The sequence below is a fragment of the Desulfovibrio piger genome (assembly GCF_900116045.1).
GTDB lineage: Bacteria > Desulfobacterota > Desulfovibrionia > Desulfovibrionales > Desulfovibrionaceae > Desulfovibrio > Desulfovibrio piger_A.
In genome coordinates this window covers 1592501-1819142 of the sequence record NZ_LT630450.1, presented here as the reverse complement: position 1 = coordinate 1819142, position 226642 = coordinate 1592501, and the positions used below count along the sequence as shown (strand labels likewise).

The following is a 226642-nucleotide window of genomic DNA, read 5'->3' as shown; positions in this document are numbered from 1 at the left end:
TCTGGTAGGGGAGCGTTCTTCACGGGCAGAAGGTGTGTCGCAAGGCATGCTGGACTGTGGAGAAGTGATTATGCTGACATGAGTAACGATAAAACGGGTGAAAAACCCGTTCGCCGTAAACCCAAGGTTTTCCGGGTAAAGGTAATCTTCCCGGAGTTAGTCGGCCCCTAAGGCGAGGCTGAAAGGCGTAGCTGATGGGAAACGTGTTAATATTCACGTACTTGTGTGTTCGCGCGATGAAGGGACGCAGGAAGATAGGCAAGCCGGGCGCTGGTTGTCCCGGTGCAAGCGTGTAGGGATGAGGAGTTGGCAAATCCGCTTCTCTCTATCCTGAGACGCGAGTCCGTGCCCGCAAGGGCTGAAGTTGTCGAGTCTATGCTGCCTAGAAAAGCTTCTAAGTATAGGACACGCAAACCGTACCGGAAACCAACTCAGGTGGGTGGGATGAATAATCCAAGGCGCTCGAGAGAACTCTGGCCAAGGAACTCGGCAAAATAACCCCGTACCTTCGGAAGAAGGGGTGCTTTTTAGGGTGAAGCGATTCACTCTGTCGAGCCCTGAAAAGCCGCAGAGAAATGGTGGTGGCGACTGTTTACTAAAAACATAGGTCTGTGCCAAGTCGTATAGACGACGTATACGGACTGACGCCTGCCCGGTGCTGGAAGGTTAAAAGGAGGAGTCAGCGCAAGCGAAGCTCCGAATTGAAGCCCCAGTAAACGGCGGCCGTAACTATAACGGTCCTAAGGTAGCGAAATTCCTTGTCGGGTAAGTTCCGACCTGCACGAATGGCGTAACGATCTCCACACTGTCTCGGCCAGAGACTCGGTGAAATTGAAGTCGCGGTGAAAATGCCGTGTACCCGCAGAAAGACGGAAAGACCCTGTGCACCTTTACTATAGCTTGACATTGGGATTTGAGCCTGCATGTGTAGCATAGGTGGGAGCCCGTGAACCCTGTACGCCAGTATGGGGGGAGGCAACGTTGAAATACCACCCTTGTTTGTTCAGGTCCCTAACTCTTCGCCGTTACCCGGTAAGAGGACAGTGTCTGGTGGGTAGTTTGACTGGGGCGGTCGCCTCCCAAAATGTAACGGAGGCATGCAAAGGTTCCCTCAGGCTGATTGGAAACCAGCCGTCGAGTGCAAACGCAGAAGGGAGCTTGACTGCAAGAGAGACATCTCGAGCAGGTACGAAAGTAGGTGTTAGTGATCCGGTGATCCCGAATGGAAGGGTCATCGCTCATTGGATAAAAGGTACGCCGGGGATAACAGGCTGATCGCATCCAAGAGTTCACATCGACGATGCGGTTTGGCACCTCGATGTCGGCTCATCACATCCTGGGGCTGAAGCAGGTCCCAAGGGTACGGCTGTTCGCCGTTTAAAGTGGTACGCGAGCTGGGTTTAAAACGTCGTGAGACAGTTTGGTCCCTATCTTCTGTGGGCGTAGGAGAATTGAAAGGGCCTGTCCCTAGTACGAGAGGACCGGGATGGACACACCACTGGTGGACCTGTTGTCGTGCCAACGGCACAGCAGGGTAGCTATGTGTGGAAGGGATAACCGCTGAAAGCATCTAAGCGGGAAGCCTGCCTTAAGATAAGTTCTCCCTGACGCAAGTCCTGAAGGGCCGAGGTAGACGACCTCGTCGATAGGCTGGAGGTGGAAGCCCTGTGAGGGGTGGAGCTGACCAGTACTAATAGCCCGTGCGTCTTGTTTCTCGAAAATCTTCCATCCCTGTTTCAATATTTTGACAAATTTCTTTGGTAGCCATAGAGGAGAGGGTACACCCGACCCCATTCCGAACTCGGAAGTTAAGCTCTCCATCGCCGATGATACTGCATAACGTCATGTGGGAAAGTAGGCCGCTGCCAAAGATCGTTCGAGACCCCCTTGCCGCTTTCAGCGCGAGGGGGTCTTTTTTTATGGGCTTTAGCCTGTTGAGCGCCTGACAGGCGCGAAACAAAAAACCACCCGCTATGCGGGTGGAGACAATACGTTATACACACAAAAACACCTTTCCGATACGATGAAGTTGTTCAAGCCCATCGCAACTTTAACGGAAAGGTGTTTTTGTTATGAAAACTAAGGCTCATAGTTTAGCACATACGAAGTGGTTGTGCAAGTATCATATCGTCTTTACTCCAAAATATAGAAGGAAAATAATCTTCGCACAGCTTCGTGAAAGTATAAAAGAAATTTTGCAATGTCTCTGCAAATATAAAGGGGTTGAGATTCTGGAAGGGCATCTGATGCCGGATCATGTCCACATGCTGGTGTCCATACCTCCTAAAATCAGTGTGGCAAATTTCATGGGCTACCTGAAAGAGAAAAGTTCGTTGATGATATTCGATAAACACCCAAACCTTAAGTATAAGTTCGGCAACAGAAAATTTTGGGCCGAAGGATATTATGTCAGTACGGTGGGGCTTAATGAGGCAACGATTAAAAAGTATATCCAGGATCAGGAACGCCACGATATTATAAGAGACAAGCTGACATCACGCGAATATCAAGACCCCTTTAAGGGGTAGTCAAGGCGGCAAGGGCACTGGGCTTGAACAACGTGAAAGCCAGCGTCTTTAGGCGCAGCCGGTAATAGGCCCTTATAGGGCCAGAGCAAACCACCCGCTTTGCGGGTGGTTCTGATTATGGGCTTTAGCCTGTTGAGCGCCTGACAGGTGCGAAACAAAAAACCACCCGCTATGCGGGTGGAGACAATACGTTATACACACAAAAACACCTTTCCGATACGATGAAGTTGTTCAAGCCCATCGCAACTTTAACGGAAAGGTGTTTTTGTTATGAAAACTAAGTCTCATAGTTTAGCACATACGAAGTGGTTGTGCAAGTATCATATCGTCTTTACTCCAAAATATAGAAGGAAAATAATCTTCGCACAGCTTCGTGAAAGTATAAAAGAAATTTTGCAATGTCTCTGCAAATATAAAGGGGTTGAGATTCTGGAAGGGCATCTGATGCCGGATCATGTCCACATGCTGGTGTCTATTCCTCCTAAAATCAGTGTGGCAAATTTCATGGGCTACCTGAAAGGGAAAAGTTCGTTGATGATATTCGATAAGCACGCAAACCTTAAATATAAGTTTGGCAACAGAAAATTTTGGGCCGAAGGATATTATGTCAGTACGGTGGGGCTTAATGAGGCAACGATCAAAAAATATATTCAGGATCAGGAACGTCACGACATTATGAGAGACAAGCTGACATCACGCGAATATCAAGACCCCTTTAAGGGGTAGCCAAGGCGGCAAGGGCACTGGGCTTGAACAGCGTGAAAGCCAGCGTCTTTAGGCGCAGCCGGTAATAGGCCCTTATAGGGCCAGAGCAAACCACCCGCTTTGCGGGTGGTTCTGATTGTCCCCGGTCCACCGGGGATTTTTTTTGTTGGAAAAGAGGAACGGGCTGCGGAACTACCGCCAGCGCTCCTCCGGCCCCTGATGTCTCGCCGCTCCCGGCAGGAGGCCGCGCCTGGTGGGGAGCTCGACCGGGGGTCACCCCAAACGGTCGTCTCAAAAGGGGGTAGCCGTTTCTCAGGGGGAATCTTGCGGGCAGGGCAAGACCGCAGGCAGCTGATGAAGATTTGAAGTGAGGAAAAACTCTGCGGGGAGGGAAACCTTTTTGGAAAAAGGTTCTCCCTCCCCGCACCCCATCCTTCCAAAAACTTTTGCCGGTGAGCCTGTCGAAGATGGGAGAGCCTGCGGAGACGTGCGGGGCGGCTTCCATACCCGCAAATCCGCCTCCGGGCAGGACAGAGATATGTGGCTCTTGAAAACGGAGAGCACCCGCGGGAAGGGCGCCCCGGAACGTGACACCCGCATGGCTGGTGCTGATGACCGGTCTTTGTTTACAGGGAGCTTGGCGGGCCCTGCCGTGAAGATTTTCTGAAATCCTTGTGGACAAGCGGGCGGGAACAGGGCACTGTGCCCTCCGCAAGATTATGATTAGGGAGCTGGATCGATGCTGGAGATCATGACGGAACGTTGTTGCCTGCGTCCCATGACGGATGCGGATTTCCCGGCCCTGTGCCGTTACCTGCAGGATCCCGGGGTGATGTATGCCTGGGGGCATGCCTTCAGTGACAGGGAAGTCTGGGACTGGCTGCGGCGCCAGCAGGCCCGCTATGTGCTGCCGGGATACGGTGCCCTGGCCGTGGAGCTGCGGGAAACGGGCGAGATGATCGGGCAGTGCGGCATCACCATACAGGACTGTGCGGGGGTGACGGCCTGTACCGCCGCGGCTGATGGCGAGGGTGACGGACCGGCCCCGGCCGCGGAAGAGGCGGGGACTTCCGCGTTGTCCAGCGCCGGCATCGATGCCACGCCCCGGGCCTTGCAGGTGCCGGAAGTGGGCTATCTGCTGGCAAGAAAGTACTGGCACCACGGATATGCCACAGAATCGGCCCGTGCGTGCATGGAATTCGCCTTTGACGTCCTGGGTGTACCGGAAGTCTTTTCGTGCATCAGGAGCGACAATACACCGTCTCTGGCGGTGGCCAGGCGTAACGGCATGGAACTGTGCGGGCGCTTCAGCAGGCATTATGGCGGGCAGGACATGGAACACCTGCTCTATGTGGCCCGCAAAGAAAGCTGGGCCGTGTAGCTTCGGAGACAGGAGGGGCGATGCCCTGCGGGACAGTGTGCCCTTTCGCACAGGGGGTGCCTATGCCTTCCCGGATCGCCGCTCTTCACGGAAGGATGCCCGCATGGGCGGGGCTGGACGGCAGGGATCTGTCTTTGGCGGAGCCATCCGCCGGATGACGAAAAAAGCTGCCTCACGATGACGTGAGGCAGCTTTTTCATTTTCAGGGCAATCCCGCACAGGGGGCCGTCAAAGGGCTTACATGCCCGCGGCGCGGCGGATGCGGGCCAGGCTGGCGTCCTTGCCCAGGAAGGCCATGATCTCGGGCAGGTGGGGGCCGCCCATGAAGCCCATAAGGGCCGTGCGCAGGGCCGGGGCCACGTCCTTGAACTTGAGGCCGTTGCCTTCGATGTAGCCGTGCAGGGCGGCTTCGAGGCCGGGAGCGTCGAAGGGATCGCAGGCGGCGAAGCGCTCGGCCACAGCGTTGAGATGGGCCTTGCCGGCATCGGTCAGGTTCTTGGCGCAGGCCTTTTCGTCATAGACCAGCTCGTCGGCGCCGACCAGCAGGGGACGGAAGGACTCGGCCAGGGCCTTGAGGTCCCCGGCGCGCTCGCGGAACATATGGCACAGGGCGGCCAGCTTGTCGTCGGCGACATCGGCGGGCAGCCCGGCCTTTTCCACGAAGGGACGCACCAGCGTGGCCAGTTCGTCCAGGGGCATCTCGCGCATGAAGTGGGCGTTGATCCACTCCAGCTTGGCCGGGTCGAAGGCGGCGGCAGCGGGGTTGAGGCTGGTGCCGTCGAAGAATTTGATGAGTTCTTCCCGGGTGAAGATCTCCTGGTCGCCGTGGGACCAGCCCAGGCGCACCAGATAGTTGACCAGGGCCTGGGGCAGCAGGCCGTCGTTCTGGTATTCGATGACGGCGCGGGCGCCGTGGCGCTTGGAGAGCTTCTGGCGGTCGGGGCCCAGGATCATGGGCACATGGCCGAAGGTGGGCACGGGCAGGCCCAGGGCTTCGTAGATGAGGATCTGGCGGGGGGTGTTGGACACGTGGTCGTCACCGCGGATGACGTGGGTGATGCCCATCTCGTAGTCGTCCACCACCACGGCCATGTTATAGGTGGGCATGCCGTCGGCGCGACGGATGACCATGTCGTCCAGTTCGCTCACGTCCACGGCGATGCGGCCCTTGACCATGTCGTCGAACACCACCTTGCCGGCCTGGGGGGCCTTGAGGCGCACGCAGTGGCCTTCGCCGGGGCCCAGGTTGCGTTCGCGGCAGCAGCCGTTGTAGCGGGGCTTCAGGCCCTGGGCGCGGGCTTTTTCGCGCATGGCTTCCACTTCCTCGGGGGTGCAGGAGCACCAGTAGGCGTGGCCGGTCTCCAGCAGCTTGTCCACATAGCTGTTGTACAGTTCGGTGCGCTGGGTCTGGTAGTTGAGGGGGCCGTCCCAGTCCAGTCCCAGCCAGCGCATGGAAGCCAGGATGGAGTCGGTGTACTCCTGCTTGGAGCGGAGCAGGTCGGTGTCCTCGATGCGCAGGTGGAACTCGCCGCCGAAGTGGCGGGCCAGCAGCCAGCAGAAGATGGCGGTACGCGCGCCGCCGATGTGCAGATGGCCCGTGGGGCTGGGCGCGAAACGGGTAACGACTTTATTCATGGTACTGTCCTTCATCGACGGCAGGCCGTCGAGGTGATTTGGCGGTCAGGGGAGCGGGCAGGCTGCGCGTGGACGGCATTTCCTGCGGCCGCAAGGCAGGGCAGGATAACCCCAATGCGCGCGCCTTGCAATGGCGGGCGGAAGCCGGACAGCGGCAGGCCCTTGCGCCTTCCCGGCCGGGGGTGCTACAGCGGTGAGGCGGTCTTGCCGCATTTTCATGCCTGTGCCTCAAGGAGAAGATATGAGCACCCAGACTGTTGTCATCAAGTATGGCGGTCATGCCATGGACAGGGACGAACTGAACGCGGCCTTTGCCGACGACATGGCTTTTCTGCAGCAGAGCATGCGCCTGGTGGTGGTGCATGGCGGCGGGCCCCAGATCAACGCCCTGCTGGACCGCCTGGCCATCGAGAGCCGTTTCGAGAAGGGCCTGCGCGTGACCGATGCCGACACCATGCAGGCCGTGGAGATGGTGCTGTGCGGCCAGGTCAACAAGAGCGTGGTCAGCCGCTTTTTGCAGCACGGCGCCCGTGCCGCGGGCCTTTCCGGCCGGGATGCGGGCCTGCTGCGGGCGCGGGTGAAGGACCCTGTGCTGGGCCTGGTGGGCGAGGTGGAAAAGGTCGACGCCTCCGTGCTCGCCTGCCTGCTGGACGGCGGCTTTTTGCCCGTGGTGGCGCCCGTGGCCTCCGGCCCCGAGGGCCAGGCCCTGAACATCAATGCGGACACGGCGGCCGGTGCCGTGGCCGGTGCCCTGCATGCCGACTATTTCGTGCTGATCTCCGATGTGCCCGGCGTCCTGGATGCGGACAAGAAGCTGATCCCCTCCCTGGACCGCGCCCGCATCGCCGAACTCCTGGAGGCCGGCGTCATCAACGGCGGCATGATCCCCAAGGTGCAGTCCTGCCTGCATGCCCTGGACGAAGGCTGCTCCCGGGCCCTGATCCTGGATGGCCGCCAGCCCTCCAGCCTGCGCCGTTATCTGCTGGACGGCGAACCGCTGGGAACGGTGGTCACGGCCTAGTTTCGCGGAAAAGAGGATGCCGGGAGGGGCCGTCCCTTCCCGGTGATGCCAGTCCTTGCCGGCAGCGCGGCCGCTCCCCAGCCCGGGCGGGGCACGGCCCTGTGCCGCAGGCGTACTGTAACTTACTGAGATCCCGCTAACGGATCATTTGGAGGAGTCATGACACAATGTGCTGCTCCCAGCGCGGCTGCCGTGGCCGCCAGACGGGCCATGAAAAAAAGTTTCCAGACGCGGGGCATCCTGACGGCTGTCTCGTCCGGCATGGTCTACGGCATGTACACGGCCTTCATGACCTATGCCATGGCCCTGGGTGTCTGGGCTGTCTGGTATGGTGAAGGTTCCGGCCTTTCGGAATTCGCCGTCCTCTTCCTGCTGAGTGCCCTGGGGGCCGGCCTGACCGACGGCTGCGCCGCCATCTGGGCGCTCATCATGGCGGCCCTGCGCGGCAAACTGGGCGACTTCGGCCGCAGCTTCAAGACGCGTCCCGGCGCCATGATGATCATCGCGGCCCTGTTCGGGGGCCCCTTCGCCTCCACCTGCTATGTGGTGGGCCTGCAGATGGCCGGTTCCATCGTCGTGCCCATCAGCGCCCTGTGCCCGGCCATCGGTGCCATCCTGGCCCGCTTCCTGTTCCGGCAGCCCCTGACGCCCCGCATGATGCTGGGCATCCTGATCTGTTTTTCGGCCAGTGCCCTGATCGGCTTCTCCAGCATGGGCGGCATCGAGGCGCGCCCCCACATGATGCTGGGCCTGCTGTTCGGCTTCCTGGCCGCCCTGGGCTGGGGCATCGAAGGCTGTGTGTGCGGTTACGGCGTGTCCATCATCGATTCCGAAGTGGGCATCACCATCCGTGAAGTGACCATCGGCATCTCCAACCTCATCATCCTGGTGCCCATCCTGGGCTGGATCGGCCAGACGGACGGCTTTGCCATGCTGGGCAAGGCCCTTGCCGACATGGACTCCATGAAGTGGTTCATCGTGGCCGGTTTCCTTTGCTACTTCAACTTCATGTGCTGGTACCGGGGCAACGCCATGTGCGGCGCGGCCCTGGGCATGGCCTGTAACGGTGCCTATTCCTTCTGGGGTCCCTTCTTCTGCTGGCTCATCCTGGGTGTCTTCTTCGGCCTCGACGGCTGGAACATGGCGCCGGTGGCCTGGGTCGGCGCCGTCCTGATGGTCGTGGGCATCTTCACCATCGCCACCAACCCTCTGGCCCTCTTCCGCAGAAAGGAGCAGTAGGATGAGACCCCTGAACTTTGCCATCCTCAAGTATCTGACCACGGTGGACGAAGCCTGCCCCGAAGACATCATCGAGGCCCTGAAAGGCACCTACGGCACCTTCCGGGCCCTCAACAAAAAAGACATCCTTTCCGCGCTCATGACCGCCGAGGTCAACGGCCTTGTCCAGGAATCCCGCTTCGAGCTGGACGAAAACGGCGAGCTGCGCATCTACTACCGTGCCCATGAGGAAGGCGCGGCCACCATCAACCGCTACATCCCCGGTTAGGGCAGCGGTTCCCGGCCCGCCGCGCGTCCCGCCGGGGCAGCCGTCCGGGCCCGGGGACCCCGCTTTTCCGCGGCCGGGGCCGATGTCCCCGCATCCGCCCGGATGTTCCCGGTGCCGAAAACATCCCCACCGTTGCCCGCACAAAAAAGGGACCGCATCCGCGGTCCCTTTTGCATCGTTGCGGGAACAGGCCTTACCCTTGCAACAGGCGGCACAGGGCCGTACGGACGGCGTCGAAGGCTTCCTCGCCTTCCATGCGCAGGGTGCCGCCCGCCGCGTTGCGATGGCCGCCGCCGCCGAACTGCACGGCCACGGAGCGCACGTCCGTGGTGCCCGTGGACCGCAGGCTGAGCTTGTAGATGCCGGGCGCGTCCTCCCGCAGGATGCCGGAGGCCTCCACACCGCGCAGGCGGCGGAACTGCTCCACCAGGCCTTCCAGATCCTCCTTGAGGGCCCCGCACTGGCGCAGGTCTTCCAGACGGGCCAGCGCCAGCGCCGCACGGCCGTCGCAGCAGAGCTCCACGCGCTGCATGAGCCGGGCCCAGAGCGCCATGCGGGCCGGGCTCCAGTTGTTGTCCAGCTTTTCGCGCAGCATGTGGATGTCACAGCCGCTGTCGCAGAGCAGGGCCGCCAGACGGAAGACCGCGGCCGTGGTGCTGCCGTGCAGGAAGCCGCCGGTATCGGTCACCAGCCCCAGGGCCAGGGATTCGCCCAGCGGGCCTTCCGGGCGCAGACCGGCCGCCAGGCAGACATAGGCCGCCAGCTGGGCCGTGGCCGCGGCGGCGGGCTCGATCCAGTTGTCGACCGTCCCCATGCCGTCGCTGCCCAGGTGATGGTCGATGTTGATGCTGGCCGTCCCGGCAAAGCGGCCCTCCAGGGCCGTGGCCAGATCGTCGCCCAGACGGTGCGCTTCGCCGCAGTCCAGCAGCACCAGGGCCTTCGGCTCGAAGGGCAGGCGCTCCAGGCTGGTGAGCAGCGTGCAGGGCAGGGGCAGGAAGGACAGATAGTCCGGCACGCCCGAAGGGCTGTAAAGGACGAACTCCCTGCCCAGGGCCTTCAGCAGCCAGCCCAGGGCGCTCATGGAGCCCAGGGCATCCCCGTCGGGATTCACATGGGCGGCCACCAGCACCCGGTCCAGGCCGCGCAGGCTTGCCGCTACGCGCGCGGCGAGCTCGCGCCAGTTTTCGGGTATCTCAGTCATCAACGGCATAGATCTCTACCTCGCTGTCGGTCATTTCTTCGGTGCAGACGGCTTCCATCATCAGCGCGCATTTGTCCATGCGGCTGCGCAAGTGGCTCTCGCTGTTGGAGAGGGACGTCACGGCCAGCCGCAGGCGGGTCAGGCTGTTCTCGGTGCCTGCCTCGGCGATGGCCACGTTGAAGCGGTTGCGCACCTTCTGCTTCAGACTGTTGGCCACACGGCGCTTGGCCTTGAGGTTGTCGTTGCCGTCAAGGGCGAACTCCACGGTCAGGACTGCTACGAACATGGGCATGGTATCGGGCCTCGGGAGAGGCAAGGCCGGGGGAAGGGGGACGCTTTTGGAAAAAGCGTCCCCCTTCCCCCGGACCCCCATCCCCCCGTAAAACTTTTGTTTTGGTCGGTATGACGGGTCCCCGTCGTTGCGCGGCGGGCCTGCTCTCGTCCTCTTCCCCGGGAAAAGGCAGGAAAGCAGGCGTATTTTGTAAAGGATAGTGCGGCGTTTGAAAAGGGCATCCGTTGCGGGGGATCCGCCACCGTAAGAAACCTGGCGGGTGTGTCTCGCCTTTCAGCCATATCGCCGGGAGACCGGCGGACGAAGACCGGCCTGTGCGCCATGACGGCCCATCACAGACCTGCATAAAAGTTTTTGGAGGGATGGGGGAGTGTGAGGGGGAAGGGAGACCTTTTTCCAAAAAGGTCCCCTTCCCCCTCACGTATACCGGCCCCATCAAAAAAGGCGGCCGGGAGACCGGCCGCCTTGGCGGGGAAAAGGGGGACATTCCCCGATGGGGGTATCCGTTGTCGGGACCGGGGGCAGGCCCGGCCATGACACGGGTTGTCGTTGTTACAGGGTGGCGGCTTCCTCGACGGTCTCGAACGCTTCGATGCGCCCATCGTTGCGACGAAGGAAGCTACGAGGGGCGACAGTCCGGCAGGGGTCGGGCCGCCCGGGCCACCACGGCTTACAGGGTGGCAGCTTCTTCGACAGTTTCGAACGCTTCGATGATGTCGCCGATCTTGACGTCGTTGAAGTTCTCCAGGCCCACACCGCATTCGTTGCCCTTGACCACTTCGCGGGCGTCGTCCTTGAAGCGCTTGAGGGAGCTGATCTTGCCGGTGTAGACCACCACGCCGTCGCGGAGCAGGCGCACGCCGGCGTTGCGGGCGATCTTGCCGTCGGCCACATAGGAACCGGCGATGATGCCCACCTTGGGCACGCTGAAGGTGTTGCGGACCTCAGCCTGGCCCAGGTAGACTTCGCGCTGCACGGGAGCCAGCAGGCCGGCCATGGCGCTCTTGATGTCATCCACCAGCTTGTAGATGATATCGTAGTAGCGGATGTCCACGCTCTCGCGTTCGGCGATGTCCTTGATGCGCGAGGTGGGACGCACGTTGAAGCCGATGATGATGGCCTGGGAGGCGGAGGCCAGCATGATGTCGGATTCGGAGATGGCACCGGTGCCGCCGTGCACCACGTTGATGCGCACCTTTTCCGTGCTCTGCTTGTTGAGGGCCTCGGTGATGGCTTCCAGGCTGCCCTGCACGTCGGCCTTGAGCACCAGGTTGAGGGTCAGGGTCTCCTGGTCGGAGGCGCGGCGCGACAGGAAGGTCTCCAGGGTGACCTTGGACTCGCTGGCCAGATCGCGTTCACGCTGCTTGGTGGCGCGCATCTCGGCGATGCGGCGGGCCAGCTTTTCGTCGGCCACGGCAAAGAACTCCTCACCGGCTTCGGGCACGCCTTCAAAGCCCTGCACTTCCACGGGGATGGAGGGGCCGGCCTCCTTGACCTTCTTGCCCTGGTCGTTCATCAGGGCGCGCACGCGGCCGGAGAACTGGCCGCACACGAAGTTGTCGCCCTGGTGCAGGGTGCCTTCCTGGATGAGCACGGTGGCCACGGGGCCGCGGCCCTTGTCCAGCTTGGCTTCCACGATGCGGCCGTGGGCGGGCTTGTTGGGATTGGCCTTGAGGTCCATGATCTCGGACTGCAGGGCCACCAGTTCCAGCAGTTCGTCCAGGCCCTGGCGGGTCTTGGCGGAGACCTTGGCCACGATGGTGTCGCCGCCCCATTCTTCGGGCTGCAGGCCCATCTCGGACAGCTCACGCAGCACGCGGTCGGGATCGGCGCCGGGCTTGTCCATCTTGTTGACGGCCACCATGATGGGCACACCGGCGGCGCGCGAGTGGTTCACGGCTTCGCGGGTCTGTTCCATGACGCCGTCATCGGCGGCCACCACCAGGATGACCAGGTCGGTGACCTGGGCGCCGCGGGCGCGCATGGCGGTGAAGGCCTCGTGGCCGGGAGTGTCGAGGAAGACGATCTCGCCGCGCTTGGTCTTCACATGGTAGGCACCGATGTGCTGGGTGATGCCGCCGGCTTCGCCGCTGGTGATGTTGGACTTGCGGATGGCGTCCAGCAGCGAGGTCTTGCCGTGGTCCACGTGGCCCATGATGGTGACGACCGGGGGACGGGGCTTGAGGTCTTCGGGTTTGTCCTCCTGCTGGGGCAGCAGGTAATCTTCTTCGGAGAAGCCGGCCTTTTCCACTTCGTAGTCGAATTCGGCGGCCACCAGGGTGGCGGTGTCGATATCCAGCGACTGATTGATGGTGGCCATGACGCCCAGGCCGAAGAGCACCTTGATGATCTCGTTGGCCTTGAGGCCCATCTGGTGGGCCATGTCGGCCACGCGGATGGCTTCGGTAACGCGGATCTTGCGCTTGGCGGCCTTGAGGGGCTGGGTGGCCTGCACGGCGGCGGGCTTGCCGGGCTTGCGGCGGCCGCGGGTGCTGCGGTTCATGCGCGGCGCGTCATCATCGTCCTGATGGCGGCCGAAATCGCCCTGCTGGAAATCGACGGTGCGGCGGCCCTTGTTGCGCTTTTTCTTGCTCTGGCCGTCGCGGCTGTCCAGGGGAGCGGCCGGCGCGGGAGCGCTGTAGCCGCCGCCGGCAGGACGGGGCCCGCCGCTGCGGGGACGGTCGCCGAAGCCGGAACGGTTGCCGCCGGGGCGGCCGGAACGGTTGTCGCGACCGTCACGGTCACGGCCGCCGTCACGGCTGTCGCGGGTGGTCGCGGCACCGGGCTGGGGACGGGAGATGACGCGCACCTGGGGGGCCGGGGCCACCACGCGGGCGCGGGTGGGGGTGGCTTCGGCGGGCCGCTCGTCGCGGTTCTCGCGGGCCTCGCGCTGGAGCAGCGTGGGCGCGGAGGAGCCTTCGGGCATGGCCGAAGCGTCAGGACGGCCGGCGCGGGACCTGGCGGCCTTTTCCGCGGCGCCGTTCTCGGCGGCTTCCTTGGCGTTGATGGCGGCCAGCACGGCGCTCTTGCGCACTTCGGGCTTGGCTTCGGGGGCCTTTTCGGGCTTGGGCTCGGTCCTGGCGTCCGCCCTGGTCACGGGCGTGGCGGCCTGGGCGGGCCGGATGATGCGGGCCGTGGGCGTGGCATCGGGACGACTGATGACGCGGGCGCCGGCCGGAGCCACCACGCGGGCGGTCTGGGGCGTCGCCTTTGCCGCGCGGGCTTCGCGCCTGGCTTCGGGCCTGGTTTCGGCTTTGGCTTCGTTCTTCACGGGTTCGGGCTTGGCTTCAGGAGCCTTTTCGGCCTCGGGGGCGGCCACCACGCGTGCAGCGGGCGTTTCCACCGGGGCGGCGGGTTCGGGAGTCTTTTCGGCCCCGGGTTCGGCCTTCGCAGGTTCGGGCTTGCCTTCGGGAGCCTTTTCAGCTTCGGGGACGGAGATCACGCGGGCCGCGGGCGTCTCCACCGGAGCGGCGGCCTTTTCGGGAGCGGCCGCGGCCTGTTCCTCGGCCGGGGCTTCGTCCTTCACGCGGCGGCGGCGCACGATGACCGTGGGCTGGTCGTCCTTGCGGTCGGCCTTGCGCTGGCGGTTCTCGGCCACGCGGTCGCGAACCCCGCTCACTTCTTCCATGGGGATGGAGCCCTGGGCGCTCTTGACGTTGAAGCCCATGGACTGCAGCTCCTGCAGCAGTTCCTTGGCATCCATCTTGAGCTCAGCGGCAAGATCCTTGATTTTGATTTTACTGTCCGACATTACTTTTCCCCCTTGCGCCGCCTGGACGGTCTGAACCTGGCGAATCGTGCCGCGCAGGCCGGATCGTCACACAGGTACCAGCCCCTGCCCGGACTGGTCTGCGGCGTGTCGATAGTCAAATTTCCGTGCGCGTCGCGCACGTGGCGCGTCAGTGCCGCCTTGGCGAAACGGCGGCGGCAGATGACGCACATTCTCACTGGCCCTTCGCAGCCCTCGGCGGGCGCGTCGGGGCTAGTCTTCATCACCATCCTGGGCGTTTCCGCTGTTGCCGGCGCCGGCCGTGTCTTCCTCGGCGGCCCGGGGTTCGGGCTCGGCCACGGGGGCCAGGAAGTTGATGGCCGAACGCAGGTCGGCGATGCGGCTGTCCGAGATGGCCAGCTTGTCGGACAGTTCCTCGTCACTGGCCTGGCGCAGCAGGTCCAGCGAGGTATAGCCCGCTTCCAGCAGCTGGTTCATGGAGACTTCGGCCACGCTGGCCACCTGCTCCAGACCGTGGCCGATGGCGTTGGCCTCGTTGTAGCGGGTCTCGGTGAAGATATCGACCTTCCAGCCCAGCAGGCGGGCGGCCAGCTTGACGTTCTGGCCCTTGCGGCCGATGGCGTTGGTCAGCTGGTCATCGGGCACGATGACTTCCAGCAGGTTCTCTTCCTCGTCCACCACGATGCGGGAGACCATGGCCGGGGCCAGGGCGTTGCGGGCGTAGGTGGCGATATCGGGGCTCCAGACCACGATGTCGATGCGTTCGCCGCGCAGTTCCTGCACGATGTTCTGGATGCGCGAACCGCGCACGCCCACGCAGGCGCCCACGGGGTCCACGTCGCGCTCGCGGGAGAGCACGGCCACCTTGGCGCGGGAGCCGGGGTCACGGGCCACGCCCATGATCTGCACCACGCCGTCGTCCACTTCGGGCACTTCGCGGCGGAACAGGGCGGCCATGTAGTCGCGGTGCGCGCGGGAGATGACCACCTGCGGGCCGCGGCCTTCCTTGCGCACGTCGATGATGATGGCCTGCACGCGGTCGTTGCGCTTGTAGTGCTCGCGGGGGATCTGCTCCTCGCGGGGCAGGATGGCTTCGGTGCGGCCCAGGTTGACCACCCAGCCGCCCTTGTCGCGGCGCTGCACGATACCGGAGACGATCTCGCCCATGCGGTCCTTGTACTCGTCGTAGATGATCTCCTGCTCGGCGTCGCGCATGCGCTGGATGATGACCTGCTTGGCGGACTGGGCGGCGATGCGGCCCAGGTCTTCCACCTTCACGCGGAAACCGACTTCGTCGTCGATCTGCACGGAGGGATCATGGGTGCGGGCTTCGGTGATGCCGATGTGGGTGTCCTCGTTTTCGACCTCGCCGTCTTCCACCACGATCTTGAACTGGTAGACTTCGATGTCGCCGGTGTTGTCGTTGTACCGGACTTCCACATCCATATCTTCGCTGAAGCGGCGCTGCACCGAGGTGCGCACGGCATCTTCAAGCGTCTTGATGAGCATGTCGCGGTCAAGGCCCTTGTCTTTGCTGATCTGGTCAATGGCCTTTTTGAGTTCAAGGTTCATTGCTACCTCCGGCTGCCGCACAGAGCGGCATAAATTTCCTGGTGTACCGGCCGGGGCCGGAAACCGCCGTCACGGGCGGGTGATGACGAAGCGGCCTTGCGGCCGCGTGAGAGGACCGCAGGGCGTGCCCGTGCGGTTATATGTCTTCGGCCTCGTTGCGGCCGGGATGCTTGCTCTTGCCGCCTTTGGCCTTGCCCTTCCTGGGGGCGTCGCCCTGGGGCCCGGCCTTGGCGGCCTTGCGGGCGGGCTGCTTGCCGGGCTTTTGCGGCTGGCGGAAAATATGGATGCGGCTGGCGCGGCGCACCATGTCCCAGGGCACCAGGACCTCGTCCATGGCCTCGGGGCAGATGTCGCCCTCGGCCGAGACGCTGGCCGGGGCCAGGCGCACGGCGCTGCCGGTGACTTCGCGCAGGACGCCGCGCCAGGCGCGACGGGCCGCGGGGGCGTTTTCGGGCGCGTAGGCGGAGACCATGCGCAGTTCCACCATGTCGCCCGCATAGGGACGCATCTGGTCGAGAGAGAAGAACAGACGGCTGAAACCGGGCGTGGAGACTTCCAGCACATAGGCCTGCTCGATGAGGTCTTCCACTTCGAGGGCCAGACCGAGCTGGCGCGAGATCTCCTCGCACTGGTCGATGCTGGCGGAGCGGGCCTCCATGATGCCGGCGCCGTCCTCAAGGTCGCCGGCGGGCTCGCTGCCGGCGGACAGTGCGGCCTGGGCCTGTTTGACCTCCTGCGGCAGGTCCACGAACACGCGCACCGTGGTGCGGCCTGCCTGGGCGATCTCCACACCCCAGATTTCAAGACCCTGAGCCTGGACCAGGGGCGTGGCCAGACGGGTGACGGTTTCCTTGAGGCTGTTTTCGCTCATGTCCCTTCCTGGGCGTCTGCCCGGTCGCAAGTACAAAAAAAAGGGGGCCTGTTGAGGCCACCCCGTTGTGAACGCATGTTCTGCATCAGGATGATGCGGCAGTGACTGCCGCGCCATTTCGGACAACCATATAAGGAAAGAACCGGGGGACTGTCAAGCGCTTTTTGGCCTTTGGGGCGGAAAATCCGCTTTTGGCGCGGTTTTGACCGGCAAGGGCCCGCAGGGGGAAAGGGAGCGATGGCCGGCGGGAAGGTCCCGGCACGGAGGCGGGGGAGATGGGGCCCCCTCGCGCCAGCGACCGGATGGCGACCCGGAGGGCGTGCCCGTTGCGACGCAGGAAGCTGCGGGCGGCGGTGCCGGGAAATTTCCCGTCCACCTCAAAACGCCGCCTCAAAAAGCCGCCAGCAGCGCCCCCTGCGGCGCCGTGAGGCTGTCGGCCAGCTTGCGATGGGCGGCGGGCATGGCCAGGCTCTCCAGCTCCCCGCGCTCCAGCCAGCGGCAGGCCGTGGCCGCCGTGAGCACGGGCGGTTCGGGCGGCCGGGGCGTTGCGTCCGTGACCGGCTCCAGGGCAAAGCAGTGCAGGCGCACCCGGTAGGTGGTGTAGCCGTGGCGGATGACGCCCAGCGGGGCCGTCACCCGGACGGCGAGGCCCGTCTCCTCGGCGAATTCGCGCACCACGGCCTGTTCCGGCGTCTCGCCGGGCTCCACACGGCCGCCGGGGAATTCCCACAGGCCGCCCCAGGCCCCCCGGGGCAGGCGTTTCTGGACGAAGATGCGGCCGTGGCTGGAAAGGACGCCGGTCACCACCTCGATGGGGGTGATCTCCGCCTTTTTGCCCGGGACGGGGCGCTCATGCACGATGCCCAGGTGCAGGGCCGTGCAAAAACGGGCCAGGGGGCACTGGCCGCAGCGGGGCTTCTTGCCGCAGACCAGGGCGCCCAGTTCCATCATGGCCTGGTTGTGGCGGCGTGCCTCGCCCGCGGGCAGGAGGCGGCGGGCCAGCTCCGCGATGCGCGCGGCTGCCGGGCCGGACTTGACCGGGCTGTCCACGTCGAAGACGCGGGCGATGACCCGTTCCACATTGGCGTCGATGCAGGCCACGGGCAGGTTGAAGGCGATGCTGGCGATGGCGGCCGCGGTGTAGGGGCCGATGCCGGGCAGGGCGCGGATGGCATCGGGCCCGGAGGGGAAGATGCCGCCGTGCTCCCGCATGACCAGGCGGGCGGCGGCCAGCAGGTTGCGGGCGCGGGAATAGTAGCCCAGGCCCTCCCAGGCGTGCAGCACTTCCTCCTCGGAAGCGGCGGCCAGGGCGGGCAGGTCGGGAAAGCGCTCCATCCAGCGCAAAAAATAGCTGACGCCGCGTTCCATCTGGGTCTGCTGGAGCATGATCTCCGAGATCCAGACTTCATAGGGCGTATACTGGCGCCGCCAGGGCAGGGGCCGGGCATTGGCGGCGAACCAGGCGAGCAGGGCCTGCTGCAGCTCGGGAAGATGGCTCTCGGGCGGGCGGTGGCCGGGCGGCGGCACGGCACCGGTGACGGGGACGAGGGACGGCAGCGCATGCTGGCCGGTGGTCTGGCGGGATCTCATGGCCGCAGTGTAGCCGTGCGGGCCCTTCCTGTCACCCCGCCGGAGCAGGGAGGAGGCACATTGTCTTTGCCGGCCGCTTGTCGTATAGAGACGGATGGCCGCCGTGTTGCACGGCCGCCGCAAATTTCCCTCAAGGAGTTACCATGTCCAATCCCACCGTGCTGCTGGAAACGACCTCGGGCGACATCCTGATCGAGCTCTTCCCCGACAAGGCTCCCGACACCGTCGCCAACTTCCTGCAATATGTGGATGACGGCTTTTATGCCAACACCATTTTCCATCGTGTGATCCCCGGTTTCATGATCCAGGGCGGCGGCCTTGGCCCCCGCATGGACGAAAAGGCCACCCGTGTCCCCGTCAAGAACGAAGCCGACAACGGCCTGTCCAATGAGCGCGGCACCATCGCCATGGCCCGCACCATGGATCCCCACAGCGCCACCGCGCAGTTCTTCATCAACCTGGTGGACAACGACTTCCTCAACTACAGCGCTCCCGTGCCCAGCGGCTGGGGCTACTGCGTGTTCGGCAAGGTCGTGGAAGGCATGGACGTGGTGGACAAGATCGCCAAGGTCAAGACCAAGAGCGTGGGCATGCACGAGAACGTGCCCACCGACATGGTGCTCATCACCGGCGCCAGCCGCTTCGAATAGGCCGCGGCCTGTTCCTCGCCGATTCTGGACTGTCAGCCCCACGCCTGCCGTGGGGCTGCCGGATTTTCAGGAGGAAACATGAAAAAATGGCTTTTGTGCTGCTGCCTGCTGCTGGCCCTGCCCCTGGCCGTCCGGGCGGAAGACGAAAAGATCGACCCCGCCAACTACATCTGCGCCGAATTCGTGGCACAGGGCGCCGTCAGCCAGGATCCGCCCGTCTTCCAGGCCCTGCAGATCGACGGCTTCGTAAGCTCCAACATCGGCTATACCGTGGCCGATCCCCAGGCCATCAACGTGCTGGTGCCCCAGGCCTACCTCATGTGCCAGGAGCAGCCCACCACCGTGGTGGCCGAGATCTGGGAGCCCCTCAAGAAAAAGCTGCCCCGCCCCGTCAGCGGCGAATGGGAGGCCGACGTGACCAAATGCCGCGCCTATAACGAACATCCCGAGAACGGCAGCGGCTTCGTCATCTGGCTGGATGCGTACAACCGTCAGTACAATGTGACCGAAAAGTCCATCCTGGCCAGGCAGGAGACCCTGGACAAGTTCCTGGCCGCCTGCGCCAAGAACCCCGATGCCTTCATGATCGACGTGCTCCAGGAGACCCTGGGCAACAAGTAAAAAGTCGGGAGCCCTTCCGCAAGGAAAACGAAAGGACCGCCATCCCCGCGCTGCCTTCGGGCTGCGGGGACGGCGGTCCTGCATTTTTTCAGGGATGCCGCCGGGTGGCGTCATCCGGCGGCGCATGCCCGCACAGGGGAGGGCTCCCGGACGCGAGGGAGCGCAGGAGGGCGGTCAGGCCCTGCCCGTCAGGGCGGCGCTCCCGGAAGGGAGGACCCCCCTGTCTATTCCTGGACGAAGGGATAGACCCGGACGCTCAGGGGCTGCTTGTCCTTGTGGGACATGGCGGAGATCACATAGGTGTACTGCCGGCTCTGGCCCGCCGGCGGGCAGGGGCCGGTATAGACCCGCGTCAGGGCGCCTTCGGGGATGATGCCGGTGCCGTCGTTCTCCCAGCTGCCGCCGCCCATCAGGCGTTCCTGCGGCTCGTTCTCCAGCAGGCGGACATCGAAATAGTCCGTGCCCCTGGGCACGTTGGTGACCACCATCTCGGGCGAGATGCGCGAGCAGCGGTGCAGGGAGCGCAGCTTCACTTCCACCTGCATGTCAGGGGGCGTTTCCGGCTGGGCGGGGGGCTCGCTGCTGTCCTGCCACAGGCCGCAGGCCGAGAGCATCAGGGTCGCGCCCAGCAGGAGCGGGGCACGGTACAGGTTTTTTCCAGAAAAACGCTTGCGCATGGGGGGCCTCCGGGTATTTGCTATTTCCAGCCTTCGCAAGCTATACTGGATAGTCACCAGAATGACAATAGGATCAGCAGTCTGACGAGCCCCGTGTGCGCCGCCAGGATTGCGTGGACAACAACTCAGGAGAACCCCATGTCCCTTCTTGCAGAAAGCGTTTCCGGCTATCTGGAAAATGCCTCCTGGATCCGCCGCATGTTCGAGGCCGGCGGCCAGTTGAAAGCCCGCTACGGTGCGGAGAACGTCTATGACTTCAGCCTGGGCAATCCCGACCTGCCCGCCCCCGCCGCCGTGGGCGAGGGCCTGCGCCGTTTTGCCGAACACGCCGGTGAACCTTTCGCCTTCGGCTACATGCCCAATGCCGGTTTCCCCTGGGCGCGCGAGCAGCTGGCCGCCCATCTGAGCAAGGAGCAGGGCGTGGACCTGGAGGCCAATGACGTGCTGCTCACCTGCGGTGCCGCCGGCGGCCTCAATGCCTTTTTGCGCGCCGTCATCAATCCCGGCGAGAAGATGCTGACCTTTGCCCCGTATTTCGTGGAATACGGCTTTTATGTGGCCAACCACGGCGGCAGCCTCCAGGCCGTCATGAGCAGGCCCGGCACCTTCGAGCCCGACCTGGACGCCCTGGAAGAGGCCATCGACGAGAAGACCCGCGTGGTGCTCATCAACTCGCCCCACAATCCCACGGGCGTGGTCTACAGCCGCAAGGCCGTCACCTCCCTGTGCCGCCTGCTGGAGAACAAGAGCGAGCAGTACGGCCATCCCATCTGGCTCATCGCCGACGAGCCCTACCGCTTCCTGACCTATGACGGCGTGGAAGTGCCCTCGGTGCTGCCCCTGTACCAGTACGCCGTGGTCATCAGCTCCTTCTCCAAGAACCTGTCCCTGCCCGGCGAGCGCGTGGGCTATGTGGCCGTTTCGCCCAAGCTGGCCGACCGTGCCAGGCTCATGGCCGGCCTGACCCTGACCAACCGCATCCTCGGCTTCGTCAACCCGCCCGTGGTGGGCCAGCACATCATGGCCGCCGCCCTGGGCAGCCAGGTGGACGTGGAGGTCTACGCCCGCCGCCGTCAGGCCATGGCCGAGGTGCTGACCGATGCCGGCTACAGCTTCCAGATGCCCGCCGGGGCCTTCTACTTCTTCCCGCAGGCCCCCGGCGGCGACGACGTGGCCTTCGTCAACCGTCTGGTGGAAGAACGCGTGCTGGCCGTGCCCGGTTCCGGTTTCGGCTGCCCCGGCTATTTCCGCCTGGCCTTCTGCGTGGACGAGAGCGTCATCCGCAATGCCGCCGAAGGCTTCGCCCGCGCCTACGCCGCGGTGGCCGGCAAGTAATGTCCCCTGTGGGCGGGAGGGCGTGCGCCTTCCCGCCTTTTTTGTCTTCCGCGTCTTCCCGGAGGTGCCGTGTCCCGTCTCCTTCCCCTTCTGATCCTGCTGGGCTGCCTCCTGCTGCCTGCCGCGGGCGTCCCGGCCCGCGACATCGGCCCGGACGAGGCCCGGCAGGTGCTGGCCCGGCCGCCCGCCGGTCTGGTGGTGCTGGACATCCGCACCCCGGAAGAGTTCCGGGACGGGCATCTGCCCGGCGCCCGCAACCTGGATTTCTTCGCCCCGGATTTCCGGCAGCGGCTGGAAACCCTGGCGCGCGGGGACGCGCCCGTCCTGCTCTACTGCCGTTCGGGCAACCGTTCCGGGCAGGCCATGCGCCTGCTGCGGCAGTGGGGCCGGGACGACGTGCTGCACCTTGCCGACGGCTTCCGCGCCTGGCGGGCCGCCGGGCTGCCCGAAGAATGACGTCCCGCACGGCCCCGTCCGTGCCCCCTTCTCCTCACATGGAAATCGCCCTATGTCCGCTTTCATCCCCTCTTCCCTCTATGGCGTCATCGGCTGGCCCCTGGCCCAGAGCCTGAGCCCGCTGCTGCACAACACCGCCTTCCAGGCCCTGGGCATCCCCGCGGCCTACATGCTCTGGGAGCTGCCCCCGGAAAAACTGCCGCAGTTCGTGGACAGCATGCGCCTGCTGGGCATCCGCGGCTGCTCCGTCACCCTGCCGCACAAGGTGGCGGTCCTGCCCCTGCTGGACCGCCGCAGCGAGCGCGTGGAGCTCATGGGCGCCGCCAACACCCTGTACTGGCAGGACGGCCGGCTCTGCGGCGAGAACACCGACGTGACCGGCTTCATGCATCCCCTGCTGGAGCGCGGCCTCGACCCGGCCGCGCCCGTCCTGGTGCTGGGCGCCGGAGGGGCCGCCCGCGCCGTGGTCTGCGGCCTGTGGCTGCACGGCTGCCGCCGCATCTTCGTGACCACGCCTTCCGACCGTTCCCATGCGCCGCTGGTGGAGCGCTTCGGCGTCACGGCCGTGCCCTGGGCCGGGCGCCATGACGTGGCGGCCTCGCTGCTGGTCAACACCACGCCCCTGGGCATGCACGGCAAGGCCGAGGACCGGAGCCCCTATGATTTCGACCGGGCCCCGGCCCCGGCGGACGGCTGTGTGCCCGTGGCCTACGACATCGTCTACAACCCGCTGCGCACCCAGTTCCTGCGTGAGGCGCAGGCCCGCGGCTGGGCCACCATCAGCGGCCTGGAGATGTTTTTCCGCCAGGGCGAGGCCCAGTTCCGCCTCTGGACCGGGCAGGACATGCCGCAGGCCGCCCGCCGGGCCCTGGAACATCAGCTGGGCGCCGCGCGCGCCTGAGTCAGGAGGGATACCATGCGCAAGATCCTCGTCCTCCACGGCGTCAATCTCGACATGTTCGGCAAACGTGACCCCCGGCACTACGGCCATGCCACCCTGGCCGACATCGACGCGGCCCTGCGCGGGCTGGCCGAAGAGCTGGGCGTGGCGCTGGAGACCTTCCAGACCAACCACGAGGGCGTGATGGTGGAACGCATCCACGCGGCCCTCGAGGACGGCACGGACGCCATCGTCATCAATGCCGGGGCCTGGACCCACTACAGCTACGCCATCATGGATGCCCTGGGCATATTGTCCATCCCGGTGGTGGAGGTGCACATGTCCAACGTCCACGCCCGCGAGGCCTTCCGTCACCATTCGGTGCTGTCCGCGGTCAGCGCGGGCAGCATCGCGGGCTTCGGTGTGGACAGCTACCTGCTGGGCCTGCGCGCGGCCTGCTCGCTGCTGGATCGCCAGGATGCCTGACGTGGCGGAAAATGCCCGCCAGCCAAGACTTTGCGAACGCTGCAGCCCGTAAAAAACATGTGCGCTTTGGCTGGATTTTTTCATGCAGACGCGCTAGTCTGCTGCAAATTGGTATGTCTTTGTCCTTCAGACTCTAACCTTGAGAGTTTCCATGAACGACGCCATTGATCTGACCCGAAAGCGTGACCGCGACTTCACCGCCGCGGTGGAAGCGCAGAGCGGGCAAAACGTCTCCACCTGCTACCAGTGCGGCAACTGCTCGGCTGGCTGTCCCGCGGGCTTCGTCTATGACCTGCAGGCCAACCAGATCATGCGTGGCGTGCAACTGGGCCTGAAAGACCAGGTGCTGAATTCCCGCTCCATCTGGATGTGTCTGTCCTGTTCCACCTGCAGCCTTCGCTGCCCCAACAACATCGATGTGGCCGAGGTCATGGAGACCCTGCGCCACATGGCCCGCAAGGAAGGGCGCGTGGCCGTGCCCAAGGTGGAAAAGTTCTGGTTTTCCTTCCTTGATACCGTGCGCAAGTTCGGGCGGACTTACGAGATCGGCACCATGGTCCTGTACATGTTGCGCTCCCTGCGCGTCTTCACGGACGTGGACCTGGCTCCCCAGGCCCTGGCCAAGCAGAAGCTGGGCTTCAGGCCCCATTCCATTCCCAACGGCGGCGCCGAGGCTGTGGGCCGCATCATGACCCGCTACAAGGAACGCGCCAAGCGTGAGGGGGTGCGCCCATGAGACTTGCCTACTATCCCGGCTGTTCGGCCAAGGGCTCCTCGGCCGATTACGAAATGTCCACCCAGGCCGTGTGCGGCGCCCTGGGCATGCGGCTGGAAGAGCTGCCCGACTGGAACTGCTGTGGTTCCACGCCCGCCCATGCGGTGGATACCGAACTTTCCGCGGCCCTGTGCGTGCGCAACCTGGACATCGCCGCCCGCACCCAGGCCGACATGGTGGTGACGCCCTGTCCGAGCTGCCTCTCCAACCTGCGCCATGCGGCCAAACGCATGGAAAAGCCGGAGTTCCGCGCCCGCGTCAACGAGCTGCTGGACAACCCCGCGGCCGAGAGTTTCCCGCCCGTGACCTCCGTCATGCAGGGCATCGCCCAGATGTACGACGCCAAGGCCATCGCCAGCCATGTGAAGCGCAGCCTGCGCGGCCTCAGGCTGGTGGCCTATTACGGCTGTCTCATGAGCCGCCCGGCGGAACTCATGCAGTTCGGGGATCCCGAGAACCCCACCCTCATGGAAGAGCTGCTGGGCGCCTGCGGCGCCGAGATGCTGGACTTCCCGCTCAAGACCGAATGCTGTGGCGCCTCCTTCGGCATCCCGGAACGTCCCATGACGGCGCAGCTGTCGGGCCGCATCCTCGAAGTGGCCACCAACATGGGCGCCGACGCCATCGTGGTGGCCTGCCCCCTGTGCCAGATGAACCTGGACCTGCGCCAGAAACAGGCCATGAAGGGCGTGGACCGCTATTTCCATATGCCGGTGCTCTACTACACCCAGATGATGGGCCTTGCCTTCGGCATGCTGCCCAGCGAACTGGGCCTCGACAAGCTGGTGGTCAGCGCCAACGCCCTGGTGGAGCGCATCCTCGACACCCAGCGCGAGGACGCCCAGAAGGCCCAGGCCCCCGAAGGAGATAAAGCATGAGAATAGGCGTTTTCATCTGTCACTGCGGCAGCAATATCGGCGGCACCGTTGATTGCGCCAAGGTCGCCGAGACGGCCCGAGCCTATCCCGATGTGGTCTACGCCGTGGACCTCATGTACTCCTGTGCCGAGCCCGGCCAGGCCGCCATCGAAGCGGCCATCCACGAGCACAAGCTGGACGGCGTGGTGGTGGCCTCGTGCAGCCCGCGCATGCATGAGCCCACGTTCCGCCGCACCGTGGAACGCGCCGGCCTGAACCGCTACATGTTCGAGATGGCCAACATCCGCGAGCACGTCTCCTGGATCGGCAAGGACAAGGTGGCCAACACCAACAAGGCCGCCGAACTGGTGGAGATGGCCGTTGCCAAGCTGCGCAACGACAAGCCGCTGTTCTCCAAGTCCTTCGACATCAACAAGCGCGTGCTCATCATCGGCGGCGGTGTGGCCGGCATCCAGGCCGCCCTGGACTGCGCCGACGGCGGCGTGCCCGTGGTGCTGGTGGAACGCCAGCCCACCATCGGCGGCAAGATGGCCAAGCTGGACAAGACCTTCCCCACCGTGGACTGCTCGGCCTGCATCCTGGGCCCCAAGATGGTGGACGTGGCCCAGCATCCCAACATCACCCTGTACGCCATGTCGGAAGTGGAAGACGTCTCCGGCTATGTGGGCAACTTCACCGTCAAGATCCGCAAGCGCGCCACCTATGTGGACTGGAGCCTGTGCACCGGCTGCGGCGCCTGCACGGAAAAATGCCCCAGCAAGAAGACGCCCGACGCCTTCAACGAATTCACCGGTCCCACCACGGCCATCAACATCGCCTTCCCGCAGGCCATCCCCAAGAAGGCGGTCATCAATCCCGAATACTGCCGCCAGATGACCAAGGGCAAATGCGGCGTGTGCGCCAAGGTCTGCCCCACCGGCGCCATCAAGTACGACATGCAGGACGAGGTCGTCACCGAGGAAGTGGGCTGCATCGTGGCCGCCACCGGTTACGACCTCATGGACTGGACCATCTACGAGCAGTACGGCGGCGGCAAGTACCCCGACGTCATCACCTCCCTGCAGTACGAACGCCTGCTGTCCGCCTCGGGCCCCACCGAAGGCCACATCAAGCGTCCTTCCGACGGCAAGGAGCCCCAGAGCGTGGTCTTCATCCAGTGCGTGGGCTCGCGCGACAAGTCCATCGGCCGTCCCTACTGCTCGGGCTTCTGCTGCATGTACACCGCCAAGCAGGCCGTGCTGACCAAGGACCACATCCCCACCTCGCAGTCCTACGTCTTCTACATGGACATCCGTGCCCCATCCAAGCTCTATGACGAGTTCACCCGCCGGGCCATCGAGGAATACGGCACGGAATACATCCGCGGCCGCGTGTCCAAGATCTACCCCGACGGCAACGGCCAGTACATCGTCAAGGGCGTGGACACCCTGCTGGGCCAGCCCGTGGAGATCCGCGCCGACCTGGTGGTCCTGGCCGTGGGCATCGAAGCCAGCAAGGGCTCCCCGCAGCTGGCCGAGAAGCTGCGCATCTCCTACGACAGCTACGGCTTCTTCATGGAGAGCCATCCCAAGCTGAAGCCCGTGGAGACCAACACCGCCGGCGTGTTCCTGGCCGGTGTCTGCCAGGGCACCAAGGACATCCCCTCGTCGGTGTCCCAGGGCTCGGCCGCCGCGGCCAAGGTGCTGGCGCTCTTTGCCCGCGACAAACTTGAAAATGACCCGCAGATCGCGCAGGTGGACAACAAGCGCTGTGTGGCCTGCGGCAAGTGCATCCGTTGCTGCCCCTTCGGCGCCATCACGGAAGTGGAATTCCGCGGCGAGAAGAAGGCGCAGGTTATCGAAACCGTATGTCAGGGTTGCGGTGTGTGTACCTCCACCTGTCCGCAGGGGGCCATCCAGCTTTCGCACGCTACTGACAATCAGATCCTTGCGGAGGTGAATGCCTTATGCCAGTGCTGAATGGCAAAGAACTGCGGATCGTAGGCTTTCTTTGCAACTGGTGTTCCTACGGCGGTGCCGACACCGCCGGGGTCGCCCGTGCCACCCAGCCCACCGACCTGCGTATCATCCGTGTCCCCTGTTCGGGCCGCATCGACCCGCTGTTTATCGTGCGCGCCCTGCTCAACGGCGCGGACGGCGTGCTGGTGTCGGGCTGCCACCCGCGTGACTGCCACTATTCCGCCGGCAACTACTATGCCCGCCGCCGTCTGGAAGTGCTCAAGCAGTTCCTGCCCGTGCTGGGCATCGACGACCGCCGCTTCGAGTACACCTGGGTCTCGGCTTCCGAAGGCCAGCGCTGGCAGCATGTAGTGACCACCTTCACCGACCGCATCCACAAGCTGGGCCCCGCGCCCCGCTTCGAGGATCCCGAGCCGCTGCTCAAGGTGGTGGACATGGCCCTCACGTCCCTGCGTCCGCTGGGCACCGGCCAGAACGCCAAGCTGGACGAGCTCAAGGCCGCCATCAAGGCCAAGCTGCCCGAACTGGACTGCGTCATCGGCTGGCAGCAGGGCTACGACGCCGTGCATACGGTGCCGCTGTTCATGCGCACGCCCGAAGACGTGGACAAGCTGGTCTGGGGCCCCTTCAACGTCAACAATCCGGCCACCTACCTGCCCAGCCTCAAGGGCAGGAAGGTGGGCATCGTGGTCAAGGGCTGCGACTCCCGCTCCGTGGTGGAACTGCTGCAGGAAAACCTCATCAACCGCGACGACGTGACCATCTTCGCCATGCCCTGCGAAGGCACCCTGGACATGGCCCGCGTGGACAAGGAACTGGGCCGCTACAACGGGATCGACAGCGTGGTCTATGACGAGGCCGGTGTGACCGTCACCGCCGACGGCAAGGAACACCGCTTCTGCATGACCGAATGCGCCCAGGGCAAATGCTACGGCTGCACCATGCCCACGGCCCAGCTGGCCGACACCCTGGCCGGTGCGCCCACCACGGTGGAAGGCACCCCCGGCACGCCGCCCGAGCTGGCCCTGCTGGATTCCATGACCCTGCCCGAACGCATGGCCTTCTGGCGCGGCCAGATGGAACGCTGCCTGCGCTGCTACGCCTGCCGCAACGCCTGTCCCATGTGCGTGTGCCGCGACTACTGCGTGGCCGAGAGCCGTGATCCCCACTGGATGACCCAGGAAGACAGCGTGCGCGAAAAACTGTACTTCCAGACCATCCACGCCCTGCACCTGGCCGGCCGCTGCACCGGTTGCGGCGAATGCCAGCGGGCCTGCCCCGTGGGCATCCCGATCCTGGCCCTGCGCCAGCAGATCGGTCGTGCCGTGAGCCAGCTCTTCGACGGCTACAAGGCCGGCATGGACCCCGAGGCCGTGCCGCCGCTGCTGGGCTATGAGCTGGAAGAAAAGAACATCCATGAGAGGGAGTGGAAATGAGCATAACCCGTTTCGTCACCGCTGACGGCCTGCCCGCCTTTCTGGCTCACCTCTCCAAGAGCGCCCGCGTGCTGGCCCCGGTAGAAAAGCCGGGCAACAAGACCGCGGTCGTGTTCGAGCCCTGGAAGGAAGGCAAGCCCTTCACCCTGTCCAAGGCCACCGTGCCCGCCAAGGAAGCCGTGCTGCCCCAGTGCGAAGTGCTGGTGCGCTACAGCAAGACCAAGGATCCCAATGATCCGGGCAAATGCACCATGACCCTGGACGATACGCCGCAGGCCGAGCCCACCGTGGTCTTCGGCAGCCGTCCCTGTGACGCCCGCGGCTATGTGACCCTGGACCGGCCCTACCTGCACGGCCCCTTCGCGGACCCGTACTACAAGGCCCGTCGTGACCAGCTCACCGTCATCACCCTGACCTGCCCCAGCGGCTGCAGCACCTGCTTCTGCCACTGGGTGGGCGGCGGTCCCACCTCGCCGGAAGGTTCCGACGTGCTGATGACCGAAGTGGAAGGCGGCTATGTGCTGCAGGCCATGACCGACAAGGGCGCGGCCCTGCTGGAAGGCAGCAGCCTGGCCGACGGCGCCGACCGCTTTGCCGATGCCGAGGCCGCCCGCAAGGCCGCCTGGGCCAGCCTGGACAAGGCGCCCAGCCTGGCCGAAGCTCCGGCCAAGGTGGCCGCCCGCTTCGAGGATGTGGAGTTCTGGCAGCAGGAGACCGACCGCTGTCTGTCCTGCGGGGCCTGTACCTACTTCTGCCCCACCTGCTACTGCTTCAACATCACCGACGAAGGCGACGGCCTCAACGGCCGTGAGGGCCGCCGTCTGCGTACCTGGGACAACTGCATGTCGCCCCTGTTCACGCGTGAGGCCAGCGGGCACAACCCCCGCACGGCCAAGGCCCTGCGCATGCGCAACCGCGTGTCGCACAAGTTCGCCACCTATCCCGAGAACTGGGGCGCCTTCTCCTGCAACGGCTGCGGCCGCTGCGTGAGCAACTGCCCCGTGCATCTGGATATCCGCGCCATCGTGCTCGATGCCATCAACAAGTAGGAGTTCGTTCATGGCTACCAAGAAAACCACCACCCGGAGCAAAAGCACGAAGGCCGCCGCCAAGCCTGCCGCCAAGCCCGCAGCCAGGACCAGGAAGGCTGCCGCCGCGGCTGTCCCGGCAGACGCCGCGGAAGTGGCCGTGCGCGGCACGGACAGCCCCGTGCTGAAGGAAAGCCATGCGCCCGTGGTCAAGGACAGCCCGGTGCCGGCCGAAGCCGTGAAGGCCGAAGCCCCCGCCGTGGCCGAGCCTGCCCAGGCTCCCGCCGTGGCTGAGGAAAAACCCGCCCGTGCCCGCAAGAGCAAGGCTGCCGAAGCCGCCCCCAGGGCGGCGGAAAAGCCCGCCGAAGCCCCCAAGGCCGACGAAAAGCCCGCCGAAGCTCCCGCCCCTGCGGCGGAAGCCAAACCGGCCGCCAGGCCTGCCGTCCTCAAGCCCCGTGCCGACGGCGGCATGCTGCGCGAGATCACGCCCCGTCCCCAGCAGGCGGGCAACCCGTACAAGCCCATGCTGGCCACGGTGGTGGAGACCATCCAGGAGACCGGCAACATCAAGACCCTGCGCGTGGTCCTGGACGATCCCGAGCAGATGGCCGCCTTCACCTATGAGCCCGGCCAGGTGGGCCAGCTTTCGGTGTTCGGTGCCGGTGAATCCACCTTCGTCATCAACACCCCGCCCTCGCAGAAGGAGTACCTGCAGTTCTCCGTCATGCAGGCCGGTGAAGTGACTTCCGCCATCCACCGCCTGAACCCCGGCGACAAGGTGGGCGTGCGCGCTCCCCTGGGCAACTTCTTCCCCTACAACGACTGGAAGGGGAAGAACATCTTCTTCGTGGGCGGCGGTATCGGCATGGCCCCCATCCGCACCATCATGCTGCATGTGCTGGAGCACAAGGCCGATTACGGCAAGGTGAGCCTGCTCTACGGCGCCCGTTCGCCGCGCGACATGGCCTTCAGCTACGAGCTGGACGGCTGGCTGGCCAATCCCGACCTGGATTGCACGCTCTGCATCGACAATCCCTACGAAGGCTGGCCGCACAAGGTGGGCCTGATCCCCAACGTGCTGACCGAGCTGAACCCCAGCCCGGACAACTGTGTGGCCGTGCTCTGCGGCCCGCCCATCATGATCAAGTTCACCCTGCAGGCCCTGGAAAAACTGGGCTTCCAGCCCGAGAACATCGTGACCACGCTGGAAAAGCGCATGAAGTGCGGCATCGGCATCTGCGGCCGCTGCAACATCGGCAGCCACTATGTCTGCGTGGACGGCCCGGTGTTCACCATGGCCCAGCTCAAGGAACTGCCGCCTGAACTGTAGGCCGGCATCCCCGCTGTGTATGGAGGAAGGGGTCTTCGGGCCCCTTCCTTTTTTTGCGCCCTGTCCGGGAGCGGGCCGCTGCGGCGGAAAAGGATGGCGGACAGGGCCTTGCGGGGCCCCTTTGCCCGGGCCGGGAGGCAAATGCCGTGATTCCGCGGGCGCAGGGAAGCAATATCACGATTGTATGGCCATCACATCACTCTTGGTGTGATACCATGCCATAACTCGTACTTTAAACATGATGAAATAATTTGTTTTTTCTTAACTGGTAAATTTTCCTGAAAATTGCTTGCCTGAAAGCGTGAATTTCCATCCGGGGACGTTCCTCCGCCCTTTACACTGCCTTGCCTCGTGCGTATATCCCCCTTGCGTGAGGACGTAACCTCCCACCGACATAAGGAGAAACACAATATGGAAACCAGCGCTCGCAATACGTTCTGGGGCACCATCAGCTCTGTGCGCCCCGGTGCCGTCAATGATGAGATCGAACTGACCATGCCCTCCGGCACCAAACTGGTGGCCTCCATCACCAAGGCCAGCACCCAGCGCCTGGGCCTGGTCGAAGGCAAGGAAGCCTGCGCCCTGGTCAAGGCCAGCATGGTCATCCTGATGAACGATGCCGACCAGTACATCCTCTCCACCCGCAACCAGTTCTGCGGTACCGTGAAGAGCGTGACCCCCGGCGCCGTCAACGGCGAAGTGGTGCTGGACCTGGGCACCGACGGCGAGATGACCTCCATCATCACCATGGGCAGCATCAACAAGCTGGGCCTGGCCGCAGGCAGCAAGGTGACCGCCATCGTCAAGGCCACCAACGTGATCATGGCCGTCAAGAAGTAGTTCCGCACGATCCTGACCGTTGCTGAGGGCCGTCCCCGGGGGACGGCCCTTTTTGCATGTCCGGCGGGCTGCCGCGAAAGCGCTCCCGCACCGGGGCCCCGCAGGCGGGAGCGGATTTTGACTTTGGGCAGAATTCGGCTATGACAAGGCATACTGCTTGCTCCAAGGTCTGTGAAATGAAGAATGCATCCTGTCTCGACACTACGCTGCCTCCCATCCGGTTCCGCCACCCCGGCCCGCCGCTCTATCAGCAGCTGGCCGACCAGCTGCGTCAGGCGATCCTGGACAAGGGCCTGCACCCCGGCGAGAAGCTGCCGACCCTGCAGCAGATGGCCACCCTGTGCGGTGTGGCCCGCGTGACGGCCCGCCAGGCCGTGCAGCTTCTGGTCAGCGAAGGCTATCTGGAGGCCCGCCAGGGGCGCGGCACGCATGTGGCCCGGCAATTGCCCCTGCGCCCCTGCACCAGCATGCGGACGTCCTGGAGCGCCCTTGTCAAGCGCATCGAAGGGGCCAGTGTGGAACTGCTGGCGGCGGCCGAAGTGACGGCCTGTCCGCTGCTCACCGGTGAGCAGAAAGGGCTCCCCGCGGCCTGCTACCAGTACATGAAGCGCGTCCACATCAAGGACGGCGTGCGCTTTGCCTTCATCGACCTCTATCTGGACAAGGACATCTACGACCTGGCCCCGGAGCGCTTTGACGCCACGACGGTCATCCCCGTCATGGACGAGCTGGGCGTCGATGTGGCCACGGCCCGGCAGATCCTGACCATCGGCATCGCCTCGCCCGAAGCGGCCCACCATCTGGGCATCGCCTGCGGCATGCCCGTGGCCCAGGTGGAGCGCTTTGCCTGCGATAAAAGCGGCAAGGTGGTCTATGCCGCCAGCATGGTGCACCCCGGTGACAGGGTGCGGTTCGAGATAGACCTTGTCCGCTGAGGCCGCGGCCGGTCTCCTGCGAGCCGGGCCCCGGCAGCGGAAGGGCCCCGTACACACAGTACGGGGCCCTTCTGTTTTGGGGGAAGGAGGAGAAAACGTGCCTATGCCGTCCGGCGCTGCCAGATGACATGGCCCGTCAGCAGGGCCAGTACGGCCGCCGTCAGGCCCAGCAGCAGGGGGGCGGCCAGGCCGCCGCCGTAGACGGTCAGCCAGAAGGAGACCGCGCAGACCAGCAGGGACACGAGGTAGTCCACGGGCCCGAAGATCCGCACCATGGCGCCGTAGAGCAGGGCATCCAGGCTCAGCAGGCCTGCCAGGATGCACAGCAGGGAGCAGACGGACCAGGCCGGGTTGCTGAAGTCAAGGGAGAACAGGGGATTGTACACGATCAGGAAGGGCAGGATGAAGCCGCTCAGCGACAGGCGGAAGCCGTGGACGCTGGTGATGGCGTAATTGCCGCCGGAAATGCCCGTGGCCGCCAGGGAGGCAAGACCCACCGGGGGCGTGACCGCTGCGATGATGGAGAAGTAGAAACAGAACATATGTGCCGGCAGCAGGGCCACGCCCATGGGGGTCAGGGTGGGAATGATGATGATGGCGCACAGGGCGTAGGCAGCCGCCGGAGGCACGGCACAGCCCAGGATGAGCGAGACGATCATGGTCACCACCAGGGCGATGAACAGGTGCCCGCCCGCCAGCATGTGGATGAGGCTGGCCAGCTTGCTGCCGAGGCCGGTGGAGATGAGCGTCTGGGCCACCATGCCGATGAGCGCCAGGGAGATGCCGATCTTGGCCCCTGTGACGGCGCCGCTGACCAGCGACTGGATGAGCTCCTTCCAGGCGGGGCGGGTGTCCTTGACGGCAAAGCCCGCCACCAGGGTCACGATGCTGGCCCAGAAGGCGGTATTGGCCGGGCTGTAGCGCAGCAGGAGCATGGCGAAGATCAGGCCGATGGGGATGATGAAGATGAACACGCGGCGGCGGATCAGGCCCCAGTCCACATCCAGCTGGACGGTCTTCAGGTCCTTGCGTACGGAAAGGAACTGCACGCCCATGGCCACGGCAAAATAAAAGAGCACGGCGGGCAGGATGGCCGCCAGCATGACCACCGCATAGGGCTGGCCGATGAAGGTCGCCATCATGAAGGCGGCCGCGCCCATGACCGGGGGCATGAGCTGGCTGCCCGTGGCCGAACAGGCCAGGATGCCGCCGGCTTCATCCACGTTGTAGCCGGAGCGGTTCATGTACGGCAGCACGAAAGGGCCCGTGATGGCCACATTGGCCACGGGAGCGCCGGAGACCATGCCGATGAGGGAGTTGGAGAACACGGCCGTGAGCCCGGCCCCGCCGCGCAGGCGGCGCCCCAGGATCTTGCCGGCTTCCATGAGCAGGCCTTCCACCTTGAAGATGCCCAGCAGCGAGCCGAAGACCACGAACAGGAAGACCTGGTCGGCGCTGATGGACATGAACAGGCCATACAGCCCGGACAGGCCCACACTGAGCATGGAGACCACATAATCAAAGGAAAAGACAGGGTGATGGAGCGGGCCGCTGAGCATGTGCCCGAGGAAGAAATAGGCCACGAAGACCACGGCCACGATGAGCAGCGGCAGGCCCCAGCTCAGCCAGGTGCACAGGGCCGTGCCCAGCATGAGGCAGATGCCGACGATGACGGCCGCCTGGGTGGGGAAGCCCTGGGACATCTCCAGTTCTTCCGTATTCAGGTAGACGTAGGCGCAGCAGGCAAGGGTCACGAGCATGCAGGCATACAGCAGGAACTTGACGGCCTTGCTGGACGTCTTGCGTGCGTAGCTCATGAAGATCAGCAGGAAGAGGAAGGAAAAGTGGATGGTCTGGTGTTCCCACTGCGAAAAATACAGGTACTGGGAGGCAACGGCGTGGTAAAGCACCATAGCCAGAGCGCCGCCACGAAAAATCATGCTGGATGCAAGTTCTCCCGCTCTCATAGTCGTCTCCATGGTCTCCGGGATGTGTTGCCGGGCCGCCGGAGCGGCCCGGCCCAGGGGAGTGTCGGTTACAGCAGGCCCGCTTCCTTGTAGGCGCGCAGGGCGCCGGGGTGGATCTGCTCGGGGCTCCAGCCCTTGATGAGGCCTTCACGGCTCATCAGGGCGCCCAGGGCGTGGTACTGGGCAAAGGCGTCGATGTTCTCGATCATGGCCTTGGCCAGGATGTAGGCGTATTCTTCGGGGAAGTCGGGATGGGCGAACAGGCCGTGGGTATCGGCCCCGATGAAGATGGGGGCGGTCTGCCCTTCCACGGAATGGGCGGGCACGCTGAAGGGGATCAGCGGGATGTCCCTGGCGGCGGTCTTTTTGACGGCGTCTTCCGTCCAGTCGAGGTGGTGCAGGTCGCGCCCGGAGGCGATCACTTCCACGGTCTGGGGCGCGGGAGAGAACTTGCCGCTGACAGGGTCCATGTAGCCGCCGATGGTGGCGGCGTCCACCTGGCCGTTGACCAGGGCCGTGGCGGCTTCGCCCGTGCCCACATACTGGATGGACAGGCTCTTGTAAAAATCGTCGGAATAGCCGCAGCGCAGCAGGGCGTCGGGCTCGTAGCCCCAGATGGCCTGGGGGATGCGGCCCATGGCGATGCGCCTGCCGCGCAGGTCGCTGATGGATTTGATGGCGTCGTCCGCGGTGACGAGCCAGGTGGCCGTATAGGTGTAGCTGCCGATGAGCAGCAGCGGGGTACGCTTGGCCGGGAAGGGCTTCTTGCCCTGGGCGGCCAGCCAGTTGATGCCCTTGGAGGCCGTGCCCACGGTGTTCTTGCGGGCGGCCGCATCGGCATTGAGCTTGTTGACGTTGAAGGCCTGGCCGGGCGTTTCCGCATGCGAGATGAGGATGGGGTAGTCCCCCTTGTTGACGATGTTCTCCAGGGCCGTGCCCAGCACGTAGCTCCCGGTGCCGAAAGGCGTGCTCAACAGGTTGATCCTGACTTTTTCGGCGGCTCCGGCCAGGCCGGAACACAGGGCCAGGGACATGACGACGAGACAAAGGCAGGTAAGAAAACGCTTCATGATCGCCTCCTGTAGATGACGGGACGTGCAGGCATTCAGCGGCATTCGGCCCGGTAGGTCACAAGGTTCTCCACAGCATCCAGATCGGGTTCCACGCCGAGCCCCGCCGCATCGGAAAGGGTGATGCGGCCTTCCCGCACGGCCGGGAAGGGACGGGCCAGCAGTTCGCGCAGGGGGTTGGGGTTGCAGTCCACTTCCAGCAGGCCGTCCCCGCCCGCAGCCGCCAGCAGGTGGGCGGAGGCCAGCAGACCGATGCCGCCGCCGAGATAGTGGGGGCAGTAGCGCAGGCCCGCCTTGAGCACGGCCCGGGCCACCGGCAGGCAGTTGCTCAGGCCGCCCCACTTGCAGATGTCCGGCTGGATGACGCCGAGATGGCGACGGATGATGGCGGCGGAAAAATCGGCATGGCTGCGGATGTTCTCTCCCGCGGCCAGCGGATGGGGCGCCGCGGCGGCCAGGGCCGCCCAGTCCTCCACGGGGCTGTCGCAGCGCAGGGGCTCCTCGATCCAGAGCAGCGGCCAGTGCCGCAGTTTTTCAAAGCCCGCCAGGGCCTGCCGGCGCGTCCAGGCCTGGTTGACGTCCACGGCCAGCTCTTCGCCCGGCAGCAGGGTGGCGAAGGCCTCTTCGAGGTTGGCGGCATCGCTTTGCTCGGAAAACCCGATCTTGATCTTGAAGCAGCGGTAGCCTTCGGCACGGGTGCGCCTGATGGTTTCGGCGATGCCGGGGTGGTTGATGCCGCTGGCGTAGACCGGCATGGAGCCGTCACCGCGGCCGCCCAGGAAACGGTGCAGGGGACGGCCCGCACGGCGGGCGGCCAGATCCCACAGGGCGATGTCCAGGGCGGCCAGCGCCTGGGACATGGGGCCCGGTTCGTCGGCCTGCAGGCGCAGGACTTCCAGTTGCCCGGCCACATCCGCGGAGAGGGCCGCCGGGCTGCTCCAGGCTTTGCCGATGACCTTGGGGAGGATGGCCGTCTCCAGCAGGCGGGCCCTGTGTTCGGCACCGCAGGAGGGGAAGTTGCACCAGGCCTCGCCCCAGCCGTGCGTGCCATCCTCGTCCTCCAGGCGCAGCAGGACGGCGGGCCTGTCGTGCATGATGCCGAACGAGGTGCGGACGGCTTTTTCGATGGGCGCCCTGAAAACGGCGATCTCCGCGGAGCGCACCGGGGCCATTGCCAGATCTGTCGTCATGGTCTTCCCCCTTGCTGATGTGGAAGAAAATGATTTCTAATTGGTATATTGATACTATTCATAGTATCAATATGATGTCAACCGCCGGGGGCGCATTTTTTATGAAATTTTTTCGTACACAGGGAGGACGCACCAAAAAACAAAAAAGGCTGCCCAAAGGCAGCCTTGAGGTATCAGGTCCGGGAAGGGATCAGCGGATGGCGCAGTTGCCGTCACGGCAGTCGTCCGAAGGGACCACGGGCGTGGCCTGGAAGAGGACGATCCGGGTGTCCTTGCCGTCCTTGTTCAGGACCAGGGTGTAGCGCATCAGGCCCTGGGGCAGGGGGGGCGTGGCCGAGCCCTTGAGCTCGCCGTTGGCCGTGACCAGGGTCACGTCACCCATGACGGTACTGCGCATGTTGCTGAGGCGGATACGGTCGATGACCAGCTTCCTGGCCTTGATGCTGGCCAGGAAGTGTTCCTTGTCCTGGATATGGCCATTGGCGCTGACATGCCAGTAATTGGGGGCCAGGAGCTTGTCCAGGGACTCCACATCACCGGTCATGAGGGCCTCCGCATACAGCTCGGTCACATCGGCCCGGGCCAGGGCGGCACCGGCAAAGGTCAGGCTCAGGGCCAGCAAAACAAGGAACATGCGGAACAGCTTCATGATGTAGCCTCCTTTGGGACGGGGGTGGACGATGCCTGTCATGACAAACGGTACGGGGCAACATGGCGGCTGTCAAGCAGCGCTCCCTGCCCGCCGGCGCGCCGATTTGCAAAACGTGCCGGGCTGGCCTATACTGATATCCTTCCTTTTATTCCCTGACCCTTAGCAAGGATACAGCATGCTCACCAATATTCTGCAAAGCATCGGCAGAACACCTTTGCTGCGTCTGAACGCCCTCGGCGCAGATCTGCCCGGTACGGTCTGGCTCAAGCTCGAAAACCGCAATCCCGGGGGATCAATCAAGGATCGCGTGGCCTTCCATGTGATCGACAAGACCATGGAGTGGGGCGACATCGAAGCCGGCGGCACCATCGTGGAGGCCACCAGCGGCAATCTGGGCATCGGCATCGCCCTGGTGGCTGCCGTGCGGGGCCTGCACTGCGTGCTGACCATGCCCGACTCCATGAGCGTGGAGCGCCGCAACCTGCTGCATGCCCTGGGCGCGGAACTGGTACTGACCCCGGCCGCCGAAGGCATGAAGGGGGCCATCAAGGTCGCGGAAGCCCTGGCGGAGGAGCGCAACGGCCTGCTGTTCGGGCAGTTCTCCAACCCGCTGGCCGTGGAGGCCCACTACCTCACCACCGGCCCCGAGATCCTGGCCGACAGCGTGGGCCATGTGGACGTGCTGGTGGCCGGCGTGGGTTCCGGTTCGTCCATCACGGGCACGGGCCGCTTTCTCAAGGAGAACATCCCCGGCTTCAAGGTCATGGCCGTGGAACCGGCGGAATCCCCCGTCCTTTCCGGCGGGCAGGCCGGGCAGCACGGCATCCAGGGCATCGGGGCCAATTTCGTGCCTGCCATCCTGGACCGCGGCCTGCTGGACGAGATCATCCAGGTGCCCACGGCAGAGGCCATGACCACGGCACGCCGCCTGATGCGCCTGCAGGGCGTGTGCGCGGGCATCTCCACCGGCGCCAACGTGCTGGCCGCCCTCAGCGTGGCCGCCCGTCCCGAGATGCGGGGCAAGAACATCGTGACCTTTGCCTGCGATACCGGCGAACGCTACATGTCCACGCCCCTGTTCCGCCAGGACTAGCCCCGGTCGGGAGCCCTCAAGGCCTCCGTGTGATACGCCGCAGAAAAAGCCCCCTCACCGAGGGGGCTTTTTTTGCGGCCTGGGCGGCACCTGTGCGGCTGCACGAGGCCGGGAGGGCGTTGCGGGAGATGTTCCCCGCCTCAGGGCGGCCGCATGGCAGTCCGCAACGCCGTGCCCGCTGGCGATGCAGGGGCCTTGCGGACAGTGCGCAGCGGCGCCGGGGGCCCCGGCAGGACATGGCAGGGGGCGTCCCCGCCCTTCCCGGACGTTCCCGTGCGGCGCCCTTATCCCGCCTGCCGCAGCAGGTCGCCCAGGAAGGCATAGGCGAAGGCGAAGTAGATGAACACGCCCACCAGATCCATGACGGAGGTGATGAGGGGCGAGGACAGGGTGGCGGGGTCCGTGCCCATGCGCCGGGCCGCGAAGGGCAGGAGCACACCGATGATGCCGCCCAGCACGGTGCAGACCAGCATGCTCAGGCCCACCACCAGCAGCACGTCCAGACCGATGCCCTTGGAGAACCGGGCAAGCACGGTCTCCATGCCGGCCACCACCAGGCCCAGGGCGGCGGCCACGGGCAGCTCGCGCCGGACCACGCGCCAGACGTCCTGCCAGCACAGGCGCACGTCGCCCAGGGCCATGGCCCGGATGACGAGGGTGGCCGACTGGCTGCCCGCATTGCCGCCCATGTCCACGATGGGCGCGATGAAGGCCGCCAGCACGATGACCTGTGACAATATCTCTTCCTGCGCGGCCACGAAGGTGCTGGTGACGACGCCGAACAGGGTCAGCAGCACCAGCCAGAACACGCGCACGCGGAACATCGTGCGGAAGGGGGACGCCAGGATGTCCAGATCGGTGTCGTCGCTGCCGACCGTGCCGCCGAAGCGGGCCAGCTGGGTGGCGTCTTCCTGCTTTTCGATGTCCATGGCGTCGTCCACGGTGACGATGCCGACCATCTTTTCTCCACCGTTGATGACGGGCAGGGCCAGCAGGTCATAACGGCCGATGAGTTCGGAAGCCCTGCTCCGGGGCCACTGGGCCCGTGCGAACACGGGGTCGCGGCGCATGATGTCCCTGATGGCCAGGGCATCATCGGCCAGCAGCAGGTCGCGCAGGGAGAGGGTGCCGCACAGATGCCCCTCCCTGTCCTGCACATAGATGACGTAGATGGTCTCCCTGCCGGCGGCGGTGGCCCGCACATGGGCCAGGGCCCGTGCCACGCGCATGTCCGGCAGCACGGACACATAGTCCGAGGTGGTCACCGAACCCACGCTGCCTTCGGCATAGGCGGCCAGGCGCAGGATGTCCTCGCGTTCGCCGTGGGCCAGAGCGGACAGCAGACGCTGGCGGGCGGCCGCGTCCAGGTCGTGGAACAGGTCCACGCGCTCGTCGGCGGCCATGCCTTCGAACAGGGCCACCACGGTCTCGCGGGGCAGTTCCCGCAGCAGGCGGCTCTGGTGCTCCTCAGAAAAATACACGAACACGTCGGCCAGCGTCCCGGCCTTCAGGCAGGGCAGCAGGCGGGCCGCATCACGGCTCTTCAGGCTCTCCAGGGCCTCGGCCATGTCGGAGGGATGAACGCTTTCCGCCAGTGCGGCAAAGGCCGTGGTGTCGTGGCGGGCGGACAGGTCGCGCACAGTGCGCAGCAGGTTCTCGCGGATCATGGGCATTCTCCTTTTTTCTTCAGCGTGCGGGATGGGGACGGCAGCAGAAGGACGGCAGGCGCCGCCCGAAGGCTGTCCGCGATCCGGGGTCATGGGGCCGGGCACGGAAGAGGAGAAAGCCGTTATGCGTCCGGGGTACGGAATGGATCAGGTCCGGGTCATGGACGGTGGCGCCCAGGGCGGCCCGGCGGGCCTGCTGTGGTTGTTTGAGGATCATGACAGACCTCACCAGGGTTGGGATGACGGGGGCAGGCGCGTGCGGAAGCAGGCGCGGCAGCGGACGACGGGAGGGGGGCAGGGTGACTGTCCATGCGTCGGCTCCTTTGGTCAGAGGGGTTCGTGAAAAGCCTTTCCGGCGGACGTAGACGCACGGCATGACGGCGGGCATGCCGTTACGCACCGGTACAGGAGGTGCGCAGGCCATTGCCGCAGAATGATCCCATGCGGGCCTGGCGCCGCAGGCAACGATGAACGATGAGGGAAAGGCCATCCCGCGGGACGGGGCCCGGCGGAGGACGGCGAAAGGAAGGTGACGGCCTGTCAGCAGGCAGCGCGCATCACGGATGTCCGGCCCATGACAGGGATGGACGAGCGGGAAGGATGCAGGACATGACGGCGTGCCCGGACGAGGATCCGGTCACGGACGGGGACGTGCTGCCGGACGGCCGGCAGGAAGATGCGGGAACGGGACATGGGACCTCCTCGCAGGGCTGGCACTGCCTGCGGGAAGGGGGACGCAAGGCAGGCGGTCAGCGTGACGGGACAGATACCTGGCTACTGGAAGGGAGGGGACTGTCGGATGACATGGGAACTCCTTGCGTGACATGGCCGTCAGGTCGACGGCCCGTTTCCTATGGCACAGACAGGGATAAAAGTCCAGCAAAAAAGCCGGGATAGCCATGAGGGCAGGACAGGGAGCGGGTCTCTGACGCGTGCAGGAGGAGCGCGGGGGGAAAATGCCGCAAAACAGAAAAAGCCTGTGTCCCGTTTCAGGACACAGGCAGGCAACGCGCGCCGGGAAAGGGGATGTTTGAGGGGGAGGCAGCGACCGGATGGCGACCCGGAGGGGAGTGCCCGTTGCGACGCAGGAAGCTACGGGCATCGCCAGCAGAGATGCGACCGGATGGCGACCCGGAGGGGAGTGCCCGTTGCGACGCAGGAAGCTACGGGCATCGCCAGCAGAGATGCGACCGGATGGCGACCCGGAGGGGAGCGCCCGTTGCGACACAGGAAGCTACGGGCATCGCCAGCAGAGATGCGACCGGATGGCGACCCGGAGGGGAGCGCCCGTTGCGACGCAGGAAGCTACGGGCATCGCCAGCAGAGATGCGACCGGATGGCGACCCGGAGGGGAGCGCCCGTTGCGACGCAGGAAGCTACGGGCATCGGCGGCAGCGTTGCGGGGGCCTTTTCCTCCCAAAGGGGGCTCCGGCCGTTATGCCTTGCGGGGCAGACCGGCGCGCTGGGCAAAGCCCATGAGGGCGTGGGTGAGTTTGGCGGCGGTGAAGTCCGCGTGGTGCAGGCCCGGCAGGGGAGCCAGCTCCACCACGTCCATGCCGGCCATGCTGCGGCCCTTCAGGCAGCGCTCGATGAGCAGCAGGGCCTGATGCCAGAACAGGCCGCCGGGCGAGGGCGTGCCCGTGGCGGGCATCAGCGAGGCGTCCAGGCCGTCCACGTCGAAGGTGATGTAAAGACGGCGGGGAAAATCCTCGGGCAGGGGCCGTTCCGGCAGGCCCTGGCGGAAGAGGATGTCGGCATCGTAGTGCAAGACATTGTACCGGCGGCGCACGTCCACTTCTTCGCGGCAGAAGTCGCGCATGGCGAACTGGGCCAGCGGCAGGCCCAGGTCGGCCACGGCCCGGTGCATGACGCTGGCGTGGGAATAGATGGAGCCCTCATACTGGGAACGCAGGTCCGCATGGGCATCGAACTGCACCACGCCAAAGGGCTCGCCCGTGCGCGCGGCCTCGGCGGCCAGGGCACGCAGGGCGCCCAGGGTCACGGTATGCTCACCGCCCAGGATGACGGGCAGGGCCTTGCAGTGCAGGGCATGGGCCGTGGCGGCCTCGATGCGCTCCAGCACGGTCCCGATGGGGGCGTCACAGTCCACGGCAGGGGCCGTGTACAGGCCCGCTTCTCCCGGGGCGCTGATGCCGTCCCAGGCCTCCAGCTGCTGCGAGGCGGCCAGGATGGCGGCCGGCCCGCGGGCGGTACCGCCGCCGTAGGAGACGCTTTGCTCCAGCGGGACGGGGATGATGTGGAAGGCGGCCTTTTCCGGCCGGGCTGGTACGTATTCCGAGGACAGGAAACGGCTTTCGTCGAATTCCTGATGACAGACGGTGTCGGGGCTGGACATGCTCGTGTCTCCAGACAGAAAAACGGCCTGCTGGGGGGGCAGGCCGTTTCGGTTGAACTGTCAGTAAGAAAGGAAGGTACTTAGCTTACTGCATAAGGCGTGCCAAGATATCCAGCTCGGAATATTTTTCTATCTTACTGTTTTTACTGTTTTTTATTTTGATTCAGGCAGAAGGGCCGTTTAATTTTTTTTACATGAGGCCTGCCGGAGCCATACGGGGGGACAAAAATATTGCACAGCCCCGCACCTCCGCGCCGCCGGGACGGCGGAGGACCGCTGGCGGCCGGTTGTCCCGGCGGCCAGGACAGCGTTCCGGGCATTGTTTTTCCGGCTTCCCGGAACTGGCCGGGCCCGGAGGGCCGTCCGTCCCGCCTCCCAATACTATGGGGAGCAGGGCCGCTGCAAGAAAAAAGCGGGCATGGTCAAAAAACGGTCCCCGCCGCTGCGCTCCCTGCGCCCTGGTCCGGGGATGTCGCCTTTCCCGGGGCAGGGCCCCCTGCGGCAGGGGGGCCCGGAAAAAGCTCCCGGGGAAAGGGAGGGAGCGTTCTGCCTGCCGTGAGCGCATCCGGCCTTTTGAGGGCCCTGCGCCGTGCGCGCCTCATCGCAGATTTCAAGAAAGTCGATGATGTTGCCCTGCGCCGTGCGCGCCGGGGGGCGCCCGTGACCGGCGGCGCGGGCCCCCGATCCCATGCGAAAAGGGCCCCGGAAAACCGGGGCCCTTGCCGATATTGGTCTGTCAGGCCCTCAGGCCTGCGCTGTACCCGTTAGGGCAGCATCCAGGAAAGGGGACCAGCCTGCAGGTAGGCCAGCACGCAGAGCACCAGGGTCATGCCGATGCTGTGACCGATGGTGAAGCGGAAGAGCTTGCCTTCCTGACCGGCATTGTTGGTGGCGGCGGTGGCCACGGACAGGGACTGGGGCGAGATCATCTTGGCGGTCACGCCACCAGAGGCGTTGGAGGCCACGGCCAGTTCGGGGCGCATGCCCACGGCCAGGGCGGTGTCCTTCTGCATGCCGCCGAACAGGGCGCAGGAGGACGTGTCGGAACCGGTCAGGAACACGCCCAGCCAGCCCAGCAGGGGAGAGAAGAAGGGGAACAGCCAGCCGGTGTGGGTGAAGGCCAGACCCAGGGTGGAGCTCATGCCGGAGTAGTTCATCAGGTAGGCCAGGCCCAGGATCATGGCGATGGTCAGGATGGGGAAGGTCAGCTGCTTCAGGGTGCGCATGAAGCAGGCGATGGCCTTGCCGTAACCGTACTTGGGCATGAAGGGCACGGACACCAGACCGGACAGCAGGATGGCGGTACCACCGGCGGACAGCCAGTTGAAGGTGAACTTGGCACCGTACACGGTATCAGCCTGCACGATGGGGGCGGTCTTCATGATCTCGCCGTCCAGGCCGGGCCAGGAGATGTTGAACACGGTACCGGGAATGCCGTTGAGGATGGCCTTGAAGGAACCCAGGCCCCAGAAGAACACGAACACGGCCAGCACCAGGTACGGAGCCCAGGCGCGCATGACCACGGACAGGGGATAGCCCTGGCCTTCCAGATTGGAGGGGGCTTCGCCTTCGAAGCGGAAGATGCTCTTGGGCTGCCAGACCTTGAGCAGCAGCATCAGGGCCACGATGGTGGCGATGGCGGAAGCGATGTCGGGCAGGGTCGGGCCGTGGAAGTTGGCCAGCAGGAACTGCGCGCCGCCAAAGGCCACACCGGCCACGATGATGGCGGGCAGCACTTCCATGGAACGCTTGAAGCCGCACATGACCACGCACACCCACAGGGGCACGATCAGGGACAGCAGGGGCAGCTGGCGACCGGCAATGGCGGAGACGGTCATCTGGTCAAGGCCGGACACCTGGGCGGCCACGATCAGCGGCACGCCGATGGCGCCGAAGGCCACGGGGGCGGTGTTGGCGATCAGGGCGATACCGGCGCCCCACAGCGGGGTGAAGCCCAGGCCCACCAGCATGGCGGCGGCGATGGCCACGGGCGTGCCGAAACCGGCGGTGCCTTCGATGAAGCAGGAGAAGGCAAAGGCGATGAACAGGGCCTGCAGGCGGCGGTCGTCCGTCAGGCGGGCCAGGGAGTCCTTGATGATCTCGAACTCACCGGATTCCACGGTCATGTTGTAGACCCACACGGCCGTGATGACGATCCAGACGATGGGGAACAGGCCGAAGCAGGCCCCCAGCGCCACGGAATTGACTGCCAGGCCTACCGGCATCTTCCAGACCAGGACGGCCACCAGCAGGGCGCCCACCAGACCGGCCACGGCGGCGATATGGCCTTTCGCCTGCCGGAAGGCCAGCATGTAGAACAGAATGATCAGCGGAACGGATGCCGCCAGGGCCGACAGGCCGATGCCTCCCAGGGGTTCGTAAACCTGAGTCCAAGCCATCTTTCTCTCCCTTCTACTAAAAAAAAGCGTGCCGTCGGTCCGTCCGGCCCCTGCCCGAGGACAGGCGACACAAATACATCCTTAACGCTAAGATTATGCTGGCAATGATGAAAATGCAATAGGTTAGGGATAAAAAGGAGGCTATTTTCGCTTTTTTTCGCTAACGAAACTTTCTTTTAATTTATTGAATTTAATAACTATTTTTATATCATAAAATAATTCATAAAATATTTTTTCAAACTTTTTCTGACGGGAAAATCCTGTAAAAAAAGCCCCTTCCGGGGCTCTTTCAGGCTGGGATCAGCGCTGCCGCACAGGCAGGCGCTCGGCCAGCAGAATGCTTTCGCCGCGGCTTTCCCTGTTGGCGTCCCGGCAGTGCAGCACACGCCAGCGCCGGGGCTCCAGACGGGCCAGTCTTTGGGCAAGGGCGGCCTCTTCGGCCGCGCCGCCTTCGTGGCCGGTGTAGCAGTGCAGGCTCAGGCAGCCTTGCGGGGCCAGCCGCTCCAGCAGGGCATCCACGGCCGCCAGGCTGCCCGCCGCCGTGGTGGTGCGGCGTTTGTCCGTGCCCGGCAGGTAGCCGAAATTGAAGATGCCCGCCAGCAGGGGCCGCTGCCTGTCTTCTTCGGACAGGGCGTCCAGCAGCTCCGGCAGGGCCGCATGGGAATGGAGGACGAGACGGATGTCCGTCATGTGGGAAGGGAGGGGGGGCAGGGCACAGGCCGCCGCGGCAGAGGCACAGCAGCGCACAGCCAGGCCTGCCTGTTCCAGCCGTGCCCGGCTGGCCCGCAGGGCGGCCTCCTGGATGTCCAGGGCCAGCAGCAGGCTGCCCGCCGGGGCCTGGCGGGCCAGGAAAAGGCAGTCGTGACCGTTGCCGGCCGTGCCGTCCAGCAGCAGGGGGGCTGCCCGCCGCCGCTGTCGCCCCAGGCGGCCAGGGCCCGGAGCACGCCGCTGTGCGCCACGGCGTCCAGAAGCGAAGGCCGGGGCGGTCGCAGGACCGTCCCGGCGCGGAATGGGCTTGCCGCCCCGGAGGCGGCCACAGGATCTGCCATGACTAGTGGGTGGTGCCGTTACCTTCGGCGCGCGGCGCGGCCATGCGGGTGGCCAGTTCCTTCACCTGGTCCGTGGAACACCACTGGGCGAACAGTTCGCGCCAGCTGCCGAACTCCATGAAGCTCTGGTCAAGCTGGTTCTCGTGCATCTGCACCCAGGCGTTGAACAGCTGCATGCGGGTCTGGAAGGTGGTGCTGTCGAACACGGTCTCGGCCATGCGCTGGGGCATGACCTTGCCGTCCAGATGTTCCATGACGAAGGAACAGACGGCCTGCTGCGACAGGGCAAAGCTGATCTCCTTGCCGTTCAGGCTCTCGGCCAGGGGCAGCAGCTCGGGATACAGCTCCCTGATGCGCTGCATGCCCTGCTCGGGGATGGCCACGAACAGGGGCTTTTCCGCGCCTTCTTCCACAGGCGCATCCAGCTTTTCGGTGAGGAAGTAGAAACGGATCCAGTTCTCGAACATCACGGCTTCCAGGATGCGCAGGACGGCATTCTGGAATTCTTCTTGAGGCGTAGGCATGGAAAATCCTTTGTGCAAAAAATTTCAAGCTACTTTACGATTCCCGTCCGGCGGCGTCAACTGGTGGAGGGATTTTCCTTTTTCTACCGGGAAGAAGAACGGATGGGGAAAGGATGCGCCGAGAGGCGGGGCCGCGGTGGGGGGAAAGGTCCCGCAGCGGCCTTCCGGCCCGCACGGGCGCCGCCCGGGCGGGATGCGCCCGTGGGCTCCTCTGGCCTGCCCGGCGCCTTTATGCTAATCTGTAACGATGATTGATTACGCGCACGCGCTCAACAGCGCCCAGTACGAGGCCGCCACCTGCGGCGACGGGCCGGTCCTGGTCGTGGCCGGTGCCGGTTCCGGCAAGACCCGCACCATCACCTACCGCCTGTCCTGGCTGGCGGATCACGGTGTCCCGCCGGAATCCATGCTGCTGCTCACCTTCACCCGCAAGGCGGCGCAGGAGATGCTGCAACGGGCCGCGGCCCTGTCCGACCATGCCCTGAGCCTGGTGCAGGGGGGCACCTTCCATTCCTTCGCCTTCGGCGTGCTGCGCCGTTACCGGCCCGACTGGCTGGAGGACCGCCCCTTCACGGTCATGGACAGCGCGGACATCAACGCGGCGGTCAAGGCCTGCAAGGACGAGCTCCGGCTGGGCAAGGGGGACCGTTCCTTCCCGCGCACCCAGGCCATCGTGGGCTTTTTGAGCAAGGCCCGGAACAAGGAGATGCGCCTGGACGAGGTCCTGCAGCGCGAGGCCTTCCACCTGCTGCCCTATGCCGAGCCGCTGATGCGGCTGGGCGAGGCCTACGATGCCTACCGCAAGGAAAAGGGCCTGCTGGACTACGACGACCTGCTGTTCGAGCTGGAGCATCTGCTGCGCACCAACGAACGCGCGGCCGGGAACCTGCGCCGCCGCTACACGCACATCCTGGTGGACGAATATCAGGACACCAACCTGGTGCAGGCCCGCATCGTGCGTCTGCTGGCCGGGCCGGAGGGCGAAGGCCTGCCGCCGGGCAACGTCATGGCCGTGGGCGACGAGGCCCAGTCCATCTATGCCTTCCGGGGCGCCAATGTGCGCAACATCCTCGATTTCCCCAAGCTTTTCCCCGGGGCCCGCATCATCCGGCTGGAGGAGAACTACCGCTCCACCAGGCCCATCCTGGACGTGGCCAACAACCTGCTGGAACACGCCACGGAATCGTTCCGCAAAAAACTGTTCACCCGCAGGGAGGGCGGCGCGCCGGTGCGCCTGGTGACGCCCCTCAGCGACATGAGCCAGGCCAGGCTGGTGGTGCGCCGCATCGAGGACCTGCTGACCCGGCACCTGCCGCACGAGATCGCCGTGCTCTTCCGGGCGGGTTTCCATTCCTACCATCTGGAGATGGCCCTCAACCAGGCGGGCATCGCCTTCCGCAAGTACGGCGGCCTGCGCTACACCGAGGCGGCCCACGTCAAGGACGTCATGGCCTACGCCCGCCTGCTGCTCAACCCGCTGGACATGCCCGCCTTCTCGCGCGTGGCCGAGCTGCACGAGGGCATCGGCCCCAAGACCGTGCTCAAGCTCTACAACGTGGCCCAGAGCGCCGACGGTCCGGCCCTGGACAAGGCCTGCGCCCGCTTCCCCTCCTTCCGCGAGGACCTGCGCTTCATCGCCGAGATGCGCGCCCGCCCGCTGCATCCGGTGACGGCGCTGGAGCTCATCGTGGACCATTACCGCCCCGTGCTGGAGAGCCGCTATCCCGAAGACTGGCCCCGCCGCCAGCAGGGCCTGGAAGAGATCCTGCAGATGGCCTCGGGCTACAACGACCTTGATCTGTTCCTGGCCGACCTGGCCCTGGACTCCCCCGACGAGGAAGACGAGGACAACGAGGGCCGCATCACCCTTTCCACGGTGCACTCGGCCAAGGGCCTGGAGTGGAACGCCGTGCTGATCATCGACCTGGTGGAGGACCGCTTCCCCTCGCGCCACGCTCTGGCGCGCCCCGAGGACTTTGAAGAGGAACGCCGCCTGATGTACGTGGCCTGCACCCGCGCCCGGCAGGAGCTGGACCTGTATTCGCCGGCCACCATCTACAGCAAGGCCGAGCAAGGCACGCAGCATGTGGCCCAGAGCCCCTTTGTGCGCGAGCTGCCCGCCGGTCTGACCGAAGAGTGGGTGGAAAGTTACGGCGGCGGCCTGAGCAAACGGGCGCGCGGCGGCATGTCCGCCGATCCCTTCGCCGGGCGTGCGGCCCCGTCCGGCCCCGGCGCGGGCTTCGGGCGCGGCCGCCATACGGGCCTTGCCGCCCCTGCCGGGCTGAGCCCGGCCCGGCGTCTGGCCGCCACCCGCGCCCTGCAGGATGCCGATGACTGCCAGCTGCCCCCGGACGAACGGCCGGGAGGCGCTGCGGGCAGCGGGCGCCCTGCCGCGTCCGCCCCTGCCGCTCCCGCCGGTGAGGCTGCCGGAGGTTCGGTGCTGGCGGCCGCCGGGGCCGTGGCCGCGGGCAGGCGGCCCTGCTTCTGCCGCCACAAGATCTTCGGCCGGGGCAAGATCCTCGGCCTCATGCCCCCGAACAAGGTGCAGGTGAACTTTGCCGGTTTCGGGGTCAAGGTCATCCTGGCCGACTATCTGCAACTGGAGGACTGATATGTCCCAGCCTTCGCGCGCTTCCGAGGACAGCATCCTTGCCTGCCTGGCCCGGCATTTCCCGGCCACGCACCCTTCCCTGCTGCTGGGCAGGGGCGACGACTGCGCCGTGCTCAAGGCCGGCACGCCCCTGTGCGTGAGCAGCGACCTTTTTCTGGAGGATGTCCACTTCCGGCGGTCCTATTTCACGCCCGAGGAGATCGGCCACAAGGCCCTGGCCGTCAATGTGAGCGACATCGCGGCCTGCGGCGGCCGTCCGCTGGCCTTCACCCTGGCCCTGGGCCTGCCCGATGACGTGGATGCGCTGTGGCTCGACCGCTTTTTCTCCGGCATGGCCGCCCTGGCGCAGGAACAGCGCCTGGCCCTGGCGGGCGGCGATTTGTCCCGCAGCCCTTTCCTGCATGTGTGCATCACCATCTGGGGCGAATCCTACACGGGCGGGGACTTCCTCGTGCGGGGCGGCTCCATGCCCGGGGACAGCCTGTTCGTGGTGGGGCGTCCGGGCCTGGCCCGCGTGGGCCTGCAGGTGCTGGAGCGGGAAGGCCGGGCCGCGCTGGAGCGCTGGCCCGCTGCCTGCGCCGCACATCTTTTGCCCGTGCCGCAGGTGGATGCCGGGCTCATGCTGGCCCGGGCGGGCGCCAATGCCCGTCCCCCGGCACTGATGGACCTTTCCGACGGCATCATGCGCGACCTGCCGCGCCTGCTGGGCCGTACCGGCGAGAGCCGGGCCCGGCGCGAAGGCGACACGGGCACCGCCACGGACAGCGGTCTGGGGGCGGCCATCCTGCTGCCGCAGGGCATGCTCCATCCCGAAGTGGTGCGCCATGCCCGCGAGAACGGGCTCAACCCCGTGCACGAGGCCCTGCTGGGCGGCGAGGATTACGCCCTGCTGGGCTCCTGCGCCCCGGACATGCTGCCCATCCTGCACGCGGCCATCCCCGGCTTCATGAGCATCGGCACCATCACCGATGACGGGGAACTGACCTGCAACAACGAGCCGCTGGACACGCTCCGGGGCTTCGACCATTTTGCCGTATCCGCGGAGGCCTAGACCATGCCTTTTCCCTGTTTCCATCAGCGCCGGGGCCGGGACATCGCCCTGGCCGGGCTGCCGTCGTCCATCGTCCGGGAGCTGGCCGACGTCTGCCGCGAAGCCTGGCACGGCGGCATGCTGGCCGGCTGCAACGGTAACGCCAGCTGCCGCTGGCAAAGCCCCGAAGGCGAGCGCATCGTCATCACCCGCAGCGGCGCGGCCAAGGGGCGCCTGACGCTCCGGGACCTGTGCGTGCTGGATGCCCGGAGCGGCGCCACCCTGTACGGCGGGCCGTCGTCCAGCGAAGGCCTCATGCATCTGGAAGTCTACGCGGCCCGCCCCCAGTGCGGGGCCATCCTGCACACCCATCCCCGGCAGCTGCTGGCCCTGGCCCTGAAGCTGGAGAGCCGGGAGGACTGGCAGGAGCGCTTTTTGAAACTGCCGGTCTTCGAGTCCGGCGTCTGGCGGGCCCGGCTGGGCTACGCTCCGGCCTTCGAACCCGGCACCCGCCAGCTGGCCGAGGCCGTGGGGCAGGCCGCCCGCGATTTCGAGGCCGTGTGGATGGCCCGCCACGGCCTGTGCGCCTCGGCCCCCTGTCCGGGCCAGGCCCTCACCCTCAGCGAAGAACTGGAACATCTGGCCGCTATCCAGCTGCTGGCCGGGCTGTAGTTTTATTGAGGGGAGAGGGGACCCCTCGCCTAGCGCGAGAGGAGGTCCCCCCTCCCCTCAAGCTCCCCTCCCCCTCCCCAGCGCGCTTTATCAGAACGTACGGCCCCGGACTGCCATGCAGTCCGGGGCCGTACGTTCGTCATGGCTCTGGGCAGGTGCCGACAAGGGCCATCCTGTCGTTATGGAGAAACATGGAGAAAAAGGGGCGGGCCATCCCTTTGTCCGTAGCGACGTAAGGCAGCCGCAGGCCGTACCCGTTGGCGATACAGGCAGCTGTGGGATGGGCACGTCCTCCTTTTCAGGCCGCGTCAGGCGCAAGGCATCAAGGGAAGGAGCCCCCCCAGAAAAGACCTATCCCACGCCGGTGAGGATGAATCCCAGCATGGCGTCGGCCAGCAGGGCCGCGGCCTCGGTCACGCGCGGGGCCAGGGGCGGATATTCGAGGATGTCGGTCTCGAAGTCGCCCACCAGCACCAGATTGCCCAGCACGCGTTTTTGCATGGGCTTGCCGCCAAAGCCGCCCATGCCCGAGGCACTGGCGATGCGGCGGCCCGAGAGCATGGCCCTTTCCACCAGCAGGCGCTTGTCCGCCGCGCCGTCCAGGGCTTCCAGCCACAGGGGGCAGCGGGCCACCAGCCCGTCCACGTTGGCGGCGTCGATGCGCAGGCGGCAGGTCTCCACCCGGGCATCGGGGTTCAGCTCCCGCACCAGTTCGGCCAGGGCCTCCACCTTGGGGCGGCCCAGATGCCGGGGCCAGAACTGCTGCCGGTTGAGGTTGGACGCATCCACCACGTCATCGTCGATGAGCAGGAAATGTTCCACACCGCTGCGGGCCAGCATCAGGACGGCATTGGAGCCCAGGCCGCCCGCACCGGCCACGCCCACCCGGGCGGCACGCAGGGCCTCCAGCCGGGCCGGGGAAAGATAGCGCGTCAGGCCCTGACGCAACACGTTCTCACTCATGGCAGACTCCCTGAAAAACGGTTTACGGATGGATGCGTCCACACTTCATCCTGAAACAGCCTTTTCCGGGCCGCATCCGCAGGAATGGACAGGGACCCGGCCACAACGGGCGAACCCGGCCCCTCATGAAGAGGTGGTCTGCCCGCCCCCGTATGAAAAGGAGGGACGTCTTTCCGGCGGAAAGACGTCCCTCCCGAATAAAGCGCGCTGGGGAGGGGGAGGGGAGCTTGAGGGGAGGGGGGACCCCTCTCGCGCCAGCAGCGACCGAATGGCGGCCCGCAGGGCCGTGCCCGTTGCGACAAAGGAAGCTACGGGCATCGACAGCAGCGCGAGGGGTCCCCCCTCCCCTCAAAATACGGCCTGCAAAGCCGTGCCCGTTGCGACAAAGGAAGCTACGGGCATCGACAGCAGCGATGGGGTCCCCCTCCCCTCAGCAACACTCTGCCTAGGCGTGGGTCAGGGTGGGGTCTTCCCAGTCCTTGATGACGGCCTGGTAGCCGTTCCTGGCCAGGTCGGCGATCATCTGCGCCACGCTGCGGTGGTCGGTGATGTCGAACTGGCCGCTGTTGTCGGCGTGGGTCTTGCGGCCGCCCACGGCGGTGGACACGCCGGCCGAGACGCGGGTCACGCCCAGCGGGATCAGGTGGTCGCGCATGAAGGCGCTCTCGCGGCTGGAGCAGGTGATGGACGAGCGCGGCAGGAAGCAGCGCAGGGCCGTCACATACTGCACGAAGCGGCGGTCATCGAGGGCGTGCGGGATGTCGAAGCTGCCCTCGTGCGAGCAGATGCGGGGGATGGACAGGCCCACGTCCACGCCGGGGTAATGGCGCAGCAGCCACCAGGCGTGCAGGCCGGTGGCGAAGGCGTCCTGTTCGAACTCGTCCAGGCCCAGCAGGGCGCCCAGGCCCAGGGAGCGCATGCCCGCGCGGGCGGCGCGTTCGGGGGCGTTGAGGCGGAAGGCGTAGTCCTTCTTGGGGCCCACCGGATGCAGCCAGTCGTAGAGCTCGGGATTGTAGGTCTCCTGGAACATGGTCATGCTGTCCACGCCGCTTTCCACCATGAGACGGTATTCGTCCTCGGTCATGGAATAGACTTCGATGCCCACGCTGGCGAACAGGGGCTTGATGCGGCGGGCGATCTCCGCGATGTACTCGGGCGAGGAGAGCTTGCGGGCATCGCCGGTGAGCAGCAGGATGTGCTGCAGGCCCATGTCGGCGATGGCCCTGGCCTCTTCGTAGGCCTCGTCGGGGCTCAGGTGGCGGCGCGGCTGCGTGTTGTTGGCATTGAAGCCGCAGTAACGGCACTGGTTGGTGCAGTAGTCCGACACATAGAGCGGCGTGAACAGGTTCACGGCCCGGCCGAAGTAGCGCAGGGTCAGCTCATGGGCGCGCTGGGCCATCTGCTCCAGCAGGGGCGCGGCCGCGGGCGAAAGCAGGGTCAGGAAGTCGGCGGGCTGCAGGTAGTCCTTGCGCAGCACGGCGCGCACCTGGTCTTCGGTGGCGCCGGCGGCTATCCGGCTGCGGCGTTCGCGCGGCCAGCTCTCCAGATATTGCTGAAAGTTTTCCATGTCTGCCTCCGACCTAGCGCAGGAAGCCCGTCAGCGGGGAGGAAGCCCGGGCGCCTTCGCCGCTGGCGCTCACGGCACCGGGACCGGCCAGCCAGGCGGCGCGACCGGCTTCCACGGCCTGGCGGAAGGCGCGGCCCATGAGCACAGGATCGGTGGACGAGGCGATGCCGGTGTTCACCAGGCAGGCGGCGGCGCCCATCTCCATGGCCTCGCAGGCATGGGAGGGCAGGCCGATACCGGCGTCCACCACGATGGGCAGGTCGATCTCTTCGATGAGGATGCCGATCATCTCGCGGGTGCGCAGGCCGCGGTTGGTGCCGATGGGCGCGCCCAGGGGCATGACGGCGGCGGCACCGGCATCCACGCAGGCGCGGGCCACATAGAGGTCGGGATTGATGTAGGGCAGCACGGTGAAGCCCTCCCTGGCCAGGATCTCGGTGGCCTTGGCGGTCTCGTAGCCGTCGGGCAGCAGGTGGCGGGTATCGGAGATGACCTCGATCTTGATCCAGTCGCCGCAGCCGGCGGCACGGGCCAGCCGGGCCAGGCGCACGGCCTCTTCGGCGGTGCGGGCGCCGGAGGTGTTGGGCAGCAGCCGCATGTGGGAGGGGATGTGGCCCATGATGCCCTGCCGGCCTTTTTCCACGCGGCGCATGGCCACGGTGATCACCTGCGCGCCGCTGCTGGCGCAGACGTCGGGGATGAGGGCGTCATTGCTGTATTTGCCGGTGCCGATGAACAGGCGGCTCTGCAGTTCCACGCCGCCGATGATGAGGGGATCGTTGTTCTGAAAATCGCTCATGATGGTCTCCTGCGGCCGACCGGGCCGCGCGGTGCGCACAGGCGCAGGGGAAGAAAAAACGTCGTCGCGCCGGCGGCTAACCGCCGCCCACGAACTGCACGATCTCCAGCACGTCGCCTTCGTTCAGGGCGGTGGCCGCGAAGTCCGCGGCGGGCACGATCCGGCCGTTGTGTTCCACGACCACGGCGGTGGCATCGTGTTCCCGCTCCCGCAGCAGGGCCGCCACGGTCAGGCCTTCGGCACAGGTACAGGCTTCGCCATTGATGGTGAGTTGCATACTGCCTCCACAAAAAAACCCGTCCACCTTGCAAGAGGGCGAAACGGGCACGTTGGGCGCACAAAAAGCGCACGTTGCCAGCTTCCCTTCGACAGCACTATCTGCATCAGGTACAGGATCGCACGGCGATCCTAGGGGTCAGGGTCCTTGCACCCTTTCTCAGCCCGCAGGCTCCCCCAGCCGGAAGCAAAAAACTAGTCCCGGGACGGAAATATTGCAAGGGGGCAGCTCCCCCGCCGGAGGATTTTCCCTGCGCCGTCCCTGCCAGGAGCCTTGCCGGGGCGGCTCCCGTGCCCATGCCCGGCCTGCCCTCCCGGGTGACGGGGCCCGGCACCCCTCCCTCACAGGAGCGGCCTGCGCCCGCCGTTCCCGGGGGCCTGTGTCCGGGAAGGTCTCCTGCGCCCAGCCCTGTTCCCGTGACAGGGACGGTGTGGGCGAGGAGGGGGGAGCGCGGGGCGAAGGAGGGATGCGGCCCGTTCCTTCCCGCTGCCGCAGCCTCAGCGTCCCAGGCGGGCACGCAGCTTCTGGATCTTTTCGCGCATCTCGGCGCGGCTCATGCCCAGCAGCTGGGGGATGAGCAGGGCCGTGAGCGCGGCGGCCAGGGTGTAGACGACGCCGGAGACCAGGAAGCGCAGCAGGGAGTCGATGCCGCCCAGGCCCAGCATGAGGGTGAGCTCGCGGCAGGCAAAGGCCACGGCGGCCAGCACCAGCACGCACCAGATCTCGTGCAGCATGATGGGCAGCAGGCGGATGGGCACGAAGCGCGAGGCGCGCCAGAGGCAGATATTGACGGTCACGCACTGCACGGCGATGGTCTTGATGGACAGGCCCACGGCCCCCAGATGCAGGCCGCCGTAGGCTTCGGGCGCCAGCAGGAACCAGGCCGTGGTCATGCCGTAGACGCATTCCAGCAGGGTGAGGTTGCGCAGTTCGCGGGTGCGGCCCGAGGCGTGGAACACGGAGCTGGCCAGCTGCAGATAGGACTGGTGCAGGGGGTAGAGGGCCATGATCTGCACGGGCAGGATGGCGGCCGTGAACTCCGCGCCCCCGAAGATGCGCACCAGGGCCGGGCCCTCGGCCATGCTGAAGCAGGCGAAGTAGGCGGCCACGGCGTAGATCAGGGGGGCGAAGCGGTTGACCAGACGGCCCATGAGCTGGAGGTCGCGCTGCCCCCAGGCGATGGAGAGCTCACGCATGACCAGCGGCGTCATGGCCGAGACGAACATCAGGCAGGCCAGGCAGACCTTGTGGCCCAGGGCAAAATAGCCCTGCTCGGCGCTGCCGTCGAACCACTGCAGCAGCCAGCGTTCCGCGGCGGCCATGAGGAAGATAAGCAGGGCCTGGACGAAGAGCGGATGACTGTAGGTGAAGAACTCGTGGCAGTAGGCCTTGTTGCTGTCGGCGCTCAGGCGCAGGCAGAAGGTGGCGTCCGGGCCGCCGTAGCAGCGTTCCCAGTGGCGCCGGGTGACGATCCAGTAGCCCAGGGCCGTGACGCCCAGCATGGCGTACTGCTGGCCGAAAAGGCTGAAGATGTTCAGCCAGTCCAGCAGGAACAGGCCGATGAGCAGGAACACGGCCGAAAGCGAGACCACGGTGCGCACCATCTCGGACTGCACGGTGGCGCCCACGGCATCGTTCATGGAGCGGAGCACGCGGCCCCACCAGGTCAAAAAGGCCCAGATGGCGGCCAGCGGCGCCAGCCACAGGGGCACGTCGGGCATGAGCCGGCTGCCGATGGCGGGCACCTGCATGGCTCCGGCGATGAGCAGGCTGATGACGGCGATGAGCAGGCTGAGCCGCATGTAGAAGCTGATGAGGCCCGTCTCTGACTGGCGCCGGGACAGGGCATTGTAGAAACAGGTGGACGTGCCCATGTCCAGGAACATGAACAGCTGCTGGAAAAAATTGGTGGCAAAGCTGTAATTGCCGTACATGGCCGGGCCCAGGGCACGGGGCAGGATGGCTTCCATGGCCAGATAGACCGGCACGGAGGCCACGTTGGCCAGCAGCTTGCATATATAGCGACGCGCCAGGCTTGGCGTTGAGGGGGGAGTCGTCCTGTTTTCCATGCGGGAAACCTAGCCCACTTTGCGGCGTGCCACAAGCCGGGAATGGGGCCCGGAACGCCCTGCCGGGGCCTCCGGCACAGGGCTCAAGTGTTTACGGCCCCCGGCTTTTTGCGTATGAAAAAACATTGAGCGCACGCACAAACAGCGCACCGGAGGACGCGGCCCTGCCGCGCCGGGAGCGGCCGCCTTACCGGCGGTCCCGCCCCGCCCCCAACGCCACCATGCGGCGGGCTGCCGCGCCGCTGCCCCCGTGACGCCCATGCACAAGACCCCCGTACGACCCCTTTGCGGACTCCTGCCGCCGTGCGGGCTGCCGACAAACGTCCAAAGGATACCGTCATGGAAGAGAACAGCAAAAAAATGAAATCCGGCCTGGAAAAGGCCCCTCACCGTTCCCTGCTTTATGCCCTGGGCCTGACCCGCGAGGAAATGGAACGTCCTCTGGTGGGCGTGGTCAACGCCGCCAGTGAAGTGGTGCCCGGCCACCTGCACCTGGGCAAGCTGGCCGAGGCCGTCAAGGCCGGCGTGCGCATGGCCGGCGGCACCCCCCTGGAATTCCCCGCCATCGCCGTGTGCGACGGCATCGCCATGAACCACGAAGGCATGCGCTTCTCCCTGCCCTCGCGCGAGTTCATCGCCGACTCCATCGAGATCATGGCCCGCGCCCATGCCTTCGACGCCCTGGTCTTCATCCCCAACTGCGACAAGTGCGTGCCCGGCATGCTCATGGCCATGATGCGTCTGAACATCCCCTCGGTGCTGGTCTCCGGCGGCCCCATGCTGCCCGGCACCCTGGCCCCCGGCAAGCAGGGCGACCTCATCACCCTGTTCGAGGGCGTGGGCCGCGTGCGCAACGGCCAGATGACCGAAGAAGAACTGACCCAGTGGGAAGAACGCGCCTGCCCCGGCTGCGGTTCCTGTGCGGGCATGTTCACGGCCAACTCCATGAACTGCCTGGCCGAGACCATCGGCGTGGCCCTGCCCGGCAACGGCACCATCCCGGCCGTGCATGCGGCCCGTGTGCGCCTGGCCAAGCAGGCCGGCATGCGCGTCATGGACCTGGTGAAGCGCAACATCCGCCCCCGCGACATCGTGACCCGCGGCGCCGTGGAGAACGCCATCGCCGTGGACATGGCCCTGGGCTGCTCCACCAACACCACCCTGCACCTGCCCGCCATCTTCCATGAAGCCGGTCTGGACATCGACCTGTCCGTCTTCGACGACGTGAGCCGCAAGAGCCCCAACCTCTGCAAGCTCTCGCCCGCCGGCCGCCACTACATGGTGGACCTGGAGAACGCCGGCGGCATCCCGGCCGTCATGAGCGAGCTGGACAAGCTGGGCCTGATCCGCAAGGACTGCATGACCGTCACCGGCAAGACCGTGGGCGAGAACCTGAAGGAGCGCAACGCCCATATCCTGGATACGGACGTGATCCACACCATCGACAACGCCTATTCCAGGGAAGGCGGCATCGCCATCCTGCGCGGCTCGCTGGCCCCTGACGGCGCCGTGGTCAAGCAGTCCGCCGTGGCGCCCGAGATGATGCGCCGCGAAGTGACCGCCCGCGTGTTCGAAAGCGAGGAAGACGCCATGCGCGCCATCCTCGACGGCAAGATCAAGCCCGGCGACGGTGTGGTGGTGCGCTACGAAGGTCCCAAGGGCGGCCCCGGCATGCGCGAGATGCTGTCCCCCACCGCCGCCATCACCGGCATGGGCCTGGGCAAGGACGTGGCCCTGTTCACCGACGGCCGCTTCTCCGGCGGTACCAACGGTGCGGCCATCGGCCACATCTCGCCTGAAGCCGCCAACGGTGGCCCCATCGCCCTGGTGCGCGACGGCGACCGCATCCTGGTGGACATCCCCAACCGCAAGCTGGACCTGCTGGTGGACGAGGCCGAACTGGCCCGCCGTCGCGCCGGGCTGGTGCCGCCGCAGAAGGAATGCCCCTATCCCGTGCTGCGCCGTTACGCCAGCATGGTGAGCTCCGCCGACAGCGGCGCCATGTACAAGAAAGTCTAGGACGCTTTCCCGGCCGGAGCAGGCGCCCAGGGCGGCCGGCAGGGCAGCCTGCCGGTGTCCGTGCCCCGGGGCGCCTGTTCCCTGCGGGCATCCCCGGCCCTCTGGGGCCGCCGTGATGCCCGCACGCCGGAGGACGCCCGCTCTTTGCCGATGGTCCCGCATTGCCGCCGGCGCAGTGCGGGACTGTCTTTCCCGGACAGACCCTCTTCCTGCCGCACAGGTGCCGCCATGGTTTTTCTGCATGCCCTTCAGGGGATCTTCGGTTTGCTGCTCATCGTCTCGCTGGGCTACATGCTAGCGCGCAAGGGCTGGTTCTCGCCCGAGACCCAGATCCTGCTGCCCCGGCTGGTCACCTCCGTGGCCCTGCCGCCCTATCTTTTCTATACCATCATCCATTCCTTCGGGCGGGACGATCTCGTCCATCTGCTCTACGGCTCGCTGTTCCCGCTGCTCAGCATCCTGCTGACCTTTGCCGTGGCCCTGCTGGTGGCCAGGATAGCACGCGTGGAGCGGCGGCATCTCGGCCTGTTCTGCACCAGCTTCGCCACCTCCAATACGGTCTTCATCGGCCTGCCGGTCAACCTGGCCCTGTTCGGAGAAAGCGCGGCCCCCTATGTCCTGCTGTATTTCTTTGCCAACACCACCTTTTTCTGGACCATAGGCAACTATGCCGTGAGCCACGACAACGAAGAGCTGCGCGGCCACGACAGCGTGCTGGACAATGTGCGCCATGTCTTTTCGCCGCCCATGCTGGGCTTTCTGGCCGGGGCTGCCCTGACCCTGCTGGATTTCCGCCTGCCGGGCTTCCTGCAGGATGTCGCCCGTTATCTGGGCAACCTCACCACGCCGCTGGCCCTGATCTTCATCGGTGTCTGCCTCTGGAAGATGGACCTGCGCCACCTGCGCCTGTCGCGTGACCTGGTGCTGGCCCTGCTGGGCAAGATGGTGGCCTGCCCCCTGATCCTGGCCGGCATGCTGCACTTTGTGGAGCTGCCCGAACTCATGGAAAAGGTGTTCATCATCCAGTCCGGCCTGCCCTGCATGATGCAGATCTCCATCCTGAGCGCCTATTACAAGACCGATGCCGAATTCGGCGCCCTGATGGTCAGCCTCTCGACCCTGATCTCCGCCGTCACCATCCCTGTGGCCATGACCCTGCTTTCGCTCTAGCGCTGAAGGGGAGGGGCGAGAGCGGGAGCCCGGAGTTGTTGAGGGGGGAAGGAGGGACCTTTACGCGCGAGCTAAAGGTCCCTCCTTCCCCCCTCAAGCTCCTCCCATCCTCCTCCAAACGCGCTTTATCGGACAGGCCGCCCTGACGGAGCGGCCTGTCTTTTTCTCTGGCTGGACCATTCGCCCTGCTTCTGCCCAGCCCTGCCGCGCATGGCCTGCCTCCCCATGATCCCTTTTTCCAGCCGTGCGGCCTCTTATATCTCTTGGGCTGTTTTCCCCATGTATTGAGCGCGCCGCTTGGGCGGCGTACGCCGAAGGCGTGGTGCCGCCCCGCCTTCGGCGCGCCGTGATGAAACCGGGGACCAGACGCGGGGCACGGGGGTGCAGGGGGGCTGGGGCCGCGCAGGCCCCGACCCCTTGCCGCTCCGCCGCGGAGGCGACCAGGCCCGGGGGCCGGGCAGCGGCCATCCAGCGGACGGCTGGCTGTCGCGCTACGCGAGTTTTCTCCTCCCCGTAGCGAGTAATAACCGCCATTGGACGGAGGTTGTCGCGCTACGGCTCCCCCTCATCCCGGGCAGGGGCTGCCATATGGCACTGCCCCTTTTGCCCCGCGCCAGCGACCATGAAAAAAGGCGCGCCCGCCGGAACGGACGCGCCTTGAAAGGCGATGCCTTGACTTGGGACTAGAAGCCGAAGCCGTCGGAGTTGGCGCCGCTGGTGCCGAAACCGAAATCGTCCGGCACGCCGCCTTCTTCCTGGGCGGGTTCTTCGGCGGCGGCTTCACCGGCCACGCCGGCAGCGGCCACGCCCACGGTGATGTTCTTCAGGTTGTCCTTGATGGCGTCCTTGATGCTCTGCATCAGTTCGTCATGGTTGATGGCGACCTTGCCCTGGAACTCGGCCACCTGGCGACGCAGACCGCCCATGTCGGTCTTCATGGTCTTGATGGTGTCTTCCAGCTTGTCGCACTTCTTCTGCAGTTCTTCGGTCTTGCCCTGATAGGGGGCCAGGGTCTCCACCTGCTGGCGCAGGTCGGCGATCTCGGCGCGCTGGCTGACCATGGTGCCGTGCATGTCGTCCATCATGTCGAGCACGGTGGCGACGGCGTTTTTCAGGCAGTCGTCCATGGGGGGCAGGGAGATGGTGTCGCCCAGCAGACGGGCACCCTGGTTGACGAAGTCGCCCCAGTTGTCACCGTCTTTGTAGTTCATGTCCAGGAACTTGGGGGACAGCTTGGCCAGCCAGGCAGCGGCGAAGGGAGCCACGGCGGCGGCGCAGGCGTCACAGACGATGCTGCGACCGGTGATGTAACCGGCGATATCTTTCACGTCCGCGCCCTTCTTGGCGACGGCCAGGGCCAGGACGGTTTCCACAGGGAACATTTTGCGAGCGGTATCAGACATTTTCGGCCTCCTCCTCGGAGAACGGTGTTTTGCAGTGTGAGCCTGTGCGGGCCGCCGTCACGGGGCGACGGCCCGGAAGACCATCCTAGTAGCCGCGCCCGTACATGCGGACGAACAGCAGGGCCGCGGTACGGTACACGAAGTGACCGAGCTTGGACCACGGCAGGTAGGCGAAGAGCATCCACACAAAGACCAGATGCAGGTAGTACACCACAAAGGCGGGGTGGATGGCATCGGCCAGGCGGAAGACCTGGGACAGGATGCCCGTCACGGCCACCAGCCAGATGATGCCCAGCAGGTACCAGTCATACCAGCTCGAACCCTGATGCTTGGGGTTCAGCTTCAGGCGGCGGGCGGTGAGCATGGCCAGGCCGCAGACCAGCATGATGGCGCCGAGGTTGGCCAGGATCTTCACAGGGTACAGCAGCGGCATGGGGGTCTCGATCTTGATGAGCGGGATGATCTTGCCGCCCCAGTGGCCCAGGGCCACCACAGCCGTCACGAAGGCCAGGATGACGAAGCTGTAGACCAGGATCATGTGGCCGGCCTTGCGGTTGGGCACATAGGTACCGGTCTTGGGACCAGCTTCGCAGTCGTCGAACTTGCGGTGGGTGACCACTTCGTCGATGAGCACGTCCAGCAGGTGCCAGTACCAGGCCTTGGTCTTGCCAAGCACGGTCAGGCGGCCTTCAGGCTTGAACATGCCCCAGAGCTTGCGCACGCCCTTGTAGAGGATGAAGCAGGCCCCGAAGAAGGTGATCATGAAGATGGGGTCGATGGTGTAGTCACCATAGAACACCTGACCGAACACGATGCGGCCGTCGGCGGCGCGGGGGAACCAGTTGCCGTCATTGAAGCCGGCGCGGATCCACCAGATGAAGAGCCACAGCAGGGCCGGGATGGCGAAGAGGAAGGGCAGGCCGGAGGGCTTGCTCATCCACTTGCCCACGATGGTGGGCTCGGTCAGATCGCGGTAGACCATGTTGCGGGCGGCGCCCATGACGTCGGCGGGACGGGCGCCGCGGGGGCAGAGGTCCGCGCAGTTGCCGCAGTTGTGGCAGAGCCACAGGTCCACGTCGGTGGCCAGCTTTTCCTTGAGGCCCCAGGACGCCCACACCATTTCCTTGCGGGGGTAGGGAGCGTTTTCCGGAGCCATGGGGCAGGCCACGGAGCAGGTGGCGCACTGATAGCATTTTTTCAGGCTTTCGCCGCCCGCTTCCATCAGCTCCCGCGTAAAGGTGGAATCCGGCTTGAGAATATTCTGTGCCATTGCAGCCTTCCTCCTACATGCCCTTGAACGGGTTGGGGCCGAGTTCCACGATGCGAGCGACGAATTCGTCGATCATGTCCGGCACCTTGTCATATTCGTCGATGGCCACTTCGAGCTGGTCAACGCGCTCGGGCTGCACGCCCAGACGGTTCAGGGTCTCGGCGATGTTTTCCTTGCGGCGGTTGCAGATCTCGGAACCCTTGATGAAGTGGCACTGGTAGTCTTCGCCATATTTGCAGCCCAGCAGCAGCACGCCGTCGAAGCCCTTGCTCATGGCGTCAGACACCCAGATGGCGTTGACGGAGCCAAGGCAGCGCACGGGGATGATGCGGCAGTACGGGCTCCAGGCCTTGCGGCGCATACCGGCCATGTCCAGGGCGGGGTAGGCGTCGTTTTCGCAGGCCAGGATGAGGATGCGGGGGCCTTCCTTCTTGAAGTCCTTGGGCACCACAACTTCGCGGATCATGGAACCGATCTGGTCGATGTTGTAGTTGGCAAAGGAGATCACGCGCTCGGGGCAGGCGCCGAAGCAGGTACCGCAACGACGGCAGCGGGCCGGGTTGGGTTTGGGCGTACCCTTTTCGTCGTCGTCCAGGGCGCCGAAGGGGCATTCTTCGGTGCAGCGCTTGCACTGGGTGCAGCGCACGAAGTTGAACACCGGGTAGGAATTGTCGCCGGAGCGGGGGTGCACGGCCACACCGTGGGAAGCGGCTTCCACACACTGGATGGCTTTGAGCACGGCACCGCGGGCGTCTTCTTCACAGGCGTCCAGGGTCTGGGGCTGACGCACGCAGCCGGCGGCGTAGACACCGGTACGGCGGGTTTCGTAGGGGAAGCAGATGTAGTTGGAGTCCGCGAAACCGTCGAAGAGCTGCAGATCCGGGAAGTCGGGGCCCTGGCGGTAGTCGAATTCCACCACCACGTCCTTGGCGGTCGTGGGCACTACGCCCGTGGGCAGCACCACCAGATCCACGTCCAGATCGAAGTCCATGCCCAGCAGGGTGTTCTTGCAGCTGACCACCATGTGGTTGCCGGCGTCACGGATGTCGGTCACGTCGGCCTTGGTCATCATCAGGCCCAGACGGTCCTGCATCTTCTTGTAGAAGCGTTCCAGGATGCCGGGGATGGTCATGTCCTTGTACAGCACGAAGGCCTGCACGGCGTCATTGGTCTTGTCGCAGATGATGTTGGCCATGCGCAGCATGCCCACGCTGTTGACGGCGTTGGAGTAACGCAGGTGCTTGATGCTTTCCAGGTTCTCCTTGACGAAGCCCTTTTCCTCCTCCTCGGCGGGAGCTTCGGCGGCGGGGGCTTCGGCCTCGGCGGCGGCGGCTTCGTCAGCGGCCTTCTGCAGGGCTTCTTCAGCGATGGTGGTGTCGAGCACGAAGGCGATGCGGCGGGCGTCGACCTTGCCTTCGCCCAGCATCTTGGCGAACTGGGCGGCATGGACGACCTTGGGGTTCACGCCCAGGCCCATGCTTTCCAGATACTTTTCAGCCAGCGGCACCCAGCCGGTGGCCAGGACCACGGAGCCGATGTCGAAGGTCTGTTCGCCGTCGGCGGTGGCCACGGTGGCCTTGAACTCGCCGGGCTGGCCTTCCAGTTTGGCCATGTGGGCGTTGAGCAGCACGGTGATGCTGCTGTCGCCGGTGACAGCGGCGATCTTGTCGGCCAGGTTGGTGGGCTGGCGGTCTTCCCAGGGAGCCTGCAGGGGCGAGCCCACGGGCATGTTGTTGACCGCGCCGCCGAGCTTGTCGGCCTTTTCCACCAGGATGACCTCATAGCCGGTCCTGGCGGCTTCCTGGGCGGCGGTGAGGCCGGTCCAGCCGCCACCGATGACCAGGATGCGCTTGATGCCTTCGATGGCCGCGGAGTCGGGCACGTTGCTCTTCTGCAGTTTGACCACGCCCATGTTCACATAGTCGGTGGCCATCTGGGTCAGCAGGGCGGGAGCCGCGCCGCTGACGGCGGAACCGTCGGGGTTCTTGTAGGCGAGCACGCACTGTTCGCGCAGGTTCACATGTTCCACCTGCACGGGCAGCTGCCAGGGGGTGGCTTCGTCGCGGGGGCTGGCGCCGCAGAAGAGCACGCCGTCAAGGCCGCTGGCCTCGATGTCGGCACGCACTTCGTCTTCGGCCGCGCTCAGCATGGGCAGCACCTTCACCACGGGGGCAAGGTCGCTCCATTTGCCGCGGACCTGTTCGGCCAGGGCTTCCACATCCAGGCCGCCGCCGATGTTCTGTACGTCAAAATAGACGCCGATCTTGCTGGCCATGCCGCCTACCTCCCTTTCACCGTTTGCACCGCCTTGAGGGCGGCGGCCGTGCCGGACTGCGCGGTACGCATCACGTCCAGCGGCATGCGGGCGCAACCGGCGGCAAAAATGCCAGCCTCTTCACCGCCCATGACGAAGCCGTCTTCGTCCAGGGGCAGGGGCAGGGGCAGGCTGTCGGTGGCCAGGCTGGGCTGCATGCCCGTGGCCAGCACCACCATGTCATAATCCAGATGCAGTTTTTCGCCGCGGATGGCATCCTCAACGGTCACGGTGACGTTGTCGTCAGCGGCCTGGGCCACGTCGGCCACCTTGCCCTTGATGAAGCGCACATTGGGGGCGGCCTTCACCTTGTCCAGGACCTTCACGTAGCGGCCCGGGGCGCGCAGGTCGATGTAGAACACCGAGATCTGGGTCTCGGGGTACTGCTCGCAGATGTACTGGCACTGCTTGAGGGTGGCCATACAGCAGATGTAGGAGCAGTAGTTCAGGTGGTTCTGGTCACGGGAACCGGCGCACTGCACGAAGGCGATGCGCTTGGGACGGCGGCCGTCGGTGGGACGGACGATCTTGCCGCCGGTGGGGCCGAAGGGGGAGGCCAGGCGTTCGAGCTGCATGTTGGTGACGCAGTTCTTGACCTTGCCGGCGCCCAGGTTGGCCAGGTTGGTGACGTCGTAGGGCTTCCAGCCGGTGGCCACCACGATGGCGCCCACATTGAGCTCGATCTCGCGGGCGGGCTCGTTCTGGTCCAGGAACTTCTGGCCGGCGACGCGGGCGGCGTCAGCCTTGCTCAGGGCGTCGGTATCCAGCACGAAGCGGTTGGGGAAGGCGAAAGGCATGGACTTGTACAGGGCCTTGCGCCGGGACAGCCCGAAATCGAACTCGTTGGGCACGGTGCCTTCCAGGCTGGAGGCAAGGAGGGTGAAGTCCACGTTGTGGGCGGCCACCTTGCGGGGCTTGATGCTCACGGTGGCGGTGTAGTCACCCTTGCAGCCGACCAGCTTGGTCACTTCGGCCATGGTGAAAAATTTGATGCGGGGATTCTTCCTGATGCGCTGGAACTGGATTTCCAGACCGCAGGAGGGGGGACAGAGTTTGGGGAAATATTTGTTGAGCTGGGCCACACGGCCGCCCAGGTAGGGCGACTTTTCCACGATATACACATCGTGGCCCAGTTCCGCCGCTTCGATGGCGGCAGTAAGGCCTGCAAAGCCGCCGCCCACGACGAGAATGGAGTTGGACATCCTGGATATCCTCCTGCGTTGCAGCGCCGTGGCCCCTCTGCGGGGCGGCGCGCACGCCTGCCCGGTTGTATGGGATTGCCGGGCGGCGCAATTGAGAGCCCTGGGCCCTGCCGCGCGGCGCATATTCCAAGGCGCGGCGGGGAGCTTGCATGTCGCACACCCGCCGCGCCGAAAAAAATGGGGTGGCCTAGGCGGCCACCCCAGGGATGTTCTTCCGCCTACTAGTCAGGGATGATCTGGTAGTAGGGCTTCTTGAAGATCTTGGTTTCGCCGGTGGCGGGATCGTACTTGGAGTTCACGAAGCACTTCCACTTGCTGTCGTCGATACCCAGGAAGTCAGCGCGGTAGTAGAAGCCGGGGTAGCGGGACTCTTCACGGAAGGCGATGTGCTGCATGTGCAGGCGCACGGTCCACAGACGATGGTAGTTTTCCCAGCAACGCAGCAGTTCGTGCAGGTCGCGGGCGGCCAGCTTGGCGGAGTCTTCTTCCATCATGCCCAGCAGATAGAAGCCGGTGTCCAGCAGAGCCTTGGAGGTGGTGTAGTAGGTACCCACGCCGCCGCCGTATTCGTCGGTGCACTTCACGAGACGCATCATGAAGTTCTTGGGCGTGATGTAGTTGGGGTTCACCACGGGGTCGGTGGAGGCGTCCTTGCCGGCCAGGTAGTTGTAGTAAGGACGGTAGATCAGCTGCTTCAGTTCTTCGGCGGTTTCCTTGAACTCGGGCTTGAAGTCCTTGTGGTCGACGCACCAGCGGACCATCTGCTTGCCGGCGATACGGCCTTCAGCATGGGAACCGGAGGAGAACTTGTGGCCGGAAGCGCCCACGCCGTCGGCGCAGGTGAACAGGCCTTCCACGGTGGTCATGCGGTTGTAGACCTTGCCGTTGGCGGCGCGGACCTTGTAGTCTTCGGGCACCCAGGCTTCGTCGGGACCGGAGACCCAGATGCCGCAGCAGCCGGAGTGGGAGCCGAGCAGGTAAGGTTCGGTGGGCATGATTTCGGAACCGCGTTCTTCAGGAGCGGTGTTGGTGGCGGCCCACAGGTTGGCCTGGCCCACGCACATGTCCAGGAAGTCTTCCCAGGCTTCGGACTCGAGGTCTTTCTGCTGTTCTTCGGTCAGGGTGGCGAAGGTGGTCAGCAGGGCGGTCTTGGTGTCCATGTAGATGGGGCCGCGGCCTTCGCGCATTTCACGAAGCATCATGTGGTTACGCAGGCAGGTGGGGATCACATGGCCCTTGGCGTAGCCGCGATCTTCGTAGGGCTTCAGCATGGCGCGGTTGGTGGCGCAGTAGTCTTCGCCCTTGCAGTTGGTGGCTTTGGCCTTGAACAGCAGGAACCAGGCGCCCACAGGGCCGTAACCGTCCTTGAAGCGGGCGGGCACGAAGCGGTTTTCCATCATGGTCATTTCGGCGCCGACCTGAGCGCACATGGTGTAGGTGGAACCGGCGTTCCACACGGGGTACCAGGCGCGGCCCATGCCTTCACCGGTGGAGCGGGGACGGTACACGTTAACGGCACCGCCGGCGGCCACCATGATGGCGTTGGCTTTGAAGATGTGCACTTCGTTGGCACGCAGGTTGAAGCCCACGGCACCAGCGACGCGGTTGGGGGTGTTCTTGTCGAGCAGCAGCTTCACGATGAAGATGCGTTCCATGATGCGGTCTTCACCCAGGGCATTCTTGGCGGCTTCGGCCACGATGCACTTGTAGGATTCACCGTTGATCATGATCTGCCAGCGGCCGGAGCGGACGGGTTCGTCGCCCTTGCGCAGGCTCTTGCCGGCAGCCTTGGCGGCGGCGCCGTTCATGTTGTGGCCGTTTTCGTCCTTGATCCAGCAGGGCAGGCCCCATTCTTCGAACAGATGCACGGAGTCGTCAACGTGACGGCCCACGTCGAAGATCAGGTCTTCGCGGACCAGACCCATAAGGTCGGTGCGGACCATGCGGACGTAGTCGTCGGCGGTATTTTTGCCGAGGTAGGTGTTGATGGCGGACAGGCCCTGGGCCACGGCGCCGGAGCGCTCGAGGGCGGCCTTGTCGCACAGCATCATTTTCAGACCGTGTTTTTCGCCCCAGCGCACGGCTTCGAAAGCCGCGCCGCAGGCGCCCATGCCACCACCCACGATCAGCAGGTCGAGGTCATGTTCCTTCACTTCCGGTTCAGCAATGGCAACGCCTTTCATCGCTTCCTTGACGGGAATCATAGGCATAGTGGTTTCTCCTTAAGCTCTACGCGGTTACTGCTCTCTAGCGGCCCTGTTCCATGGCGGTGAAGACCTTGTCGGCTTCAGTCACTTCGAACTTCTTGCCCAGGACTTCGATGGGGGTGGCCAGCTTTTCTTCGGTGAACAGCAGTTCGTCGTCGAGGTTGGCGCCTTCCGGTTTGCCTTCGAAGGGCTTGATGGAGCCTTCAGGAGTGGTGCGGATGGGGAACTTGAAGCGTTTCACGCTGCCGTTGCGGAACTGCACGGTCCACATGATGGAGTCGGCAGAGCGCATGGGGATACAGGTGCCGCCCATGGGAGCAAAGTCGGCGTAGGGACGAGCGGTGATGGCGCCCTGGGGGCAGATCTTCACGCAGGAATAGCATTCCCAGCAGGCGTCGGGTTCCTGGTTGTACGCCTTCATTTCCTGAGGATCGAGGATCATCAGGTCGTTCGGGCAGATGTACATGCAGGCCGTCTTTTCGCCACCCTTGCAGCCGTCGCATTTGGACGGATCGACAAACGTAGGCATAACGTATCCTCCAACTCTTAAAGTGTTTCAGGTCAATCTTGACCGTATGGGCAGCCACTCGGGCCGCCCGAGTGCCGTCTTGTGGATCACGACCCCGGGCAACAGCGCCCCGGTCGTGCGCTTGTGTTTTTAGTAACAAGCTACCCCTCTTTACGTCAAGCCCCCTTTTGAAAAATTCGTGGGAACTCTTGGTGAAAAACGGCACAACCCACTATAATCCTTGCGCATTCCTCCTAGCATAATTTTTATGCCGTGTAAAGGCGCGGCGCGTTTTGCGCGAGCTCCACGGCAAAAACGCGCCCGGGAGCACGAAAAAGCATTTTTATCAGTGGGTTATCCTGCATACGCTCTTGCCGGCATGCCTGGGCTTTTGTTTAAAAATCATTAAATTACAATAAGTTAATGATGGACTGCTTTCCGTGGCGAAAGCATGACTTTTTCATGGGATTATGGTGCCGCCCGGTCCGGGGGCAGGAAATACGGCAAAAAATGCAAAAATTATCCAATTAAATCAAACAGTTGATTGTAACTATTTGAAAATGAACAACTTTTATGGAGTCCCCTCCCGGAGGGGCGGCCCGCCCTTCCGCTGTGCTTTTCGCCTGGGTTCCGAGCTTGCACTCTCTTTCACATGGCGCCGGGAAAGCCCCTCCGGGGGCTTGCCAGTGAGACCGTTTCGGGATACAGCATCCCCCACAAATTCATAGAGCGACGCGCCGTCCGGCGGTCGAGAGGAGCATCCAGCATGAACGAGCACCACGAATTCCGACCTGCCCAGAGGCCGGACAAACGCAGCGACCGCCCCGAAGGACGTTTCGAGGCCAGAACCGACGGCAAGCCCGAACGTCCGCGCCGCAGCCTGCGCGAGACCGTCTGTGACATCGACCGCGATATCCTGCGCATGCTCATGCGCCGCCACAATCTCATCAAACGCATGTACAATGCCAAGGGCTTCCTGGAGCCCGCGGAAGAAAAGAGCATCCGCGAGTCGTGGGAAGCCGCCGTTTCCCGCGTCAGCCGCGACCCGCGCCTGAGCGGCCGTTTCTTCACCCTGATGCAGGAGGCGGAATTCCTGCCCCGCCCCGGTGAGGACGGCGAAGCCCAGCGCCCCGCCTTCAACCTCGCCCCCGCCGACATGCCCGTGCGCCTGTCCATGCCCGCCCCGCGCGCCTGCCGCCTGACCCGGGCCTGGGCCACGCTGGCCGCCTGCACCGGCCAGGCCGTGCGCATCGCCCCCGCCCTGATGAACGATCCCGTGGTGGACTGCGTCAAGCTGCTCAACCAGCTGGGCGCCCATGCCAACCGTGATGACGGTGCCGTGCATGTGGCCGCCGGTGCGCCCCTGGGCACCCCGGACAAGGTGCTGCATGTGGGCGACAGCTCCTGGAACTTCTATCTGGTCCTGGGCCATTACCTGGGCCGCCCCTCGCGTACCAAGTTCACCGGCGGCGCGGCCCTCAAGCTGGCCGATCTCGGCGCCACCCGCCGCTTCCTGCCCCTCATGGGCGCGCGGCTGGTGCATGTGGTGCCCAAGTCCGACGGCTTCCCGGTGCGTATCGAATGCTCCGGCGTGCTGCCCGGCAAGGTGGTCTTCCCCGCCGATGCCCCGGTGGAGCTGGCCGAAGGCATCCTGCTGGCCGCGCCTTCCTACGAGCGCCCCATCACCCTGGACCTTTCCGCCATGCCCGAACGCGAGCTGGCCTTTGCCCGCATCCTGCCCGTGCTGACGGCTGCCGGTGCCGACATGCGCCGCGAAGGGGACGTGCTCCACTTCCGGCCCTGCACCCTGAGCATCCCCGCCGAACCCGCCCTGCCCGTGGAACCGGAACTGGCCGTGTTCCTGATGGGCCTTGCCCCCGCCCTGGGCGGTGAAGTGCGTCTGGAAGGCCAGTGGCCCGCCTGGCCCGGCACCGAAGCCGGTCTGGACCTGCTGCGCCGGACCGGTGCCAGGGTGGAATGCTCGGAAACCGGGATCCTGGTCCGCAGCCTGAAGCCGCTGGCCGAACTGCCCGCCGCCTTTGCCCTGCCCGAAGGCCTGCCCGTCTCCTGGCGCCCGCTGGCCGTGGCCCTGAGCGCCATGACGGCCCTGCGCGGCGGTCGTGCCGTGCTGCCCGCCGGTCTGGAAGCCGAAGAGAACGTGGTGGAGAGCTACCTGCACGCCGCCGGTCTGGCCCTGGATGCCGAAGGCCGCCTTGTGGCCCGGAAGCCCGGTGACGAGATGGAAGACGCCGAGGAACAGGACGAGGAGGGCCGCCCCGTGCGCAAGCCCCGTCCCGCCCTGCAGGCCCGCGGCTGGAACGCCCCCGACGCCCCCTGGGCCGTGGCCCTGGCCCTGGCGGCCTGCGCCCGCGGCAGGCAGGAAGGCTTCAAGCTGGGCAACCCCGGCGTGCTGACCGAGCTTTATCCGCCTTTCTGGGTGCTGTACAACAACCTGCCCGAACCGCACATGACGCGCGAGAACAAGGAAGTGCCCACCGAGCCGGTCAAGAGCCGCCGCCGCGTCATCACCAGCGCCGTAGCCGTGCCGCCTCCGCTTGAAGACGAAGATTACTAGGACCGGGCAGCTCCGCCGCATGGCCGGACCGTGCGGTCCGGGCCGTGGCGGCTCTCCGGTATGCAGACGAAAAGGGCGCCCATCCTTCGCGGATGGACGCCCTTTTTTGCTGGCGGCAAGCGGCGGCGGGCTTCTTCTGCCCTGTCCTGCCCACGGGATGGGTCCCGTCAGGCCAGCTCTTCCGGGAGCTTGCAAAGGTCGACCCATTGCCCGCCGGTGACGGCGGCCAGCTCGTCCGGGGTCAGCTGCACGGCGTTGTTGGGCGCACCGGCGGCGGGGTAGACCACGTCATAGCGCCTGAGGCTCTCGTCCAGGAACACGCGCACCCCTTCCGGCAGGGCAAAGGGACAGACCCCGCCCTGGGGATGGCCGGTGAGGCGTTCCACATCCTCCACGGGGATGAAGCGGGCCTTTTCGTGGAAAAGATCCTTGAACTTGCGGTTGTCCAGACGGGCCAGACCCATGGCCACCACCAGCACGGGACCGGTGGCGGTGAGGATGGACAGCGTCTTGGCGATACGGCCCGCCTCGCAGTGCAGGGCCTCGGCCGCCAGCGCCACAGTGGCGCTGGAGACGGTGAACTCGCGGTAGCGGTCGCCCAGACCGCGGGCGGCCAGCTGGGCCCTGACGGCTTCGGTGCGCATGGCTGGATGCTCCTTTGTGGGAAAAAGCCCCGTCCTGCCGGTGACGGTGATGGCCGGCGGCAGGACGGAGCTCCTCCCCGTCCTGGGGGGAGGGGGCCTGCCGCGCAGGCCCTTCCGCTCGGGTTTACAGGGTGATGGGCAGGGGGCCGAAGCTGGCCTCGTAGCGCTTGCGGAACTCGTCCTTGCTGAAGTGATGTTCCTGCGTGCCCAGCTGCTCGATGGCGTAGCAGGCGCTCACCGCGCCCAGCTTGGCGGCTTCGGGCATCTCCAGGCCGCAGACCAGGCCCTTGAGCAGGCCCGCGCGGTGGGAGTCGCCCGCGCCGGTGGGATCCTTGACGCCGTCGCAGGGGATGGCGGGCACATGCACGTCCACGCCCCGGGCATTGCGGATGCGCTGGCCGTCACCGCCCAGCGTGGTCACCAGCCAGCCGGTCATGGCCACCAGTTCCTCTTCGCTCCTGCCCGTCTTCTTGCAGACCATGCCCAGCTCGTAATCATTGGTCACGCAGGCGTAGGAACCGCGGATGGCGTCGCAGAGGTCGTCGCCCGAGAGCACGGGCAGCTGCTGGCCGGGGTCGAAGATGTACCGCACGCCCTTTTCACGGAAGAAGCCGGGCAGGCGGCGCATGTCGTCCACGCTGCCGGGGGAGACGATGGCCCAGTCCCTGGCGGGATCGAGGTCGGGGAAGGTGTAGGTGGCGGGCTGGCTCATGGCGCCGGGGTAGAAGCCCGTGATCTGGTTGTTGTTCTGGTCCGTGGTGATGTAGCACAGGGCCGTGAACACGTCGGAATCACGCCGGATGCCCTCCAGGGACAGGCCCAGCTTTTCCCAGGCCGCCGCATAGCCGGTGAAGTCGCGGCCGGCGGCGGAGACCACGATGGGCTTTTCGCCCAGCAGGGCCAGGGTGTAGGCGATGTTGCCCGCGCAGCCGCCGCGGCGTTCGTCCATGCTGTCCACCATGAAGCTGACGCTCAGCATGTGCAGCTTGTCCATGAGCACATGGTCCTGCAGGTTGCCGCCAAAGGTCATGATGCGGTCAAAAGCCAGGGAACCGGAAACATAAATGGCCATCTTCGTTCCTTTTATTCGTTGGGCTGCCCTGCGGGCGAGCTGTTTTGGGCGATCCACGCCAGGAAGGGCGCGTTGCCCTTTTCCAGCGGCATGCCCACGATACAGGGCACTTCGTAGGGATGGGCCGCCTCCACGGCGGCACGGAAATCTTCCCACGCCGCCCGGCTGACCTGGGCCAGCAGCAGGCATTCGCGGCTCTCGCGGACCTTGCCGTCCCAGCGGTAGACGGAAAGGACTCCGGGCAGGATGTTCACTCCGGCGGCCAGCCGTCGTTCCACCATCAGATGGGCCAGGGTTCGGGCGGTCGCTCCGTCGGGCACGGTCACACAGGCAAGCAGGCTCATGGCGTCCTCCTGTTGGGGAAGTGGGAAAAACGGACAGAAGATACACCAGCGGGCCGCAAAAACCAAGCATGGCCTGCCTTGCCCCCCCTGCCTTCCTGTGGCATAGCAGGCTCATGAGCGCAAAAAAATCCCTGCCGCGCGGTGCCCTGGCCCGCGCCGAAAAAGTCCTGGCGGCCCTTCAGGCCCGCTACCCCCGTCCCGCGACCCACCTTGAGGCCGGCAACGCCTGGGAACTCCTGGTGGCCACGGTGCTGGCCGCCCAGTGTACCGACGCCCGCGTCAATACCGTGACCCCGGAGCTGTTCCGGCGCTGGCCCGGCCCGGCCGAGCTGGCCCTGGCCACGCAGGAGGAGCTGGAAAGCGTCATCCGCTCCACGGGCTTCTATCACAGCAAGGCCCGCAACCTGCTGGGCGCGGCGCAGCGTGTGGTGTCCGTCTATGGCGGCCAGGTGCCGCCCCGGCTGGACGAGCTCATCACCCTGCCCGGCGTGGCCCGCAAAACGGCCAATGTGGTGCTGTTCGGCGCCTTCGGCATCAACGAGGGCCTGGCCGTGGACACCCACGTCAAGCGCATCAGCTACCGTCTGGGCCTCACCGCCCATACCGATCCCGTGGACATCGAACAGGATCTGATGCGTCTTTTCCCCCGTGCCGAATGGGGCGACGTCAACCACCGCATGGTCTGGTTCGGCCGCGATGTCTGCCACGCCCGCGGCCCCCGCTGCGCGGAATGCGAGATGGCGGACTTCTGTCCTCGCCGCGAACCGCCCAGGGGCAGGTGATTTTTGAGCGGGAAGAAGAACGAAACGGGGGAAGGAGGGACCCTTGGCCAGCGCGCAAGGGTCCCTCCTTCCCCCGTCCCCCTTCCTCCCCCCAACGCGCTTTACTCAGGTCTGTGACAGGATTGTATGCGGGCGATTAACGTCGCACAACCGTCGGTCTCTCGGAACAAGGATTGATACTGGCAGCCTCCAAGAGACAGCTTTTGACCTAATGAGGACTTAGGTGGCAGCGCTACAAGTTTGCATCCGAGATATTCTCTCGTGGGGCAGGTAGCTTGTGTATCAAGCCTTTTTCTTCCATGTCTTTGAGTGCTGTTTTTGCGGCATTCAGGAGCAGTGAGATATAGGATAATCCTCCATCACTTTTGCCATCGGCTGTATAAATTTGATTGCCAGTATGCATATCAAATACAGTTACTTTTGTTGACATAATCAAATCTGTTGTGTAATAGCCGCCAGAAACGGTTGTCCCGTATTTTCCATATGTATAAGTTGGTGGAACATAATCCTCGACAGATCCTTTTGCTACGGCAACTAAAAGTAGGCTATCTGCCCCAGAAGAACGCAGTAGGGTCCCTTCTGCTGCACGATTTTCTCTTGTAGGCAAGATAATTTTAGAATATTTGAGCGATTTGATATTGTAGTCGGCAAGCATCAGGGAAATTTTTTCTTCTGCTTCAAAAATTTCTCCCATATCAGCTCCCTTGATGCAGACGATCGTTTTCCCAAGGTTATGGTGCTGATAAGCAGGATCGACATAGCCTGTAAGGTCAGTACTCGCACATCCTGTAATCATGAATAGAATCATCACACATAGTAGCTTTCTCATGAGTTCTCCTCCTGGACGCGGATATCCCTCACCTGAAATGACTATGTGATATCTTGTCCGTACAGGCAAGGGCAGTAATAAGATGCATCTTGGCTTTATAATTTTATTTTTTATACTTCGTTGAAATCAGTAATGAAACAGCCCGGCCTCCGTCGAGGCCGGGCTGCTGCGTTGTGGCGAGAGGGATGTCCCCGGAGAGGGCCGGGCGGGCATCCTACTTGCGGTCGATCCACCATGTTTTGTCCACGCGGCCGTACCACCAGCGGTTGTGGTCCGTGCGCAGGATGACCTCGCACAGGGCCTGGGCCTGCGGGCTGCGCAGGCGTTTGACCGCGCTTTCCAGCCAGTCGGCGGCAAATTTGTTGCCCTTGTCCAGCTCGGCCTTGAGGTTGCAGATCAGGTCCAGCTGGTCGGCATCATGGGCCAGCCTGGCCTCCAGGCTCCGGCGTTCCTGCCATTCGTCCCAGCCGTCGAGGATGTCCTGTTCCAGTCCGGTGCCGTCCACGGCATCCTGCAGGGCCTCGCGGTCGCGGCAGGTGTCGTAGCGGTGGTTCACATAGTTGAAGTCGCCGGTACGGGCTTCATGCAGGTCATGGAAAAGGCAGAGGAAGGTCACGCGGGCGGCGTCGGCTCCCGCCAGTTTGGCCAGGGTGTAGCCGATGACGCTGGTACGGTAGGAATGCTCGGCCACGTTCTCGCTGCCGGAGCCCAGAAAGGCATAGCCGCTGCGCGGCGTGTGGCGCAGATGGCCCGCCTCGTGGAAAAAGTCCGTGATGCGTTCCAGCTGCCGCGCATCGGGCAGGTCCGCTGCGGGGGTGCTTTTGTTTGGGCTGTCCTGTGCCATGTGTGTTTCCTTATGGATGGAGCGCGGCGCCCCCTCCGTTGCTGATTTGTGTGAAAACTGTCCGGCGCGCGCCATCGTCCGCCCCTTTCCGTCCTTGCCCAGCCGCCGGCAGGCGGTGTTTTTTTCGGGGGACGGCCATCCAGGCAAGGCCGTGGCGTTTCCGGGCCTGGCCATCCTCCTGGGCAAAGCGCGTTGGGGGAGGGATGGGGGGCCGGGGGGAAGGGAACCCCCTTGCGCGCGAGCCAAGGGGGTTCCCTTCCCCCGGAAAATCCCTGTCCGCTCTTATTCCAGCCCGTACTTGCGCAATTTGTTGTGCAGGGTGGCGCGGGTGATGCCCAGGCGGCGGGCGGCCTCGCTCTTGTTGTCCTCGGTCTGGCGCAGGGTGTCCTCGATGGCGCGGCGTTCCAGGGCTTCCAGGGACAGGCCCGCCAGGGAGGCCTCGGCGGTCTCCGTTGCCGGGGCGGCCTGCTCGGCGGCACCGGTGACGCTGGCGGGCAGTTCCGGGCCGGTGATGAGGTCGCCGGTGCAGAGGATCACGGCGCGCTCCACGGCGTTCTGGAGCTCGCGCACGTTGCCGGGCCAGGCGTAGCGGCGCAGCATGTCCAGGGCCTGCGGGGCAAAGCCCTTGACGTTCTTGCGGTTGCGGGCCGCGAATTTTTCCAGGAAGTGGGCCGCCAGCAGGGGGATGTCCTCGCTGCGTTCGCGCAGGGGGGGCACCTCGATGCTGATGACGTTGAGGCGGAAGAACAGGTCTTCGCGGAAACGTTTCTGCTCCACTTCTTCCTGCAGGTTGCGGTTGGTGGCGGCGATGACGCGCACGTCCACCGTGATGGGCGAGTCCGAGCCAACGCGCTGCACCTCGCCCTGCTGCAGGGCGCGCAGCAGCTTGGCCTGGAGGGAAAGGGGCATCTCGCCTATCTCGTCCAGGAAGAGGGTGCCGCCGTCGGCCTGCAGGAAGCGGCCCTCGCGGCGGCGGTCGGCGCCGGTGAAGGCCCCGCGCTCATGGCCGAACAGTTCGGATTCCAGCAGGTTCTCGGCCAGGGCGGCGCAGTTGACCGTGACCAGGGGCTTGCCCGCACGGGCGCTGGCACCGTGGACGGCGCGGGCCACCAGTTCCTTGCCGGTGCCGGATTCCCCGGTGATGAGCACCGTGGCCTCGGTGGGCGCCACGGTGGCGATGATCTCGCGCATGGCGCTGATGGCGGGGCTGCGGCCCAGGATCTCGGGCCCGGCGGCGGCCTCGCTGAGCTGGCGGCGCAGCTCGCGGTTCTCCACGCTCATGCGGGAGTGGTCCACGGCCCGCTGCAGGGTCTCGCGCAGGGCGTCGAAGTCCAGCGGCTTGGTCAGATAATCGTAGGCGCCCAGGCGCAGGGCCTCCACGGCGGTCTCCACGGAGGAATAGGCCGTCATCAGCACCACGGGCAGGGCCGGATTGTAGTCCAGGATGCCGCGCAGGGCGTGGATGCCGTCCATGCGCCCCATGCGCACGTCGGTCAGCACCACGTCGTAGGGTTTGGCGCGCACGGCCTCCACGGCCAGGTCGCCGTCGGCCGCCTCGTCCACGCTGTAGCCCCAGGCCTGGAGCATCATGCGCAACATGCCGCGGTGGGCATCGTCATCGTCAACCACGAGAATGCTGGTGTTCACCCTGGTCCTCCCCCTTCTGCCTGTTGGCGGCAGGCCCCCCGGCCTGCCTGTCCGGGCCGTCCGCCGGATGGCCCGCCGCCTTGCCGGCCTGCGGCAGGCGTATGAAAAACGTGGTCCGGCCGGGCGTGTCCGCCGTGGCCTGACGGGACTGCACATAGACTTCGCCCCCGAGCGCCTCCACGATCTTGTGGACCGTGGCCAGCCCCAGGCCCGTGCCGTGCCCCTTGGTGGTGAAATAGGGGTCGAAGATGTGGCTGAGGTTCCCGGGCGCGATGCCCTGCCCGGTATCCGTGACCGAAAGGACGAGATGCTGTTTCTCCACCGTGCAGTCCAGGGTCAGGGTGCCGCCGCCGGGCATGGCGTCCAGGGCGTTGAGGCAGATGTTGAGCAGGGCCTGCCCCAGCCTGTCGGGGTCCATGCGGGCCGGGGGCAGATCGGCCGGGAGGCTGTTCACCAGCCGGACGCCGCGTTTTTCGGCATCCTGGGCGATGAGGCGCAGCACATGGGCCACGCTGTCTTCCAGCGGCGCGGCCACGGGACGCACGTCACTGGGGCGCGAGAGCCCGATGAGCTCGCTGATGACGCGGTTGAGGCGCTCCACCTCGCGCACCATGACGCCCGCGGCCTTGCGGTCCTCGCTGCCTTCGGGGAAACGCATGCCGAAATAGGTGGCGTAGCCCTTGATGGAACTGAGCGGGTTGCGGATCTCGTGGGCCACCCCGGCGGCCAGCGTGCCCACGGCGGCCAGCTTTTCCTTGCGGCGGATCTCTTCTTCCAGGCGGCGTATCTCGCCTTCGGCCCGGCGCTGGCGGCGGCGGGACTCGCGGGCGCGCTGGGCATAGTACAGGGCCAGCAGGCAGGCCAGGCCCACCAGCATGGCCACCCCGGCCAGCATGAAGACGTGGTCCCTGTCCTGGCTGCGGGTGATCTCGAAGGGCGAGAGGTCGAGGCCCAGGAAGATGACGGGTTGCGGCAGGCCCGGCGGCAGCTGCTGCCCCTGCGGGGGCTGCATGAAATAGCGGTAGACCACGAACACGCGCTGCCCTTCCATATTGAGGACGGCGGAGCGGGTCCGGCTGCCGGGGGCCAGCATCTTCATGGTCTTCTCGTCAGCCTCTTCGCCGTTGATGCGCAGTATCTCGCCCAGGCGGTTGCCGTTGCTGTGGGCCAGGATGGTGCCGTCGGGCATGGTGACGGCGATGAACTGCACGTCCGAGGTGCTGGCCATCTCCTTGAGCAGGATCTGCAGGCGCACCCGGGCCTCGCCGCGCATGCTGGTGCGCAGCATGCTCTCGAAAGCCATGATCAGGGAGCTGCCCTTTTCGGCCAGCAGGCGCGACATGGCGCGCTCGTTGCGTTCGATGGAGGCCAGGGCCAGCAGGGTGACCAGCAGGATGAGGACGAAGGCCGTCCCGCCCAGCAGCAGTCCCAGCGGGGTGTTCTGCTGCTGGGCCAGCTGCGAACGGGCCTGCGAGCAGTCGTTCTCGCGCACGGCCTGGTCATTGGCCACCATGCCGCCGCTGTCCTGACCGGACGCGGAAGGCCCCGGCGTCTGGCGGGGCCGGCGGGCGGCGCGGGCCAGCCTGTGGCGGCGGGGGTCCAGCAGGGCGGCAGCGGCGGAAAGGCAGCGGCGGAAAAAGTTCATGCCTGCACTATAAGCATGGTTGGGGCCCCTGTCACCTTGCCGTCGGATATTTGGCTTGCATGTTTTTTGCAGGAACAGGAAAAGACGAAAAAAATGCCACGGCCCGTGCGCGGCCTTTCCTTGCGCCGCGGACACAGGCTTGATATGCCAGAAGCATGGCCCAACAGAACAAGGTTTGCCTATGTGGAAGAATATAGTTGTCAGTGGTCTGGTGATGACATCGCTCCTGCTGCTGCCGCTCCTGGCGGCTGCCGGGGGACATCATGGCGGCGGTCACGGGCCGCGCGGCTATCGCAATGTCGACCAGTGGCTCCAGAGCCTGCCCGAGGAACAGCAGGTCAAGGCCCGTGCCATCCTTGAAGAAGCCCGCCCCGGCATCGAGGATACCCGCTGGCGCATACGCCAGAAGCGGGAAGAGCTGGCCCATTTCGATTATGCGGAGGATTCGTCCGCCGAGACGCTTTCCCGCCTGGGCTGGGAACTGCAGGACCTGCGCGACCGCCTGCGCCTGCAGCTGGCGCAGCTGGAGGGCCGCCTGCTGGACGAGGTGGGCGTGAGCTTTCGCCGTGCCGGCAAGAGCCGGGGCTGCAACAGCATGATCCGGCAGGACGTGATCCATGCCTATTCCCTGCAGGAAAGCCTCGAACCCTGCCCGTAACGCCCGCCGACCTTCGCCGACTATCCATGCCCCGCCCGGACGGGGCTTTTTTTGTGCCCGGGCTCCGGCGTCGGGGCCCTGTGCCGGGGTGTATGAAAATTTGTCTGCTGTATAATTTTTAGCCAGATCCGCCCGCCGGCTGCATAAAAACTGGACATCCGGGGCCCCCGCCCGCCCGCCGGAAACGGCATGTTTGCCGGGTTGTGTATTCAACATATTGATTTATATTAAAAAATTATATTTGGCACGGGGGTTGCTATAAAACAGAGCACAAAGGGCAAGACCCAAAGCCCAAAGACAATCCACTCTGCAAAGAGACAAAGGAGCACATATATGAAGACTTCCCGTGTGATGATCCCTGCCCTGCTGGCTGCTGCCCTCATCGGCGGAACCATGACCTCCGACGCTTTCGCCGGTCCCCACCATCGCGGTCAGGGCAACGGTTACGGTCCCTGTTACGGTTACGGCGACGGTGGCTGCTGGGAAGGCGGCTGGGGACATCACGGTCACGCCCGCGGCTGGGGTTACCGGGCCATGTCGGACGCGCAGCGCGCCAAGTTCGACAAGATCATGGAAGAGTTCGCTCCCCGCATGGAACAGCTGCGCGACAGCATCTATGTCAAGCGCCAGGAACTGCGGGCTTTGGAAAACGCCACCAACCCCGATGTGAAGGCCGTGCGCGAGGCCGCTACCGAAATGACCCGCCTGCGCAACGAGATGGCCGACCTGCATGACGCCCTGGGCGACAAGCTGGCTGCCGAAGTGGGCGTGCCGGAAGGCTTCAAGGACGGCCCCCGTGGCCCCCGTGGTCCCCGTGGCGATCGCGGCCCCGCCTTTGACGGCCCCCGCGGTGGCGCCGGCTGCTACGACGGCCCCTATCGCGGCCACTACTAAGCGCTGATACCTGCCAACGGCAGCAAGAAATATCTGGCCGGAAGATCCTCCTCCCTCCGGCCAGGCTCCCGAGAACAGCAACCTCCTTTGACAGGCACCTTTAACCGGAGCCCGCGCTCCGCAAGAAATGCAGTCCTCTGGAACGTCTACCCCGGCCGGGGATCTCCCCTGGCTCCGGCCGGGCCTTTCCGAAAAAGGCAGGTGTACACCCCGAGATAGCCCCTCCCCGCCTCTGGCGGACACCATATCCGGCAGGGCGATCCCCCTTGGTCCTGCCGGGGCTCACAAGAGCATCCTCCTCCTTCACCATAACCTCTAACCATCAGAACATCCTCCCTCTTTGGCCGGCTGCCCCTCCCCCTGGGCAGCCGGTCGTCTTTTTCCGGCCGCTGCTCCGGCCGGTCCGCCTTCCTGTCCGTCCGGCGGCAGGGTGTGCCCCCGGGGGACAGGGGCCCGCCTGTGCCCGGGGCCTGCGGCCTGCGCTGCCGGACGCCGGGACGGGGGAGGGCCCTTCCTCCCCGGGCGCCCCCGGTCTTCAGCGGCGCGGCAGTCCGTCCGGGCCGGCGGGCGGGGCGGTCTTCGCACCTGCCGTTTTCGGACAGCGGCCGCTTCCTCCCCGGACGCCATGCCCTCCGGCGGGCGCGGTGCATGCCGTCATCGTTCCTCCCGCAGGCTCCGCCATCCTGTGCGCCACGGCATCGGCCCGGCCCGCGGACACAAAAAAGGCGTCCACCGCACGGGGCGGCGGACGCCTTTGCCGTCGGGCGGATGCGGCGCCCGGGATCAGAACAGCTTGTAGAGCAGGGAAGAGATGGCCACGCAGCCGGCGGCCAGCACGAAGGCATTGCTCCACTGGCCGCGGTAGCGGCGCATGGCCGGGACCTTGTGCACGGCGTACATGGGCATGATGAACAGGATCACGGCGATGACCGGGCCGCTGAGGGACTCGATGATGTCCAGGATGCCGGGGTTGAGCCAGCCGGCCAGCCAGAGGGTCACGAAGAAGAACAGGGCGATGCCGGTGCGCACGCGGCGCGAGGTGGCCGTGGTTTCGGGGGTGGAGGACATCTGGACCAGGATGCCGTGCAGGCCTTCGCGGGCGCCCAGGTAGTGGCCGAAGAACGAGCTGCCGATGGCCAGGAAGGCGATGAGCGGACCGAACCAGGAAATGACGGGATTGTCGAACTGGTTGGCCAGATAGGAGAGCACGGGGATGTTCTGGGCCTTGGCTTCCATCAGCTGGGCGGGGCTGAGGCTGAGCACGCAGCTGAAGACGAAGGCCATGACGAAGAGCACCAGGATACAGGCCGTGCCGCGCAGGGTCCGGGCGGCCTTCTGTTCGGCCGTGTCGCCGTAGTGGCGGCGCTGGGCCAGGGCAAAGGAGGAGATGGCGGGCGAATGGTTGAAGGCGAAGACCAGCACCGGCAGGGTGAGCCAGAGGGTGCCCAGGAAGCTGCCGGCGTCAGGCATCTGCCCCAGGGCGGAGGTGTTCCAGTGCGGGACGAGGTAGAGCGACAGACAGAAGAGGATGGCGCACAGGGGGTAGACCAGCCACTCGTTGAATTTGAGCATGAAGCTCTCGCCCAGCAGGATGACGGCCATCAGGGCCGCCACCAGCACGCCGGAAAGCAGCAGGCGCGGCGGCGCGGCCAGCTGCAGCTGGTTGACGATGAAGGATTCCACCGTGTTGGTGATGCCCACGGCATAGATGAGCAGGATGGGATAGATGGCGAAGAAATAGAGCAGGGTGATGAGCTTGCCTGCGGAAAGGCCGAAATGCTCTTCCACCACGGCGGTGATGTCGCTGTCGGCACGGGAGGAGGACAGCACGAAGCGGGCCAGGCCCCGGTGGGCGAAATAGGTCATGGGGCCCACCAGCAGGGTGATGACGACCAGGGGCCAGATGCCGGACATGCCCGCATTGATGGGCAGGAAAAGGATGCCCGCGCCCACCGCGGTGCCGAAAAGGTTGAGCATCCAGACGACGTCGAATTTCGTCCAGCGGCCGCAGGCGGCGTGGCCGGTCTCAGGGGTCTGTGCCATGAAGGTTCCTTGCAGGTGAAAAGGTTGGAAAAGCAGGGGAACAGGTCCCGGGCCCGTGGCAGGGGCATGCTGGGGGCATCCGGCAGCGGCGGGTGCCCTTCCTGTTCCTGTCCGGGGACGGAAGGGGCCGCCTTCATCGGATGGACGAAGACGGCCCCGGGGGAGCGCGCGGCTCCCGGTCAGCATTCCACCAGGCTGACGGCCAGGCCGCCTTCGCTGGTTTCCTTGAATTTGGCGTTCATCTCGCGGCCGGTCTCGTTCATGGCCATGATGACGGCGTCCAGGCTGACCATGTGCTGCGAGGCCTTTTCGCAGGTGGCCAGCAGGCAGGCATTGTAGGCCTTGATGGCGCCCACGGCGTTGCGCTCGATGCAGGGGATCTGCACATAGCCGCCCACGGGGTCGCAGGTGAGGCCCAGGTGGTGTTCCAGGGCCACTTCGGCGGCGTTCTCCACCACATCCACGGCATAGCCGCGCGCATGGGCCAGCATGGCGGCGGCCATGCTGGAGGCCACGCCCACTTCGCCCTGACAGCCCACCTCGGCACCGGCGATACCGGCGTTGTGCTTGGCCAGGAAGCCCACGGCCGCCGAGGCCAGCACGCCTTCGCGCAGGGCCCGGTCACCGATGTTCATGTTGTAGCGCATGGCGTAGAGCAGGGCGGGCATGACGCCCGCGGCCCCGCAGGTGGGCGCGGTGACGATGACGCCGCCCGAGGCGTTCTCCTCGGCCACGGCAAAGGCATAGGCGTTGACCTGGCCCAGGAAGCGGTCCACGGCCAGGGGCATCTCGCGGGCGCGTTCCAGCAGGGTGTGGCCCTTGCGCCACACGCCCAGGGTGCCGGGCAGCCGGCCTTCGGCCTCAAGGCCGCGGCGCACGCTGGCGTACATGGATTCCATGATCTGTTCCAGGTTCTGGAAGATGTCCGGGCGGGACATGCCGGTGATGGCGCTCTCGTTGTCCAGGATCAGTTCGTGCAGGGTCAGGCCTGTCCTGGCCAGCTGTTCGCGCAGCTGGCGCATGGTGCCGTAGGGATGCACGGGCTTGCCGCGTTCGGGCGGGGTCCAGCCCTTCCACTGGATGAAGCCGCCGCCCACGGAATAGTATTCCATGCTGAACAGGGCCCGGCCGCCGGCATCCTCCAGGCTGACGCGCAGGGTGTTGCTGTAGGGGGCGTCGTGGATGATGGGGCCGTGCTCGATGTCGGCAAGGCCCACCTGCAAGGGGACGTCGTGGATGCGCAGCTCGTGCCGGGCGTCCGCGTCGCGGCCCAGTGTGTCCAGCAGGCCCGCGGGACAGGTCTCGGGGCTGGTGCGCAGCAGGCCCGCCAGCACGGCGGTATTGGTGCCGTGGCCCATGCCCGTGGCGCTCAGCGAGCCCAGCAGCACCACATGGATGCGGGCGGCGCGGCGTACCAGGTCGGGGTCGAGGGCGTCACAGCGCAGGACGAAGTCATGCCCGGCGCGCATGGGGCCGATGGTATGGGAGCTGGAGGGGCCGGGGCCGATCTTGAAAAAGTCGAAGAGCGAGGTCTCGATGGCCGGCCGGACGTGCAGGGGCGTCAGGGGCTTGTGCGTCGTGGGAGTCATGGTGTCTCCTTGTGTGGGATGGCTGTGCCTGGCGTGGGGCGGACGCGGAGCGCGCCGGGGAAGGAGAGGGAGAAACAGAAGGGCGCCCCATTGCAGCACATCCCCTTGTGCCTTGAGTCCGGGGATGTGTCAATATTTTTTAATTTAAAAAATATTTTAAATAGTAAAGATAATCACTATTTTTTTAATTGGCGCATGTAATTATAGACCGTGTAGATGGAGACCTGCATCTCCTTGGCCACATGCTGCACCACGCCCTTGATGAGGAAGGCGCCTTCCTCGTCGAGGATGCGGATGAAGTCCTTTTTTTCCTCGCGGTTCATGAGGGAGGGGTGCTTGCCGGCGCGCCGGATGGCCGCCTCAAGGATGGCAAGGCTGGTATCGCCGGTGCAGGCGGCAAAGGTCTCGCTCACGTCGCGTTCCAGCGGGTCCACATGCAGCAGGGGATGCAGCACGGCCTGGAAGTGCAGCAGGTCGGAAAGGTCGACGTTCATGCAGAAGGCGCCGATGACGCGGCCGTCGGCCCTGCGCAGGAACGAGGTGGAGGACTTGAGGGATTTGCCGCCCGGCGTGGACGAGGGATAGCCCACGAGGTCCGCCACGGCATCGCCCTGCTGGCGCCAGGCCTTGACCACGATGTTGGTGATGGGCGCGCCCAGCTTGCGCCCGGTGAGGCTGCCTTCCAGATGGACGAGGGAGTGGTCGAGGTCGCGGAAATCATGGATGGCGACCTCGCACAGCGGCCCCAGGGTCCGTTGCAGCATGCGGGCCTGCCGGACGGCATTGGCAAAGATGGCGCGTTCTTCATCGGTGAGTGGCGGCAGGGACCCGGAAGGGGCGGCGGACATGGTCACCTCGTGGTGGGATGCGGGCTGGGCCGCAGGTTGGAGGAAAAAGCGGATCAGGCATCAAGATGCAGGCAGGCGGCCTGTCCTGCCGTCCAGACAAGGGCGCGGCGCGTGATGCCCAGGGCCGCCCAGGCCCTGCCCAGCTCGTCGCCCGGCCCGCGGAAGAACCCCTGGCAGGCGCGCGGCAGGTACAGGGCCCGTGCCCGGGGCAGCCCGCCGGGGACTTCCCCGTCCGCCAGCAGGGCGTCCAGCAGGGCCGCGGCCCGTACTTCGCTGCGGGCCGCCTCCTCCCCCCGCGCCCGCAGCAGGCAGGCGCAGACATGCAGCCACAGGGCCCGGCCCAGCACGCGCCCGCCCAGGTTCCTGTCGGCGGGCCCGGCCAGCAGGGCCGCCTCCATGCCGGGTTCGGGGGCAAGGCCCATGCGGATGACGGGCACCCCGGCACGACGGGCGTCCAGCCAGCCGCGCGCCAGCAGGGAGAGGGTGAGCGGCAGGGGCCAGGGCGTATAGAGGCCCTGCTGCCAGCGGCGGGCCAGTTCCGTGCCCGCCAGCACCAGGCAGGGATAGAAGCGCAGCATGTCCGCCCCCAGGGCCAGGGCGCGGCGCACATCGGCCAAAAAGTCTTCCGGCTCATGGCCCGGCATGCCGGGCAGCAGCTGCACGCCCAGGGCCAGGCCCGCGTCCCGCACCAGACGGCAGGCCCCGGCGGCCTGCCTGCCGCTGTAGTGGCGTTCGGCGGCCTGCAGGGCCGTGTCGGAAAAGCTCTGGATGCCCAGTTCCACCGTGCGGCAGCCGTGGCGGCGCAGGCGCGCCAGCAGGGCCGCATCCAGGCAGTCGGGGCGGGTGGAGCAGCGGAAACGGGTGATGCAGCCGTCACGGCGGAGGCTGTCGGCCATGTCCAGGCAGGCGTCCAGATCGCGGGGGGCCAGGGCCGTGAAGGTGCCGCCGTAAAAGGCCAGCTCCGCCGGCGGCCTGCCCTGTGTCCGCCGGGAGCGCAGACCGGCGGCCGCGCGGGCCAGTATCTCGTCCAGGGGGACGGCCTGCTGGCCCGTCTGGTCATGCTGGGAACAGAAGACGCAGCGGCGGGGACAGCCGAAAAAAGGGATGAAAACGCTGAAGACCGGGACTGTCCTTGCAGGAATCTCCCACAAAAAAGTAAGCGAAACACGAGACATGGCAGAAAGCGAGCAGTAGCAAGGCTTGGCAGGCTTCACGCGGAGACAAAAATCTTGCCGGAAATGCAAGTTAAGTATATCCTACAAAAAAGTTGTGCATATGTGAAGCGTGCCTGTGGCATAAGGATTGGACATGAAGAAAACATTGACCAAAGCTGACATCGTCGAGCGGATCTACGAGAGTACAGACAAAAATCGGGTTGACGTGAAGAATGTGGTCGAAAAACTGCTGGAGATCATGAAGAACGCCATCAAAAAGGACAATGCTCTTCTGATCAGTGGGTTCGGCAAGTTTGAGGCCTACGACAAGGCATCGCGCAAGGGCCGCAATCCGCAGACGGATGAAGCCATCACGCTGCCGCCGCGCAAGGTCGTCGTCTTCCGTCTGTCCCGCAAGTTCAGAGCCGAACTCAATTCCTGAGATCGCGCGGCATTCGGGACGATCCAACGTATCAGTCTCCTCGTTCTCTCCCGGGGTGGCCGTCTTGAGATGTGCCGCGCCGGGAGATTTGTTTTATGCTGTTCCCTTCCTTCCCCTTCCTGTTCCTCTTCCTGCCCGTCCTCGTCTGGCTCTGGAAACTGGCTGCCGGAGAAGACAAAAGCAGGCTGTCCGTGCTCCTGCTGGGGGCCTCGCTGCTCTTTGGGGCCTGTCAGGGCCTGGAGGCCCTGCTGCTCCTGCTGGGCCTGAGCGCGGTCAACTATCTGTTCGGCCTGCTGCTGGCCGATGAGGGGCACCGCCGTCGCCGTCTGGGCCGTCGTGGCCTGCTGCTCCTGGCCGTGCTGCTCAATGTGCTGGTCTGGAGCCGTTTCCGCCACCTGCCGGCCCTGTCGGCCTGGCTGGCCCAGTGGCAGGACGTCCTGCCCGTCCTGGCGCCCGCGGCCATGCCCGCGGGCTTCTCCTTTGCCGTGCTCATCCAGCTGGCCTGGCTGCTGGGCGTCTACCAGCGCCGCATCCGGCCCGGGGGCATCGTGCGGCAGGCCCTGTTCACCACCTGTTTCCCCTATGCCCTGTCCGGCCCGCTGGTCCGCTACGAGGAGACGGGCCCGCAGTTCGATGCCCTGGACATGCCGCGGGCCGACGATCTGGCGCGGGGCCTGGGCCTGCTGGTGCTGGGCCTGGCCAAGAAGGTGCTGCTGGCCGACAGCCTGGCCCCGGCGGCGGACGCCGTGTTCCATGCCGCCGCCCAGGGCCTGCCCCTGAGCACGGCCGAGGCCTGGCTGGGGGCCCTGAGCTATACTTTCCAGATCTATTTCGATTTTTCCGGCTATACGGACATGGCCGTGGGGGCCGCCCTCATGCTGGGCCTGCGCCTGCCGGAGAATTTTGCCGCGCCCTACAGGGCCACGGGCATCGTGGACTTCTGGCGGCGCTGGCACATGACCCTGGGCCGCTGGCTGCATGACTGCCTGTACCTGCCCCTGGGCGGCAGCCGTCACGGCCGGGTGCGGCAGTACGCCAACCTGCTGCTGACCATGCTGGTCTGCGGCGTCTGGCACGGGGCCGGGCTGACCTTCCTCCTCTGGGGGGCCCTGCACGGCCTGCTCCTGCTGGTCAACCACGCCTTCCGGCACCTGCTGCGCGGCAGCCTGGCCGAACGCGTGCTGGCCCTGCCGCCCCTGCGGGCCCTGTGCGTGCTGGTGACCTTCCTGTGCCTGACCGCGGCCTGGGTGCTGTTCCGCGCCGGGGACACGGGCACGGCCCTGCATGTCTGGCAGAGCATGTTCCTCTGGAGCGACGGCCACCCCCTGCCCCTGCAACAGGGGCTGGAGGCCCTGCTGCCCGGCGGTCTGCTGGAGCCCCGGCTGCTGCTGCCGCTGCTGGCCGTCTGCGCCGTCATCGTCTGGGCCCTGCCCTGCAGCCAGCATGTGATGCTGGGCCGCGCCGACGGCAGCCGCCCCCGGCTGCACTGGCAGCCCACCCTGCCCTGGGCCGTGGCCCTGGCCCTGCCGGCGCTGGCCTCCCTGCTGCTGATGCAGGGCCATGCCTTCCTTTCTTTCCGCTTTTGACGGAGGCCCCCATGTCCGAGACAGTGCATCCGGCCCCTGACGGCTGGCTGAAACGTTTCTTCCTTTCCCTGGTGATCCTGGCCCTGCTGGCGGGGCTGCTGCTGGTCCCCTGGGCCGTCTGCTGGCTGACGGCCAGCGGCGAGCTGGATCAGGACGAGGTCGTGGCCCGGCAGGCGCAGGGGGAATTCGTCCTGTTCGGGCCGGGCCTGCCGCAGGACATCATGGCCTACAAGCTGGCCCTGTATGCGGCCGTGAGGCCGGAAGTGGTGGTGCTGGGCTCGTCGCGGGCGGGGAACGTGCGCGCAGCCTTTTTCGAGCGCCCCTTCGTGAACATGGCCGGGGCCGCCACGGATCTGGAGAGCCTGCGCCTGCTGGTGGACAGGATGCTGGCCGTCCACAGGCCCAAGGTCGTGCTGCTGGGCCTGGACTTCTGGTGGCTGACGGAAGGTTCCCCGGCCGGGCGTCCCGGGCAGGCCGTGCGGCCCTCCCTGCTGGATGCGTCCACCCTGCGGGCCCCCTGGCTCTGGCTGGCGCAGGGGCGCATCGCCCCGGCGGACATGCCGGCCCCCCTGCAAGGCCGTCTGCGTGCCGACCGTTACGGGCTGGAGGCACAGCTCCGTGATACGGGGTACGGGCCGGACGGCTCGCTCTATGAGGGCGCGGTGCTGGATGGCCGCCTGCCTGCGCCGGACCATGCCTTTGCCCGCACGCTGCGCGGGCTGGCAAGCGGCAGCGGCATCTGGGCCGGGAGCCTTGCGCCGGACAGGGCGCGTCTGGAGGCCTTTGCCGAGATCTGCTGCCGCCTGCGGTCGCGCGGCATCCGCACCATCGTCTTCCTGCCGCCCCTGGCCACGCCCGTGCTGGGGGCCCTTGCCGAAAGGAACGGCGGCGATGCCGGATGGCTGTCCGCCCTGCGGCAGGGCCTGCTGGACTGCGGCGTGGAGAGCATGGATTTTTCGGATCCCCGTGTCTACGGCTCCGGCGATTGCGAGATGATGGACGGCCTGCACGGCGGGGACGTCATCGGCGCCAGCCTGGTGCGCGACATGGGCGACCGGCAGCCCTGGCTGCGGGATACGCTGCATCGGGAGTATCTGAGCCATGTGCTGCGCGACCGGCGCGGTCTGGCAGCCGTGCCTGACGAACGCCTGACAGCCCTGCCCGAAGCGGATTTCCTGGGCCTGCACTGCGCCAAGAAACGTCGCGGCGAGGCAACGCCCCGCTTTTAGGGCCGCAGGAGGACAGACAGGAGACATACGGAGGAAGAGCCGAATGGCCGCGCCGTACTGCTCCGCCCTGTCACTGGGCGCAAGGTCCGGGGGACGGCGGGGGCGCTTGGGGCCGTATGCCATGCGGCCCTTTGTTCGTATCTTCCTGTATCGCAACGGCAAAAGCCGCGCTGGCATGGCGCGGCTTTTACCGTTTTCGTAGTCAGGAATGACAGGGGACGTTGTCCGTCCCGGCGCCGCTCATGCCGTTCGACCGCATGCCGGCTGTTTTCCCCATGCCGCCGGGGGACGTGACGGGCGGGCACAGGCCAGGGGGTCATGATGCCCGTCATGGCCCCCTGTAAAAGTTTTGGGAAGGGAGCGGGGGAGCGCGAGGGGGAGGGGGAAACCGTTTTTCAAAACGGTTTCCCCCTCCCCCTCGCATAGATATGCTTAACTGCCTGTCGCCCGGTCCGATCAGTAACGCTCGGGCATGTAGTGGGGCGGCAGATCGTTGACCGGGGCACCGTTGCCGGTCTGCCCCAGCTGGTCGCGCAGGTTGCGGGCCAGCTCCATGGTCTCGGCCAGGCGGTGTTCCAGCATGTCGATCTGCTGTTGCTGGGCCGTCAGGGCCTCGTTGAGTTCGCGCAGGCGTTCTTCCTGAAAATAGGCCAGTTCTTCCAGCCGGATGATGCGTTCTTCCTGATCCATGAGCTCTCCTCGGCGTCCCGCGCCTGTGGCCGGGCCGATGCCCCTGCGTGCGGCGCACGCCCGCGGCGGCGGGGCCGTGGCGCGACATGCGTCCATCCGTATGTTTCCGGGCGATACCCTTGCGGGTACCGCCCGTTTTATCATTCTTCGTCGTCGTTCAGCGCCGGGCCGTCAAAGCCCCTGTCCCGACGGCGGGAGCCGAAGGCGGGCTTGCCGTCCCTGCGGAACGTGTTCTTGCGGAAGGGCTTGTCGGCATCCTGCCGGAAGCCGGGCTTGCGGAAACCGTCGCGGTCGTGACGGCGGACATCGCGGCGGGGCGCGCCGCCCTGCCCGTCATCGAAGCGGGGGAAAGGCGCACGGCGTTCCCGTTCGCCCTGTCCTTCGCTGCCGTCGTGATGGTCGAAGCGCCGGGGACGGAAACCGTCCTTGCGGAAAGACCGTCCCTCGTCATCGCGACGCGGGCGGAAGGGACGCTGCCCCTCTTCCCCATCGCGGCTCATGAAACGGTCGCCACGGGGACGGAAGGGACGTTCGCCCTGACCATCCCTGCGGAAGGAGGGGCGGGCCTGCGGGGCCTCGTCACCGTCACGGGCGGCGTCGGGGAAGGGGCGGGGACGGAAGGGCCTGTCCGCATCCTGCCGGAAGGCGGGCTTGCGGAAACCGTCGCGGTCGGGACGGCGGACATCGCGGCGGGGGGCCTCGTCCCGCTCGTCATCGAAGCGGGAGAAGGGACGGGAGCGCCTCCAGGCCTCCTGCCCATCGCTGCCGTCGCGATGGTCGAAGCGCCGGGGACGGAAGCCGTCCTTGTGGAAAGGCCGTTCTTCGTCATCGCGGCGCGGCCGGAAGGGACGCTGCCCTTCTCCTCCCTCGCGGTCCACGAAACGGTCGGCACGGGGACGGAAGGGGCGTTCGTCCTGCCCGTCCCTGCGGAAGGAGGGGCGGGCCTGCGGGGCCTCGTCAGCGTCACGGGCGGCACCGGGGAAGGGACGCGGGCGGAAGGGCCTGTCCGCATCCTGCCGGAAGCCGGGCTTGCGGAAACCGTCGCGGTCGGGGCGGCGGACATCGCGACGGGGGGCCTCGTCCCGCTCGTCATCGAAGCGGGGGAAGGGACGGGAGCGCTTCCAGGCCTCCTGCCCATCGCTGCCGTCGCGATGGTCAAAGCGCCGGGGACGGAAGCCGTCCTTGTGGAAAGGCCGTTCTTCGTCATCGCGGCGCGGCCGGAAGGGACGCTGCCCTTCTTCTCCCTCGCGGTCCACGAAACGGTCGGCACGGGGACGGAAGGGGCGTTCGTCCTGCCCGTCCCTGCGGAAGGACGGGCGGGCCTGCGGGGCCTCGTCAGCGTCACGGGCGGCTTCGGGGAAGGGGCGGGGACGGAAGGGTTTGTCGGCATCCTGCCGGAAGGCGGGCCTGCGGAAACCGTCGCGGTCGGGACGGCGGACATCGCGGCGGGGGGCTTCGTCCCGCTCGTCATCGAAGTGGGGGAAGGGCGGCGTGCGGTCTTCCCGGAAGGCGCGGCGTCCCTCGTGCCGGGGGGCCAGGCCGTCAGCGCCGCGGCGCTCGTCGCGCCAGCGCTCGGTGGTGTTTTCCCGGCGGGGCTCGCGGCGGTGGCCTTCGCCCGCATCCTCAGCATCGGCATGGCCGCCGCGTTCGGGCATGCGGCCGAAATCGGGCATCAGGATGCGGTGCTGGCGCAGGCGGTCGGCATCGCTGCGGGCCACATAGATCTCTTCCCCGTCCTCGTTGCGGCCGCAGTAATACATGGCCGTGGCGATGCTGCCCGGCGTGGGGATGAAACACTGGGTCTGCTGCGGGCTCCAGTGGCGCTGTTGCAGCCAGCGGGCCAGCTCGTGCATGTCCTCGTCCGTACAGCCGGGGAAGGCGCTCATCATGTAGGGCACCACATACTGCTCGCGTCCGGCCCGACGGCTCTGCTCCATGAAGCTCTGGAGGAAGGCCTCGAAGACTTCCATGCCCGGCTTGCGCATCAGGTCCAGCACGCGGGCGGCGCAGTGCTCCGGGGCCACCTTGAGCTGGCCGCCGGTGAATTCGCCGGTATAGGCCGCCAGGGCCTCAGGATCGTTGAGGGCCAGGTCGGCGCGCACGCCGCTGGCCACGCGCACCTGCCGCACGCCGGGCAGGGCCGCCACCTCGCGCAGCAGGCCCACATGCTGCATCTGCGGAGTGATGAAGGACTTGCAGACCGTGGGGTAACAGCAGCTGCTGCGGCGGCAGCGGGACGAAGGCCGCGCGCCGGGCTCCGCCCTGGCGGCCGTGGCGTCATCCAGGGCGCAGTGGGCCTGCCACATGTTGGCAGTGGGGCCGCCCACGTCGGAGATGGCCACCTGGCCGCGACGGGACTGGGCCACCAGCGTGCGGGCCTCGGCCAGGATGGACTCCTGGCTGCGGGAGCTGATGCGGCGCCCCTGGTGCAGGGCCAGCGAGCAGAAGGAACAGCCGCCGCCGCAGCCGCGATGGCTGGTGATGCTGGTGCGCAGCATCTCGTCGGCAGGGATGGGCTCGCGGTAGCGGGGATGGGCCGCGCGGGCGTAGGGCAGCGCGTAGATTTGGTCCATCTCTTCCGTGGTCAGGGGCCGGGCCGGGGGCGCCAGCACCAGGGCGCGGTCGCCCACCATCTGCTGGGCCCAGGCGTTCTGGCGGTGCACCTGCTGCTCCAGCATCTGGGTCAGGCGCAGCAGCTCCGTGGCCTCGGCCTGCACGGCCTCGTGGGAGGGCAGCTGCATGCGCGGCAGGTCGAGCCATTCTTCGGGCAGGTCCACGGGGACGTTGTGCTCGTCCACTTTGGCCAGCCAGGCCGTGCCGTCGATGCCGTGCAGGCTCTTGCCTTCGGCCAGACGGCGGGCGCATTCCAGCATGGCCAGCTCGCCCATGCCGTAGATGAGCAGGTCGGCCTTGGCGTCCAGCAGGATGGAGCGGCGCAGGCTGTCGGTCCAGAAATCGTAATGGGTGGTGCGGCGCAGCGAGGCCTCGATGCCGCCCAGGATCACCGGCAGGCCGGGGAAGGCCTGACGGGCCAGGTTGGCATAGACCAGACAGGCGCGGTTGGGACGCGCGCCGGCCTTGCCGCCGGGGGTGTAGGCATCATCGTGGCGCTTTTTGCGGAAGGCCGTGTAGTGGGCCAGCATGGAGTCCAGCGCGCCCGCGCTGACGCCCGCGAAAAGCCGGGGACGGCCCATGACCAGCAGGTCGTCGGGCGACTGCCAGCGGGGCTGGGCCACGATGCCCACGCGGAAACCGTGGGCCACCAGCCAGCGGCCCAGCAGCACGGGCCCGAAGGCCGGGTGGTCCACATAGGCGTCGCCGTTGACCAGCAGCACGTCCAGTTCCTTCCAGCCCAGGGCCTGCATCTCGGCGCGGCTCATGGGCAGGAAGCGGGGCTGGCCGTCCACCCACGGGTCCTGGAACGCCTCGTTGCGGGACCGGGAGCCGGGGCGGGCATCGCGGCGGTCCGCGGGACGCCCGGCACGCGGGAAGTCCCCGGCAGGGCGGCGTCCGTCACGGGGGCGGTCTTCACGGCGGGGACGGCCGTCCCGGAAAGAAGATTCGTTGCGTTCCCCGCGCTGGAAGCGGGGACGGTCGGCAGGCTGCGTGCCGGTGGCCGGACGCGGACGGAAAGGACGGGGCGCGGCGTCGGCGGTGCTGATGTCGGTATCGGCGGGCGCGGGTCGGCGCCGGGGCTTGGGGAAGAAGGGCATGGTTTTCCTTTGGCGGCCTGGGGACGCCACATGGAGGGGATGAAAGGTCAAAAGGGCGGCACCGCGGTGCCGTGGAAGGGGGAGCGCCCGGCAGGGACGCGGGGACGCTCCCCTGACGGTTACTTGGAAGGCGGCGTGACCAGCGGCATGGTCTTGGGCGCGGCCTCGCCGGCCGGGGGCATCTGGGCGCCGGGATGCCCGGCGCGGCCCATGGCGTGGCTCTTGCTGAAGCCCTGCCATTCCTCATGGCTGATGGCGCCGTCCTTGTTCTTGTCGATGGCGGCAAAGGCGCCGTCCTGCATCTGGGGGAAGAACTTCTTGAATTCTTCCTTGCTGACGCTGCCGTTCTTGTCGGCGTCCATCATGGGGAACTTGTCCACAGGGGCCTTGCCTTCACCCATGCCGGGCATGGCCAGGGCGGGAGCGGCGCAGAGCATGGCGGCGCAGAGCAGGCCGCCCAGGATACGTTTGTTCATGGTAACTCCTTGCGTCGGTTCAGGGTGTGGCCGCCCCGGTCGTCCATGACCGGGAGGCCTTCACCAGAGGGAAGAAGGCGGCCTTGCCGCGCTCTTCCCGAAATCTTCCGTCGGGAGACCTCCGGGGCCGCACCGGGAGACCGGCATCAGGGGAAGGCCGGAGCGCCGCCGGGATCATCATCCTGCCGGCCAAAGCGCGTTGGGGGAGGATGGGGACAGAGGGAAGGAGCCCCTTCCCGCGTTGGCAAGGGCTCTCCTTCCCCCGGAAAAACTGTCCGCTAGTCCTGCGGGTGCAGGGTGTAGTGCTCGCCCTCGTCGCGCAGGCGCCGGATGAAGACCTGCAGGTCGTCGGGCTGGCCGGGCTTGTGGTCTTCGGGATAGAGCAGGGCGGACATGTAGAAGATGGAGCCGATGCGCAGCGCATTGCGGGCGCTGGCCGAAAAACGGTGCAGACGGTGCCCGGCCTGATCCTGGAGCGGTTCGGGCAGCCCCTCAAGATAGGTCTCGCCCTCCTCTTCCAGCGAGGCCAGCAGGCGGGCCTTTTCCTGCATGCGGGCCGTATAGGCGGGCGTATCGTCCACGACGTCCCGGGCCGCCTGTTCGGCCTGCATGACGCGGGCGTGCATCTTTTCCAGCCAGGCCACCAGACGGGCCAGTTGCGGCGACATTTCCATGACGAGCCTCCTTGCGGGACGGCCGGGGAGCGGCCGTCACAGAGCAAAAAGGCCCGGCGCAGGGGCCGGGCCTCCATGACGGGTTTAATCCCAGTGACGCTTGTCCTCGATGGGACGGATCTGCGGGGGCAGGCTGCCCGGCGCCAGGATCTTGAGCTCGGGACGCAGCTTGATCTTTTCGCGGAACTGGTGGAGCAGCTCTTCCTCGCGCTTGAAGCCGCTGGTCTCGATGAACAGGGTCATCTCGTCGATGCCGCCGGGGTTGGTGACTTCGATCTGCCAGCGCTTCACTTCCTCGAAGCGGCTCATGACCTGTTCCACCTGATGCGGGTAGACGAACATGCCCATGATGCGGGCGGTGGTGTCCACGCGGCCCACGATGTTGCCCAGGCGCGGGCTGGTACGGCCGCAGGCGCAGGGGCTGCGGTCGATGTACGACAGGTCGCCCGTGGCCAGGCGGATGAGCGGATAGGTCTTGTTGAAGGCCGTGACCACTATCTCGCCCACTTCGCCGTCCTTCAGCGGGATGCCGGTATCGGGATGGCAGATCTCCACATAGCAGCGGTTGGCGATGTGCAGGCCGGTCTTGTGGAAGCATTCGTAGCCGATGCAGCCCACGTCGGCGGTGCCGTAGCCCTGGCGCATGATGAGGTCGTACTTCTTTTCCATCTGGGAGCGCATCTTTTCGGACAGGCGCTCACCGGTGACGAAGGCCACCTCGAGGAAGAGGTCCTTGCGCAGGTTCAGGCCCTTTTCCTCGGCCTTCTGGGCCAGGTGCATGAGGAAGCTGGGCGTGCCCACATAGCCGGAGACGCGCAGCTTCTGCATGATGTCCAGCTGGGTGGAGGCATCGGTGGGACCGGCGGGGATGACCGCGCAGCCCAGGTTGCGCAGGGGCTCTTCGAACATCAGGCCGGCCGGGGTCAGCTGATAGTTGAAGGTGTTCTGCACGGCATCACCGGGACGGAAGCCCACGGAATAGAAGGCTTCGGTGTAGCCCCAGTAGTCTTCGCCGCGGTCTTCGGGGTCGAAGATGGGTCCGGGGGAGAGGAAGATGCGCTTCAGGTCCCCGATGTCCTTGGTCAGCAGGCCGCCCAGACGCGGGCCCATGGACTGCAGGAAGATGAGTTCCTTTTTCTTGAGGATGGGGATGTGCTTGATATCGGACAGGGTCTTGAACTTCTCCACGTTGAACTGCGCACGGTCGAAGCGTTTCTTGACGTCTTCGGAGTAGCGGTAGGCGTAGGAGAGCAGGTCCTTGAGCTGGATCAGGCAATATTGACGGCGTTCGCTTTCGTCGAGCACTTCACGGCGGCTGTAGATGCCTTCGGTACGGTCTTTACGAGTCATACGGCCTCGCCTTGTAGAATTTTATTTGGGACAGTTGTTTACGCAACCTGAACCACATTTGCAAGCACTATTTTATTTTTACAATTATATCAAAGTGTTATTTGTAATTTTTAAGCGTATCCGCCTTTGCCGCACCGGCGGGGCGCGCCGCATCTTCCAGGCCCGCGGCCGTGAGCCCGTGGAGCACGAGGGCCCCGGGATCGCGGCGGCAGTACTGGTGCAGGGGGCTCTCGCCGCTGTCGAACAGGGCGAAGATGCGGTCAAGGCGCCGCTGGTCCTGCAGGGGGACCTCCAGACCGGCCCGCCCCAGGGCATGGCCCGCAAGCCAGAGGGAAAGGGCCAGCTGCTGCTCGTTGCCCGTGATGGGCCGTGCGGCCGGGGCGTACCAGGCGGCGCAGCTCACGGCGGGCAGCATCCTGCCCCTGTCGGGATGCCGGCGGCGCCAGGCCAGGATGACGTCGGCCAGCTTGTCCCCGCGATGGGTGGGGCACCAGGCTTCCAGATGATCCAGCAGGGCGTCGGTCCCCGCCTTGCCGAGGCGCACCTGCTGCGTGCGGGCGGCGGCCCAGCCGTCCAGCATCAGTACGGGCGTGAGGGCGTTCTCGCTGCTGTCCAGATAGGTGGCGCATGTCCAGGGCGCGGCCACGGGCGTGTGGCCGGCGTTGTCGGGGAGGCTGCGGGGAGCGCAGGCCGCAAGGCAGCACAGCAGCAGGACGAGGCAGGGGAGCAGGCGGGTCATGGTCTCTCCTCGGTGGGGGGAGCAGCGGCCCGGCGCCGGCGGCGCTGCTCCAGGATGCGTTCCTTGAGACTGTCGTAAACAGGCGCCGAATGCAAGGCATTGGCCGTGAAGGCCGCGGCGAAGGCGGCCAGCAGCACGGCCGGGGCCAGATGGAAGCCGCCGCACATCTCCATGACCAGGGCGGCCCCGGTGAGGGGCGTGCGCACCGAGGCGGAGAACAGGCCCGCCATGCCCAGCACCAGCAGGGTGGCCGTCTGTTCCGGGGCCACCAGCCCGGCATCGCGCAGGGGCGCGGCCAGCAGGGCGCCGGCCATGCTGCCCGCCAGCAGGATGGGCATGAGGATGCCGCCGGAAACGCCCGAGGCGAAACTCACGCAGGAAAAGGCGATCTTGCCCGCCAGCAGCAGGGCCAGCATGAGGACGGGCAGGCGCAGATGCTCCAGCTGCAGGGCGGTGAGGCCGACATTGCCCATGATCTCCGGCCAGAGGAAGAGCAGCACGCCGCAGCAGGCGAAGGGGAAGACGATGCGCACGGGGCCGGGCAGCCAACGGGCCCTGTCCTGCCAGCGCAGCAGGCGGATCATGCCCGCATTGTACACGGCCCCCAGCAGGCCGCAGGCCATGCCGACCGGCAGGGGCAGCCAGTACTGGCTCCAGTGCAGGCCGGGCAGCCGGGCGAAGGGGAAGACCAGGCCGAAGCCCAGCACCACGTCCACCATGAACCAGGCCGACAGGGCCGAGAGGCTGGTGAAGAGCAGCATGGGCAGGGTGAGCGGGGTCCTCATCTCCTCGAAGGCGAAGAACATGCCGGCCACGGGCGCGCCGAAGGCGGCGGTCATGCCTGCCACGCCGCCGCCCACCAGATAGCGGGGCCGGTTGGCGCGGCAGCGGTCGTGCCACATGTAGCCCACGCCCGCGCCCACGGTGGCGCCCATCATGATGCAGGGGCCCTCGCGCCCCACGGACAGACCGGCGCTGAGCGCGGCCAGGGTGGCCACGAACTTGCACCAGAGCACCCGTGCCCAGCGCATGGGCGGCAGCTTTCCGGCCGCGATGAGCTCCACCTGCGGGATGCCGCTGCCGCCGATGAGGGGCTCATGGCGCAGGAGCAGCCCGGCCGTCAGGGCCATGAGCAGCAGCCCGGCGGCCAGCAGGGCCAGCGCGGCCGGTGCTAGGGGATCCTGTCCGGCCACATGGGCGCGGATGGCCGTGTTGATGATGGTATAGAGCCAGCGGAACAGACCGATGACCCCGCCGGAGACGAGGCCCGTGAGCAGGGCCTGGGCCATGAGCGTCCAGGCGCCCTGACTGCGCAGGGCCGCGGATTCCAGGATGAAGGGGGGCAGGGAAGGGCGGAAGGCCATGAGGATCCTGTGGGGATGAGGGAGAGGACAGGCGGCACGGGATGTGCCTGCAACAGCCTGAAAAAAATGGGGATAATACCTGTCCTGACAGGGACAGTATGGAGGCTGGGCAAAAAAAATTCAAGTTTCTGGCAAAAAACGGAAAAAAGTGCTTGCCAACCCTCGGGGAAATCTGTACAAGCATCTTCGTTGTGACGAACAACACCACCTCACGCCGAGGTAGCTCAGTTGGTAGAGCAGGGGACTGAAAATCCCCGTGTCGGCAGTTCAATTCTGTCCCTCGGCACCAGGGAATCCAAAGGCTTGCAGCGAAAGCTGCAAGCCTTTTTTCGTTACGGGCTTTTGCCGGACGAGCCTCTGCGGGCAGCCGGCCGGCTGCTCCTTCCATGGGGCGGGCCTTCCCGCTCTTTCCTTCTTTTTTTTTCTTCTTCTTTCCTTGCTCTTTTGGTCCTTGCCCGGCGCGGCGGGGCCACCAGGTGGCGGCAGTCCTTCCGGCAGCGCACAGCGTGCCGCATGTCTGGAGAATGGGGCCCATCCCTTTGCGCCGTTGCCGCGTGCCCCCTGTGGCGGGCTCCCTGTAAGGGGCAAAAGCGGGAAGGAAACGTCCGCCTCCTTCCCGCTCCCTGTGCAGGTGTCTTTGTCGTGATCCGGCCCGCAGGGGGCCGAGACGTCAGGCAAGGGGCATGTCTTCCCCGCCAAAGACGCGCACGTCCCCTTCTTCCCGCCATCGGCGCAGCAGGTCGCGCACCGCGCCCGGGCCGTAGACCACATGCAGGCGCATGTCCATGCCCCGGCTGCGGGCGGCCTGCCGCAAGGGGGCGAAGGCGGCTTCCGCTTCCTCCGCGCTCTGGCGGCGCACATAGGCCGTGAATTCCGCCATGGCCCCGGCGGGCGCCAGCTGGTCCACCTCGCCGTAATGGCCGAGGTCGATGCCGGCATCATAGACGGCACGGATGGTGGCCTCTCCGGCGCAGGCGGCCAGCGGGGCGGCCGTGTCGCGCAGGGGGCAGGCGGCGGAGGCCAGACAGCAGATCATGCCAGCACCTTGGCCAGCAGGATGAGCAGGATGCCGCAGGCGATGACGATGATGTCCTGTTGTCTGCTCTTGGAGATCTTGTTCCACATGATGTCCTCCCGGGGGTCGGGCGTGTTCCAGCCGCGACAGGTTGCAAAGGGTCGTTACGGAACGTGGGGGATGGGCAGATGTCCCCCGTGCGGGGATGGTGCCATCCCCGGGCACGGTGCGCCGGGGGCATCCCTCCCCCGGCGGCGGGGCCCTCTACTGCAGGAAGCAGAGGACCACCAGCAGGGCCAGGCCGGCCTTGACCGAGGCCACACAGAAGCCGATGAGCGCGCCGGAAAGGCCCGCGGCCTTGATGTCGCTGAGGTGGGTGGTGAGGCCGATGCTGGAGAAGCCCAGCAGGAAGCACCAGTTCATGAAATTGCTGGCCATTTTGGCTTCTTCCTTGCTCATGAAGCCGAAGGTGTTCAGCAGGACCACGGCCAGGAAGCCCAGCACGAAGACCGGGAACTTGTCGAGGATGATGCGCATCTTGCTGGTGTTGGCCAGCTGGGAATGCACCCTGGCATCCTCGGCGGCCACCATGATGGCCAGCATCAGCACCACCAGGGGCAGACAGATGACCCGGCCGATATTGTACACACCGGCCACGACGCCCGCGTCATTGCTGAAGGCGAAGCCCGCCGCCAGCACCTGGGCCGAGTTGACGATGCCCACACCGGCGAAGGCCCCGAACTGGTTGGGGCTGAGGTCGAGCCAGTGGCCGATGAAGGGGAAGACGAAAAGGGCCAGCAGGCCGAACATGAGCACCACGGCGATGGTGTAGGCGATATCCTCGTTCTTGGCCCTGACGGCCGGGGCGATGGCCACACAGGCCGAGACGCCGCAGATGGACAGGCCGGCGGCCAGGCAGGCCCCCAGCGAAGGCGACATGCTGAGGCGGCGGGAGAGCCACATCAGGATGATGGCCGAGGTGAACAGGAAGACGGAAATGATGATGATGGCTTCCGAGCCGGTCTTGATGAGCCCGGCGAAGGAATATTTGCAGCCCATGACCACGATGCCGGTCTTGGTCAGGGTGGTGGAAAAGCGCAGGCCGTCCCGGAAGACGGCGGGCACGCCGACGGTATTGCAGATGAGCATGCCCAGGATGATGGCCACGATGAAGTCGCTCAGGTTGAGGGACTTCATGAAGGGATGCAGGGCGATGAGGCGCGGTGTTATGAACCACGAAAAAACGGCGACGCCTGTCAGCAGAAGGATACCGGGCAGGGCGGAAAGACTTTTCCGGGCAAAGGACGCTTCGTGGTGTTCACAGCTGGCCATGATTCTCCCCTCATTGTTTTGTTACATGCTTTTACAAATCGCAACATACTCCTGTTGAAGGAAAGATAACATGGAATACCTGTTTTGTATGCAGAAAAAATAAAAAACTATAATTCACAACAGGGAATTATATGCTTTTATTTTATAGTAAATGAAGTAAATATGTATTCAAAAACATGTGCATTTTTTCATAAATAACGTATTCATTGAAGATCTCTTTTTATAACAAGAACACTGTCCATGCATGTCGCGCATACATGACAGTCATGGCAGGCCACAACAGGGAAGAACGCCGGGGAAAAGGCCGCCGCACGGGCACGGCAGACCGTTGCTGCAATGGGGCGGGGAGCACGGCATCATGGCAGCGCCAGCCCGCATGTTTGAAAATATTTTTTGGGATCCGGGGGCGGACGCACCATGCGCCGACAGCGCACGGAAGGGCCCCTGACGGGAGCTCAAAAAAAATAAATCAATATATTTTAATGTGTTAAAAAGAAAGTGCTGGCCCACCAGCCGCTAACGGCCACCGTATGCGGACATCATGCTGTCCCGGCGGGCACAACCTTCTCAGCGCAGCGGCGCGGCCGGCGCCGGGCTGTCCGGCAGCCAGGGAGGCCGCCGATCGCAGGGTCTGGCCTCTTCTTCCGCCAGCTGCTGGCAGTCGTGGCAGCGGCAGGCCCCGGGCACGGCCAGCAGGCGGGACAGGGGGATCTCTTCACCGCAGTCCATGCACAGGCGGCGGCCGCTGCAGCGCAGGTCGCCCAGCAGGCCTTCCAGGGCGCGGATGCGCGCCGCGCACAGGCCGGCATGGCTCCGGGCCAGCAGCTCCGCCATCTCGTCACGGGCGTTGTCCGCCTCGTCGCCGTGGCCGTGGGGCTGGGCGAATCCGGCGCACAGGCAGGCCAGGTGCCGCCGTTCCTGTTCCAGTTTGCGTTGCAGGGAATGCTGGGCGTCGTCCATAAGACCTCCGGGAACATCATTTCCCGGCAGGATACCCCGGCCCGCGCCCCGGAGCATGGCGAAGCGGTGACGGCCGGCGTTCGCTCCTGTGAAAAAAAAGCCCCGCGTCATGCGGGGCCCCTGACATGCGGCGACGTGCGGCGGGTTTCAGCGGCGGAAGCTGCTGACCACCTCCACGGGGATCTCCTGCCGGAAGACCTTGCGCACCAGCTTGGCGCTGCCGCGCACCAGATCCAGCTCGATGGGGCATTCCTCGGGGGCGCGCAGCGAGAGCTGCAGGCCGCCTTCCTTGCGGGCCTCGAAACGGACGGTGCGCACGATCTGGCGATGGCTCTTGTCCATGCGCTCGGCCAGCAGCAGAAAGAGGGAGAGCAGGCGGATCTCCTCGCGGGTCTCCTGGTCGAATTCCATGAAGAGCGGCACCTTTTTGGAGGGGCGCTTGCGGTGGAAGTAGGTCAGGGCGGCCATGATGTCCACTTCGCGGCGGGTGAAGCCCAGCAGCTCGGTGTTGCGGATCAGGTAGTGGCTGTGGGCATTGTGGCGCGAGAAGGAGATGAAGATGCCGATGTCGTGCAGCAGGGCCGCATAGTGCAGCAGCTCGCGGGCCAGGTCGCCGGAGGCGTGCAGGCCCATGACCTTGGCGCTGTCGAACAGGTCCAGGGCCAGGCGCGAGACATGGCGGGAGTGGCGTTCCTCAAAGCGGCAGCGCCGCGCCAGGTGGAGCACGCTCTCCTTGCGTACGGGATGGAAGCTGCCGTCGGCATGGGGCATGCGGGTGGACAGATAATCCACCAGGATGCCGTTCTGCAGGTTGCGGTTGCTGATGCGCACGCTGTCGAAGCCCTGATCCTCCATGATGGTCTGGAGGATGGCGGCACCGGCCACGATGACGTCGGCACGGTTGGGATTGATGCCGGGCACGCTGCGGCGTTCCTTGAGGGTGCGGCCGCACAGTTCTTTGACGGCCCGGCGCAGGCCGCCGTAGCTGAGCACGTCGCGGGATTCCTGCGGGGCCCGGCCCGTGCGGGCGGCGTCCTCGGCATCCAGGGCGGCGGCGATCTCGGCCAGGTTCTGGGCCGTGCCGGAGCTGGCCACGGCCTCCTCGATGACGAAGTCCGCTATGCGCTGGAACGAGCGCAGGGCATTGTTGCGGATATAGGTCTGCAGGGCGGCGTAGCGCTTGGCGGAGATGGTGCCGGAGTCCTTGTCGAAAAAGAGGTTGGACAGGCGCACGCAGCCCATCTTGAGGGAGTCGAGGTTGCGGTATTCCTCGGAATTGCCCACCACCAGCTCGGTGCTGCCGCCGCCGATGTCGATGAACAGGCGCAGGCTCTCGGTATGGGCCAGGCCGCTGGAGACGCCCAGATAGATGAGGCGGGCCTCTTCGCGGCCGGAGACCACGCGGAAGTCGATGCCGGTCTTTTCCCTGACACGGCGCATGAAGTCCGGGCCGTTGACCGCGTCGCGCACGGCGGCCGTGGCGATGGCGATGACCTCCGAGGCGGCGTAGACGGCGCACATCTCGGCCATGCCGCGCAGGACGTTGATGGTCCGGGCCATGCTCTCTTCACGCAGGTGCCCCGTCTCGAAGGCGCCTTCGCCCAGGCGCACCATGTTCTTGACCTGGTTGAGGACCGTATGCGAGCCGTCGGGCAGGACGCGCACCAGCATCAGGCGCAGCGAGTTGCTGCCCAGGTCGATGATGCCGATGACGCGTTCCCCCTCCGGCCCTTCGTGGTCCGGCACTACAGGATGGGACATACGCACTCCAGCTCCACGCCAAAGATGTGCATGAACAGATCGCCCTTGACCAGCAGGCGGTCCTGCTCGGGGGCGCAGTCCCGGGCGCCGCTCAGGGTCAGCACCACCTTGCCGGGCTGCAGGTCGACGGCCACGTCGTGCACGGCCTCCATGTGGCGGTAGTCCAGGGCGTCGGCCATGCGGATGAGGGCCGCGGCCTTGTTCAGGGCCTCGCGGTCCTTCTTGCCCAGGGCGGCGAAACGGCGGTGGCGCAGGGCGGGCCAGGCCTTGCGGTGATAACGGACGAGCTGGGCCACCAGGGAGCGGTCTTCGGGCAGCAGGGCCAGGCTGGTGTCCTGCTCCACGATGCGCATGCCCTTCTTGTGATGGCCCTTGCGCCCGGAAGCGAAGCCGATGTCATGCAGGCAGCAGGCGATGCGCAGGCGGTAGAGCCAGCGGCCGTCCAGACCGTGCAGGGGCTGGAGCTGGTCGAAAAGCTGTTCCGCCAGGTGGGCCACATGCTGGCCGTGGCGGCGGGTGGCCTCCAGCTCGGGGCTGCCCGGCAGCAGATGCTCCAGCAGGGCCTCGCAGGGCAGGGGCGCCCAGTCGCGGGCGGCATCGGCCGTTTCGGGCCCGGCCACCTTGACGCGCTTCTTGCCCGTCCTGGCCTTCTTTTCTTCCTTGTCCTTTTTCCTGGCTTTCTTTTGGGGGGCGGCTTCCTGCTCCGCTCCGGCGTCCGGCGCCGGAGCTTCCTGCGCCGTCACGGGCGCTTCGGCCGGAGCCTGCGCAGGCTCTTCGGCGGGGGCAGCTTCCTCATTCACCGCTTCTTCAGGGCGGTCTTCCCGCGCTTCGGGGGCGGCGGCCGCGGGTTCCGGCGCCTGTTCCGGGGCGGGCCCTTCCGCGACGGCGGCCGTCACGGCAGGCGCTTCGGCGGCTTGGGGAGCGGGTTGCGGCGCGTCCGTACCGGAGCCGGGCAGGGACGCCCGGAGGCGTTCGTCGCCGTCGTTACGGGGGGTGGTGGCGGCAGCGGCCTGCCCCTGGCGCTGCTGCCGGCTGCGGCTGGTACTGCTGCCGGTCTTGCCGGCGGGGCGTTTTTTGGTAGCCATGATGAAAGCTCCTTGGGATCAGATATCGTCCCTGGTGATATGTTGGGCGATCATGCGTTCCTGCGCGTTGACGGCCGTTTCCTTGCTGGCGGGCTTGAGCCGCGTGTAGGTGGCGTCGGCCTGCAGCTGCCAGGTCTGGACGTTGTCGGCCAGGTGGACTTCGAGGATGTCCTCGCGGATCTTGCGGCGCAGTTCGGGATCGAGGATGGGGGCCAGGACCTCGATGCGGTGGTCGAGGTTGCGCGGCATGAGGTCCGCGCTGCCGATGTACATGATGTCGTCGCCGTTGGCATGGAACCAGTAGATGCGCGAATGCTCCAGGAAGCGGCCCACGATGCTGGTGACCGTGATGTTCTCGCTGATGCCCGGCAGGCCGGGGCGCAGACAGCAGATGCCGCGCACCTGCAGACGCACGCGCACACCGGCCATGGAGGCCCGGTACAGGGCGCGGATGATGCCCGCATCCACCAGCTGGTTGCATTTGAAGATGATCTCGCCGTTGCCGTAGCGCTTGTGCAGTTCGATCTCGCGGCGGATCATCTCCATGAGCGGGCCGCGCATGGCCTGGGGCGAGACCAGCAGCTTGCGGTACAGATCGCGGTCGGCATAGCCGGTCATGACGTTGAACAGGTCGGTGACGTCGGCGCAGATGTCCTCGTTGGAGGTGATGAGGCCCATGTCCGTGTAGATCTTGGCCGTGGAGGCATTGTAGTTGCCCGTGCCGATGTGGACATAGCGCGTGATGTGCCCGGCCTCGCGGCGCACCACCAGGCAGAGCTTGGCATGCACCTTGAGGCCGATGAAGCCGTAGACCACGTTGACGCCTTCCTTTTCCAGCTCTTCGGCCCAGGTGATGTTGCGCTCCTCGTCGAAGCGGGCCTTGAGCTCCACCACGGCCACCACCTGCTTGCCGCGGCGCCGGGCCTCGATGAGGGCGCGCACGATGGGCGAGTCGTTGCCCGCGCGGTACAGGGTCTGCTTGATGGCCAGGACGTTGGGGTCCTCGCTGGAGCGGCGGATGAAGTCCAGCACGGCCTTGAAACTGTCGTAGGGATGGAAGAGCACCACGTCCCGCTTGCGCAGGTGGCCGAACATGTCGCCTTCCTGGAACAGGCGCGAGATGTGCCCCTGGATGCCGGGCGTCTTGAGCTGGGGGCGGTCCACATTATAAAGGGTCATGAACTCGGAAAAGCCCATGGGCCCCTTGATGCGGTAGATCTGGAAGGGCTGCAGGCGCAGGCGCCGCGCCAGGAAGTCCACCAGCTCGCGCGAGGCCTTGTGGGCGATCTCCAGGCGCACCACATCGCCGAAGCGGCGCTGTTCCACCAGGTCGCGCACGGCTTCCAGCAGGTCGTCGGCCTCGTCTTCCTCGATCTCCAGGTCGGTGTTGCGGGTGATGCGGAACAGGGCGGAGCTGACCACCGTATGCCCGGGGAAGAGCAGCTCAAGATACTGGGCCATGAGGTCTTCCAGCAGCAGGATGTCATCACCGCGCACGTTGGGATCGAAGCCCAGGGAGGCGTAGGTCTTGGCCTCCTTGTTGCGCGGGATGAAGATGAAGCGCGAGAGGTTGTTGGGACACTTCAGGCGCACGAAGCGCGTCTCCCTGTCGCGGTTGCGCAGCTGGATGATGAAATTGAGGCAGGTGGTGGAGATGGTGGGGAAGGGGTGCCCGGGGTCGATGGCCTGGGGCGTGAGCACGGGGTAGATCTCGTTGCGGAAGTAGCCGTCCAGGAAACGGCGCTGCTTTTCCGAAAGGTCGGTATAGCGCACGATGCGCACGCCCCTTTCCAGCAGTTGCGGGGCCAGGCTCTTGAGCCAGTGGCTTTGCGCGCGCGAGGTCAGCAGCAGGGTGCGGCGGCGGATCTCGGCCAGCTGCTTGGCCGGCGTGATGCGGTCGGCCGAGCCGTTGGCCGCGCCGTTGCGGTACTGGCGCAGGATGTTGGCCACGCGGACCATGAAGAATTCATCAAGGTTGTTGTAGAAGATGGCAAGGAATTTGAGCTGTTCCAGCAGGGGCTGCTGGGGCGAGAGGGCTTCGTCCAGGACCTTGGCGTTGAAGTCCAGCCAGTTGATTTCCCGGTTGAGGAAAAGGTTGGGGCAGGAAAGGTCCTGCATGTCTTCAGGCGAGCAGGGTTGCTCGGGATATTTGAGGACTATCTGGGAGGTCATGCCGCTCTCCTTGTGGGCGTAGCTGTTCCCGGAATACTGCTGCATGCGTGTGACGATTCTGTGACATTTTCGGACAGGATTGCGAAAGAAAAAGCGAAGAAAAACAGGCGGGCTCCGGGCCGCACCGGAAAGGGCCAGGGCTGGAAAACCGCGCTCCCGTAAGGTGAAGCATCTTTCCGCAACCGGTGTTGAGGTGTTAGCACAGGCCCCTGCGGAGCTCAAGGGGGGCAGGCCCCCGGGGGGAAGGCGGCGGGCCGCTGCGGGCGGCAGGGGCGGGCGCGGGCCCCAAAAAAGGGGAGGCCTTGCGGCCTCCCCGGCATGGGGGCTGGTCTCAGTCCTGCATGCGGAAATCCACGCGGATCTTGAACAGGCGCGTGGCGGGCAGGTTGAGGATGGGGATGCCCGTGCGGGCCGTGATGTCGGCCAGCGTGGCGCGCTCGTCTTCCCGCGAGGGGCTAATGAGCGTGAACCAGATGTTGTAGTTGTGCTCGCGCAGGTAGTTGTGGGTGATGCCGGGACGGGCGTTCACGTCGCGCACGAAGTCCTCCATCCTGTCCTCGGGCACCTTGGCCGCGCAGAGGGTGGAGACGAATCCCAGTTTGCCGGACTGGAAGTTGGCTCCCAGGCGGCGGATGATGCGCCGCTCGCGCAGGCTGCGCACGCGTTCCAGGGCCTCTTCCTCGGGGATGCCCAGCAGCGTGCCCAGGTCGGCATAGGGGCGGGGCGTCAGGGGAAAGGCCGTCTGGATGATGTCCAGCAGGCGGCGGTCGGTCTCGTCCAGGGCTTCCTGCGCGGTGTGGGGACCGCAGTATTCGGGGGCGTCCGTCATGGTGGCTCACTTTGCGCCCGTGGCGCGCTTGGGCTGATAGGTGCACAGGGGCTCTTCGGCCATATGGTTGCCGTTCATGCTCCAGGCGCGGGCACGGCAGCCGCCGCAGACCTTATGGAACTCGCACACGCCGCACTTGCCTTCGTAGCACTTCTGGTCGCGGAACTGGCGGAAGTACGTGCTGTTGCGCCAGATCTCGGGGAAGGGCGTCTCGCGCACGTTGCCGCAGTTCAGTTCCAGATAGCCGCAGGGCTGCACCTGGCCGGTATGGCTGATGAAGCAGAAGCCCGTGCCGCCCAGGCAGCCGCGGGTCATGGCGTCCATGCCGAAGGTCTCGGGCGTGACGGCCACGCCTTCCTCATGGGCGCGCTGGCGCATGATGCGGTAGTAGTGCGGCGCGCAGGTGGCCTTGAGGTGCATGCTGGTGGTCTTGCGGAAGTCGTAGAGCCAGTGCAGCACGTCCTCGTATTCCTCGGCGCTGATGACCTGGTCGGCCAGGCCCGAGGCCCGGCCCATGGGCACCAGCAGGAAGATGTGCCAGGCGGCCGCGCCGATGCGCTCGCACAGCTGGAAGATGTCCTTGAAGCTGTGCAGGTTGTTGCGCGTGACCGTGGTGTTGATCTGGAAGGGCACACCGGCCTGCTTGAGGTATTCGATGCCGCGCATGGAGGCTTCGAAGGCCCCGGGCACGCCGCGGAACTCGTCGTGGCTGGCGGCGTCGGCACCATCGATGGAGATGGAGCAGCGGTTGACGCCGGCTTCCTTGATCTTGCGGGCCAGTTCGGGCGTGATCAGGGTGCCGTTGGGCGAGAAGGCGCAGGTCAGCCCCTTGTTGTGGGCATAGGCCACCAGCTCATAGACATCGGGGCGCATCATGGGATCGCCGCCGGTGAAGATGATGATGGGGTTGCCCACCTGGGGGAAGGTGTCGATGAGGGCCTTGGCCTCTTCGGTGGAGAACTCGCCCGGATAGGGTTCCGGGTGGGCCTCGGCGCGGCAGTGCTTGCAGGCCAGGTTGCAGGAACGGGTCACTTCCCAGGCGATGAGCTTGCAGGCGGGCGTGCCGTCCTCAAGGGTGCGCACCATCTTGTGGCCGGGCGCTCCCCCGGGATGACCGCCGGGACGGGCACCCGCGGCACCGGGATGGCCGCCGGGGTGCCCCCCCATGCCGCCGGGATGGCCCGGCATGTGCTTTGCGTCATGCATCAGCGCACCAGCCTTTGCTTGAGCAGGGTCTCGGTGAAGTAGGTGATGAGCATCTTGGCACCGGCGCGCTTCATGCCCAGCAGGCTTTCCATCATCACGGCTTCTTCGTTGATCCAGCCGTTGAGACCGGCGGCGCGGATCATGCTGTATTCGCCGCTGACCTGATAGGCGCACAGGGGCACGTTCACGGCGTCGCGCACCTGGCGGATGATGTCCATGTAGGGGCCGGCGGGCTTGACGATGAGACAGTCGGCGCCTTCGTCCAGGTCGGCCAGGGCTTCGATGATGGCTTCGCGGGCATTGGCGGGATCCATCTGGTAGCTCTTGCGGTCGCCGCAGGCCGGAGCGGACTCGGCGGCTTCGCGGAAGGGACCGTAGAAGGCCGAGGCGTATTTCACGGCATAGGACATGACGGGCACCATGACCAGGCCGGATTCGTCCAGGGCATGGCGGATGGCGGCCACGCGGCCGTCCATCATGTCGGAGGGGGCCACCATGTCGGCACCGGCGGCGGCATGGCTCACGGCGGTCTTGGCCAGCAGTTCCAGGGTGGGGTCGTTGAGCACCGCGCCGCCGGGGGTCAGGATGCCGCAGTGGCCGTGGCTCATGTATTCGCACAGGCAGACGTCGGTGATGACGTAGAGCGAGGGCCAGCGATGCTTGAGGCGGCGCACGGCTTCCTGTACGATACCGTCCTCGGCATAGGCGCCGCTGGCCTTTTCGTCCTTCTCGGCCGGGATGCCGAAAAGGATCACGGATTGCAGGCCGTCATCCACGGCCTTTTCCACCTGCTTTTCCAGCTCGGCCAGCGACAGCTGGTACTGGCCGGGCATGGCGCCGATCTCCTTGCGGAAGGACTGGTCCTCGGTCTCCACCACAAAGTAGGGCATGATGAGGTCTTCGGCCAGCAGGGGCGGGGTCTCGCGCACCATGCTGCGGATCTCGGGGGTCCAGCGCAAACGTCTGCCGCGATGGAAGGATTGGGACATGGTTCTACCTCGATGCGGCAATGCCGCGGTTGTGTTTGGGGAGGATGGCGGCGGCCCGTCCCCGTCCCGGAGGGGCCGCGGGAAGGACCGGCGCGCGGAAAGGCCTGCGCCCCGATGCCGCCGGGCGACAGGGGACGGGACCTTCCGGTGTGAAGGCCACCATAGCGCAAAACGCCACAGGGGAAAAGCCGCCGGGCAGGGCTGTGATCGCCGGCATGCCGGCCGGCAGCCGGCCTTTGCGATGTTGCTGCAAAAACGCCCCGGCATCCTGGGATGCCGGGGCGTCGTCGTCTCTGGAGAAAGGGGCCTACAGGCCGATCTCTTCGTCAGTGAGGTAGCAGGCGGGGTCCTGGGCCCATTCGTCGCCGTAGTAGGCTTCGGCGCGGGCGCGGAAGTTGCCGCCGCAGATGTTCAGGAAGCGGCACTTGGCGCAGCGGCCGCCCACATGGGCCTTCTTGTCCTTGAGCTTGTGCAGCAGCTCGATGCTGGGGTCGTCCCAGATCTGGGAGAAGGGGCGCTCCAGCACGTTGCCGAAGGTATGGTTGCGCCAGAACTGGTCGGCATGCACCTTGCCGTCCCAGGAGATGCAGCCGATGCCGCGGCCGGAGTTGTTGCCTTCGTTGTACTGCAAAAGCTCGAAGACTTCCTCGGCGCGCTTGGGATCCTCGCGCTTCATGCGCATCCACAGATAGGGGCCGTCGGCGTGGTTGTCCACGGTGAGGATCTCCTTGGGCTTGCCGGCGTCGAACAGGGCGCGGGTCTCGTCCATGATGAGGTCCAGCACCTGACGGGTCTCGGCGTGGTCCAGGTCTTCCTTGATGAGCTCGGAGCCGCGGCCCGAGTACACCAGGTGATAGAAACAGGCGCGGGGCACTTCCAGGTCGGCCAGCAGGCGGAAGATGCCGGGGATCTCGCCCACGTTGCGCTTGTTGATGGTGAAGCGCAGGCCCACCTTCAGGCCTTCGGCCTGGCAGTTGGCCACGCCTTCCAGAGCCTTGCGGAAGGCACCGGGCACGCCGCGGAAGCGGTCGTGCACTTCTTCCATGCCGTCCAGGGAGATGCCCACGTAGGAGAGGCCCACGCCCTTGAGTTCACGGGCCTTTTCCTTGGTGATGAGGGTGCCGTTGGTGGAGATGACGGCGCGCATGCCCCTGGAGGTGGCGTGGCTGGCCAGTTCCACCAGGTCCTTGCGCACCAGGGGCTCGCCGCCCGAGAAGAGCATGACCGGCGCGCCGTAGGCGGCCAGGTCGTCGATCATGGCCTTGGCCTGTTCGGTGCTGATGTCGTCGGCGCCGTCCACGGGCACGGCCTGGGCGTAGCAGTGCACGCACTTCAGGTTGCAGCGCTTGGTCATGTTCCAGACCACCACGGGCTTTTTGTCCTTGGAGAACTGGAGCAGGTGCGAGGGCAGGTTGCCGGACTGGCGGCCGTAACGCAGGGCGTCGGAGGGCTCCACCTGACCGCAATACAGTTTGGAAATACCGATCATCGTACGATCCTTTACAGCGAGTCGCCGTTTGTGCCCCGCCGGGATAGCGGACACGGGGCGGGGGAGTATGGCGCGGGGAAGCCCGGAGGAACGCCCGGCCGGAGTGTCTGGGGACGGGACAGGATCATCCTGCCCTCATGGTGCCTGTCTGCCCGGAAGGCCGGGGGCCTGCCGGAAGCAGAGGGAAAAAGGGTGGCTGCGGGGCCGGAACGGGGAGAGGCGCCGCAGCGGCGGCCCCTCCCCGGCAGTCACGAAGTTAGCCGGCGATCCTGGCGCGCAGCACGCCGAAGGCGGCCTCCACGCCGTCGGCCCTGGTGCCGCCGGCCTGGGCCAGGTCGGGACGGCCGCCGCCGGAGCCGCCGCAGGGCGCGGCCACGTCCTTGATGAGGGCGGGCGCGGTGAAGCGGCCGTGCAGGTCCTTGGAGACGTAGAGCAGCAGGCCCACCTTCTCGCCTTCCACCGTGGCCAGGCAGGCCACGCCGGAGGGGATGCGGGAGCGCACGTCGTCCATGATGTCGCGCAGGGCCTTGACCGGCACGCCGTCCAGCTTGGCGGTGAGCAGCTTCACGCCGTTGACCTTGGTGGCCTTCTGCACCAGGTCGGCGCCGGTGGCCGGGCTGGCGGCCGCCTTTTCGGAAGCCTTGCGCAGCTTCTTCACATCGCTGTGCAGGGCCTGCACGCGTTCGGCCAGCTGGCCGGGCTTGGCCTTGAGCAGGGCCGAGAGGTCGTGCAGCTCGGCACGCTGGGCCACGGCCAGGTCATAGGCGTTCCAGCCGGTGACGGCCTCGATGCGGCGCACGCCGGCGGCCACGCCGCTCTCGGAGACGATGAGGAAGCTGCCCGCCTGGCCGGTGTGGCCCAGGTGGGTGCCGCCGCACAGTTCCACGGATTCGGTATGGGCGTCGTCGCCCATGCTGACCACGCGCACGGTGTCGCCGTATTTTTCGTTGAACAGGGCCATGGCGCCGCTGGCCACGGCCTCGTCATGCTTCATTTCCCTGGTGCAGACGGGGTAGTCGGCCATGATGGCGCGGTTGACCCGGCGTTCCACGGCGGCCAGTTCCTCGGGGGTCAGGGCCGCGATGTGGGAGAAGTCGAAGCGCAGGCGCTGGCTGTTGACCAGCGAACCGGCCTGCTTCACATGGGTGCCCAGCACGGAGCGCAGGGCGGCGTGCAGCAGGTGGGTGCAGCTGTGGTTGCGGGCCGTGGCCATGCGGGCGTCTTCTTCCACGCTCAGGGCCACTTCCTGGTCGATGCGCAGCAGGCCCTGTTCCACTTCGATGGTGTGGACGATGAGGGTGGGCGCGGGCTTCTGGGTATCCAGCACGCGGGCGGCGCCGTCGGGGCCTTCCATGCGGCCGGTATCACCGGCCTGGCCGCCGGATTCGCCGTAGAAGGGGGTCTGGTTGGTGACCACATAGCCCTTCTGGCCGGCGGGCAGTTCTTCCACGCTCAGGCCGCTCTCGTCCAGCAGGGCCACGATGCGGCCCTGGCCGCTCAGGCCGCCGTAGCCGGTGAAGACGCTCTGCAGGCCGTCGTCGGCCAGCTGCTGGAACAGCGAGGAGCCGCTGCCGTCCTGGCCCAGCAGGCCGGACTTCTTCTGGCTCTCGCGGGCGCGGCGGCGCTGTTCGGCCATGTGGGCCTCGAAACCGGCCACGTCCACGCTGAAGCCGCGCTTTTCGGACACGTCGGTGATGATGTCCAGCGGGAAGCCGTAGGTGTCGGACAGCTTGAAGCAGAACTCGCCGGGGATGACCTTGTCGCCGGCCTTTTCCAGTTCGGCCAGCTGGTCTTCCAGCAGGGCCAGGCCCTTGCCCAGGGTGAGGGAGAAGCGCTGTTCTTCCTCATGCACGGCGCGGGCGATGAAATCGGCGTGTTCGGTCAGTTCGGGGTAATCCTCGCCCATGATCTCGGTGACCTTGCGGGCCACCTTGTACAGGAAGGGCTCGTGCACGCCCATGAGCGTGGCGAAGCGCAGGGCGCGGCGGATGAGGCGGCGCAGCACGTAGCCGCGGCTCTCGTTGGAGGGCAGGGTGCCGTCGGCGATGAGGAAGGCGGCGGCGCGGGCGTGGTCGGCGATGACGCGCAGGGCCGTGTCCACGTCGTTGGTGTCGGGCGCGCTGAAGCTGTACTTCACGCCGGCCAGTTCGGCGGCGTACTGGATGATGTCCTGGAACAGGTCGCAGTCGAAGTTGGAGCGCTTGCCCTGGCAGACGGCGGCGATGCGTTCCAGGCCCATGCCGGTATCGATGTTGGGACGGGCCAGGCGGTCGCGGGTGCCGTCGGCGTGCTGGTCGAACTGGGTGAAGACCAGGTTCCAGATCTCCAGGAAGCGGTCGCAGTCGCATTTGCCGATGCCGCAGTCCGGGCCGCAGGCCATGTCTTCGCCCTGGTCGATGTAGATCTCGGAACAGGGACCGCAGGGGCCGGTGTCGCCCATGGTCCAGAAGTTGTCCTTCTCGCCCATGCGCACGATGCGTTCGGCGGGCAGGCCGGCCACTTCCTGCCAGATGGCGGCGGCCTCGTCGTCCTCGCGGAAGACGGTCACCCACAGGCGGTCCTTGGGCAGTTCCAGCTCTTCGGTCACGAACTTCCAGGCCCAGGTGATGGCCTCGCGCTTGAAGTAGTCGCCAAAGGAGAAGTTGCCCAGCATCTCGAAGAAGGTGTGATGGCGCGCGGTGCGGCCCACGTTCTCGAGGTCGTTGTGCTTGCCGGACACGCGCAGGCACTTCTGCGAGGTGGTCACGCGCGGCACGTCGCGCACTTCTTCGCCCAGGAAGAACTTCTTGAACTGCACCATGCCCGCGTTGGTGAAGAGCAGGGTGGGGTCGTTGGGCGGGATCAGGGGCCCGGAGGGCAGGATGTCATGCCCGTTGCGGGCGAAGAATTCCAGATAACGGCGACGAATCTCTTTGGCGGTGAGCATAGGGGCTCCATGTTGCTGCCCGGAAGGGCGATAAAAAACGGGCGGCCCCGCAGGGCCGCGTTGCACACAAAACTAGTCCAGATCGGACATGGCGGCGCTGCCGTCGTCCAGATCCTCTTCGCCGGGGGTGAACTCCTGCGGATGCATGCCCAGGAATTCCGTCACCTTGGCTTCGATCTGGCGGCGCAGTTCGGGATCCTCGTCCAGCAGGGCGCGGACCTTTTCGCGGCCCTGGCCCAGCTTTTCGGAGCCGAAGGCGAACCATGAGCCGCTCTGCTCGATGATCTTGGCCTCCAGGCCCAGGTCGATGAGCTCGCCCGAGCGGGAGATGCCCTGACCGTAGAGGATGTCGAACGTGGCGCTGCGGAACGGCGGGGCCACCTTGTTCTTGACCACCTTCACGCGGGTACGGGAACCGAAGGACTCTTCCTTGTCCTTGAGGGTCTGGATGCGGCGGATGTCCATGCGCACCGAGGAGTAGAACTTGAGGGCGTTGCCGCCGGTGGTGGTCTCGGGGCTGCCGTAGCCGGTGACGCCGATCTTCATGCGGATCTGGTTGATGAAGATGACGGACGTGCGCGACTTGTGGATGGTGCCGGTAAGGCGGCGCATGGCGTGGGACATGAGGCGGGCATGACCGCCCACCTGGCTCTCGCCCATGTCGCCTTCCAGTTCGGCCTGCGGGATGAGGGCGGCCACGGAGTCCACCACCACCAGGTCCACGGCGCCGGAGCGCACCAGCATGTCGGCGATGTCCAGGGCCTGCTCGCCGTAGTCGGGCTGGGAGATGAGCAGCTCGTCGGTGTTGACGCCCAGATGCCGGGCGTAGTTCACGTCCAGGGCGTGTTCGGCGTCCACGAAGGCACAGGTGCCGCCCATTTTCTGGCATTCGGCGATGATGTGCAGGGTGAGGGTGGTCTTGCCCGAAGATTCGGGGCCGAAGATCTCCGTGATGCGGCCGCGCGGGATGCCGCCCACGCCCAGGGCCAGGTCGAGGCCGATGGAACCCGTGGGGATGACGGGGATGTTGACATGGGCTTCGTCGGAAAGCTTCATGACCGCGCCTTTGCCGTACTTGCGTTCGATGGTGGCAAGTGCGGTGCCCAGGGCTTCGGCGCGGGCTTCTTCAGGAGAAAGGGCCGGTTTTTTGGCCATAGAGACGCTCCCTGTAGGAAATTTAAGCAACACAGTATAGCAAAGCGCGCACGGCAAGGCAAGGAAGGCGGCAGGCCTCCCGGGACGGGCCCCCCGGCCGCGGGGATGCCGCCTTCGTCGCGGCGCGGGGTCCTCCCCATGCCGGGCGCCACAGGCTGCCCCAGGCCGTCACGATCGCTCCAGCCATTCAGGGCTCCTGCCCCATGCCGGGCGGCACAGGATACGTCTCCGGCAGGGAGGCCGCTGTGCGGGCGCGCACGAAACCTGCGCTATTCAGGAATAAATATCAATAATTGTCAAGGGCAGAAGGGCCGCCTGACGGTGGGGCCGGGCCGTCCCGTCTCCCTGCACCCCGTATCCCGCTCCGGGTGCCCGGTGCCGTGCAGGCGCGGACGGCACAGCGCCGTCGGCCCGCGCCGTCAGACGGTGCGCCCATTCGAGGGGAAAGGAGCGCCGTGGTGCGTGATGCGGCACGCGCGCGGCGCCTCAAGAGCGTCCCCTGCCCTGCATGGGGCCCGCAGCGGCGCGACAGGACGAAAAATCCTATCCCCCGGCTGCGAAAATCCGGGCCGGGCTCTTGCCTCCTGCCCCCGCTTTCGCGTAGAAGGCGGGCCATGATGAACACTCCCTCCGATTTCCAGACCCCCGCCGCGCCCGGCATGGTCGATGCTGACCAGCGGCCGGTGGATGTGGTCGTGCTGTTTTCCGGCGGCCTGGACAGCATCCTGGCGGCCAAGGTCCTGGAGGAACAGGGCCTGCGGGTCTGCTGCCTGCACTGCCATTCCCCCTTCTTCGGTGATCCCGGCGCCGTGGAGCGCTGGAGCCGCCTGTACGGACTGGACATCCGCACCCTGGACGTCAGCGACGATTTCTGCGCCATGCTGCGCGCCCGTCCGGCCCACGGCTTCGGCAAGGTCATGAACCCCTGCGTGGACTGCAAGATCCTGCTCCTGCGCCATGCCCGCCTCTACATGGAGAGCATCGGCGCGCGCCTGCTGGCCACGGGCGAGGTCCTGGGGCAGCGCCCCATGTCGCAGCGCCGGGACGTGCTTAATGCCATCCGTCGTGATGCCGGGGTGCAGGACATCCTGCTGCGGCCCCTGAGCGCCCTGCATCTGTCGCCCACTCCCGCCGAGGAGGAAGGCTTCGTGGACCGTTCCCGCCTGCTGGGCATCAGCGGGCGCGGCCGCAAGGACCAGCTGGAGCTGGCCCAAAAGTACCGCCTGCCCGAGATCCCCACCCCCGGCGGCGGCTGCCGCCTGGCGGACAAGGAGAACGCCCGCCGCTACTGGCCCGTGCTCTCCCGCTGGCCCGAGCCCGACACGCGGGCCTTCAGGCTCTCCAATCTGGGGCGGCAGTTCTGGGCGCGGCAGGACGGCCGGGACTACTGGCTGGCCATCGGCCGCACCAGCGCCGACAACCAGGCCCTGCACACGGTGCTGGGCAAGGACGACGCCAAGATCCACCTGGCCGACATCCCCGGCCCGCTGGCCGTGGCCTGTGGGGGCCGTACCTGGCCGGAAGAGATGCTGCGCGCGGCGGCCGCCCTGATGGCCTCCTATTCCGGCAAGGCCGTGCGCCTGGGGGCTCCCGTGGGCGTGCGGGCCAGCTGGCTGGGCGGCGCCTGGCAGGGCGAGGTGCTGCCCTCCCGCGAGGGCATCTGGCAGGAACCGGCCTGGGAACCGGCGCGCGAGGAACTGCGTGCCGAGCAGAAAGCGCGCCTGCACGGCATCCCGCCGCAGGGGGACGAGGCGGGAGAATAGGCGCGTGCCGCTTTACAAGATGACTTTTTCCGGGTAATGAGGAGCGATTCCTCATTATGGGGCAACAATGCCAAAATCGTGCCTAAGGGCCAGTTTTGGGAGGCTTATATGGACCAGAAGGATATCGAGTATTTCCGCAAGCTCCTCACCAGCATGCTGGAGGAAGCCAAGCAGAAGGGCGACTCCACCATCGAAGAGCTCACGGACAGCAATGAAGTCTTCGCCGACCCTGCTGACCGGGCCACCGCTGAATCCGACCGTGCGTTCACCCTGCGCATCCGTGACCGCGAGCGTCGTCTGATCCGCAAGATCCAGTCCGCGTTGCAGCGCATCGACGACGGCACCTACGGTATTTGCGACGAATGCGGCGAAGAGATCTCCATCCCCCGTCTCAAGGCCCGTCCGGTCACCCGTCTGTGCATCAACTGCAAGGCCAAGCAGGAAGAGGACGAGCATCTGCGCGGCGACTAGCACGCACCCCTGACCTGTGCCGCCGGAGCGCGGCATCCCTTGACCCTTTCACACAAAAACGGGCTCCGGCCCGTTTTTCTGTTTTTCTTGCCCCGGCCGTCGTGCCGGGAAGGACACCCCGGCATAGTTATGGACGCCCATCTTTTTTTCCGTTTCTGCGAGGAACTCGCACCGCGCATCATCGGCGGCTGGCTGGAAAAAGTGCAGGAACCGGCCCCCGGCCTGCTGGCTTTCAACATCAATCTGCCCGCGCGCGGCCAGACCCGTGCCCAGACGGGCGGCAGCCGCAAGTGCCAGCTTTGCCTGCGCGCCGCCCGCAAGGAACCCTTCCTCTTCCTTTCCCGCAGCCGCCTGGCCGCCGGACGGGCCCCGTCGGCCCCGGTCATGCGCCTGCGCAAATATCTGGCCGGGCACCGCATCCTGGCCACGGTCTGCTGTTTCAGCCGTCGCCAGCTCTGGCTGCTGGTGGGCGGGGAGGCCGCGGCCGAGGAGGCCCTGCGCCGCCGGATGCCGCTCTGGAGCCCGGCGGAAGGCGAGGAGGACGGCCTTTCCCCCGAGAGCGGGACGCCGCCGGACAGGGCGGACATGCCGCCGGAAAGCGGCGATGCCGCGGCACGGGAGCCCCTGGCCACCTGGCTGCTGCTGGACTTGCGCGAAGGGGCCTCGGTGCGCTTTTTGCCCGTGAGCCGCAGCCCGCAGGAAGAGTCCCTGCGCTGGCCGGAGCCCGGCGAGCTGGAAGAGGCCCTGGCGCACTGGCGGGACTGGCCGGTGCTGACCCCGGCCCTGCGCCGTGCCCTGCCCCTGTATGACGGGCTGGACCGGCAGGCCCTGCTGGAAGACCTGCGCCTGGGCGGCGGGGACGTGTTCTACTACACGCCGCCGGACGGAGAGGCGGAGGAGAAGGCCGGGAACGACAGCCCCTCCTGCCGCATCGCGGCCTGGCCCCTGCCGGATGCCCTGGCCCGGGGCTGGCATGAGGAGCAGGGGGAAGACATCCTCGGCCTGGTGGAGAAGGCCGGGCAGAAGCTGGTGCTGGAGAAGGCCGCGCGCGATGCCGCCGGGGCCGCGGCCCTGCCCCTGTCGCGCCGTCTGCGCAAGCTGGAACAGCTGCTGGCCAAGCTGGACGAGGAGGAGCGGCGCCTGCTGGGCATGTGCGCCGCCCGCGAGGACGGCCTGCTGCTGCAGGCCTGGCTGTGGCGCTGGCCTGCGGATTTCCGTGCCCCGGAGCTGGTGCTGCCGCCGCCGGAGGAAGGGGACGGGGACACGCCGCGCAGGACCGTGAAACTGGATATGCGGCGCAGCGTGCGGGACAATATGGAACGCCTGTTCCATACGGCCCGGCGCGGGCGGCGCGGCCTTGAACATCTGGCGGAACGGCGCGCGGTGCTGCGGGCCGAGCTGGCCACCGTGCAGGCGGCCCGGCAGGAAGCCCTGCTGGGCGGCATCGGGCCTGCCGCCGGAGAGGCCGGGCGGCCCGACAGGAACACCGTGGCGCTGGGGGCCCTGCGCGGTGCGGCCCTGCCGCGCAACGTGCAGCTCTTCGTCAGTGACGACGGCTTCGCCCTGCTGCGCGGCCGTGACGCCAGGGGCAATATCGCCGCCCGCAAGCTGGCCGCGGCCCACGACATCTGGCTGCATGCCGACGGCGGTCCCGGCTCGCACGTCATCATCCGCCGGGCCCATGCCGGGCAGGAAGTGCCGGAACGCACCCTGGACCAGGCCGGGGCGCTGGCGGCCTGCAAGAGCTGGCAGAAGGACGCGGCCCGGGCGCGCATCCTTTACGCCGAGGTGCGCCACATCCGCAGCATGCGCGGCGCGGGCACGGGCACCGTGCGCATGGACAAGATCCTCTACAGCCGCGAGGTGCCGGTGGATGCCGGCCTGGAGACCCGTTTGCTGCCGGAACAGGATGCTTTGCGCCGCTGACAGCTACCGGGAGGAAGGGGCCCCAGGACCTTTGGGGGGAAGACTTTGTCCTGCAGCTTGTGTATCACTGCAGATGGCGTTCATATGGAGGGCACCAGGGATGCCTGCTGTCCTGGGGGGCAGGCAGCGGGATACCGCTCACCCTGATCCCCCATACCCCAACGGAGGTTATCTCCATGACAGACCCCATCCGCATGATCCGGCTGCGCGAGGAGCTCCTGGAGCGACTGCGGTGCCATTTGCCGGGGCCCGGGATCCATCCTACGGCCATCGAAGGTCTCAATCTCGTCTTGCGGGAGGAGAGCGGCAAAGCGGAGAAATGCTTTGAGCGCCCGCTGGTGGGCCTGGTGGTCCAGGGCACAAAACATTCTTTCATGGGAGGGCGTGATTACACCTATGGCGATGGTCAAAGTGTCGTGGTCGCCGTGGATATGCCCATCATCTCCTATGTGACGGACCTCTCGCCGGACAGACCTTTCCTGTTTATCTACCTCTATCTGAACAAGGCCATGATAGCATCGCTGGTGGCGGAGATGCGGTCTGATCTGCCCCCCATGCCGGAGGGGGCCAATGCCGTATCCGTGGCTGGCACCGATGCGGACATCCTGGAGATGTTCAACCGTTTGCTGGGCCTGCTGGATAAGCCTGGACAAATCAGCGTGCGCGCGCCCATGATGCTGCGGGAGCTGCACTATCTTTTGCTGCTCAGTTCCCACGGGCCGCTGCTGCGCCAGCTCAATACCTCGGGCACACAGAACGGCCAGGTCGTCCGGGCCATTGACTGGATTCGGGACAATTTTCGGGCGCCGCTGCGTGTCGAGGCATTGGCCCGGCAGGTCAACATGTCCACAGCCAACCTGCACCGCCATTTCAAGCAGATCACAGGCCTCAGCCCGTTGCAGTACCAGAAACAGCTACGTCTCTACGAGGCGCAGCGCCTGATGCTGGTGGAGGACGCGCGTGTTTCCAGCGCCGCCCTCAGTGTGGGCTACGAAAGCGTGAGCCAGTTCAACCGCGAATATAAACGCATCTTTGGTGAGCCGCCGTTACGCGACATGAAGCGCCGCCGCATACCAGCGGGATAGGAGAGCGTCCAGGCGACCGGCAGCCCGGTCTGCGGGGGGCGGACCGGGCTGCCGGTATTCAAACGATCTTAAGGCTGGACGACAGTTTTCAGAACGTTCCCTTTGGGCGATACCTGGGCCTCGAAGGCAGCCTGGAGATGATCCAGGGGCAGGACAGCGGTAACATACCGTTCGGGATTGATAAGGCCCGAGTCGATGAGATCGATGGCTTCGGCGAATTCCCGCCGCGTGCAGGAGACGCTGCCGGTAAGCCGTAGTTCATGCAGCACGACGCTGTTCAGGGAAAAAGGGATGGTGGGCGTTACGGAATTGCCTATCAGGACCACTTCACCACCGGGGCGGACACCATCCAGACAGGTGGACAGGGCATCCGCCGAGCCCACGGCCTCGAAGACCACGTCGAAGCCGCCATGAGAGGCCTCCCGCATGAGTTGCGCCCTGTCCGGGGCCGTGCCATCGAAATAGAGATCGAAGTCCCCTATCTCACGTGCTCTGGCCAGCTGGCGGTCGTCAATGCGGGACATGGCCAGCAGAGAGGCCCCGGCTCGTTTGGCCAGTCCGCCGATGAGCTGGGCTATGATGCCGCTCCCCACCACCAGTACCCGGTCGTGCAGACGCAGTCCTGAGCGCCGGACAGCGTGATAGGCCACCATCAGGGGATCGATGAGCGCAGCGGCCACATCCGAAACCCCGTCGGGAAGACGATATGCATTCATGGCTCTGCCCACGAAATATTCCGCATAGCCGCCGTTACAGACGAAGCCCGTGTACCTGGCGCCGTTGACTTCCCGGCAGAGATGCTCCTGCCCGCTGCGGCACATATCGCACTTGCCGCAGTAGAGGTTGGCCCAGAAAGTCACGCGTTCGCCGATACGGAAGTCCGTGTCGCCGCTGTCCACCACGACGCCGCAGAACTCGTGGCCCATATGGAAGTCCTCCAGTGGTGTGGGGCTCCAGCCCCTGCCCGCCTGCCACATGTGGATGTCGCTGCCACAGACGCCGCAGGTGCTGACCCGTATTTTCAACGTACCGGGTGTCACCGGCGGAACGGGGACGTCCTTCAGCTCAATGCGTCGCGGCCCGCTCAGTACGGCGGCCCGCATCATTTCCTGTGCCATGATTCCTCCTTGCGGGGGACGGACGCATGCGCCCGTCCCTTCTGTCTAGCTGCTTTGGACCTGCTTTTGCTGGTCCGCCGGGTAACGGTCCCCCATGATCTCCACGGCGGCGATGGCGGCTTCCAGTTCCTGCCATTCCTCTGGGGACACCGCCAGCGAGGCCGCCCGGATGTTTTCTTCCAGATGCGAGAGCTTTGTTGTGCCGGGGATAGGCACGATCCAGTCGGCCTTGTGCAGCAGCCAGCCGAGGGCGGCCTGGGCACCGGTAATGCCACGCGGACGGCCGAAGCGGTGGAGCCGTTCCACGATCTGCAGATTGTGGCGCAGGGCTTCGGGCGTGAAGCGGGGCAGGCTGGCGCGGTTGTCGTTGCCGGAGTCGAAGCGTGTGTATCCCGTCATGTCGCCGCCCAGAAAACCGCGGTTGAGCGGACTGTAGGGTACGAAGCCGATGCCCAGCTCCACCAGAACAGGGAAGATGGACCGCTCCGGCTCCCGCCACATGAGATGGTACTCGCTCTGCACGGCCGTGACGGGCTGCACGGCATGGGCACGGCGGATGGTTCCCGGACCCACTTCACAGAGGCCGAAGTGTTTGACCTTGCCTTCACGGATGAGGTCGCCCACGGTACCGGCCACATCCTCAATAGGTACGGCGGGGTCGAATCTGTGCTGATAGAAGAGATCGATGGCCTCCACACGCAGGCGCTTGAGGGATTCTTCGGCCACGCGGCGGATGGTGGCCGGAGTGCTGTCCAGCTGTCCGTCTTGATAGACGCCGTCGATGATGCGGTGTCCGAACTTGGTGCTGATGGCTATCCGGCCTTTGTAGGGGGAGAGCGCCTCTCCGACCAGTTTTTCATTGGTCAAGGGGCCGTATACCTGGGCCGTGTCGAACAGGGTGATACCGTGCTCCACGGCCTGGTGCAGTAGGCGGATGAGGGATTTTTTGTCCGGGGCAATGCCGCGATTGTATGTGGCGCCCATGACGCCAAAACCCAGGGCCGAGATGGTCATGGCGGCCTTGCCGGTACCCAGGGTACGCAGATGTGTCATAAGGGGCAGGTCAAGGGCATCGTTCTTGCCGGGCATCGCCTTCTGCTTGCCGTCCGCCCGGGCCATATCCGGCAGGCCGCCCGCCAGCAGGGGCGCGGCCGCCAGCAGGGCCGCACCCCGCAGGATATCGCGGCGTCCTGCTACATAGTGGGGAGAGCTGTCTTTCATGCTCGTCATACTCCTGTTTCCGGCCGGATAACGTTCGGCCGCTGTACCGTCGGCGTCATGAGGAGCGACGGTCATCATCATTGTCCAGACCCATGAGGGTCGCGGGATTTTTCCTGATCAGCAGATCAATGTCCTGCCGGGACATGCCGGCCCGCAGCAGAGTGCGGACGCAGCGGCGCATCCCTTCCAGTGGATGCGGCATGCCGGGCTGGCCCAGATCGGTGGTGATGAAGCTGCGTTCCGGGATCAGCCGGGCATAGGTGACGAAGTCCGTATCGCTCATGCGTGCGAACGCGGGCAGGCCTGTACCCGGCCCCCAGAGATTGGTGATGTAGCTGTATTCAAGGTAACCACCGAGTTCTGCCACCCGCATGACCTGGGCCCGGCTCAGTCGCCAGATGTGGGAATTGGCGTGGGTCACCACAAACTTGCGCACCCCCACGTCCCGGGCCATGCCTGCCAGCACGAGGCTCTCCTCCGGCGAGCTGTGGCCGGTGGCGAAGATGATGTCCGCCTCGGCGCAGACCTCCATCACCCTGATGACTTCAGGCAGGACGCGGCCCGTATCGCTCAATACGGGGATGCCTTTGCCGGGCAGTTTGTCGTGCGCGTGCTGCCAGGCCGCCGCCTGGGTGGGCATCCAGATGCATTTGCAGAGGCCGCCCGTGGTCTTCACCGCCATAGCGGCGGCATGGGGATTGACGCGGTCGCCGTAACAATGGTTCATGCACAGGCTGCCGAAACAGTGAAAGTCAGGGAATATCTGACGGATCAGCCAGGCTCTGTCATGACAGCTCCATTCATTGGACTTGAACATCAGAGCCCGATATCCGGCCTGCCGGGCCTCGCGGACGAGGCCCAGTTCATCGACGGATCTGGGTTTGACGTCCGGGGCGGCGTGGACATGCAGGTCGCAGACGCCCTGCAGCAATGCCTCTGGCATGCGCGTCCCTTCGGACGGCGATGCGTGCAGCATCGCGGCTCCCGTCATGAAGGCGGCGCCTCCGGCCAGCCCCGTGCTCCTGATGAAGTCCCTGCGTGTCCATGCGGACATGGCATTTCTCCTTGTGGCCGTGACGGGCGGATGGTCACGGCTTTCGCTCGTCAGCGGGCATCATATTGGGCGTCGGTGACTGGCTCCAGCCATTGTACGACCTTGCCAGGTTCCTTTTCCTCGCAGATGGATATGTGGGTCATGGAACTGTTTGGAGCCGCTCCGTGCCAGTGCTTGACCCCCACAGGACAGATGACCACATCGCCTGGCCGGATGATCTGAACGGGCTTGCCCCATTCCTGGGTGAGGCCGAGTCCGGCCGTCACGATGAGGACTTGTCCTACGGGATGGACGTGCCAGTTGGAGCGGGCGCCGGGCTCGAAGGTCACGCTGCCGCCGCTGGAACGCATGGCGTTGTTTGCCGGATAGAGGGGATCGATCCGCACATTGCCGGTGAAGCAACTCGCAGGCCCTTTAATGGAGGCCTGCTCGCCGTTGCGGATGATTTTTTGTCCGTCATCCTTGCCGGTATCTGCAGACGCAGCGCCAAAAGGGACGGCCATGAGGGTCAAAAACAGGACCAGGGACCTCATGTGTCGCATAGTGTACCTCCTGATGAGAACGTATGTGCCCATGCTATCCGGGCTGGAGGACTGGAGCCAGCTACGATGCGCGCATTTTTTTGCCTGATTGTTGCAGCAAATCGGGGCAGACGGAACGTCCCGCAGGGTAAGGGCACGAGGATGGTAGAGGGTAATCCTCACAGAGTGCCGGACCATGCAGCAGACCCGGGGAACCCGGCAGGTAAGAAGAGGATGGGGACCGGTACGCCGGAAAGAAGGCGGCAGGAAAAGGCTGGCCGTGGCGCTTGAATGGAACGGGGAAAAGGAAGACGGGCATGCCGGAGGCGCGGCCTGGGGCGCCGAAGGGGGACAGGGGGCAACCGAGGGCGGGAGCAGCGGAGGATACGCTCAGTCCAGCTTCCGGCCCGTCTTGTCGATGACGTACCAGGCATCGCTTTTCCAGTACCAGTGCTCGCCGCCGGAGCCCGGGACTTCCTGGCGCTGCCCCGTGTCCGTGACTTTCGCCCTGCCGCCTTCAAAGGGGTGGGCAAAGGCGAAGCGGGGCGCGATCACCACCCGGCCCTTTTCGTCCGCGTAGCCCATGCGGCCCCGACCATCCACGATGCGGTACAGGCCTTCGCGGACGTAGTCGGGGCCGTTGTCGTAGCGGAAGGGGACGACAGAGGGGGCGCAGCCGCACAGCAGCAGGGCCAGCAGCAGGGAAGGGCAGGCGGTCTTCATGGTACCTCGATGGTCTTGCCGGGGAGAACCGGGGAGGGCGGTGCCGGAGGCGGCCCGTGATGGCGATGGGATGACAGGCCGTGCGCCGGGGGCGCCTTCGCGGCAGAGGCCGTGCCCCCGGGCGAACGGTATGGAAAAGCCACCCTTGCGGGTGGCTTTTTTGCTGGATGGTGGAAAGAAGGGCGTCTCCGGCCGCCTTATCTGGTGAACAGGATCAGGCAGACCATCTCCATGTCGCCGGGGCCGTCGTTATGGACGGCATGCCATTCGCCGTCGGGACAGACGGCCGTGTCCCCGGCCTGGAGCATGACTTCGGTGCCGTTGTCGTCGTAACGGCACTGGCCCTTGAGGATGTGGTAGACCTCCATGTCGCCCACATGCTGGTGACGGCCCACGGCCTCGCCGGGCCCGAGGCGCACAATGTTGAACAGGCGCCCCTTGTCGTGGAACTCGCCTTCGTTGAGGAGCTGGGTGGCATGGATCAGGCCCGGGCCTCCGGCGATCTGTCTGTCGAAGCGGATGTGGTCTTCCTTGCGGCGGATCATGGTTCCCTCCTGGGGGTTGGACGGGGCCTGTGCCCCGTCATGGGCGCACGGTTCAGGCCGTCAGCTGGCGGTCTTCTTCCGCGGGGATATCGTCATCGGCGGCAGGCCGGGGCCGGGGCTGCAGCTTGCCGCCGGGGCGGGGCTTGCGGTTGCGCAGGGGACGCTGGGGCCGGGCGCTGCCGCGCGCGGCGCGACGGTCGGCGGGCGCGTCGGGCAGGGCCGCCGTGGGGCGCGTGGCCATGTCACGCGGGCTCTTGGCACGGGGCGGCATGTCCCTGATGTGCACGTCCATCTGCGGGAAGGCGATTTCGATGTTGTTCTTGCGGAACAGCTGGTCGATCTCGAACAGCAGCTCCGAGGCCGTCTTGACGCTGACATCGTAGTCCCGCACCCAGAAACGCAGGGTGAAGTCCAGGGTGCTGGCGCCGAAGTTGGAGAACAGCACCACCGGCGCGGGATATTTGAGGATATCGCTGTGGCTGTTGGCCACGGAGGCCAGCAGCTTCATGACCAGGCCGGTGTCGCTGCCGTAGGCCACGCCCACCACCACATCACGGCGCACCGTGCGGCTGTTGCGCGTCCAGTTGATGAGGCGTGTGGACACGAATTCGGAGTTGGGCACATAGATGACGGCGTTGTCATAGGTCTCCACGATGGTGGCGCGCACGCTGATCTTGCGCACGCGGCCGGTGGTGGTGCCCACTTCCACCACGTCGCCCACCTGCATGGTGCGGCTGAAGATGAGAATCAGGCCGGAGAGGAAGTTGTTGATGATGGTCTGCATGCCGAAACCGATACCGACGGACAGACCACCGGCGACCATGGCCAGGTTGCTCAGCTCCATGCCCAGCGAGCGCAGGGTGAACAGGCCGAAGAAGGCCCACAGGGCGTAGGTAAAGGCCGTCTGCAGGGGCTGGATGAGCGTGGGGTCGATGCGCAGGCCGCGGCTGGGCATGCGGGAAAGGAAGAGCGTGCCCATGCGCACGGCGGTACGGGTCAGGAAGAAGACGCTGATGATGAGCAGCACCTGCACCATGTTGAAGCGCGTCTCGCCCACGTTGACGCCCTGGAGCACGAAATCCTGCAGCAGGGAAAGGCCGCCGGGCAGGGTGCAGACCCACAGGGACATGCCGCCGATGGCCAGCAGCAGGATGACCGGCGCGGCCAGGGCCAGCATGAGGCTGGAGAAGGCCGCCGAGCCGCCCTCGTCGGGCAGCTGGTCGTTATAGCGGTTGATGGCCGACATGCTGGCCACGCTGATCTGCAGGGCCAGCGAGCAGGAGACGTAGAACAGGTACAGGCCCATGCTGAAGATGTGCAGGCCCATGATGGCCAGCACCAGGGTCACCCAGAAGATGAAGGCGCTGCCCGACAGGATGGTGGACTCGAGCTGGGTGCTGGCCTTCAGGCTGTGGCTCCTGGCCCGCCACAGGCGGTGCAGGAGCATGAGCACCACCCAGGCGATGAGGGTCACCACCGGCGGCAGGGGCAGATAGATCAGGATGTAGGAAAGCAGGGTCAGTGGGATGAGCTGCCACAGGGGGTTGTTGACGGCGGCCTTGTCCGGGTGCTGCAAACGGCGCAGGTCCCAGGCCAGGAAGACCTCGCCGATGATGATGCTCAGGTTGCCCAGGGCCAGGAAACAGCGGAACACATCGCCGTGAGCGGACAGCGACGAGGCCAGCAGGGACAGGCCCAGGCCTATCCAGGGCAGGCTCACATGGAACATGTGGCGGCCCACCTCGCCGTGGGTCTCGGCATTGCGCCAGCGGCGGTAGAGCACCATGCCGGTGAACAGCACCAGCAGGAGGCAGATGGTGAAGCGCAGGCCGGCCGTATGCCAGTCGTCGGCGCTGACGGGGATCTCCACGGGCAGGCGCAGCTGGATGCCCTGCCAGACATACTGCAGGCGTTTGGGCACGGTCTCCCAGGTCTCGAGGCTGAGATAGGGCACCGGGCCCTGCAGGTAGTAGTCCCGCCACAGCTGGGGCAGCATGGTGGCGATGTCCTTTTGCGCCTTTTTCAGGTCGGCCATCATGTCCTGGGTGGGCGAGAGCACGGAATCATAGCGCTTGATGACCTCTTCCAGGCTTTTCTGGGCCTTGGTGACCTGACGCGAGTAGTCGCGGATCTCGGCGTTGGGGGGCAGGTCCTTGGCCTCGGGCAGGCTCTCGGCCAGGTGGTTGACGCGCTCCAGCAGGGAATTGACGCTGTTGCGGGCCAGCAGCACGGGGTCGATGACCTGCTGCATCTGCTGCACCGTGAAGGAGATGCGGCGGTCCAGGGCCTCCAGCGGGTTGGGCCAGTTCTTGAACGTGTTGATGAGCAGGAGCAGGCGACGGGCCTCTTCGGTGATGGGCCGTGCCTGCTTGGACATGGTCTCCGCCTGCTTGTTGATGTCGCGCACCAGGCCGCGCGTGCTGCTGTTGATGTCGTCCAGCATGTCTTTCTGGCCGGCCCAGATGTTTTCCAGCGGGTCCACCGTGGGCGCCGCGTCGGCCTCGGCGGGGACGCCGGAAGCGGCTTTCTTGTCCTGGGCCTTGTCAGTCTTCCTGGCATCGGCCTTGTCGTCGTTTTTCTGGGGCGTCGCGTCGGCCAGGGCGCAGGCCGGGCCCAGGAGGGGGGCCGTCCCCCGGCAGGCGTCCCCGGAGGGAACGGGCGCGAGGCTGAAGACGGCCAGCAGCATGAGGACAGGCAGGGAACGGAGCAGACAGCGATACATGGTCCACCTCAGGGAAGAGCCCCCGGCCGCGAGGGGACAGGGGCGTCGTTGCATTGGAAAGCCAGCAATAGCGCAAGATGTGACGCTTGAAAAGAGCCCTCTCCTGTAAACAGCGCGGTCTTCCCGCCCGGGGGCGGCCAGGGGCCGCCTTTACAAGCCCTGCCGTGCCCGGCATAGTGGACGCATGTGCCAGAGCATGTCCTCCTCCCCCGTTGTCCCGGCCTCCGCCCCCGGGGTGCCCGTCGCCCTGCAACGCCTTGCTCCCGACGACCGCAGCGCCGTGGCGCAGGCCCTGCCCCGCCTCCTTGACCGGGCGGGCCTGGCCTCGTCCTTTTCCCTGCGTTCGGCCCATGTGCTGGTCAAGCCCAATCTGCTGACAGCCACGCCCCTGGCCTGCACCAGCCCCGTGGTGGTGGCCGCCGTCTGCCGCTGGCTGCTGGATCAGGGGGCCCGCGTGCGGGTGGGGGATTCGCCCGGTTTCGGCACGGCCACGGCCGTGGCCCGGCAGACGGGACTGGCAGAGGCCCTGCGGCCGCTGGGCCTGCGGGTGGAAGCCCTGTCCGCTCCCCGCCCCCTGGAGCTGCCCCTGCGCCGGGGCGGGCCTGTGGTCTTCGGGGTGGCCCGGGCCGCGCTGGAAAGCGACGTCATCTTTTCCCTGCCCCGGGTCAAGGCCCATTCCCAGATGCGCCTGACCCTGGCGGTCAAGAACCTGTTCGGCTGCGTCTGCGGCCTGCGCAAGGCCCTCATCCATACGCGGCAGGGGCAGGATCCCGACTTTTTCGCCGACTGCATCGCCGCCCTCTGGGCCGGTCTGCCGCCGGTGGCCGCCGTGGCCGACGGTCTGACCGCCATGCATGTGACGGGCCCCAGCAGGGGGCGGCCCTTCCCCCTGGGCCTGCTGGGGGCCAGCCCCTCGGCCGTGGCCCTGGACGAGGCCCTGTGCGCGGTGCTGGGCCTGCCCCTGTCCGGCACGCCCCTGGGCGCGGCCCTGGAGCGTCGCGAAGCCGCGGGGTGCCGCCGTGCGGGCTGGCGGCCCGACTATGTGCTGGCCCGGCCCGAAGATTTCGACGGGACGGGCTTCATCGTGCCGGACGAGCTGATGCATACCTCGTTCCGGCCCTGGCGCCTGTTCAAGAGTTGTCTGCGCCGCCTGTGGCTGGCGCGCCGGAAGTAATGAAAGCTGCTCCCCCGCGGGGAGCGAGGAGTTGACCATGCCTGTGATCCTGCCGGGCCAGACAGACATCTATGCCCTGACCGATGCCCGCCTTTCCTGCGGCCGCACGCTGGAGACCGTGGTCTCCGCCCTGCTGGGCGCCGGGGTCAAGATCATCCAGTATCGTGAAAAACACATGAAATCCGGCGAGATGCTGGAAGAATGCCGCCTGATGCGCCGTCTGACCCGTGAGGCCGGGGCCTGCTTCATCGTGGACGACCATGTGGACCTTGCCATCCTGGCCGAAGCCGACGGCGTGCACATCGGGCAGGAAGATTTTCCGCTGCCCGCGGTGCGCCAGCTGGTGGGCCCCAAGATGTGCATCGGCCTGTCCACCCACAGCCCGGAACAGGCCAGGGCCGCCGTGGCCGTGGGCGCCGACTACATCGGCGTGGGGCCCATCTTCGCCACCAGGACCAAGGAAGACGTGGTGGCCCCGGTGGGCTTCGAGTACCTGGACTGGGTGGCCGCCCACATCAGCATCCCCTTCGTGGCCATCGGCGGCATCAAGGAACACAACATCGCTGACGTGGCCCGGCACGGGGCCCGCTGCTGCGCCCTGGTCTCCGAACTGGTGGGCGCCCCCGACATCGCCGCCAGGGTGCGGGCCGTGCGCGCCGCCATGCATCAGGGGATGGAGGATATGATCTCTTGAGGGACGGGGGGGACCCCTCGTCTGGCGCGAGAGGGGCCCCCGCCCCTCAAACTCTCCGCCCCTCCCCAGCGCGCTTTATCCTGTCTTTCTTTCAGCGAGGAGATGTATGGATAATCCGTGGCTTCTTCTTCCAGCGGCACAGCCTTTCGTCGTGCAGGCCGATGCGGCGGTGGTCGCGGCATTCAACCGGAAATATGCCGGGACTCCTTATGCGCTGCACACCGAATTGCCCCCAGAACCCTTTTCAGGCCGTCTGGATGCGCCTGTCGTCCTTCTGGATTTCCATCCTGGCTACAGTGGAAACGATGCGGCCATCATGCCTGGGAATGAAGAATTTTCGTTAAGCATGAAAAAAACGCGCGAGTTCATTGTGCAAGAATATCCGTTCTACCATTTGAATCCATGCTTTGAGGCCGGAAATGACGGATACGGATACTGGGTAAAGAAAATCAAAGAAGTAGTAAAAGCTGGATTCTCTTTAAAAGTTTGTTCCAATTCTTTTCTTCTTTTGCAGTTATATCCGTATAAATCAAAATAATGTGACAGGTGTCGGCTATTTCCTTCATTTGCCTTTACACGGCATATCCTGCTCGCTGCCATGCAAAGAAGGGCATTGGTCGTTCAGCTCAGGAGCCGGAAAAAATGGGAAGATGCCGTCCCGGAACTGGAGACGTATCCGCATCGGATACATGGTCATAGTCCGAGGCAGGCGACGCTCAGTCCCGGGAATCTGGGCAGTGAAGGCTGGAGGCTTCTGCTCTCTGCCCTCGATGCAGGATGATCGAAAAAAAGAAGAGGCGGCCGTCATATGACGGCCGCCTCTTCTTTTTCAACTATATGATGGGAATAAAGCGCGTTCGGGGAAGGACACCGTTATGCGCGAGCCGGCGACCGAATGGCGGCCGCTGGCCGTGCCGGTTGGCGACGCAGGAGCCTTGCGGGCATCAACAGCGACGCAAGACGGCCTTCCTTCCAGCAACGTCTGATGGCAGGCCTTAATCGAAACTCCTGGCCCAGCGCAGGATATGGGCGTGCAGCAGGCGCACGGCCTGGAGGAAGCGGGGGCCGCGGCCCTGGTAGTGCTGGCAGAGCTGGTGCCAGAAAAAGGCCATGCTGGCCAGTTCCGGGCAGGACTGCATGCGCTGGAGGATGGTCATGCACAGGGGGTGGCCCGTGGGATCGAAGCTCTCCGGCAGGGGGGCGCATTCCTGCAGCAGGGTCTGGAGCAGGTGGGCGCACTGGCTCAGGGATTTGCCCACGCGGGCCGCGAATTGGCTGGAATAGTTGGGGCAGGCCATGCTCAGGGGCACGTGGGTCAGGGGCGTGGGCTCCGTGGCGCCGGAGGTCAGGTCATCCAGGATGCGCCGCCAGTAGACGCGCTGCTGGCAGAGCCAGAGGGTGCGGTCATCGGCCTTGTGGTCGGACAGGCAGGTGGTGGTGATGAAGCCGCGCGAGTCGGTGGCCGTCTGCCAGATGCGGGCCTCGCGGCAGGCCGAGGTGGTGATGCCTTCGCTCCACTGGCCGCTGGTGAGCTTGGCCAGCACCAGGTCGGCCACGATGGAGGCGCTGATGTGATGGCGGCATTTCTCGCCCAGGACGCAGTCATGGTCATGCGGGCAGGGATGGCAGGGCAGGGTCGGCTCCAGGCAGCAGCTGCCGGGCAGATAGGGGCCGGTATCGCAGGGCTGGGCCGTGGCCAGGAAGATGGCGAGCAGGGGCAGGCCCAGACCGGCCGCCAGATGCATGGTGCCGGTATTGTTGGTGACCAGCATGGCCATCTCGCGCAGGACGGCGCCCAGTTCGAAGATATTGGTCTGCCCCACCACGTCCACGAAGGGCGTGCCGGTGAGGCGGGCGTATTCATCGGCCAGGGGGCGTTCCGAGGCCTCTCCCAGCAGGACGGGGCAGATGCCCTCTTCCTGCCAGATGCGCTTGCCCAGTTCCACAAAATGGCTCACGGGCCACTGGCGGCGCTTTTCGCTGGCGCCCAGCTGCATGCCGATGAAGCCGTGCCGGATCACCGGCGCGTGGGCCAGCAGGCGGCGGGCCGTCTCGCGGGCCTCGGTGCCCAGTTCGCTGAGCAGGCCGGAGCCGGGCTGGGAGAGCAGCTCGCCGGAAAGGCCGCCCAGCAGGGGCGCGCCGGTCATGCGGAACATGTCGGCCAGGTTGAAGGGCGCGTTGCTCTGGCGCAGTTCGGCGGCATGGAGGAAAGCGGGCCAGAGGCCGTCCACGCGCGGGCGGCCCTTGTGGTCCAGGCCGAAGCCCAGCACGGCCTCGGGCGCGGGGGCCAGGGTCGTGGCCAGCAGACGGGCGGACATGCTGGGCGTCAGATTGATGATGTGGTCGGCCTGCACGTCGGCGCGCAGGGCCCGGGCCCAGGCCTGCAGCTCGTGGCGGGTGGCATCGGCCTGTTCGGGGCTGACCAGACGGTCGGGCACCGTGAGCAGGGGGCTGGCGAATTGCAGCAGGCCCTCGGTGTCCGCGTATTTTTCCAGACAGAGCAGCGTGGTGCCGCGCCCGGCCCTGTGCAGGTCGTGCAGCAGGGGCTGGCTGAGCAGCAGGTCCCCGAAGCGGTTCAGATTGATGACAAGAGCATCCAGACGCATGACAGTTTCCTTGCGGAGGGTGAAGATTCCCGTGGTGCGGGGCACGCTGACGGGGGGAGCTTTCTAGCAGAAGCGGGCGCGGACGTCCAGACGGGGGCGGGGCCCGGAAAGGGGCACGGCGCGCACGGCAGGCGGCAGGGGAGGGAAGGCGCCGGGCAGGCCATGCCCGCCGGAGCCCTGCCGTCCCCGGCCGGGACGCGCTCTGCCCTGCCGGTCAGGGGCGGCCTGCCGCCACGGCCGGACACGGGAAAAGGGCCCTTCCCCGTCTGGGACCGGGGCGGGCCGCTGCCGTCCGTCCTGCGGCTGCGCGGAGTTGCCCGCAGATTGCCGCGTTGGAAAAAAACGAAAAGCGCCCGTCCTGCGGCTGCGCGGAGCTGCCGCCGGACTGCGCAGGCTCCGGCTCAGGGGCGCCGCTCGGCCTGCGGCTGCGCCGGGGCCTGTTCCCGGGGAGCCGTGCTGAAGGGCGAGGTGATCTCCCTGGCCAGCAGGCTCACGAAGAGGGCCGGGACGCCGGAATCCACATTGAACTCGCGCCGGGCCAGCAGGCCCGTGCGCATCTGGCTGCTGCCGCGGGCATTGCGGCTGCCCACGTTCTGGAGCATGAAGCGCTTGGGGCGTTTGTCGCTGGGGACGCGGCGCTGCACCAGAAGGATGTCCGAAAGGACAAGGGTCGCGCCCTTGCCGGAAAGGTCCGACGGTGCCCCGTAGCCCCCCTCGACGAGGGCGCGGGCCGTGGCGGCGTCGGTGATGCCGGCTTCCAGCACGCTGGCCTGGATGATGAAACCGGCCTGGCTGGGGTTGTCGGTGATGGCGTACTGTTCGGCACGCAGCAGGCGTTCCACTTCGGCGCGCAGGCCGAAGACATGGCGGCTCTGGTCGCGGACGCTGACATAGACCACAGGGGTGGTGTCATCGTCGGCCGGGGCCAGGGAGCCCTGGCGCAGGACCTGGATGTCGGTGGGGGCGGGCTGCCGGTGCTGGCAGGCGGGAAGCAGCAGCACGAGCAGCGCGAGGAGGAGAAAGAGCGTTTTTTTCATGCGTCTCCGGGACGGCGACAGGGCTTGCGGCCCCCGGGGTGCGGGTCGGGCGCTGTACAGCGGCAGGGACAGGGGAGACCGGCGTGCCCGGGCCCGGGCACGATACTGTCACCGAGGCCAGCCCTATACCGCAGAAATCACAGGCATGTCCAGCAGGGCGGCCATCACAGGACCCTGATCGAGTCCAGGATGGCCCGGCACAGGGCGTCTTCCAGTCCGGCGAAGGCCTCTTCCCTGCTGCGGGGATCGCCGCGGCTGGTCACGGCAACGGCGTGCAGGCCGTCCTTGTCGGGGATGCGGCGGGCGGCCATGCCCACGGCGGCTTCCAGGGCCCAGCTGGTGGAGCTGTCGCCCGCATCGTGCAGGGTGGCGCCCACGCCCACCGTGGCCCCGATGCCCGCGCCCACGATGGCGCCGCCGCGGCCGTCCACCAGACCGCCCAGCAGCACGCCCAGCATGGTGCCCGTGCCCACGTTGCCCAGGGTGCGCCCGGCGCTCACCCGGCTGCCGTCGCTGGTGGCCCAGACATCGCGTATCTCCACCAGGATCACCAGATCGGCGTCCCCGGCGTCCGGGGCAGGGTTCAGGCCCCGTTCGCTCTGCAGGTAGGCCGTGAGCATGGAGTGCAGGTCTTCCGTCATGCTCTTGCCGTTCTCGATGGTGACGAAGACCCTGTCGCCCCGCTCCAGGGTGACGGCGGGCAGGGGCGCGCCGGGCTCCGGCGCCGGTCTGGCCTCGTGCGAGGCGCAGGCCCCCAGGGCCAGGGACAGCAGCAGGAGGAAAAGCAGGCTCAGGATGCGGTGCGGGTGCATGGCGGCTCCTTGAGGGGATGGAGGATCCCGGTCTTTATATGTTGTAGCCCAGTCCGGCAGCCCTGTCCAGACGGCGGAAAAGGGACTTCCGAAGCCCGTACGGCGCCGGAGCGGGCTTGACGTGGCTGCATTTTGCCGTATCCTCCGCGCACACGGCAGGCCCGCGGCTGCCTGCCGCTGATCCGGCGGCCCGGCTCTTCCTCCGCGTCCTTTCCCTTTCCCGGGCGGCCTTCTGGCAGCATAAACGGTTCGCAGGACCGTCTTTTTTTCACTCAACTCCGCCACTGCCCCGGCAGTCGGATGGACAAGGGACATCATGGGCAAGCAGCTGATCATCGTGGAATCGCCGGCCAAGGTGAAGACCATCAAAAAATTTCTGGGACCGCAGTACATGGTGCAGGCCAGCGTGGGCCATGTGCGCGACCTGCCGTCCAGCAGTCTGGGCGTGGACGAAGCCAACGATTTTGCTCCCCAGTACGAGGTCATCGACAACAAGAAGAACGTGGTCAGCGAGCTGCGCAGCGCCGCGGCCAAGGCCGATACCGTCTATCTGGCCCCCGACCCGGACCGCGAAGGGGAGGCCATCGCCTGGCATGTGGCGGAGCTGATCCGCGACAAGGCCAAGGACATCAAGCGCATCCAGTTCAACGAGATCACCGCCCGCGCCGTCAAGGAGGCCCTGGCCCATCCGCGCGAGCTCAACCAGCATCTTTTCGATGCCCAGCAGGCCCGGCGCGTGCTGGACCGTCTGGTGGGCTACAAGATCTCGCCCCTGCTCTGGAAGACCATCAAGCGCGGCATCTCCGCCGGGCGCGTGCAGTCCGTGGCCCTGCGCCTCATCGTGGACCGCGAGGCCGAGCGGGCCGCCTTCAAGCCGGAAGAATACTGGCTGTTCAAGGCCCTGCTGGGCGCCGGGGTGCCGCCCTCCGTGCGGGCGGAGCTGGCGCGCATCGGCGGCAAGAAGGCCGTGATCCGCAATGCCGGGGAGGCCGATGCCCTGGAGGCCGAGCTCAGGGGCCAGCCCTTCGTGGTGGAGAGCGTGGAGCAGAAGGAGCGCGAGCGTGCGCCGCAGCCGCCCTTCATCACCTCCACCCTGCAGCAGGCCGCCAACCAGCGCCTTTCCTACACGGCCAAGCGCACCATGAACATCGCCCAGCGCCTCTACGAAGGCGTGGAGATGGAGGACGGCAGCATCACGGCCCTCATCACCTACATGCGTACCGACTCCACCCGCATCGCCGACGAGGCCCGGCAGGCGGCGCATGACTTCATCCAGCGCGAGTTCGGCAACGATTACCTGCCGGCCAGGAAGCGCGTCTACAAGACCAAGAGCGGCGCGCAGGACGCCCACGAAGCCATCCGGCCCGTGGACGTGAACATCACGCCCGAGATGGTCAAGGCGGCCCTGCCCCCGGACCAGTACAACCTGTACCGCCTGATCTGGTCGCGCTTCGTGGCCTCGCAGATGGCCGGGGCGCGCTTCCACGACACCACGGTGACCGTGGCCTGCGGCCGTACCCAGTGGAAGGCCAGGGGCGAGCGTATGCTCTTTCCCGGTTTCCTGGCCGTGCTGCCCCGGGGCAAGGACGAGGGCGATGCCGAACTGCCGCCCCTGGCGGCCGGACAGACCCTGCAGCTGGAGAAGCTGGACAAGGAGCAGAAGTTCACCCAGCCCCCGGCCCGCTACAGCGAAGCCAGCCTGGTGCGCGAGCTGGAAGAGCTGGGCATCGGCCGTCCTTCCACCTACGCCAGCATCATCTCCACCCTGCAGGACCGCGAATATGTGAGCCTGCAGGACCGCCACTTCATCCCCACGGATCTGGGGCGCGTGGTCTGCGAGCAGCTGGTGCAGCACTTCCCGCGCCTCATGGACGTGGGCTTCACGGCCGAGATGGAAAGCCTGCTGGACAAGGTGGCCGACGGCGACCAGCAGTGGGTGGATCTGATGCGTGCCTTTGCCGCGGACTTCAACCCCACGCTGGCGGCCGCCGCCAGGAACATGCAGAGCGTCAAGGGCGGCCTGCCCACGGATCTGGCCTGCCCCGACTGCGGCAAGCCCCTGATGATCAAATTCGGCAAGGCCGGGCCCTTTTTGGCGTGCAGCGGCTATCCCGACTGCCGCTTCACCAGCAATTTCCAGCGCACCGAGGACGGACGTCTGGAGATGGTGGCCCCGCAGAAGCCCGAACTGGAGAAGGTGGGCGAGTGCCCGCGCTGCGGCAAGGACCTGGTCATCAAGCACGCCCGTACGGGCAGCCGCTTCATCGCCTGCACGGGCTACCCGGACTGCAACTATACCGCGCCCGTGGCCACGGGCGTCATGTGTCCGCGCTGCGGCGAAGGCCGCATGGTGGAGAAGAGCACCAAGCGCGGCAAGATCTTCTATTCCTGCGACCGTTACCCGCAATGTGATTTCGCCCTGTGGGACAAACCCGTGCCCGGCCCCTGCCCGCGCTGCGCTTCCTCCTACCTGGTGGAGAAGCGCGGCCGCGACGGCAGCGTCAAGATCATGTGCCCCACCAAGGGCTGCGGCTATGTGAAAGGAGGCGACGATGGACAGGATGCCTAAAGCGCCGGCCTCGCCGGTGCTGGTGAGCGCCCCGGTGGATGGCCTGGGCGTACCGCTGAATCTGGAGGCCCGTGCGGCCCGGCTGCTGGACGAAGGGCAGGCCGTGGTCCTGCTGACCGTGGTGGAACGGGAAGGCTCGGCCCCGCGTGCCGCCGGTACCCGCGCCCTGCTGACCGCCGCCGGTCTGGAAGGCACCGTGGGCGGCGGCCTGCTGGAGGCCCGCGCCGTGGAGGCGGCCAATGTCTGCCTGAGGGAAGGGCGCTCCGCCCGTGTGCGCTGCGACCTCACCGGCCTCGGCCCCGACAGCGACATGATCTGCGGCGGCAGCATGGATCTGCTCTGTGAATATCTGGCGCCTGCGCAGGCGCCCCTGTTCCGTGCGGCGGACGCGGCCCTGAAAGCCGGGCTGACCGGCATCTGGCTGCTGGACGTGAGCCGGGCCGACGCGCCCGTGCGCGACCTGTATCTGGATGCCCTGCCCGAAGGCCAGCCCCTGGTGGCGGGCCTGCACGCGGGCGCGGAGGCCGTGCGGCCCCTGCTGGCCGGGCGCAAGGGCCGTCCCGGTCTGGTGCGGGAAGGCCTTGTGGAACGTTATGTGGAGGCCCTGGACGCGCCGCCGGTGCTGCTGCTCTGCGGCGGCGGCCATGTGTCGCTGGAGACGGCCCGGCTGGCCCATGCGGCCGGTTTTGTGGTGGACGTGGTGGACGACCGCGCGGAGTTCGCCGATCCCCGGCGCTTCCCTATGGCCCGGCGCTGCCTGGCCCTGCCGGCCTTCGCGGATCTGGCGGCCCGCTGCGGCATCGGCCGGCACCATTATGTGGCCATCATGACCCGCGGCCACAGCTTCGACCGTGAGGTCCTGGCCCAGGCCCTGGAAACGGAGGCCTTTTATATTGGTATGATCGGCAGCAGCAGCAAAAAAGCCTCGGTGTACAGGGCGCTGCGTGCGCAGGGCGTCAGCGATGCGGCCCTGGCAAGGGTCTGCTGCCCCATCGGTCTGGGCATCGGCGCCGACACGCCGCAGCAGATCGCCGTCTCCGTGGTGGCCGAACTCATGGCCGCCAGGGCCGGCACGCTGGGGGCGCTTCGGGCGGCCCGTTGAGGCCGCGGAGGTCCCTAAAAAAGTGCTTTAAAAAAATATCAAATTATTCCAATTAGTTACAAGAAAAAAGTACGGCTTGCTAAGCTATTGGAATAACAGGATTTTTCTTTATCGAGCTTTAAGAGCAAGATAAGCCTGCATTTCTTGACGCATTTTGCAAAAAATGTTTAGCAGGGGATTCAAAGCCCGCTCGCTTTGCGGGCGGGCTTTTCCACGTATCGGCAGTTCGCTGCTGTCCCAGGAGTAAGATATCATGACCGGAAAACAGACCATTCTGGCAACGCTGCTGTTGCTCCTCTGTTTCAGCCTTGCGGCATGCAAGGATGATGGTGCCCAAAAGGGCCAGATGCCCGCCCCGCCTGTGGGCGTCTTCCAGGTGGAAGCCAAGGACGTGCCCTGGCCGGCCGAATTCCAGGCCCAGGCCTCCGGCTCCCGCTCCGTCGAAGTGCGCGCCCGTGTGCAGGGCATCATCGAGAAGCGTCTGTACCGCGAAGGCGAGTTCGTCAAGGCCGGCCAGATCATGTTCCAGATCGAGCGTGACCAGTACGAGGCCGCCGTCCAGCAGGCCGAGGCCCAGTACGACAGCGCCAAGCGCGAATGGAACCGTGTGCGCCCCCTGTTTGCCAAGAACGCTGTTTCCCAGAAGGACCGCGACAACGCCAAGGCCGCCTATGACAACGCCAGGGCCGCCCTGCGTGCCGCCAGGATCAATCTGGACTACTGCCAGGTGGTGGCCCCCGTGTCCGGTTACAGCTCCAAGGAAAGCTTCACGCCCGGCAACCTGGTCAGCAACAACTCCCTGCTGACCTATGTGGACCAGACCGATCCCATGTACATCGACTTTTCCATCGCCGCGCCGCAGCACATGCGCCGCCAGCAGCTGGCCGCCCAGGGCCGCCTGCGCTTCCCCGAAGGCAATGTCTACAAGGCCCGGCTGCGCCTGCTGGACGGCAGCATGTACCAGGGCGAAGGCCAGGTGGACTTCATCGACAGCCGCGTGCAGCCCGAGACCGGCGTGGTGCAGGCCCGTGCCTCTTTCGTCAACAGCGACGGCCAGATCATGCCCGGCCAGTATGTGCGCATCTTCATGGACGGCGACGTGCTGGTCAATGCCGTGCTCATCCCCCAGAAGGCCGTGCTCATCACCCAGAAGGGCTCCTTCGTCATGACCCTGGACAAGGACAATGTGGTCGGCACCCAGAAGGTGGAGGTCAGCGAGACCATCGGCGACATGTATCTGGTGGATTCCGGCCTCAAGGGCGGGGAACGCATCATCTGTGAAGGCATGATCAAGGCCCGCCCCGGCGCCAAGGTCAGCATCATGGGTGACGGCCAGGCCCAGCAGGGGCAGGCCGCCCAGAAGAGCGCTCAGAAGTAGGTGATGGTCCATGGCAGCTTCGGCAAAACCAAATATCTTCCTGCGCAGACCGATCCTTTCGTCGGTCATCTCCATCGTGATCACCCTGGTGGGCGCGCTGGCCATGAAGGCCCTGCCCATCGCCCAGTATCCTGAACTGGTGCCGCCCACGGTCAACGTGACGGCCTTCTATCCCGGCGCCTCGGCCGAGACCATCGCCAGCACCGTGCTGGCCCCCCTGGAAGTGAACATCAACGGCGTGGAAAACATGCTCTACATGACGTCCACGGCCTCCTCGGGATCCGGCCAGGGCTCCATCAACGTCTATTTCAGTCTGGGCTCCGACCCGGACATGGCCCTGGTCAACGTCAACAACAAGGTCAACCTGGCCCAGACCACCCTGCCCGAGACCGTGCGCCTGCAGGGCGTGCAGGTGACCAAGCGTTCGCCGGCCATGCTGCAGGTCATCGCCCTGTACTCGCCTGACGGCCGTTATGACGCCGTGTACCTGCACAACTACATGCAGGTGAACGTGGCCGACGAACTCAAGCGCGTGCCCGGCGTGGGCGACGTGACCGTGTTCGGCTACATGGACTATTCCATGCGCATCTGGCTCGTCCCGGACAAGCTGGCCAAGTACGGCGTCACCGTGGGCGAGGTCTCGGCGGCCATCCAGGAACAGAACTCGCAGTTCTCGCCCGGCCGTCTGGGCGACGCGCCCATGCCCGACACGGCCCAGCTTTCCTGGCAGATCGACACCAAGGGCCGTCTGGCCACGCCCGAGGAGTTCGGCGAGATCATCATCCGCACCGGCGAGGACAGCGCCATGCTGCGCCTCAAGGACGTGGCCCGCATCGAGATGGGCGGCAAGGACTACAGCGTCAGCAGCGAATACAACGGCATGGTGGCCCGCGGCATGGGCATCTATCTGCTGCCCGGCGCCAATGCCATCGCCACCGGCAACGCCGTCACCGCCCGCCTCAAGGAGCTGGAAAAGAACTTCCCCGAAGGCGTGGCCTACAAGGTCATCGTGGACACCAACGAATTCGTCATGGAATCCATCAACGAGGTGATCCATACCCTGGTGGAAGCCATGATCCTGGTGTTCATCGTGGTCTTCGTCTTCCTGCAGAGCTGGCGCGCCACCCTCATCCCCTGCATCGCCGTGCCCGTGTCCATCATCGGTACCTTCGCGGGCATGTACGCCCTGGGCTACACCATCAACACCCTGACCCTGTTCGGCATGGTGCTGGCCATCGGTATCGTGGTGGACGACGCCATCGTGGTGCTGGAGAACGTGGAACGCATCATGAGCACCGAGCACCTGCCGCCCAAGGAAGCCACGGCCAAGGCCATGAGCGAAGTGACGGCCCCCGTTATCGCCATCGTGCTGGTGCTCTGCGCCGTGTTCATCCCCGTGTCCTTCATGGGCGGTCTGGCGGGCCAGATGTACAAGCAGTTCGCCATCACCATCTCGGTGTCCGTGGTGCTCTCGGGCATCGTGGCCCTGACGCTGACCCCGGCCCTGTGTTCCCTGCTGCTCAAGCCGCACGCGCATGACCATCAGCCGGCCAGGCCCTTCGTCATCTTCAACTACTTCTTCGGCAAGACCACGCACCGCTATGTGCGCGCGGTGCGCTTCATCAAGGACCACGGCCTCGTCTCCATGGTCCTCTTCGGCTGCATGATCGCCAGCCTGGTCTTTCTGTTCCGGGTGGTCCCCAGCGGCCTGGTGCCCAACGAAGACCAGGGCTACATCCTGGGCATGACCATCCTGGACGACGGCGCCGTGCAGAACCGCACCCGCGACGTGACCCGCGTGGTGGTGGATACCCTGCGCAAGAATCCGGTCGTGGAAACGGTCATGACCCTGAACGGCCTGGACATCACCTCCATGTCCACCAAGAGCAACTACGGCACCTTCTTTGCCGTGCTCAAGCCCTGGAGCGAGCGCAAGACGCCCGAAAGCAGCGCCGACGCCATCAGCGCCAAGGTGCTGGGCGTGACCATGATGCAGCCCGAAGCCGTGACCATCGGCTTCACGCCACCGCCCATCAGCGGCATGTCCACCACGGGCGGTTTCGAAGGCTACATCCAGATGCGCGGCGACGGCACCATCTATGACCTGGAGAACACGGCCAACGCCTTCGTGGCCGAGGCCACGTCCCGGGACGAGAACGGCCGGCCCAAATATCCGGCCATCGGGAGCCTGCGCAGCCTGTTCTCCACCGGCGCCCCGCAGCTCTACGCCAACCTGGACCGCGAGCGCTGCAAGGACATGGGCATCAGCATCAGCGATGTCTTCACGGCCATGAACGCCACCTTCGGCGCGCTCTACGTCAACGACTTCAACTACCTGGGCCGTACCTTCCAGGTGCGCCTCCAGGCCGAGGCCGATTACCGCGTGCTGCCCGAGTCCCTGCATGATGTCTATGTGCGGACCAGCAAGGGCGACATGGTGCCCCTGGACGCCATCATGACCCTGGAACGCCGCACGGCGCCCCAGACCATGGAACGCTACAACGTGTTCCCCGCCGCCCACCTCATGGGCGAACCGGCCGCCGGCTATTCTTCCGGCCAGGCCCTGGAAGCCATGGAACAGGTGGCCGCCAACATGCTGTCCAGCGATTACGGCCTGGGCTGGGTCGGTTCGGCCCTGCAGGAAAAGCTGGCCAGCGCCGATACCACCATCATCTTCGTGCTGGCGCTGGTCATGGTCTTCCTGATCCTGGCCGCCCAGTACGAAAGCTGGTCGCTGCCCCTGGCCGTGCTCACGGCCGTGCCTTTCGGCGTGTTCGGGGCCCTGGTGGCCACCTGGCTGCGCGGCCTGTCCAATGACGTGTACTTCCAGGTGGCCCTGGTCACCCTGGTGGGCCTGGCCGCCAAAAACGCCATCCTGATCGTGGAATTCGCCGTCGAGGCCTGGCGCGGCGGGCGCAGCCTGGACGTGGCCGCCATGCACGCGGCGCGCCTGCGCTTCCGTCCCATCGTCATGACCTCGCTGGCCTTCATCCTGGGCTGCGTGCCGCTGGCCATCAGTTCCGGCGCCGGTGCCAACAGCCGTCACGCCATCGGCACCGCCGTGGTGGGCGGCATGCTGGCCGCAACCTGCATCGCCACGCTCTTCGTTCCCTACTTCTTCCGCAGCATCATGCGGATCTCCCTGAAGCTGCAGGGCAAGAAGGATCCCAACGAAGGCAAGAAAAGCTTCGACGAGGAGGAGGATATATGACCCCCCTGCTGAAAGCGGGCCTGACGCTGGTGCTGTGCCTGGCCGTCACGGGCTGCTCTCTGGCCCCCGACTATAAACGTCCCGAGCAGGACATCCCCAAGGAGTGGCGTTCCGTGGATCTGGGGCCCAGTCCGCTGAACACCGACTGGTGGACCCGCTTCAATGATCCCGTGCTCAACGCCCTGGTGGAAGAAGCCCTGAAGAACAACCAGGATCTGGCGGAAAGCCTGGCCAATATCGACTCCGCCGCGGCCAAGCTGGGCGTGGGCACCAGCCAGCTCGCCCCCACGGTGAGCGGCGCCGGTGCGGCCACCTCGCAAAGCAGCTCCACCAAGGTCGCCAATTACAGCGACATAGCGGACCGCTCCTATGTCAACTATCAGGGCCAGCTCTCGGCCAGCTGGGAACTGGACTTCTGGGGCAAGTACCGCAACAACTACACCATGCTGTCGGACGTGCTGCTGAACACCGTGGTCAGCCACGAGGCCCTGCGCCTTTCCGTGGCCAGCCAGACGGCCCAGAGCTACTTTGCCCTGCTGGCCCTGGACATGCAGCTGGCCACGGCCAAGCGCACCCTGCGCACCCGCGAGGACGCCTTCGGCATCTACACCAGCCGTTACCGCCAGGGCGACATCACGGAGCTGGACTGGCAGCGTGCCCGTGCCGAAGTGGAAACGGCCCGCGCCCAGGTGCACACGTCCCTGGTGGCCGTGGACAGCGCCGAAGCCAGCCTGGCCGTGCTGCTGGGCCGCTCGCCCCGCGACATCATGAACGCCGTCATGCCGCGCGGCGGCGACATCAGCAAGCTGCCGGCCCCGCCCGTGCTGCCCGCCGGCCTGCCGTCCGAACTGCTGGAGCGCCGCCCCGACGTGCGCGCCGCCGAATACATGATCATGGCCTACAACGCCAATATCGGCGTGGCCCGCGCCGAGTTCTTCCCGTCCATCTCCCTGACGGGCATGCTGGGCACCCTCAGCGCCAGCGTGGTGAACCTGTTCAGCGGGCCCGCGGGCGCCTGGAGCTACGGTGTGACGGGCTCCATGCCGCTGCTGGACTTCGGCCGCACCTGGTACAACGTCAAGGATGCCGAGGCCCAGAAGGAAGCGGCCATCGCCGTGTACCGCAAGACGGTGCAGAACGCCTTCAAGGACGTGCGCACGTCCCTCACCTCCCAGCGCGAGGCCGACGCCATCGTGGCCGCCAGCCAGGCCCAGGTGGACAGCCTGCGCCGCGCCGTGGAGATCGCGCGCCTGCAGTACGACAACGGCTATACCGACTATCTGACCGTGCTGGATGCCGAACGCCAGCTGTTCAGCGCCGAGCTGAGCCTGGCCAATGCCCTGCGTGACCGCCTCAATGCCGTGGTCAGCGTGTGCATGGCCCTGGGCGGCGGCTGGCAGGATCCCAACGTCAAGCCGTCCTTCCCGGTGGCTGACGCGGAAGAGCTGGTCAAGATCCATGACGCCGCCGGCCAGAAGGCCTCCCAGCCCGCGGCCGCTCCTGCCAAGGAGCAGCCCGCCGCCAGGCAGTAGGCACTTCCGGTTCCGAAGATCCGCAGGAAGGGCGCTTTCGGGCGCCCTTCCTTTTTTCGTGCCCGTTGCCGGGAGGGGAGCGGAAAAGGCGAAATGGCCATCACGGGCCATCCCGCGGGGCAGGGGACGGTCTTTGATCCGTCATCGGAGCTTTCTCCATGCTCTGGCCTCTCCCCTGCGGGGCAGGGGACGGCCTGCGGCGGGCATGTCTTTACAAGCCGGCGGCATGGCGGATATCCTGCATCCATGCTGCATATGGTACGTTTGTTTTTGGCTTCCCTGTCCCTGTCCTTCCTGGTGGTCTCCCTTGCGTCCGGGCCGGTCATGGCGGCGGAGAAGGGCAGGGCGCCCCAGGCCCCGGCGGGCAAGGCCGCTGCGGGCAGCGGCAAGGGCGGGCAGGCCTGGAGCTTCGGCACGTCCCGCGACAGGAACGATGCCCTGTGGCATGACGGCGTGGAGACGGAATCCCTGCACAAGCGGGCCATCGGCCGGGACAGGGGCAATTCCTCCAGCATCGAGCATGCCCTGCGTGAGGCCGACCGTCAGGCCAGGGCCGAGTCCCGCAAGGCCAGGGAGGCCGAAAGGGAAGCGGAGGAAAAAAGCCGTCTCGGCATGAACATCCGGCGCGACGACTCCGTTTGGCGTGCGGAACTGCCGTCGAGCGAGGCCCGTCCCGACGAGGCGCGGCCCCTGGAACGGCGGCATGTGGTCCGGGCCTATGCCGATGTCATGGACAGCGACGACGCCTCGCTGACCATCGGCCCGGAACTGATGCTCAGGGACGAGCACAATGAATGGGGCAAGAAATCCCGGCCCGAGGAGAATGAGCCTTCCCTGGGGCTCGGCATGCAGTTCAGTCTTGATTTTTGACGCCGGCGGGGCCGGATGGCCCCGGTGCTCCGGCCATGCCTGTGCCCGCGCTGCGCGGGCGGGAGGCTGCGGCTGGATGGCGGCGCGCCGCAAAAGGAAAGGGGGACGGCCTGACAGGCCGTCCCCCTTTGGTGTCCCATGCCCGGCTTTGCTCCGGGCGCTGTCTCCGTCCGCCCCCTGGCAAGGAGTGAGGGAGGCAGGCAGGCGGACGGACTACCGGGCGGAGGTCTCTTCCGGCTCGTGCGGCAGGGCTTCCCTGCCGTGGAGACGGGTGATCCAGATGGTGCTCAGGCTGCTGATGACCGCCGCGACCAGCAGGTACCCGCAGAGGTACCAGGGCTGGCCGGCGTTGCTGCTGACCAGCATGGTGGCGATCATGGGGGTCAGGCCCGAAGCGAAGATCCCGGAGAACTGGTAGATGAAGGAGACCGCGGAGTAGCGCACCGTGGGCTCGAAACTGCCGGAGAACAGGCTGGACATGGTGGCGTAGGCCGCGCCGTAGATGATGCCGAAGGGCAGGGCGATGGCCAGGAAGACCAGCAGCACGTTGTGGCTGTAGTTGTGCAGCACCCAGAAGGTGGGGTAGGCCGTGATGCCCAGCAGGATGGCGGCGATGCCGAAGATGCGGGCACGGCCCCAGGTGTCGGCGCGCATGCCCCAGAAGGGGATGGCCACGGCCATGACGGCGGCGGCGCCCACGATGATGAACAGGCTCACGGTCTTGTCCAGGCCGCAGGAGCCGGTCAGATAGGTCAGGGAGAACACGCCGAACACGTTGAAGGCGATGCCTTCCACGAAGCGGGCGCCCACGCAGGCCGTGAGGGTGCGGGGATAATGCTTGAAGGCGGCAAGGATGGGGTACTTGACCTGCTCGGTCTTCTTCCTGGCGGAGGAGAAGTCCTGGGTCTCCTGGACGGAGATGCGGATGTAGGCGCCCACGCCCACCAGCACGGCGCTGAGGATGAAGGCCACACGCCAGCCCCAGGCCAGGAAGGCCTCGTCGCTGAGGAAGAAGGACAGCAGGCCGATGACGCCGGAGGCCAGCATCAGGCCCAGGGCCAGGCCCACCTGGGGCAGGCTGCCGTAGAAGGCGCGCTTGTGGGGCGGCGCGGATTCGAAGGCCATGAGCACGGCACCGCCCCATTCACCACCGATGCCGATGCCCTGGGCCAGACGGCAGAGGACCAGCAGGATGGGAGCCAGGATGCCGATGGTCTCATAGGAGGGCACCAGGCCGATGCCTACCGTGGCCACGCCCATGATCTCCAGGGTCAGGACCAGCATCTTCTTGCGGCCCAGCTTGTCACCGAAGTGGCCGAAGACGATACCCCCAAGCGGACGGGCCACGAAACCCACGGCAAAGGTGGCGAAGGCCAGGACCGTGCCCACCGTCGGGTCGAAGTCAGGGAAGTAGATCTTGTTGAAGACGATGCCGGCCACGACACCGTACAGGAAAAAGTCATACCATTCGATGACCGCGCCGATGAGGGAGGAGATGACCACGCGGCGCAGGTTCTGCTGGCAGTGTCCGTTGTTGGGAGTATCGCTCATTCTCGTTGCTCCTTGGGGTGCTGCTAGGCCAGTTTCAGGACCTTGCGGGCGTTTTCGTACATGATCTTGCCGCGCACTTCGTCGGTGAAGGGGAAGGCGGCATAGGCGTCCAGGGCGTCACGCAGCTCGATGAAGGGGTGGGCGCTGGCAAAGAGCACCTTGTCGCTGATGGTGGTGCACATGGCCTTCACATAGGTCTCCACCTGGGGGGAGCGCTCGTATTCGGAAATGTCCATGTAGACGTTGGCGTTGCGCTGGCAGGTGTAGATGGCCGCATCCACGAAGGGATAGCCGCCGTGGCTCATGATGAGGGTCAGCTCGGGGAAGTCGCGGGCCACCTTGTCCACGTCGCGGGGGTCGGCGTATTCCAGGATGGCGCCGGGCACGCACGGCGGGGGAGCCATGGTGATGAAGACGGGCACGTCCAGTTCGCAGCACTTGGTGTACAGGGGGTAGAAGCGGGCATCGCTGGCGGGCATGTGGGCCAGATAGGGGTCGATGGCGATGCCCTTCATGCCGTATTCCCGGACGACCTTCTCGATCTCGCGCACGGCGGCCATCTTCTTGTGGGGGTCGATGCCCCAGAGGCCCACGAACTTATCGGGATAGGCGCGGCAGAATTCGAGCACGCTGTTGTTGTTGGCCGGGAAACCGTAGGTGGTCTCGGCGTCGCGGCCGGTGATGACGCCCAGTTCCACGCCCATAGCGTCGAGGTCGGCCACGATCTCGTCCAGGGGCTGGGGCTTGCGCTGGTCGAAGCCGATGACCTCACAGGCGGCCTTGAACATGGTGCTGTTCTTGATGCCGTTGATGATCTCCGGCGTGTTGGGCCGGAAGCGGAAGTCGATAACGTTCATATCTGTCTCCATGCGATCCTTCGGGAAGAAGGGGTTATCGATGCGGGCACAGGAGCCTTCGTGCTGTTGGCGGCAGATCCTCCGGTGAACAGCGGCCCATGTGATTTCTTTCCTTTGCAGGAGACGTGCCAAAATAATTTCCTGATTATTCAATAAATTATAAGAAAATTTGGCGGATTTTATAAGGGATTTACAAAAAAGTGGGTGCAATCCTGCATCGCCCGGGACGGGGTCGCAAAAGTGCAAGGAAAAAGGATTTTGATGTTTTTGCAAAATAAATCAGCAGGATGGATACTAATTTCCCGCACTGCCGCCAGAAAATACTAACCAGAATCGTTAGCCCGGATGCAAATATGCAGCCTGTTTTGCCATGCCGCCGTGAAAGGAGCCCGTGGTAATGCAAAAATGCATCATCGGGATGGCGGCGGATGTGGCGATAAAAATCACAAGCCCGCCGGGCAAAAAAAAAGCGGAGGAACCGGATGTTCCTCCGCTTTCGTGAAGCCTGCCCGGCGGGCGGCCGGATGCCTGTCCGCCCGGTCCCGGGAGCGTCAACGCACCAGCAGCAGCGGCACGGACGGGCAATAGGTGATGATGCCCAGCACGGCGAGCAGCAGGGCGATCATGGGCAGCACGGCCACGGCGATCCTTTCGATCCGGGCCTGTGCCACGCCCGAGGCCACAAAGAGGTTGACGCCCACCGGCGGGGTCAGGAAGCCGATGGCCAGGTTGACCACCATGATGATGCCGAAGTGCAGGGGCGAGACGCCCACACCGGTGACCACGGGCAGCAGGATGGGCGTCAGGATGACGATGGCGGCCAGGGCCTCCATGAACACGCCCACGATGAGCAGCAGCACATTGATGAGCAGCAGGATGATGATCCTGCTCTCGGTGATGCCGAGCATCCAGCGGGCGATGGTGCCGGGCACGTCTTCGATGGTCATGATGTTGCCGAACAGGGTGGCCATGGCCATGAGCACGATGATGACGGACGAGGTCTCGCACGATCTCACGCAGGACGCGCAGACGCTTTTGAAGTCCATCTCGCGGTACAGGAACACGCCCACGATGAGGCCGTAGAAGGCGGCCACGGCCGCGGCTTCGGTGGGGGTCATGATGCCGCCGTAGATGCCGCCCAGCACGATGACCGGCACCACCAGGGCCCATTTGGCCTCCCAGAAGGCCCCGCCCAGGGTGCGCCAGTTGCGCTCCTTCTGCTCACCGCGCCAGCCGTGCTTTCTGGCGTGGAAGTAACAGTAGAGCATGAGCACGAGGCCGGTCAGGATGCCGGGGACGATGCCGCCCATGAACAGGTCGCCGATGGAGACCTGCGAGGAGACGCCGTAGACCACGAAAGGGTTGCTGGGCGGGATCATGACGCCCACGCAGCCGGCGGCGGCCACGAGGGCGGCGGCAAAGAACCTGTCGTAACCGCGCTCGATCATGGCCGGGATGGTCAGGGCGCCGATGGCGGCCACGGTGGCGGGGCCGGAACCGGAGATGGCGCCGAAGAACATGCAGGTCACCACGGCGGTCAGGCCGATGCCGCCGTAAAGGCCGCCCACGATCTCGTCGGCCAGGTCCAGCAGGCGTTTGCTCAGGCCGCCCGCGCCCATGTATTCCCCGGCCGCGATGAAGAAGGGGATGGCCATGATGGGGAAGCTGTCGATGGACGTGAAGCAGACCTGGGCCATGTATTCGATGGGCAGTGTCTGGGAACAGATGATGGTGGCCAGGGTGGCCAGGCCCAGGCTGATGGCGATGGGCACGCCGATGACGCAGAGCAGGGCGAAATAGCCGAACAGCACCGGCAGCGGCTCAAGGTAATCCGCCAGGTACCAGGGGCTGATGATGGCCGCGGCAAGGGCGAAGCCCAGCAGGGAGTCCAGCGGGCCGCAGACGCGCACCTGGCCCTGGATGCGCTGCAGCAGGCGCAGGCACATGAGCCCGAAGCCCAGGGGCAGGACCAGGTACGGCACCAGGAAGGGGATGCGCAGGGCCGTGGTGTGCTGGGGGAAGGTCAGCAGGCGTTCGATCTGGCCCCAGCCGAAATAGGCGATGACGCCGGTCAGGACGAGGAACAGGCTCTCGACGATGATCCAGCTGATGTTCTGCAGGCGCTCCGGCAGTCTGTCATAAAGGATGTCGACACGGATGGAGGACCGCTTCCTGATGGCCGCGGAAAGGGCCAGATAGGAGATCCAGATGAAGATGTAGCGGGAAAGCTCTTCGGTCCAGACAGCGGCGCCGGCGCGCTCGATGAACTGTGTGATGATGTAACGGTAGATGACCTGCCAGGTGATGAACAGGATGATGGCGAGCAGGCCCGTCACCATGAAAATTTTTTCAAAATTTTCGTTGAGCCAGGGGAAGAGCCCGCTTTTGCCTTGCACATTTTCACGCATGACGAACCTCGGTGTAAGCGCAAAAGGAGTCCTGCGCGCGGCCTGTGTCCACGCGCAGGAGGGAACGGCTGAAAGGCTTACTTCTGGGTCTCTTCCAGAAGCTGCAGGATGTCGGCCGGCACTTCCCGGGCGAAGGCCTCGTAGGCGGGGCGGGTCCTGGCCTTGAGCTCGGCGCGCTCGGCATCGGTCAGCATGTGGATCGTGATGCCGCGGTCACGGAAGGCCTGCCAGGCCTTTTCTTCCAGCGCCACGCTTTCCTTGCGCTGCCAGTCGCTGGCTTCCCTGGCGGCTTCGCGCAGGATCCCCTGCTGTTCGGGGGTCAGGCTGTCCCACTTCTTCTTGTTCATCAGCAGGACGTGCATGGAGTAGTTGTGCTCGGAGTTGACGGCGTACTTCAGCACTTCGGTGTGCCTGGCGTCGTTGAGCAGGGAGAAGGTGTTGCCTTCGGCGTCCACGGTGCCCTGCTGCAGGGCGGTGTAGGTCTCGCCCCAGGCGATGGGGGCGGGGTTCATGCCCAGTTCGGTGGCCACGGCCACTTCCACGGGGGAGTCGGTGGTACGCACCTTGAGGTTCATCAGGGACGCGGCGTCTGTCAGCGGCTTGCTGGCGGCCACGAAGTTGCGGTAGCCGAATTCGGAGAACATCAGGGTCTCAAGGCCGATCTTGCGGGAAGCCTCGCGCAGGGCGTCGCCCAGCCTGCCTTCGTCCAGGGCCTTGTACAGGGCCTGCTGGTGGGCCGGGGAGGTCACATAGGGCAGGTCGATGGCCATGTACGCCTTGGAGAAGCTGGCCAGGTTGGGGGTGGAGCTGGAGGAAAGGTCCAGGGTACCGGCCTGGGCGGCCTCGGTGGTCACACGGTCACTGCCCAGCTGGCAGTTGGGGAACAGCTGGATGCGGATCTTGCGATGGCTTTTTTCCTCCACCAGCTGCTTGAATTTTTCATAGCCCACGGTGACGTTGTTGCCGGGAGCCATGGGATGACCGAGACGCAGGACCAGCGGACGTTCCGCCAGGGCGGCGGTGCTGAAGCCAAGGATCAGGGCCAGGGCCAGAGCCAGAACAGTACGTTTACGCATGCACACCTCACATGGTTTATGGGGACACAAGACGGTTGCTTGTGCATAATTTCTCAAATCCGCGGATGCGTCTTCTCCGCCGAATCTAGGCGAGCAAAATTTTTTTTTCAACAAGCACCAGTTTTTTTAAGGATTTATCTTTTTATTCTGATAACTGTTCGTGATAAGATGCTGCAAAAGTGCATCATTTGGGGGGATGGAAAATTCAGGAGGGGAGTTTTTTCGATATGTCGGCCACACGGGTGCCTGCGGACGGAAGAAGGCCTTGGGGATGCGACCGGCCATGCCGCCGATGATGCATTTTGGAATCTTCGGCCCCCGAAAAAGCTGTGAAAAAAATTTTTAGGCGCAAAAATGCATCATCCGGGGATGTTTGTGGGGGATGGTGAAAAAATATCTTTTAAATACGGTGTGTTATTGAATTGGCACAGGCATTGCTATTTATTTCGCAAGCGATTCGTCGCGACATAGTCAAACACCCTTCAAGAGGAGAACGGATATGTCCCAGACTGTTTGCGAATGCAGATCCCCCCAGGAACAGCGCCTGCTCGACAAGATCGAAGGCAAGGTCGACCGCTTCCGCGCCACCCATGAGCGCGTGTTCCGCATGCTGGAACGCTTCGACGGCATGAAGCCCCGTATCGACATCGAACGCGCCCTGTACTTCACCCAGTCCATGCAGGTGACCGAAGGGCAGCCCCTGGTGCTGCGCTGGGCCAAGGCCCTGATGCACATCGCCCGGAACATCACCGTGTATGTGCAGGATGACCAGCTGCTGCTGGGCCGCGCCGGCTGCGACGGCCGTTACGGCATCCTGTACCCCGAACTGGACGGTGACTTCCTGGACATGGCCGTGAAGGACCTGCCCACCCGTGCCACCTCGCCTGCCACCATCACCGCTGAGGACGCCAAGCGCGTCATCGAGGAGATCGCCCCCTACTGGAAGGGCAAGACCTACCACGAAGCCCTGGCCGCCGCCCTGCCGCCCGAGATCCACAAGCTGACCTACGACGATCCCAAGGGCCTGATCTCCCGCTTCATCGTCAACGAGACCTCCTCGTTCCGTTCCTCCATCCAGTGGGTGCATGATTACGGCAAGATCCTGAAGCGCGGCTTCAACGACATCAAGCGCGAGGCTGAGGAAAAGCTGGCCGCCCTCGATCCCGCCAGCGCCACGGACATGTGCGAGAAGAAGCCCTTCCTGGATGCCGTGGTGATCGTGTGCGACGCCATCGTGCTGTGGGCCAGGCGCCATGCCGACGAAGCCCGCAAGGTGGCCGAAAAGACCGATGATCCCGTCCGTAAGGCCGAGCTGCTGCGCATGGCCGCCAATGCCGAACGCGTGCCCGGCGAGCCCGCCCGCGACTTCTGGGAAGCCTGCCAGAGCCAGTGGTTCGTGCAGATGTTCTCCCGTATCGAGCAGAAGACCGGCACCACCATCTCCAACGGCCGCATGGACCAGTACCTGTACCCCTACTACCAGCAGGACATCGAGAACGGCAGCCTGGACAACAAGAAGGCCATCGAGCTGCTGGAATGCATGTGGGTGGGCATGGCCGAATTCATCGACATGTACATCTCCCCCTGCGGCGGCGCCTTCAACGAAGGGTATGCCCACTGGGAAGCCGTGACCGTGGGTGGCCAGACCCCCGACGGCCGCGACGCCACCAACGAACTGACCCATCTGATCCTGAAGTCCAAGCGCGAATTCCCGCTGCACTACCCCGACCTGGCCGCCCGCATCCACAGCCGCTCGCCCGAAAGCTACCTGTGGGACGTGGCCGAGACCATCAAGGACGGCTCCGGCTTCCCCAAACTGATCAACGACGAGGAAGTCGTGCCCCTGTACGTGTCCAAGGGGGCCTCCTTTGAAGAAGCCCTGGATTACGCCGTGTCCGGCTGCACCGAGGCCCGCATGCCCAACCGCGACACCTTCACCTCCGGCGGTGCCTACATCAACTTCGCCGCCGCCGTGGAAATGGTGCTGCGCAACGGCCGCATGAAGAAGTACGGCGACATCGTGCTGGGCGAAGAGACCGGCGATCCCCGTGACTTCAAGACCTGGGACGAATTCTGGAACGCCTATGTGAAGCAGCACATGCTGTTCCTGCGCACCGCCTTCACCCAGCAGTACATCGTCAACAACCTGCGTGCCCGGCACTTCGCCCAGCCCATGGGCTCCGCCATGCACGACCTGTGCATGAAGCACTGCATCGACCTGCACCAGACCCACATCCCCGAAGGCATCGACTTCGGTTACTTCGAATACATGGGCCTGGGCACCGTGGTGGACTCCCTGTCCGCCATCAAGAAGCTGGTGTTTGAAGACAAGAAGCTGACCATGGACGAAGTCATCAAGGCCATCGACGCCAACTTCGAAGGCTACGAGGACGTGAAGGCCCTGCTGAAGTCCGCTCCCTGCTACGGCAACAACGATCCCTATGCCGACAGCATCGGCCACGAGATCGACCGCCTTTCCGTGGAGTTCGCCGCCAAGTACAGCCAGAAGGACCTGGGCATGTTCTACAACGTGCGCTATGTGCCCTTCACCTCCCATGTGCCCTTCGGCAAGGTGGTGTCCGCCACCCCCAACGGCCGCGTGGACTGGTTCCCGCTGTCCGATGGTTCCTCCGCTTCCCACGGCGCCGACGTCAACGGGCCTACCGCCGTCCTGCTGTCCAACTACAACACCAAGAACATGGGCATGCGCGACCGCTTCGCCCGCATGCTGAACATCAAGTTCACGCCCAAGTGCGTGGAAGGCGAGCAGGGCACCGAAAAGCTCGTGTCCTTCATCCGCACCTTCTGCGACCTGAAGCTGTGGCATGTGCAGTTCAACGTGGTGAACAAGAGCACCCTGCTGGCCGCCCAGAAGGATCCCCAGAAGTACCGCAACCTGATCGTGCGCATCGCCGGGTACAGCGCCTACTTCGTGGACCTGTCCCCCGACCTGCAGAACGACCTCATCGCCCGTACCGAACACGATACCATCTAGTCCCGGTTGCCGGCGGCGGCCCTGTGCCGCCGCCGGCCTCTGTACCGCCTCCGGCTGCCCTGCGGGGAGGCCGGAGGCCTTGGCGTTTTCCCGCGCCTTCCCTGCCAACCCTCAACCTCTCCGGCGGTGACCCCGTGATCGAAAACAACAACGCGCGCGGCCTCGTTTTCAATATCCAGAAATATTCCGTGCATGATGGTCCCGGCATCCGTACCATCGTCTTCACCAAGGGCTGCGGTCTGCGCTGCCGCTGGTGCAGCAATCCGGAATCCCAGAACCGGGAGCCGGAGCTGGCCTACAACCAAGGCCGCTGCCTGGGGACGGACAAATGCACCCGCTGCTTCAAGGCCTGTCCCAACGGGGCCCTGTCCCGCCGCGAGGACGGCTTCGTGGCCATCGACCGCGGCAAATGCGCGGGCTGCAAGGACATGCCCTGTGCCGAAGCCTGTCCGGCCCAGGGCATCATCGTCTACGGCAAGCCCTATACCGTGGCCGAGGCCCTCAAGGTTGCGCAGGAAGATGCCATGTTTTATGCTCGCTCCGGTGGCGGCATGACCATCTCCGGCGGCGAGCCCCTGCTGCAGAGCGAATTTGCCCTCAACCTGCTGCGCCTGGCCCGTGAACGCCGTGTGAAGACGTGCATCGAGACCTGTGGTCTCGTCCCCACCGATGTGGTGCGCGAGGCGGCCCGGTACCTCAACCATGTGCTGTTCGACATCAAGCATATGGATCCCGAGGTGCACAAAAAGCATACCGGCATGCCCAACGACCTCATCCTGAAGAATTTCCAGACCCTGGTGACGGAGTTCCCCGGCCTGCCCGTCACGGCCCGTACGCCCGTCATCCCCGGGTTCAACGATCATGGTCCGGACATCAAGGCCATCTGTGACTTCCTCAAGCCCTTCGGGCATGTGAAGTACGAGATGCTGCCCTATCACCGTCTGGGCACACAGAAGTACACCTTCCTGGACCGTGTCCCCCCCATGGGTGACGTGACGCTGGACGACAAAAAGTTTGCCGCCCTGCAGAAGATCGCTGCCGCCACCCTGGGGGATCGGGTTATCATCCCCCGTTAGGCCGGGCTTTCGCGCACGCGCAAGGGTCCGTCTTCCGGGGGCGGGCCCTTTTTTTGTCTTTTCTGCCTTTCCAAGGAGCGGCTATGGTCAACTGGCACAAATTCTTCACGTCCATCCTCGACACCATTTCCGACGGCGTCTTCATTTCCGACGCCGTGGGCACCACCCTGTATGTGAACCAGATGTATGCCGATCTGGTGGGGGTGCCCGCGCGGGAGCTGCGGGGCAAGAATGTGCGCGACCTGGTCAGCGAGGGCCTTTTCGACCTGGCCCTGAACCCCGAGGTGGTGCGCACGGGCAAGCCGGCCACCTATATGCAGAAGCTCAAGGACGGCAAGAACGTGGTCATTTCGGGCGCGCCCGTCTTTGACGACAAGGGCCGGGTCTGCCTGGTGGTCACCTTCGTGCGGGACGAGACCCGCCTGGCCGAGCTCAACGAGCAGACCGGCGAACAGCGCAGGCTCATCAAGGAGATCAACGACAAGCTGGCCTTCGTGGCCCAGTCCCAGGGGCGGGACCTGGAACCCGTCTTTGCCAGCAGCGCCATGCAGTCGGTGGCCCTGGAGCTCAAGCGTTACGCCAGCACCGATGCCACGGTGCTCATCATGGGCGAGACCGGCGTGGGCAAGGACGTGTTCGCCCGCCTGACCCACCGCTGGAGCCGCCGCAAGGACAAGATCCTGCTCAAGGTGGACTGCGGCGGCATCTCCGAGACCCTGACGGAATCGGAGATCTTCGGCTATGTGCCCGGGGCCTTCACCGGCGCGTCCAGCAAGGGCAAGCCCGGCTATTTCGAGATCGCCGACGGCAGCACCATCTTTCTTGACGAAGTGGGCGAGCTGCCCCTTTCCATGCAGACCCGCCTGCTGCGCGTGCTGCAGGACAACGAGATCGTGCGCGTGGGCAGCTCCCAGCCCCGCAAGGTGGATGTGCGCATCATCGCCGCCACCAACCGCGATCTTGAGGAATGCGTGGAGGCCGGCACCTTCCGCCGCGACCTGTTCTACCGCCTCAACGTGGGCACCGTGCGCATCCCGCCCCTGCGCGAGCGGCCCGAGGACGTGCGCGTGCTGGCGGAGCTCTTTTTGCGCCAGTACACCACCAAGTACCGCAAAAAGCTGGCCTTCATGGACATCACCCTGGACATGCTGGCCCGGTACCGCTGGCCGGGCAACGTGCGCGAACTGCAGAACCTGGTCCACAGCCTGGTCATCACCCGGCAGGGCCCCCGCATCTCGCCCCGCGACCTGCCGTCCAGCATCAGCGGCCTGCACGACGAGAGCGGCGGCCATCTGGATGCCGTGCTCACGCAGGCCCGGCCCCTGCGCGAGATCATCGCCGACATGGAGCGGGATTTTTTGCGCCGGGCCATCGAGGTGCACGGCTCCGTGCGCCGGGTCTCGGAGCTGTTCCAGGTCAACCGCAGCACCATTTTCCGCAAGCTCCAGGGCGGCAAGGGGAATGCCGGGGAGGGTGGCCCGGCCTCCTGATCCCGTGTCACCCGCGGCGGCGGTCCGGCCGCACGGCACAAAAAAAGGCGCTCCCCGGGGGGAGCGCCTTTTGGCGTTGCGGGGAAAGCCCGGGCTAGGCCTGGGCCCCGTCCTTCTGCGTGTTGCGCCGGCGCAGCACCAGCATGGTCACCACCATGAAGACCAGGCCGGAGGCGAAGCCGGGCAGCAGGCTGCCGTGCATGAGGCCGGAGACCATGTAGCCCACCGCGCTGCTGGCCGCCACCACACAGGCATAGAGCATCTGGGTGGAGACGTGTTCCAGATGGGCGCAGCCCGCGCCGGCACTGGAGAGGATGGTGGTGTCGGAGATGGGCGAGCAGTGGTCGCCGAAGACGCTGCCGGCCAGGGTGGCGGACAGGCAGATCAGCACCAGGTTGGGATCCACGGCCTGGGCCACGGGCACCACGATGGGGATCAGGATGCCGAAGGTGCCCCAGGCGGTACCGGTGGAGAAGCTCAGGAAGCCGGCCACCACGAAGATGATGGCGGGCAGCAGGCCGCCGGAGATGCCGCCGTCGGCCACCAGGGTCTTGACGAAGAGCGGGGTCTGCAAAAGGTCGCGGCACACGCCGCTGATGGCCCAGGCCAGCACCAGGATGGTGTTGGCGGGCATCATGGCCTTCATGCCTTCACCGGCGCAGTCCATGAAGGACTTGAGGCTCATGAGGCCCCTGGGCACGAACATGAAAAAGGCCACGGTCAGGGCGCCGAAGGAGGCCCAGACAAGCGCCTTGGAGGCGCTGCAGTTGCCGAAGGCGGCGGCCAGGGTGTGGTAGGCGGGATCGCTGCCCCAGTAGCCGCCGCTGTAGAGCAGGGCCAGGACGGCGAAGACGATCAGGCTGCCGATGGGCACGAGCATGTCCATCAGGTGGCCCTTGGCGCTGGCGCCCATCTCGGCCTGTTCGGCATCCACATTGCCCAGTTCGCCCTGCTGGGCGCGCAGTTCGGCCTTGCGCATGGGGCCGAAGTCGAAGTCGGCCAGGCAGACCATGACCACCATGATGAGGGAGAACAGGGCGTAGAAGTTGTAGGGGATGGTGGCCACGAAGGCGGCAAAGTCGCTTTCAAAGGCGCCGGTGGCTTTCAGGTTGCTGCCCACGGCGGCGGCCCAGCTGGAGATGGGCGCGATGATGCAGATGGGGGCGGCGGTGGCGTCGATGATATAGGCCAGCTTGGCGCGGGAGATCTTGTAGCGGTCCGTCACCGGGCGCATGACCGTGCCCACGGTGAGGCAGTTGAAATAGTCGTCGATGAAGATGAAGGCCCCCAGGCCGCCGGTGGAGAGCATGGCCACGCGTTTGCTCTTGATGCGCTTGGTGGCCCAGTTGCCGTAGGCGCGTGTCCCGCCGGCGCGGGAGATGGTGAACACCAGCGCGCCCAGCAGGGTGCAGAAGATGATGATGTTGAAATCGACCTTGTTCACCATGGTGGTGAAGGCGATCTCCACGGGCTTGATGATCATGTCGCCCGTGCCCATGCCCAGGCAATAGATGACGGTGCCGCTGAGAATGCCGAGGAAGAGGGAGGAAATGACTTCCTTGGTGATCAGGGCCAGGGTGATGGCGATGATGGGCGGCAGCAGAGAGAGCCAGCCCGCGTCAAACGGATCCATGAACATGCTCCTGTCTTGAAGGTCTGGAAGGCGCAGCACCGCATACGGCTTGCCGGCATCCCCCGCCGGCGCGTGATCTTCCCGGTCGCGCTGGACTGCGTGCGCGGAAGTGTAGCATGCGCGCCCTGGAGCGGCAATACAAAACGGCCGGGAAAACCGGGACAGGGCGGGGAGCGGCTGTGAGAAAACGGGCCGCCGGGGGCCGGGAAGGGCCCCTTCTGCCCCCGGCATGCCGCTTACGCCCCGCTGGCGTGGCCGGGGCGGTGGGAAAGACGCCGCCACGGCAGGGGCGGGAGCGGTCAGGCGGCGGGGATGCGGTGCCCGGCCGGAGGAGCGCCCGGGGCGCTGCTGCCGTCAGGATGCCGGGCAGGACGTGAAGGGCAGGGCGGAAGTCAGCGGAGCAGATCGATGACCCGACAGCTGAAGATATCGGCAAACTGCTGGAGGCGGCGCAGGGAAAAATCATGCCGTCCTTTCTCCAGACGGCAGACGGTCTCGGTCGTCAGCGACAGAAGACGGGCCATCTCCTTTTGCGTGATCTTCAGCTGACGGCGCTGTCTGGCGATATTGCGGGCAGTCCGCAGGATAATGTCGTTTTCAGCCATTGCGGCACACTTGGGGCGGGACGGGGCCTCGCAGCCCCGCCCTCGCACGGGCTACAGGCTGATCTCGCCGTACCGGGCCTCGTACTGCTGGATGGCCTGCACCAGGGCGGCGGCCAGGCGCTTGGCGCTTTCGGGACTCATGCCGACGGCTTTTTGCGGCTGCACGGCCAGCACCGGGCCCTGCTGGTCGTTTTCCTGGCGGCTCACGCAGGCCGTGAGCAGGATCTCCCCGCGGGCAAAGGTGGTCTGGAAGGCATTGGCGTAGATGGTCTCCAGCGCAGGGGCGGGCAGCATGGCCACGCGCATCTGCGGCTGTTCCGGCTGCTGTTCAGGCTGTTGTTCCGGGGCGCGGCTGTTGGCGGGCGTCTTTTTCAGGGCGGGCATGGTCTTCTCCTATTTTTTGTTCGGGGCTTTGGCGGGCTTTTCCTTTTCCGCCGGAGCCTTCTCCCCGGGATCGTCAGCGTGGGTGCGGATGCTGACCTTGGGCAGTTCGGCGAATTGCACGCTGCCCGCATCCATGCGGCTGATGATCTCGGCGGTGATGTCCATGGACGCGGGGACGGCAAGGACGTTCTGGCGGGCCATGACGGCCACGTCGCCCTTGTCGGCGCGCCAGGCTTCGATCTGGGCCAGCATGTGCTTGCTGACCACGTCACGGGCGGCGGCCTGTTCCAGGGCCATCTGGCGCTGCAGCAGGGCCAGGCCCTGACGCAGCTCCTGCTGGCGTTTTTCCTCAGGACTTTTCTTCAGTTCTTCCTGATAGGCGGCCAGGCCGTTCTGCAGGATGGCCTGGACCTTGCCCAGGTGCTCGTTGGCCTGTTGTGCGGCCCTGGACTGGCTGAGGACGCGTTCCACGTCCACGCAGACCACATCGGGGCCTGTATCCAGGCAGCCGGACAGGGGCAGGGCCAGCATGAGGGCAAGACCGGACAGGAAACGGGAAAGGTGGCGCATGGATTTTTTCCTTGAAGGGTTGGGGTTAGTCGCCAGGCTGCAGGAGCTGGCAGAGGATCATGGTCAGGTGGGTGCCGATGAGGATGTTGATGGATGTCATGCGCGCGTCCTCCACGGTACGTCCGGGGCCGATTGGTATGGGCAGGGCCGGCCTCCCGGAAGGTGCGGAGACCGGCCCTGGCAAAACACGGCGGCCGCGACTCTCGACGGCCGCCGCGCAGGTTTGATGGTTAGAACTCGTAACGGAAGCTGCCGAACACACCGTGGCCGGTGGTGTTCTGGCCGGCCTGCAGGGTGTAGTTGACGCCGAAGCTCAGGTTGTCGTTGCCCATCTGGATGCCGACACCGCCCTGCCAGGTGAGGTAATCCATCATCTGGGTCTCCACCTCATAGGTACCGGGCAGGCCGGTGAAGGCCACGTCCTGCTTGGCCTTGATGTCGCCCGCGGCCGGGATCACGCTGAAGTCCACGCTGGGCTTGAAGAACCAGCCGCTGTCCAGGGTGAAGTCCTTGCTGAAGGTCACACCGATGGGGAAGGTCCAGATGTCCTGATGGAAACCGTCGCCTTCCAGCACCGTGCCGCCGTTGGTGTCCACATCATAGCCCCAGGTATTGAGGCTCATGTAGCGCACGCCGATATGCGGGATGATGTCCAGCACGCTGGTCTCCAGCTTGTATTCGGCACGCAGGCCGGCGCTGATGGCCGTGGCCTGCACGTCGGCTTCCAGGTCGCCCATGCCCATGCGGCCATCCATGTCCTGTTCCAGATCGTTCCAGGTGCTGGTGTAGGACACGTCGGCCATGAGGCCGAAGTTCTCGTAGTTCCAGCCGGCGTAGGCGCCCAGGCCCCAGAAGGTCATGCGGTTCTCGGTGCTGTTGAGGTCGCCGCCGCTGGATTCGGCATAGCCGCCGCCGATGTTGAAGGTGATACCGGCGCGGATGGCGTTTTCGAAGGTGTAGTCGGCACCCAGCGAGACGCCGCCCAGATTGCCGTTGAAGCCGTAATCAAGATTGCCGGCTTCCATGCCCCAGCCGTGCTGGTTCTGCCACAGGGGCGCGATCCACAGGGCGAAGCCGGTGGTGTTGCGGTCCACGATCTTGCCTTCGGCGTTCATGGCCTGCGCGCCGTCGGCCGGGTTGGCGAAGCCCAGACGGTTGACCACGGCATTGGTGCCCGCGTCGGAAGCCATCTTGGTCATCTGCGGCACGGCACCGGCAAAGGCCATGCGGGCCGCGCTTTCGATGGTGGAGGCAGCGGCCTGCTTGTCCGCGCCCAGGTAACGGTTGTCCGTGGCGCGGCTCAGGAAGCGCACGCCCATGGCATCGGCGTCGACATCGTTGAGCTGCTGGCCGTACAGCGTATTGACCGCGGTGGCCAGCTCATGGCTCAGGTTGGGGAAGACGGTGTGGGCGTCTGCGCTCACGCTCTTGAACACCGTGCCGTCTTCGAAGGTCAGGGTGACCATGTCGGAGCTGGTCAGCAGGTTGGCGTCCTTCCAGCCGGTGGCGGAGGCATTGGTATAGGAAGTGCCGTTGAAGGCAGTATCCGCATTGTCTGCATTCGCAATGACCGTATACGTTTGCCCGGCCACCGCGTCGGCAATGAGCAGCTTGGCGCCGTTCTGGACGTAGAGGTCCTTATCCGTGGTTTTAGCAAGATCAATAGCTGCTGTAGTACCATTGACGGTATTGCCGTTGACCACCAGCAGGGAGTTGTTACCGAAGTAGGCGTCCTGACTTACCGGGTTGCTACTGATGTTGCCAGAAGCATTGACACCGGCATCCACGACGATCTGGCCAGTGCTGGTAAGCTGAATGGGTTGCCCCACGGCCAGCATGGACTGGCCAGCGCCCAGCGTGAACTTACCGCTGCCGATGGCTGTTGTGGTGAAGCCCGCCTTCTGCGCCAGCTCCTGCAGATTGTCCAGACCGGAGGCCACATTGACGACGGAGCCGTCGCTCACCAGCAGTTTGGAACCAAGCTGATCATCTTTCAGACTGCGGATATTGCCGTACGAAGGGTCGAAGAAAAGCACGCCGCCGGTAGCCTGTACCGTACCCAGATCAGCAACAGTATTGGTGATGTTCAACAGACCGTTCGTGACGGTCGTATTTTCTACGGCCAGTGTGGCATTGTTCACAGCAACGGTGCCGCTTTCTGTGACCAGCTTGTTGGCTTCGACCTGTGTGGTATCCAGGCCATTGCCCGCCACCGCAAAGGTGCCGCCGTCCACCGTGACCTCATTCAGGGTCAGGTTCTGGGCGCTGGCGTTGCCCTCAAGGCCCACGGTCAACGAGGCATTTTCGACCACCACGTCGGTCGCCACGTTATCGTTGTTGGCCACAACACCGGTGAAACCGGCTTCGCCACCGGTCAGGGTGATGTCGGAGCTGCCAGTCACTTTGAGGGTGACAGCCTCGGCACCCGCCGTACCGGCGATTTCCAGACCCTTGGCGGTGAACTTGCTGTCGCTGACAATAATGGTATCGGCTGGCAGAAGATCCTCGGCCGAACCATCCGCTGCGACGACCGAGACGATCTGATCTGGCACAGAGGGGATTTCCTTGCCCGCGTCAACGGCATCGCTAGGAGCTTGATCCCCCTCCACCACAACGGGAGCCATCTCGATGGTGACATTGCCGTTATCAGGAGTTGCCCCCACGACCAGGTTCTGCTCGTCGTTCAGCTGAAGCGTGGCATTGAGGAAGTTCAGGGCCGCGCTCTCGTCTCCCTGGCTCAGCAGAGTCTTCTTGGCGTCGTTATACTGATCCAACGTGTAGGTACCGCCATCCAGCCGCAGGTTCAGATTGCCCGAGGTGCCGATGATGTTTTCACCGGTAATGCCGTTGGCCGCGTTGGTGTCGGTATAGCTCTCAAGCAGCTGGTCAAAATCAGCCACAAAGGTACCGCCGTCAATGGTCAATGCCGTGTTGTCGCCTTTAAAAGAAAGCGAGCTGCCGCTGGCCATGTCCAGCGTAGCACCGGTGCTGACGGTGACCTTGCCGCCAACCTGCGTCAGACCGCTGCCCAGCGTGGTGGTGCCGTCCGCCACGGTGATGCTGCCGGCGTTGTAGATGTCGTTGCCTTCGGCGGCGGTGTTGTCGGTGAATGTGTTGGTGCCGGAGAAGGAGATGGAGGAGTTGGCGGCATTGTAGATAGCGCCGCCCTGCTGAGTAGCATGGTTACCGGTGAAGGTCGCATCAGTGATGGTCAACGTGGCACGCTCACTATGGATGGCGCCCCCGCTTTCACCAGCGCTATTATTGAGGAACTCACCGCTGATAGAGGCATTGACCGTTTTGTCGCCTGAATGGTTCGCGAGGAAGACGATGGCTCCGCCCTTGCGTTCCGCGGTGTTGCCTTCAAAGCGGGCAGTGATGGCGTGGTCCGCAGCATCCTTGATACCGTCGCTCCACAGGGCAATAGCACCGCCGGCACCGGACGTATTGCCGGTAAACGTGGCATTGGTGATATTGAGCGAGCCCTGGCCTTCCACATCACCAGCGATGGCACCACCGTACTTGCCAGCTTCGTTTCCGGTGAATTCGCCGCCGCTCACGGTCAGCGTACCGGCGTTATAGATGGCGCCGCCCTGGCCAGCGGCTCCTTCGGCCTTGTTGCCGGTGAAGGTGCTATTGTTAACGGTGACAGTGGCGTTGGCCGGAACGCTGGTGCCGCTGGTGTCTACCCCCAGAACATACAGGGCACCGCCCTGGCTTGCAGTGGCGCCATTGACCGTGTTGCTGTCAAAGGTCACATCGGTGAGATTGACATTAACTTTTCCGTTCTTGTCACCGGAGCCATCATTAGTTCCATTATTGGAATTGCCCTCATCCCCCTTCACATACAGGCCGCCGCCTTGTGCGTCGTTACTCTTGGAGATCAGGCTGTTGCCGGAGAAGGTGGTATCTGCAATATTGAACTGCAGGTCAGACTCCCCACCCCAGCGGGAGCCGCGCAGGTACAGACCGCCGCCCAAGGCATACCCATCAGCTGTGGCTGCATTGCCGGTGAATTCGGAGTCGCTGATGCTGCCGGACGTACCCCACAGTACCAGGCCCGCGCCCATAAGATTGGAAGACGTGGTGACAGTATTCTGGGTGACCTTCAGCTGCGTGGCATTCAGAGAACCGACGCTCTGATAGTACCCACCCCCCTGGACCTGATTGCCGCTGTCACCGGTATTGCCGGTCAGAGTGACATTGTTCAGAGTGACAGAGGCGTTTTGTACGCCGATGGCGCCACCGTAGGCACCGTTGACGGCATCTTCTGTGTCGTCGTACCGGTTGCCGCTGAAGGTGCTGTCCAAGATGGTCAGTTGGGAGTTTTCCCCCTGGCCCTTGACGGAAACCGCTGCCCCGCCAGATCCGCCAGAGGAACCGGTACCGGTCAGTGCGACGGTATTGTTCGCAAAGGTGGAACCGGTGATGGTCAGGCTCTGCTCGGCGTCCAGATTGGCTGTCACAGCACCGATGATGGGATAATTGCGGTCAGCGGTGAAGGTGTTGTTCTTGAAGTCAACACTGGTGATCATCACGTTTTTGTTAGTATCTACAGCTACACCTGCCACGCTGGCAGTGGCATTTTCCCCAGTCGCCATGCCGCCGTTGAGGGTGGTGCGATCAGCCTCAACCGCGATCAGGGCTGCAGATGGATTGGCATCGCCCTGTTCAATAGTCACATTGCTGATCGAAGCGCCTGGATCAAGATTGATGATGCCGGCGTTTTCGGTACGACCTTCCAGCGCGCCGCTCGTCAGCGTGACAGTGCCTTCATTAGCGAGGAAGCCGCTCCCTGTAACCTTGTCGATGGCGATCTCGACGCCTTTGTTGACATCGATGTTGCCGTTATCAAGGATCAGATTGTTGAGAGAGGCATACTTTTGATCAGTAGTATTCTGAATGGCTGTGGGCGTCCATGTTGCCCCGTCTTTGACGGTCAGCGTCATTTCAGAAACTTCAAGCTTCGAAGGGTCACTGGGGGTTCCATTCCAGGAAATAAGCGTGTTGCCGTTCCAGTAGGAGTCAGCACCATTCAGAGTAATATCTATTGTTGCATTTACACCGGTACCAGATGTTGGTCCATCATAGTTAAAATTGATATTTCCATCAATTCCAACAGTAGATTCTCCAGATTTATTAAGGGAAATAATAGCATCTCCTCTGGCAAGGAGAGCATTTTGTGCTTCTACATAAAGATTTCCATTAATTTCTATGATGCCATTAGACATGGCAACAATAGCGCTGTTTGCTGCTTTGATATTAGTATTTTCTGCATTTATTGTTATGCTAGCGCGTTCATCGACAGGAATTCCATTACTATCTGTTGAATTGTTTTGTGCCCACAGAGCTGAATATGACCCTGATGTGTCTGTGCTTATAAGAGTAACTTCTTTTGAAGTTAGGGTAATATGTCCACTTTTTAAAGAAAATATACCACCACCAGCATTAATAGCTATGCTTTGTGTGTCACTATTACCTATATTAATTTGTGGATTATTACGCGTATCTGTACCATCCGCAGTAATAGCATCACCACTCGCAGTATATGAAATATTCTCTCCAGGATAATCATGAACGCCTGAAGTATGCTGGATAGCCGCCCCCGCGGCCGCAGCCCCCCCCATCACCAGCATGCCGGCCACGGCCAGCGAGCCGAACACGTTGAGCAGGTGGCATTTCTTGAGGACCGCTTTGTAGCGGTTGATGAGGTTCCCGATGGCTCCCTTGGTCAGTTGCATATGCATCTCTCCCGAATTTGCGACGTCCAGCCAACAACGGGCGTCAGGTGTACAGGCAGGCTGTCAGGGCGCGAGACAGGCATGTCTGCAATAATGATAATAAATACAATATATTGCAGACACACTTCCCATAACAGCATTGCGTTCGCAAATGTGGGCGGCTATGATGTTCTTCATGATGATGGAAAGTGGAACAAAATATCGCCCACACTCTTTTGTTAGGACAGAATTCAGGTCAAGTAAACAAGAAAGTGTTCTTTAATATCTATTTTTTTGTTAACAGCTGATTTTCTATTCTTTTTTGGGGTGGGTAAGGATGAAAACATATGCAGAAACTTGGAGAACGCATCCGTCATGTACGGGGCAGAATGTCCCAGGAGGCTTTTGCCGGCCTGCTGGGCATCAGCAAGGGCGCTCTCGGCGGTTACGAACGTGGGGAAAACTGTCCCAATGCTGATGTTATCCTAACCATTTGTAAAAAATGCCGGATCAATGTCTCCTGGCTGATGTCGGGCACAGGGGCCATGCAGGCCCCTGAAGACATTGCGGCGGGCGGCCCGCAGGAGGGCGGCCCCGGAGAGCCGGCCGGAGAAAGGTCCCCGGCGGATGAAAAAAACGGCCTGCCGGGTCGTTCCCGGCCAGAACGAGAAGATGGAGAACGACGCCCTGCGGGCCCATTGCCGCTGGCTGCAGGAGCGCCTGGACCAGCTGGAGGCGGAGCGCCGGGACCTGAACCGGGAAAACAGGCAGTTGTGGCAAAAAAATGCCGACCTTGGCGAGCGCCTTGCGCGGCTGGAGCAGTCACAGGAGCTCGCGCGGGGGCATGCCCGCGCCGCAGGCGATGACAGCATGGCTGCCCTGGCGGTCTCCCGCCACGGCGGGCGCTGCACCCGTCTGCAGGAAAACTGCAAGACGGAGGGGAACTAGGGCGGGTCCCGCCGGTGCCGGGGCATCCCGTGGCCCGGCATGGGCGCCGCTCCCCGCTCCCGGGGAGCACAGGACCTGTCACGCATGGACGCCCGGCATCCGGCGCAGGCCGGAAGATGCGGGCGCAGGGCCTTCGCACGGGGCAGGCCCTGCCTTCCCTGTCGCGGATGCGCCTGCGCGTGCCGGGCTCCGGGCCCGGGGCGGGCGTTCCCTTCGCTGCCCGGCGGGCGTGTCCTCCCTGCTCTTGACGGGACAGGCAGATATCGTACTCTGTCCGGGCAAGACCTGACATCTGGAGCACCCATGAACAGCACTTATCCTCTGGTATTTTCCGTCACCTCGGGCAAGGGGGGCGTGGGCAAGACCAATATCTCGGTCAATCTGGCCCTGACCCTGGCGGCGCGCGGCAAGCGTGTGCTGCTTCTGGACGCCGACCTGGGACTGGCCAACGTGGACGTGCTGCTGGGCCTGCATCCCGAAAAGAACATCTTCCACCTGTTCCACGAGGGGGCCTCCCTGCGGGACATCCTGCTGCCCACGGGATACGGCTTTTCCATCCTGCCCGCCTCGTCGGGGGTCAGCGAGATGCTGGCGCTCAATCCGGGGCAGAAGCTGGAACTGCTGGACGCCATGGACGAGCTGGAGGACGAGCTGGACTTCCTCATCGTGGACACGGGCGCGGGCATCAACGACAGCGTGCTCTATTTCAACGTGGCGGCGCAGGAACGGCTCGTCGTCCTGACCCCGGAGCCCACCTCCCTGACGGATGCCTATGCCCTGATCAAGGTGCTGAAGACGCAGCACGGCGTGGAGCGCTTCCAGGTCTGCGTCAACATGGCGCGGGACATGAAGAGCGCCCGCGAGATGTTCGTGCGGCTCACGGATGTCTGCGACCACTTTCTGGGCGGGGTCTCGCTGGATCTGGCCGGCGTGCTGCCCCGTGACCCCGGCGTGCACGAGGCCGTGGTGCGCCAGCAGCCCTTCTGCCGCTGCCTGCCGGAAAGCCCCGTCTGCCGGGGCCTGGAAAAGATGGCGGACACCATCCTGCACTGGGAGCCCGCGCCCAGCGCCGACGGCAACATCAAGTTCTTCTGGAAAAAGCTGCTCTACCGCTAGAAGGGCGCGCACCTTCGCTGCCCTCTTCCGCTGCCGCCCGGGTGCCTTACCGCGGCAGGCGCGGGGGCATAAAAAAACGGCGTCGGAAGACGCCGTTTTTCCGTTGGTCGCGCGCTGTCGCCGGACAGCGGGGGCAGGCCCTATTTCACGGTCACCAGCTCGTAGTCCATGTTGCCGATGCCGATCTTCTGGGCATGCTCGATCTGGCTGCGCCAGTTGGTGCTGGGGTGGATGTCGGTGAAGTGGTCGTTGTGCTCGTGGGCGCACTGGCCCAGCACGCTGGTGCTGATGGCGGGCGCGGCATTGACCGCGTCGATGCAGGCATGGTCCAGGGCCACGGGGTCGAAGCTGGCGAACATGCCGATGTCGGGCACCACGGCGGCATCGTTCTCGGCGTGGCAGTCGCAGTAGGGCGAGACCTGGTTGACGATGCTCACATGGAAGTGCGGGCGGCCCTGGATGACGGCCTTGGTGTATTCGGCCATGCGCTCGTTGAGGATGACGCTCTCGGCGTCGAAGGCATTGCTGATGGCGTCGAAGTTGCACACGCCGATGCAGCGGCCGCAGCCGGCGCACAGGTCATGGTCGATGCGGGCCTTGTGGTCGTCGCCGATGCTGATGGCCGACTGGGCGCAATAGTGCGTACAGGTCTTGCAGCCACGGCATTTTTCGGGGTCGATGCTGGGCTTGCCGATGCTGTGCATGGCCATCTTGCCCGCACGGCTGCCGCAGCCCATGCCGATGTTCTTGATGGCACCGCCGAAGCCGGTCAGCTCGTGCCCCTTGAAGTGGGTCAGGCTGATGAAGATGTCGGCATCCATGATGGCGCGGCCGATGAAGGCGCTCTGGAAGTGGTCGCAGCCTTCCAGGGGCACTTCCATCTCGTCGGTGCCCTTGAGGCCGTCGGCGATGATCATCTGGCAGCCGGTGCTCAGGGGCGAGAAGCCGTTCTCCTGGGCGGCGGCCAGATGTTCCAGGGCGTGCTTGCGGCGGCCCACATACAGGGTGTTGCAGTCGGTCAGGAAGGGGCGCCCGCCCAGGGAGGTCACTTTGTCGGCCACCACCTTGGCGAAGTTGGGACGCAGGAAGGACAGGTTGCCCGGCTCACCGAAATGGATCTTGATGGCCACGAACTTGTTGTCCATGTCGATGCTGTCGATGCCGGCCTTTTCGATCAGTTTTTTCAGCTTGTCCAGCAGGCCGGTGCCCACGGGGCAGCGCATGTCGGTGAAATAGACTTTGGAAGCACTCATTGTCGTCTGTTCTCCAGCGTAGAGGTGAGAGCGCCGTCCCGGAGGACGGCGCGGACGTTCGGGTGTTACAGGCCGTACTGGCGGCCCAGGGAAAAAGCCTTGCCCAGCGGCTCGCCCACGCGGCAGTATTGTTTCTGGCCGCCGTCATAGAGCAGGGGGTCGATGCGGTACATGTCGGGCTGCCCGCTTTCGTTGAGGCAGTCGGTCTCGATGCCCACGTTGAGGATGCGGCCCACGAACTGGGTATGGCTGCCCAGTTCCAGCGTGGCCTGCAGTTCGCATTCCAGCACCAGCGGGCATTCGTCCACATAGGGGGCGTCCACCACCGTGCTGCGCACGGCGGTCAGGCCGGTGGCCGAGAACTTGTCCCCCCTGGCGCCGGAGACCATGCCCGCAAAGTCCACCATGGCGGCCTGGGCCGCCGAGGGCACGCACACCGTGAACGCCCTGCGCGCCACGATGGCCTTGTGCGTCCAGCGTTCGGGCCGCAGGGAAACGGCGATGCAGGGCGGGTTGGAACAGCAGATGCCGCCCCAGGCGGCGGTCATGATGTTGGCCTTGCCTTCTTCATCATAGGCGGCCACCAGAAAGGCCGGCATGGGATAGGCCAGAGTGACGGGACCAAGAGCTTTTTTCATGGCGGGACCTCCTTGTCATGCATGATGCGTGCTGTACAAGCGCGTGTGAAGGATGGCTGTATAGCACCGCCCGCGGCCTGTGGCAACAGAGGATGGATACCACGTTTGCCGTGAAGGTGTCATTGCCTTTTCCTCTCGTCGTGCGTCGCGGGGCGCGGGGCCGTCAGTCTTCCGCGGGCAGCAGGGCGTGATGCAGGCGCGGCAGCCGGCGCACGGCCGCCAGCAGGATGCCCAGGGCCACGCAGGGGGCGGCCGCCAGGGCCAGGAAGGCGGGGCCGTAGCCCAGCAGATGGGCCGCCAGACCGCCGTAGGAGGCGCTGCACGAGGCGCCGATGCCCTGCAGGGTCATGATGATGCCCAGGCCCAGGTTGACGTGGCCGGTGCCGTTGAGCAGCCGGGCCGCCAGGCCGGGCGTGACCACGCCCATGATGCCCGCGCCCACGCCGTCCAGCACCTGGACGGGGATGATGCTCCACGGGCTGTGCCAGAAGCCCGCGATGCAGCCGCGCAGGGGCAGGGCCAGCAGGGCGCACCAGAGCAGGATGCCGTAGCCGCGCCTGCGGGCCAGGCGGGCGGCCTGGAGGGCCACGAGGATCATGGTGCCCTGGGCGATGACCACCGTGGCGGCGGTATAGGCAGCGCCGTTGATGGCGAAGCGGGCCACGGCGGACTGGCCCAGCAGGGGCAGCATGTGGGCGTTGCCCAGATGGAAAAAGAGCATGACCAGCCCCACGCAGAGCACGGGCAGGGCCGCGGGACCGTGCCAGAGGGCCGCGCGCCGCGCGGGCGCGGCGTCATCCGCCTCGGGGGCGAGGCCCCGGGCCTGGGCATGGTCGATGTCGCGGAGAGCGATGCCGTGCAGGGCGTACAGGCTGAGGAGCAGCATGCAGCACATGACCGCGAAGACGCCGGGCACGCCGTACCAGTAGCCGATGGCCCCGCCCAGCATGGCGGAAAGACCGTTGCCCGCATGGTTCCAGGCCTCGTTGCGTCCCAGCTGGGCGGGCAGGTGGGACTGCCCCGCCAGGCCCAGGGTCAGGCCGCTGATGGCCGGGGCCATGGCCGCCGCGCAGACGGCCTGGACGATCTGGGCGCAGCCCACCAGCAACGGATGCTGGCAGAGGAAGATCAGGGCCAGGGCGGCCACGATGCCCGTCGAGGCCAGGGCCAGCAGCAGGCGCTTGTGGCGGGTGGCGTCGGCCAGGGCGCCCAGGGGCGTGGTGACGGCCATGCCCGCCAGGCCGCCGATGGTCATGACGTAGCCTATGCTGTCCGGTGTCCAGCCGTGGCTTTGCAAAAAGATGCCCAGAAAAGGCCCCAGACCGTCGCGGACGTCGGCCAGGGCGAAACAGAGCAGGGAAAGACAGGTCAGGGAACGTGCCTTGGCCGCCAGTCCGGGCGGCAGGGCACGGGGCGCGAAGTATGACAGGGCGGACATGCGGCCTCGGGAAAGCACTGAAGGTTGGGAAACGATGATTTTCCCCCAAAAGCCCCGCTTTGGCAAGCGCCGGGGAGCGCGGGGGCGCGTGCCGGCCGCAGTGTGTCCCGCGTTCAGGGGGCCCTTACGCCCTCACCGACCACGGCGCCGACGAGGATAGTGTGTCCCGCGCCGCAGGGAGCCCTTGCCAAAGGGGGAGGAAAAGGGCTAGGAAGACCCTTTCATTTTCAGGAGAGGAGGCTGCCGTGGCATCTCCCTATATGGATGGCGTGCGCCGGGCCCTGCCCATCGTGCTGGGCTATGTGCCGGTGGCGTTCGCCTTTGGTGTGCTGGCCGTCAAGAGCAATATCCCCCCCGCCCTGGTGGTGGCCATGTCGGTGTTCCATTTCGCCGGTTCCGGGCAGTTCGTCTGCGCCGGGCTGTGGGGGGCCGGTGTGGGGGCCCTGTCCGTCATCGTGGCGGTCTTCGTGGTCAACCTGCGCCATCTGCTCATGTCCGCGGCCATGGCCGAACCGCTGGCGCCGCTCAAGCGCTGGCAGCGGTTCCTGTTCGGCTGCGAGATGACGGACGAGACCTTCGGCGTGCACATCACGGCCTTCCAGCGCGGCTGGAAGCTCTGCACGGCCACGCTCTTCACCTGCAACCTCACGGCCCATGCCTCGTGGGTGCTGGGGACGGTCATCGGCGTGTTCTGCGGCGGGCTCGTCCATGACGTGAAGCCCCTGGGCCTGGACTACGCCCTCACGGCCATGTTCCTGGCCCTGCTGGTGCCGCAGTGCGTCAGCCGCCTGCATGTGCTGGTGGCCATCGTGACGGCCATCCTCTCCCTGAGCCTCAAGCTGGCCGGCATGGGCCAGTGGAACGTGGTGGTGGCCACGGTGCTGGGCGCCTCGCTGGGCGTGGCCCTGCTGCACCGCAACAAAAGCGCCCTGCCGGAAAAGAAGGAGGAAACCGCATGATCTGGATACAGCAGCACGCGGAACTGCTCTTTTGTCTGGTGGGCTGCATGCTGGTGACGGTCATCCCCCGTGTGGGGCCGGTCATGTACCTGCATGCCGAGAGCCTGCCCGACCTGCTGCGCCACTGGCTCTCCTTCGTGCCCGTGGCCGTCATGGCGGCCCTGCTGGGCCCGGACGTCTTCATCTATCAGGGCGAGTTCATGCCCACGCATCACAACCTCTTCCTGATGACGGCCCTCCCGGCCCTGCTGGTGGCCTGGTGGAGCAAGAGCTTTTTCGGTACCATAGCCTTTTCCATGGGCTTCGTGGCCCTGATGCGTTATCTGGGATGGTACTGATGGCACACGAGTCCCGGCCGCACGGCCCCTTCCAGCCGCGGGAGGCCCACCTGCCCCCGGCCCTGCGCAAACCGCGCAAGCCCGCGCCGCCCCTGCCGCCTCCGGCCCGCAGCGCCAGGCTGCTGGTGCGTCTGGCCGCGGAGGATACGGCCCTGTTCCGCTTTTTGCTGGAAGGCTATGACAACACGGCCTACTTCACCGTGCTGGAGCCGCGCACGGCCCTGCTCAAGCTGGTCTTTTCGCCGCACCGGGAAGAGGCCCTGCGCCGGGCCCTGGCCGAGATGGCCGGGAGCCTGGAATTTTCGGTGGAACCCTGGCCCCTGGACAGGGCCTGATAGCGTTGGCGGGGAGGCGCGTCCGGCACGTCCCTCCCCGGCGTCCCCGGCACGCCGCCTGTCCGCACAGGGCGGCGGCGGACCCGGGAGACGGGAGTTTTTGTCATGGAGAAGGATGCCCCCTCAGGAAAGGACGGCCACGCGGACCGGCCCCGCGCCATCGCGGAGGACAGCGCCCCGGACGTCCGGCCGGATGCCCTGCTGGCGGCCCTGGCCGCCGCGAGCTTCGATGTGGAGCGGCAGGACGGGCCCGGCAGCCTGCGCGCCCTCTGCGCCTTCCACCGTCGTGACGAGGCCTATGTGCTGCACCGCAAGGCCACGCTCTGGGCGGCGGAGACGCACGAATATGTGCAGGTCCACTGCCTGCCCCGGCTGGACGCGGCCGCCTGGGAGCGCATCCGTGACGGGGCCCTGGCCTGGGGGCGGGCCCGTATCCGGCCCCACGACGAGCACATGGCCTCGTATGTGAGCGTCATCATCCTGTGCCGGACATGGCATCAGGACGCGGCCGCCGCCCTGGCGCGCTGCCGTGTCCGCAAGAGTTTCTGGCTGGGCCTGCGCGGCTGGATGCGCCTGCGCGCGCTGGCCCTCATCCTGCCTTCCGCGCCGCGGCGCGACACCGTCCCCCCCGATGCCGCCTGCGTCTGCAACGAGGCAGCCCGGGCCACCCTGCTGCCGCTGGTGCGCAGGGCGTTCCCGTCCCTTTTTCCTCGCGAGCGTGCATCATGAATTCCCTGTATCTGCTCCTTGGCGGCCTGGCCCTGCTGGGGCTGGGCTATTTCGTCTACGGCGCCTGGCTGGAAAAGGTCTGGGGCGTCGATCCTTCCCGTCCCACGCCTGCCCACCAGTTCCGCGACGGCGTGGACTACATGCCCTCCAAAGCTCCGGTGGTGCTGGGCCACCATTTTTCGTCCATCGCCGGGGCCGGGCCCATCAACGGCCCCATCCAGGCCGCCGTCTTCGGCTGGCTGCCCTGCTTCATCTGGGTGGTGGTCGGCGGCATCTTCTTCGGCGGCGTGCATGACTTCGGCTCCCTGTTCGCCTCCCTGCGCAACAAGGGCCGCTCCATCGGCGAGGTCATCGCCGGCAGCATCGGCCTGCGCGCCAAGCGCCTGTTCGTCATCTTCTCCTTCCTGACCCTGGTGCTGGTGGTGGGGGCCTTCGCCTCCATCGTGGCGGGCACCTTCAACGGTTTCATGAGCGATGCCTCGGGCGCGCTGGTTCATAACCACGTCAACGGCTCCACGGCCACCATCTCCCTGCTGTTCATCGTGCTGGCCGTGATCTTCGGCCTGCTGGTCTACCGCTTCGAGATGCCCCTGGGCAGGGCCACCCTGCTGGGCGTGGCAGGCATCGTGGGCGTCATCGCCCTGGGCCTGCGCTTCCCCGTCTATGCGGGCTACGATACCTGGATGTGGCTGCTGGGCCTGTACATCCTCGTGGCTTCGGTGACGCCCGTCTGGATCCTGCTCCAGCCCCGCGACTACCTCAGCTCCTTCCTGCTCTACGCCATGATGCTGGCCGCCGTGGTGGGCATCGTGGCCGCGCATCCGGTCATCGAGCTGCCCGCCTTCACCTCCTTCGAGGTCAACGGCCAGTACCTCTTCCCGGCCCTGTTCGTGACCGTGGCCTGCGGGGCCATCTCGGGCTTCCATTCGCTGGTGGCCTCGGGCACCACGTCCAAACAGTTGAGCAGCGAGCGTGACGCCCGCCTGGTGGGCTTTGGCTCCATGCTCATCGAAAGCGCGCTGGGCATCGCCTCGCTCATCGCCGTGGGCTACATCTTCACCCGGAACGGCCATGCCTTCACCAGCCAGACGCCCACCCAGGTGCTGGCCGACGGCCTGTCGCAGATGCTGGCCTGCGTGGGCCTGGGCAGCGAGAGCGCCCGCGGCGTCACTTACGGCCTCATCATCCTGGCCGTGTCCACCTTCTGCCTCACCTCGCTGGATACGGCCACCCGCCTGGGCCGCTACATGTTCCAGGAACTGTGGCTGGCCCCGGGCCAGAGCGTGAAGGACGTGCGCGGCTGGCGGGCCGTGCTGGTCAACAAATATGTGGCCACGCTGGTGACCGTGGGCCTGGGCATGAGCCTGGGCTTTGGCGGCTATGCCAAGATCTGGCCCCTGTTCGGCGCGGCCAACCAGCTGCTGGCCGCTCTGGCCCTGCTGGCCGTGGCCTGCTGGCTCCAGAACCTTTCCCGCCGCAACGGCATGTTCCTGCTGCCCATGTTCTTCATGCTGCTGGTGACGCTCTCCGCCCTGGTGCTGGGCATCGTGGCCCAGGGCCGTGCCCTGCTGGCCGGGACGGGCGGTACCGTGGCGGCCCTGCAACTGGTCATCGCCGTGCTGCTGCTGGCGCTGTCGCTGGTGCTGGTGCACGAAGGCTGGCAGGCCCTGCGCCGCAAGGGGCGCCCGGCGGCGAAGACGGCCTAGACGGGTCTTTCTCCATGAAGAGGCCGGCGGAAGGGCACCGCCCCTGACGGGAAGGGCGCCTGCCTGACGGCACGCGACACACGATGAAAAAGGCGGATCCAAGGATCCGCCTTTTCGCGCTGGGCTGTACGGGTGATGCGCCGGGATGGCCTGTCCCGGCAGGGGGATGGCCCGGTTGGCTATCTCCCATCCGCAGACACCTGCGGCCTGGATGGCCCGGAGCCGCCGCCGCGGCGCGGGGGCGGCCCGATGGCGGTCTGCTTCGGGGATCTCCGTTCCGGGGAGCTAGCTGTTGAAGATGAGCGGTTCCTTGCGCTTGGCTTCGGGCAGGTGCCCCTTGGCGTAGCCCAGGCTCAGGGCACTGACGAAGCGGCAGTGTTCCGGCACCTTGTAGCGGGCCTTGATCTCCGGCCGGTCCATGAAGTCCTGGGCGAAGCCGATCCAGCAGGAGCCGATGCCCTTGGCATGGGCGGCCAGCATGATGTTGGCCGTGCACAGGGTGCCGTCATAGACATACCAGTGCGAGGCCGTGTCCCCGTAGACGCAGATGATGTTGTTGGCGTCGTAGAAGATGTTGTAGTTGGGATGGTCCAGCCATTCCCTGTACTGGGCCAGCCAGGGGAAATCCGCGAAGTTCTCTTTGAGCCAGACCTTGATCTCGTCGGAAAGGGCGGCGATCTTTTCCCGGCCCTCCAGGGTCACGAATCCCCAGGGCTGCATGCCCGAACCGGTGGTGGCCTTGGTGCCGACGGTCAGCAGCTCCAGGATCTCTTTTTTGGGGATGGGCCGGTCCTCATAGGAACGGCAGGAACGGCGGGTGAGGATGCATTGCAGGGCGTCCATGACGAGACCTCCCGGGTTGGACAGGACAGGGAAACGTCCGCAGCGGGCGCGGACACCCTGCCACTATAGGGCGGGGGGCCGCAAAAGTCGAGCAAGGGGAAGGGGCGCTGCCGGGCGTGCGCGACGGGCATCCCTTGGGGACGGATACGGCCGGGCTGATGCGGCAGGTGTGGCGGCAGGAGGGAGAGATTCAGCAAAGCCGGAAGAGTAGGCGGCAGGCTTTTGTCTGGGGGCAGCGTCCCTGTCCCCGGATGCGAGGGGCTGCGGCAAGAGGCGGGCTTGCGGCAAGCAGGATGGAACTGCAGCCTTTTCTGTGACCGGCAGTGATGCGGGTGGGGCGCGGGATGCCTAATCGGATATTGGACGGGCTCTCCGGCAGGCAGTGAGCAGAGCCTGTGCCGGGCGCTGGACTTTGTCCCGCACTTCCCGTAGTCAGCGCAGGAAAGGTGCTGCCTGTGGGGCGGCCCCGCCATGTCCCTGATGGCCCTGTCCTTTTCCCTCATCCCCGTTTCCCGGTACGGCCAGACGGGCATTGCCGTCCCCGGCCCCGCCAGGGTCACGGGAGGGAACGTGCCGGAAGGGGAGCGGGAGGATGCCGCAGCGCCGGAACATCGTACTGGAGGATACATGCAACGGATCCTGTGGACCCTGACCTTCCTGCTCCTTACCGCTGTCACCTGCCCGGCCGGGCAGCATCCCGTCCGCGTGACCCGGACCGCCGGCGATTTCTACGCCGTGTTCGACCAGGACCTCCTCATCAAGACGGCATTCTGTTCCGTCCGGGCTTTTGAGGAACGGGCCGCGCTGCGTGCGGGCGAACTCGTCTTCGCGGACGGCACGCGCTGCACCGTGGACAGGGTCTATGCCCGCCAGCGCCTGCGGCGGGGGGCCCACAACGTCACCGTCACCCGGGAAGAGGAGGGCATCTACCGTCTGGCGGACTCGGAGACGCTGCTTTTCGCGGCGGGCTGCCGTACACTGGCCCTGCGGGACGAGGCCGTGCTGGAGATGCAGGACAGCCTTTCCGGTACGCTGCGCCTGCACGGCGGCACCTGCCGGGTCGCGGGCATCTTCGAACCCATTTCGTACTGAGTCCCGCCGAGCCCGCGCCTGTCCGTCTCCGCCGGCTGACGGCACAGGGGCCGGAAGGCCTCCGGGCGCGGAGTGCCCTCCCTGCCAGACAGCCGGAGGTGCTGTCGCGGCAGGCGGCTGCACAGAAAAAAGGCCGCCGCAGACATGCGCCGCGACGACCTTCCCTCTTTCTGGTACCCGGAGCCGGGCTTGAACCGGCACAGCCGGTGGCCGAGGGATTTTAAGTCCCTTGTGTCTACCAGTTCCACCATCCGGGCGTGGGCTCCTTTGTAGCTGGCAGCTCCTGTGCCGTCAAGGGGCGGGCGTTGCCAGACGGGGGCCGAGCCGTTACACTGCCCCAGGCTCCGCCGTTACGGGGAGGCCCCGGAAAGGGGCCGCATTTTCGCACAGCCGGGCTTTGCCCGTGCCGTGCCGTAGCATCGGCCCTGCCGTGGATGCAGACAGGGAAGCGGCATCGGGACAAGTACCAGGGCCGTCATGGACGGTCAGGCAGCGGCGAAGGGATGGCCACGAAGGGATGCGCTGGGGGCACGTCGCCCGTGCGCGGCATCCTGTCCGCAGCGGACCGCCCTGCCCATGCCGGGGGGCGCATCCGTTCGTGTGTTCGTTGTGGTCCAGCGGCGTCCCGGTAGCGTCAATGGCTCGTCCGCTCGGGCATGGACGTGCGTGGCTGCGTGGCTCCGGCATCTGTGGGGCATTCGCCTTGCCGTGGACGTCCTTGAGCCTGGCTGCCTTCGTGTCCCCCGGACCGCGGAGCCGTGGAGGAGAGATATGTCATTCTGGAATACCTGCATCCTGGCCTATTGCCGTCTGGGCATCGCCGGACTTTCGCCCAGGGCTCCGGGCACGGCCGGTTCGGCCCTGGCCGCCCTGCTGGCGCCGCTGATCTTTCTGCCCCTGCCGCTCTGGGGGCGTCTGCTCTTTCTGGCCGTGATCGTCGTGACCGGCGGTCTGGCCGCCACCCGGGCCGAGATCCTGCTGGGGCGCACCGACCCCGGGGAAGTGGTCATCGACGAGCTGGCGGGCGTCTGGATCGCCCTGCTGCCCCTGGGCGCGGACCAGTGGTCGTGGCCCGGCCTGGTCTGGGCCTTCGCCCTGTTCCGCCTGTTCGACATCTGGAAGCCCTGGCCCGTGCACGCCTCGGAAACCTGGCTGCCCGCCGGCTGGGGCATCATGCTGGACGATATCCTGGCCGGTCTCATGGCCATGTGCTGCATGCTGGTGCTGCGGGCCCTGGGCTGGGTCTAGGGAAAGGGGGGAAGAAAGAATCCTTCACGCGTTGCTGCCGATGCCCGCCTCAGGTAGCAACGGGTATGGTCTCGGAGGGCCTGCCTTACAGTGGCTGGTGTGCGCGAAAAGCCCTCTCCTGCAAGCCTCCTCCCATCTCAGGCCGCTTTGCTGGGAGAGAAGGGCGGAAAAGGCGAGCCCAGTCAGACTGGGGACGATAGGGCCTTGTGGCTTTTGGAAAAACAAAAAAAGGACGCTGCGGCGTCCTTTTTTTCGTGGGCTGTGAGCGGGAAAAGAAGGATAAATGGACGATTGAAGTACTTACTGCGGTAACAAAAAGCCTCCGCAGAGCGAATGCTTAGAAATATTCTACCCTACTTGATGATACAACAAAGAGAGGTCGATATTTGGGCTAAATCGCTCGTCTCATTTACATTATAATTGGGGAAAATGCTGAAGCAAGTAGAAATTTCGCCATACTGTTTCTGATAATTAAGGCGAATATCATTTATATAGCTTTCCCAGTCTGATATTTTTTCATTTAGTTGTTTTCTCGCTTTTTCCATACTGCTGATGCTATATGAGTACACAGAAGTAATGAAAATGCATGCTTGCAATGCCCCATCTGTCGATGTTTTTCTGAGCTTCCTACAAAGATGCATCAGTCTTTTAATGTCATCAGCATAATTATCAGCCCAAGCAGTGGAACACTTGGCTTCAATAGCAAATTTGAGCTGTTTGTCTTTGTTCAGAAGAGCCATATCAAGGCGTCCTGATCCCTTAAGACAACTGGGAAGGCGTTTATCCCAATCATCCTTAAGAGTCGAAAGGCAATATTCAAGGCAGAGGTATGGGGGAGGAGACGGAGTCTTCATCACAGCCTGTGCCATACATGCCACCATGTAACTCTCTCCGGCGCATTCGTTCAGGAAAGTGCCGTCAGACCATTCCAGATAATCTTTTGTGGCTTTGCAGGCGCCTTTATGCAGGGCCTTTACCAAGTCAGCTTCGGATATCATATCTTTTCCCCAGATGCTGTCCCCATCCGCGGGACGCAACAAAAGCGCACCTCTGTCAGTAGGCCAGGGGTGCGCTGCAAAGGCGGGGCGGGTGCGGGCTACTTCATGCGGTAGGTGATGCGGCCGCGGGTCAGGTCGTAGGGAGAGAGCTCCACCTTCACGCGGTCGCCGGGCAGGATGCGGATGTAGAACTTGCGCATCTTGCCGGAAATGTGCGCCAGCACTTCGTGGCCGTTTTCCAGCTCCACACGGAACATGGCATTGGGCAGGGCTTCCTGCACCACGCCGTCAACTTCAATGGAACCTTCTTTAGCCATATTTCCTCCAGAAAAATTCAGATAAGCGGCGAAATATTTACCCAGAAGACGCAAGGTCTGTCAACGCTTTCGTGCGCTCCTGCCCTTGCGGGGAGCCGCTGCGGGCTCCACGGCGGCCTGTGCCCGCGGCGTGCGGCACAGCAGCCACAGGCCCGCGGCCATGAGCGGCAGGCAGAGCAGCTGGCCCATGGTCAGCCAGCCGAAGGCCAGGTAGCCCAGCTGGGCGTCGGGCACGCGCACGAATTCCACGCCGAAGCGGAACACGGCGTAGAGCAGGGCGAAAAGGCCGGAGACGGCCCCCGCCTTGCGCGGCCGGGCGGAGAAGATCCAGAGCACCACGAACAGCACCAGCCCTTCCAGCAGGCCTTCGTAGAGCTGCGAGGGATGGCGCGGCCAGGGCCCGCCGGTGGGGAAGACCATGGCCCAGGGCACGTCGCTGACTTTGCCCCAGAGCTCGCCGTTGATGAAATTGCCCATGCGGCCCCAGAACAGGCCCTGCGGCACCAGGGGCGCGATGAAGTCCGAGACTTCGAGGAAGGACTTCTTGCGGGTGCGCGCGAAATACCAGAAGGCACAGAGCACGCCCAGCAGGCCGCCGTGGAAGGACATGCCGCCGTTCCAGATGCGCAGTATCTCGCCGGGATCGTCGATATAGGCGGGCAGGTCGTAGAAGAGCACATAGCCCAGGCGCGCGCCCAGGATGACGCCCAGCATGACGAAGGTCAGCAGGTCGTCCACATCCACGGTCTTCCAGCCGGAACCGGGGCGGGAGGCCCGTCGGCGGGCCAGGCCCCAGCCCACGAAAAAGGCCAGCAAGTACATGAGGCCGTACCAGCGCAGCTGCAGGGAGCCGATGCTGAAGGCCACGGGATCGATGGCAGGGAACTGCATCCGTCTCAGTCCAGGGGCTTGGCGTGGAAGGCGCCGCTGCGGCCGCCGTCCTTGAACAGCAGACGGACGCGGCTGATGACGATGTCGCGCTGCACGGCCTTGCACATGTCATAGATGACGGCGGCGGCGGTCTGGGCGGCGATGATGGCCTCCATCTCCACGCCCGTGGGACCGGTGGTGCGGGTCTCGGCCTCGATGCGCACGCTGGGCGGGGTGTCGCGCACCTCAAAGCGCACGTCCACCAGGTTCAGGCTCAGGGGATGGCAGAGCGGGATCAGCTCCGCGGTGCGCTTGGCGGCCATGATGCCGCCCACCTTGGCGCAGGTCAGCACGTCGCCCTTGGGCAGGGCGCATTCCTTGAGCAGCTTCAGGGTGTGGGGAGAAAGCTCCACGATGGCTTCGGCAATGGCCACGCGCCGGGTGTCGGGCTTGGCGCCCACGTCCACCATGGTGATGTTGCCGTCCTTGTCCAGATGGGAAAAATTGTCCTGCATGAGGCGTATCCTTGCATTAAGAGTGTGCCTTGCTGTGTAGCGCATGGACAGGCGCAAGGCAAGGCGGCCGGGGCCTGACGGGCAGGCCGGGAGCGGAAAATGGCGGGCCGGAAATTTTTTTGCAAAAAACACTTGCCAGGCAGGGGCAAATGGGCTACATAAATTTTCGCGCCGAAGTGGTGGAATTGGTAGACACGCTAGGTTCAGGGTCTAGTTCTGGCAACGGAGTGGGAGTTCGACTCTCCCCTTCGGCACCAATGGAAAGCAAGGCTGGTAGAAATACCAGCCTTTTCCTGTTTTGGGGGCCGGGCGGTTTTCGTGCCGGTCATGGATGAGAGCCGGTGGCGGCAGCAGCCGTGCCCCGGCTTTTTTTCGTGCCCCCTGCGCTCCTTGTGACGGAAAGGGGCGGCCGCTCGCGTCAGGGCCAGGCATACAGCAGGACGCGCTCTTCCCGTGGAGGGAAGGCGCGTCCTGTTTTTGCGTGGGGGAGGGGAGCGGTATGGACGCCCCGCAGTGCCCGGTGACGGGCTGCCGCGGTGGCCCGGACACCAGCCTGGAGGGCGCGTCCGTTGGGGGCGGCCTCGTTCCCAGCGGCCTGTTTGCTCCCCTGGCCCGCGGGGGACGGTCGCCTTGCGGCCCGGCTGGAGCTCAAAACGTCAGCTTTTCCAGCCGCAGGCAGCGCCCGGCCACCACGAGGAAGGCATCCCGGGCCTGTGCGGCCAGCATCTGGTTGGCCAGGCCCAGGCCATCGTCGAAAATACGGGCCAGGGGCCCCGCCTGTATGCCGCCGAGGCCGGTCTCGCCGGAGACCAGCACCCAGCGGCAGGGGAAGGCCCGCATGGCGTGCAGCAGTCCCTCCACTTCTTCCGTGAGGCCGGCCTCGAAGGCCGCCGCATCGTGGGGGTCGTCCAGCGCGAACAGGATGTTGCTCATCCAGAGGGTCACGCAGTCCAGCAGCACCGTGGGCACGGGGCCGTCCCCGGCGTGGGCGGCCAGCAGGCGCTCCAGTTCCCGGCCCGGATGGCGGGGACATTCCAGCGTGTGCCAGCAGGCGGGGCGGCGGCTGCGATGGCGCCGGATGCGCTCGTGCATGGCGTCGTCGTCCCCCAGGGGCCGGGCCGTGGCCAGATACCAGACAGGCCCCTGGGCCCTGGCCGTGACCAGGGCCTCGGCAAGGGCGCTCTTGCCGCTGCGGGTCCCGCCCAGGAACAGGGTCAGGTCAAGATCTTCCGTCATAGTCTCTTCCTTTTTTCGGATGCGGGTGCCGTGTGGGCCTACGGCAGGCAGCAGGCCGCCAGCACGGCGCATTCCGTGGTCTCGATGAGGGCCCCGAAAACGTCGCCCGTGACGCCGCCGATGCGCTTGCGGGCCGCGGACAGCAGCCAGAAGGCCACCAGCCCGGCAGCCAGCAGGCTGTAGAGGCCATGCCGCCCCATCACGAGGCAGGCCGCAAGGCAGAGCCCGAGGGCCGTATAGGCGTAGCGGGGCTTCATGCCGTCGTGCATCATGGCGCCCAGACCGCCGGGCCGGGCCGAGGGCAGACGCATGCCCGCGAAGACCTGGCAGCGGCCCAGCAGTCCGGCCAGACAGCAGGCCCCCAGCGCGTGCAGGGAGGGCATCCCGGCCAGTGCCGCCAGCGCCGCGACCTTGATGGAGAGGACGAAGAACAGGGCCAGGGCGCCGAAGCTGCCCAGGCGGGAATCCTTCATGATGGCCAGGCGGCGCTCGGGAGAGGTCTCCACCAGCAGGCCGTCGCCGCAGTCGGCGACCCCGTCCAGATGCAGGCCGCCGGTGACGACGGTCCAGACAAGGGCGGCCCCGATGCTGCAGAGCGGGGCGGGCAGGCCCAGCCGGGCAGCCGGCAGCAGGACCAGGGCGGCCAGCGCGCCCACCAGCAGGCCCACGGCGGGCAGCCAGGCCACCACACCGGAGAGCGTGGGCGGCAGGGGCGCGGCGCCCACGGGGATGCGGGTGAAAAAGGCCAGACCGGCGCGGAAAGAAGTGATGATGGACATGTGCGATCACCTTGCTGGAGGTTGAAGGGAAACGTCGTCATCCTGTCATGGATGCAAAATGGATTCGGCCATGCCGGGCGCGGACAGGGGGAGCCCCGGCCGGGATGGGGGCCAGGCGTCGTGGGCAGCCCGTCCAAGAAAAATCTGGCGGCGTTGTTCAAAATCTGGCGGCGCCATGACGGGGACAGCCGTGAGGACACGGCGGACACGGCAACACGGGGCCATGCCGGGCTGCTTCAGGGCCGCTGTGGCCGGATATCCTTCTCCTGCCTGTCCGGCGGGCGGCCAGTTGGGGAACGCTGCGGGGGCCGCCGTACCGTGTCCCGTTGGCGGGGTGTCCCCTCCCGCCTTCGCCGGAGCCGTCTCAGATACAGGCCACTGCCGCCAGCAGCAGGGAAGCCGAAGCCGCGAAGACCAGCACGGAGGCCCACATGAGGCGCACGGCCTGCCGGATATGCCGGGCCGTGGCCAGCGGGCTGCCGTCGCCCAGCCAGGGATGGTCACGGTACAGGGGGCCGTACCGGGCCGGTCCGCCCAGGCGCAGGCCCAGGGCCCCGGCAAAGGCGGCCTCGCTCCAGGCGGAATTGGGGCTTTCGTGGGCGTGGCGGTCGCGCCAGCCCACCCGGCGGCAGGCACGGGCATCAAGGCCGGGCAGCAGGGCCGCGGCCAGCACGATGCAGGGCAGGGCCAGCCGCGCCGGGCACCAGTTGAGCACGTCGTCCAGACGGGCGGCGGCCGTGCCGAAACAGCGGTAGGTCGCGTCGAGCCTGCCCCACAGGGCATCCAGCACGTTGGCGGCGCGGTGGCAGGCCGCCAGGGCCGCGGCCCCGGGCAGTCCGGCCAGCAGCAGGCCCGCGGCCGCCCAGAACAGGGTGGCAAGGATGCCGTCGGTCAGGTTCTCGCCCACGCTCTCCACACAGGCCCGGGCCACGCCGTGGGCATCCAGCTGTTGCGGGTCGCGCCCCACCAGCATGGCCACGGCCCGGCGGGCCGCTTCCAGATCGCCCCGTTCCAGCGGCAGGGCCACACGGCGGGCGTGCTCGTCCAGGCAGCGGGGCGCCAGACAGAGGGAGACCACGGCCACACAGACGATCCAGGCGGCCGCGTCCCCCAGCATCCCCCCGGCGAGCAGCACAGGCAGTGCCGCCAGCAGGCCCACCGGCAGGATCACGGCCAGGCAGGCCGCCAGACCGGCCAGTGTCATGCGTGCGCCGTCGGGGCCGCGACGCAAGAGGCGTTCCGCTGCGGCGGCCAGGGCGCCCATGCCGCAGACGGGATGGATGCGGGCCGGCGGCTCACCGAACAGACGGTCCAGCAGCAGGGCGGCGGGCAGGAGGAGCAGGGCGGACAGCGCGCTCATCGCCATGCTCCTGTGCGTGCGGAGGGGAGCGGTGCCCGTGCGGCCGTCATCGGCGGACTGGCGGGCCGGAAGAGGGGACGGGCCCGCGCCTGCCGTGTCCGGGACAGGGAGCGGAGACAGCCGTGCCCTTGCCCGTGCCGTGCACGGGGGAGGGGGAAAAATGCGGGCCGGGAGGTCGGGGGGGCAGTGCGGCGCATGGGGGATCCTTGCTGTTTTTCCGGCTTCGGCCGGGCTGCCAGTCTGCGAAAAAACGGCTGCCTGCGCAAGGGGAGGGAAGGACCGTCCGCCCTGGCGCGCTGCCTGCCATCCCGTGCCCGCATCGCATCTCCAGAGAAGGCGGCGTCAGCCCGGTGCCTCAGGCTCTGCCACGGCCATGCGGCGGGCGGGTCTGCGTCCGTGCCGGGGCGTCCCGCAGGAACCTGCCCGGCCGCCTTCAGCATGGCGTCCCGCCGGATCTTTCCAGAACATGGTGCTTTTATGTGTCCCCATAAAAAATGGGGAAAAGCGGAAAAAAAAGCTTGCCAGCAGGGGGCGAATCCTGTACACACATTTTCGCGCCGAAGTGGTGGAATTGGTAGACACGCTAGGTTCAGGGTCTAGTTCTGGCAACGGAGTGGGAGTTCGACTCTCCCCTTCGGCACCAATGGAAAGCAAGGCTGGTAGCAATACCAGCCTTTTCCTGTTTCCGGGGCCGGGCAGTTTCCATGCCGGTCATGGATGATCGCCGGTGGCGGGCAGCAGCCTTGCCCCGGCTTTTTTGTATTCAGGCCCTCCCGGCGGGATGTCCGCGTTCGCGGCATGGGCATGGACGGCGCAAAAAGGAACGCGCCTCTTTCCAGATGGAAGAGGCGCGTTTTGTGCATCGCGGAGGCAGGGGCGGCAGTACGCTGCTGCCGGGAAGGATCGCGGGGCCGTGCCCGTTCCCCGCAGGGCTGCGGACAAAGAGCCGGGGCAGCTCAGGCTCTGTCAAAAGGCTTCGTGTCCCTGCAATCTGCTAGCGCAATCCCGCGAGCCAGGGCAGGAAGGCGGGCGGGGACGGACGGCGCGGGGCCTGCCAGCCGGAATCGCGGCGGCTGTCGGAAAAATAGAGGCGTTCCTGCAGCAGGCGCGGGCCCATGTTGCCGGGTTCCAGCTGCAGCATGAGCTGGAAGGGGATGCCAGCATTGGGCCGCATGGCCATGATCTTCCGCACCAGCTCCAGTTGCGAGCCGAAGCGTTCGTCGTGCAGCAGCCACTGGCTGGCACCGGGCATGTCCGTGGTGCGCAGGCCTTCGGGCAGCGGCGTGATGACGGGCAGCAGCAGGAAGCGCTCGAAGGCCCGGCAGGCCACGGACTGGCGGGCCAGGGCCGTCATCAGGCCGGCAGGCGCGGCCACGCGGGTCTCCTCCCGGCCGTGGGGGCGGCCCAGGGCATCCAGCCCCTGGATGCGGACCACCAGGTCTTCCTGCCTGTCCGCCGGGGGCAGCAGGGGATCGAGCTCCGTCTGCCAGGAGGGGGCGCCGGCGGGCCGGGCGGGCAGCTTTTCCAGATAGAGCGCCCGCCAGAACAGGGGCGCGAAGGCATCGGGCAGCACCACCAGCTGGCGGATGTCCCGTCCCTGGGCGGACAGGGCGGCCTGCAGCTGCTGCGTGTGCCAGATCTGGCAGCCCAGGGCCAGGGCCGGGTAGAGGAGGATGCTCCAGAACAGGGCCAGCCGGACGCCGGGCTTGCCGTCAGAGACGGTGAGCGAGGCCGTTTCCTGGAAGGGGAAGGGGATGGCCCCCTGGGCCCGGGCACGCTTCTTCTCCTGCCGCAGGCCGTGCCAGATGCCCCAGAGCAGGGGCAGGGTCATGAGCAGGTCGATGATGTAGACGGCGTTGAGGCGCAGGCGTTCCCCGGAGAAGGGCAGCCAGACCAGCGTGCCGTAGGTGGTCAGGGCATCGAGCCAGATGTGCAGCAGGACCAGGAGCATCATGAAGGCCCAGACCCCGCCGAACGACCAGGCATTGCGGGTGTCGTAGCGCCAGAGGGGGCGGGCCAGGATGGCCAGCAGCAGTCCCATGAGCGGCGCCGCCGCCAGGGCGTGGGTGATGCCGCGGTGCAGCAGCAGGGTCTGCAGGGGGCCGCTGGCGGCCAGGATGTCCAGGTCGGGAGCGGCAGCCGCGAAGGCTGCCAGGGGCAGGGCCCAGCGTGTGGCGGGGCGCTGCGGCATGGCCAGCATGGCCAGGGCGCCGCTGGCGGCATGGGTGACAGGATCCATGATGTTCCTCTATTGGCGGAAGGGGCTGCGCTGCCGGGGGACGGCCCGGTAAGCCGGATCTTCGGGCGGGATGTCCCGGCCCATGTGGCGCATGTATGTGTTGAACTGGCTGCGCTGCATGGACTGCATGACGTCCGGCCGGTTGAAATAATACAGCATGGTCTGGGTACTGTTGTTGCCGGTCATGGGCTGGCGCATGGTGTCCGCACCGCTGACGCCGGCCGGCGTGGTGTCGGGCTCCGAGGTGCCGGTACCGATATCCCTGGGGCCGCAGGCGGCCAGCAGGGCCGCCAGGGCGCAGATGACCAGCAGGAAAAGGGGCGAATGTCTCATGTTCCACCTCGGCCCGACTATACGGACTGGCGGCGTGGCTGGCAACCGCACAGAGGGCTGGCTTTTACCGTAGAATAGTGTAGGGTGAAAAAAATTACTATTGGTAATTGTCTATGCAGCAATTCCTTATCTCTGCCCTATGTTTATGCCTCTGCCTCGCGGCGTCGCCCGCGGCAGGCGAGGCCCTGCATGTGGGCCTCACGGACGATTACCCGCCCCTGTCCTACATCGACAGGGAAGGGCAGCGCCGGGGCTTCGAGTACGACCTGGCCGATTCCCTGTGCCGGCGGCTGGGGCGCTCCTGCGTCTGGACGTTCGCCACGCAGGAGAAGTTGCTGCAGGGGATTCGGGACGGCAGCCTGGACCTGATATTTGCCCAGCGCCTGGAGCCCAGGCAGGAAGGGCTGCTCTACAGCACCCCGTACTATCATTCGCGGGCCATGTGCATCGGGCGTCCCGGCGGGGTCGGCCCGGGGGACGCGGGGGCGCGCATCGGCGTCTACCGGGGCTCCGTGCTGGAGCAGCGGGCCCGGGGCTTCTGGCCCGGGGCCACCATCGTCACCGGCAGTGTGGGAGAGCTCATCCGCCGTCTGCAACGGGGCGAGATCGACGTTCTGTTCATCAACGACCTGGCCGGATATGCCTTTTTGCTGACGGACCAGGGGCAGGAATTCGACAGGCTGGATGTCCCCTTCGATGCCGAGACGAAGGTCACCGGGAGCCGTGTGGCGGTCAGGACGGATCGTCGCGATCTGCTGGATGCCGTGAACAGGGCCCTGAAGGCCCTGCTGTACAGTGGCGAGCTCCATAACCGCAGCCGCAACTATTTCCAGTACATCATCTACTGATACCGGGCGGCGGTACGCTGCGGGATCTCCACGGTCCCTTTCCCGGAAGGGAGCTTTCCAAGGTCTTGCCATGATAGGCTTCATCCGTAACAAACCCTTGCCGGCCCGCCGGTATCTGGCCCTGCTGGTGCTGCCCTGGTGCGTGATGCTCCTGCTGGCTGTGGCCGTGCTCTGGCCCTATCTGGCCCGTTTCCGCACCACGGTGGAGGCATTGCAGGACGTGCAGCTGCCCGGGATCCTCGAAGCCCAGCGCACCCGGACCAACCTGAACATGCTGCGCAAGCAGCTGGCCATCATCTATCTGGCCGAGGCCCCCCTGGAGCGGCGGCGCGCCCGCCTGCATGCCGAGGCCCTGCTGGCCGGCATGGAGCATGATCCCTCGCCCGTGGCCGCCGAGGTCCTGGAGCTGGGCCCGCGCATCCGGCAGCTCTATGACATCTGCATGAAGGCGGACAGGGGCCTTTCCCGGCTGCACCGGCATGAGATGGAACTGATGCTGGCCCTCAACAGGCTGGAGCTGGCCACAGGGCGGGATCTGTCCGGGGAGGTGATCTTTTCCCACACCGGCAGGGACGGCGTGCGCCACGGCCGGAAAGCCTTTGACGAGATGCAGCGCCTGCTGGCCCCGGTGGAGCGCGTTTGCGCGGCATCCGCGGATCTCCGGGACATCTGCGACCTGCTCGGGCAGCGCAGGCTCGCCCTGGTGGGGGCCTGGGAAGAAAAGCTCGCCGCCGACGCCCGGGCCCGTGCCCAGTGGCAGGCCCTGGAGGACACGCTGCTGCATCTGGTCAATGTCATCTCCTCGCGCGAGTTGCAGCGCTCCCTGGAAGAAGCCGAATCCCTGTCCCATTCCACGAAATATATCGTCTGGAGCATCTTTTTCTTCACCCTGGGGCTGCTGGCCTTCCTGCTGGTCCTGCTCCTGCTGCTGCGGCGTGACCTGCTGCGGCCGCTGGTGCGCATCGCTGGCAACCTTTCCCGCCTGCGCGACGGCATGCAGCCGGAGCCCATCCCCGCCGTCCGCATCACCGAATTGCAGGAAGTGGTGGACATCATGCCCGACCTCGGCGGCTACCTGGGTTCCCTCAGGGAACGCAGCTGCCGGCTGGAACAGGAGAAGGCCGCCTACTCCCGCATGAGCTTCATGGACAGCCTGACGGGCATCGCCAACCGGCGTGCCCTGGACATGCGCCTGGCGGGCCTGGCGGATCTGCGGCGGGCGGTCAGCCTCATCATGCTGGATGTGGACCTGTTCAAGATCTATAATGACACGCTGGGCCATCAGGAAGGGGACGTATGCCTGCACCGGGTGGCCCAGGTCATGCGCGGCTGCCTGCGTGGCGGCGACCGCGAGATCTTCCGCTACGGCGGGGAGGAGTTCGCCGTGGTGCTGGAAGAGGTCCCGCCGGAGCATGCCCTGCATGTGGCCGAGCGCCTGCGCCAGGCCGTGGAGCAGCTGGACATCCCCCACCCCGGCAGCCCTGCCGGACATGTGACCATCAGCCTGGGCGTGGCCGCCGTCGAGGAGCTGACGCCCGAGACCCTGCCCCGGCTCCTGGAGACCGCCGACAGTGCCCTGTACCGCGCCAAGGAGCGCGGACGCAACAGGGCCCATCTTGCCGGGGAGGTCGTGAAAAAGTCCGCTTGCCTTGCGGCGGACGACAGGCTATAGCTCTGTTTTCCATCCCACCAGGAGAAACTGCATGCGCCCTGCTTCCTGCGGCATCACCCCCGAAGGCTGGCCCACCATCGGCATCACGGCCCTGACGGCCCTTGTTTTCGCCTGTCTCGACTGGCCGGTCCCCGCTGTCCTGGCCCTGGCCCTGTGCTGGTTCGCCTTCCATTTCTTCCGTGACCCCGAACGCGTGGTGCCCACCGCGCCCGGCCTGGCCGTCAGCCCGGCCGACGGCCGTGTCGTCCGCATCGAGCGCAAGCCCGATCCGCTGACCGGGGAAGAGCGCACCTGCGTCAGCATCTTCATGAACGTGTTCAGCGTGCATGTGAACCGCTCGCCCGTGAGCGGCGTGGTGGAGCAGATCCGCTACTGGCCGGGCACGTTCGTCAATGCCGCCTACGACAAGGCCGCCACCGACAACGAGCGCTGCGGCTACCTGCTGCGCGGCGAGGACGGCGCCGCCTGGACCATGGTGCAGATCGCCGGGCTCATCGCCCGCCGCATCGTCTGCCGCGTGTCCGAAGGTGACGCCCTGGAGCGCGGCCAGCGCTACGGCATGATCCGCTTCGGTTCGCGTGTTGACCTTTACCTGCCCGAAGGCTATGTTCCCTCTGTGAGCATCGGCGAGCAGGTCTTCGCAGGCCAGAGCACGCTTGCCACCAGAAACTGATTCCGACCGTCGAGTGGAGCATGGTTGTGGACACCAAGCCGCAAGAAAAAAAACTGCCCGTACACAAGAGCATCTACCTCCTGCCCAACCTCATCACGTCGTTGAGCATGTTCATGGGCTTTCTGTCCATGGTCTGGGCCGTGCAGTCCCGTTTTGAAGAGGCGGGGCTGGCCATCGTGCTGTCCGCCCTCTTGGACGGCATGGACGGCAAGGTGGCGCGCCTGACCCATACGGCCAGTGAATTCGGTGTCCAGTATGACTCCCTGGCCGACCTCATCGCCTTCGGCCTTGCTCCGGCCTTCCTGCTCTGGCAGTGGCAGCTGGAGGGCCTGGGCCGTTTCGGCGTGGTGGTGGCCTTTCTGTTCGCCGCCTGCGGCGCCCTGCGTCTGGCCCGCTTCAACATCAGCACGGCCGTGACCGGCAAACGCTTCTTCATCGGCCTGCCCATCCCCGCCGCGGGCTGCACGGTGGTGGCCTTCCTGTATTTTGCCGGCATCCTGCCGGAATTCTTCCGGCCCGCCCTGCCCTATGTCAGCAGCATCATCGCGCTGGGCCTGGGCGTGCTCATGGTCAGCCGCGTGCGCTACTTCTCCTTCAAGGAGTATGATTTCCTGCGGGCCCATCCGGTGCGCTATCTGCTGGCCGTTATGGTCATCTTCGGCCTGGTCTACGCCCAGCCGCGCCTGTTCGGCTTTCTGCTTTGTGCCGTCTATCTCTGCGGCGGCCTCTACTATTCTTTCGTCATCCTGCCCCGTCGTAACCGTCAGCTACTACGCGCCCTGAATCTGCAGGACGAAGATAAAGCTGCGTAACGGTTTGTCGCCCCGCGGGGGCGGATCGAGAACCTTCTGATCGCCGCCGGCAGGGCGGCCGTTATGCAGTGGCATAACAAACAAGCACCCTCCGAGGGTGTCCGATCAGAGGAGTCAGATCCATGTCCAACCGCGTGCTCTTTTTCGACACCACCCTGCGTGACGGCGAACAGTCGCCGGGCGCGACCATGAACCTTCAGGAAAAGCTCCGTATTGCCTACCAGCTCGAAGTGCTGGGCGTGGACATTATGGAAGCCGGTTTCCCCGCCTCCAGCCAGGGGGATTTCGAGTCCGTGCAGCGTATCGCCCGGCAGGCGAAATCCATCCAGGTGGCGGGCCTGTGCCGCTGCATGGACAGCGACATCGACCGCTGCTGGGAGGCCGTGAAGGACGCCAGGAATCCCCGCATCCATACCTTCCTCTCTACCTCGCCCCTGCACATGAAGTACAAGCTGCGCAAGGACCCTGAGGTGGTGCTGCAGATGATCGAGGCCGGGGTGCGCCGCTGCGCCGGATACACCGACAACGTGGAGTTCTCCGCCGAGGACGCCTCCCGTTCCGAGCGTGACTTCCTGTGCCGCGTGGTGGAGACCGCCATCAGGGCCGGTGCCACCACCATCAACCTGCCCGATACCGTGGGCTATGCCCAGCCGCAGGAATTCGCCGACCTCATCCGCTACGTCATCGAGAACACGCCCAACAGCGACAAGGCCATCTTCAGCGTGCACTGCCACAACGACCTGGGCCTGGCCGTGGCCAACACCCTGGCCGCCCTCAGCGTGGGGGCCCGCCAGGCCGAGGTGACCATCAGCGGCATCGGCGAACGCGCCGGCAACGCCGCCCTTGAAGAGCTGGCCATGGCCCTGCGCGTGCGCAAGGACTACTACGGCCTGGAGCACGGCATCGTCACCGAGCAGCTCTATCCTTCCTGCCGCCTGCTCTCCATGACCATCGGCCAGCCCATTCCCAACAACAAGGCCATCGTGGGCGCCAACGCCTTTGCCCATGAGTCCGGCATCCATCAGGACGGCATGCTCAAGAACCGCGAGACCTACGAGATCATGACCCCGCAGTCCGTGGGCCGCAACGAGAGCAACCTGGTCATCGGCAAGCATTCCGGCCGCAATGCCGTGCGCAACAAGTTCGAGAGCCTGGGCTACAGCCTGGACGACGACCAGCTGCAGATCGTTTTCGAGGCCGTCAAGGCCCTGGCCGACCGCAAGAAGACCCTGCTCGACGACGACCTCATGGCCCTGGTGCAGGAAGAAGTCTACCGTATGCCCGACCTCTACCGTCTGCGCCATGTGAGCGTGCAGAGCTCCGATGCCGGCGGCGTGCCGCCCACGGCCGCCGTGCTCATGGACGTGGACGGCATGGAAAAGAGCGGCGCGGGCTTCGGTGTGGGCCCCGTGGACGCCATCTTCAATGTCATCAACGACATGCTGGGCCGCGAACCCCAGCTGGAACAGTACGCGGTCAATGCCGTCACCGGCGGTACCGACGCCCTGGGCGAAGTGACCGTGCGCCTGCGCGAAGGCGAGTTCTCGGCCGTGGGCCGCGGCGCCCATCCCGACATCCTGGTGGCCACGGCGCGCGCCTATGTGAACGCCCTCAACCACCTGGCCAAGAAGGAAAAGGAAGGCGAGCGCCTGCACTGCCAGCACAGCTAGGATTTACCAAGGGGAGGGGGCCTCTGCCGACGTGAAAGGGCCCTCCCCCGGACAATGCATTCACACGGGAGCGTCCTTCGCGCCCCGGACAAGGAGAACCATCATGCCTCAGACGCTTGCGCAAAAGATCCTGCAAGCCCACACCGACGACGTCATCGAGCGCGACGGACAGATCGTCCAGTGCCGCCTGTCCCTGGTGCTGGCCAATGACATCACCGGCCCCCTGGCCATCAAATCCTTCAAGGGCATGGGCGCCAGCCATGTGTTCGACAAGGACAGGATCGCCCTGGTCATGGACCACTTCACGCCCCAGAAGGACATCGCCTCGGCCAACCAGGTGATGATCAGCCGCCAGTTCGCCCGGGAGCAGGGCATCACCCATTACTATGAAGGCGGCGACTGCGGCGTGGAGCACACCCTGCTGCCCGAACGCGGCCTGGTGGGCCCCGGTGACGTGGTCATCGGCGCGGACAGCCACACCTGCACCTACGGCGGCATCGGCGCCTTCGCCACGGGCATGGGCTCCACCGACATCGCCGCCGGCATGGCCCTGGGCGAGACCTGGATCAAGGTGCCCCCCACCATCCGCGTGAACATCAACGGCCGGATGCCCAGGTGGCTGCGCGGCAAGGACCTGATGCTGCTGCTCATCAAGACCATCGGCGTGGACGGTGCCCTGTACAAGGCCCTGGAATTCGGTGGCTCCGTCATCAATGCCCTGCCGGTGGAAGGCCGTCTGACCATGGCCAACATGGCCATCGAGGCCGGCGGCAAGGTGGGCCTGTTCGCCGTGGACGAGCTCACCCGCCAGTACTGCGCCGAACACGGCCGTCCCGGCGTGACCATGAGCCTGGCCGCTGACGAGGGCGCCGCGTACGAGCGCGTGGTGGACATCGACGTGACCGGCCAGGAACCCGTGGTGGCCTGTCCGCACCTGCCCTCCAACGTGAAGAACGTTTCCGAGCTCAAGGACCTGCCCGTGCAGCAGGTGGTGGTGGGCTCCTGCACCAACGGCCGCATCAGCGACATGCGCGACGCCGCCGAGATCCTGCGCGGCCGCAAGGTGGCCAAGGGCGTGCGCTGCATCATCCTGCCCTCCACCCCCGCCGTGTGGAAGCAGTGCCTCAAGGAAGGCCTGATGGACGTCTTCATGGATGCCGGCTGCATCGTGGGCCCCTGCACCTGCGGCCCCTGCCTGGGCGGCCACATGGGCATCCTGGGCGACGGCGAACGCGCCGTGGCCACCACCAACCGCAACTTCCGCGGCCGTATGGGCAGCCTGGATTCCGAAGTCTACCTGTCCAGCCCCGTGGTGGCGGCCGCCAGTGCCGTGGCGGGCTGCATCGCCGGCCCTGACCAGCTCTAAGCCGTTTTTTCAGAAAGGATCACGTCATGAATTACAAAGGTACGGCCCACAAAGTGGGCGAACATATCGATACCGACGCCATCATCCCGGCCCGCTTCCTGGTGACCTCCGACGCCAAGGAGCTGGGCGCCAACTGCATGGCCGGTCTGGAACCTGACTGGGTCAAGCGCGTGAAGCCCGGCGACATCATGGTGGCCGGCCGCAACTTCGGCTGCGGCTCCTCCCGCGAGCACGCCCCCATCGCCATCCTGGGCGCGGGCATGTCCGTGGTCATCGGCCACAGCTTTGCCCGCATCTTCTACCGCAACGCCTTCAACATGGGCCTGCTGCTCATGGAAGTGGGCGACGACGTGGACAAGATCAACGACGGCGACCAGCTGGAAGTGGATGCCGCCACCGGCCTCATCCGCGACCTGACCAACGGCGCCGAGATCCAGTGCCCGCCCCTGCCGGCCTCCATGGCCGCCATCCTGGCCAAGGGCGGCCTGGTCAACTATGTGAAGGAACGCCTGGCCGCCAGGGGCTAGGCGGACAGGTATTGGCTGAGGGGGAGAGGGGCCCCTTTTGAAAAGGGGCCCCTCTCCCCCTCAAACTCCCCCTCTCCTCCCGAAAACTTTTGTTCCGGTCGATGACGGGGCAGGCGGGACGGTGGTCGTGCCCCGGATACCTGTCCCCCGGTGTTTGAGGGGGCTGCCATGCGTGGCCCGGGCGGGACGGTGCTTTCAGGCTCCCTGCCGGAGGGCTTCTGCCGGCTGCCTGGCATCAGCGGGGCCGCTGCCGTGAAAGCCTGACGGAAGCGGCGTGGCTGCGGGGGCCGCTTCCCTTGACGGGCGTCCCGCAGGGAACAAGGACAGTTTTGCATACAAGCGCGGTGCTGCGGCACCGCATGAGGATACCAAGATGAAAAAGACCATTTGTCTGTTGCCGGGTGACGGCATCGGTCCCGAGATCGTGGCCCAGGGCGTGGCCGTCCTGGAAGCCGTGGCCAAGAAGTTCGGCCATGAATTCGACTTCGTGCCCGCCCTCATCGGCGGTGCGGCCATCGACGCCACCGGCGAGCCCCTGCCCGCCGCTACGGTGGAAGCCTGCCGGAAGGCCGATGCCGTGTATCTGGGCGCCGTGGGCGGCCCCAAGTGGGACAACATCGAGCCTGCCCGCCGTCCCGAAAAGGGCCTGCTGGGCATCCGCAAGGCCCTGGGCCTGTTCGCCAACCTGCGTCCCGCCCTGCTGCTGCCCGAGCTGGCCGGTGCCTGCCTGCTGCGTTCCGACATCGCGGCCCGCGGCCTGGACCTCATCGTGGTGCGCGAGCTGACCGGCGACATCTACTTCGGCGAGCCCCGCGCCATCGAAGAGCGCAACGGCCTGCGCGTGGGCTACAACACCATGATCTACGACGAGAACGAGATCCGCCGCATCGCCAAAGTGGCCTTCGAGACCGCCCGCCAGCGCCGCAAAAAGGTCTGCTCCGTGGAAAAGAGCAACGTGCTGGAGACCTCCCGCCTCTGGAAGGCCGTGGTGCAGGAAGTGCACGCCGACTACCCCGACGTGGAACTGAGCCACATGTACGTGGACAACGCCGCCATGCAGCTGGTGCGCGACCCCTCGCAGTTCGACGTCATCCTCACCGGCAACATCTTCGGTGACATCCTCTCCGACGAGGCCTCCGTCATCACCGGGTCGCTGGGCATGCTGCCTTCCGCCTCCATGGGCGCCCAGGCTCCGGCCCTGTTCGAGCCCATCCACGGTTCCGCGCCCGACATCGCCGGTCAGGACAAGGCCAATCCCCTGGCCACCATCCTGTCCGCCGGCATGATGCTGCGCCTGGCCTTCGGCCTGTCCGCAGAAGCCGACGCCGTGGAGAATGCCGTGCGCCAGACCCTGCGTGACGGTTTCCGTACCGGCGACATCATGGAAGACGGCTGCACCCTGGTGGGCTGCGCCGGGATGGGCCGCCTGGTGGCCGAACGCCTGTAACTGCTGGTTCCGTTTTTCCGGGATGGAGCGGAGCCGCCCTGCGGGGCGGCTCCGCTTTTGTCTTATGGGGGAGGGGAAAGCGCCTCCGGCGGCGGTCCCCCCAAAGGAGCTGCCCGATCCTTCCCGCATCCTCTATCCGTGTTTTCGTGCACGCAGCCAGGCCTGGATCTGCGGCCCGGCCATGACCAGGATCACGGCGGCGCAGATGACGGCCACGCCGCTGAAAACGGCGAAGGTGGCGGGCTCATCGAAGACGAGGATGCCCACGGTGACGGCGGTGAGCGGCTCGCCCACGCCCAGGATGGAGGCCAGGGTGGAGCCGATGCGCTGGATGGCCAGGATCAGGGTCAGGTTGGAGATGACCGCGGTGATGACGGCCAGCAGCAGGCTCAGGGCCAGCTGTTCCCAGGTGCCGATGATCTCGAAGGTACCGGAGACCAGGGCATTGATGAGGGAGACCCCGGTACCGAAGAGCAGCACCCAGAAGGTGATGCTCAGGCCGGAGATGCTGTGGATGCGGGCCACGTGCAGGCCCGAGATGTAGAGGGCGTTGCACAGGGCCGAGGCCAGCAGCAGGCCCACGCCCACGGGGTCCAGGCTGCCGCCGCCATCCCCGCCGCCGCTGCCCAGCAGGGCCACACCAAGGATGGCCAGCAGGACGGAACTGGCCGTGATGATGGAAAATTTTTCATGAAAGAAGATGGTCATGATGAGCATGACCATCAGGGGGTAGAGGAACTGCAGTGTGGCTGTGGCGCCGCCCGGCAGGTAGAGCAGGCCCCAGATCATGAGCAGGGCAGCCAGGGCGTAGAGGATGCTGAACAGGGCCAGCTTGCCGAGCTCATGCAGGGGGGCGGCAAGGCGTTCCCGGCGCAGGACGAGGATGATCCCCAGGCTCAGCGCGGCGAAGAGGAAGCGGTAGAAGAGGACGCAGTCCGCGGACAGGCCGCTGCGCAGCAGGGGCAGGCTGAACAGGGGGATGAGACCGAAAGCGGCGGAGGAAACGAGGGCGAGCACGAAACCCATGACAGCTCTCCACGACGATGGATTGACAGGTGTTCAAACGACTGGCGGTTTCCGACATTGCCCCAAAAAAAACGGGAATACAAGGAGGCGCTGGGCCTGGCCGGGGCCAAAAAAAAGGGCGCTCAGGGCGCCCGGAAAAAGGGGGAGCGGCAGCGTGCTAGTTGCCGGCATCGTCCAGCACGACTTCGGCCTCGGGGTGGCCCTGGCGCAGCGCTTCATGCATGGCGGCCGCGTCGGCAAAGGCGAAGAAGGGGCCCACCTGGTCATCCTTGTAACGCACGAAATAGGCCTGCCCGTTCTGCAGGGGGGTGCCGCTGGGGTCGCTGACCACTTCCAGATCGACCTTGCCCACGCCGCGGTCGTTCATGTTGATCTGCTGGGCGGCGGCATAGGAAAGGTCGATGATGCGGCCGCGCACATAGGGGCCGCGGTCGGTCACACAGACCATGACGCTCTTGCCGTTGCTCTTGTCGGTGACGCGCACCACGGTGCCGATGGGCAGGGTGCGGTGGGCCGCCGTGAAGGTGTACATGTCATAACCTTCGCCGCTGGCGGTCTTTTTGTTGTGGAAATCGGCCCCGTACCAGGAGGCCATGCCGGTCATGAAGGCATCGGCATTGCTCTGGGCACGTTTGAGCCAGACATCATGGCTGGAAGAGGCAGTCTTTGCATCGCCGGCATGGACGGCGGACATGGGGGAGGCCAGCAGCAGACAGGCCAGCAGCAGCGCCGGCATCCCCATGGAAGAAGGTGAGGTCATAGAAACTCCTTGGTTGAAGCAGGTGCGCGGCGTGGTTGCCCACGCGGCGCAGGTCGCCGGACGACCCGCCCCGTCAAGGCTGCACAACGGGGTTTGCCTGGAACGCCAGATAAAAAGATGGGGGCATAATGCCTTAAAAAAAGCTTCGTGTCAAACCGTGGAGATTTTGCAAGAGAAAGTCTGGAAAATTTCCTGTCCAAGATGAGTAATTAACAGTTGATATGCAGTTTACCTTTAACTTTATATCGACTGTTGATTTTTGATATATAAAGTTGATTTTTGCAAATATGAAGTTGATATGCAGTAAAAACTTTCTGCAATTCTTCTGCATATTGTGGAAGGGGACAAAAAGCCCCTGCACGGGCTGTCAGGGGGGCCGGAATTGCATATTCCGCTGTCGAGGACGCGCCAGCGAAAGGTGCGGACGGGAGGGCAGGGGGCAAGGCGGAGCGGGGCAGATCCGGCCAGGCGGATGGCCGCTGCCGCGTTGATGACGCCCCTGCCGGGAACAGCACCGTGGGCGGCATGAAGGGCTTTTCGCCGCCGGGGGCGAGGTTTTGGGGGCGTGCGTTCCTCCGGCCCCGTGATGTCCGCGGCGCGGCGGCGGGGACCTGCTCCGGCGAGCCTGCCGGGACAGGTCCGCATCCGGCAGGCAGCGGGCACAGGGCGCAAAAAAAGGGCGCCCCGTGCGGGACGCCCCAGGTCGTTCGCGGCAGGGCCGGGACTTACTACCAGTCCAGGGTGCGCTTGAAGGCGGTGGTCAGGTCGTCCACGCTTTCCTGCAGGACGGTGACGCCGCCACGGGTCATGGTCAGGGTGTTGTCGTCGGTGACGGTGCCGATGCGGCGGCAGATCTGCCAGCTGCCCAGCATGTCGAGGATCATGGCCAGGTCGGGGCGCACGCTGACGATGAGGCGGCTGGCCGATTCGCTGTACAAGAGTTCGGTCAGGGTCATGTCTTCCATGGCGGGCACGGCATCCAGGTCGATGGAGGCGCCCAGGCGGCCGCCGATGCACATCTCGGCCAGGGCCACGGCCAGGCCGCCGTCGGAGCAGTCATGGCAGGCGGACAGGGCGCGCTGGCCCATGAGGCCATGCACGGCGCGGTAGCGCGGCAGAGCGGTGGCGGCGTCCACATTGGGCACGCGGCCGCCGGTGAGGCCCAGCTCGGAGCAGGCTTCGCTGCCGGCCATTTCACGCCAGGTGCCGCCCAGCATGTAGATGTGGTGGCCGGCGGCCTTGAAGTCCGAGGTCTGGGTGGCGATGACGTTGTTGATGACGCCCATCACCGAGAACAGCACCGTGGGCGGGATGGAGATCTTTTCGCCGCCGCCGGTGTAGTCGTTCTTCATGGAGTCCTTGCCGGAGATGCAGGGCACGCCGAAAGCCAGGGAGAACTGCTGCAGGGCCTTGCAGGCGCGCACCAGCTGGGCCAGCTTGTAGCGGCCGTCGGGGGTCTTTTCGCTCTGGACGGGGTCGCACCAGCAGAAGTTGTCCACACCGGCCAGGGCATCGGGGTTGCCGCCCACGGCCACGGCGTTGCGGATGGCTTCGTCCATGGCGTTGGCCATCATCCAGTAGGTGTCGTAGTCGCTGAACTTGGGGCAGATGCCGTGGGAGATGACCAGACCGGCATCGGATTCCAGCAGCGGGCGGATGACGCCGGCGTCGGAAGGGCCGTCGCTCTTGACGCCGCACAAGGGCTTGATGGCGCTGCCGCCGCGCACTTCGTGGTCGTACTGGCGGATGATGTATTCCTTGGAGCAGATGTTCAGGCGGTTCAGCATGCGGCGCAGGAAGGCGCCCTGTTCGCTGTCGGGCATGTCCACGCGGATGTCGTCCACCCTGGGGGCTTCCCACACGGCTTCCAGTTCCAGCTGGGGCACGCCGTCATGCATGAACTCCATGGGCAGGGAGGCCACGGGACGGTCGTTGTAGCGCACGTCGAAGAAGCCGCTGTCGGTGTAGTGGCCCAGGGCGGTGGCTTCCACGTCCATGCGGGCGGCCAGTTCCATGAACTCGTCCAGCCTGGCGGGCGGCACGGCCAGGGTCATGCGTTCCTGCGCCTCGGAGAGCAGGATCTCCCAGGGGCGCAGGCCGTCGTACTTGAGGGGGGCTTTGGCGATGTCCAGCACGCAGCCGCCGGTGTCTTCGGCCATTTCGCCCACGGAGGAGGAAAGGCCGCCGGCGCCGTTGTCGGTGATGGCGTTGTACAGGCCCAGGTCACGGGCGCGCATGATGAAGTCGTACATCTTGCGCTGGGTGATGGGGTCGCCGATCTGCACGGCCGTGGCCGGGGAACCTTCGTGCAGTTCCTCGGAGGAGAAGGTGGCGCCGTGGATGCCGTCCTTGCCGATGCGGCCGCCGGTCATGACGATGATGTCGCCCACTTCGGCCTTCTTTTCCCAGCCCTTGCGGCCGTTGATGTCGGTGGGGATCACCCCCACGGTGCCGCAGTAGACCAGGGGCTTGCCCAGGTAGCGCTCATCGAAGACCAGGGAGCCGTTGACCGTGGGGATGCCGGACTTGTTGCCGCCGTGCTCCACCCCTTCGCGCACGCCTTCCAGCACGCGGCGGGGATGCAGCAGGCGCGGGGGCAGTTCCTTGTCATAGAAGGGAGAGGCAAAGCAGAACACGTCGGTGTTGCAGACCAGCTCCGCCCCCATGCCGGTGCCCATGGGGTCACGGTTGACGCCCACGATACCGGTGAGGGCGCCGCCGTAGGGGTCCAGGGCGGAGGGGCTGTTGTGGGTCTCCACCTTGATGCAGGCGTCGTAGCCGTTGATGAAGGCGATGACGCCGGCGTTGTCCTTGAACACGGACTTGCAGTAGTCGTCGTCGCCCAGGCGCTTGCGGATGGTGGCCGTGGCGTCACGGATGCAGGTCTTGTAGAGGTTGTTGACCTCTTCGCTCCGGCCGGTCTCCCTGTTCTCGTAATGGATGCGGGAGGCGAAGATCTTGTGCTTGCAGTGTTCGGACCAGGTCTGGGCCAGCACTTCCATCTCCACGTCGGTGGGGTCGGCGGGCAGACCGGCGGCCTTGCGGCGGGCCTGTTCGCCGGGGGTGGCGAACTGGTCGCGGATGCAGTGCAGCTCGCGCAGGGTCAGGGCCCAGGTGTTGTCGCGGCTGGCTTTCTGCAGGGCCTCGTCGTCCATGACGGACAGGGGCACCACGTCCACGGTGTCGTTGGATTCGCCGGTGACCCTGGCGGCCTGGGCCTCGAAGCCGGGCTTGGCCTGCCATTCTTCGGCGCTCTTGACGCGGAAGCGCTGGATCAGGGTGTTGCAGAGCAGGTCGCGGGCCAGGGCCTCCACCTCTTCGCGGCCGAGCATGCGGTCGGGCGTGCAGGTGATGCGGTACTGCACCGAGGTGTAGACGCGCAGGCTGTCGCGGGCGATGCCCAGCACCATGGCGGCGGTGTCGCGGGCGGTGCGGCCTTCGTTGTCGGTGACGCCGGGGCGGTAGCCCACTTCCACGATCCAGTGGGGGGCGGGTTCCACGAAGGGCAGCGGCTCCAGCGAGGCCTGCTGCAGGATGGGGTCGTGCCAGATGCCTTCGTCCACCAGACGGTTCACCTGGGCGGCATCCAGACCGTCCACGGTGTAGACTTTGATCTGACGGATGGCGGCAACGGGGATCTGCAGTGCCTTGAGCAGATGCAGCGCCGTCTTGCGGCCCTGGGTATCGGTAATGTTGGCATGAAGCCCGGTTTCCACACGATAGAGCATACGGTCCTCGCTTTGGCGGCGGGAATCCCGCCGGTTCTCCGTAATAAGGCGATTATTTTTTGCGGTCGCGAACGTAGTCGGCCATTTGTTGCAGGATGTCCTGTTCCGGTCCCGAGGGCAGGCTGGCCAGGGCCGCGCGGGCCTTGTCCAGGTAGCCTTCGGCAGCCATGCGCGTGGCCTGGTCGAAACCGGCCGCACGGATGCTGTCGGCGATGCGCCCGGCGTCGCCGTCGGTGAAGGAGGCGTCATTGAAGGCCTGGTCGAAGGCCGCGCGGGCGGCATCGTCCAGGCTGTCGCGGTACATGCGCAGGGGCGGGGTCAGCTTGCCTTCGCGCACGTCGCCGCCCGAAGGTTTGCCCGTGATGCTCTGGGGGGCGAAGTCCAGGGCGTCGTCCACGATCTGGAAGGCCATGCCGATGTTCTCGCCATAGGCGGCGGCGGCCTCCACCCGGGCATCGTCGGCCCCGGCGCGCAGGGCGCCCAGCTGGCACGAGGCCCGGATCAGCCAGGCCGTCTTGCCGCGGATGATCTCCTCGTATTCTTCGGCGGTGGTCTCCACCCGGTGCTGGGCCGCGATCTCCAGGATCTCGCCGGCGGCGGTGCGGCTGGTGGCCTCGGAAAAGCAGAGGCACAGGCGCGGGTCGCCGCACCGGGCCACCAGGGCATTGGCATGGGCCAGCATGGCATCGCCGGCCAGGATGGTGCTGGTGGCGCTGAAAAGGGTATGGGCGGCGGGTTTGCCGCGCCGGGTATCGGCATTGTCCAGCACGTCGTCATGCAGCAGGGTGGCGGCATGGAGCATCTCCATGGTGACGGCCAGATCATAGATGTCTTTTTTGTCATAGCCCAGCAGGCGGGCCATGAGGATGGTCAGCAGGGGGCGCAGGCGTTTGCCGCCCGCTTCGAAGATATGGCGGGCGATGGGGCGCACGGGATGGGGCAGGCCCTCGGCGGCCCGGGAAAGAGCCTTGTTGATGGGGGGCAGTTCCAGTGCCAGACGGGCTTTCAGAAGCAGCATAGGGGCATCTCGGTTTATGGTGCGGGGCGCCAGATATCCGCCAGACGGCGCATGGCTCCCGGAAAATCCGTTTCATGCGGTACGCGCGGCCCCACCCGGTTGGAAACGCTGCGCACCTCCACACAGGCGATGCCCTGGCGGGCGCAGGCCAGCGCCACGGCAAAACCTTCCATATTTTCCAGCAGGGCCTTTGGATGGGCCTGCCTGAGCTGTCCCGCACGCTGCCGGGACGCGCTGACGCCCGCCACGCTCAGGGATGTGGCCGCAGGCAGGGAGCGCAGCCCGTGCAGGCAGGCGGGCAGCCGCGCGGGAGCGGCCAGGGGCAGACGGTCGAAGACCGGCCCGTGCGGCCCTTCCCACTGGGGAAAACCGAACGACGGGCCGTCCACAGCCGTCCCGTCGTGCAGGCCGTATTCCGGCCAGATCTCTTCCTCCACCCGCCAGAGCGAACGGAGGGGCGCCTGTTGCAGGTCCATGCTGCCGGCCACGCCCACGTTGAGCACCAGCGAGACCGCCTGCCCTGCCTGCCGGGCCCCGGCCAGTGCCAGCCCCATGCCGAGGGCGGCGTTGACGGGCCCCACGCCGGTGATGCAGGCCAGGGCCGGCAGGCCCAGGCGCAGGGGCAGCAGTTCCTGCTCCGGCAGGCCGGTCTGCGCCGCCGGGCCGCATGCCGCTCCGGGAACGGGCCCCAGGGCCCGTTCCGGCAGGGCGGCCAGCAGTTCGCGGGCGGTGGCGGCGCAGACCAGCAGCACGGCGCTTACAGTCTCCAGTAGTCGATGCCCGCGGCGCGCATGGCCTGCGGGTCGAAGAAGCCCTTCACGTCCATGAGCACGGCCCTGTCGCCATCCTTGCAGCGGGCCTTGATGTCTTCGGGCGTCAGGGCGGCGTAGGCCTTGTGGCTCACGGCCAGCAGCACGGCGTCCAGGTCGCGCAGCCGGTCCAGATCCACCAGCTCCTGCCCGTATTCGCGCATGGCTTCGGCCGGGTCGGCCTCGGCGTCATGCACCAGCGGGACCACATTGTATTCCTTGAGTTCGCGGATCACGTCCACCACGCGGGTGTTGCGCAGGTCGGGCACGTTCTCCTTGAAGGTGAAGCCCAGAATGCCCACGCGCGCGCCGCTGACCACGTTGCCGTTCCTGATCAGGCGCTTGACCAGGCACTCGGCCACATATTTGCCCATGTTGTCGTTGGTGCGGCGGCCGGCCAGGATGACTTCGGGGTGGAAGCCCATCTCCTCGGCCTTGAAGGTCAGGTAGTAGGGGTCCACGCCGATGCAGTGGCCGCCCACCAGACCGGGACGGAAGGGCAGGAAATTCCACTTGGTGCCGGCGGCTTCCAGCACTTCGAGGGTGTCGATGCCCAGGCGCTCGAAGATGATGGCCAGCTCGTTCATGAGGGCGATGTTCAGGTCGCGCTGGGTGTTCTCGATGACCTTGGCGGCCTCGGCCACCTTGATGCTGGAGGCGCGGTGGATGCCCGCCCTGACCACGGAGCCGTAGACCTGGGCCAGCAGGTCGGCCGTAGCCTGGTCGGAGCCGGAGACGATCTTCTTGATGGTCTCCAGGGTGTGGACCTTGTCGCCGGGGTTGATGCGTTCCGGCGAGTAGCCCACGGTGAAGTCCGTGCCGCAGGTGAGGCCCGATTCCTGCTCCAGGATGGGCACGCAGATCTCTTCGGTGAGGCCGGGGTAGACCGTGGATTCATAGACCACCACGCAGCCCCTGGGCATGTGGCGGCCCACGGTGTGGCTGGCGCCCACCACGGGGGTGAGGTCGGGGGAGCGGTGCTCGTCGATGGGCGTGGGCACGGCCACGATGATCACGGCGGCCCGGGCCAGGTCGGCGGGGTCGCAGGTGTATTCGATCGTGGCGGCGGCCAGGGCCTCGTCGGTCACTTCGTTGGTGCGGTCGTGACCTTTGCGCAGTTCTTCGATGCGGCCGGCGTTGATGTCGAAACCGATCACGTTCATATGGCGGGAAAAAGCCACGGCCAGGGGCAGGCCCACATAGCCCAGGCCAACCACGGCCAGGGTCTGTTCACGATTCTGCAGGGCAGCGAAATCCACCATCGTTTTATCCTTTACAAAAATGCCTGTTTCCGCCATGTGAAAGGGATGACGTTCGACTGGAAACCATTTCTTGCGGCATTGGGTTTGGCCATCCTTCTGGAGGGCCTGGTCTGGGCTCTGGCTCCCGGTGCCATGCGCCGGGCCGTGATCCTCATCGCGCAGATGCCCAAAAGCTCCATACGGGTCCTCGGGCTGGCGGCGCTGGCCCTGGGCCTTTTCCTCGTCTGGCTGGCCCGCAGCGCCTGAACGTTGCGGCCCGCTTCTTCCGCGGACAGGACGGCGTCCCCTTGGGGGCGCCGTTTTTTCGTGCCGGAAGATGACGCCGGCGCACCCCGCCGTGCGGCAGGGGAAGGCAGCGGCGCGCCCGCAGCGTGTTCGCCCGGCTAGCGGGCCTTTTCGCCCACATGCAGGCAGACGATGCCCGACGTGAGCTTGATGTGCCAGGCCCGCACGAAACCGGCATCGGTCATTTCCTTTTCCAGGGCCGGGGCCGTGGGGAAATGGCGGATGGTCTCGGCCAGGTACGCATAGGCGCCCGGGTCGCGGGAGACCATCTGGCCGATGCGCGGCAGGATCCTGTCCAGATAAAAATTGTACAGCCCGCCCCAGATGCGTTCGCTGCCGGAGCCGAACTCCAGGATGCAGGCGCGGCCGCCGGGGGTGAGCACGCGCAGCATCTCGGCAAAGGCCTCGGAGCGCGGCGTGATGTTGCGGATGCCGAAGGCCATGGTCACGCAGTCCACCGAGGCGTCGGGCAGGGGCAGCTTTTTGGCATCGGCGGCCACGGGCATGATGGCCCGGGCATTGTCGCCCTTGAGCTTGTGCAGGCCGCGCTGGAGCATGGGCGGGCAGAAATCCATGGCGGGCACCTGCACCTGCGGGAAGCGGCGGCGGATGGCCAGCGAGACGTCCAGGGTGCCGGCGGCCAGATCGAGCACGCGGTTGGTGCTGCCCACGCGCACGTTCCTGGCCAGCACATGGCGCCAGTAATAGTCGATGCCCAGGCTCAGCGTGTGGTTGAGCAGGTCGTAGAAACCGGCGATGCGGCCGAACATGCCGGAGACGGCGGCGTCATGCCGGGGGCGGGGATCAGTCACGTCCGTCCTCCCTGGGCGCGTTGCCCCGGCGGATGGCTTCGCAGACCACGCGGTACACGGCGGGAAAGACCTCGGCGAAGTTGCCCGGCGAAACCGTGCGCGTCTCGATGAATTTGGCGGTCAGCTCCTTGGCGACCTGAAGGGCTTCCTTGCTGTCTTTGTCCATACCTGGCCTCGTGGCATGCAAAATGAAAAACCCGTCCACTGGGGAATGGCCTTGACCCACAACGGGAAAACGCCGGACGGGTAAAGGAACGGAAACGGCAGCCCCCGCCCCTTTTGTTTTTGATTCGGGCCCCTGCAGGACGGTCGCCTGCAAAAAGCCGTCCGTCAGCATATGCGCTAACGGTGCGCTTGGCAAGTCGGCGCCCCGGCGGGAACGGGCGGGAAAGGCCGCCCGCGCGGGAAAAGGGCCGCTCAGGCCTGGTCCGCCATCAGGCGCCGGATCTCCTCGTGCAGGATGCGCGCGGCAGCGGCGGCGGCCGCCTTTTCCACATATTTGTCAAAGTCCGTCATCAGGTCGCCAAGCTGGTGTTCCAGGGCTTCCACCCGCCGCGCCAGCGCCTGCCGCTCTTCTTCGGGGCGGGCCATGCCGTGGCCGTCCGCGGCGGCCGGGGCCTCTTCGGGAGCTGCCGGGGCCTCCTGCCGCCGGAGCAGGGCCTGCACCTGCTCCTCCAGATGGGTGAGGCGTTCCACGGTCTCCATGAGCAGGGTGCCGTCACTGTGGCCGTTCCCGGCCCGGCCCTCCAGGGCATCGAGACGTTGCAGCATCTCCTGCCGTTCCCCCTCCAGGGCGGAAAGGCGCTCCATGCTCTCCATGAGCAGGACGCTGTCGGGCGCTCCGGCCATGCCGCCGGGGGCGGCCTCTTCCGCCGTGGCGGGCAGGGCCTGCACCTGCTCTTCCAGATGGGTGAGGCGCTCCACGGTCTCCATGAGCAGGGTGGCGTCGCTGTGGCCGTTCCCGGCCTGGTCTTCCAGGGCGCGCAGGCGCCGGTCGAGCTGGCGGCAGCTTTCTTCCAGGCTGCCGAGGCGCTCCAGGCCTTCCGGCAGCAGGGGGCTTTCGGCGCCGCTCTGCCGGGCCAGGGCGGCCAGATGCAGGCCCGTGTCACCGATCACGGCCGCGGAGGCATCCAGCCGGGCCTCCCAGTCCCGGGCGGGGGGCTCGTCACCGGCGGCAGGAGCGGGGGACGGCGCGGGCCCGTGATCCTGGTCAGGCAGCAGGAGCAGGTCGTCAGAGGCCGGGGCCGCCTGCGCCGGGGCCTCGTCGGGCAGGGGGAGGGGATCAGGCGTTTGGGGGCTGTTTTTCGGCAGGTCGGGACCTTTGGCGATAAGGTCCGTCAGTTCGATGATCTCGTTTTGCTCGGCAGATACGGCCATGCGCGCCTCTCATGCAGGATGGTTGATGATCCGGTTCCTCAACGGCTTGCCCTGCATAGCAGCTCATGCTCCAAAAGGCAAACCGGCCAAAAAGAAAAGCCGCGGTTTCCCGCGGCTTGCAGAGCGAAAAAGGATGACGGCCTACGGATGGCACTTGGACTTGGCGCAGCCGGTGAGCTCCTTCTTCAGGTCAGGCTTTTCGGCCACGACCTTGACGTGACAGGACAGGCAGCTCTGATGCTTCAGGGGAGCGTCGGCCTTTTCCTTGGCATGTACCACATAGTACAGGCTGTTGGTCCCCTTCTTGTCCTTCAGGTTGTCATGGCAGCCGGCAGTGGCGCACTTGGCATAGCTTTCCTTGCCGTCCACGGGATGGTGACAGACGACGCATTCCACGGTCTTGTGGGTGGAGTGGTTGAAGGTCACCGGCTTCTTGGGATTGGAACCTTGCAGGACGAGACCGTCAGCCGGGACAGGGGGCTGGGCCGCGATGGCGGGCACGGACAGGGCCAGAGCCAGGACACCGGCAGACAACAGGGCGAACTTCATGACAACCTCCTCACAGGCTAGTCGAACCTTGGACGCGCGGAACGGCTCCGGGACGTCACAGACAGATAACAAATCAATACGCCGGGTTGCAGGATGTGTCAATGTGGGGGACGGAAAATCCGCACGGCTCCCGGGCAGGCGAAAAAAACGGAAAAACCCCCGCCTGCCGTGAAGCCGTGAGATGATTTTATGAAATTTTTCTTGAAAATCGGAAGATTACGCCCTGTCTTCCCGTGCCCCTCCCGCGACATACAGCGGCAGGGTCTGGCGGGTCAGGTGGACACTGTCCGGCACAAAAATATTTTTTTCCAGCCGCAGGCCCGCCTCCACGCGTACCTCCCGGCCCAGATGGGCCCCCTCTTCCACGATGACGCCCGCGCCCAGGTGCGAGCCTTCACCCACATGCACATGGTCCCCCAGACGGCAGCCCGCCTCCAGGCGTGCCCCGGCCCGCAGCACGCAGCCCGTGCCGGTGCGGCAGCCCGCTGCCAGGGAGACACCGGCAAAGATGAGGTTCCCGGCGCCCACAAGGACATCCCGCTCCCTGCGGGCCTCGGGATGCACCGCGCTGACCAGGGTGAAGCCCTGTTCCCGCAGGGCTTCGTGCAGCAGGCGGCGCAGCCTGGCTGCCTGCTTGTGCGGGGCCGTGACCACGGCCCGGGAGAAGTCCCGCCGCAGACGGGCCAGATCGGCGTCCCGGCCCAGCGGCGGCACGCCCGCCTCTGCCGCGAAGTCACAGCGCGGGCCGTGGATGACGCCCGCAGGGACCAGACCGGCGGCCCGCAGCAAGGGGACGGCCGCGGCGCACAGGCTCCCGCCTCCCACCAGCAGGACGGTATCCCGCCCCGTGTCCATCACGATCTCAGGCATCATCCCTCCGCAAAAGAGTGTTCGACAGGGCCACGGCCAGGGTCAGCTGGCCGGCCACCTTGTTTTTTTCCACCAGCAGGCGGACAGCCGTGCCTGCCCTGCCCTCTGCCTGCTGGCCGTTTCCCGTTCCCGCCGGCGGGCCGTCCTCCAGCGCGCCCCGTCTGGCAGGCAATATCCCTTCGCCATCTGTCTTCATCGTGGCGGTCGCGCCCAGCTGCCGGGCCGCCAGCAGGCAGGCGGCCTCGCAGACGCTGAAGGGCGCGCAGCCGAAGCGTTCCCCCGCCGCTGCGGACGGGTGCGGCGTGGTGACGGCGGCCAGCTCTGCCGCCTCGAAGGTCAGCAGGGGCAGGCCCAGACGCCGGGCCAGTTCCTGCAAGGCAGGTTCCCGGGCCTTTTCCGTCACGGTGGCCAGGGCCGCCAGGGCCTGGGGCTCCAGCCCGTGGCGCAGCAGCAGGCCTTCCACGGCCGTGGCCACCAGCGGCGCGGGGATGCCCTTGCGGCAGCCCAGCCCCAGCACCAGCGCGGGCAGGGCCACCCGCAGGCGGCCTTGTCGTGCGGGCAGGCGCTGCCAGTGCACACAGAGCGCGGGCCCGTCCTGTTCCGGCAGTACCTCCTGCCGCAGGAAGGCGCCCCCGTCTCCGTCCGTCACGGCGCCGCAGGGGTCCCACAAGGGCAGGGGACGGCCCTCCAGCCAGCAGGCCTGGGCCGGGGGAAGCTGGTCCCAGTCCAGGATACGCAGGCCCGCTGCCTGGAGGAAGAGATCCAGCGCCGGGCCTCCGCCGCAGTCCGTGGCCGTGGTGATGACCGGCACGGCCCCCAGCAGGGCGGCCACATGGCGGCACAGGCTGTTGCCGCCGCCCCAGTGCCCGGCCAGCAGGCTGATGACGAAGTGCCCGTCCGGCGAGATGACCAGGACAGGGGCATCCGTGCTCTTGTGTTCCAGCAGGGGCGCCACGGCCCGTACGGCGATGCCCGTCGCGCCTAGGAAGATCTGGGGAGAGCCCGCTGCCTGCCGGGCCGCATCCATGATGCCGGCAAACGGCCGGCAGTCTTCCGGGGCAAAGCGTTGCGGCGCGGACAAGCGGCATTCCGCCAGCGCCTCGCCCGTTGGGCTGCGCCACGGCGTTGCGGCCAGTGCCTGCCGCAGGCGCCGGGCCAGCGGCAGGGCCGTGCTGCTCAGGATATGACAGGTACAATGCATGGGGAACGTCGGTTTGGGGTGGTGGGTGGAGAGGAGGGGCGAGGGGGAAGGGGGGCCCTTTTGGAAAAGGGCCCCCCTTCCCCCTCGCGCTCCCCCATCCCCGCCGAAAACGTTTATCCAGGTGGATATGGCACGTCCCCGCCGCTGGACGCAAGGCCTGTCATCCCTCCTGACCGGGAAAGGAGTGGGAGAGGGCAGGCGGAGAAAGCGCCGCAGCCGATGCGGCAGATGGTCGGCGGGCAACAGGGCATGGCTGGCAGTGCGGCGGGCGGGAAAGAGGGGAGTCTCAAAAGGAAAAGAGGAAAACCAGTAGAAGGGGGCTATCGCCTACCACACAACGCCACATAAAAAGGCCGCTGGCGAAACAGGCCGGAGGCGGAGCAGGTCTGGTCCGTTACATCGACGGAGCTGCAAAAGATGGTGGAGGGGGCAGGCCGGATTTTCTTCCAGCAAGAGGCCCCTGTCGGGAGATATGCGGAAAGGGAAGGGAGAGCGCGTCGCGCCGGACGTCACAGACCTGATAAAAAGGTTCTCCCTTTCCTTTGTAAAAAAAAAACAGCCCGCCAAAAGCCGGGAGACCGGCATCAGGGGGCAGGCTCGCGTGCCGGGCAGGCCGTCAGGGACTGGAAGGAAAGGTTTTGGAAAGGAGAGGGGGAGTGTGAGGGGGAGAGGGAGAACCTTTTCCCCGAAAAGGTTTCCCTCTCCCCCTCACCATCTCGTATTACATGCTAAGACAGCCTAGAAGCTGACCTTGCGGGCGGCGTCCAGGGCCTTGTTGAAGTCGTCGTCGGTGTGGGCGAAGGAGACCATGCCGGTCTCGAAGCCCGAGGGCGCCAGGAAGATGCCCTGCCGGCGCATCTGCTTGTAGAAGGTGGTGAACAGCTGCTGGTCGCACTGCTTGGCGGTGGCGAAGTCCACCACTTCCTGCTCGCTGAAGTAGGGGCAGAACATGGACGCGATGGTGGGCATCTGGATGGGCACGCCCTTGGCGCCGAGGATGGCGCGCAGTTCGCCGGCAAAGGCGGCCACGCGGCGTTCCAGGGCGTCGTAGTCCATCTGGCGCAGCTGGCGCAGGGTGGCCAGACCGGCGGCCATGGCCAGCGGGTTGCCGGAAAGGGTGCCGGCCTGATAGACGGCGCCGCGCGGAGCCACGTTTTCCATGTACTGGCGCTTGCCGCCGAAGGCGCCCACGGGCAGGCCGCCGCCGATGATCTTGCCGAAGGTGGTCAGGTCGGGATCGATGCCGAAGCGGGCCTGGGCACCGCCGAAGGCGGCGCGGAAGCCGGTGATGACTTCGTCGAAGATGAGCAGGGCGCCGTACTGGCGGGTGATCTTGCGCAGGCCTTCGAGGAAGCCGGGCCTGGGCAGGACAAGGCCCATGTTGGCGGCCACGGGTTCGACGATGACGGCGGCGATGCCTTCGCCATGCCGGCGGAAGATCTCGCGCACGGCGTCAAGATCGTTGTAGGGGGCCAGCAGGGTGTCGGCCACCACGGCGGCGGGCACGCCGGGGGTGCCGGGGATGGAGAAGGTGGCCACGCCGGAACCGGCGGCGGCCAGGAAGGGGTCGGCATGGCCGTGGTAGCAGCCCACGAACTTGAGCACCTTGTCGCGGCCGGTGACGCCGCGGGCCAGGCGCAGGGCGCTCATGGTGGCTTCGGTGCCGGAGTTGACCATGCGCACCATCTCCAGGCTGGGCATGTCGGCCACCACTTCCTCGGCCAGGGTGACTTCATCGGGGCAGGGAGCGCCGTAGCTGGTGCCGCGCCCGGCGGCCTCACGCACGGCGGCGGTGACGGCGGGGTGGTCGTGGCCCAGGATCATGGGGCCCCAGGAGAGGATGAAGTCGACATATTCGCGGCCGTCCACATCAGTGATGTGGCTGCCGTGGGCTTCGGCGATGAAAAGGGGCAGGCTGTCCACGTTGTGGCAGGCGCGCACGGGGCTGTTGACCCCGCCGGGGATGAGCTGGCAGGCTTTTTCAAAAAGCGCGCGGGATGTGTCGTCCATTGGCGTCAGGCTCCTAAAAATAGGTCATGGAGATTTTTTTGAGCTCTTTCAGGCTCTTGAGGATGGCGTATTCACGCAGGGGAGTGGTGGCGATCAGTTCCTGCGCCACGTCGAGGCATTCCTGCTCGCTGCGGCCGTGCACCATGGTGTACAGCTCGTAGGGCCAGTCGGGAGCGGCGCTGGGGCGGTAGTAGACATGGGAGATGCGGCTGTGCCGGGCGGCGATGGTGCCGCATTCCTCCACCAGTTCGGGGGCCACTTTCCAGCCTATCATGGCATTGTGGTTCCAGCCGGTCTTCTGGTGTTTGATGCTGGCCCCGAAGCGGCGGATGGCACCGCTCTGCTTGAGGCGGGAGAGCAGATCGAGGACTTCCTCCTCCGTGCAGCCCGCGGTGCGGGCGATGTCGGCATACGGGGTCAGGGAGTCGGGCAGGTCGGCCTGCACGATACGCAGGACGGCACGTTCTATTTCGGTGAATTGCTGGGCCATGGATTCCTCGCAGGACGCAAAACGCCGCGCCTGTGAAAGCGCGGCGGATGCGCCCGAAAAAGGCCCGGCAGCCTGGGCTGCGCGCGGCTTAACGGTTGAAGGAGCGGGCGAAGAGGTCCTGGATGGCATCGCGGCCGTTGTCTTCCAGGAAGCGGGTGCCCGTAGCGGCAAAGTGGGCATGCTCGATGACGGGTTTTTCCACCGGGGCCCAGACTTCCTTGTTCCAGGTGAACCAGCCGTTCTTGGGCTGGTCGAACACCAGCAGGGGCTTGTTGCAGATCTTGGCGAATTCGGCGCCCCAGCCGGTACCGCCCTTGACGGTGTTGTCGGGCTGGATGGCACCGATGACGATGACCTGGTTGCCGCTGCTGACCTGCCAGCAGATGGACTGCAGCACCTTGCGGAAGATGGGGGCGCGGGTATATTCGCGGTTCATGAGCTTGGAGACGTAGGTCAGGCTCACGTCCTTGAGCGCCAGCTCTTCGGAGGTAAGCACGCGCACGCCGCGCTTGCGCTCGATCTGATGACCTTCAAAGCTGTAGTTGACTTCTTCGATGCCCCAGCCTTCGGCCAGAGCGCCGAAAAACTGTTCGGTCCCGGCAGCGCCGCCGCTGTAGAGAACACACTGTTTGGGATTGAGCATGCAAGCCTCCTCATTAAGATTGCTTCGTGCGGTACTTCCGGCACGTCTTTCGCATCATGGCAGAATTTGCCGCGCTCGGCAAGGCGGGCAGGGGCCCGCCCGTGCGCCGGGCGGTGGCGGGGTGTGCTGTTTCCGGGGGTGTCCGTCCCCGTCCTTCGCCGACAAAAAAAGCCCCGGAAGCGATGCACCCGGGGCGTTTCTTATGTCCGCGGGAAATCCCTAGTAGCGGGGAGGACGCGGGGCGCGGGGTTTGGCTTCGTTGACGCGAAGGGTGCGACCACCAAAGCTGTAGTTATCCAGAGCTTCGATGGCAGCCTGAGCTTCACCGTCTTCCATTTCCACGAAGCCGAAGCCGCGGGCACGGCCGGTTTCCCTGTCGCTGACCAGTTTCACCGACAGAACTTTGCCGTATTCGGCAAAAAGATCCTGCACCTGTTCTTCAGTAGCGGCCCAGGGGAGGTTCCCAACATAGATGGACTTGGACATGAAAAAACACCCTCTCGAAAGTGACAGACACACCGCATGTGATCCCCAAAACAGCTTGAAGACCTGCAGCACTTGAGAAAACAGAAACATGCTTTGCGGGGCTTGTCAACGCAGACTGGCGAAAAAAGTCCGTTATTTCTTGATTTTCCGTTTTTTTTCCCCTGGTTTCCGGGGCCGTCCGGGAGGGCGAACAGGCTGAATTATCAGGCAAAGAAGAGGGGAATGGACCGCTGTTCGCGTTTTTTTTCACAAAATGTTTTTTCTTTGTCCAAAGGTGCCGGGATGGCTGGAAAAATGCTGGTTGAGCGCACAACCTCGCACCGGGAAGGGAACAGCGCGCGCCCGGAGGGGGAAGCGCCGGAAAAGGGGGAAAACAGGGCGGCGCAGGCCGCTGCGCCACGGGGCAGGGACGGCGCCGGGGCCACGCGGGGCCCCCGGGATAACGGGGCCTTTCCCCGGCGGGGGCATCCCGTCTATTGCGGCGTTTCCGAGGGGGCCCAGTCGGGGGCCAGGTCCTCGAAGGCCGTATAGGGAGACATGTAGAGCAGCTCGGCCACACCCACGGGACCGTTGCGCTGCTTGCCGATGATGATCTCGGCGATGCCCTGCACCGGCCGGTCGGCGGGCTTGGTGAACTTGTACACGTCATCGCGGTAGACGAACATGATGACGTCGGCGTCCTGCTCGATGGCGCCCGATTCGCGCAGGTCCGAGAGCATGGGGCGCTTGTCGCCGCGCTCCTCCACCTTTCGGTTGAGCTGCGAAAGGGCCACCACGGGCACGTTCATCTCCTTGGCCAGGCCCTTGAGGGAGCGGGAGATGTCCGAGATCTCCAGCTCGCGCGAGTCGGTGCGGCGGCTGGTGCGCATGAGCTGGAGGTAGTCCACGATGACCAGGCCCAGGCCCTTTTCGGCCTTGAGGCGGCGGGCGCGGGCGCGCAGCTCCAGGGTGGTCAGGGCCGGGGTGTCGTCGATGTAGATGGGCGCGCGCGAGATGACGTCGGCCGCGGCGTAGAGGTTGCTCCAGTCGGCGTCGTTGAGCAGGGCCGGGCGGCGCAGCTTGGACATGTCCACCTTGCCCCACACGGCCAGCATGCGCTGCATGAGCTGCTCCTTGCTCATTTCCAGCGAGAACACGGCCACGGGCACGCCCTGGCGGATGGCGGCATTGAGGCCCATGCAGAGCGAGAAGGCCGTCTTGCCCATGCTGGGCCGGGCGGCCACGATGATGAGGTCCGAGGGCTGGAGCCCGGCGGTGAGCTTGTCCAGGCGGCTGTAGCCGGTGGTGACGCCGGTGATGACGTCGCGGGAGTCGGCCAGTTTGGACAGGTTCTCGAACACGCTGTCCACCAGCTCGCGGGCGCCGGTGAAGTCGCGGCCCGTGGTGCGCTGCGAGATGGCGAACACGGCCTGTTCGGACTCGTCCAGCAGGCTGCCCACCTCGCGCGAGGCGTCGTAGCAGTTGCTGATGATGGACGAGCAGGCATTGATGAGGCCGCGCTGCAGGGACTTGTCACGCACGATGGTGGCGTAATATTCGGCATTGGCGCCGGAGACCACGGCCTGGGCCAGGTCGGCCAGATAGACGGCCCCGCCGGCCTCTTCGAGGGCATTGCTGCTCTTGAGCTGTTCGGCGGTGGAGATGAGGTCGATGGGCGCGCTCTTGCGGTACAGGTCCAGGAAGGCCCGGAAGATGGTGGCATGGGCCGGCAGATAGAAATCCGTGTCGGCGATGAGGTCCACGATGACGTGCATGAGCTGGGGCCGCATGAGGATGCCGCCCAGCACGGCCTGTTCGGCTTCGGGGCTGTGGGGCGGCACGCGCCGCAGCAGGTCGTTCTCCGCGTTGCGGGCGCGGTCGCCGGTCTCGGGGCTGCGGGGCGCGCCGGACGGGCGGGAGGGCTGGGCGGAAGCGGGGCCGAAGGATTCGTTGCTGGCCATGATGATCTCGCGGGTTCGGGATGAGGGATGTTGCCTGACAGGGATACGGTGTGCGCACGGGACTGTCAATCACGGGGCCGCGTCCCGCGGGCAGGGGCCGGGGACGGCCGCGGGCACGAAAAAAGCCCCGCTCGTCGAGCGGGGCTTCGGTCAGCATGGGGCCGGAAGGCCGACGCCTGCCTTATTCGGCTTCGGCGGCGGGAGCTTCGGCTTCGGCTTCGGGCTGGGCTTCTTCTTCCACCACGGGATGGTCGGAAATGACCTTCACCGGCACGGTGGCCACGATGCTGGCGTGCAGGCGCACGCGCACGGGATGTTCACCCAGGGTACGGATGGGGGCGTCCATGAGGATGCGGCGGCGGTCCACATCCACGCCCAGAGCGGTCAGGGCATCGCCGATGATGCTGCTGGTCACGGAGCCGTACAGCTTGTCGTTGTCGCCCACATGCATGGGGATGACGACTTCCAGGGCTTCCAGCCTGGCGCACAGGGCCTGGGCGTCAGCGCGCAGGGCGTCCATGCGTTCCTGGAGCTTCTTGCGTTCCAGTTCAAAGGCCTTCATGTTGGCTTCGGAAGCCACCATGGCCAGGCCCTGGGGCAGCAGGAAGTTGCGGCCGTAGCCGGGCTTCACGGTGACGACGTCGCCAAGGTTGCCGAGATTTTCCACGTCGGCGCGGAGTATCAGTTTCATGTGCGCCTCCTTAGATCATGCTCTTTTTCTTGACGGTGGAATCATGCGTGGCGGTGTAGATGAGCAGGGCCATCTGGCGGGCACGCTTGATCTCGCGGGTCAGCAGGCGCTGATGGTGCGCGCAGGTACCGGTGATGCGGCGGGCGATGATCTTGCCGCGTTCGGTGATGAAGTCGCGCAGGATGTCGGGGCGCTTGTAGTTCAGGGGCAGATCCTTGTCCGCGCAGAAGCGGCAGAACTTGCGACGGGGGGCAAACTTCTTCTTGAAAGCCATTACGCGACCTCCACTTCTTCAGCCAGTTTGACGGTCACGAACTTGAAGATGCCGTCGGTGATGCGCACGTTGCGTTCCAGTTCGGCCACCAGTTCGGCGGGAGCCTGGTACACGAGGCGCACATAGTAGCCGCGCATCTGCTTGCGCACGGGGTAGGCCAGATCGCGCATGCCCCAGTGATCCACTTCTTCCATGACGCCGTTTTCGCGTTCCACCACGCCGGTCAGGGCGGTCAGGATGCCCTCACGGGTCTCGGCGGACAGCTCCGGCGAAAGGAGGAGCAGGGTTTCGAATTTCCGCATGGTTATCTCCTTTTGGACTGACAGCCCGTACCCCTCTGGTACGAGCAAGGGAAGACGCTCTATAGCCGCAAGCGGCGCGTCTGTCAAGTTTTCGGCCGCAAAAGCGGCGGAAAAATCTTTTTGGGGGCGGCCGCGGGACCGTTCCCGCGGGCCACGGGCAGGCCTGCCCCGCGTGAGGGACGGGCACGCTGCGCCGGGGCCGCGCTCCCGCCCTATTTGTGGTACACGCGCGGGCTGCCCTGGCCCAGCAGGCAGAGCAGCTCGTAGGCGAAGCCGCCGCAGGCTCCGGCCAGCTCGTCGATGCCGACGGGCGTCTCGCCCGGCGCGGCAGGGCCGCCCAGCAGCCAGGCCGTGTCACCGGCGCGCGCCGGAAGGCCCGTGACGTCGACCATGAACATGCCCATGCAGATGCGGCCCACCTGGGGCGCACGGCGGCCGTTGACCAGCACATGGATGCGGCCGGAGGCGCCGCGGGGATAGCCCACGGCATAGCCCGCGCCCACCACGGCCACGCGCATCTCGCGCGGGGCGATGAAAGTCTGCCCGTAGGAGATGCCTTCACCGGGCTTGAGGTGGCGCACCTGCAGCAGGGGGGCGCTCACTTCCATGACGGGTTCCAGGCCCGCGCCGCGTCCTTCCCAGGCCGTGCCCCGGAAGGGGTTGCCGCCATAGAGCGAGAAGCCGGGGCGGCAGAGCTCGAAGCGGCTCCCGGGCCAGCCCATGGTCCCGGCCGAATTGGCCAGGGAACGCCTGAGCTCCGGGTAGGCCGCCCGCAGGCTGTCGGTCATGGCCGTGAACTTTTCCAGCTGGCGGCGGGTGAAATCTTCCTTTTCCGGCATGTCGGCACAGGGGAAGTGCGAGACGGCCAGGATGGGCTTGAGGCCGGGGCAGGCGCGCAGGCGTTCCAGCAGGGCCGGGATGTCTTCCGCGCCGAAGCCCAGGCGGCTCATGCCCGTGTCCAGTTTGATGGCCACGCCCCAGGGGTCGGCGGGGTTGCCCAGGGCGGCGGCCTTTTCCAGGGCCTCGAAGCCGGTGACGAGGGGCGTCAGGCCGCAGGCACTGGCCTGCTGCCAGTCCTCATCGTCCAGGCAGCCCAGCAGGGGCAGGATGAGCTGGGCCAGGCCGTCCTGGCGCAGGCAGGCCCCTTCGGCCACGGTGCCCACGGCAAAGTGGCGGGCGCCGGCGGCGTCCAGGGCGTGGGCCACTTCGGTCATGCCGTGGCCGTAGGCGTCGGATTTGATGACGGGCATGAGGCTGCCGGGCCGGCCCATGCGGCTGAAGTTGCGGACAAGGGCCCCCAGGCGGATATGACAGCGGGAAGGAGTGAAAGTGCAGCTCATGACGGCTCCTCGGATGAAAAACAGGGGGAAAGCATAGCAGCATTGTCCGGCAGGCACAAGAAAAGTCTGTCATGATTCCGGCAACACCCTGGTATGTCAGGCAAAAAATCACAGGGCCGGATGGCTTGTCTTTCCGCGTCCATCCGGCTAGTCTGCCCGCCATGACACAATCCGTCTATACACTCGAACACAGCGACAATGCGGCCCGCGCCGGTCTGGTGCGCACGGCGCACGGCGTCATCCCCACGCCCATCTTCATGCCCGTGGGCACCGTGGGCTCGGTCAAGGCCATCGCGCCGGACGATCTGGCCGCCATCGGCGCGCCCATCATCCTGGGCAACACCTACCATCTTTACCTGCGCCCCGGGGACGGGCTGGTGGCCCGGCACGGCGGCCTGCACGGCTTTGCCTCCTGGCCCGGCGCCATCCTCACCGACAGCGGCGGCTTCCAGGTCTTCAGCCTGAGCTCCCTGCGCAAGATCCGGGAGGAAGGCGTGGAGTTCCGTTCCCATCTGGACGGCTCCAGGCATCTGTTCACGCCCGAGAGCGTGGTGGGCATCCAGCGCAACCTCAATTCCGACATCATGATGGTGCTGGACGAATGCGTGCCCTACGGCGCGGACTATGCCTACACGGAAAAGTCCCTGGCCCTGACCACGCGCTGGGCCCTGCGCGCCCGTGCGGCCTATCCGCAGGGCAGCGGCCGGAACCTGCTGTTCGCCATCACCCAGGGCGGTTTTTTCAAGGACCTGCGCCAGCGCTCCATCGAGGAGCTGTGCTGCCACGATTTCGACGGCTTCGCCATCGGCGGCCTTTCGGTGGGCGAGAGCAAGCACATGCTCTACGACTTCATGTACGAAGTGGCGCCCCGGCTGCCCAAGGACAAGCCCCGCTACCTCATGGGCGTGGGCACGCCCCTGGACATCGCCCACGGCATCAATGCCGGCATCGACATGTTCGACTGCGTGCTGCCCACCCGCAACGCGCGCAACGGCACGCTCTATACCTCGCTGGGCAAGATCAACATCAAGCGCAGGGACTACGCCGAGGACGACAGCCCCCTGGATCCGGCCTGCGACTGCTACACCTGCCGGACCTTCTCCCGTGCCTATCTGCGCCATCTGTACGTCAGCAAGGAGCTGCTGGCCTTCCGCCTCAACTCCCTGCACAACCTGACCTACTTCCTCAACGTGGTCAGGCAGGCGCGCCGGGCCATCCTGGAGGACCGCTACGCCTCCTTCCTGGCCCATATGGAAAGCCTCTATCCCGATGAGGCGGCCCAGGGGCGGGGGCTGTGATAACAGTTTTTGATAACAGCCCGGCAGGACAGGAAAATATCGCAAAGTTGATTTTTTATATCAATTTATGATAGGGTAATGCCACGCTCCGCATCCCCGAAACAAGTGAGGGACCGTGTCGTTTCCTACCCATTCCGCCCCCTGTTTCACCTGGCACCTCCCGACGGACAGGCTCATCTTCTGTTCGCCGGCCCTGCTCCTGCTGGGACTGGCACCGGAGACGGCGCCGCAGACCATGACGGCCTTCCTGGACCGGCTGCCGGAACCCCAGCGCCGTTCCCTGCAACGCCAGCGCCAGATGGTCCTGGCCGGGAAGAGCCCCGGCTGCCAGACCTGTTCCTATGCCTGCAACGGCAGGCGGGTCCGCGAGGCGCTGCACGTCATCCGGTGCGGCGCCGACGGCAGGCCGCGGACGGTCCTTGCCACGATCGACCTGCTGGACGACATTTCCCTGTCGATGGGGGACGACGCCGGCTACTGGACCTATGCCCGGAAAGAAGGGGACCTGCTGCTGGACGTCCGCGGTGCCGTCCTGCTGGGCCTGCGCCCCGTGGCGGGGCCGCTGGACAAGGGGGGCCTGCGCCTTTTGCGCCGCCGTTACCGGGCAGCGGGGACACTGGCGCGCCTGCGCCGCTGGCTGGACATCCCCCTGTGTTCGGGACGGCAGACCCTGCTGCTGATGCCCTCCCGTTCCGAAGAGCTGCCCCTGCTGCTGACGGCCTCTGTCCTGAAACGGGATGGAGACGGGCGGGCCCTGGTGGTCTCGGGCAGTCTGGCGCCCTTCCTGGCGGGCAAGGCCGCCACGGTGGGCGGCGCCGACCGCCTGCTGCTGGCCATGGATGCCTGCAGCGACGGCCTGTGGGACTGGGACGCCACCACCGGCAAGGTCTATTACAGCCAGAATTATCTGGCCATGCTGGGACACACGTCCGAGACCTTCCCCCCCGAGCTGGAATCCTGGACGCGCGCCGTGCATCCTGACGATTACGAAAAGACAGTGACCATGCAGATGCGGGTGGCGGCGTCTCCCGCGGAGGGGGACTCCTTTGCCTGCACCTACCGCATCCGCAAGGCCGACGGCTCCTGGCTGTGGGTGCTGGGGCGCGGCTGCGTGACCAGCCGGGACAGCCGGGGACACGCCTTGCGCATCGTGGGCATGCATACGGACATCAGTTCCCTGCAGCACGACCGCAATGTGCTGGAAGAGAAGATCCGTGTGGATTCCCTGACAGGTGTCTACAACCGTTACCATCTGGACGGGCTGCTGCAGCAGCTGCGCCTGCGCCGGGGCCCCCTGTGCATCCTCATGGCCGATGTCAACGGCCTGAAGATGATCAACGACCATCTCGGGCACCATGCCGGTGACGAACTGCTGCGTACCGCGGCCCAGCAGCTTTCGCGGCATATCCGGCAGGAAGACTGTCTGGCGCGTCTGGGCGGGGACGAGTTCGTGCTGGTGCTCTCCTGTCCCGGCAGCGTGGTGCGCAAACGCCTGGCCATCATCCGCAAGGCCCTGGAGGCCTGGAATGCCGGCGGCGGCCTGCCGCTGGAACTTGCTTTCGGCCTGGCCGATTCGGACGACGGTTCCGTGCCGCCCGATGTGCTGCTGCGTCAGGCCGATGCCCGCATGATGGAAGAGAAAAAGCAGGTGCGGGCCGCCTCCCATGCCCGCATCCGGGCCTGGCTGGAGGCCCGTACGGGCAGAAAGGTTTCGGGGGACGACCCCCGGCTCTGATGCCTGCCGCTCCGGCAGCCCAGGGGCATCGTCCTTTCCGTCAGGGCGCACGGCCGCCTCGCGGACGTCCGCGCCCGGCTCCGGCCGCGCGGCAGGCGCGTGGATCATGCGCGCAAGGCCCCTTTCCCTCCCGGCCGTCCCCGCCTGTGCCGGCCCGTTTCCCCGTCCGCTCCCCGTCACGGCGCCGCCGTCCCCGCCTCCTTCCCCGCCGCCGTCATCCCCGTCCCGCCCTGTCATGCGCCGCCCCGCGGCGGCCGTGCGCCCCTTCCCCGCGCTTGACCAGGCGCGCCGGATATGGGAGACAGGGCTCAGACACGCATTTTTTCATGACATATATACGAGGAAAGACAATGAACGGTCAGAACTACCGTTGCGGCTGGGTGGCGCTCATGGGGCCGCCCAATGCCGGCAAATCGACCCTGCTGAACGGTCTCATGGGCCAGAAGGTGACCATCGTCACGCCCAAGCCCCAGACCACCCGCAACCAGATCGTGGGCATCCTGACGGACGGCGATGCCCAGGCCATCTTCATGGACACGCCCGGCCTGTCGCAGGTGCGCGGCCGCCTGAGCAAGACCATGATCCAGGCCGTGTGGCAGAGCCTCGGCCAGGCCGATGTCATCATGCCCGTGCTGGACGCCCACCTGTACATCCGCCATCCCGAATATCTGGACCGGGACCTGGCGCCCGTGGCCGAGGCCCTGGCCAGCGACGAGCGCCCCATGGTGGTGGTGGCCAACAAGGTGGACCTGTTCGCCGACAAGAGCCGCATGCTGCCCCTGCTGACCCGTCTCAACGAGATGTGGCCCCGTGCCGAGATCTTCCCGGTGTCGGCCCTGAACAAGGACGGCCTGCCCGAACTGGCCAGGCTCATCAAGAAGCAGCTGCCCGAGGGCATGGCCCAGTTCCCCGAGGACCAGATCTCCACCGCGCCGGTGCGCTTCATGGCCGCCGAGATCGTGCGCGAGAAGCTCTTCCTGCACCTGCGCCAGGAAGTGCCCTACGGCATCGCCGTGGAGGTGGAGAACTGGGAAGAAGACCCCGAGCGTGAACAGACCATCATCCACACCGTCATCTATGTGGCCCGTCCCATGCACAAGGGCATGGTCATCGGCCGCGGCGGCTCGGTGCTGAAGCAGGTGGGCATGGAGGCCCGTCAGGACATCCGCGAGCTCATCGGCGGCAAGGTGCATCTGGAACTGTGGGTCAAGGTCCGGGAGAACTGGACGGAAGACACGGCCTTCCTGCGCGAGCTGGGCATGGGGGCCGAATCCCTGTAGAGGAAAGCATGATGATGGATGATTCCGCCTTGCGTGAACGCTACCGTTCCGTGCTGGAGCGGCTGGGCGAGGCCGTCGCCCGTGCCGGCCGCACGCCGGAAGAGGTACGCCTGATCGCTGTTTCCAAGCTGCATCCGGCCGCTGACGTGGCCTGTGTGGCTGCCGCCGGACAGGTGGATTTTGGCGAGAACTATGTGCAGGAAGCCCTGCAGAAACGGCAGGAGCTGGTGGACCAGCCCCAATGCCGTGACATCCGCTGGCACATGATCGGCCATGTGCAGAGCCGCAAGGCCGCGCAGGTGGCCGGGGCCTTTGCCCTGGTACACACCCTGGATTCCGTCAAGCTGGCCGATGCGCTGGAAAAGCGCGCCGCCGCGCTGGACGTGGTCCAGCCCGTGCTGTGCGAGATCAATGTGGGCGAGGAGCCCCAGAAAGCCGGCATCATGGCCGATGCCCTGCCCGGACTGGCGGAGCATGTGCTGGCGCACTGCCCCCATCTGGAGCTGCAGGGGCTCATGTGCCTGCCGCCCGTCTTCGACGCGGGCGAGGCCGCGCGGCCCTACTTTGCCCGCCTGTACCGCCTGCGCGAGGACTTGCGGGCGCGCACCGGCCTGCCGCTGCCCCATCTTTCCATGGGCATGTCCGGCGACTTTGCCGCGGCCGTGGCCGAAGGGGCCACCCTGGTGCGCATAGGTACGGACATCTTCGGCCCCCGTCCGCCCAAGGTCACTGCCTGACGGACCATCACGAGGATATGCGAGGAGCCTGTCATGACAGGCTCCTTTTTTATTCCATGGTGTTGGTCCAGAGCGGGGAGGTGGTGAGCTGCAGCCTCTTGCAGCGAAGAGGGCAGAAAGCAGGTGTGGCTTTATACGTTGTCACCTTGCCGCATCACCGGGCCGTACGGCAGGCCTGCCGCCGGGACGGGGACAGGCCCGGGCAAGATCAGGACTGCCGGGCCTCCCATTCCAGCAGGCAGGCCCCCAGGGGCAGGGCCTGCTGCAGGAATTCCGTGCGGCTCATTTGGCCGGGATCATAGGTCAGCAGAGCGGAGCCGGTGACGGCGTTGAATGTGGCCTCCCGGATGCCGGTCCCCTCGCACAGCAGCGTGTACAGGGCCCCGAACGTGCTGCTTTCCCGGAACAGGGGATGACGCAGGCGGACACGTCCGTCGCTGAAATGGTGGATACTCCCCAGCAGGGCACGCATGGCGGCCTCCATATCCGCGCTGTCCACGGCCGTCGATGCTGCGGTGCCTGCTGGCAGGGCCTGCACGTCGATGGTCTCCGCTCCGGTCTCGTGCGGAGACGCGGCAGGCAGGAAGGTGCGTACGGTCTCGCCCACGGTGGTCTGGCGTTGCAGGAGGCCGGTCAGCAGCTCATCAAGGGCCGGGGCGTCCGTCTGGCGGCAGCCCTTGCCGTCTTTGCCGCTGCGGCTCCCCTTCATGCCGCTGCCGTGCAGGGAGCCGCCTCTGCCGCATCCCATACCTTTACCGGAGCCGCCGCCTTTACCGGTGCCCAGCCCCTGGCTGAGAGTCTGCAAAAGGCCGCTGCCGGCCAGTCCCTTGCCTGCCATGCCCAGCAGGCCCATGCCGAGTTTCGTCCAGAGCATGTCTGTCGCTCCTTTGCGCCGCCCCTGTACGGCATCATGCCGCCTGCGCCGGTGTGCGTCGTCGGACCGGAAATCAGCGTGATGTCCGGCCTCTCCTGCCATGTCCAAAGCCGTGTCCGCCACGCGGACGGGCAGGAGGACACGGCTCCTCTGTCTGCTCTGCTGTCCCGGGCGTCCGCGTCGCCCCATCCGGCTGCTGCCCGTGCCTGTGTCCGCCGTGAGGGCCCTCTCCTCCCCTGTGGTGCTGGCAACGCAGCCGTACGGGACCGCCCTCCATGACCAGGGGCAGCCCCCGGGTAAGGGCCTGGGCCACACGTCGGCGGGCTTCGGCCAGCAGGCGGCAGAACGTGGGCGGAGAAATCTTCATCTGCCGGGCGGCCTCTTCTTGCGAAAGCCCTTCGGCATCAGCCAGGCGCAGTGCCTCCAGCATGTCCAGGCCCAGCGTCATGGCGGGCGCGTCGTGCCCTGTGTCAGGGGAGAAGCGTCGGCACGCGGGCTTGGCAGCGATGAGGCGCAATTTTTGCGGTCGCATGGGACATCCTTGATTTGAAATATATTTCAAAATATCGCTGTCGGCAGGGAAGTCAAGGCATACGCGGACAGAGGCACTCTTCCGGCGGCAGGGGCCAAAAAACAAGGGAGCTCCCGCGGGAACTCCCTTGCCGGCCGCGCCGTCGGCGGCCTTTCCTGTTGACGCCTGTTGGCGGCCAAGCTATTTTTCCCCCAGCATGCGGCGCAGGGGCTTGTGTTTGCTATCCCGGGCGGCGCATGGCGGCCAGCCCCAGCAGGATGGCCCCTGCCTGGGCCACGTTGAGCGAATCGAACCTGCGTGCCAGCGGGATGCGCAGCATCCGGCCGCAGCGTTTGGCCACCCCGGGGCGCAGGCCCTTGTCTTCATTGCCCAGCACCAGGACGGCGGGCAGCTGCATGGCATGCTCGAAGGCATCGGCGGCGCCGGGGCCGCAGCCCGCGCCGTAGATGCTGAACCCGGCCTCCTCGGCCTCGTCCAGCGCATGGGCCAGGTTGGTCACCCGGGCCACGGGCAGGCGCTCCAGGGCCCCGGCAGCGGCGCGATGGGCCGCAGGGCCCAGATAGGCGCTGTTGTGGCGGGGCAGGATCACGCCCGCGCCGCCCAGGGCATACAGGGTGCGGCACAGGGTGCCCACGTTGCCCGGGTCCTGGACCTGGTCCAGGGCCACCACCAGCGGCAGGGGCGCTTCGGACGCGGCCCGCAGCACGTCCGCCAGGTCACGGAAATCCGTGGCCGTCAGGCGCGCCACCACGCCCTGATGGTTGAGCGGCGCGGCCTCGCTGCCGTTCTGCTGGGCGGCCTCGCGGCAGAGCCTGTCCAGGGCCGCCTGATCCACCAGACTGAAGCGCACGCCGCTCTGGCGGCACAGCTGCTGCACGTCCTGGGCATCCCGGGTGCGCAGGCCTTTTTTGCAAAAGACGAGGTCGATGCGCTGCGGGTCGGTCCGCAAAAGTTCCAGCACGGGCTTCATGCCCGGCAGGAGCGGGGTCTCGGAAGGTTGATTCATGGCGTCTCCGGCATGATTGGGGGCGTTGTTGCAGGGAGGGACCGGGAAAAGGTCCCGATCCTTTTTTGTGTACGCAGCTTCCCGGCACATGGCAAGCCGGGGGCACGGGAGTAAGCATGTTCGTTCCTGATTGGCCCGGCAGGGGCCGCGCACGTCTGGGGGTGCTCTGTGTTCTGGCCTTTTGCCTGCTGCTGGCGGGCGGCTGCGGCAGCAAACAGAAAAAAGGACAGCCCCTTTCCATGCCGTCCCTCATCATCCCCGGCGACGAGGGCGGCGAGCCGCTGACCCCTGCGGAACTGGCCGCCTTCCAGAACACGGCCCGCATCGACCGCGACATCCACAAGGCCTCCATGCCGGATGTCGTCCTGCAGTACAAGCACTTCCTGCGCAAGGGGCGCGGGACCATGAGCGTCTTTTCCCGCAATGCCGAGCCTTATCTGGGCTACGCCCGCAAGGTCTTCCGTTCGCGCGGCATGCCTGAGGAGCTGGCCTATCTGGCCCTGGTGGAGAGCGGCTACCGCCCCGATGCGGAATCCCGCGTGGGGGCTCTGGGCGCCTGGCAGTTCATGCCCTATACCGGCATGAAGTACGGCCTGACCCAGGACTGGTGGCTGGACGAACGTCTGGACCCCTACCGCGCCACCGAGGCCGCCGCCGACTATCTCCAGAAACTGTACGGGGATTTCCGCGACTGGCCCACGGCCATCGCCGCCTACAACGCCGGTGAGGGCAAGATGAGCCGGGCCAAGGAAGGCACCGGCGCCCGGAATTTCTATGAGGTGGTGGAACGCAACCACAAGCTGGACGAAAAAGCCCGCCTGCGGCCCGAGACCGTGCAGTATGTGCCGCGCTTCCTGGCCATGAGCAAGATCATGCGCAACCTGCCCCAGCTGGGCTTCACCCCCGTGGACCAGGACAAGCCCGCCCCGGTCCGGCGCCTGACGGCCCGCCCCGGTACCGACCTCATGGCCCTGAGCCGTGCCTGCGGCCTGAGCTGGGAAAGCTTCCAGGGCTACAACCTGCACCACAAGCGGACCATCTCCTCCACCGAGCGTTCCACCTTCGTCTATGTGCCGCTCCAGAACGAGGCCCAGGCCCAGGCCTTCCTGCGCTCGCCGTCGGCCTCGGCCTTCGCCAACTGGCGTCCCACCAGGGTGCAGACCTCGTCCGACTCCCTGGCCCGGATCAGCAAGCGCAGCGGCGTGCCCCTGGAACGCATCCAGGCCGCCAACCCCGAAAAGAAGAAGATCTACGCCGGGGATACCCTGCTGCTGCCGCGCGGCGTGCCCATGTCGCCTTCGGCCGTGGCCGCGGCGGACGGGACGCCCCCGCGGAAAGGACGTTCGTCCGGCCGGGACAGGCAGGAACGCGGCAGGCCCGAACCTTC

189 protein-coding genes, 4 tRNA genes, 2 rRNA genes, 1 pseudogene and 1 riboswitch (2 of these 197 cut by a window edge) are annotated in these 226642 nt (G+C 65.7%); of the genes and pseudogenes, 79 read left to right on the top strand and 117 right to left on the bottom strand.

Going from position 1 to position 226642, the window contains the following annotated elements; genetic code table 11:
- From DESPIGER_RS08305 to DESPIGER_RS08285, 5 genes are all read left to right on the top strand, one after another.
- A 23S ribosomal RNA gene (locus tag DESPIGER_RS08305) occupies nt 1-1715 on the top strand; it begins 1218 nt to the left of the window's first position.
- Nucleotides 1716-1756: 41 nt separating this feature from the next.
- Nucleotides 1757-1871, top strand: a 5S ribosomal RNA gene (rrf, locus tag DESPIGER_RS08300).
- A gap of 201 nt (nt 1872-2072) precedes the next feature.
- Nucleotides 2073-2528, top strand: a complete 456-nt coding sequence (gene tnpA, locus DESPIGER_RS08295; RefSeq protein ID WP_072335477.1) for an IS200/IS605 family transposase — start codon at nt 2073-2075, stop codon at nt 2526-2528.
- Nucleotides 2529-2798: 270 nt separating this feature from the next.
- Nucleotides 2799-3254 carry an IS200/IS605 family transposase gene (tnpA, locus tag DESPIGER_RS08290; protein WP_072335474.1) on the top strand — a complete coding sequence of 152 codons (456 nt, stop codon included), beginning with the start codon at nt 2799-2801 and terminating at the stop codon, nt 3252-3254.
- 730 nt (nt 3255-3984) lie between these two features.
- Entirely contained in the window at nt 3985-4614 is a 630-nt protein-coding gene (locus DESPIGER_RS08285) for a GNAT family N-acetyltransferase (RefSeq protein WP_231927551.1), read from the top strand.
- Between the two features lie 237 nt (nt 4615-4851).
- On the opposite strand, the gene gltX is transcribed toward DESPIGER_RS08285, so the two are convergent.
- Nucleotides 4852-6249 carry a glutamate--tRNA ligase gene (gltX, locus tag DESPIGER_RS08280; protein WP_072335468.1) on the bottom strand — a complete coding sequence of 466 codons (1398 nt, stop codon included), beginning with the start codon at nt 6247-6249 and terminating at the stop codon, nt 4852-4854.
- Nucleotides 6250-6490: 241 nt separating this feature from the next.
- Between gltX and argB the strand changes: the two genes are divergently transcribed.
- The 3 genes from argB (at nt 6491) to DESPIGER_RS08265 (ending at nt 8777) form a co-directional block, all read left to right on the top strand.
- Nucleotides 6491-7270, top strand: a complete 780-nt coding sequence (gene argB / locus DESPIGER_RS08275) for an acetylglutamate kinase (protein ID WP_072335465.1) — start codon at nt 6491-6493, stop codon at nt 7268-7270.
- A 159-nt stretch (nt 7271-7429) separates the two neighbouring features.
- Nucleotides 7430-8509: a hypothetical protein gene (locus DESPIGER_RS08270; protein WP_072335462.1), complete on the top strand. Its 1080-nt coding sequence runs from the start codon at nt 7430-7432 to the stop codon at nt 8507-8509.
- A gap of 1 nt (nt 8510) precedes the next feature.
- Nucleotides 8511-8777 (top strand): hypothetical protein, encoded by a 267-nt coding sequence (locus DESPIGER_RS08265; RefSeq protein ID WP_072335459.1) that lies wholly within the window; start codon nt 8511-8513, stop codon nt 8775-8777.
- A 193-nt stretch (nt 8778-8970) separates the two neighbouring features.
- Here DESPIGER_RS08265 and DESPIGER_RS08260 read toward each other — a convergent pair whose 3' ends face one another.
- From DESPIGER_RS08260 to mutY, 7 genes are all read right to left on the bottom strand, one after another.
- Complete coding sequence (locus DESPIGER_RS08260; protein ID WP_231927550.1) at nt 8971-9978, bottom strand: DHH family phosphoesterase; 1008 nt, start codon at nt 9976-9978, stop codon at nt 8971-8973.
- Nucleotides 9971-10264 carry a DUF503 domain-containing protein gene (locus DESPIGER_RS08255; protein ID WP_072337658.1) on the bottom strand — a complete coding sequence of 98 codons (294 nt, stop codon included), beginning with the start codon at nt 10262-10264 and terminating at the stop codon, nt 9971-9973. The genes DESPIGER_RS08260 and DESPIGER_RS08255 overlap by 8 nt, the downstream gene beginning before the upstream one ends.
- A 676-nt stretch (nt 10265-10940) precedes the next feature.
- Nucleotides 10941-14021: a translation initiation factor IF-2 gene (gene infB, locus DESPIGER_RS08250; RefSeq protein ID WP_072335452.1), complete on the bottom strand. Its 3081-nt coding sequence runs from the start codon at nt 14019-14021 to the stop codon at nt 10941-10943.
- Nucleotides 14021-14212, bottom strand: coding sequence for a YlxR family protein (locus DESPIGER_RS08245; RefSeq protein WP_331712408.1), 192 nt, complete (start codon nt 14210-14212; stop codon nt 14021-14023). Before DESPIGER_RS08245 ends, infB begins: the two co-directional genes overlap by 1 nt.
- Nucleotides 14213-14252: 40 nt before the next feature.
- Nucleotides 14253-15572 (bottom strand): transcription termination factor NusA, encoded by a 1320-nt coding sequence (nusA, locus tag DESPIGER_RS08240; protein ID WP_072335446.1) that lies wholly within the window; start codon nt 15570-15572, stop codon nt 14253-14255.
- A gap of 136 nt (nt 15573-15708) precedes the next feature.
- Nucleotides 15709-16443, bottom strand: a complete 735-nt coding sequence (locus DESPIGER_RS08235) for a hypothetical protein (RefSeq protein ID WP_072335443.1) — start codon at nt 16441-16443, stop codon at nt 15709-15711.
- Nucleotides 16444-16833: 390 nt separating this feature from the next.
- On the bottom strand, nt 16834-18033 hold the full coding sequence (gene mutY, locus DESPIGER_RS13320) for an A/G-specific adenine glycosylase (protein ID WP_269456888.1): 1200 nt from the start codon (nt 18031-18033) through the stop codon (nt 16834-16836).
- 143 nt (nt 18034-18176) lie between these two features.
- Between mutY and DESPIGER_RS08225 the strand changes: the two genes are divergently transcribed.
- Nucleotides 18177-18683 carry a peptidylprolyl isomerase gene (locus DESPIGER_RS08225; RefSeq protein ID WP_072335441.1) on the top strand — a complete coding sequence of 169 codons (507 nt, stop codon included), beginning with the start codon at nt 18177-18179 and terminating at the stop codon, nt 18681-18683.
- A gap of 78 nt (nt 18684-18761) precedes the next feature.
- Entirely contained in the window at nt 18762-19304 is a 543-nt protein-coding gene (locus DESPIGER_RS08220) for a hypothetical protein (RefSeq protein WP_072335439.1), read from the top strand.
- A gap of 224 nt (nt 19305-19528) precedes the next feature.
- Here DESPIGER_RS08220 and DESPIGER_RS08215 read toward each other — a convergent pair whose 3' ends face one another.
- On the bottom strand, nt 19529-19981 hold the full coding sequence (locus DESPIGER_RS08215; protein WP_072335437.1) for an MbtF: 453 nt from the start codon (nt 19979-19981) through the stop codon (nt 19529-19531).
- Nucleotides 19982-20119: 138 nt separating this feature from the next.
- Here DESPIGER_RS08215 and DESPIGER_RS08210 point away from each other — a divergent pair, with 138 nt between their 5' ends.
- The 12 genes from DESPIGER_RS08210 (at nt 20120) to DESPIGER_RS08155 (ending at nt 32318) form a co-directional block, all read left to right on the top strand.
- The gene (locus DESPIGER_RS08210) at nt 20120-21316 is read left to right on the top strand and encodes a pyridoxal phosphate-dependent aminotransferase (RefSeq protein ID WP_072335435.1); all 1197 of its coding nucleotides are present in this window, start codon (nt 20120-20122) and stop codon (nt 21314-21316) included.
- Nucleotides 21317-21385: 69 nt separating this feature from the next.
- Nucleotides 21386-21772, top strand: coding sequence for a rhodanese-like domain-containing protein (locus DESPIGER_RS08205; RefSeq protein WP_231927549.1), 387 nt, complete (start codon nt 21386-21388; stop codon nt 21770-21772).
- A 52-nt stretch (nt 21773-21824) separates the two neighbouring features.
- Nucleotides 21825-22673, top strand: a complete 849-nt coding sequence (aroE, locus tag DESPIGER_RS08200; protein ID WP_072335431.1) for a shikimate dehydrogenase — start codon at nt 21825-21827, stop codon at nt 22671-22673.
- 15 nt (nt 22674-22688) lie between these two features.
- The gene (gene aroQ / locus DESPIGER_RS08195) at nt 22689-23138 is read left to right on the top strand and encodes a type II 3-dehydroquinate dehydratase (RefSeq protein WP_072335427.1); all 450 of its coding nucleotides are present in this window, start codon (nt 22689-22691) and stop codon (nt 23136-23138) included.
- Between the two features lie 151 nt (nt 23139-23289).
- The gene (locus DESPIGER_RS08190; RefSeq protein WP_072335425.1) at nt 23290-23874 is read left to right on the top strand and encodes a 4Fe-4S dicluster domain-containing protein; all 585 of its coding nucleotides are present in this window, start codon (nt 23290-23292) and stop codon (nt 23872-23874) included.
- Nucleotides 23871-24791: a CoB--CoM heterodisulfide reductase iron-sulfur subunit B family protein gene (locus tag DESPIGER_RS08185; protein WP_072335422.1), complete on the top strand. Its 921-nt coding sequence runs from the start codon at nt 23871-23873 to the stop codon at nt 24789-24791. Before DESPIGER_RS08190 ends, DESPIGER_RS08185 begins: the two co-directional genes overlap by 4 nt.
- A complete protein-coding gene (locus DESPIGER_RS08180; protein WP_072335419.1) occupies nt 24788-26749 on the top strand; it encodes a CoB--CoM heterodisulfide reductase iron-sulfur subunit A family protein in 1962 nt (653 codons plus the stop codon). The genes DESPIGER_RS08185 and DESPIGER_RS08180 overlap by 4 nt, the downstream gene beginning before the upstream one ends.
- Entirely contained in the window at nt 26737-28185 is a 1449-nt protein-coding gene (locus DESPIGER_RS08175) for a hydrogenase iron-sulfur subunit (protein WP_072335416.1), read from the top strand. Before DESPIGER_RS08180 ends, DESPIGER_RS08175 begins: the two co-directional genes overlap by 13 nt.
- Nucleotides 28182-29234 (top strand): 4Fe-4S dicluster domain-containing protein, encoded by a 1053-nt coding sequence (locus DESPIGER_RS08170; RefSeq protein ID WP_072335413.1) that lies wholly within the window; start codon nt 28182-28184, stop codon nt 29232-29234. Before DESPIGER_RS08175 ends, DESPIGER_RS08170 begins: the two co-directional genes overlap by 4 nt.
- Nucleotides 29235-29682: 448 nt before the next feature.
- A complete protein-coding gene (locus tag DESPIGER_RS08165; protein WP_072337654.1) occupies nt 29683-30543 on the top strand; it encodes an FAD/NAD(P)-binding protein in 861 nt (286 codons plus the stop codon).
- Nucleotides 30544-30954: 411 nt separating this feature from the next.
- Nucleotides 30955-31383 (top strand): TOBE domain-containing protein, encoded by a 429-nt coding sequence (locus DESPIGER_RS08160; RefSeq protein WP_072335410.1) that lies wholly within the window; start codon nt 30955-30957, stop codon nt 31381-31383.
- Between the two features lie 176 nt (nt 31384-31559).
- On the top strand, nt 31560-32318 hold the full coding sequence (locus tag DESPIGER_RS08155; protein ID WP_072335407.1) for a GntR family transcriptional regulator: 759 nt from the start codon (nt 31560-31562) through the stop codon (nt 32316-32318).
- A 101-nt stretch (nt 32319-32419) separates the two neighbouring features.
- Here DESPIGER_RS08155 and DESPIGER_RS08150 read toward each other — a convergent pair whose 3' ends face one another.
- The 4 genes from DESPIGER_RS08150 to DESPIGER_RS08135 all read right to left on the bottom strand — a co-directional run bounded on the left by DESPIGER_RS08150 (nt 32420) and on the right by DESPIGER_RS08135 (nt 37194).
- Nucleotides 32420-34258, bottom strand: a complete 1839-nt coding sequence (locus DESPIGER_RS08150; RefSeq protein WP_231927548.1) for a TRAP transporter permease — start codon at nt 34256-34258, stop codon at nt 32420-32422.
- Nucleotides 34259-34353: 95 nt separating this feature from the next.
- A complete protein-coding gene (locus DESPIGER_RS08145; RefSeq protein ID WP_072335401.1) occupies nt 34354-35355 on the bottom strand; it encodes a TAXI family TRAP transporter solute-binding subunit in 1002 nt (333 codons plus the stop codon).
- A gap of 35 nt (nt 35356-35390) precedes the next feature.
- Nucleotides 35391-36545: a mandelate racemase/muconate lactonizing enzyme family protein gene (locus tag DESPIGER_RS08140; RefSeq protein WP_072335398.1), complete on the bottom strand. Its 1155-nt coding sequence runs from the start codon at nt 36543-36545 to the stop codon at nt 35391-35393.
- Between the two features lie 190 nt (nt 36546-36735).
- Nucleotides 36736-37194 carry a nuclear transport factor 2 family protein gene (locus DESPIGER_RS08135; protein WP_072335395.1) on the bottom strand — a complete coding sequence of 153 codons (459 nt, stop codon included), beginning with the start codon at nt 37192-37194 and terminating at the stop codon, nt 36736-36738.
- Nucleotides 37195-37372: 178 nt separating this feature from the next.
- Here DESPIGER_RS08135 and cysK point away from each other — a divergent pair, with 178 nt between their 5' ends.
- The gene (gene cysK / locus DESPIGER_RS08130; protein ID WP_072335392.1) at nt 37373-38290 is read left to right on the top strand and encodes a cysteine synthase A; all 918 of its coding nucleotides are present in this window, start codon (nt 37373-37375) and stop codon (nt 38288-38290) included.
- 284 nt (nt 38291-38574) lie between these two features.
- Here the strand turns inward: cysK and mgtE are convergent, their stop codons facing one another.
- The 6 genes from mgtE to DESPIGER_RS08100 all read right to left on the bottom strand — a co-directional run bounded on the left by mgtE (nt 38575) and on the right by DESPIGER_RS08100 (nt 46285).
- Nucleotides 38575-39957 carry a magnesium transporter gene (gene mgtE, locus DESPIGER_RS08125; RefSeq protein ID WP_072335389.1) on the bottom strand — a complete coding sequence of 461 codons (1383 nt, stop codon included), beginning with the start codon at nt 39955-39957 and terminating at the stop codon, nt 38575-38577.
- Between the two features lie 540 nt (nt 39958-40497).
- A complete protein-coding gene (locus DESPIGER_RS12930) occupies nt 40498-40650 on the bottom strand; it encodes a hypothetical protein (RefSeq protein ID WP_156831665.1) in 153 nt (50 codons plus the stop codon).
- 742 nt (nt 40651-41392) lie between these two features.
- Nucleotides 41393-42313 carry an agmatinase gene (gene speB / locus DESPIGER_RS08115; protein ID WP_072335383.1) on the bottom strand — a complete coding sequence of 307 codons (921 nt, stop codon included), beginning with the start codon at nt 42311-42313 and terminating at the stop codon, nt 41393-41395.
- A 764-nt stretch (nt 42314-43077) separates the two neighbouring features.
- Nucleotides 43078-44712 carry an L-lactate permease gene (locus DESPIGER_RS08110; protein ID WP_072335380.1) on the bottom strand — a complete coding sequence of 545 codons (1635 nt, stop codon included), beginning with the start codon at nt 44710-44712 and terminating at the stop codon, nt 43078-43080.
- Between the two features lie 300 nt (nt 44713-45012).
- Complete coding sequence (locus DESPIGER_RS12645) at nt 45013-45516, bottom strand: class I SAM-dependent methyltransferase (protein WP_269456901.1); 504 nt, start codon at nt 45514-45516, stop codon at nt 45013-45015.
- Between the two features lie 247 nt (nt 45517-45763).
- The gene (locus tag DESPIGER_RS08100) at nt 45764-46285 is read right to left on the bottom strand and encodes a hypothetical protein (RefSeq protein ID WP_072335374.1); all 522 of its coding nucleotides are present in this window, start codon (nt 46283-46285) and stop codon (nt 45764-45766) included.
- A 247-nt stretch (nt 46286-46532) separates the two neighbouring features.
- Between DESPIGER_RS08100 and DESPIGER_RS08095 the strand changes: the two genes are divergently transcribed.
- Genes DESPIGER_RS08095 through DESPIGER_RS08085 form a run of 3 tightly spaced genes read left to right on the top strand, consistent with a single transcriptional unit; the run spans nt 46533 to nt 50598 of the window.
- Nucleotides 46533-48896 (top strand): ATP-dependent helicase, encoded by a 2364-nt coding sequence (locus tag DESPIGER_RS08095; RefSeq protein ID WP_072335369.1) that lies wholly within the window; start codon nt 46533-46535, stop codon nt 48894-48896.
- Between the two features lies 1 nt (nt 48897).
- Nucleotides 48898-49947 carry a thiamine-phosphate kinase gene (locus DESPIGER_RS08090; RefSeq protein ID WP_072335366.1) on the top strand — a complete coding sequence of 350 codons (1050 nt, stop codon included), beginning with the start codon at nt 48898-48900 and terminating at the stop codon, nt 49945-49947.
- Between the two features lie 3 nt (nt 49948-49950).
- Entirely contained in the window at nt 49951-50598 is a 648-nt protein-coding gene (locus tag DESPIGER_RS08085) for a class II aldolase/adducin family protein (protein WP_072335363.1), read from the top strand.
- Between the two features lie 351 nt (nt 50599-50949).
- On the opposite strand, the gene thiF is transcribed toward DESPIGER_RS08085, so the two are convergent.
- The 5 genes from thiF to DESPIGER_RS08060 form a co-directional block, all read right to left on the bottom strand.
- Nucleotides 50950-51561: a sulfur carrier protein ThiS adenylyltransferase ThiF gene (thiF, locus tag DESPIGER_RS08080; protein WP_072335361.1), complete on the bottom strand. Its 612-nt coding sequence runs from the start codon at nt 51559-51561 to the stop codon at nt 50950-50952.
- A 445-nt stretch (nt 51562-52006) separates the two neighbouring features.
- On the bottom strand, nt 52007-53128 hold the full coding sequence (gene thiH, locus DESPIGER_RS08075) for a 2-iminoacetate synthase ThiH (protein ID WP_072335358.1): 1122 nt from the start codon (nt 53126-53128) through the stop codon (nt 52007-52009).
- A gap of 13 nt (nt 53129-53141) precedes the next feature.
- The gene (locus DESPIGER_RS08070) at nt 53142-53927 is read right to left on the bottom strand and encodes a thiazole synthase (protein WP_072335355.1); all 786 of its coding nucleotides are present in this window, start codon (nt 53925-53927) and stop codon (nt 53142-53144) included.
- Between the two features lie 76 nt (nt 53928-54003).
- Nucleotides 54004-54204: a sulfur carrier protein ThiS gene (gene thiS / locus DESPIGER_RS08065; protein WP_006008647.1), complete on the bottom strand. Its 201-nt coding sequence runs from the start codon at nt 54202-54204 to the stop codon at nt 54004-54006.
- 66 nt (nt 54205-54270) lie between these two features.
- Nucleotides 54271-54392: riboswitch (TPP riboswitch) on the bottom strand.
- Nucleotides 54393-54701: 309 nt separating this feature from the next.
- The gene (locus tag DESPIGER_RS08060) at nt 54702-56273 is read right to left on the bottom strand and encodes a lipopolysaccharide biosynthesis protein (RefSeq protein ID WP_072335352.1); all 1572 of its coding nucleotides are present in this window, start codon (nt 56271-56273) and stop codon (nt 54702-54704) included.
- 339 nt (nt 56274-56612) lie between these two features.
- On the opposite strand from DESPIGER_RS08060, the gene ilvD reads away from it, so the two are divergent.
- Both ilvD and DESPIGER_RS08050 read left to right on the top strand, forming a co-directional pair.
- Nucleotides 56613-58292 (top strand): dihydroxy-acid dehydratase, encoded by a 1680-nt coding sequence (ilvD, locus tag DESPIGER_RS08055; RefSeq protein WP_072335349.1) that lies wholly within the window; start codon nt 56613-56615, stop codon nt 58290-58292.
- Between the two features lie 228 nt (nt 58293-58520).
- Nucleotides 58521-59462, top strand: coding sequence for an AEC family transporter (locus tag DESPIGER_RS08050; protein WP_072335346.1), 942 nt, complete (start codon nt 58521-58523; stop codon nt 59460-59462).
- Between the two features lie 683 nt (nt 59463-60145).
- On the opposite strand, the gene DESPIGER_RS08045 is transcribed toward DESPIGER_RS08050, so the two are convergent.
- The 6 genes from DESPIGER_RS08045 to aprB form a co-directional block, all read right to left on the bottom strand.
- The gene (locus DESPIGER_RS08045; RefSeq protein WP_072335343.1) at nt 60146-60865 is read right to left on the bottom strand and encodes a hypothetical protein; all 720 of its coding nucleotides are present in this window, start codon (nt 60863-60865) and stop codon (nt 60146-60148) included.
- Nucleotides 60866-60950: 85 nt separating this feature from the next.
- A complete protein-coding gene (qmoC, locus tag DESPIGER_RS08040) occupies nt 60951-62135 on the bottom strand; it encodes a quinone-interacting membrane-bound oxidoreductase complex subunit QmoC (RefSeq protein ID WP_072335340.1) in 1185 nt (394 codons plus the stop codon).
- 13 nt (nt 62136-62148) lie between these two features.
- Nucleotides 62149-64410 carry an FAD-dependent oxidoreductase gene (locus DESPIGER_RS08035; RefSeq protein WP_072335336.1) on the bottom strand — a complete coding sequence of 754 codons (2262 nt, stop codon included), beginning with the start codon at nt 64408-64410 and terminating at the stop codon, nt 62149-62151.
- Nucleotides 64411-64415: 5 nt separating this feature from the next.
- Nucleotides 64416-65651, bottom strand: coding sequence for a CoB--CoM heterodisulfide reductase iron-sulfur subunit A family protein (locus DESPIGER_RS08030; RefSeq protein WP_072335333.1), 1236 nt, complete (start codon nt 65649-65651; stop codon nt 64416-64418).
- 221 nt (nt 65652-65872) lie between these two features.
- On the bottom strand, nt 65873-67861 hold the full coding sequence (aprA, locus tag DESPIGER_RS08025) for an adenylyl-sulfate reductase subunit alpha (RefSeq protein ID WP_072335331.1): 1989 nt from the start codon (nt 67859-67861) through the stop codon (nt 65873-65875).
- Between the two features lie 37 nt (nt 67862-67898).
- Nucleotides 67899-68387, bottom strand: a complete 489-nt coding sequence (aprB, locus tag DESPIGER_RS08020; RefSeq protein ID WP_006008678.1) for an adenylyl-sulfate reductase subunit beta — start codon at nt 68385-68387, stop codon at nt 67899-67901.
- A gap of 745 nt (nt 68388-69132) precedes the next feature.
- Here aprB and DESPIGER_RS08015 point away from each other — a divergent pair.
- The gene (locus DESPIGER_RS08015) at nt 69133-70941 is read left to right on the top strand and encodes a 3-phosphoshikimate 1-carboxyvinyltransferase (RefSeq protein ID WP_072335328.1); all 1809 of its coding nucleotides are present in this window, start codon (nt 69133-69135) and stop codon (nt 70939-70941) included.
- 167 nt (nt 70942-71108) lie between these two features.
- Here the strand turns inward: DESPIGER_RS08015 and DESPIGER_RS08010 are convergent, their stop codons facing one another.
- From DESPIGER_RS08010 to cutA, 3 genes are all read right to left on the bottom strand, one after another.
- The gene (locus DESPIGER_RS08010; RefSeq protein WP_072335325.1) at nt 71109-71585 is read right to left on the bottom strand and encodes a YbaK/EbsC family protein; all 477 of its coding nucleotides are present in this window, start codon (nt 71583-71585) and stop codon (nt 71109-71111) included.
- A gap of 124 nt (nt 71586-71709) precedes the next feature.
- The gene (locus DESPIGER_RS08005) at nt 71710-72657 is read right to left on the bottom strand and encodes a carbohydrate kinase family protein (RefSeq protein WP_072335323.1); all 948 of its coding nucleotides are present in this window, start codon (nt 72655-72657) and stop codon (nt 71710-71712) included.
- A gap of 11 nt (nt 72658-72668) precedes the next feature.
- Nucleotides 72669-73001: a divalent-cation tolerance protein CutA gene (gene cutA / locus DESPIGER_RS08000; RefSeq protein ID WP_072335320.1), complete on the bottom strand. Its 333-nt coding sequence runs from the start codon at nt 72999-73001 to the stop codon at nt 72669-72671.
- Nucleotides 73002-73114: 113 nt separating this feature from the next.
- Between cutA and nth the strand changes: the two genes are divergently transcribed.
- Nucleotides 73115-73783, top strand: a complete 669-nt coding sequence (nth, locus tag DESPIGER_RS07995; protein WP_072337652.1) for an endonuclease III — start codon at nt 73115-73117, stop codon at nt 73781-73783.
- 232 nt (nt 73784-74015) lie between these two features.
- Here nth and DESPIGER_RS12925 read toward each other — a convergent pair whose 3' ends face one another.
- From DESPIGER_RS12925 to zraS, 4 genes are all read right to left on the bottom strand, one after another.
- Nucleotides 74016-74612, bottom strand: a complete 597-nt coding sequence (locus DESPIGER_RS12925) for a hypothetical protein (protein ID WP_156831664.1) — start codon at nt 74610-74612, stop codon at nt 74016-74018.
- 214 nt (nt 74613-74826) lie between these two features.
- Entirely contained in the window at nt 74827-75456 is a 630-nt protein-coding gene (locus DESPIGER_RS07990) for an HD domain-containing protein (RefSeq protein ID WP_072335317.1), read from the bottom strand.
- 282 nt (nt 75457-75738) lie between these two features.
- The gene (locus DESPIGER_RS07985; protein ID WP_072335314.1) at nt 75739-77103 is read right to left on the bottom strand and encodes a sigma-54-dependent transcriptional regulator; all 1365 of its coding nucleotides are present in this window, start codon (nt 77101-77103) and stop codon (nt 75739-75741) included.
- A complete protein-coding gene (gene zraS, locus DESPIGER_RS07980; RefSeq protein ID WP_072335311.1) occupies nt 77078-78748 on the bottom strand; it encodes a two-component system sensor histidine kinase ZraS in 1671 nt (556 codons plus the stop codon). Before zraS ends, DESPIGER_RS07985 begins: the two co-directional genes overlap by 26 nt.
- A gap of 181 nt (nt 78749-78929) precedes the next feature.
- Between zraS and DESPIGER_RS07975 the strand changes: the two genes are divergently transcribed.
- Nucleotides 78930-79406, top strand: a complete 477-nt coding sequence (locus DESPIGER_RS07975; RefSeq protein WP_156831663.1) for a periplasmic heavy metal sensor — start codon at nt 78930-78932, stop codon at nt 79404-79406.
- A gap of 333 nt (nt 79407-79739) precedes the next feature.
- Nucleotides 79740-80300 carry a Spy/CpxP family protein refolding chaperone gene (locus DESPIGER_RS07970; protein WP_072335305.1) on the top strand — a complete coding sequence of 187 codons (561 nt, stop codon included), beginning with the start codon at nt 79740-79742 and terminating at the stop codon, nt 80298-80300.
- Between the two features lie 783 nt (nt 80301-81083).
- Here DESPIGER_RS07970 and DESPIGER_RS07965 read toward each other — a convergent pair.
- From DESPIGER_RS07965 to DESPIGER_RS07950, 4 genes are all read right to left on the bottom strand, one after another.
- The gene (locus DESPIGER_RS07965) at nt 81084-82343 is read right to left on the bottom strand and encodes an aromatic amino acid transport family protein (protein WP_072335301.1); all 1260 of its coding nucleotides are present in this window, start codon (nt 82341-82343) and stop codon (nt 81084-81086) included.
- A gap of 179 nt (nt 82344-82522) precedes the next feature.
- A complete protein-coding gene (locus DESPIGER_RS07960; protein ID WP_072335299.1) occupies nt 82523-83932 on the bottom strand; it encodes an L-serine ammonia-lyase in 1410 nt (469 codons plus the stop codon).
- A 176-nt stretch (nt 83933-84108) separates the two neighbouring features.
- Nucleotides 84109-84780, bottom strand: coding sequence for a helix-turn-helix transcriptional regulator (locus tag DESPIGER_RS07955; protein ID WP_072335296.1), 672 nt, complete (start codon nt 84778-84780; stop codon nt 84109-84111).
- 53 nt (nt 84781-84833) lie between these two features.
- Nucleotides 84834-85955 (bottom strand): radical SAM protein, encoded by a 1122-nt coding sequence (locus tag DESPIGER_RS07950; protein ID WP_231927547.1) that lies wholly within the window; start codon nt 85953-85955, stop codon nt 84834-84836.
- A gap of 133 nt (nt 85956-86088) precedes the next feature.
- On the opposite strand from DESPIGER_RS07950, the gene DESPIGER_RS07945 reads away from it, so the two are divergent.
- From DESPIGER_RS07945 to DESPIGER_RS07935, 3 genes are all read left to right on the top strand, one after another.
- Nucleotides 86089-86376 (top strand): integration host factor subunit alpha, encoded by a 288-nt coding sequence (locus DESPIGER_RS07945; protein ID WP_072335293.1) that lies wholly within the window; start codon nt 86089-86091, stop codon nt 86374-86376.
- A gap of 95 nt (nt 86377-86471) precedes the next feature.
- The gene (locus DESPIGER_RS07940; protein ID WP_072335292.1) at nt 86472-87962 is read left to right on the top strand and encodes an MBOAT family O-acyltransferase; all 1491 of its coding nucleotides are present in this window, start codon (nt 86472-86474) and stop codon (nt 87960-87962) included.
- An 11-nt stretch (nt 87963-87973) separates the two neighbouring features.
- Nucleotides 87974-89191 (top strand): hypothetical protein, encoded by a 1218-nt coding sequence (locus tag DESPIGER_RS07935; RefSeq protein ID WP_072335289.1) that lies wholly within the window; start codon nt 87974-87976, stop codon nt 89189-89191.
- A gap of 456 nt (nt 89192-89647) precedes the next feature.
- Here DESPIGER_RS07935 and DESPIGER_RS07930 read toward each other — a convergent pair whose 3' ends face one another.
- From DESPIGER_RS07930 to DESPIGER_RS07900, 7 genes are all read right to left on the bottom strand, one after another.
- Nucleotides 89648-89881: a SlyX family protein gene (locus tag DESPIGER_RS07930; RefSeq protein ID WP_072335286.1), complete on the bottom strand. Its 234-nt coding sequence runs from the start codon at nt 89879-89881 to the stop codon at nt 89648-89650.
- Between the two features lie 140 nt (nt 89882-90021).
- Nucleotides 90022-93594, bottom strand: a complete 3573-nt coding sequence (locus DESPIGER_RS13475) for a YgiQ family radical SAM protein (protein WP_419865636.1) — start codon at nt 93592-93594, stop codon at nt 90022-90024.
- A gap of 119 nt (nt 93595-93713) precedes the next feature.
- Nucleotides 93714-94070: an EF-hand domain-containing protein gene (locus tag DESPIGER_RS07920; protein ID WP_072335283.1), complete on the bottom strand. Its 357-nt coding sequence runs from the start codon at nt 94068-94070 to the stop codon at nt 93714-93716.
- A gap of 278 nt (nt 94071-94348) precedes the next feature.
- On the bottom strand, nt 94349-94744 hold the full coding sequence (locus DESPIGER_RS07915; RefSeq protein WP_083575339.1) for a hypothetical protein: 396 nt from the start codon (nt 94742-94744) through the stop codon (nt 94349-94351).
- Nucleotides 94745-94828: 84 nt separating this feature from the next.
- Nucleotides 94829-96094, bottom strand: a complete 1266-nt coding sequence (locus tag DESPIGER_RS07910; protein ID WP_072335280.1) for a phenylacetate--CoA ligase family protein — start codon at nt 96092-96094, stop codon at nt 94829-94831.
- Nucleotides 96095-96191: 97 nt separating this feature from the next.
- Complete coding sequence (locus DESPIGER_RS07905; RefSeq protein ID WP_072335277.1) at nt 96192-96833, bottom strand: hypothetical protein; 642 nt, start codon at nt 96831-96833, stop codon at nt 96192-96194.
- Nucleotides 96830-98197, bottom strand: a complete 1368-nt coding sequence (locus DESPIGER_RS07900) for a chloride channel protein (protein WP_072335274.1) — start codon at nt 98195-98197, stop codon at nt 96830-96832. The genes DESPIGER_RS07905 and DESPIGER_RS07900 overlap by 4 nt, the downstream gene beginning before the upstream one ends.
- A 213-nt stretch (nt 98198-98410) precedes the next feature.
- On the opposite strand from DESPIGER_RS07900, the gene DESPIGER_RS07895 reads away from it, so the two are divergent.
- Nucleotides 98411-98486, top strand: a tRNA-Phe gene (locus DESPIGER_RS07895).
- 381 nt (nt 98487-98867) lie between these two features.
- On the opposite strand, the gene DESPIGER_RS07890 is transcribed toward DESPIGER_RS07895, so the two are convergent.
- From DESPIGER_RS07890 to recA, 12 genes are all read right to left on the bottom strand, one after another.
- Nucleotides 98868-99233, bottom strand: a complete 366-nt coding sequence (locus tag DESPIGER_RS07890; RefSeq protein ID WP_072335272.1) for a hypothetical protein — start codon at nt 99231-99233, stop codon at nt 98868-98870.
- A 243-nt stretch (nt 99234-99476) separates the two neighbouring features.
- On the bottom strand, nt 99477-100544 hold the full coding sequence (locus tag DESPIGER_RS07885) for a YeiH family protein (RefSeq protein ID WP_072335269.1): 1068 nt from the start codon (nt 100542-100544) through the stop codon (nt 99477-99479).
- A gap of 567 nt (nt 100545-101111) precedes the next feature.
- The gene (locus DESPIGER_RS07880) at nt 101112-101504 is read right to left on the bottom strand and encodes a TraR/DksA C4-type zinc finger protein (RefSeq protein ID WP_072335266.1); all 393 of its coding nucleotides are present in this window, start codon (nt 101502-101504) and stop codon (nt 101112-101114) included.
- Between the two features lie 147 nt (nt 101505-101651).
- On the bottom strand, nt 101652-103265 hold the full coding sequence (locus DESPIGER_RS07875; protein WP_072335263.1) for a Ppx/GppA phosphatase family protein: 1614 nt from the start codon (nt 103263-103265) through the stop codon (nt 101652-101654).
- The gene (locus DESPIGER_RS07870; protein WP_083575338.1) at nt 103250-104350 is read right to left on the bottom strand and encodes an HD domain-containing protein; all 1101 of its coding nucleotides are present in this window, start codon (nt 104348-104350) and stop codon (nt 103250-103252) included. The genes DESPIGER_RS07875 and DESPIGER_RS07870 overlap by 16 nt, the downstream gene beginning before the upstream one ends.
- 18 nt (nt 104351-104368) lie before the next feature.
- Complete coding sequence (ppk1, locus tag DESPIGER_RS07865; protein ID WP_231927546.1) at nt 104369-106567, bottom strand: polyphosphate kinase 1; 2199 nt, start codon at nt 106565-106567, stop codon at nt 104369-104371.
- A 286-nt stretch (nt 106568-106853) separates the two neighbouring features.
- The gene (locus tag DESPIGER_RS07860) at nt 106854-107351 is read right to left on the bottom strand and encodes an AsnC family transcriptional regulator (protein WP_072335257.1); all 498 of its coding nucleotides are present in this window, start codon (nt 107349-107351) and stop codon (nt 106854-106856) included.
- 6 nt (nt 107352-107357) lie between these two features.
- Nucleotides 107358-108539: a heme b synthase gene (gene ahbD, locus DESPIGER_RS07855; RefSeq protein ID WP_072337645.1), complete on the bottom strand. Its 1182-nt coding sequence runs from the start codon at nt 108537-108539 to the stop codon at nt 107358-107360.
- A 17-nt stretch (nt 108540-108556) separates the two neighbouring features.
- Nucleotides 108557-109546 (bottom strand): porphobilinogen synthase, encoded by a 990-nt coding sequence (hemB, locus tag DESPIGER_RS07850; RefSeq protein ID WP_072335254.1) that lies wholly within the window; start codon nt 109544-109546, stop codon nt 108557-108559.
- Between the two features lie 307 nt (nt 109547-109853).
- A complete protein-coding gene (gene ahbC / locus DESPIGER_RS07845) occupies nt 109854-111035 on the bottom strand; it encodes a 12,18-didecarboxysiroheme deacetylase (RefSeq protein ID WP_072335251.1) in 1182 nt (393 codons plus the stop codon).
- A 256-nt stretch (nt 111036-111291) separates the two neighbouring features.
- Nucleotides 111292-113961, bottom strand: a complete 2670-nt coding sequence (gene alaS / locus DESPIGER_RS07840; RefSeq protein WP_072335248.1) for an alanine--tRNA ligase — start codon at nt 113959-113961, stop codon at nt 111292-111294.
- Between the two features lie 72 nt (nt 113962-114033).
- Nucleotides 114034-115116 carry a recombinase RecA gene (recA, locus tag DESPIGER_RS07835; protein WP_072335245.1) on the bottom strand — a complete coding sequence of 361 codons (1083 nt, stop codon included), beginning with the start codon at nt 115114-115116 and terminating at the stop codon, nt 114034-114036.
- 614 nt (nt 115117-115730) lie between these two features.
- On the opposite strand from recA, the gene DESPIGER_RS07830 reads away from it, so the two are divergent.
- The 4 genes from DESPIGER_RS07830 (at nt 115731) to DESPIGER_RS07815 (ending at nt 120361) form a co-directional block, all read left to right on the top strand.
- Complete coding sequence (locus tag DESPIGER_RS07830; RefSeq protein WP_156831661.1) at nt 115731-116879, top strand: tRNA(5-methylaminomethyl-2-thiouridylate) methyltransferase; 1149 nt, start codon at nt 115731-115733, stop codon at nt 116877-116879.
- A gap of 108 nt (nt 116880-116987) precedes the next feature.
- Entirely contained in the window at nt 116988-117350 is a 363-nt protein-coding gene (gene dksA / locus DESPIGER_RS07825; RefSeq protein WP_072335242.1) for an RNA polymerase-binding protein DksA, read from the top strand.
- A gap of 129 nt (nt 117351-117479) precedes the next feature.
- Complete coding sequence (locus tag DESPIGER_RS07820; RefSeq protein WP_072335240.1) at nt 117480-119276, top strand: NFACT RNA binding domain-containing protein; 1797 nt, start codon at nt 117480-117482, stop codon at nt 119274-119276.
- A 176-nt stretch (nt 119277-119452) separates the two neighbouring features.
- Entirely contained in the window at nt 119453-120361 is a 909-nt protein-coding gene (locus tag DESPIGER_RS07815) for an AraC family transcriptional regulator (RefSeq protein ID WP_072335237.1), read from the top strand.
- A 68-nt stretch (nt 120362-120429) separates the two neighbouring features.
- Here DESPIGER_RS07815 and DESPIGER_RS07810 read toward each other — a convergent pair whose 3' ends face one another.
- The 7 genes from DESPIGER_RS07810 to DESPIGER_RS07780 all read right to left on the bottom strand — a co-directional run bounded on the left by DESPIGER_RS07810 (nt 120430) and on the right by DESPIGER_RS07780 (nt 128265).
- Nucleotides 120430-121479 (bottom strand): zinc-dependent alcohol dehydrogenase, encoded by a 1050-nt coding sequence (locus DESPIGER_RS07810; protein WP_173783292.1) that lies wholly within the window; start codon nt 121477-121479, stop codon nt 120430-120432.
- 45 nt (nt 121480-121524) lie between these two features.
- Nucleotides 121525-122700: an aldo/keto reductase gene (locus DESPIGER_RS07805; RefSeq protein ID WP_072335234.1), complete on the bottom strand. Its 1176-nt coding sequence runs from the start codon at nt 122698-122700 to the stop codon at nt 121525-121527.
- A gap of 55 nt (nt 122701-122755) precedes the next feature.
- A complete protein-coding gene (locus DESPIGER_RS07800) occupies nt 122756-123754 on the bottom strand; it encodes a DUF6282 family protein (RefSeq protein WP_072335231.1) in 999 nt (332 codons plus the stop codon).
- 50 nt (nt 123755-123804) lie between these two features.
- A complete protein-coding gene (locus tag DESPIGER_RS07795) occupies nt 123805-124296 on the bottom strand; it encodes a cupin domain-containing protein (RefSeq protein ID WP_419865635.1) in 492 nt (163 codons plus the stop codon).
- 369 nt (nt 124297-124665) lie between these two features.
- A complete protein-coding gene (locus tag DESPIGER_RS07790; protein WP_072335228.1) occupies nt 124666-124998 on the bottom strand; it encodes a WG repeat-containing protein in 333 nt (110 codons plus the stop codon).
- A 197-nt stretch (nt 124999-125195) separates the two neighbouring features.
- Complete coding sequence (locus DESPIGER_RS07785) at nt 125196-125543, bottom strand: cupin domain-containing protein (protein WP_072335225.1); 348 nt, start codon at nt 125541-125543, stop codon at nt 125196-125198.
- A 52-nt stretch (nt 125544-125595) separates the two neighbouring features.
- Nucleotides 125596-128265 carry a mechanosensitive ion channel family protein gene (locus DESPIGER_RS07780; RefSeq protein WP_072335207.1) on the bottom strand — a complete coding sequence of 890 codons (2670 nt, stop codon included), beginning with the start codon at nt 128263-128265 and terminating at the stop codon, nt 125596-125598.
- 196 nt (nt 128266-128461) lie between these two features.
- Between DESPIGER_RS07780 and DESPIGER_RS07775 the strand changes: the two genes are divergently transcribed.
- The 3 genes from DESPIGER_RS07775 (at nt 128462) to DESPIGER_RS12915 (ending at nt 130671) form a co-directional block, all read left to right on the top strand.
- On the top strand, nt 128462-129439 hold the full coding sequence (locus DESPIGER_RS07775) for a DUF362 domain-containing protein (protein WP_072337638.1): 978 nt from the start codon (nt 128462-128464) through the stop codon (nt 129437-129439).
- Nucleotides 129440-129476: 37 nt separating this feature from the next.
- On the top strand, nt 129477-130133 hold the full coding sequence (gene thiE / locus DESPIGER_RS07770; protein WP_072335204.1) for a thiamine phosphate synthase: 657 nt from the start codon (nt 129477-129479) through the stop codon (nt 130131-130133).
- A 106-nt stretch (nt 130134-130239) separates the two neighbouring features.
- Nucleotides 130240-130671, top strand: coding sequence for a hypothetical protein (locus DESPIGER_RS12915; protein WP_156831659.1), 432 nt, complete (start codon nt 130240-130242; stop codon nt 130669-130671).
- 457 nt (nt 130672-131128) lie between these two features.
- Here the strand turns inward: DESPIGER_RS12915 and DESPIGER_RS07765 are convergent, their stop codons facing one another.
- The 3 genes from DESPIGER_RS07765 to DESPIGER_RS07755 form a co-directional block, all read right to left on the bottom strand.
- Entirely contained in the window at nt 131129-132739 is a 1611-nt protein-coding gene (locus tag DESPIGER_RS07765) for a glycosyltransferase family 9 protein (protein ID WP_072335201.1), read from the bottom strand.
- 401 nt (nt 132740-133140) lie between these two features.
- Complete coding sequence (traT, locus tag DESPIGER_RS07760; protein ID WP_231927545.1) at nt 133141-133740, bottom strand: complement resistance protein TraT; 600 nt, start codon at nt 133738-133740, stop codon at nt 133141-133143.
- A gap of 200 nt (nt 133741-133940) precedes the next feature.
- Complete coding sequence (locus tag DESPIGER_RS07755; protein WP_072335195.1) at nt 133941-134588, bottom strand: hypothetical protein; 648 nt, start codon at nt 134586-134588, stop codon at nt 133941-133943.
- Between the two features lie 316 nt (nt 134589-134904).
- Here DESPIGER_RS07755 and topA point away from each other — a divergent pair, with 316 nt between their 5' ends.
- From topA to DESPIGER_RS07725, 6 genes are all read left to right on the top strand, one after another.
- Nucleotides 134905-137157, top strand: coding sequence for a type I DNA topoisomerase (gene topA, locus DESPIGER_RS07750; protein WP_072335192.1), 2253 nt, complete (start codon nt 134905-134907; stop codon nt 137155-137157).
- Nucleotides 137141-138259, top strand: coding sequence for an XdhC family protein (locus DESPIGER_RS07745; RefSeq protein ID WP_083575335.1), 1119 nt, complete (start codon nt 137141-137143; stop codon nt 138257-138259). Before topA ends, DESPIGER_RS07745 begins: the two co-directional genes overlap by 17 nt.
- Before the next feature lie 253 nt (nt 138260-138512).
- The gene (locus DESPIGER_RS07740) at nt 138513-139637 is read left to right on the top strand and encodes an efflux RND transporter periplasmic adaptor subunit (RefSeq protein WP_072335189.1); all 1125 of its coding nucleotides are present in this window, start codon (nt 138513-138515) and stop codon (nt 139635-139637) included.
- A gap of 10 nt (nt 139638-139647) precedes the next feature.
- Entirely contained in the window at nt 139648-142848 is a 3201-nt protein-coding gene (locus tag DESPIGER_RS07735; protein WP_072335186.1) for an efflux RND transporter permease subunit, read from the top strand.
- On the top strand, nt 142845-144380 hold the full coding sequence (locus DESPIGER_RS07730) for an efflux transporter outer membrane subunit (protein ID WP_083575334.1): 1536 nt from the start codon (nt 142845-142847) through the stop codon (nt 144378-144380). Before DESPIGER_RS07735 ends, DESPIGER_RS07730 begins: the two co-directional genes overlap by 4 nt.
- Nucleotides 144381-144635: 255 nt before the next feature.
- Nucleotides 144636-145250, top strand: coding sequence for a hypothetical protein (locus tag DESPIGER_RS07725; RefSeq protein ID WP_156831658.1), 615 nt, complete (start codon nt 144636-144638; stop codon nt 145248-145250).
- A 213-nt stretch (nt 145251-145463) separates the two neighbouring features.
- Here the strand turns inward: DESPIGER_RS07725 and DESPIGER_RS07720 are convergent, their stop codons facing one another.
- From DESPIGER_RS07720 to DESPIGER_RS07705, 4 genes are all read right to left on the bottom strand, one after another.
- Entirely contained in the window at nt 145464-146801 is a 1338-nt protein-coding gene (locus DESPIGER_RS07720) for an MFS transporter (protein ID WP_072335180.1), read from the bottom strand.
- A 23-nt stretch (nt 146802-146824) separates the two neighbouring features.
- Entirely contained in the window at nt 146825-147658 is an 834-nt protein-coding gene (locus DESPIGER_RS07715; RefSeq protein WP_072335177.1) for an amidohydrolase family protein, read from the bottom strand.
- A 551-nt stretch (nt 147659-148209) separates the two neighbouring features.
- The gene (locus DESPIGER_RS07710) at nt 148210-150066 is read right to left on the bottom strand and encodes a TRAP transporter large permease subunit (RefSeq protein ID WP_072335175.1); all 1857 of its coding nucleotides are present in this window, start codon (nt 150064-150066) and stop codon (nt 148210-148212) included.
- Between the two features lie 77 nt (nt 150067-150143).
- Nucleotides 150144-151142 carry a TRAP transporter substrate-binding protein gene (locus tag DESPIGER_RS07705; protein ID WP_072337632.1) on the bottom strand — a complete coding sequence of 333 codons (999 nt, stop codon included), beginning with the start codon at nt 151140-151142 and terminating at the stop codon, nt 150144-150146.
- Between the two features lie 499 nt (nt 151143-151641).
- Here DESPIGER_RS07705 and hpsG point away from each other — a divergent pair, with 499 nt between their 5' ends.
- The 3 genes from hpsG to DESPIGER_RS07690 all read left to right on the top strand — a co-directional run bounded on the left by hpsG (nt 151642) and on the right by DESPIGER_RS07690 (nt 156703).
- Nucleotides 151642-154137: a (2S)-3-sulfopropanediol dehydratase gene (hpsG, locus tag DESPIGER_RS07700; RefSeq protein ID WP_072335172.1), complete on the top strand. Its 2496-nt coding sequence runs from the start codon at nt 151642-151644 to the stop codon at nt 154135-154137.
- 134 nt (nt 154138-154271) lie between these two features.
- Nucleotides 154272-155213 carry a (2S)-3-sulfopropanediol dehydratase activating enzyme gene (gene hpsH, locus DESPIGER_RS07695; protein WP_072335169.1) on the top strand — a complete coding sequence of 314 codons (942 nt, stop codon included), beginning with the start codon at nt 154272-154274 and terminating at the stop codon, nt 155211-155213.
- A gap of 83 nt (nt 155214-155296) precedes the next feature.
- A complete protein-coding gene (locus tag DESPIGER_RS07690; protein WP_072335166.1) occupies nt 155297-156703 on the top strand; it encodes a sigma-54 interaction domain-containing protein in 1407 nt (468 codons plus the stop codon).
- 94 nt (nt 156704-156797) lie between these two features.
- Here the strand turns inward: DESPIGER_RS07690 and DESPIGER_RS07685 are convergent, their stop codons facing one another.
- From DESPIGER_RS07685 to DESPIGER_RS07665, 5 genes are all read right to left on the bottom strand, one after another.
- The gene (locus DESPIGER_RS07685) at nt 156798-158336 is read right to left on the bottom strand and encodes a Na+/H+ antiporter NhaC family protein (protein ID WP_072337630.1); all 1539 of its coding nucleotides are present in this window, start codon (nt 158334-158336) and stop codon (nt 156798-156800) included.
- A 392-nt stretch (nt 158337-158728) separates the two neighbouring features.
- Entirely contained in the window at nt 158729-158941 is a 213-nt protein-coding gene (locus tag DESPIGER_RS07680) for a helix-turn-helix transcriptional regulator (RefSeq protein ID WP_072335163.1), read from the bottom strand.
- 51 nt (nt 158942-158992) lie between these two features.
- A complete protein-coding gene (locus DESPIGER_RS07675; protein ID WP_072335160.1) occupies nt 158993-159325 on the bottom strand; it encodes a DUF3467 domain-containing protein in 333 nt (110 codons plus the stop codon).
- Between the two features lie 9 nt (nt 159326-159334).
- Nucleotides 159335-159895: an OmpH family outer membrane protein gene (locus DESPIGER_RS07670; RefSeq protein WP_072335158.1), complete on the bottom strand. Its 561-nt coding sequence runs from the start codon at nt 159893-159895 to the stop codon at nt 159335-159337.
- A 230-nt stretch (nt 159896-160125) separates the two neighbouring features.
- Nucleotides 160126-164430: an autotransporter domain-containing protein gene (locus DESPIGER_RS07665; protein WP_072335155.1), complete on the bottom strand. Its 4305-nt coding sequence runs from the start codon at nt 164428-164430 to the stop codon at nt 160126-160128.
- A 679-nt stretch (nt 164431-165109) separates the two neighbouring features.
- On the opposite strand from DESPIGER_RS07665, the gene DESPIGER_RS13090 reads away from it, so the two are divergent.
- The 4 genes and pseudogenes from DESPIGER_RS13090 to DESPIGER_RS07655 all read left to right on the top strand — a co-directional run bounded on the left by DESPIGER_RS13090 (nt 165110) and on the right by DESPIGER_RS07655 (nt 167679).
- Nucleotides 165110-165466 carry a hypothetical protein gene (locus tag DESPIGER_RS13090; protein ID WP_162273855.1) on the top strand — a complete coding sequence of 119 codons (357 nt, stop codon included), beginning with the start codon at nt 165110-165112 and terminating at the stop codon, nt 165464-165466.
- Between the two features lie 496 nt (nt 165467-165962).
- Nucleotides 165963-166130, top strand: a pseudogene (locus DESPIGER_RS13310) (helix-turn-helix domain-containing protein); the annotation flags it as partial.
- A gap of 112 nt (nt 166131-166242) precedes the next feature.
- The gene (locus DESPIGER_RS13305; protein ID WP_231927676.1) at nt 166243-166563 is read left to right on the top strand and encodes a hypothetical protein; all 321 of its coding nucleotides are present in this window, start codon (nt 166243-166245) and stop codon (nt 166561-166563) included.
- Nucleotides 166564-166866: 303 nt separating this feature from the next.
- Nucleotides 166867-167679 (top strand): MinD/ParA family protein, encoded by an 813-nt coding sequence (locus tag DESPIGER_RS07655; RefSeq protein ID WP_072335149.1) that lies wholly within the window; start codon nt 166867-166869, stop codon nt 167677-167679.
- A gap of 140 nt (nt 167680-167819) precedes the next feature.
- Here DESPIGER_RS07655 and DESPIGER_RS07650 read toward each other — a convergent pair whose 3' ends face one another.
- The 3 genes from DESPIGER_RS07650 to DESPIGER_RS07640 form a co-directional block, all read right to left on the bottom strand.
- Nucleotides 167820-168932 (bottom strand): DUF362 domain-containing protein, encoded by a 1113-nt coding sequence (locus DESPIGER_RS07650; protein ID WP_072335147.1) that lies wholly within the window; start codon nt 168930-168932, stop codon nt 167820-167822.
- Between the two features lie 65 nt (nt 168933-168997).
- Entirely contained in the window at nt 168998-169570 is a 573-nt protein-coding gene (locus tag DESPIGER_RS07645) for a flavin reductase family protein (protein WP_072335144.1), read from the bottom strand.
- A gap of 163 nt (nt 169571-169733) precedes the next feature.
- Entirely contained in the window at nt 169734-171008 is a 1275-nt protein-coding gene (locus DESPIGER_RS07640; protein WP_156831656.1) for an MFS transporter, read from the bottom strand.
- Nucleotides 171009-171253: 245 nt separating this feature from the next.
- Here DESPIGER_RS07640 and DESPIGER_RS07635 point away from each other — a divergent pair, with 245 nt between their 5' ends.
- The 5 genes from DESPIGER_RS07635 to DESPIGER_RS07615 all read left to right on the top strand — a co-directional run bounded on the left by DESPIGER_RS07635 (nt 171254) and on the right by DESPIGER_RS07615 (nt 175075).
- Nucleotides 171254-171967, top strand: coding sequence for an AzlC family ABC transporter permease (locus DESPIGER_RS07635; RefSeq protein WP_072335141.1), 714 nt, complete (start codon nt 171254-171256; stop codon nt 171965-171967).
- A complete protein-coding gene (locus tag DESPIGER_RS07630) occupies nt 171964-172305 on the top strand; it encodes an AzlD domain-containing protein (protein WP_072335139.1) in 342 nt (113 codons plus the stop codon). The genes DESPIGER_RS07635 and DESPIGER_RS07630 overlap by 4 nt, the downstream gene beginning before the upstream one ends.
- The gene (locus DESPIGER_RS07625) at nt 172305-172640 is read left to right on the top strand and encodes a DUF4911 domain-containing protein (protein ID WP_156831655.1); all 336 of its coding nucleotides are present in this window, start codon (nt 172305-172307) and stop codon (nt 172638-172640) included. Before DESPIGER_RS07630 ends, DESPIGER_RS07625 begins: the two co-directional genes overlap by 1 nt.
- A 105-nt stretch (nt 172641-172745) precedes the next feature.
- Nucleotides 172746-173369, top strand: coding sequence for a hypothetical protein (locus DESPIGER_RS07620; protein WP_072335136.1), 624 nt, complete (start codon nt 172746-172748; stop codon nt 173367-173369).
- Nucleotides 173366-175075, top strand: coding sequence for a carbon starvation protein A (locus tag DESPIGER_RS07615; protein WP_072335133.1), 1710 nt, complete (start codon nt 173366-173368; stop codon nt 175073-175075). Before DESPIGER_RS07620 ends, DESPIGER_RS07615 begins: the two co-directional genes overlap by 4 nt.
- Before the next feature lie 285 nt (nt 175076-175360).
- Here DESPIGER_RS07615 and DESPIGER_RS07610 read toward each other — a convergent pair whose 3' ends face one another.
- On the bottom strand, nt 175361-175918 hold the full coding sequence (locus DESPIGER_RS07610) for a nitroreductase family protein (protein ID WP_072335130.1): 558 nt from the start codon (nt 175916-175918) through the stop codon (nt 175361-175363).
- Between the two features lie 627 nt (nt 175919-176545).
- On the opposite strand from DESPIGER_RS07610, the gene DESPIGER_RS07605 reads away from it, so the two are divergent.
- Nucleotides 176546-177010 carry a hypothetical protein gene (locus tag DESPIGER_RS07605; protein WP_156831654.1) on the top strand — a complete coding sequence of 155 codons (465 nt, stop codon included), beginning with the start codon at nt 176546-176548 and terminating at the stop codon, nt 177008-177010.
- Nucleotides 177011-177181: 171 nt separating this feature from the next.
- Here the strand turns inward: DESPIGER_RS07605 and DESPIGER_RS07600 are convergent.
- A tRNA-Leu gene (locus DESPIGER_RS07600) sits at nt 177182-177267 on the bottom strand.
- A 514-nt stretch (nt 177268-177781) separates the two neighbouring features.
- Here DESPIGER_RS07600 and DESPIGER_RS07595 point away from each other — a divergent pair.
- Nucleotides 177782-178258: a phosphatidylglycerophosphatase A gene (locus DESPIGER_RS07595; protein ID WP_072335125.1), complete on the top strand. Its 477-nt coding sequence runs from the start codon at nt 177782-177784 to the stop codon at nt 178256-178258.
- A gap of 353 nt (nt 178259-178611) precedes the next feature.
- On the opposite strand, the gene DESPIGER_RS12910 is transcribed toward DESPIGER_RS07595, so the two are convergent.
- The 4 genes from DESPIGER_RS12910 to moaC all read right to left on the bottom strand — a co-directional run bounded on the left by DESPIGER_RS12910 (nt 178612) and on the right by moaC (nt 180958).
- Nucleotides 178612-179256, bottom strand: a complete 645-nt coding sequence (locus DESPIGER_RS12910) for a hypothetical protein (protein WP_156831653.1) — start codon at nt 179254-179256, stop codon at nt 178612-178614.
- A 98-nt stretch (nt 179257-179354) separates the two neighbouring features.
- Nucleotides 179355-179573, bottom strand: a complete 219-nt coding sequence (gene infA / locus DESPIGER_RS07590) for a translation initiation factor IF-1 (protein ID WP_006008898.1) — start codon at nt 179571-179573, stop codon at nt 179355-179357.
- 60 nt (nt 179574-179633) lie between these two features.
- Nucleotides 179634-180464 carry a prolipoprotein diacylglyceryl transferase gene (gene lgt, locus DESPIGER_RS07585; protein ID WP_072335122.1) on the bottom strand — a complete coding sequence of 277 codons (831 nt, stop codon included), beginning with the start codon at nt 180462-180464 and terminating at the stop codon, nt 179634-179636.
- Between the two features lie 5 nt (nt 180465-180469).
- Nucleotides 180470-180958, bottom strand: coding sequence for a cyclic pyranopterin monophosphate synthase MoaC (gene moaC / locus DESPIGER_RS07580; protein WP_072335119.1), 489 nt, complete (start codon nt 180956-180958; stop codon nt 180470-180472).
- A 170-nt stretch (nt 180959-181128) separates the two neighbouring features.
- Here moaC and DESPIGER_RS07575 point away from each other — a divergent pair.
- Nucleotides 181129-181215, top strand: a tRNA-Leu gene (locus DESPIGER_RS07575).
- Nucleotides 181216-181606: 391 nt separating this feature from the next.
- On the opposite strand, the gene DESPIGER_RS07570 is transcribed toward DESPIGER_RS07575, so the two are convergent.
- The 3 genes from DESPIGER_RS07570 to cbiB all read right to left on the bottom strand — a co-directional run bounded on the left by DESPIGER_RS07570 (nt 181607) and on the right by cbiB (nt 184333).
- Nucleotides 181607-182194, bottom strand: a complete 588-nt coding sequence (locus DESPIGER_RS07570) for a bifunctional adenosylcobinamide kinase/adenosylcobinamide-phosphate guanylyltransferase (protein WP_072335116.1) — start codon at nt 182192-182194, stop codon at nt 181607-181609.
- A gap of 38 nt (nt 182195-182232) precedes the next feature.
- The gene (gene cobS, locus DESPIGER_RS07565) at nt 182233-182973 is read right to left on the bottom strand and encodes an adenosylcobinamide-GDP ribazoletransferase (RefSeq protein WP_072335113.1); all 741 of its coding nucleotides are present in this window, start codon (nt 182971-182973) and stop codon (nt 182233-182235) included.
- A gap of 364 nt (nt 182974-183337) precedes the next feature.
- Complete coding sequence (cbiB, locus tag DESPIGER_RS07560; protein ID WP_072335110.1) at nt 183338-184333, bottom strand: adenosylcobinamide-phosphate synthase CbiB; 996 nt, start codon at nt 184331-184333, stop codon at nt 183338-183340.
- 556 nt (nt 184334-184889) lie between these two features.
- Between cbiB and DESPIGER_RS07555 the strand changes: the two genes are divergently transcribed.
- Nucleotides 184890-184976, top strand: a tRNA-Leu gene (locus DESPIGER_RS07555).
- A gap of 351 nt (nt 184977-185327) precedes the next feature.
- On the opposite strand, the gene DESPIGER_RS13420 is transcribed toward DESPIGER_RS07555, so the two are convergent.
- Together DESPIGER_RS13420 and DESPIGER_RS07545 are read right to left on the bottom strand one after the other, a co-directional pair.
- Nucleotides 185328-186572, bottom strand: coding sequence for a metal-dependent hydrolase (locus tag DESPIGER_RS13420; RefSeq protein WP_072335108.1), 1245 nt, complete (start codon nt 186570-186572; stop codon nt 185328-185330).
- Between the two features lie 9 nt (nt 186573-186581).
- Nucleotides 186582-186905, bottom strand: coding sequence for a chemotaxis protein (locus DESPIGER_RS07545; RefSeq protein ID WP_072335105.1), 324 nt, complete (start codon nt 186903-186905; stop codon nt 186582-186584).
- Between the two features lie 113 nt (nt 186906-187018).
- Here DESPIGER_RS07545 and DESPIGER_RS07540 point away from each other — a divergent pair, with 113 nt between their 5' ends.
- The 8 genes from DESPIGER_RS07540 (at nt 187019) to leuB (ending at nt 195920) form a co-directional block, all read left to right on the top strand.
- Entirely contained in the window at nt 187019-187753 is a 735-nt protein-coding gene (locus tag DESPIGER_RS07540; protein ID WP_072335102.1) for a substrate-binding periplasmic protein, read from the top strand.
- A gap of 70 nt (nt 187754-187823) precedes the next feature.
- A complete protein-coding gene (locus tag DESPIGER_RS07535; RefSeq protein WP_072335099.1) occupies nt 187824-189425 on the top strand; it encodes a diguanylate cyclase in 1602 nt (533 codons plus the stop codon).
- 31 nt (nt 189426-189456) lie between these two features.
- Complete coding sequence (locus tag DESPIGER_RS07530) at nt 189457-190098, top strand: phosphatidylserine decarboxylase family protein (RefSeq protein WP_072335097.1); 642 nt, start codon at nt 189457-189459, stop codon at nt 190096-190098.
- A gap of 20 nt (nt 190099-190118) precedes the next feature.
- Complete coding sequence (gene pssA / locus DESPIGER_RS07525; RefSeq protein WP_072335094.1) at nt 190119-190910, top strand: CDP-diacylglycerol--serine O-phosphatidyltransferase; 792 nt, start codon at nt 190119-190121, stop codon at nt 190908-190910.
- Nucleotides 190911-191032: 122 nt separating this feature from the next.
- The gene (locus tag DESPIGER_RS07520) at nt 191033-192580 is read left to right on the top strand and encodes a 2-isopropylmalate synthase (protein ID WP_072335091.1); all 1548 of its coding nucleotides are present in this window, start codon (nt 191033-191035) and stop codon (nt 192578-192580) included.
- A 103-nt stretch (nt 192581-192683) separates the two neighbouring features.
- Nucleotides 192684-193946 (top strand): 3-isopropylmalate dehydratase large subunit, encoded by a 1263-nt coding sequence (locus DESPIGER_RS07515; RefSeq protein ID WP_072335088.1) that lies wholly within the window; start codon nt 192684-192686, stop codon nt 193944-193946.
- A 26-nt stretch (nt 193947-193972) separates the two neighbouring features.
- Complete coding sequence (locus DESPIGER_RS07510) at nt 193973-194473, top strand: 3-isopropylmalate dehydratase small subunit (RefSeq protein ID WP_072335085.1); 501 nt, start codon at nt 193973-193975, stop codon at nt 194471-194473.
- Nucleotides 194474-194846: 373 nt separating this feature from the next.
- Complete coding sequence (leuB, locus tag DESPIGER_RS07505; RefSeq protein WP_072335082.1) at nt 194847-195920, top strand: 3-isopropylmalate dehydrogenase; 1074 nt, start codon at nt 194847-194849, stop codon at nt 195918-195920.
- A 132-nt stretch (nt 195921-196052) separates the two neighbouring features.
- On the opposite strand, the gene DESPIGER_RS07500 is transcribed toward leuB, so the two are convergent.
- The 6 genes from DESPIGER_RS07500 to DESPIGER_RS07475 form a co-directional block, all read right to left on the bottom strand.
- Complete coding sequence (locus tag DESPIGER_RS07500; RefSeq protein ID WP_072335079.1) at nt 196053-196946, bottom strand: DMT family transporter; 894 nt, start codon at nt 196944-196946, stop codon at nt 196053-196055.
- Nucleotides 196947-197103: 157 nt separating this feature from the next.
- The gene (locus DESPIGER_RS07495; RefSeq protein WP_083575332.1) at nt 197104-197706 is read right to left on the bottom strand and encodes a septal ring lytic transglycosylase RlpA family protein; all 603 of its coding nucleotides are present in this window, start codon (nt 197704-197706) and stop codon (nt 197104-197106) included.
- 728 nt (nt 197707-198434) lie between these two features.
- Nucleotides 198435-201434, bottom strand: a complete 3000-nt coding sequence (locus tag DESPIGER_RS07490) for a phosphoribosylformylglycinamidine synthase subunit PurS (RefSeq protein WP_072335076.1) — start codon at nt 201432-201434, stop codon at nt 198435-198437.
- A gap of 52 nt (nt 201435-201486) precedes the next feature.
- Nucleotides 201487-202452: a polyprenyl synthetase family protein gene (locus tag DESPIGER_RS07485; RefSeq protein WP_072335073.1), complete on the bottom strand. Its 966-nt coding sequence runs from the start codon at nt 202450-202452 to the stop codon at nt 201487-201489.
- A 14-nt stretch (nt 202453-202466) separates the two neighbouring features.
- Nucleotides 202467-203204: a hypothetical protein gene (locus tag DESPIGER_RS07480; RefSeq protein ID WP_072335069.1), complete on the bottom strand. Its 738-nt coding sequence runs from the start codon at nt 203202-203204 to the stop codon at nt 202467-202469.
- 5 nt (nt 203205-203209) lie between these two features.
- Nucleotides 203210-204523, bottom strand: a complete 1314-nt coding sequence (locus tag DESPIGER_RS07475; RefSeq protein WP_072335066.1) for a nucleotide sugar dehydrogenase — start codon at nt 204521-204523, stop codon at nt 203210-203212.
- A 45-nt stretch (nt 204524-204568) separates the two neighbouring features.
- On the opposite strand from DESPIGER_RS07475, the gene DESPIGER_RS07470 reads away from it, so the two are divergent.
- The gene (locus DESPIGER_RS07470) at nt 204569-204769 is read left to right on the top strand and encodes a DUF2065 family protein (RefSeq protein WP_072335064.1); all 201 of its coding nucleotides are present in this window, start codon (nt 204569-204571) and stop codon (nt 204767-204769) included.
- 137 nt (nt 204770-204906) lie between these two features.
- Here DESPIGER_RS07470 and DESPIGER_RS07465 read toward each other — a convergent pair whose 3' ends face one another.
- From DESPIGER_RS07465 to alr, 15 genes are all read right to left on the bottom strand, one after another.
- A complete protein-coding gene (locus DESPIGER_RS07465; protein WP_072335061.1) occupies nt 204907-205620 on the bottom strand; it encodes a ubiquinone/menaquinone biosynthesis methyltransferase in 714 nt (237 codons plus the stop codon).
- Nucleotides 205613-205786 carry a hypothetical protein gene (locus tag DESPIGER_RS13140; RefSeq protein WP_173783291.1) on the bottom strand — a complete coding sequence of 58 codons (174 nt, stop codon included), beginning with the start codon at nt 205784-205786 and terminating at the stop codon, nt 205613-205615. Before DESPIGER_RS13140 ends, DESPIGER_RS07465 begins: the two co-directional genes overlap by 8 nt.
- 251 nt (nt 205787-206037) lie before the next feature.
- Nucleotides 206038-206997: a hypothetical protein gene (locus DESPIGER_RS07460; protein ID WP_072335058.1), complete on the bottom strand. Its 960-nt coding sequence runs from the start codon at nt 206995-206997 to the stop codon at nt 206038-206040.
- 141 nt (nt 206998-207138) lie between these two features.
- The gene (locus tag DESPIGER_RS07455; protein ID WP_072335055.1) at nt 207139-207546 is read right to left on the bottom strand and encodes a cytochrome c3 family protein; all 408 of its coding nucleotides are present in this window, start codon (nt 207544-207546) and stop codon (nt 207139-207141) included.
- 216 nt (nt 207547-207762) lie between these two features.
- Nucleotides 207763-208416 (bottom strand): DapH/DapD/GlmU-related protein, encoded by a 654-nt coding sequence (locus DESPIGER_RS07450; protein ID WP_072335052.1) that lies wholly within the window; start codon nt 208414-208416, stop codon nt 207763-207765.
- On the bottom strand, nt 208409-209617 hold the full coding sequence (locus DESPIGER_RS07445) for a cobalt-precorrin 5A hydrolase (protein WP_072335049.1): 1209 nt from the start codon (nt 209615-209617) through the stop codon (nt 208409-208411). Before DESPIGER_RS07445 ends, DESPIGER_RS07450 begins: the two co-directional genes overlap by 8 nt.
- 738 nt (nt 209618-210355) lie before the next feature.
- Nucleotides 210356-211627 carry a glutamate-1-semialdehyde 2,1-aminomutase gene (hemL, locus tag DESPIGER_RS07440; protein WP_072335046.1) on the bottom strand — a complete coding sequence of 424 codons (1272 nt, stop codon included), beginning with the start codon at nt 211625-211627 and terminating at the stop codon, nt 210356-210358.
- 13 nt (nt 211628-211640) lie between these two features.
- Nucleotides 211641-212117 (bottom strand): siroheme decarboxylase subunit beta, encoded by a 477-nt coding sequence (gene ahbB, locus DESPIGER_RS07435; protein WP_072335043.1) that lies wholly within the window; start codon nt 212115-212117, stop codon nt 211641-211643.
- 88 nt (nt 212118-212205) lie between these two features.
- Nucleotides 212206-212760, bottom strand: coding sequence for a hypothetical protein (locus DESPIGER_RS07430; protein WP_072335040.1), 555 nt, complete (start codon nt 212758-212760; stop codon nt 212206-212208).
- Between the two features lie 219 nt (nt 212761-212979).
- Nucleotides 212980-213246, bottom strand: a complete 267-nt coding sequence (locus DESPIGER_RS07425) for an RNA recognition motif domain-containing protein (RefSeq protein ID WP_006008963.1) — start codon at nt 213244-213246, stop codon at nt 212980-212982.
- 473 nt (nt 213247-213719) lie between these two features.
- Nucleotides 213720-215186: a replicative DNA helicase gene (gene dnaB / locus DESPIGER_RS07420; RefSeq protein WP_231927544.1), complete on the bottom strand. Its 1467-nt coding sequence runs from the start codon at nt 215184-215186 to the stop codon at nt 213720-213722.
- Nucleotides 215187-215367: 181 nt separating this feature from the next.
- On the bottom strand, nt 215368-215877 hold the full coding sequence (rplI, locus tag DESPIGER_RS07415) for a 50S ribosomal protein L9 (RefSeq protein ID WP_072335037.1): 510 nt from the start codon (nt 215875-215877) through the stop codon (nt 215368-215370).
- A gap of 10 nt (nt 215878-215887) precedes the next feature.
- The gene (rpsR, locus tag DESPIGER_RS07410) at nt 215888-216151 is read right to left on the bottom strand and encodes a 30S ribosomal protein S18 (RefSeq protein ID WP_006008972.1); all 264 of its coding nucleotides are present in this window, start codon (nt 216149-216151) and stop codon (nt 215888-215890) included.
- Complete coding sequence (gene rpsF / locus DESPIGER_RS07405; protein WP_040370053.1) at nt 216151-216453, bottom strand: 30S ribosomal protein S6; 303 nt, start codon at nt 216451-216453, stop codon at nt 216151-216153. The genes rpsR and rpsF overlap by 1 nt, the downstream gene beginning before the upstream one ends.
- A 212-nt stretch (nt 216454-216665) precedes the next feature.
- The gene (gene alr, locus DESPIGER_RS07400; RefSeq protein ID WP_072335034.1) at nt 216666-217793 is read right to left on the bottom strand and encodes an alanine racemase; all 1128 of its coding nucleotides are present in this window, start codon (nt 217791-217793) and stop codon (nt 216666-216668) included.
- A 161-nt stretch (nt 217794-217954) separates the two neighbouring features.
- Between alr and tgt the strand changes: the two genes are divergently transcribed.
- The 4 genes from tgt to DESPIGER_RS07380 all read left to right on the top strand — a co-directional run bounded on the left by tgt (nt 217955) and on the right by DESPIGER_RS07380 (nt 222843).
- The gene (gene tgt / locus DESPIGER_RS07395; RefSeq protein WP_072335031.1) at nt 217955-219091 is read left to right on the top strand and encodes a tRNA guanosine(34) transglycosylase Tgt; all 1137 of its coding nucleotides are present in this window, start codon (nt 217955-217957) and stop codon (nt 219089-219091) included.
- Nucleotides 219092-219206: 115 nt separating this feature from the next.
- Nucleotides 219207-220826 carry a sensor domain-containing diguanylate cyclase gene (locus tag DESPIGER_RS07390; RefSeq protein WP_072335028.1) on the top strand — a complete coding sequence of 540 codons (1620 nt, stop codon included), beginning with the start codon at nt 219207-219209 and terminating at the stop codon, nt 220824-220826.
- A 350-nt stretch (nt 220827-221176) separates the two neighbouring features.
- Nucleotides 221177-222106, top strand: coding sequence for a GTPase Era (gene era, locus DESPIGER_RS07385; RefSeq protein WP_072335025.1), 930 nt, complete (start codon nt 221177-221179; stop codon nt 222104-222106).
- An 11-nt stretch (nt 222107-222117) separates the two neighbouring features.
- Complete coding sequence (locus DESPIGER_RS07380) at nt 222118-222843, top strand: YggS family pyridoxal phosphate-dependent enzyme (RefSeq protein ID WP_072335021.1); 726 nt, start codon at nt 222118-222120, stop codon at nt 222841-222843.
- A 208-nt stretch (nt 222844-223051) separates the two neighbouring features.
- On the opposite strand, the gene DESPIGER_RS07375 is transcribed toward DESPIGER_RS07380, so the two are convergent.
- The 3 genes from DESPIGER_RS07375 to DESPIGER_RS07365 form a co-directional block, all read right to left on the bottom strand.
- Nucleotides 223052-223717, bottom strand: coding sequence for a hypothetical protein (locus DESPIGER_RS07375; protein WP_072335018.1), 666 nt, complete (start codon nt 223715-223717; stop codon nt 223052-223054).
- A gap of 73 nt (nt 223718-223790) precedes the next feature.
- Nucleotides 223791-224249 (bottom strand): DUF134 domain-containing protein, encoded by a 459-nt coding sequence (locus DESPIGER_RS07370; protein WP_072335015.1) that lies wholly within the window; start codon nt 224247-224249, stop codon nt 223791-223793.
- Between the two features lie 220 nt (nt 224250-224469).
- Complete coding sequence (locus tag DESPIGER_RS07365) at nt 224470-225255, bottom strand: TrmH family RNA methyltransferase (protein ID WP_072337625.1); 786 nt, start codon at nt 225253-225255, stop codon at nt 224470-224472.
- Between the two features lie 116 nt (nt 225256-225371).
- Between DESPIGER_RS07365 and DESPIGER_RS07360 the strand changes: the two genes are divergently transcribed.
- Nucleotides 225372-226642, top strand: the 5' portion of a protein-coding gene (locus DESPIGER_RS07360) for a lytic transglycosylase domain-containing protein (protein WP_072335012.1). It continues 373 nt past the right edge of the window; 1271 of the gene's 1644 nt are visible here — the first part of the coding sequence; the start codon lies at nt 225372-225374; its stop codon lies beyond the right edge, outside the window.

Excerpts from the sequence above, each read along its gene's own strand:
- tnpA (WP_072335477.1), top strand. The coding sequence starts at position 2,073 with ATGAAAACTAAGGCTCATAGTTTAGCACATACGAAGTGGTTGTGCAAG.
- tnpA (WP_072335474.1), top strand. The coding sequence starts at position 2,799 with ATGAAAACTAAGTCTCATAGTTTAGCACATACGAAGTGGTTGTGCAAG.
- DESPIGER_RS08285 (WP_231927551.1), top strand. The coding sequence starts at position 3,985 with ATGACGGAACGTTGTTGCCTGCGTCCCATGACGGATGCGGATTTCCCG.
- gltX (WP_072335468.1), bottom strand. The coding sequence starts at position 6,249 with ATGAATAAAGTCGTTACCCGTTTCGCGCCCAGCCCCACGGGCCATCTG.
- argB (WP_072335465.1), top strand. The coding sequence starts at position 6,491 with ATGAGCACCCAGACTGTTGTCATCAAGTATGGCGGTCATGCCATGGAC.
- DESPIGER_RS08270 (WP_072335462.1), top strand. The coding sequence starts at position 7,430 with ATGACACAATGTGCTGCTCCCAGCGCGGCTGCCGTGGCCGCCAGACGG.
- DESPIGER_RS08265 (WP_072335459.1), top strand. The coding sequence starts at position 8,511 with ATGAGACCCCTGAACTTTGCCATCCTCAAGTATCTGACCACGGTGGAC.
- DESPIGER_RS08260 (WP_231927550.1), bottom strand. The coding sequence starts at position 9,978 with ATGACTGAGATACCCGAAAACTGGCGCGAGCTCGCCGCGCGCGTAGCG.
- DESPIGER_RS08255 (WP_072337658.1), bottom strand. The coding sequence starts at position 10,264 with ATGTTCGTAGCAGTCCTGACCGTGGAGTTCGCCCTTGACGGCAACGAC.
- infB (WP_072335452.1), bottom strand. The coding sequence starts at position 14,021 with ATGTCGGACAGTAAAATCAAAATCAAGGATCTTGCCGCTGAGCTCAAG.
- DESPIGER_RS08245 (WP_331712408.1), bottom strand. The coding sequence starts at position 14,212 with ATGTGCGTCATCTGCCGCCGCCGTTTCGCCAAGGCGGCACTGACGCGC.
- nusA (WP_072335446.1), bottom strand. The coding sequence starts at position 15,572 with ATGAACCTTGAACTCAAAAAGGCCATTGACCAGATCAGCAAAGACAAG.
- DESPIGER_RS08235 (WP_072335443.1), bottom strand. The coding sequence starts at position 16,443 with ATGAGCGAAAACAGCCTCAAGGAAACCGTCACCCGTCTGGCCACGCCC.
- mutY (WP_269456888.1), bottom strand. The coding sequence starts at position 18,033 with ATGAGATCCCGCCAGACCACCGGCCAGCATGCGCTGCCGTCCCTCGTC.
- DESPIGER_RS08225 (WP_072335441.1), top strand. The coding sequence starts at position 18,177 with ATGTCCAATCCCACCGTGCTGCTGGAAACGACCTCGGGCGACATCCTG.
- DESPIGER_RS08220 (WP_072335439.1), top strand. The coding sequence starts at position 18,762 with ATGAAAAAATGGCTTTTGTGCTGCTGCCTGCTGCTGGCCCTGCCCCTG.
- DESPIGER_RS08215 (WP_072335437.1), bottom strand. The coding sequence starts at position 19,981 with ATGCGCAAGCGTTTTTCTGGAAAAAACCTGTACCGTGCCCCGCTCCTG.
- DESPIGER_RS08210 (WP_072335435.1), top strand. The coding sequence starts at position 20,120 with ATGTCCCTTCTTGCAGAAAGCGTTTCCGGCTATCTGGAAAATGCCTCC.
- aroE (WP_072335431.1), top strand. The coding sequence starts at position 21,825 with ATGTCCGCTTTCATCCCCTCTTCCCTCTATGGCGTCATCGGCTGGCCC.
- aroQ (WP_072335427.1), top strand. The coding sequence starts at position 22,689 with ATGCGCAAGATCCTCGTCCTCCACGGCGTCAATCTCGACATGTTCGGC.
- DESPIGER_RS08190 (WP_072335425.1), top strand. The coding sequence starts at position 23,290 with ATGAACGACGCCATTGATCTGACCCGAAAGCGTGACCGCGACTTCACC.
- DESPIGER_RS08185 (WP_072335422.1), top strand. The coding sequence starts at position 23,871 with ATGAGACTTGCCTACTATCCCGGCTGTTCGGCCAAGGGCTCCTCGGCC.
- DESPIGER_RS08180 (WP_072335419.1), top strand. The coding sequence starts at position 24,788 with ATGAGAATAGGCGTTTTCATCTGTCACTGCGGCAGCAATATCGGCGGC.
- DESPIGER_RS08175 (WP_072335416.1), top strand. The coding sequence starts at position 26,737 with ATGCCAGTGCTGAATGGCAAAGAACTGCGGATCGTAGGCTTTCTTTGC.
- DESPIGER_RS08170 (WP_072335413.1), top strand. The coding sequence starts at position 28,182 with ATGAGCATAACCCGTTTCGTCACCGCTGACGGCCTGCCCGCCTTTCTG.
- DESPIGER_RS08165 (WP_072337654.1), top strand. The coding sequence starts at position 29,683 with ATGCTGCGCGAGATCACGCCCCGTCCCCAGCAGGCGGGCAACCCGTAC.
- DESPIGER_RS08160 (WP_072335410.1), top strand. The coding sequence starts at position 30,955 with ATGGAAACCAGCGCTCGCAATACGTTCTGGGGCACCATCAGCTCTGTG.
- DESPIGER_RS08155 (WP_072335407.1), top strand. The coding sequence starts at position 31,560 with ATGAAGAATGCATCCTGTCTCGACACTACGCTGCCTCCCATCCGGTTC.
- DESPIGER_RS08150 (WP_231927548.1), bottom strand. The coding sequence starts at position 34,258 with ATGATTTTTCGTGGCGGCGCTCTGGCTATGGTGCTTTACCACGCCGTT.
- DESPIGER_RS08145 (WP_072335401.1), bottom strand. The coding sequence starts at position 35,355 with ATGAAGCGTTTTCTTACCTGCCTTTGTCTCGTCGTCATGTCCCTGGCC.
- DESPIGER_RS08140 (WP_072335398.1), bottom strand. The coding sequence starts at position 36,545 with ATGACGACAGATCTGGCAATGGCCCCGGTGCGCTCCGCGGAGATCGCC.
- DESPIGER_RS08135 (WP_072335395.1), bottom strand. The coding sequence starts at position 37,194 with ATGAAGCTGTTCCGCATGTTCCTTGTTTTGCTGGCCCTGAGCCTGACC.
- cysK (WP_072335392.1), top strand. The coding sequence starts at position 37,373 with ATGCTCACCAATATTCTGCAAAGCATCGGCAGAACACCTTTGCTGCGT.
- mgtE (WP_072335389.1), bottom strand. The coding sequence starts at position 39,957 with ATGATCCGCGAGAACCTGCTGCGCACTGTGCGCGACCTGTCCGCCCGC.
- DESPIGER_RS12930 (WP_156831665.1), bottom strand. The coding sequence starts at position 40,650 with ATGTCCCGTTCCCGCATCTTCCTGCCGGCCGTCCGGCAGCACGTCCCC.
- speB (WP_072335383.1), bottom strand. The coding sequence starts at position 42,313 with ATGTCCAGCCCCGACACCGTCTGTCATCAGGAATTCGACGAAAGCCGT.
- DESPIGER_RS08110 (WP_072335380.1), bottom strand. The coding sequence starts at position 44,712 with ATGGCTTGGACTCAGGTTTACGAACCCCTGGGAGGCATCGGCCTGTCG.
- DESPIGER_RS08100 (WP_072335374.1), bottom strand. The coding sequence starts at position 46,285 with ATGCCTACGCCTCAAGAAGAATTCCAGAATGCCGTCCTGCGCATCCTG.
- DESPIGER_RS08095 (WP_072335369.1), top strand. The coding sequence starts at position 46,533 with ATGATTGATTACGCGCACGCGCTCAACAGCGCCCAGTACGAGGCCGCC.
- DESPIGER_RS08090 (WP_072335366.1), top strand. The coding sequence starts at position 48,898 with ATGTCCCAGCCTTCGCGCGCTTCCGAGGACAGCATCCTTGCCTGCCTG.
- DESPIGER_RS08085 (WP_072335363.1), top strand. The coding sequence starts at position 49,951 with ATGCCTTTTCCCTGTTTCCATCAGCGCCGGGGCCGGGACATCGCCCTG.
- thiF (WP_072335361.1), bottom strand. The coding sequence starts at position 51,561 with ATGAGTGAGAACGTGTTGCGTCAGGGCCTGACGCGCTATCTTTCCCCG.
- thiH (WP_072335358.1), bottom strand. The coding sequence starts at position 53,128 with ATGGAAAACTTTCAGCAATATCTGGAGAGCTGGCCGCGCGAACGCCGC.
- DESPIGER_RS08070 (WP_072335355.1), bottom strand. The coding sequence starts at position 53,927 with ATGAGCGATTTTCAGAACAACGATCCCCTCATCATCGGCGGCGTGGAA.
- thiS (WP_006008647.1), bottom strand. The coding sequence starts at position 54,204 with ATGCAACTCACCATCAATGGCGAAGCCTGTACCTGTGCCGAAGGCCTG.
- DESPIGER_RS08060 (WP_072335352.1), bottom strand. The coding sequence starts at position 56,273 with ATGGAAAACAGGACGACTCCCCCCTCAACGCCAAGCCTGGCGCGTCGC.
- ilvD (WP_072335349.1), top strand. The coding sequence starts at position 56,613 with ATGGAAGAGAACAGCAAAAAAATGAAATCCGGCCTGGAAAAGGCCCCT.
- DESPIGER_RS08050 (WP_072335346.1), top strand. The coding sequence starts at position 58,521 with ATGGTTTTTCTGCATGCCCTTCAGGGGATCTTCGGTTTGCTGCTCATC.
- DESPIGER_RS08045 (WP_072335343.1), bottom strand. The coding sequence starts at position 60,865 with ATGTCTGATACCGCTCGCAAAATGTTCCCTGTGGAAACCGTCCTGGCC.
- qmoC (WP_072335340.1), bottom strand. The coding sequence starts at position 62,135 with ATGGCACAGAATATTCTCAAGCCGGATTCCACCTTTACGCGGGAGCTG.
- DESPIGER_RS08035 (WP_072335336.1), bottom strand. The coding sequence starts at position 64,410 with ATGGCCAGCAAGATCGGCGTCTATTTTGACGTACAGAACATCGGCGGC.
- DESPIGER_RS08030 (WP_072335333.1), bottom strand. The coding sequence starts at position 65,651 with ATGTCCAACTCCATTCTCGTCGTGGGCGGCGGCTTTGCAGGCCTTACT.
- aprA (WP_072335331.1), bottom strand. The coding sequence starts at position 67,861 with ATGCCTATGATTCCCGTCAAGGAAGCGATGAAAGGCGTTGCCATTGCT.
- aprB (WP_006008678.1), bottom strand. The coding sequence starts at position 68,387 with ATGCCTACGTTTGTCGATCCGTCCAAATGCGACGGCTGCAAGGGTGGC.
- DESPIGER_RS08015 (WP_072335328.1), top strand. The coding sequence starts at position 69,133 with ATGAACGAGCACCACGAATTCCGACCTGCCCAGAGGCCGGACAAACGC.
- DESPIGER_RS08010 (WP_072335325.1), bottom strand. The coding sequence starts at position 71,585 with ATGCGCACCGAAGCCGTCAGGGCCCAGCTGGCCGCCCGCGGTCTGGGC.
- DESPIGER_RS08005 (WP_072335323.1), bottom strand. The coding sequence starts at position 72,657 with ATGGCCATTTATGTTTCCGGTTCCCTGGCTTTTGACCGCATCATGACC.
- cutA (WP_072335320.1), bottom strand. The coding sequence starts at position 73,001 with ATGAGCCTGCTTGCCTGTGTGACCGTGCCCGACGGAGCGACCGCCCGA.
- nth (WP_072337652.1), top strand. The coding sequence starts at position 73,115 with ATGAGCGCAAAAAAATCCCTGCCGCGCGGTGCCCTGGCCCGCGCCGAA.
- DESPIGER_RS12925 (WP_156831664.1), bottom strand. The coding sequence starts at position 74,612 with ATGAGAAAGCTACTATGTGTGATGATTCTATTCATGATTACAGGATGT.
- DESPIGER_RS07990 (WP_072335317.1), bottom strand. The coding sequence starts at position 75,456 with ATGGCACAGGACAGCCCAAACAAAAGCACCCCCGCAGCGGACCTGCCC.
- zraS (WP_072335311.1), bottom strand. The coding sequence starts at position 78,748 with ATGAACTTTTTCCGCCGCTGCCTTTCCGCCGCTGCCGCCCTGCTGGAC.
- DESPIGER_RS07975 (WP_156831663.1), top strand. The coding sequence starts at position 78,930 with ATGTGGAAGAATATAGTTGTCAGTGGTCTGGTGATGACATCGCTCCTG.
- DESPIGER_RS07970 (WP_072335305.1), top strand. The coding sequence starts at position 79,740 with ATGAAGACTTCCCGTGTGATGATCCCTGCCCTGCTGGCTGCTGCCCTC.
- DESPIGER_RS07965 (WP_072335301.1), bottom strand. The coding sequence starts at position 82,343 with ATGGCACAGACCCCTGAGACCGGCCACGCCGCCTGCGGCCGCTGGACG.
- DESPIGER_RS07960 (WP_072335299.1), bottom strand. The coding sequence starts at position 83,932 with ATGACTCCCACGACGCACAAGCCCCTGACGCCCCTGCACGTCCGGCCG.
- DESPIGER_RS07955 (WP_072335296.1), bottom strand. The coding sequence starts at position 84,780 with ATGTCCGCCGCCCCTTCCGGGTCCCTGCCGCCACTCACCGATGAAGAA.
- DESPIGER_RS07950 (WP_231927547.1), bottom strand. The coding sequence starts at position 85,955 with ATGTCTCGTGTTTCGCTTACTTTTTTGTGGGAGATTCCTGCAAGGACA.
- DESPIGER_RS07945 (WP_072335293.1), top strand. The coding sequence starts at position 86,089 with ATGAAGAAAACATTGACCAAAGCTGACATCGTCGAGCGGATCTACGAG.
- DESPIGER_RS07940 (WP_072335292.1), top strand. The coding sequence starts at position 86,472 with ATGCTGTTCCCTTCCTTCCCCTTCCTGTTCCTCTTCCTGCCCGTCCTC.
- DESPIGER_RS07935 (WP_072335289.1), top strand. The coding sequence starts at position 87,974 with ATGTCCGAGACAGTGCATCCGGCCCCTGACGGCTGGCTGAAACGTTTC.
- DESPIGER_RS07930 (WP_072335286.1), bottom strand. The coding sequence starts at position 89,881 with ATGGATCAGGAAGAACGCATCATCCGGCTGGAAGAACTGGCCTATTTT.
- DESPIGER_RS13475 (WP_419865636.1), bottom strand. The coding sequence starts at position 93,594 with ATGCCCTTCTTCCCCAAGCCCCGGCGCCGACCCGCGCCCGCCGATACC.
- DESPIGER_RS07920 (WP_072335283.1), bottom strand. The coding sequence starts at position 94,070 with ATGAACAAACGTATCCTGGGCGGCCTGCTCTGCGCCGCCATGCTCTGC.
- DESPIGER_RS07915 (WP_083575339.1), bottom strand. The coding sequence starts at position 94,744 with ATGGAAATGTCGCCGCAACTGGCCCGTCTGGTGGCCTGGCTGGAAAAG.
- DESPIGER_RS07910 (WP_072335280.1), bottom strand. The coding sequence starts at position 96,094 with ATGACTCGTAAAGACCGTACCGAAGGCATCTACAGCCGCCGTGAAGTG.
- DESPIGER_RS07905 (WP_072335277.1), bottom strand. The coding sequence starts at position 96,833 with ATGACCCGCCTGCTCCCCTGCCTCGTCCTGCTGCTGTGCTGCCTTGCG.
- DESPIGER_RS07900 (WP_072335274.1), bottom strand. The coding sequence starts at position 98,197 with ATGGCCTTCCGCCCTTCCCTGCCCCCCTTCATCCTGGAATCCGCGGCC.
- DESPIGER_RS07890 (WP_072335272.1), bottom strand. The coding sequence starts at position 99,233 with ATGATCTGCTGTCTGGCCTCCGCCGCCTGCCCCCTGCGCGACACGGCC.
- DESPIGER_RS07885 (WP_072335269.1), bottom strand. The coding sequence starts at position 100,544 with ATGGCCAGCTGTGAACACCACGAAGCGTCCTTTGCCCGGAAAAGTCTT.
- DESPIGER_RS07880 (WP_072335266.1), bottom strand. The coding sequence starts at position 101,504 with ATGGACGACGCCCAGCATTCCCTGCAACGCAAACTGGAACAGGAACGG.
- DESPIGER_RS07875 (WP_072335263.1), bottom strand. The coding sequence starts at position 103,265 with ATGTCCCATCCTGTAGTGCCGGACCACGAAGGGCCGGAGGGGGAACGC.
- DESPIGER_RS07870 (WP_083575338.1), bottom strand. The coding sequence starts at position 104,350 with ATGGCTACCAAAAAACGCCCCGCCGGCAAGACCGGCAGCAGTACCAGC.
- ppk1 (WP_231927546.1), bottom strand. The coding sequence starts at position 106,567 with ATGCAGCAGTATTCCGGGAACAGCTACGCCCACAAGGAGAGCGGCATG.
- DESPIGER_RS07860 (WP_072335257.1), bottom strand. The coding sequence starts at position 107,351 with ATGACGGACGCCCCCGAATACTGCGGTCCCCACACCGCGCAGGAAGCC.
- ahbD (WP_072337645.1), bottom strand. The coding sequence starts at position 108,539 with ATGCCGGGCCATCCCGGCGGCATGGGGGGGCACCCCGGCGGCCATCCC.
- hemB (WP_072335254.1), bottom strand. The coding sequence starts at position 109,546 with ATGTCCCAATCCTTCCATCGCGGCAGACGTTTGCGCTGGACCCCCGAG.
- ahbC (WP_072335251.1), bottom strand. The coding sequence starts at position 111,035 with ATGATCGGTATTTCCAAACTGTATTGCGGTCAGGTGGAGCCCTCCGAC.
- alaS (WP_072335248.1), bottom strand. The coding sequence starts at position 113,961 with ATGCTCACCGCCAAAGAGATTCGTCGCCGTTATCTGGAATTCTTCGCC.
- recA (WP_072335245.1), bottom strand. The coding sequence starts at position 115,116 with ATGGCCAAAAAACCGGCCCTTTCTCCTGAAGAAGCCCGCGCCGAAGCC.
- DESPIGER_RS07830 (WP_156831661.1), top strand. The coding sequence starts at position 115,731 with ATGATGAACACTCCCTCCGATTTCCAGACCCCCGCCGCGCCCGGCATG.
- dksA (WP_072335242.1), top strand. The coding sequence starts at position 116,988 with ATGGACCAGAAGGATATCGAGTATTTCCGCAAGCTCCTCACCAGCATG.
- DESPIGER_RS07820 (WP_072335240.1), top strand. The coding sequence starts at position 117,480 with ATGGACGCCCATCTTTTTTTCCGTTTCTGCGAGGAACTCGCACCGCGC.
- DESPIGER_RS07815 (WP_072335237.1), top strand. The coding sequence starts at position 119,453 with ATGACAGACCCCATCCGCATGATCCGGCTGCGCGAGGAGCTCCTGGAG.
- DESPIGER_RS07810 (WP_173783292.1), bottom strand. The coding sequence starts at position 121,479 with ATGGCACAGGAAATGATGCGGGCCGCCGTACTGAGCGGGCCGCGACGC.
- DESPIGER_RS07805 (WP_072335234.1), bottom strand. The coding sequence starts at position 122,700 with ATGAAAGACAGCTCTCCCCACTATGTAGCAGGACGCCGCGATATCCTG.
- DESPIGER_RS07800 (WP_072335231.1), bottom strand. The coding sequence starts at position 123,754 with ATGTCCGCATGGACACGCAGGGACTTCATCAGGAGCACGGGGCTGGCC.
- DESPIGER_RS07795 (WP_419865635.1), bottom strand. The coding sequence starts at position 124,296 with ATGCGACACATGAGGTCCCTGGTCCTGTTTTTGACCCTCATGGCCGTC.
- DESPIGER_RS07790 (WP_072335228.1), bottom strand. The coding sequence starts at position 124,998 with ATGAAGACCGCCTGCCCTTCCCTGCTGCTGGCCCTGCTGCTGTGCGGC.
- DESPIGER_RS07785 (WP_072335225.1), bottom strand. The coding sequence starts at position 125,543 with ATGATCCGCCGCAAGGAAGACCACATCCGCTTCGACAGACAGATCGCC.
- DESPIGER_RS07780 (WP_072335207.1), bottom strand. The coding sequence starts at position 128,265 with ATGTATCGCTGTCTGCTCCGTTCCCTGCCTGTCCTCATGCTGCTGGCC.
- DESPIGER_RS07775 (WP_072337638.1), top strand. The coding sequence starts at position 128,462 with ATGTCCTCCTCCCCCGTTGTCCCGGCCTCCGCCCCCGGGGTGCCCGTC.
- thiE (WP_072335204.1), top strand. The coding sequence starts at position 129,477 with ATGCCTGTGATCCTGCCGGGCCAGACAGACATCTATGCCCTGACCGAT.
- DESPIGER_RS12915 (WP_156831659.1), top strand. The coding sequence starts at position 130,240 with ATGGATAATCCGTGGCTTCTTCTTCCAGCGGCACAGCCTTTCGTCGTG.
- DESPIGER_RS07765 (WP_072335201.1), bottom strand. The coding sequence starts at position 132,739 with ATGCGTCTGGATGCTCTTGTCATCAATCTGAACCGCTTCGGGGACCTG.
- DESPIGER_RS07755 (WP_072335195.1), bottom strand. The coding sequence starts at position 134,588 with ATGCACCCGCACCGCATCCTGAGCCTGCTTTTCCTCCTGCTGCTGTCC.
- topA (WP_072335192.1), top strand. The coding sequence starts at position 134,905 with ATGGGCAAGCAGCTGATCATCGTGGAATCGCCGGCCAAGGTGAAGACC.
- DESPIGER_RS07745 (WP_083575335.1), top strand. The coding sequence starts at position 137,141 with ATGGACAGGATGCCTAAAGCGCCGGCCTCGCCGGTGCTGGTGAGCGCC.
- DESPIGER_RS07740 (WP_072335189.1), top strand. The coding sequence starts at position 138,513 with ATGACCGGAAAACAGACCATTCTGGCAACGCTGCTGTTGCTCCTCTGT.
- DESPIGER_RS07735 (WP_072335186.1), top strand. The coding sequence starts at position 139,648 with ATGGCAGCTTCGGCAAAACCAAATATCTTCCTGCGCAGACCGATCCTT.
- DESPIGER_RS07730 (WP_083575334.1), top strand. The coding sequence starts at position 142,845 with ATGACCCCCCTGCTGAAAGCGGGCCTGACGCTGGTGCTGTGCCTGGCC.
- DESPIGER_RS07725 (WP_156831658.1), top strand. The coding sequence starts at position 144,636 with ATGGTACGTTTGTTTTTGGCTTCCCTGTCCCTGTCCTTCCTGGTGGTC.
- DESPIGER_RS07720 (WP_072335180.1), bottom strand. The coding sequence starts at position 146,801 with ATGAGCGATACTCCCAACAACGGACACTGCCAGCAGAACCTGCGCCGC.
- DESPIGER_RS07715 (WP_072335177.1), bottom strand. The coding sequence starts at position 147,658 with ATGAACGTTATCGACTTCCGCTTCCGGCCCAACACGCCGGAGATCATC.
- DESPIGER_RS07710 (WP_072335175.1), bottom strand. The coding sequence starts at position 150,066 with ATGCGTGAAAATGTGCAAGGCAAAAGCGGGCTCTTCCCCTGGCTCAAC.
- DESPIGER_RS07705 (WP_072337632.1), bottom strand. The coding sequence starts at position 151,142 with ATGCGTAAACGTACTGTTCTGGCTCTGGCCCTGGCCCTGATCCTTGGC.
- hpsG (WP_072335172.1), top strand. The coding sequence starts at position 151,642 with ATGTCCCAGACTGTTTGCGAATGCAGATCCCCCCAGGAACAGCGCCTG.
- DESPIGER_RS07690 (WP_072335166.1), top strand. The coding sequence starts at position 155,297 with ATGGTCAACTGGCACAAATTCTTCACGTCCATCCTCGACACCATTTCC.
- DESPIGER_RS07685 (WP_072337630.1), bottom strand. The coding sequence starts at position 158,336 with ATGGATCCGTTTGACGCGGGCTGGCTCTCTCTGCTGCCGCCCATCATC.
- DESPIGER_RS07680 (WP_072335163.1), bottom strand. The coding sequence starts at position 158,941 with ATGGCTGAAAACGACATTATCCTGCGGACTGCCCGCAATATCGCCAGA.
- DESPIGER_RS07675 (WP_072335160.1), bottom strand. The coding sequence starts at position 159,325 with ATGCCCGCCCTGAAAAAGACGCCCGCCAACAGCCGCGCCCCGGAACAA.
- DESPIGER_RS07670 (WP_072335158.1), bottom strand. The coding sequence starts at position 159,895 with ATGCGCCACCTTTCCCGTTTCCTGTCCGGTCTTGCCCTCATGCTGGCC.
- DESPIGER_RS07665 (WP_072335155.1), bottom strand. The coding sequence starts at position 164,430 with ATGATCACCAGTGTTGACTTCAAGAACAACACCTTCACCGCTGACCGC.
- DESPIGER_RS13090 (WP_162273855.1), top strand. The coding sequence starts at position 165,110 with ATGATGCCATTAGACATGGCAACAATAGCGCTGTTTGCTGCTTTGATA.
- DESPIGER_RS13305 (WP_231927676.1), top strand. The coding sequence starts at position 166,243 with ATGAAAAAAACGGCCTGCCGGGTCGTTCCCGGCCAGAACGAGAAGATG.
- DESPIGER_RS07655 (WP_072335149.1), top strand. The coding sequence starts at position 166,867 with ATGAACAGCACTTATCCTCTGGTATTTTCCGTCACCTCGGGCAAGGGG.
- DESPIGER_RS07650 (WP_072335147.1), bottom strand. The coding sequence starts at position 168,932 with ATGAGTGCTTCCAAAGTCTATTTCACCGACATGCGCTGCCCCGTGGGC.
- DESPIGER_RS07645 (WP_072335144.1), bottom strand. The coding sequence starts at position 169,570 with ATGAAAAAAGCTCTTGGTCCCGTCACTCTGGCCTATCCCATGCCGGCC.
- DESPIGER_RS07640 (WP_156831656.1), bottom strand. The coding sequence starts at position 171,008 with ATGTCCGCCCTGTCATACTTCGCGCCCCGTGCCCTGCCGCCCGGACTG.
- DESPIGER_RS07630 (WP_072335139.1), top strand. The coding sequence starts at position 171,964 with ATGATCTGGATACAGCAGCACGCGGAACTGCTCTTTTGTCTGGTGGGC.
- DESPIGER_RS07625 (WP_156831655.1), top strand. The coding sequence starts at position 172,305 with ATGGCACACGAGTCCCGGCCGCACGGCCCCTTCCAGCCGCGGGAGGCC.
- DESPIGER_RS07620 (WP_072335136.1), top strand. The coding sequence starts at position 172,746 with ATGGAGAAGGATGCCCCCTCAGGAAAGGACGGCCACGCGGACCGGCCC.
- DESPIGER_RS07615 (WP_072335133.1), top strand. The coding sequence starts at position 173,366 with ATGAATTCCCTGTATCTGCTCCTTGGCGGCCTGGCCCTGCTGGGGCTG.
- DESPIGER_RS07610 (WP_072335130.1), bottom strand. The coding sequence starts at position 175,918 with ATGGACGCCCTGCAATGCATCCTCACCCGCCGTTCCTGCCGTTCCTAT.
- DESPIGER_RS07605 (WP_156831654.1), top strand. The coding sequence starts at position 176,546 with ATGCAACGGATCCTGTGGACCCTGACCTTCCTGCTCCTTACCGCTGTC.
- DESPIGER_RS07595 (WP_072335125.1), top strand. The coding sequence starts at position 177,782 with ATGTCATTCTGGAATACCTGCATCCTGGCCTATTGCCGTCTGGGCATC.
- DESPIGER_RS12910 (WP_156831653.1), bottom strand. The coding sequence starts at position 179,256 with ATGATATCCGAAGCTGACTTGGTAAAGGCCCTGCATAAAGGCGCCTGC.
- infA (WP_006008898.1), bottom strand. The coding sequence starts at position 179,573 with ATGGCTAAAGAAGGTTCCATTGAAGTTGACGGCGTGGTGCAGGAAGCC.
- lgt (WP_072335122.1), bottom strand. The coding sequence starts at position 180,464 with ATGCAGTTCCCTGCCATCGATCCCGTGGCCTTCAGCATCGGCTCCCTG.
- moaC (WP_072335119.1), bottom strand. The coding sequence starts at position 180,958 with ATGCAGGACAATTTTTCCCATCTGGACAAGGACGGCAACATCACCATG.
- DESPIGER_RS07570 (WP_072335116.1), bottom strand. The coding sequence starts at position 182,194 with ATGACGGAAGATCTTGACCTGACCCTGTTCCTGGGCGGGACCCGCAGC.
- cobS (WP_072335113.1), bottom strand. The coding sequence starts at position 182,973 with ATGTCCATCATCACTTCTTTCCGCGCCGGTCTGGCCTTTTTCACCCGC.
- cbiB (WP_072335110.1), bottom strand. The coding sequence starts at position 184,333 with ATGAGCGCGCTGTCCGCCCTGCTCCTCCTGCCCGCCGCCCTGCTGCTG.
- DESPIGER_RS13420 (WP_072335108.1), bottom strand. The coding sequence starts at position 186,572 with ATGGATCCTGTCACCCATGCCGCCAGCGGCGCCCTGGCCATGCTGGCC.
- DESPIGER_RS07545 (WP_072335105.1), bottom strand. The coding sequence starts at position 186,905 with ATGAGACATTCGCCCCTTTTCCTGCTGGTCATCTGCGCCCTGGCGGCC.
- DESPIGER_RS07540 (WP_072335102.1), top strand. The coding sequence starts at position 187,019 with ATGCAGCAATTCCTTATCTCTGCCCTATGTTTATGCCTCTGCCTCGCG.
- DESPIGER_RS07535 (WP_072335099.1), top strand. The coding sequence starts at position 187,824 with ATGATAGGCTTCATCCGTAACAAACCCTTGCCGGCCCGCCGGTATCTG.
- DESPIGER_RS07530 (WP_072335097.1), top strand. The coding sequence starts at position 189,457 with ATGCGCCCTGCTTCCTGCGGCATCACCCCCGAAGGCTGGCCCACCATC.
- pssA (WP_072335094.1), top strand. The coding sequence starts at position 190,119 with ATGGTTGTGGACACCAAGCCGCAAGAAAAAAAACTGCCCGTACACAAG.
- DESPIGER_RS07520 (WP_072335091.1), top strand. The coding sequence starts at position 191,033 with ATGTCCAACCGCGTGCTCTTTTTCGACACCACCCTGCGTGACGGCGAA.
- DESPIGER_RS07515 (WP_072335088.1), top strand. The coding sequence starts at position 192,684 with ATGCCTCAGACGCTTGCGCAAAAGATCCTGCAAGCCCACACCGACGAC.
- DESPIGER_RS07510 (WP_072335085.1), top strand. The coding sequence starts at position 193,973 with ATGAATTACAAAGGTACGGCCCACAAAGTGGGCGAACATATCGATACC.
- leuB (WP_072335082.1), top strand. The coding sequence starts at position 194,847 with ATGAAAAAGACCATTTGTCTGTTGCCGGGTGACGGCATCGGTCCCGAG.
- DESPIGER_RS07500 (WP_072335079.1), bottom strand. The coding sequence starts at position 196,946 with ATGGGTTTCGTGCTCGCCCTCGTTTCCTCCGCCGCTTTCGGTCTCATC.
- DESPIGER_RS07495 (WP_083575332.1), bottom strand. The coding sequence starts at position 197,706 with ATGACCTCACCTTCTTCCATGGGGATGCCGGCGCTGCTGCTGGCCTGT.
- DESPIGER_RS07490 (WP_072335076.1), bottom strand. The coding sequence starts at position 201,434 with ATGCTCTATCGTGTGGAAACCGGGCTTCATGCCAACATTACCGATACC.
- DESPIGER_RS07485 (WP_072335073.1), bottom strand. The coding sequence starts at position 202,452 with ATGCTGCTTCTGAAAGCCCGTCTGGCACTGGAACTGCCCCCCATCAAC.
- DESPIGER_RS07475 (WP_072335066.1), bottom strand. The coding sequence starts at position 204,523 with ATGGTGGATTTCGCTGCCCTGCAGAATCGTGAACAGACCCTGGCCGTG.
- DESPIGER_RS07470 (WP_072335064.1), top strand. The coding sequence starts at position 204,569 with ATGACGTTCGACTGGAAACCATTTCTTGCGGCATTGGGTTTGGCCATC.
- DESPIGER_RS13140 (WP_173783291.1), bottom strand. The coding sequence starts at position 205,786 with ATGGACAAAGACAGCAAGGAAGCCCTTCAGGTCGCCAAGGAGCTGACC.
- DESPIGER_RS07460 (WP_072335058.1), bottom strand. The coding sequence starts at position 206,997 with ATGGCCGTATCTGCCGAGCAAAACGAGATCATCGAACTGACGGACCTT.
- DESPIGER_RS07455 (WP_072335055.1), bottom strand. The coding sequence starts at position 207,546 with ATGAAGTTCGCCCTGTTGTCTGCCGGTGTCCTGGCTCTGGCCCTGTCC.
- DESPIGER_RS07450 (WP_072335052.1), bottom strand. The coding sequence starts at position 208,416 with ATGCCTGAGATCGTGATGGACACGGGGCGGGATACCGTCCTGCTGGTG.
- DESPIGER_RS07445 (WP_072335049.1), bottom strand. The coding sequence starts at position 209,617 with ATGCATTGTACCTGTCATATCCTGAGCAGCACGGCCCTGCCGCTGGCC.
- hemL (WP_072335046.1), bottom strand. The coding sequence starts at position 211,627 with ATGGACGACACATCCCGCGCGCTTTTTGAAAAAGCCTGCCAGCTCATC.
- ahbB (WP_072335043.1), bottom strand. The coding sequence starts at position 212,117 with ATGGCCCAGCAATTCACCGAAATAGAACGTGCCGTCCTGCGTATCGTG.
- DESPIGER_RS07430 (WP_072335040.1), bottom strand. The coding sequence starts at position 212,760 with ATGCTCAATCCCAAACAGTGTGTTCTCTACAGCGGCGGCGCTGCCGGG.
- DESPIGER_RS07425 (WP_006008963.1), bottom strand. The coding sequence starts at position 213,246 with ATGTCCAAGTCCATCTATGTTGGGAACCTCCCCTGGGCCGCTACTGAA.
- dnaB (WP_231927544.1), bottom strand. The coding sequence starts at position 215,186 with ATGGCCAGCAACGAATCCTTCGGCCCCGCTTCCGCCCAGCCCTCCCGC.
- rplI (WP_072335037.1), bottom strand. The coding sequence starts at position 215,877 with ATGAAACTGATACTCCGCGCCGACGTGGAAAATCTCGGCAACCTTGGC.
- rpsR (WP_006008972.1), bottom strand. The coding sequence starts at position 216,151 with ATGGCTTTCAAGAAGAAGTTTGCCCCCCGTCGCAAGTTCTGCCGCTTC.
- rpsF (WP_040370053.1), bottom strand. The coding sequence starts at position 216,453 with ATGCGGAAATTCGAAACCCTGCTCCTCCTTTCGCCGGAGCTGTCCGCC.
- alr (WP_072335034.1), bottom strand. The coding sequence starts at position 217,793 with ATGAGCTGCACTTTCACTCCTTCCCGCTGTCATATCCGCCTGGGGGCC.
- tgt (WP_072335031.1), top strand. The coding sequence starts at position 217,955 with ATGACACAATCCGTCTATACACTCGAACACAGCGACAATGCGGCCCGC.
- era (WP_072335025.1), top strand. The coding sequence starts at position 221,177 with ATGAACGGTCAGAACTACCGTTGCGGCTGGGTGGCGCTCATGGGGCCG.
- DESPIGER_RS07380 (WP_072335021.1), top strand. The coding sequence starts at position 222,118 with ATGATGGATGATTCCGCCTTGCGTGAACGCTACCGTTCCGTGCTGGAG.
- DESPIGER_RS07375 (WP_072335018.1), bottom strand. The coding sequence starts at position 223,717 with ATGCTCTGGACGAAACTCGGCATGGGCCTGCTGGGCATGGCAGGCAAG.
- DESPIGER_RS07370 (WP_072335015.1), bottom strand. The coding sequence starts at position 224,249 with ATGCGACCGCAAAAATTGCGCCTCATCGCTGCCAAGCCCGCGTGCCGA.
- DESPIGER_RS07365 (WP_072337625.1), bottom strand. The coding sequence starts at position 225,255 with ATGAATCAACCTTCCGAGACCCCGCTCCTGCCGGGCATGAAGCCCGTG.